We start from the raw sequence: 230,686 nt of genomic DNA, 5'->3' as shown, positions 1-230,686 counted from the left end.
GATATCGCCGCCAGCGCGGCCCAGGATACCGCTGGCAATAATAGCGCGGCGGCGACTCAGTTCAGCCTCAGTTACGATGGCAGCGGGCCCACGCTGAGCAGTTCAACGCCGGCTAACGGCGCTATGGATGTGGAATATAACGCGACCCTGTCCCTGACCTTCGATGAGGATGTGGCGACAGGCAGCGGGTCTGCGACGCAGATCAGCCTCTATCGCTCCGCCGATGATGAACTGGTGGAGGCGATTGAAGTCAGCTCTGCTCAGGTGGTTATCAGCGGCGCCACAGTCACTGTTGACCCGACGGATAATTTCACGCCGAACCAGGGCTATTATGTGCGCATCGGCGCGGAAGCATTGACCGATACTCTGGGCAACGCCTACGCCGGCTTGACCAGCGGATTGTCTTTCACCGTCGGCAACCATGTTCCGGAAGCAACGGCGGATACGGCGACGACGGATGAAGATGTCGCCATCTCCATTAAGGTGTTGGATAACGACACGGATGTGGACAGCCAGATCAACCCGGCCAGCGTTCTCGTGACTACCGCCCCGAGCCATGGCCTCGCCAAGGTGAGCGTAGCCTCCGGTGTCGTCATCTACGAGCCCGAGGCTGACTATAACGGCGCCGACAGCTTTAGCTATACCGTGGAGGATGTGCATGGCGGCGTTTCCGCTGCGGCCTTGGTGTCTATTACGGTGGGGGCGGTCAATGATGCGCCGATAGCGGTGGCGGATGTCGCAGCTACTAATATAGGTGTGCCTGTATCCATTGATGTCGCCGCTAATGATACCGATATTGATGACGCGGTGGATGCGACCACGCTGACGATTGTCGCCACGCCTTCACAGGGCGCTGCGGTCGTAAACGCAGGTAAGATCGACTACACGCCGGTTGCTGGTTTTAGCGGTAGCGACAGTTTCTCTTACACAGTGAAAGACGGGCAGGGGGCTTTGTCGAATGTGGCGATAGTGATCGTCAACGTAAATGGCTCCAACATCTTGCCAAATGCCGCCAATGACAGTGCGACGACGGATGAGGATACGGCCGTCGATATTGCTGTGCTGGATAACGACACGGATTCAGACGGCGTGTTGCAAGCGTCCACCGTTACGCTTATAGCGAAAGCGTCCCATGGCGTCGCAACGGTTAACGCCACTACCGGCGTCATTCGTTATGAGCCTGAAGAGAATTACCATGGCGCGGACAGCTTTACCTACATTGTGAAGGACAACGGCGGCTCTGCTTCCAATATCGCCACGGTCGCGGTGACGGTTAACAGCGTCAATGATGCGCCAATCGCGAAGAATGATGCAGCGAGAATATTGGAAGTCAGCGCGCATGCGATCAATGTATTGGCCAATGACATAGATGTGGATGGAGTCTTGCAGCCCGCGACGGTGGAAATCGTGGCGGCGCCATTGCATGGCGTCGTTAATATTAATGTCAGCACTGGCGCTGTCACTTATACGCCGTCCTCGACTTTTAGCGGAACGGATCAGTTCCAATATCGTGTGAAGGACGACAGCGACGCCTTGTCGAACACCGCCACCGTGACGCTGACAACCGGCTCCTTGAACGACGCGCCGCTCGCCAACAACGACAGCGCAACTACCAATGAAGACACCGCCGTAGTGATCGAGGTGCTGGATAACGACCAGGATGTGGACGGCGTACTGGACGCTTCCGCCATCAGTATCGAAAGCGCGCCAGGCAAAGGCGCGGTGACGGACAATGGCGACGGCACGCTGACCTACACGCCGGACGCCAATGTGTTCGGCTCCGACAGCTTTGAGTACAGCGTGAAAGATGACGCAGGCGACAGCTCCAACATTGCAACGGTGTCGATCGCCATTGCGCCGGTCAATGACGCGCCGACGATCAGCGGAACGGCTACGGCCTCCATTCTGGAAGGGCAGGCCTACAGCTTCACCCCGACGCTGGTTGATGTAGACAGCGGCGCACTGACGGTGACCGCGACGAACCGCCCGAGTTGGCTGAGTCTGAACGCAACGACGGGCGCACTGACTGGAACGCCCGCCGTCGGCAGCGCCGGCGTCTACAGCGGCATTGTCCTGAGCGTCAGTGATGGACAGGCCTCTGCGTCCCTGGCGGCGTTCAGCATCACCGTCATTGGCGACAACGATACAGACGGCGTCGCCAACGATGTCGATTCGGACGACGACAACGACGGCATGAGCGACAGCTTCGAGTTGCTATATGGCTTTAATCCTTTCGACAGCAGCGACGCCGCTGGAGACCTGGATGGAGACACTATCAGCAATTATCAGGAGTTCGTGGACAACACCAACCCGAACGACGCCAACGATTACGTCGATATTACGCCGCCAGTGGTGGTTGCGCCGGAAGACATTACTATCGACGCGATTGCGCTGTATACGCCGATCACGTTGAGACAGATGTTGGGCCTGGCGTCCAATGCGTCTGACTCTGACGTGGAAGCCATGCTTGCGGTGCTGGCGGCGGATAATGTGGATGGCGATGATTGCTGTAATGTGCGGGCGCAAGGGCTGTTGAACAATGCTCTGCTGCTGCCGCCAGGGCGCAATCTCATCACCTATCGCGGCGTGGACCGTAAAGGTAATGCGGCGACCGCCACGCAGGCGGTTAACATTCGTCCGCTGGTGTCGGTGAATAAAGACCAGATCAGCGTAGAAGGCGCCACCGTGCAGTTCAGAGTGATTCTGAACGGACAGTCGCCGTTCTATCCGCTGACGGTTCCTTACGTTATCGACAGTCTGAGCACCGCCTCTTCCAGCGATCATAACCTCGTCGACGGCAGCGTCACCTTCACTAAGCCGGGCAATACCGGGCAGACGGAGGCCAGCGTCAGCATTACGCTTACCGCCGACAGCATTACGGAGAATGATGAACGCCTGATTATTCGTCTGGACGATCGCACCACCAATGCGGAAGATCTGGCGGGCGGCTATGACCCGACCAATATCTATGACATCAACGCCGGCGCGAAAATCAGGCACGTTATCACCATTGTTGAACGCAATGTGGCGCCTGACGTTACGCTGCGCCTGCGTCAGAACGGGGTGGACACCATTCAGGTCACTCCTGACGGCGGGGCGGTAACCATCATCGCTACGGTGACTGATCCGAATCCTGGCGACACGCACCGCTACAACTGGAGCGCCACAGACAACTCGCTTGTGGATACAGATGGCAATACCAGCAACGCTCAGCTGGTGTTCAACCCGTCCAGCCTCGCCAGCGGCCGCTATAAAGTGCAGCTGACCGTCGCGGACGCCAGCAACGCCACCGACGGAGCCAAACTGTATTTCCGGGTAGTGGAAGCGCTACCCACATTAGACCCGGATGTGGATACGGACGGCGACGGCGTGAATGATGCCGAGGAGGGTGTGGCTGACGGTGACGACGATGGCATACCGGATTATCTGGATAACATCATCGCCACCAACGTACTGCCGGAAGTGGCGTCGGAAACCAGCTCTTATCTGGTGGAATGCGACCCCGGCGTACGCTGTAGATTGGGGCAATTCGCCATTCTGGGCTCCAACGGCGGCGTGCGCCTGGAGCCGGAGGAGTTGCAGACGCTGCCGGACATTAACACGGACGACTTGTTTGAGCCCCAGGGCGGCGTGTTTGACTTCGAAGTGCATGAGCTGGCCACACTGGGTCAAAGCGTGCGCGTCGTGTTGCCGCAAGAGCAGCCGCTGCCGGCCAATGGCGTCTACCGGAAGTTCCAGAATAATAGCTGGACGACATTTGTGGTCGACGCCAACAACGAGTTGCACTCTGCGCCGGGTAATCCGGGATATTGTCCGCCCCCGGGAGACGACAGTTGGGAGACCGGGCTGATCAGTGGATATTATTGCCTGCAATTGACCATTGAGGACGGGGGGCCCAATGATGCAGACGGACTGGTCAACGCCGCGGTGGAAGACCCTGGCGTGGTGGCGGTGGACAAGCGGACGCCTTCCGACATTGACAGCGAGGGCGGCGGCTCCGGCGGCGGCGCTATCAACTGGACCCTGCTGTTAGCGCTGCTGGGACTGAGCATCCTCTCCCGCCGCTACCTGCAATTACGCACGTCAGTCCTGGCGGCGTTTTTGATGGTCAGCCTGGGCGCGCCTGACGTCTCCCAGGCGGCGGATTGGGAGGCCATGAAGACGCGCTTGATGGACCGCGGATATCTTGAGTTTGGCGCATACCACGTCAGCGGCTCCCAGGAGGCAGGGGAGTTCAAGCGCGGCCTGGAAAGCGAAGACGTTACGGTAAGCATCAACAACTATGACGTCTCCCGCTACGGCTACCAGTTCCTTGCCGGCTATCGCTACCACCCCTATATGGCGGCGGAAATCGGCTTTCTGGATCTCGGTAACGTAAAAGTCAGCATGAGCGCCAGCGCGCTGGACTCGGAAACCCTTGAAGACGCGGTGGAGAAACATTACCCCGTCAGCGGTTCCGGCTGGACACTCTCCAACCGCTTCCTATGGCCGGTGCGGGAACAAATCACCCTTTCAGCGGAAGTCGGACTGTTCCTCTGGGAAGGCGACATCCAACTCAGCGGCGCCGACATCAACCCCGACCTCAAAGGCGACACCGACCCCATACTGGGCCTCGGTCTCAACTACCGCCTCCACAAAAACATCGACGCCTCCCTACGCCTGAAACGCGCATTCTTCGATGGCCAACATGTGGACTTGCTGGGCGTCGGGGCGGTCTGGCGGTTTAAGGGGTATTGATCCATCGTCAAGCTTTGAAGGGATTCTGGCCTTTTTCCTCTTACAGTGATGCTGGAGAGGAAGAAGGCCAGCTATAGCGCTAAACGGGGCGAGCGGTGATCTTGTAGGCATGATCTGTTCGTTGAACTATATGATCAAGCCGGTGAGGAAGCCCCTACCAAAGCAGCCTCCCGACAAACCTCCAATAACGATCCCGCAAGTTCTTCATCATTAATCGCCCGGGCGATGGCCATGCCGCCGATCATGACGACGGCTGTGCGCAGGGCTTGTTGTTCCGATGCGGCGTCTTTGGTGTCCAGGTGTTGTCTTAGTGTGTTGACGAAGCCTTTGAATACTCGGGTGTAGGTGTCGCGTACTTGCTCTTCTCGTTGCGCTATGTCGGTGGTGAGGAAAGCCAGCGGGCAGCGGACCTGATCTCCCTGGCGATGTTCCAGGCTCAGGTAACCATTGACCAGCGCCTCTAACTGTGGCGGCTGATTCTCGTCGGGGTGCAACATCGCCCGCCCCTGCAGGGCGGAGGTGACGATAGCCTCTGCGTAAAGCTGGGGCTTGGAGGAAAAGTGGGCGTAAAAGGCGCCGCGGGTCAGGCCGGCGTCGGCCATGACGTCGTTGATTCCCACCTTGTCGTAGCCGTTGAGGGCGAACAGTCGCGCTGCGCTATCCAGAATTCGTTCTCGGGTATGCTGTTTGTGATCGGGGCTCCAGGGCATGTCTTGTTCGCTCCAGGGAAGGTTCGGTTGGAAATCACAGAGTAAATCTATCGAAAAATATGTTCTTGATCATATTGTGGTGAAGGCTAGCATGTTGGCGGACACTAACAAAGACAGGAAATTCGATAATGAACGCGCAAGTACATATTCTGGGACCGCAATTCAGCACCTTTGTCCGCACCGTCATGCTGTGCTGTGAGGAAAAAGGCGTTTCCTATAGCCATGGCTTCAGCATCAATGGCGCAGAGGTGGAGCGCAAAGGCCCGGAACACCTCGCACTTAACCCTTTTGGTAAAGTTCCGGTATTGATTCATGGCGACTACACATTGTTCGAAACCGCCACCATCTGCCGTTATCTTGACGCCCAGTTTGACGGCGTTCCCCTGCAGCCAGCGGACCTGCGTCAGCGCGCCTGGGTGGATCAGTGGTCAGCCGCCATCGCCCTTTATATTGATCAGGCGGTTGTGCGTGAATATTTGTTGGAGCTGGCTTTCCCTAAAGGTGAAAACGGAGAAGTGCGCTGGAACAAAGTGTCCGAGGCGCAGCCTGGTGTGATCAAAATGTTGCAGATACTGGAGGCCCAACTGGGCGCTGCTTCCTATATTTGCGGCGAACAGTTCACTATCGCAGACGCTATGGCCATTCCTATGCTGGATTACCTGGCCAATCTGCCTCAGGCAGCGGAATTGATCGCGTCGGACTCCAGTCTCGCCGCCTATGTGGCGCGAATGAGACAGCGGCCGTCCTCTCGTAAAGTGCTGACTGCAGCGGCGAAATAGATAAGGATTTTATTAACATGGCAATGATATTGGCGTGTTAATAATCAGCCGCCTGGATGCGCCTGCGCGACGATTCGCCGGGGGAGACAGGGCCTGACATGCGCAGGTCCTGTCGTTGCCGATAAATAGAAGAAAGCTATGTGTCTGCCTGATTAATAATATGACCGCCTTATTTTGATCTGCGTTGAACCTAGACGTTCAAGGCGGACGCCAGAGCGGCTCCTTATTCTTTCCCTGTTGAACGGCCATTGCAGTCTATACTCATAAAGGGTCAACAATCGTATATTCAGGATGAGTTACGAGGAGGCGCGGGATGCTGGCGAAGTCATGCAGGGGAATGATTTTCCTGTTGTCGGCGCTGTTGTCCTCACCGGCGTCGGCCGCGGACAACATCGTCAAGCTCACTAATGGCGAATGGTCGCCTTACACCTCAGAAACACTCAGGCACGGCGGAGTGTTCACTCATATTGTCACCGAAGCTTTCGCTCTGTCGGGCTATAAGGCGGAATATCAATACCATCCCTGGAGACGAAGCTATCAGTTGGCGCAGGAAGGGAAGGCGGACGGCTCGCTGACCTGGGCCCCCACGGTGGAGAGGGAGCGTGACTTTCACTTTTCCGACCCGGTGACGAATAACAGGAAGGTGATATTCCACCTTAAGAGTTTCGACTTTGATTGGAAAAGCATAGATGACCTGGCCGGGCTGCGCATTGGAGGCACTGACGGCTACACCTACGGCGAGGACTTTGATAATGCGGCAAGGGAGGGGCGAATATCTGTGGAATATGTCGTTTCCGACAAGTTGAATATTCGCAAACTACTGGCGGGCAGGATTCAGATTTTTCCCATGGAGATTGAGGTCGGCTACTCCCTGATCAGTCAGGAAGTGTCGCCGGTGCAGACCTTGCTGATTACCAATCATCGTCGTCCGATTATGGAAACGCCGATCTGTGTCGCCATATCCCGAAAAATTGACCAGAACCGGGCGAAACAATTGCTAAAAGCCCTTAATGACGGCCTGGAGAGTCTGCGGAACTCAGGGCGATACGAAGAGATGCTGTGGCAGTCCCGCATAGGAAAATACCGGCTTAAGAGCAATACCCGTTCTCCTGGTGAAAGCGTTGAGATTCCTGGGCTGTCAAAAAATGGAGACAGACTGAGTGGACGAGTGGCGGCGGCTTTATAAACTGATCTAGCGCTTTTGGCGGATATTAAAAGAGCGCGATTTTCCCATAGAATCCAGCTTCATCAGTAAGAATTACTCCTTCAAATCAAGCTGTTTCCAGTGTTAAGGATAATCGCGAATGACAGTGTTCTACTACCAATCATTTAATTCAAACGCCAGTAAGACCAGAGACGCCATCGCCGCCTTGTCGCAGTCACATGCGCGCAGCACCCATGACAAAATGGCCTCTGGAGAAATATTGACCGCTCGAAAGAGACCTGCGTCGGACGATGGCGGGTCCGCCGCACCACCTAAAAAAGTGGCCAAACTGGCGTTGCCTACATCTCATGGCGCGTCGCCGACAATCCCTATTTTTGGCCCCCCAATGCGACTGTTTATGGAGCCGGCAGGGGCCATGAACAAAGGCTCCCTGACGGTCGTGCAGTTTCAATCGCTTGTGCAGGGCAAAGCGCGCGAAATCCATCAGGATGTGATCCGGTCCATAGGTTCTCCCATTGACCTGGGGGTATTTGGAGAAATCGACGGCAACCATTCCGACTGGAATTTCCTGAAAGACCACTTTGGAGATCTGCAACACGCCGTTTCAACGGGAAAAGCCTGCAATAGTTTTAGCGTTTATGACTGCGCAAAGCTCAAAGCCGAAATCATCGGGTCGGGGGATGGCTGGATAGCGGTTAAAAAGGACTGGGTCAACATTGCGTTTGTGCATGTTCCCAACGCCATCGCCAAGGATAAAGGGCGCGTCCAGCAGTTTTACCGGGATATCCACCAGGCCTTCATGTCTAAAGGAAAAGGGGGGCTGGATATTGTGATGGGAGACACTAATCAGAGCAGTCGAGGATTTACCGCAACGGCGCTCTCCGAAGCATTGGATATCCCGTTCACCAATGCCGGCGATTCACATGAATTCACCACCGCCGATACCCATGATAATCGCTTTCACGGCACAAACAGCAACGGGAAGGATGTCTACGATGTTGCTGTTTACAATACACGGTCGATAGAGTTTAAAAAGTTCGACTATATCTCCCAGGCGGCTTCTTCCGCCAACTCCGCCGTGGCTTTCACCGATCATATGGGCATGGCGCTTTCGGTCAGCAAAAGAATACCCTTCGTTTAAAAAACTTATGGGCGGCAATCGTGCGCGGAGCCGCCCATCTCCCAGTCTTTCTCCCAAAGTCCGAATAAAATTTCATCAGTCCTATTGTGCAACCAAAAAGTTGCGCATATACTTGCAACCGAATAGTTGCATAATTATTGCGATATCATGAAACGAGATATTTTCCAGGCGATCGCCGACCCGACACGCAGAGCCATTATGGTGTTGATCGCCGCGCAGGGCATGACGCCCAACGCCATCGCCGACCATTTCGAAATGACCCGTCAGGCGACTTCCAAGCATATTCAGATATTGAATGAGTGCGGTCTGGTGTCGCAGCAGAAGCAGGGGCGGGAAATCTTTTACCAACTCAAGCTGGAAAAGATGCAGGAAATAGATATTTGGCTGGAGCAGTTCCGAAAGTTGTGGGAAGACCGTTTCAGCCAGCTCGACGCGCTGTTAAACACCCTCAAATCAGGAGATAAAGAGCAATGAATGCGAATCTTCAGTTCGACTTCCTCGTTGATAAGGAAAACAACACCATTACCGTCAAGAGAGAGTTTCAGGCTAAGCGCCAACTGGTCTGGGATTGCTACACCAAAAGTGAGCTGCTGGATCAGTGGTTTGCGCCCAAGCCGTTCACCACGAAAACCAAAACCATGGATTTTCGTGAAGGCGGTTGCTGGCATTACGCCATGATCGATCCTGAAGGAACGGAATATTGGGCGCGATTGGACTATCAAACCATCCGTCCGATTGAAAACTACACAGCGCTGGACGGATTCACTGATGCCACCGGCGAGATTAACCCCTCACTACCACGCTCAAAGTGGGACGTATCCTTCAAAGACAAGGCGGAGCACGCATTGGTTCATACCGTCATTGCCTACAACACACTGAAAGACCTGGAAACGGTTATTCAGATGGGCATGAAAGAAGGCCTGACTTCCACATTGGAGCGACTGGACGAGTTGCTGTTAACTTTTAAGTAAGCGACCATACGAATTTCAAGTAAGCGTCCATAGGAACTTCAAGTATAGTGCGATGAAAACCGGAAGCGGCCTGCTGGCTTGTTTCCGGTTTTGCTTATCAGGACAGGAACAGGAACAGACAGAATGGGACAGCAGTTTTCAGAAATCTCAGACAAATTGACTCAGTTTATTCAGGAGCAGAAGCTGTTTTTCGTAGGAACGGCGGGTAGAGAGGGCAGGGTGAATATTTCTCCTAAAGGCATGGACTCTTTGCGGGTGCTTGGCCCTAATCGCGTCATCTGGCTGAACGTCACGGGCAGCGGCAACGAGACCTCGGCGCATATTCAGGAATGTCCCAGAATGACCGTCATGTTCGCCGCATTCGAAGGAAATCCATTGATTCTTCGTCTGTACGGAGAGGCCAAAGTGATCCATAGAAATGATCCAGAATGGGAACAACTGTTCGCTCATTTCGCCCCCATCCCCGGCGCCAGACAAATCTTCGACCTGCATGTCGACCTGGTGCAATCCTCCTGCGGCATGGCGGTTCCTTTCTACGACTACGTCGAAGACCGTGAACTACTGAAAAACTGGGCCGTAAAGAAAGGCGACGACGGCATTAAAGACTACTGGAAACAGAAGAACGAAGTCAGTCTGGATGGCAAAGAGACGCATATTGTTGAGAAGAGTGTTTGATAGGCGTTAGACGATGATGATATCCGCCTCGTCATCAGAGGAGCCGACGAAGTCTGAGTAATATTCGTGCTCCCTATCTAATTCTCGCTATTGTTTCATTCTGTTGCTTTTGTGGGTTTATTGTATTGATTGTTTGGCCGGGCGCATAGCGCGTCTGGTTGCGGTTGTTGGTCGGGTAGCGGCTTTGGGCGCGGCGTTTGGCGAATAGGGGGCGTCGATGATGGCGTTTTTAGGTGTGGGCTGGGTGGTTTGCGCCTTCTCACTAATCGAACTATATATTTTTGGGGCTGCGCGCTCCGGCCGCAGGTCTGGATCATCGATTGTCCTGACCGCGCGTTAAGGGAAGCGCAGCTTATCCATTGATTAGTGTGAGTTAATCAGGAAGTTTACTGCGCATGATCGTGGCGGGGTTGCTTCCGATAATATGCAGCGCCATGGAGGAATACTCGACATGACATGCAAGAATGAGAAGCAAGGCGCGGTGCATAGCGGCCTGTGCGATGTGACCTATCCCTGCACCAGAATTGCTTCTTCCACAGACATTCGCGCCACGCACCAACGGGACTGCTCACTGGGCGGCGGATTCGTATCTTTGGGCGATGTTCACCAGACCTTGGGTTATGAGGCCAGCATGGACCTCATCAATTTGGACGACCTGATCACGTTTATGGATAATCGCGCCAAATTCGGCACTTACTGCAATATTCCCAAATCCAGGGGCCGCGCCCATTTTTGCGTGGATAAGGGACGTCGCACTGTGGAAGGACGGCGTTTGTCCTGGCTGTGGGTATTTCCCGACGGGAATGTGCGGCCCGCTCACAAAATACTGAGCGATAACCCGACTTACGTGTGGACCAAACAGCAAATTATCGACGCCTATCGGGCCGCCCAAAATCCTGGTCTGCCTATGTTCACCCGTCACGTAGACAAGCATTCGGAACTGGCGATCACCTTCTGTCTGCCGTTGCCGTAAGGTCGCGGAGGCGCACTCATCCAATCCAGATCGCCGCTGACAGCGTATTCATCAAGGCCGGGTGGATACGCTGTCGCGCACGCCTTAAACAGCCTCAAACGCTAACTCTGCTATCCTGTGACTGATAATAGCTATCGTTATGATCAAGAACCTAAATTGGTCAATTCAACTGCGCACGTACTATAACTGAATCACTGGACGAAACCTGATAATAGCTTGAATACGAATGGAGAGAACGCAATGTCTGATAGCAAATGTCCCTTTCATCACGCGCCAGCGGAGGGAACATCGAACCGGGATTGGTGGCCCAACCAGTTGCGGCTCGAAATCCTCCACCAGCGCTCTTCTTTATCTAATCCGCTGGGTGAGGAATTCAACTACGCGGAAGCTTTCAAAAGTCTGGATCTGGCGGCGGTAAAGCAGGATCTGACTGCATTGATGACTGACTCTCAAGATTGGTGGCCCGCGGACTTCGGCCATTATGGTCCGCTGTTTATCCGCATGGCGTGGCATAGCGCCGGCACCTACCGCACCGGCGACGGACGTGGTGGCGGCGGAACCGGCAATCAACGCTTCGCCCCTCTGAATAGCTGGCCGGATAACGTTAACCTGGACAAAGCGAGACGTTTGCTGTGGCCGATCAAACAGAAATACGGGCAGAAGATTTCCTGGGCGGACCTGATGATTCTCGCCGGCAACGTGGCGCTGGAATCCATGGGCTTCAAAACCTTCGGTTTCGGCGGCGGACGTGCGGATATCTGGGAGCCGGAGCAGGATATCTACTGGGGCGCCGAGAAAACCTGGTTAGACGACAATCGCTATTCCGGCGATAGAGACCTTGAGAATCCGCTGGCCGCCGTGCAAATGGGTCTGATCTACGTGAACCCGGAAGGCCCCAACGGCAACCCGGACCCCATTGCGGCGGCCAAAGACATTCGCGAAACCTTCGCGCGTATGGCGATGGATGATGAAGAAACCGTAGCGCTGATCGCCGGCGGACACACTTTCGGTAAAACCCACGGCGCCGGCGATGCGGCGAATGTGGGGCCGGAACCGGAAGCGGCGGGCATGGCAGAGCAGGGCCTGGGATGGCGCAGCAGTTATGGCTCTGGTAAAGCCGGCGACGCTATCTCCAGCGGCCTGGAAGTGACCTGGACGGAAACGCCGACCCAATGGAGCAACAACTTCTTCGAAAACCTGTTCGGTTACGAATGGGAGCTGACCAAGAGCCCCGCCGGCGCTCATCAATGGGTTCCCAAAGGCGGCGCTGGCGCGGATAAAATTCCCGACGCCCATGATCCTTCGAAGCGTCACGTTCCGACCATGCTGACCACGGACCTGTCACTGAGATTTGATCCCGCATACGAGAAGATCTCAAGGCGTTTTTATGAGAATCCGGAACAGTTCGCGGACGCTTTCGCTCGCGCCTGGTTCAAGCTGACCCATCGGGATATGGGGCCGCGCGCACGCTACCTCGGACCGGAAGTGCCCGCCGAAGACTTAATCTGGCAAGACCCGGTTCCTGCAGTGGATCATCCGCTGATTAACGACCAGGATATCAGTGCGCTGAAGAGCAAGATTCAGGCGTCAGGGCTAACCGTCGCGCAAATGGTGTCCACCGCCTGGGCGTCCGCCTCCACGTATCGCGGCTCCGACATGCGCGGCGGCGCCAATGGCGCACGTATTCGTCTGGCTCCGCAGAAAGAGTGGGAGGTCAATCAGCCTGACCAGTTGGCGCAAGTGTTGAAGACCCTCGAAGGTATTCAGGGTGAGTTCAATAGCGCGCAATCCGGCGGCAAGAAAGTCTCACTGGCGGATATGATTGTGCTGGCGGGTTGCGCTGGCGTTGAGAAAGCCGCGCAGAACGCCGGACATAACATCAAGGTTCCATTCTCGCCGGGGCGTATGGATGCGTCGCAAGATCAAACCGACGTCGAAGCGTTCGAGGTGCTGGAGCCCATCGCGGATGGATTCCGTAATTACATGAAGGGTAAATACGCCGTTTCGGCGGAAGAGCTGTTGGTGGACAGGGCGCAACTGTTGACGCTCACTGCGCCGGAAATGACCGCGCTGATCGGCGGCCTGCGCGTTCTCAACACCAATGTCGGCCAGAGCAAACACGGCGTTTTCACCCGACGGCCTGAATCGTTGACCAATGACTTCTTCGTTAACCTGCTTGATATGGGCACGGTGTGGAAAGCAACCTCCAAAGAGGAGGATATGTTTGAAGGGCGTGACCGGGTAACGGGAGAGGTGAAATGGACTGGCGCGCGGGTGGATCTGGTGTTCGGCTCCAATTCACAGCTCAGAGCCCTGGCTGAAGTGTACGCCAGCTCCGATGCGCAGGAACGCTTCCTGAAAGACTTTGTCGCCGCCTGGAGCAAAGTCATGGACCTGGATCGCTTCGACTTGGCGTAACCAGCACAGGCCATTCGCTGCAAACGCGGATTAAACGCCTGCCCGGCCTCGGGCGGGCGTTTTTCGTTAGACCGGGTCTGTCTATGGTTTTAAGCGATGCGCTTTTCGATCCAGGCAATGGCGGCGCGACAATTCCAGAGCCGCTCCTTATCCTGCATCGCGATCTCCGCGGCAGTCATGCTACCCGGCTTATGTTCAAGAAGTGACTCCAAACGGGCTCTCTCAACCTTTAGCGCCGCCAAAACAGGGCCGCTGTCGCAGGTGAGCAGCAGCGCTGTAATCGCCTTGATGGTTTCCTCTTGGGAGGATTCGGCGGACTGGGAGAAAGGGGTGTCGGTGACGGCGAGGCAATTCGCCACCTGGCGCTGAAAGTCTTCGTCATTATCCTTCGTGTGCATACTTGAATCTCCGCCTTGGCTTTTAAGGAGCCTCTGAAAATGGTCAGTCTCTGACGAGGGTGCGGCAATCTGATTCGATAATGCATCTATAATTGTCTGCATCTGACGAACGTCCGTCGTTAGACTTCTAATAAAACCAAAAACGAAGCCTGGGGAGCAATTGCCGCTATTACGTTCAGGACACCCACATTTTTCAGGAGGAATAATGCTCATGTCGAATTACTCACGCGTTTTGATTTCAAACCTTCTATGGCCATTGCTATGGTTACTGGCCGGTACGTCTTTGCAGGCCGCTCCCCAAGCGTCAAACGTCAGCTATGTCACAGCAATTAATACGTCTCTGGACATCAGTCTGGATAGTTTGAGCTCCAGTCAGGAAGGGTTTAAGTTTGGCATTGTCGCGCCGCCGTCTCACGGTGAGCTCAGTCCTTTGGGCCCTGTGTCAGGGCAGTCTGCGGACGGCGCCAGGTGGCGATATACGCCGCAGACGGATTTTGTCGGCGTCGATGTGTTTGAGTTCTACATCCAGGATCAACAGGGGGAGAGGGCGCAGGCCCGAGTGACGGTTTCCACGGAAGATGGGGCGATTAACCGCTATGTTTTTTCTCCCGGCAATGGCTATAACGGCGTCTCGCACATGTATGGCCCTTATGTGGCGGATGCGGTGTATGGCGCTGGCAAACCGATTAACTTCCCCTATATTCAGCCGGGAGATCGCATCGAAATTGAATCGGGAACCCGCAGCAAAACCCTGCGTATCTGGGGATTGCAAGGAACCCCTGAGCGTCCCATCGTGATCATCAATCAAGGCGCGGTTGAACTGGGCAAGGGCGGTCACACCATTGAGCTGGACGCCTGCAAATATGTGCAGATCATGGGCGTCGGCGATGATGATCTGGATACGGGCATTCATATTCATGGCGGGGCGACCAAAGGCATTCGCATGGGGGAAGCCTATACGCAGCACATTGAGCTGGCCTATCTGGAGATCGATCATACCGTTATGGCGATCAGCTTCGGCAGCAAATATCCCCTGGGCGCTGCGCCGCCCACCGATGGTATTCACATCCACCACAATGATATTCATGATATCTCCGAAGAGGCCTTCTATCTTGGCAAGGCCGCGGATCAGGGCGGCGGCGCCTACTCCACCACTCATGACCTGACAGTCGCCTACAACCGGCTGCGCGACATTGGCTATGAAGGTATTCAGATTCGCGGCTTGCGCGGCGCCAACAATCGCATTCACCATAATGAAGTGATCAATACTGGCTGGTCCCATGACGGCGGACCCAATGACATGCACGGAATCTATGGCTATGACGTACATCAGGTGAGCATCTACAACAACCTGATAAAAGGATCGGACCGCGCTGGCGTCTATATCAAAGAGTATGGGGACACCAACGACTCTCTCTTCGAGGTTTTCAATAACCTGATTATCGACTCCGGTCGCGCGGATAACGGCAAAGGGCACGGCATATTGATCTCCGCCGGCCATAGCGCCAATCTCTACAACAACACCATCGTGGGAGCGCGTGAATACGGCATTAGTTATTACAGCGACCTGGACAGCGCCCATATCGCCAACAATCTGCTGGTGGACATTCAGGATCTGATCAGCCCCATTCGCGATATAGGCAACCTCAGCATCCTGGTGGAAGGCAACCAGTTTTACGCTGATCCGGCGCAAGCGCAGTTCGTGAACGTCGCACAGGACGATTATCGGGTGGCGGCGACTAATGCTGACATCGTGGACAACGCGACGCCGCCCCTGATTGCATCGTCGGATTACGCCGACCATCCGCGTCCCGGCGGTCCTGCGTCGGATATAGGCGCACACGAAAACCAGCTGCCGGTCTCATGGGATCAGACATTTGTTTATCCATCATCAGGTACGCTCAACGGGACGCTGGCGGGCTATGACCCGGAAACCGATGCAATCGCCTACGCGGTGGCGACGCCGCCACAGTATGGGAGCGTGACGCTACAAGGCGCTGACTTTATCTATGTCGCTGATCCAGGCTTTCCGGGGCAGGATCAGTTTACGGTGGAGCTGAGCGATGGAGTGGGGCGGTCGACTTGGGCGACAGTCAGTATCGCAGGCGAATAGACTGAGTTTGATGTACGCTGGACCCGATATGACGCCCGGCGTTGTATCAGGGCCGCTCTGTATAAAGTTGAGGCCTCGCCAACGTTTTTCAGAGGTTCCCCTGGATGACAGACAGTATTGAATATAACGGACGCACAACAGATAGAAAAAACGCCATCGAGTCCGTTGAACGGGCGCTATTGCGCCATGGCGATTGGGGAAGTTGCGGCGACTTCTCCAAACCGCTGAATGAGTTAACAGACGAATATAAAATAACCATTGAGGAAAGGCCTGACAGTTTTTCCGTCACCTGTATTTCCACTATTCCCAATAGCGGTTTTGAAGTTGCTTTTTCTGTTTTAAAGAAAGACCTGTCTATCGATTTGCATAGCGTTGTTATTGGCGTTGATTGCCCGCCGCCAGATATAGACGAATAACCGCTTTAATTCCCTGTCTTTCGCTATAAATCGCCGCCCTCCATGCAACCATGTTGTGGTACTCTACGCAGCCGTTGATATCCATCGCGTTACAAGTAAACAAGTCAAGGAAATGCGGCTCTGATCTATGTGTCGGAGATTGTGGAAACAGGACGTTATTTATGACAATGGCCGTCGTCAAAGCGGAAGTTGAGTACTGCTTTAAAGAACTTATCGCTTCTCTCACCATCGCCTACCCAATATTGATTTCACTCAGTCTCAGTATGATAGCGGGGCTGACGGATATGATTGTCTTAGGGCGATTTTCAACAGTTTCACTTTCCGCCGCTGTCGTCGGCAACAGCGTCTTTATTATCTTTGCGACGGCGATCAACGGTTTAATCAGGGGAATGGTCCCGCTGTATTTTCAGTCTGAAGATACTGCAGGTAAGCATCGGGTGATACGCAGTGGCGCGCAACTGGCGTTGTTTTCCGGGGTAGTGGGATGTCTGCTGCTGCAGTTGCACGGGGTGGCGTTGACGTTTTTAAATCTGCCCGCGGACATCGCCCTCGCCGCCAGTCGCTATCTGGATGTACTGGCTTTGGGCTTGGTTCCCCTTTCACTCAGCATGCTGGTGACCAATTTGTTTGTGGTGACCAAGAACACCAAGCCTCTGTTAAAAATAAGCACTTTATCTTTTGCGGTGAACGCCCTGAGCACGGTGGTGTTGGTCTGTGGCTGGCTGGGATTGACGCCGATGGGAGAGCTGGGGGCGGCGGTAGGAACGGTTATCGGGTATGTTTTTGCGCTGGCGTTTGGCCATCGCTTGTGCGGCGCAACTCTATTCAACTCGCAGGCGGTAAAAGACGCGTTGCGGGCGGAGAGGAAAATACTGATGCGCATCATCCGAATCGGCGCGCCGATTTCCGCCTCGGTGATAGCCAAGTTTGCAGCCATGTCGGTTCTCGCGATGATCGCGGCATATTCTGGAGCAGATTCCGTCGCGGCCTTCGGTATTCTCAACAGTATCGCTTCTATAGCGTTCATTTTCGCCATCGCCTACGGGCAAGCGCAAATGTCCCGCGTAGGGACCATCAAAGAAGTGCAAGCGGAACCGCTGCGCTGGTTTATCGCTTTTCTGTTTAATGGCGTCGTTGTGATGTCGTCTTTAATCGCCGTTGTTTATTTAATTAGCGATAAATTGGTCTATTTTTATACACCTGATAGGCGTGTCGCGGAACTGGCGCTTGAGGTCGTTCCTCTTATGCTGCTGGCCTGCTTGTTCGACGGGGTGCAAGCATCCGCCGGGATTGTTCTGACGGCATTCAAAGACACATTTTTCTCATTCGTATCACTACTTATATCTTATTTCGTGTTTTGTATTCCCATGGTATTAGTATGGGGTAACGTTCAGGGTGAGGGGATCGTTTACGATCTGTTTTTCTCCATGACGGTAGGCTTGTTTGTTTTATGCATTTTGCAGGTTGCGCGTTTACATTACGTATCAACCTGTGGGCGGAATACTCTTATAGCTAACCGGCCTAAACAGAGTCGCGCCGCATAGCCTACTCTTATCGATCAAACCCTCCCTGTAAAAGAAGAGTTTTTTGACAATTGGCGGCGTTGTGAACAGCGGTAAGTTGTTCTTGCCTTTAATAGAACTTATATAAAATAAGTGCGGTTTTCAGGTATAATGCGGCGCCAAAAATTTACACTGCCTTTTGTGTATAAAAAAGCGACGGTCAAAAGCTGTTCGTTTTGCCACACTGGGTGACCTTGCCACAAACCTAGGGGGACTTAATGCCTAGTAATTCCAAAATCGTCTATACACTTACTGACGAAGCGCCTCTACTAGCAACCTATTCTTTTTTGCCGATCATCAAGAAATTCGCCGCAGCTGCGGGCGTAGACGTAGAAACCAGCGATATTTCCCTGGCGGCGCGAGTTCTCGCTAATTTCCCTGAATGTCTCTCTGAAGATCAGAAAGTGCCTGACGCATTGGCGGAACTGGGCGAGTTGGTCAAACAAGCTGACGCCAACGTCATCAAACTTCCTAATATCAGCGCCTCTATCCCGCAGTTGAAAGCGACAATCAAAGAGCTTCAGGAGCAGGGCTTCAACGTACCCAGCTATCCAGAAGAGGCGACGACTGAAGAAGAGAAGAAAATCGCACAAACCTATGCCAAGGTCCTGGGCAGCGCGGTAAACCCGGTTCTGCGCGAAGGCAACTCCGATCGTCGCGCGCCTGCGGCGGTTAAACAATACGCCCGTAAGTACCCCCACAAAATGGGCAAATGGAGCCAGGCTTCCCGCACTCACGTTGCGCACATGCGTGAAGGTGATTTCCACGCGACGGAAAAGTCCGTGATCATCGATCGCCCCATGGTCGCCAAGATCGAATTCGTCGGCAAAGACGGCGCGGTGCAACTGAAGCGCGAACTGAAGCTGCAGAAAGATGAAGTACTGGACAGCATGCGTCTGAGCGTAAGAGAGCTGTGTCAGTTCCTGGAGCAGGAAATGGAAGGCGCGCGTCGCGTTGGCATCCTGCTGTCTCTGCACGTGAAAGCGACCATGATGAAGGTGTCTCACCCCATCGTATTCGGTCACGCGGTGAAGGTGTTCTTCAAGGACGTGTTCAAGAAGCACGCGGAAACCTTCAAAGAGCTTGGCGTTGAACCCAACAACGGCATGGGCAACGTGTACGAGAAAATTCAACAGTTGCCGATGTCCAGACGCGAGGAAATCGAGAAAGATATCCTCAACTGCTTCGAGCACCGTCCAGAACTGGCGATGGTGAACTCCGACAAGGGCATCTCCAACCTGCACGTGCCTTCTGACGTTATCGTTGACGCTTCCATGCCTGCGATGATCCGTGAAGGCGGCAAAATGTGGGGCGCGGACGGAAAACTGAAAGACACCAAAGCAGTTATCCCGGACTCCAACTACGCCACCATCTACCAGGAAGTCATCAACTTCTGTAAGCACCACGATGCGTTCGATCCCACCACCATGGGCACCGTGCCTAACGTGGGTCTGATGGCGCAGAAAGCGGAAGAATACGGCTCCCACGACAAGACCTACGAACTGGACGCAGACGGCGTGATGCGCATCGTCGACGACCAGGGCAATGTGTTGATGGAGCACGAAGTAGAGAAAGGCGACATCTGGCGCGCATGTCAAACCAAAGACCTGCCTATCCGCGACTGGGTGAAACTGGCGGTTACCCGCGCTCGTCTGTCCGGCATGCCGGCTATTTTCTGGCTGGACGAAGACCGTCCTCACGATATGAACCTGAAATCCAAAGTTGTCGAGTACCTGAAAGAGCACGACACTGAGGGGCTGGACATCCATATCATGGGCTACGACGTCGCTATGCGCACCACGCTGGAGCGTCTGCGTCGCGGCAAAGACACCATCTCCGTAACCGGTAACGTGCTGCGCGACTACCTGACTGACTTGTTCCCCATCCTGGAACTGGGCACCAGCGCGAAAATGCTGTCTGTCGTTCCATTGATGGCGGGCGGCGGCCTGTTCGAGACCGGCGCTGGCGGTTCTGCGCCTAAGCACGTACAGCAGTTCGCGGAAGAGAACCACCTGCGTTGGGACTCTCTGGGCGAATTCCTGGCTTTGGCGGTTTCTTTCGAAGACATCGCTGTCAAGACTGGCAACAAGAAAGCCGAGATTCTGGCCAAGACGCTGGACAAAGCGACAGAGAAACTGCTGATGAACGGCAAGTCGCCTTCCCGTAAGGTGGGTGAGCTGGACAACCGCGGCAGCCACTACTATCTCGCGATGTACTGGGCCGAAGCGGTTGCTGCGCAGACTGACGACGCTGAACTGGCGGCGCAATTCGCCCCTCTGGCCAAAGAACTGGCGGCGAGTGAAGACAAAATCGTCAGCGAACTGCTGGCCAACGAAGGCACAGCAGTGGAAATGGGTGGCTACTACCACGCAGATCCAAAACTGGTCAGCAAAGCCATGCGTCCAAGCAACACACTGAACGCGCTGATCGACGGCTAAGCGACTTTCGGCGCTACGTTGCTTATGTAAGTCGTCAGTGACGTCCGCCGAACAGGCTTAAGAAAAAGGGAGCAATCGTTGCTCCCTTTTTTCGTTATGGCTATTTGCTTGTAGAAACTTATGGATTGTCTCTCATGCAAAGGCGAGAAACATAAATCGCATGATCGATCATGCAGAAGAGGCCGAGAGGTTTTATAAAAGTGGAAAATGAAGTGGTTTGGCGTAGTGGAAAGCCGGAAAAAAACGGCGCTTATGTTGTTGCAATATTGTATGAAGATGGTTTGGGTGTAATTTCTGTTGATAGATATAGTCTGAACAGAGGTTGGTCTTCGGACGATAATGTCATTGCTTATATACCTTTCCGCGAAGTTATCACTGCTGCGAAAGTGGAATGGCCAGAACACTTGACGCCTCAATGACTAAACCGCGTCGCCGCAAACTGGTTCAGCACGCGATGTACCAGATAAGTGGCGAGTAAGGTCACTACGATGGCGAAGAAAATACTGCTGATTCGGTAGAGCCCGCTGAAAACCAGGTCGTTGGTGGGGGAGAGATACTGGCCGAACAGGATGCCCAGTGTGGTCAGTCCACCGAACCCCGCCCCGGAGCCGCTGGATTCTTTGACATGCAGATAGCTGAAGAATAATGCGCCGATCCACAGTAGCGGGATCACCAGCAGCAATACGCCAGTCCAATCATACAGAATCACCTGACACAGCAAGCCAAAGGCGACGCCCAGCAGAGTCCCCATGGCGCGTTTGCGGGCGTAGCCCAGCGCGCCGTTCCAGTGCATGGGAAACAGCAGCAGTAAGGTGGTGGCTTGAGCGGACATGGAGTCATTCAGATCGAATATCTGAAACACCAGAAACGACAGGGTCGCCAGCGTCGCGCCCATCAGCGCTTCATGGCGCATACGATGAGATCCCTTTGGCTCAGTCGGTTGTGGAGGAGGCAGGCGAGGGGAGGCGTCCGGTATTAAAAAGGTGGCAAGATAGGCGATCAATACGGACAGCAGTCCCGCCAGAATGTTGCTGACCACCAGATCATTCAGGTCCACCCCAGGATAGCTGGCGAAGTGCAACATGATGCTTAAACTGAGCACGCTGTTGGCGCCGAACAGAAACAATGGGCCTTTGGACATGCAGGCGAATTTATACAGAAACAGCCCGAAAGCGATCAGGGTCATGATTCCGGGATGCGCGCCGAACAGGCCTCCCAGCAGAGCGACTTCCAGGCCGCAGATCGCCGATGACGCCACCAGCTGGCGCGCCAGGTGCGCGTTCATCACCGGCGCCAGACCAAGCAGCAATACCGGCGTGACGGTGAAGAAGACGCCATAGTTCCAGCCAAACAACTTACTGATAGTGAACCCCAACACCGCGCCGGTGGCGATGCGCAGGCTCTGACGCAAGTCATTCTCTGAGAGTGGATGATCCCATAATCGCATAACAGCGCCTGCTTAGTAGATGTAGTGCAACAAACTGAGGAAACGAATCTGCGCCTTGGCGAAGGTGGAGAAAATCGCCCCATCCGGCAGCAGCTGCACCGTGGCGCGTGCGCCGGACGGCAGTTGTTGCGCATCAGTAGCGTCCAGTTGCAGATGCAAACGCATACGCTGCGCATCGCGCACCCAGCGGTTGGATTGCGTGGGCGTCGCCAGACGACCGTCTGCATCGAACTGGCCGGCGCTGACGCCGGCGTCGAGACTGCTGACGCGGGCCTGGAATACCTGTCCGGGTTTGCCGTCGAAAGCGACCAGCGCTTCATTGTTCAAATCAAAGTTACGCAGACTTTTTTCGCGAAAGTCAGCGATGACGTCCAGCTCGTCTGATACCAGAGCTACCAACGGCGCTCCAGCGACGGCGTAAGCGCCCGCCTCAAGTTGCAGGTTGGTGATAACGCCATCTTCCTCCGCCTTTATCCGGGTGTAGGAGAGATTCAAATGCGCCTGTTTCAACTGGGTTTCTGCGGTGCGAATGGTCAGGTTGGCGTCGCTCAGTTCGCCCCGGCTGACAACCAGTTCCTTCAGGTGCGCCTTTACTGACGTTAACTTCGCCTGAGCGGTGGTTGCGTCGCTTTCCGCTTTGTCCAGCTGCTGCTGAGATACGACATTGCGTTGGAACAAGGTTTTCAAGCGCAGGGCTTCGCGGTTTTTCTGACTCAACGTCGCCGATGCGGCTTCCACATCCGCTTTGGCGGCGGCGATGGAGGCATCCAGTTGCGCGTTGTTTTGTTTAACCCGCTCCAGATTCAGCTGCGCCTGCTCGACAGCGATCTTGAAAGGCTCTGGGTCAATGTCGAAGAGAATATCGCCTTTGCGCACTGGCTGATTATTCTCTACATAAACCGCTGTGATGGGACCGCTGATGCGCGGCGCCACCTTGGTGACGATACGCGTCGCCATGGCCTGCGGCGTCAGCGGCATGGCGATGTCAGCGATAAGAAAGTAGGCGAAAACAAGAACGAAAGCGATGCAGGAGTACTTTATCCACTGCGCGAATTTTTGATCGGGGGTCATACACTCTTACTTCTTTCAAAAGGGACTACGGGTTCTGAAACTCAAGGGCATTCAAGGCGATTTGTTCCAACATGACGCCGAGCTTTTTCTGATCGTCTTCACTGATTTGATTCAGCAGGCGCCGGCGCACTTTGAGTATGTGGGCTTCCATTTGCGTGATCAGTGATTTGCCGGCATCCGTCAGGCTCACGATGCGCGCCCGTTTGTCGTGAGTACAACAATGCCGCTGGATAAGAGATTGATCCTCCAGCTGCTTTAACGTGCGCATCAGCGACGCCAACTCAATTTCCAGCGCCTCCGCCAACTGCTTCTGGCTGATGTTGTCGCCCAGACGCTGCAGCTTCAATAACGCGGTCCAGCGCGGGTAGGTCAGACCCAGTGGGGCAAGCTCCCGGTCGGCAGTCATCTTCCAAAGGCGTGAAACGCGGCCAAGCTGCTCCGCAAGGGAAAGATCTTTGAAGGTATTGGTGGGAGGGTTCATGGCGTGGCGCTCAAATTAGTTAGCATGCTAAACAATATAATATGCTTAGCAAGCTAAGTAAATGTGAGAGGCGGAGAAATCTGGTAAGGAGAAGTACGCAGACAGCGGATTTAGGTAAACGTTACCGTTTTCGTATAGTCAGTCTCGGTCTAACGTACTGATTTCATTACTATGGATATCGATACTACCAACCCTGGGCGGGAGGGTGGCTTACTGCCGATCCTCAAGGGAAGATCGATCATATGAACCTGTTCCAGGCCGTTAACAGTCCGGCCAATAAATAGGTCAGCCAAAAAATAGACCCACCCTGATTCTTTTTACTTTTCCATAAACGACAGGGCCGATCCTATCTGGCCCTGCTCGCCGCTGCCGGGAGATTAAATTTACTCCCAACTAAAACGTAACGATTTGTAATGTTGGTGACGGGGAGCGCTTTAGAAAGCTCGCTACCTGTATTGATAATTCTTATCAACACATCAACAGCAAGAAAAAGGAAAACAATATGGAAGTCTATTTGATTGGACATGGCGGCTGGCTGGAAGAAGATGGTTACTTCGATATGCCGAGAAACGTGGTGCTCCACTTTTACTGTCCTCACACCAAAAAATTCGACAGCAGTTGGGAGAGTGCGGTCAGGGCCGGGCAGGCTGTCGCGCATCCGGACTTCAGCCATGAAAGAGGTCCTCAGCGTTGTCGCAACTACCGTCTGGCGCACCCTGGCGGCATTAAATCCAAAGTCGGCTACGACTCACTGCATCCCCTGATTCCCCCACATTATATCGGCGCTAACTTGCGTGATCAGTTGAACTGCGCCGTTAAAGATCGCGTTACCCACTGGTACGTACACCTTAAAGATATCCTGAATTCCATCAGGCCCAATGGCGCTGTCTGTCATGTGCATTGGCTCGCCTGCCGCGACGACCTGAAAGGCATCGCGTCGGACTTTAAAAGAGAAGCTCAGGGCATGTATGGCGGCATTTACGGCGGTGAGCCGAAAAAAGCCGTCGGCAAGCTGGACATGAGTAAATTCCAGCTGAAACTCGGATAAGAAATCGATCGCCGGCAAGACTGCTGTCCGGGGAGCATTCCTCGCTCCCTGGTTGTGAGTGGTTAGCCGGCGTTTTTCAATTGAATACGCCTTGGTTCACCTCCCTCTGCTGTCCGTCATATCCTTCTCAACTGCTTTTAGTTTCTTGCATAACCAGCTGATAAATTTAAAGTTGTCGCGAATTTAACGCATCCGTTACACTGGCTTGAATTTATCTCCCCCTATCCCGGCACTAAGCGTGATAACCAAAGGCGTGGGCTGCTTGGGATATCAGACAAGGACTTATGAGATGCTGTCAGAACAACAAAAAGCCCAGTATGCAAAGGATGGTTATCTACTGTTGCCGGATTTGGTGACGCAGCCGGAGCGTGAGGCGTTAATCGCACGCGCATACGAGATCATCGAAGAAGATGCTCTGGAACAAGCCGCCCGTTTCTCCACCATTGATCGCGCCCAGATCAATAACGCGTATTTTCTCGGTTCCGCGGAAACGATTCGCTGCTTTTTCGAAGAGGAAGCCTTCAGTCCTGAAGGTGAGTTGTTGCAGCCGCGGGCGCAGTCCATCAACAAAATCGGCCATGCGCTACATGACTTCGACCCGCTCTTCAGACGCTTCGCACAACGCCCCGAGTTCGGCGATCTGGCCCGTGATCTGGGACTGTCACAACCTGCGCTGTATCAGACTATGGTGATCTTCAAGCAGCCGCGAATCGGCGGTGAAGTCACCTGGCATCAGGACGCCACGTTCTTCTACACCGAACCCAGCAGCGTCATCACTTACTGGTTCGCCCTGGAAGACGCTACCTTGCAAAACGGCTGTCTCTGGCTGGAGCCCGGCGGTCATCAAGGCCCCTTGCGCGAACGCTATTTGTGCGAGCAGGACGACCTGCGCATGCAGCCATTGAGCGACCAGCCCTGGCCAACTGACAGTGGAACGCCTATGCCGGTCAAAGCCGGCAGTCTGTTGGTCTTCCATGGCCATCTACCGCACTACAGCGCCTCCAACCGTTCCGACAAATCCCGCATCGCCCTGACATTTCATGTAGTCGACGGGGCTTGTCAGTATGCGCCGGAGAATTGGCTGCAGCGGGGGAGGTTGGGGAGTTTTTCATTATGAGGTTGTGAGAATTCGCCTGATTAATAATCATAGAAGGCTGTTTTCGAGCCCGGCTTACGCCGCGGCCATGACTCAGGACAGGCAAGCCGGTAATAAAGTTCTGCGTGAACAACTCAAATCCCTATACTGTATTCAACAATCCCTGGCCTGAGAAAATGTTACTCATTTATACCGCGGCCAGGGGCTGATCGCCGCCGTTTTATAGATGTATTGTCGATATGAGGGACAAACCCATGTCTGGTCAGGACGCGTCACCGCTCAAGATCCACGCAACCTTAGTCGAAAAGATCAATTTTGCTTGCCATCAGAGCGCTTACGCCCTGTTGCGCGAGTTGAAAATCGAGAATTCGGGCGCTGATGATCTCCACCATCTGGTGGTCACACTGGACGCCGCGCCGGCGTTTCTTAAAAAGAAAACATGGACGATAGACAGTCTAGCGGCGGACGGACAAGTTGTGATCAAGGATCGTGACCTGGAGTTGGACGGCGGTTTCCTGTTTGGTTTGACCGAATCCATGCGCGGGAGCGTGACGATTCGCGTCAATTGCGGGGATGAGCTGCTTGCCGAGCAGGCGGTTAACGTTGAGTTGCTGGCCTGCAATGAATGGGGCGGCGCAGGCTTTATGCCGGAGCTTTTAGCCGCTTTTTGTACGCCTAATGATCCCGCTGTAGATCGTTTGTTGGGACAGGCCGGTAAAGTGTTAAGGGAAGCGGGTAAACCGGACGCCATTGACGGCTATCACGCTAAAAGCCGCGAGCGGGTATGGCTGATCGCCTCCGCGATTTACTCCGCCATTGTCAAACTACAAATAGGGTATGCGCTGCCTCCCGCCAGCTTTGAGCGCAACGGCCAAAAAATTCGGCTGCCGAATCAGATAGAAGCCAACAAGGTGGCCACCTGTCTGGACACAACGATGCTGTTCGCTGCGGCGTTGGAGCAGGCCGGGCTTAATCCCATCGTGGTGTTAACAAAAGGGCATGCGTTGGTGGGGCTGTGGTTGCAGCCTGAGGATCTGGCAAGCGTCCTGGTGTATGAAGCAGAGGTTTTTCGCCAGCGCATCCCTTTGAAAGAGCTAATTTTAATCGAAACCACGCTGGTGACGTCGCATCCCGCCGCGCCTTTCTCCAAAGCGGTGCAGGCCGGGAGCCAGGCGGTGTCGTTGGAAAAAGACAGCGAGTTCGTCGCGGCCATTGATATTCGCCGGGCGCGGGCGCATCGCATAAATCCAGTCAGTCTGCAGACGCCGCGATCCCAGTTCGATGAATCCGTCAGTGAGGACGAGAGCATAGAGCCGGGGTTGGAAGAGGCGCCGTCGTTGCCCTCCTATTCCGTTCCCGACGAGGAAGATCTTTCCGATAGCAGCCCAAGCGGTCGTTTAGAACGCTGGCAGCGCAAGTTACTGGATTTATCCGCGCGTAACCCGCTGCTTAATCACAGGCCCGGCAAAACCAGTCTGGCTTTTGTCTGCAGCGATCCCGGCGCATTGGAAGATGTTTTGGCGACAGGGGCGCGAATTTCTATCGCGCCGTTCCCCAAGTTTCATGTTCAGGAACAAGATCAGGATATCTATCGGCAACGCACCGGGGACGATTTGAAGGAAGAATATGCCCGGGATGCGCTGTCGAAAAAGCAGCTGCTGGTTGAAATTCCGCAAGAGGAACTGGATAAGCGCGCGGTTGAAATATATCGCAAAGCGCAGACCTCCCTTAAAGAAGGCGGCTCTAACACCCTGTTTCTGGCGATTGGCTTTCTACTCTGGAAACAGAAGGACAAAGACGACCGTCGCTACCGCGCGCCGTTGATCTTGTTGCCCGTTTCTCTGGAGCGAAAATCCGTCCGCAGTGGCGTTAAGATGACCGCCAGCGAAGACGATCCCAGATTCAATACGACCTTGCTGGAAATGCTGAAGAAAGACTTCGGTATTGAAATTAGCGGCCTGCATGGGCCGTTGCCGCAGGATCATAGCGGCATTGACGTGGAAGGCGTCTGGAACAAAATCAGGCAGGCAATCAAGGACGTGCCGGGATTCGAAGTAGTGGAGGAGGTCGTCCTTGGCCATTTTTCTTTCGCCAAGTACTTGATGTGGAAAGATCTGGTGGATCGCTCCGAGTCCCTGAAACAAAGCGCGGTGGTGAAGCATCTTCTGGAAACGCCAAGAGAGCCTTACGAGAGCGATATCCGCTTTGTTGACCCTGGGGATATTGATAAAGAGTACACGCCGGCGGATTTGCTGACGCCTTTGCCGGCGGACTCGTCTCAGATGTCCGCTATCGCCACGGCGGATAGGGGCAAAAATTTTGTCATCATCGGGCCGCCGGGAACGGGGAAAAGCCAGACCATCGGCAACCTTATCGCCCACATGATGGGCAAAGGCAAGAAAGTGCTGTTTGTGTCAGAAAAAACTGCGGCGCTGGAAGTGGTTCACCGGCGACTGAAAGACATCGGCCTGGGCCATTTCTGTTTGGAGTTGCATTCTAACAAGGCAAAAAAAGCCGACGTCCTGAATCAGCTGCGCACCTCCTGGGAGAGTTTTTCTCAGTCGAAGGTCAATGAGTGGCAAGCGGAGGCGGAGCGACTAAAGGCGCTGCGTGATCGACTAAACCAAGTCGTCAACGCCCTCCACAAACGCCGCCGAAATGGCTTGACGGCTCACTACGCCATCGGCGTTAAAGTCCGTGATAGCGAGCTTGCAGCGAAGGCGAAGCTAAACTGGCCTAATGCGGACTATCATGATGACTCGCAGTTGCAAAAGCTGCGGGAAGCCGCGGAGTTGCTGGGCATTCAGGCAAAAGCCGTGGGCGAAATGGTTGATCACCCATTGCAAGTTATTGCTCATTTCGATTGGCGTCCCCAATGGCAGGAAGAGGTGGTCAACGCCGCCAGACAATTACAGGTCGGCGCCAAACAGGCAGCGAAAGACCTGACTGTATTTGAGGGCGCTCTGGGAGTTAGCTTTGGCGGCGCCGACTTGTCTAAGCTCGGTGCGGTGGCTGAACTGGGGCAGGTATTGCTGGATTCCTACAGGACACAGGCGTCGTTCGCCCTGGAGCCGGACGGCCCTGACCGTCTGGAGGCGCTGGAAGAGGCGGTTGGACAGCTAAAAATCTATATCGACGCGCAATCCAGGTTGAGTTGTAAGTATGAGGCTCTGGCGTGGAAGAAGCTTGATGCTGACAGTCTCGACGTCCAGTGGCGGGACGCTAATCAGACATGGTGGCCCAAAAGCTTTTTCGCCAAACGAAAAGTACTGAAACAGATGCGTCAGCATGGCGCGCTGGGTGATCCAGACCCCAACAACGATATCCCGGTTCTGAAGCAGTTGCGAACCACAGGCGACCACATTGACCGTCTGGATGGAATGCTGAAAGGGTTGCGCGACTGGAACGTATACGACTCAGAGCCCGATGTGATCGCGTCTCTCAAACTGCTGGGGTCTCGCGCTCGCATCGCGGTGAGCAAGCTCGCCGACGACGCGGATGGGTTGATCTTCCTGCGATCAAAAATCAGGGGGCTGCTGTACGACGCCAACGACCTTCTGGCCCCGGAGGCGATCATTGGAAGAGGCATTACGGATTTGCTGGCGTCACTGGAGCGACTCAAGGCGATCAGCCAGCCATTTGAGGGCTTGATTGGCAATACGCTGAATGGGTATCTACCGAGCAATACGCCGGCGTTAGAGGCGATGGACGCGCTTTGTCAGGGAATAATTGAACATCATCACTCCATGAAAGACTGGTGCGGCTGGGTGCGCAGACGCTCCGATGCCCTGGATCATCAGATGGGGCCGTTGGTGGAAGCGGTTGAAAAAGGCGATGTAAACCCTGAGGACGTTATCGATATTTTCGAAGCCGCCTATTGCGCCTGGTGGTCTTCAGCGGTGATTGGCGAGGATGAAATCCTCAGAACTTTCTCGTCGCCGGAACATGAGTCGGCCATTCTCCACTTCAGAGATCTGGACACCCAATTCAGTGAACTCACGGCGCAGTATATTGCGGCGAAACTGGCGGGTGATATTCCAGACCCGGACGACATCAAACGCAGTTCATCCTGGGGCGTTTTACGTCATGAGCTGCAGAAGAAAACACGGCATAAGCCGGTTCGGGAGATGATGGAGGAAATTCCCGATGTAGTGACCTCTCTGGCGCCTTGTCTGATGATGTCGCCGCTATCCATCGCTCAGTTTCTGTCGGCGGAGCAAGCGCTGTTTGATGTGGTTATTTTTGACGAAGCATCGCAGATTACGGTTTGGGATGCGGTAGGCTCTCTGGCGCGGGGCAAGCAAGTCATTGTCGCGGGCGACCCGAAACAGATGCCGCCCACTAACTTTTTCGCCCGCTCCGACGATGATCCTGATGGAGATATCGACGCTGAAGGCGATCTTGAAAGTATCCTTGATGAGCTGATCGGCGCCAGTATCCCTCAACGGGTGCTGAACCTGCATTATCGCTCGCGTCGGGAGAGCTTGATCGCCTTCTCCAACAGTCGCTACTACGACAGCTCCTTGATCACCTTCCCAGCGCCGGTGCATCCAGACAAAGGCGTTTCATTGGTTCGCCCGGAAGGCTTCTACGCCCGAGGCAAAGCCCGCCACAATCAAGGCGAAGCGAAGGCGATCGTGGCGGAGATTGTACGCAGAGTCACCTCTTCTGATGCGAAAGTGCGCGCTCAATCCATTGGCGTGGTCACGTTCAACACAGAACAGCAGACACTGATTGAGGACCTGCTGGATAAGGCCCGCTCCGATGATCCGTCTATTGAATGGGCGTTTTCCGAAGAGTCGACCTTGGAGCCCGTATTCGTGAAGAACTTGGAGACGGTTCAGGGAGATGAGAGGGACGTCATACTGTTCAGCATTACCTATGGCCCGGATGAAAGCGACCATGTGACGATGAACTTCGGGCCGCTGAATCGCAATGGCGGAGAGCGACGTTTGAACGTGGCGATGACCCGGGCGCGCTCTGAAATGATCGTCTTTTCGACGATGACGCCGGAGCGTATTGATCTTTCGAGAACGCAGGCCAGGGCGGTGGCTGATCTCAAGCATTTTCTTGAGTACGCAGAGCGGGGCGCTTCCGCTTTGGGCGCTGCGGTTCACGGTTCAATCGGCGATTTCGAATCACCCTTTGAAATTGCGGTAGCAAGAGCCTTGCAGGAAAAAGGCTGGATCATTCATCCCCAGATTGGCGTTTCCGCCTACCGCATCGATTTAGGCATCGTGCATCCTGATGCGCCGGGCCTGTATCTGGCGGGCGTCGAATGCGACGGAGCGATGTACCATAGCTCCCCATACGCCCGTGAGAGAGACAAAATCCGCCAGGCGGTGCTTGAAGGGCTAGGGTGGACGCTGTTCAGAGTCTGGTCAACCGACTGGTGGACGAACAAGGCCAAGGCGTTAGAAGACCTTCACGCCATGCTACAGCGCCACCTCGAAAAAGTGCGTGAGGAAGAGGCACGGAAGGAAGCTGGCGAAGAGGCCAGTGCAACGGCCGTTGACCTATTACCGGAGAACGTCACCGAAACATCAGACGCTGAACAGAACGCGCCGTAGCAAAGCCGCCTTATTGCTCATGACTTCCAGACGCTTGCCATTGGACATCTGACCCGGCAGATGAGAACGCGCTTGGGTGCTGTCACTTTACTGAAATCTGTCCAACGGGCTTTTCGTTCCAGCATAGTGCCGACCTAGTACATGTGTGTAGTTCTGTGTGGAACTGACATCATTGTGACCAAATAACTCCTGAATCGTCCTTGTGTCAGTGCCTGACGCCAGCAAATGTGTGGCGAAAGAATGTCGGAAAGTGCGGCGGCTCACCCAATGGCTGATTCGGCATTTTATGGTACAGAAAGACAAGCGCATTCAGAGCCACTTTATCCAGGTTAAGTAGGCCTTTTCGGTTCTGATGCTGCATCCACGAAGACAAATCTCTCTACGTACAGACTCTAGAAATGGGCTCGCCAAATCACCACTCTCCATGTGAAACAAAGGCTGACCATGTACAGCATATCGACGAGTTGCCAAGAAACGTGCTCGTTTTGTTGGTACTACTTGCACAGATTGTCATCTTGTTCCATTAGAAAAGTTAAGGAATTAAATAAGCTAGATGCAGGCCCATTTAAATAACGGGGCCAGGTGGGCAAGATATATGTGCATGCTCGTTTTCCCAGCGAACGAAAGGAGTCAATTGCAGTGATTTTCCAATGGCATCATAGGGCTGGAGGATGTATCTTCAGGAATCAGAATTGGAAAAACGCGGATGCACGTTATGCAAATGTTAGCCCCAACTCACTGAACGAATTCCGTAATTTGTAATAGAGGATCATATGGAAGTAAGAAAAATTGACCAGGACGAACTTGATTCACTTCTTGCCTTAAATGAAGACCACTTCAATGACTTAAAAAGCAAAAGGATTATCCCAGGAAAATTGCAAGAGACATTCGTTGCTTTTGCTAACTCAGATGGAGGGGATTTATACATAGGGATAGAGGATAAATCTGAGACGGGTGAGCGAGTCGTAGGTTTCGGAGAGCAGGAAGAAGCCAACGGGTTGATATCAACACTTTTGGAAGAAACTAATCCTGCTGTTGAAAATGTCCTTATTGAGTTCTTGGAAGCTGAAGGAAAGGGCCTGATTTTACATTTTGGCATCCCCAAAAGTCCAAAAGTTCACTACACAGCTTCTGGAGACTGTTACATTAGAATTAACGCTTCCAAAAAGAAAATCAAAGGAGAACGGATTACTCAACTAGGCTATTCAAAAGGTGCAGAACCATATGAAAGAAGGGCTCTAGATAACGTCGACATAGAGGATATCTCAGAGGGCGATCTGCTCTCTTCATATATGGAGAGAGTCGGCACACATTTAGAGGCAGAAACATTTCTAAGAAAGCAGCGATTGTTAACAAAAAAAAATGGTGAAAGAATGCCAAATGTTGGCTCTGTACTTCTATTTGATGATGAACCTCAGGCCACCTTGGAAACACGGTGTGCTGTAAAAGTTTATAGATTGAGGACAACTGAGACTGAGTATAAACGAGAACAGCTTGAAGAAATGCCAGTAACGATAAATGGTGATATAGAAAGCGTAATAGAGAGAACTATTAAGCAAGTTTCTAAGTAGCCAAATAAAAATTTCCTAATAAAATAGGCGACTTACGACCACCCGAACTGATCATATTTTGCACCGTGAAGTACGTCAATCATCTTAAGCCTGCCGAAATCAAAACACTAACTGATGGATTCCGTTACAGCCCGAGCTCCCGCTTCCGTATTCGCTGTCACGCCATATTGCTCAGCAATAAGGGGTATAAAATCGATAAAGTTGCCGACATTATCGACTTCCACCGCAACACCATTTCGATCTGGATTGAGCAGTGGGAAAGCATGGGAATATGTGGCCTCATTAGCGACGCCTCCCCGGGAAGGCCGCCCATTTACACGGAGCAGGAACAAGAAAGGGTTTGTAAGTGGATTGACGAGCAGCCCCAACAACTACGAGACGTCCAGATACGTCTGGAGAAAGAAACTGGAAAAAGCGCTAGTCTGGAGACCGTTAAACGGAACTTAAAAAAAATCAAAGTATAGCTTCAAGCGATTCCGCTTTTCGCTGCGCGCGCTTCGGGATGAAGACGCCTTCCGCCAGTTTCAGGGCTTTGTGAAAGATCTTCAATCCTGGGAGGATGCGGGCGAAATCGAGCTTTACTACTTTGATGAATCAGGCTTCAGTCAGCGTTCCAACTTACCTTATGGCTGGAGCCCTGTGGGGAAGCCGACGCAAATGAAATCCTATCCACACAATAAGAGACTGAACGTTCTGGGGTTTATGAGCCGCCGCCAGAAGCTGATATTCCATACAACCGAGGAGCGGGTGGATTCCGCACAAGTGGTGGCGCTTTTTAATAAACTGGCGGAGAGTAAAGATCCACTAAAGAATGCTGTGGTGCTCCTGGACAACGCCTCCGTGCACCGATCTGCAGAGTTTCGTCGGCACAGGTGGGACTGGATGGACAAAGGCATATGGCCAATCTATTTGCCGAAATATTCACCGGAGCTAAACCTGATAGAGATCTTGTGGCGAAAGGTGAAGTACAGCTGGCTGCCTTTGGATTCGTATGAGACTTTCGACAGGCTGAAAGAGTCAGTGAACGACATCCTGTCAAAGTTTGGACAGGAATATAAGATTAATTTCGTTTAAGTACTTACTTATATTGATGGCGCCTCCTTTCAGGACGCGGGAAAACTTGTAAAGCTAAATTATCCGTCAGAGGCATTAAAGGAAATTCTCGTAAATGCTGTTATCCATCGAGACTATAGCCTGAATGATGATATTCATGTAAGAGTTTTTGATAACCGTATTGAAGTACAGAGCCCAGGAAAACTTCCGGGCTATATGACGCTAGATAATCTTTACGATGAGCGATTTTCAAGAAACCCCAATGTTGTGCGTATGCTACACAACCTCCCAGATCCGGTTAACCATGACATTGGAGAGGGGTTAGATACCGCTAAAAATGAGCTTAAAAAAGCTGGGCTCGTTGACCCAGTATTTGAAGAAAAAGAGAATGCTTTCATTGTGACCATTAAACATCAGAAGCTTGCGTCAGTAGAGGATGTCATTCTACAGTATTTTGCTGATAATCCCAGCTCATCCATATCAAATAGGCTTGTAAGGCAGCTTAGCGGTGAAGATGACATGCAAAAAGTTAAGCTCGCTTTGCAAAAGTTGAGAGCAGCCGGTGAGATAAAGCTAGAAGATGAAAATGCATCTGCCTTTAATTACCGGTATATCAAGGCATAGGGCTAACAATTCAAAGCGCGCGGACTTGGACAATCTACCCCCCTTTTTCGCTTGCGCAAAAAACGCCGCCAACTTCACCAGAGGTTATGCATTAATCATGAATCCAAGCGTTTACCTCTATAATGAGGGAAATAATGTTTACGAAATTTACCTGGGTGAGTGTTCAGTACTAGATGGTTTGTCGCTGCTCGAAAAGAGCCAAGAGATCGTCATTACGAATTTTGGTGCAACTTTATATAAAGATTATGGCTGGGCAACGGAGGCAGAATTACCATCACTAAGTAGTGTTGGTGAAGTTATAGCTTTCTTAGAAACAGAGGGCGAGCTTGGAATCATAGATTTTGAGGCGTCGTTATCTAATTTATGCAAGTTTAGCTCCCATGACGATGGAGAGTGCACTTTTACTTTTGAGTCAAAAAATGATTGTATAGCCACCCTTAAATTGGCTGCGCCATTGCAATATAGTGATATGCTCATAAACCAGTTAATCAACAATAAAGGGCTGTATTTGACTTGCAGCTCCAACGGCGCCGTTAATAAATACAGCTCATTTACAGAATATTGCAAAAAAAATACATAACAAGGCGTGCTGTTCGTGTGGTGAAAGGTGTTTTTTTGCTGAATCCACAGAGCTTTAGAGTTTTGGATAAGCCGGATTTATTTGATGACGAATCCTAACCTATGCATCAGCGAGGCCGGTTTTCCGTCGCTGTAGCGCCTCCAAATCAGCACGTTACACTAACTTTAGAAGCCCGAATATGGAGACATAAATGAGTGAGTTTAGCGAAAGTTACCACCTGCGTACTAAGAACAAAGAAGAAGGAAAAGATTTATTAAAAAGGCTTGGTGTCCGTGGGGTAGTGTTTGATGAATCCAATAACTGGGTAACAATACTGCCGGAGGGCGATTTAAATTCACAAAAAGTTAATGTCGCTGCTAACTATAGTGGTATGGTTCTGCACTATATGTTTGCAGAGGATCACGCCTGGGTTGTGAATTTGTTTTCTAATGGCGTTTTGATAAGTGCATATGTGTGTGCATGGGACCCGGAAATGTATCTTGAAAAAGATAAATTAGATGTTCAACGCTTTGTCGACTTGCTAATTGATCAGGGCGATCGTGAAAAGCTGATTCAGCTATTTTCTCTGGACACATTGGACGATATTTTTAGCGAGGCGCCTGCTTATAAATTTGCTGACCTTCTCGGTATTGAACATTACCAATGGCTGGCGGGGCATGATATACCTCGGCATGGCGAAGAAATTGTAAGAAGTAATCCTGGAGCTGAGTTGGTTGGCTAGTTCGCCTCTAACAGTCAGCAGTAAGTGACCACTGTGCTCGGCGTTATACACCTTGAGAGTTATGAGCAATTACATAAGAATTGAACGAATCCCGTATGAAGAACCTTACCATGTGCAGCTTGTTTGGAACGCATCCAATAGTAGTGTTTCAACGTGCTTCGAATATTATGACAAAGCGGATTCATTAAAAGAAATTGCTGGCGGGTTAGAAAATTTTCCCCGGCACAGCAGTGACGTTTTCTTATATGAAATTGGCTCTGAGAAACCCGAAGATAATTTTGCGTACTATTTCAGGCTTAGAGCTTTTACTACTGATTCACGTGGTAGCTCGGCGCTTCAAATTCGATTTAGCAACAACAGAGATTTACCATACCGAGAAATAGTCGAATTCTGTATCGAAGCAGAACCAGCAGCTATAAATAGGCTCGGCAAGCTCTTTCGAGAATTTTCACATCTAAATCAAGAATACATGGCTTGGTCAGATACTGAATCATTTATAGGCAGAAAATACGAATATATATAACAAAGCCAAGGGCAATTGCCCGTGCGAAAAGCGCATGGGCTGAACCTCGCTGACGCTCCGTCTGTATTGACCTAAACAAGGTCGCTCTGTAACAAATGCAGCGCCAGGGTGGATAGTTTCTGAATAGATGGCTTCTGAATGGATAGCTTCTAAATAGATAATCATCGGGGGCGGCAGGTACTGCTCTTCCTGCATGCCCCGACGAAACAACCCCTAATTACGGATTCAGCAACCCAGGCCAGGTGGAGCTATTCACTGGCTTGGGATAGCCGTCGTCCACTTTGTCCTGGCTGATGTTGTAGCGCAGGTAGCGTTGGCCGGTCAGGAAGATGTAGCCGCGGCTGTCGCTCCACTTTACTGCGGCGGTGATTTCTTTGGCGTAGCTGCCCAGTCCCGGCCAGGTGTTGTCGTTGATCGGTTTAGGGTAGCCGCTGTCCACGGCGTCGCTGTTGATGTCGTAACGAATGTAATCGCCGTTGCTCAGGAAGAAGTACACTTTCTGGTTGTGCCAGCGCAGGGCGGCTTCTATCTGGTCTTTGTAGGGCTCCAGGCCGGGCCAGGTGGCGTTGTTGATGGGCTTGGGGTAACCGCTTCTTACCTTGTCGCCGATGTTGTCGTAATTGATGTATTGACCGTTTTTGAGGAAGTAGTAGCTGGTTCCGGCGTCTTTCTGAAAGCTGGCGGTGATCAAATCCCGATATGTTTCCATGCCCGGCCAGGTCTGGTTATTAACGGCTTTGGGATAGCCGCCGTCTGACTTGTCCAGCACCTTGTCATAACGCACATACTGCTGATCATTGCGGAAAAAGTAGGCTTTGAAGGCGTCTTTGCTCAATGCGGCGTCGATCTGGAAATTATTCAGGCGCAGCGCCAATGGCGTACTGTTGATCTCCACCACATAGTCCGTGACGCCGGCGGCGGTCATATCTGGATCAGACCAGCCGCGATCCATGGAATAAACCTGATCCACTAACTCGCCGTTACGGTAGATATTCGCCGGTTTCTGCTCATCGGTATACCAGGTGAAACGCTGGGCGGTGGAGCCGTCCTCCATCAGTTTGCGCACCCCGAGATCGCCAATCAGCGGCAAGCCGTCCAGGCGCCAGGAAGCGTCAATAGTCACGCCAAGATGACGTAACACGGTGGGAGCGATAGAGGCTTGCGACGGATAGCCGTAGAGCGAATTAAACTGCGTGTTGGGAATGTCCGTCACCTGTTGCGAGAACTCCGCGTTCATCGGCTGATTGGACCCGATAAAGATGGTCTTTTCCGGCTCGGTCTGATTGCCATGGCCGCAACCCACAATCGGCGTGCGACCGTGGTCCGTGGTTACTAACACCAGCCAGTTATCGGCGTTCTGATATTGCAGGCTGGCCACTTTATCCAGAAGCTGTCCCAGGCGGCGGTCAGAGTCCTGAACGGCTTTATCGTAGGCGCTGCCGAAGCAACTGGCGTGTCCGGCATGATCAGGATCGTCCAGATGTAGAAACACAAAATCAGCAGGCGTCTGGGAGAGGGTTTGCAGCGCGCGATTGACCACTTCTTCATCATTAACGCCGCTGACCACTTCATCGATATTGGCGACCTCATTGGCGAAGAAGTTAGTGTTGATGGGCGCCCAGTTGGCGATGCTGGCCACATAGGCGTCAGGGTTGGCGTCTTTGACCCGCTTGAACAAGCCGGAGAACTCAGGGTTGGCCAACCCCGCGCTGTTGGAATTCACCCCGTGTTTGGACAGCCACACTCCGGTCAGAATCGTCGTCCAACCCGGCCCGCTGATAGTCGACTGTTCCGAAGCCGAACCTTCAATACCGCCGGTGTAGGCCTTAGTGATGTTGAGCCGGTCAAAGTTGGGCGTGTTCAAGCGTTGAACCTGCTCCAGTTGCAGACCGTCAATCCCGATCAAGAGAACTTTATTATCCGCCACAGCCAAAGACGTCATCGCCAACAGGCCAACGCCGGCCGCGCAACTCTTCCAGTTAAGCATAATCTCTCCTAGTTTTTGGGTTTATCTGGTATATACCAGCCAAAAAAGAATAGCTGCGATGGGTGACAGTGGGGTGAACCTAATATGTACTTTATTCGGTTTTAGGAACTGAGTTCGATTCTGGGCGCTGAGTTCATTTATTGACTCAGGCGACCGACGATAGGGGCGAGCCTGTATAAGCGCCCGGCAAATGTCTAAAATTTCCCTTTTTTGAATGGTCTCCACCAAGGAATAAAAAATAATGTCGAAAGCGTTAGAACCGTTGTACTGCAGTGATGCGTGCAAGAACAAAATGCGGGTGAGGTCGTTCAGCGCCTGTCCTGTTTGCAAGCAGATATGGGATGCGCAACAGCCGAATGGAAGCCGACATTATCGAAATAATGCATGGAAGATGTGTGAGGCCTGCTCCCTGGCTAATCACTGTTGTGTGGTCTGTGGCGCTAAAGTTGATCGTTGAGTTCTCTTGTTTACAAAGTGCTAAGTAATATCCGACCAAAACGGCGGGAGCAGTTAGCTTCGCCACCCCGCCACTTTCACGCATAACCCTTTGGCCAGCAGTTGTGCGCTGGGGGCGCCGGTTGCTGAGCCGCCGGGCTTTTCGATGGAAACGAGCAAATGTTCCGCGCTTTGAATTAACTCCCATTCCCGCTGTGACAGACTTCTTTGCGTTTGCCCCTTCAGTTCAATGGTTCCTAAACTGCGGACGGTATTGTCATCCCTTGAAACCGCCCACAGTTGTAGCGTCGCATTCTGGGCGATGACGGGCTTTTCCACGATGTTCAGGGACAACTGGCGGGCCGCTTTGTCGACGGTCACCACCATGACCGCCTGTTCGTCCGCATTCTCCATCACCGCAACATAGTTAACGCTGGGCGCAAGCGTCGCCAGTTCGGGACTGATCTGTTCGGAACCGGACAGAGCAGGGTAGAGCGCGATGCACAGCGCCAACGACAGAGCGGCGGCGGAGAGGTATTTGTAGAAGCTCAGTTTGCGTAATAGCTTCTCCATCAACTGGCTGGGCGCATCGTTGATACTGGCGGAGATGGCTTTCCAGGTCGCCGTTTTGGGCGCTAAAGGCGCCGTCTTCTCATGCAGCGGCTGAAACTTTTCTTCCCACTGACGCACCCGCTTGGCGACGGTGCCGTCTTCGCGCATGATGGCTTCGAAGCGTTTGCGCGCTTTGCCTCGCAGTGCGCCGATGACGTAGTTGGACGCCAGACGGTCCAGAAGCTCTGGATTTTTGTATCTTAATGGCCGAGGCATTGCGCTAACCTCCCAAGACCCCGCTTCAGCCAGACTTTGACGGTATTAACGGGCTTCTCAATATGCACGGCGATGTCTTCGCGGCTGTAGCCGTAGTAATAAGCCATGAGGATGGCGTTGCGGTTCAACACATCCAGCGATCTCAGGCAGCGGTGGATGCGGCATGTTTCGTTTGAGTTCAGTACGTCGCGCAGGGGAGAGTCGACGAGGTTTTGCTCAAGCAGTTGCTCGATCTCATCATGGCGCTCCCGGCGCGTCTGCTCCCGGTTTTCCGCTTTCAGTTTATCCAGGGCGCGATAGCGCACCAGCGACGTCATCCAGGTCATGGGTTCGCTAAGGCTGCGGCGATATTCGTCCGCCTTATGCCAGATCTGCAAAAAAGCTTCCTGCAGAACATCATTTGCTAAATCCGTGTCTCGTAAAATTATCATGGCTACTCCATTGAGCTTCGGCGCGACGCGTTTATAAAGCTGCTCCAGCGCCTTTTGATCTTTAAGCGCAATACGCGCCAACAGATTTTCCAGTTCGTCCGGGTCGAAAGTGTTTTCCATGGCACTAAAAAACTCGCCCCGACCCATGCGGAATGCGGGGCGTCCTTATTGTTGAGTCACTTGGACGACGTGATCAGGTGAGTCTGAATGCAGCGCAAGTTGAAGTGCGCTCAGATAAAAACGTCGCCATCTCCATTAGAAAAACGAGCGGCCCTCATCCATCTACGACACCCAGAGAGAAAAAGTTACAGCGGCGGAAAACTTTTTTCGTCGGTATTTTTCTGGGAGTGGTTTTTTATTCTGCGACTCTCTGCGGGCGTTTGTGTCACGCTGGCGCAGAGAGAAGAGGGCACTTAGAAAGGCGGTTACGGCTGCGCGACGTACCACACATTGCCGACGCCGTGGCCAGTGGCGTCGCCCTGTTGACGGTCGCCTACCCACAGGTACAACGGCTGATTCTTGTATGCCCACTGATAGCTCCCGTCATTGCGGGCGATAACGGTAAACTCACCCCAGGTTTTGGCGTTCTGTTGCGCCAGGAACGGAGGCCAGCTATCTGCGCAAGAGTCATAACAAACGGAGGCGCCGTTGCTGTCTTTCGTGAAGGTGTACAGCGTCATGCCCTGAGCGTTGGCGAACACTTGGCCGACAGAGGTAGAGACTTTGGTGACGACGCGATTGGCGCTATCGTTAGCAGCCGTTTTGACATAGTCGCCCTGGTTGCTGGCGCTGCTATAGGTTTTCTTAGCGTAGTCGTCATCGCAATAACGATCCGCTTGCCCTTCAGCGTGCGCGGCGGAGGTGAAACCAGTGAAAGCAACCATCAAGGCGGTCAGTGCGGCGAAATTTTTCATGAGAATGTCCTTTTAATCTGTAAGTTGAACGGCGTTGTTGTGATCTCATTGATTAAGACGACGCCGACGCGGTGTTTGGATGCAAAATATTTTTTATTTCTGTAATTATTTTTTGGGGCGGGAGGGGATGAAGAGAGCGTGTTTGGCGATACGACGCCATAGACGCTCAGAATTAAGCTAAGGCGTAGAACGGATTCGCCCCGCCTTCTAACGAAAGCAGGGCGGCTCCTGAATCGCAGCCTGAAAAATTATTGAATCATCTGCGCGATGTGCTCGGGCAACTCAGACAGCAGAGCGAGTCTGGGTGGCGTGGTCGTCAGGTCTAAAACCTCTATATTGTCGGTCGTTGCGCCATCGATGGTCACTTTGGGGGCGCACACCAGATACTCGACATTCTTCGCGCTGATCGCGATGCGCAGTCCATCGTCGTCGGTGCGTACGCCGGCTTCAAAGTCTTCCGCGACGCCGCGCAAGGTGAATCGCACAATATGGTCGAGGTTCAACAGTTCCAGCTCCTCTGCATGTTCGCCTTTATCGACGACGGTGCAGAATCCCGGTGAGGTGGATACTTTGACCACGGGTTGATTGTTCTGGTCTAGAAAGATGCCGTCGAAATCCTGACTGCCTTCGCGTCCGGGTGGGCTCACGTTGAAGAACGGAGCGCCTTCTGTGGCGCCGTTGTTGTCCCGCTGCTCGCCGACAACGCCCAGCACCAGGACATCCACGCCTTCGCCGCCGTCGAAGAAGTCGCTGCCGTCCCCTGGCGTCCAGATGAAGAGGTCGTCGCCGCCATTGCCGAAGGCTCTGTCGCGGTTGTCGGCGCCTTTGTTGTCGCCGTCGACGCTGGAGTTGAAGTCTTCTGTGCCGCCGATCAGGATGTCGTCACCCGAAGCGCCGAGTATGACGTCCACGCCTAATCCGCCTATCAGAATCGAGTCAACGCCGTCTTCCGCCTGCAGGACGTCCCCTGCGCGCTGGCTCTGGTTAGAGGAGCCTCCCGGCCCGCCGGGATTGAAAGACAACAGTGCGGAACTCTTGGTGTTCAGGTCCGTCCCCTGGATAACCGTGAAGTTCTTCTGATTGATATCGCCGCCATTCTGGCCGTCGTTGTTGTCAGGCCCTTTGCCGCCGTCGCCTGAGCTGGAGCAGCCGGCCGCTGTCATCATGATAGATAAAATGATCGCGCTGCTCAGCGCATGTTTTGAGTGGTTCATACTGTATTCCTTGGTCGATTCTCGGTTCAGTGGAAGTAACGCGTTTAACGTAAGCTGGCTGGAGCTGTGGCGGCCGTGGGCGGCAAGTCGTCCAGCGTGACTCTGACGGGAGGAGACTGGGAGATGTCATAGACTTCTATTTCGTCGCCGGACCGCGAAGGGCACACAACAAACTCTGTATTTTTCAAATGAACCGAGATTCTCAAGCCTGTATCCAGCGTATCCGGATCGATATTGGGATCGGCTGCGATGGCCTCGTCGAAATTATTGGCGGGGCCTGTCAGGATAAACTGAACCAGATGATCGAGGTTCAGTTCACTCATGCCCTCAGTGGACTTATCCAGAATTCGGCAAAAGCCGGGCGTTTGTTCAACTCTTAGCTCTGGAAGACCTACGCTGGGGTTGATAAAAATGCCGTCGAAATCCTGGCTTCCTGGCGTACCGGGAGGACTAACGTTAAAGAAAGGGGCCAAGTCCGTATTGCCGTCATTGTCCTGGGACTCGCCAATCAGACCGATAACCAGAATATCCTGGCCTTCGCCGCCGTCGAAGAAGTCATTACCGTCGCCCGGCGTCCAGACGAAAATATCATTGCCCTCGCCGCCGAAAGCGCGGTCGCGGTTAAAGCTGTTGAAGTCCTCGGTGCCGCCGATGATGATGTCATCGCCGTCATTGCCGAAGAGCACATCAATCCCCAGGCCGCCTATCAGAATATCGTTTTCCTCAGTACCGTATATCTGATCTCCAAACTGCAGGCTTTGATCGCCGCCGCCATTGGAGCCGCGATTGGCGGAATAGAGTTGGTTGATGGCGGCGTTTGCGCCTTCGGTTGAATTCAGATCATTGCCAATGACGATTTCCGCTTGCGCCAAAGACGCGCCTCCAAATAGAGCGAGGGAAACGGCGGTCGCCATCCAGGTTTTCGACAGGTTCATACATTTACCCTTTACGTGTTGTTTAAGTCGTATTGTTTAAATCAAGGTCATCGATTGATGTCTGGTGGTGACGGCCGTCATCACCGTTACGACACCCACGGTTAAAAAGTTACAGCTGGAAAATCTTTTCTGGGGCGCGCGGCTCCGTATTGGTCCCGTGCGGCGTCCGTTGGGTGCGTCAATCCTCAGCCCTGGCGACTACTGCAACGCCAGGGCGAGAGAAGAGAGCGTTGCTTGCGTCCTATCCTTATGGCTGAGCGGCGTACCACACATTGCCCACACCATGGCCCGTGGCGTCGCCTTGTTTGCGATCGCCTACCCACAGGTACAGCGGCTGGTTTTTGTACGCCCACTGATACGTGCCGTCTTTGCGAGCGACTACGCTGAACTCACCCCAGGTTCTTGCATCCTGCTTAGCCAAAAATGGAGGCCAGCTATCCGCGCAGCCGTCGTAGCAGGCGGACACGCCGTTGCTGTCTTTAGTGAAGGTGTACAGCGTCATGCCTTGAGCATTCGCGAATACTTCGCCAACTGATGTAGAAACTTTGGTGACGACGGTAGCGGGGGCGCTGGCGGCGGTGGACGTTTTGACAAAGCCGCCGGTATTCCCGTATCCATCGCCATAACCATTAGAAGCGCCGTAGTTATAGGAACCCGCGCTGGCGTAGGTTTTAACGTTGTAGCCTGATTTGTCGTTATCGCAGTAATCACCCCGATCCGCTTGCCCTTCAGCATTGGCGATAGAAGTGAAACCAGCGGCGATCATAAGAGCGGTCAGTGCGGCGAACTTTTTCATGGGTCTGTCCTTTTAAAATTGTATGTGTGTGGTCGGGCCTGAAGACCCTGTATTTCGATCTCGTAGATAAAGACGACGCCGCTTTGGGATTTGGATGCAAAAAAGTGAAATTTTTTTCCACCAGGGGCTACAGCCCTTGAAATCAGGGGATCAGGTTTGTGGCCTGTAATTGAATTTGTATGAAATTGTGGGTTGCCCTTGGGAGTTAGCAGCAAGAGTTCAAACAAATAGCGCTGGGCTACAGTGAGACCATTCTTTTTAGGTTAAATGTACTAGGAGCTGTGACCGGTTCAACTTCTCTATCTCTAAATGCAAAATATTATTGTATTGTGTTTTTTTGTATGCGATCTGTTCTAGTCGGCTGTATCCCATAAGTAGCCGGGAATGGCGTATTATTAGGGATGTGTTTGCATGTACTCCACTCGCTGGTATGAGCTCAAGCATTGGACTGATATAACCATTGCTGACTTGCCTTTTATTGAATCCCCTTTCTTTTCCGCAAGCTATGTGGAGCGTTGTTTAAGCAATGACCAGAAAGTTAGTGACGTTGTTAGAAACATTCGTGGGTCTTACTTTCGCTCAGCAATTGGAGCCTTTCCTGGAAGAGGTGGGTCTAACTTTAGGAAATGGAAAGAGGATTTCGTCAGACAGATTGAACAGGGTGAGACACTTCTAGTCTTCAAGGACGGAAAAGCTCCATTCAGCCCTATCATTAGTAATAATGAGGACGAGGGTGTCTTGCCCACAAACTCAGATCCAGTTATAGCCAAACGACTTATCGCCCGAGCCAATCCCACACCTCCGCCACCACCAAAGTTAAACGGGGCACTGACAAACATTCCTTCTCTAAACGGAAACCTATGGTGGGAAAGCATTCCCCCTGCACCACGTAGCTACGCCCCACCATCAATAAAGAACACCGAAACTCCTGGTATTGAGCAAACTAGAGTGGCGAACCTGACAGAAGTAGAGCGTCATCAGGTCTATCGGGAATTTTGGGAGGCGAAAAAAAGTGGAGATGGCGCAACAATTCTGGAAATGAGAAAACAGTTAGGTGAAGAGTTTTACTATTCACTGGAAACCGGCGGCGGCGGGGCCTTCGGAAAGTACTATGCCATACCAAAAGACCGAGCGGAGTTAATGCTGGAGGGCCTCAGTATTATTGAAAAAGGCAGCCCTATAGAAGACGTTCGAGCATTCGACAATAAAATTCGAAGCATCCGTAAAAAGCTAATCAACGCCAGCCTTGACCCTATTGCAGCCAGACGTAGTGTTGAAGTCAGCTCTCTAGACGGACTAAGCGAACGTATAGCACTGGAAGATGTCGGATCATTTGTCACTGAGATTCCGCCTAGATTGGGCGAATTAGAAGAAATATACGCAGGGGCCATTGGTGCTGTTTTAGGACATCCGGTGTTAGCGAGATCGAAACTGACAGTTGCTGAAGGGGGGGCAGAAACTACGTCAGTTAATGTAGATGGCGCAAGAGCGTTTACCGAGCTAGGTGTAGATGCCAGATCACTTCGTTTGCTAAAGGGAGGAAAGGGACAGTTTAATAGTATAGGAAGAATGTCCGCGAGAAGCGATTTTGATATTCTTGACCAAGGTGCGTCTCCAACTTGCGCTCCATGCTCCATCCGTAATGCTATGAGTAAATTGGGAGTCAAAAGCAGTATTGATGATATATACTCAGTAATAGGAAAGAAGGGGGCTGTTAATATAGATAAAACTATAAAGGTGTTTAACGAACTAGGGATTAGTGAAAGACTGGATATTACGCCAAAGGCAGACTTGTTTATGACTATGGATAAGTTGAAAAATTCAGTGTCAACAGGCCTTCCTGCGATTGTAAGAGTCGCGGATAAGGGCAGAGATGTTTCTCATGCAGTTATGGTTGAAAAGTTTGTTACTGTGGATGGCGTAGATGCTGTAAAAATAGTGGACTCACAGGTTGGTAGCGCGTATTACGAAACTCTTGAATCTTTTTCAAAGAGGTTTCTACTTAGGAGTGATGTGGACGGAAAAGTAGGATATGGGGTTATCTTTGAACAATAATACTGGTGTCTTAAAGTGATTGATTTTGATTTAAATAAGAAAGCTAGAGTAAAAGGTGTTTTAGCGGTTTTGGGTGTACGAAGTCTCCGGCTATATTTGATTGATGGCGACAAGGAAGTTATAGATTACTTGCGATGCACTACAGATAATGACATTAATAAACATACTTCCGAGATGAAGCGAGATTTCTTTGAGATTAATGACAAAGAATTTTTGTCCGCTTTAGAAAATACAGTTTTCCCGCTATGTGGAAACTATTACTCTTATTTGAATGAGGTTACCCTGGAAGGAGTTTTTAGGAGTGATGATAAGGGAAGGGTCGTCTTCGGTGATATCTCGTTAGCAGAGGTTTTAGATGATGATGGAGAAGCGATAAATTTAAATCTTTGATAAGGTTTAATTTTTTTAAATGTGGAATGAATTTAATGTCATTAATTTCACTATTTGAATAACGCATTTATCTATCTGTTCCGTGAGGATTAATTATAATAAATCCGTCGCTGCAAGTGTTTTAAATAAAAGAGTTTAAAAATGCACTTTTATTGTGGGGAGTGGGCTTTGTTAATAAACTATACCATCTATGGAAAAGTAATTTTTTGACATCGCATGTCGTGTTTTTGAGAAGTTCAAAGAAGAGCATTCTGGAAGCCCCTTCTAACAGCGATATAGGCTTGCCGAAGGGTGGTATAAAAAACTAACTGATAATATATTCAAAGGCCTGGACAAACTGGGCCTTTGAATAATAAAAACTTGTTTGGCGCCTAAGTGCAGGCGCGTATGTATGAGGCTTCCCTCGAAACGCAAGAATAGATCCCTCGGCTGATGCCGCTCCTTCACTTGGACCTTAACCTGCAAAAAAGATTCACGAATAACCCGCCGCACACCGTCAATATGGAGCTAAACATGAGCACGCAAAGAGACGCTTTCTCGCAGTGGTTAATGGAGCTTAACAACCAGTGGGGGCAGGATTGTCTGGCGTTGGACGCAAGCAACCAATGTCACCTGCTATTGGATGATCATGAACTGTCTTTCGGCCTGAGCAATGACGAGCAGGAGTTGTCGCTCTGGTCGCCGGTGGCGTCCGCCGAGCCGTTCCTGGGGAATGCGGAACGGCTGACCGAGCTTTTGGTTATGAACTTTAATGACCACTCCCTGGCTGGCTCAACTTTCGCCATGGATAGCGGCCGCTCCCGCGTTCTATTATGTTTCCGCGTCCCAATCAAAGGGCTTGACGCACACTCTCTGGGTAATGTCCTGCGGAACTTTGGCGAGACCATCAGTCATGCTGAAGGGGCGCTGTTGGCGTTAGCGAATCGGGGAGTAAGAAGCAGCGAGTCTGCAAGCGGTTTTCCCTATCTCAGAGCCTAGGGCCGACCAAGCCCTCCGGCAGGCATACGCGTAGCCGGTTATCCTCTTTGGGGCGTTACCCGACAATATCGCTTATCTATGCTTCCGTTAACCAGACTCTCTAAAACTTAATGGACTAAATACGCAGATGACTGTATAAAAACACAGCTTAAATAATGCTAACGAGGAACTGGTTATGGATCGAAAAATGGCGTCAATTAGGGAGCATAAATAAGCATGGGAACAGCCATCAAAGACGTATTTAATCTGACGCTGGTGAACGATATTGCTGCGGAGCTACACCGCGTCCATGCTCCGTTTGATGCAACAGCCTTTGTCGCGCATTCTATGGACGGTTTGGACAAGTTGGAGCTCACCGGCCGGGCCGCACATATTGCGGAGGCCCTGCACAAGTATCTGCCTCAGCCATTTTCTGAAGCGGCGACAGTCATCGAAGCGGCGCTTGGCCCGGAGTTACCCGCAACCGGTGAAATTGGTCTAATTCAGCTTCGCTACATGCCGCATCTTGCTTTTGTCCAGAAATACGGCCTTGAGGATTACGAGGCCTCCATTCGGGTACAGGAGGCGCTGACCAAAAGGTTTACCGCCGAATTCAGCATCCGCGCCTTTCTGGTGAAGTATCCTGAGCGCACCTATGCCCAGATGCTTGCATGGACAGGCCACGAAAACGCACACTTGCGCCGACTTGCTTCTGAGGGCGTCCGCCCGCGTCTGCCATGGGCGCCGCGCTTACACGCTTATCAGCAAGACCCACGTCCCGTCCTGGACTTACTGGAACGGTTAAAAGACGATCCCATACTTTATGTTCGCCGCTCCGTAGCGAACAATTTGAACGACATTGCTAAAGACCATCCCATGCTGACCATTGAGACCTGCCGGCGCTGGGCTGTAGATGCGTCTGAAGGCCGCACCTGGATTATTCGCCATGCTCTGCGTTCATTGGTCAAGGCCGGTAATAAGGACGCAATCTGCATTCTGGGCGGAACCGAGAATCCTTCGGTGAACATAGACGACATAAGCATCACGCCTCAGCGCCTCTCGCTGGGGGAGGCCGTGCGTCTGTCTTTTGAGATTAAAAGCACCGCAACCGAGGCGCAGCGCTTACTGATCGATTATGCCGTGCACTTTGTAAAAGCTAACGGCGGAACCCGGCCAAAGGTCTTCAAACTGCGTACTCTTACTCTGCAACCGAACGAAAAAATCACTCTCAACGCCACAGTGTCTTTCGCGGAATTGAAGACACGTCGCCATTACCCTGGGCGTCACCACATCGATGCTCTTATTAATGGCGAGCCCTTTCCCCTTGGTGATTTTGAGCTGACAGCGTAAAGGGTTGCGCCGCAGTATTTCGTTCTCCTCCAGGTAAACAGGCGAGACTCCGGGAGGGGAAGCTACTAAGTAGACTGTACAAACTGGTTGACATATTAGGATGCTCGTCCTATTTTTATTGTGGCTAGGACGAGTGTCCTAAGTTGTGGCGTAACTTGATAGATTCCATCTTTCAATAAGAGTGAGTCGGTCAGGTTGCCGTCGCTTTTAATGTTATTTTGTTTGGCGGTCATCAAGACAATGAGCAATATCACCACGCGCGAGCTGATAGTGAAAACAGCCGATCAACTGTTCTATCAGCAAGGTTTTGAGCACACTTCTTTCTCGCACATCGCCGGCGCTATCAGTATTTCGCGGGGCAACTTTTACCACCATTTCAAAACCAAGGATGAAATCCTGGAAGCCGTGATTCAGCTGCGTCTGGCCAAGACGCAAAAGATGCTGGACCAGTGGGAGGAGGAAGGTAAACATCCGCGAGAACGCATTCAAAGCTTCATTCAGATTCTGGTCATGAATAAGAAGGACATTAAACGCTACGGCTGTCCAGTCGGTACGCTGTGCTCAGAGCTGGCGAAGCTGAACCATGGCTCCCTGGTTGACGCTAACGCTTTACTCACGCTCTTCCGAACATGGTTGCGCAAGCAGTTCGTGTCGCTGGGGCGAGAGGCGGATGCGGATCAGTTGGCCATGCACGTGTTGGCCTTCAGCCAGGGCGTCGCCACGCTGGCGAATGCCTTCAAAGACGAAAAGTTCATTAAAAACGAAGTTAATCAGATGCTCGACTGGTTGAAGCTATGCGAGGAAAACCTGAGTTCCTCTGAATCTGCTTCCGCGCCGGGGCCAACAGGAGAAAAATAATCATGTTTATCGTGCTGCTGAAATTTTCAAACAATAAAAGTCTGGCTGGTCAGTACCTGTCAGGTCACAAAGACTGGATCAATCAAGGCTTCGACGATGGCGTCTTTCTTCTGGTTGGAAGCCTTCAGACCAGCTCCGGGGGCGGAATACTCGCTCACAATACCTCTCTGGCGGAGTTGCAAGAAAGAGTCAATGCAGACCCGTTTGTGGCTGAGGATATCGTCGCGGCGGAGATCATTGAAGTAGCGCCTTCCAACGCTGATGCGCGTCTGCAGTTTTTGATGAATTGAAAACACTTGTTTCCATTTTTCAGATTTTCAGACCTACACAAGGATAAAGATTAATGTCCGTCACGATAGAAAGTGCAGAAAGCAAACCCCGTTGCAGCTGGAGCCAAACGCCGGATTTTCATGCCTACCACGACAATGAATGGGGCTTCCCGGTGAGAGATGATTTTCGTCTATTCGAGAAGCTCTGCTTGGAGAGTTTTCAGTCCGGTCTCAGCTGGAGATTGATTCTCGCTAAACGGGAAAACTTTCGCGCCGCTTTCCATCATTTTGACTTCAATAAAATAGCTGCGTTCACCGAAGAGGACGTTAATCGATTACTCAAAGATGAAGGCATCGTGCGCCATCGAGGCAAAATCGAAGCCGTCATCAACAACGCCAAATGCGCCCAAGTGTTAGTGCAGAAAGAGGGTTCGCTGGCGACGTTCATCTGGCGATTTGAGCCCGTCCACGACAAACGCCAAAAACCACAGACCGCCTCAACCTCCCCAGAATCCGACGCCCTGTCGAAAGCACTCAAAAAAATGGGTTGGAAGTTCGTTGGCCCAACCACCGTATTCGCATTCATGCAGGCCATGGGACTGATCAACGATCACGCGGAAGAATGCGCCGTCAGGGCGGAAGTGGAACGCTCACGAGAGGTTTTTCAGAGGCCTGTTTCTCGTCCCCAGACCTGATTGCTCGAGCCAAAATAGATCCACAGACCGATACCTGCCTGTTCCCGCCCTGATTACTTTTCCTTTATGGCACGCAGTTTTCTCGACTGCGGAGCCATATCAGTCATTTTCTTTAAGGTCGATAAGGCGAGGTATTTATTATGACTATTGGTGACGGCGGTGGCGTAGGGCCAATCGCCCCTCAAAATCATGTTCAGGCTGGCGGCGGCGTTGTTCATCAACCCGGCGCTCTTGCGTTGGCGCGTAACCCCAATCCTGTTGCCCATCAGGATCAGAATGGCCGTTCTATGTTTAGCGGCTTTTTTGAAGGCGTCGCAAATTTAAAGTCGGCGGTGTACAACCGACTGCCGAACAATCCACTGCGGGATATGTCCGTCAGGGAGCAGAACTACAGGGTTCCGCTTTCTCGTATGGAAGGCAATGCGGAGACGCTTTTTAACGATATGGATCGGGCCAATCACCATGAGGTGCTCATGGAGCAGGCCTTGGCCTCGTTTAGCGGGACGCATCACGCTACGGGCGACGCGGCGCAGGTGGCGGGGCAGTTTCAGGAATTTCTGGCGTTTGATGTTGATAATTTAAGCGCGGAGGAAGTCCAGCAAGCTGAAGATAATGCGCGGCAGCGGACTGACAGTTGGTCTGATGGCGTACCTGGGACTGAGCATGATTTCAATATAAGGCTGCAGCAGGAGAAAGAAATCATCGCACTGGAAAAACTTGCGCAGTTCGATGATCTTCCGCCTCTGGATGAGTCCCAGGAGCACAATCGGATGTGGGGAGAGCTGAGTGTGGGCGCGTCTCTGCAAAGAAACGTCACCATGCAGGAAACCCGCGATCAGCTGTCCTTTTTCGGCCGTCAGCTTTCAGTCTTTATGAAGAAAGAAGGATTGGGATTCGATGGTTTGATAGACAGAAAGACGGCGCAGCTGGTGAGAGATCAGGAGTTGGACGCGAATACTCGATTCGATGACCTAAACAATGATCAGCAGATCGACGTTTATAAGGCGGTGTTGAAATCCGCGTCCACCGCTAACCCGAACCTTATGGATAAATTTCAGAAAACCCTAAGCAACAACCTGCAAGCAGGCGCGACTAACTTTATGTCGTTGTTAAATCGCATCAATATTTTTTCCAGTTAAGGAGCGGTGATTGAGCGTCATCCTGGTTCGCTGGTAGTGAGATATTGGCGAGACTTTATGGCGTTCACTTATTGTCTTGCCGCCTGGTTTCTTTCTTTATGCTTCTCTTTTCCCATGGCCAAATCCTATCCGCCATGTTGCACAAATACATCGGTAGGCTGATATGGCCAAACCGGCCGGACCTCTAATCTGACTTCAGTTTGAATCCGCAAGGCTGCCAGCCTGCACAGACCAGAGGAATAGAAGATGAGGCCGCTACTGTCATTAATCGTATTGTTATTGTGCCTGTCGAGTGCGGCGGTGCGCGCTGAGGGATGGCCTTGGGCCAAACTTAGCTACGCCCATTATGCGGAAAATGAGCCCATCCAGGAGTTGTTGCAGCAGTTCGCCGCTGCGATCAACACGCCGGTGGTGGTCAGCGATAAAGTTCAGGGCGTGGTCAATGGCCGCTTCGAAAAAGCGCCAGCCCGAGATTTTATCGACAGGCTGGCCAAGCTGCACAGCCTGCTGTGGTACTACGACGGCCAGGTGCTCTACGTCTACGGCGCCAGCGAAGTGGAGACAGATCTGATTCATCTGCAGGACGTCTCATCTCAGCGCCTGATCAAAACCCTGACGAATCTGGGCGTGCTGGACCGACGCTATACTCTCAGGGCCATCCCCGGGGAAGGAATCGTGATGGTGTCCGGGCCGCCCCGTTATACCCAGTTGGTCAAGGAAGTAGCGGATATTCTGCGCTCAGGACAACAGGGCAAGCCCAAAACCGGCGACGCCTTTGTGGTGCAGGTGTTTGAACTCAAGCACGCCTGGGCGGATGACCGCTCCATGGTGATTGGCGGGCAAAGAATAGCGGTTCCCGGCGTGGCCTCTTCGTTGCAGGCGATTTTAGGTCGGCGCATATCTGAACCGACCGTCAACGCGATTGCGCCGAGAACCCTTCCCAAACTAAAAGGACAAGGGCTGGCTCAGGGACGTTACGGGCCGACGGACATCACCCCCTCTCAGGAGACCAACCGAGAGATCGTCTCCGTGCGAAGCGAGGAGGGTGGCGTTAATTCGGAAACGGCGGGATACATCATCGCCAACGAGCGTCTGAATGCGGTCATCGTGCATGATCGCCAGTCGAAAATGCCCCTCTATCAGGAACTCATCGACTCCTTGGACCAACCTAGAAGCCAGGTGGAGATTGAAGTCTCGATTATCGACGTGAGTACGGATCGTCTGAACGAAATGGGATTTGAGTGGCAGATCAATGGACGCAACGGCAGTTTCACCAACGCAGATTTCTCTCAAGGCGCTTTGCCGCGCAGTGCCAACGAGCTGTCTTTCGTGGTGGGCGACGGCGCCAACTTCTCCACCTTGCTGACCAACACGCAAGACTTGTTTCTGTCGCGCATTCGCGCCTTATCGGAAGATGGCGACGCCAGCGTGCTGTCCCAGCCGACGATTCTGACCCTGGATAACATCGAAGCGGTGTTGGATCACAGCACCACCTTTTTCGTGCGGCTGGTGGGCGATCGGGAAGTGGACCTGTTCCCGGTGTCCGTCGGCTCAGTGGTCAGAGTGACGCCGCACATCGTGAAAGGCGATCTCAGCGATAAAATTCATTTGAATATCAATATCGAAGATGGCCAGCAGACCGGACAGGCGGTGGATGACATACCCGCCGTCAGCAAAAGCATCATCACCACCGAAACCCTGGTGAACGACAACGGCAGCCTGCTTGTCGGCGGTTATTACTTCAATCAGGACTCCTCCACCAGCAGCAAGATTCCCGTACTGGGGGATATTCCGCTATTGGGGCGCCTGTTCCGTACCGACGGCAGCCAGCTGCAGAAACGAGCCAGACTGTTTCTGATCTCCCCCCGCATCGTCGGCTCCAACACGGCTGAAATTAAATACAACCGCCGGCTGGAATCCCTGATCAACAAGTATTTGAGCACGGCCCCGGAACTCTTTACGCCATAGAAGCCAATTAGGCCTGTGGATATATGGTTGCAGGCGCCTTTCTAAGACATTGTTAACACAAGCTACGGCACTGTTAACACAAGCGCGGCGACTTCCATACAACTCCGCCGCAACCCAAACGCTTCACTCACAAACCGGACACAAGTACAGCAATGACTAGCGCACAGTGGATGATCAAGTTGCTCTCCGGGCCTCACGCAGGCGCGGAAATGCGTCTCGAAAACCGCGCCTACCGGGTCGGTTCTGCAGACGAAGGAGACATCGTGTTGCACGACAAACTGCTGCCCGAGCTGGCGTTTACGCTGGACGTGGCAGTGGACGGCGTGCGCCTGCTACGGGAAGAAGCAAATGAGACGGGCAATGAGACAAGCGTGGCGTTGCAGTGCGAAGGGCGGGAGGTCCACGAGCTGGATGTAAAAGTCGACGCCTACGCGATTTATTCCCTGGGGATGCTGCATTTTTGTTTTGGCCCGACCAACCAGCGCTGGCCGGACATTTCACTGCCCACGCCTCGCCACGCGGCGGAATCCAACTCGTCTAATCTTCCCGCCGCCACAGAGTCTGAGCATGCGAAAGATGCCGTGGACAAGCGCCAAGACAGCGGCCGCAGGGGACTGCCACGAAGCTCCAAACTCATGCTGCCAGTGTTTCTGTGTTTCATCGCCGGCGGCGTGATCTTCAACAGCCGCTTGCTCGATGCTGGCGTTATCCAATCGGAAGCGTCCCTGGATCTCGCCGGTATTGTCGTGCAGGACTGGCGTTTCGAAGGACTCGCCGTCAATCCACAAACCCTGAGTAATGGCGCGAACAAATGGCTGATCAGTGGTTACGTCGACACCGCTGCGCAAGCGGTGGACCTAAAGCGGCGTCTGCAGGCGCTGAGTGCGCCGTTTGAGCTGGATATCCGCGTCATGGAGAGCGTCAAACGCTCAACGGAAACCCTGCTACAACAGTTTCAGTTATCGCATCTGGCGGTCAGTCTCGGAAGTCAGCCCGGCGAACTGGTGATCAGCGGTATTGAAACAAACCTGGACAACTGGTTGCGACAAAAAGAGCTGCTGCTCGCCGACATTCCCGGCCTGACGCACATTCAGGACCGCGTAGAGAGGCCGGAAAACCGACTGAATCAACTAAAACAGTGGTTGCAGGAGGAAGGGCTCGATAAAGAAGTGCTGGTCAATGCGCAAGACGGGCGTTTGTCCATCACATCCGATATTCGTCTGGAGGACTCCAAAGCGTGGCGGCGGGTTCAACGCAAGTTTCAGGAGCGCTTCGGCGGGACACTGGACTTGGCGGTCATCGCCGACGCTCGGCCCACGTTGGCGATTCGTAGCGTCAGCCTGGGCGCGGTTCCCCATCTTGTGCTGGCGAACGGACGCCGTTATGGCCTGGGAGCCCATGTCAGCGATGGCTATTTTCTGGAGCAGGTCGCCAAGGACGTTGTCGTCCTGCGTCGCGGCGATGAATTGATCAAGTATCGCGTCGGTTCCGGCGCGGATGAATCTGACGAATATTAATCAGGCCTATATCACCGCCGTGTTAATAACAACGGAACCACAGGAGAAGCAAATGGGAGACAACTTTAGCGAACGTACGCCCCAGGAGTGGCTGCAACTGCTGGTGGATTATCAGCGGCAGTTACAAGCGCGCCTGAAGGTGGGATGTCAGCCGTCAGAGTATTACCTGCTGGCGGATCTGGATGCGGCGGTGGATCTGGTGATCCGCCGATTTAACCGCCCTCAATTTAACAACGCGTTATTTAACGATGCTGAAATAAACAACACTGACGATGGAGGAAGCCGATATGGCGTTCAATTTTGATGCAATCAACGATGCGATGGGTCGCCAGGCGACATTGAAGGAAGAGGAGCTGCGTTCTTTCGCCAACAGCATGGACCCCAACAACTCCTCGGACCTGATCAAATTTCAGCAGAAGGTCCAGGAGTGGGGACTGATCACCAACCTGCAGAGCACGACGATCAAGTCTCTCAAGGACACCATCGCCAGCATCGTGCAGAAAATGCAGTGAGCGCAAACATGGACGCCAGTATCGACGACCTGGTTCTACATAGAATAGTTCTGCGCAAACTGGCTCTGGAAGCCTTCGACATGCTGCTCGAAGGCGCTGTCGATGACGCCTGCAAAGTGCTCACGACGGTGAACCGGCTCAAACCGGGCAACCCGGCGTCGACCCTGGGGCTGGCGTTGGCGGAGCGACTGCAGGAACCAGGGCGCGGCTGCGGACATAGCGTCGGAGGCGGCCACAACAGCGACCCGGTGTTGAGCTGTTTCCAGGGTTTGATCTGGTTGCAACAGGGGCGCGAAGAGGAGGCGAGGGCGCTGCTGGCCAAGACCTCCCAGTCGCCGGACGCCACCGCCGCCAAATTGGCCCAAGACATCATCCAGCATGAAATAGAAGGCAGGTAACCATGGACCCTATCAATATTCAATACAGCCTGAATTTTCTCAATTCAGATCAACTCGCCGCCCCGGAACTGACGGCGGACCCGGCGGCGTTGGAGCGTTTTCAGCAAAGTCTTCAGCCACAATCGGACACGTCTGCGCATTCAACATCAGAAGGGTCGCCCGTCACTTTGGGCGTTGAAGCGTCGGATAACACGCTGGGAGATAAAGTGCTGCAGGGTATGCAGAACGTGAAGTCGGGCTATGACCAGCAAATGGAGGCGATGCAGCTCACCTTGAACAGCGCCGACCCACTCAATATGAGAGATATACTCAAGCTGCAGATGGACCTCGCTCAACTGACGCTGCAGGGCGAGCTGATCAGTAAAACCGTCAGCAAAAGCACGCAGAACCTGGATACGTTGCTCAAGAGTCAGTAGCCATGAAAAACACATCCACACCATACCGATGTTCTCGTCGAATGCGGCTTTTGCTGGGCATTCTGCTTGTCTTCGTCCTGAGCGGCTGTAAAGAGACCCTGTACAGCGATCTGACCGAGAAAGAAGGGGCGGAAATGCTGTCGATTCTGCTGGAGGAAGGCCTGGAGGCGGAAAAAGTCCCGGGCCAGAAAGGGCAGACTGTCGCTCTCAGCGTCGAGCGTGCGCAGTTGTCTCAGGCGATTCGCCTGCTTAAAAGCCGGGGTTATCCTCGGGATGACTTCACCAGCGTTGGCGAGCTGTTCAAGAAAGACGGCCTGATCTCATCGCCCCTGGAAGAGCGGGCGCGTTACATATACGGCCTGTCTCAGGAGATCGCCGCGACCCTGTCGCAACTGGACGGCGTGATTACCGCCCGCGTGCATGTGGTGATGCCGGAGGTGGAGAACAAAAAAGCGCCGTTGAAAGTTTCCTCCGCCTCGGTGTTCATCAAATATGAAAGCACCGTCAATCTGGATGATTTCGTGCCGCAGATTAAGTTGCTGGTGAACAACAGCATTGAAGGGCTCAGCTATGACAATATTGCCGTCGCGCTGTTTCCGACTCAGGCCGCGCCGGTCGCTGGCGGCGCGGCGATGGAGAGTGTGTTTTCCGTGAATGTCGCCGCCGGGTCGATCGATCGACTTTACGGATTGCTCTCCATTGGCGGGTTGCTGTTGATCTGCGCGCTAGGCGGCAATCTGCTGCTGTATCGACGTATGAAACAACGCAGCGCTCACACACTGGCCATAGAGCAGGCTTAATGTCCACGGTGACCCCAAGGTGAGTTCTTCAATGCGAGCAGAACTTCTCATTCAGGCGGCCCGATTTAACGGCGCCCCGGGCATTTACGCTGACGCCAGCTGGTTCGCGCCCTGGCTGACGCCTACGCGTTTAGCCATCATGCGTCGTCAGACTGACGCCGCAAGGACCTTGAACCGTTTTTTGCTGGAGCAGTCCGAGCCTTTAGAGCCGGTCGCCCCGGAGGCGTTTTCCGATCCGTTGCTGCAGTTGTTGACGCAAACCTCGCTGAACATCCCCCAACTCGCCATGTGGGCGGGACTGGCGCTCCATCATCTGAGCTTGAAGAGAATCATTTGCGGGCGTCGCCAGCGCGAGTTAAAGGTCGCGTTTGGGGAGGAGGGTTATTGTTTCGCTTTGGAGCGGGCGCAGTTTATGGTGGGCGCCGCTTGGGATCATGTCCCCGTACTGGCCGACGAAGATACGCCGACTGTCTACAAAATGATCCAAAGTGCGGGAGTAACGTTGTTGGCGGCAGCGTCAGCGAATCTGCCGCCATCTGCGCAAAAACGCCTGCCGTTTTTCTTTCCCAAGCGACAGTCACATTGCTTCGCGCATTGTCCTACGAATGATGAAATGTCCAACATGACGTTGGACGTTAATCACCCTGACGCCGTGGAAAAGGCGAGGGGGCTACTTATTAAAATTGCTCTGGAGATCATGCCGTCATGGAAGCCAATTTCATTTTAATCAGTAATATACAAGAGAAAATTAAAGTTAGAAGTAGCCTTGTTAAGGCGTCTGATTACCAGTCCTGGCATGAGGCGGACAGGCTTCTCGACGCCGCTCGCGCCGAAGCGGATGTAATCCTGGCTGACGCGAAAAGACAGGCGCAGGCGGCGTTACAAAGCGGCTATCAGGATGGCCTGGCGAAGGCCAAAGAGGAAAGCGCCGAACGCCTGATCACCGCCAGTATGCGGGCTCATCAGATGCTGCAGATGGCGGAAACGGATTTGATTGAGCTGGTGAAACTCAGCGTGGAGAAACTGTTTGGCGATATCGGCGATGAGGTGAAAGTCGCGAGCCTGATTCAAACCGGTCTGGCGTCCTTGCGTGAGGACTATCGCGTCACCGTCCATGTCGCGCCCGAAATGGAGGCTCAAGTGAAAGCGGCGTTACCCGAGGTCTTGTCTCATTTTCCGGGCATCGAATACTTCGACATCACAGCGGACCCACGACTTCCCCGCGACGCCTACGTACTGCAAGGGGACGCCGGCATTATCAAAGGCTCCATCTCCGACCGCTTCGCCAAGCTAAATACACTGGTGGAACAAGCCCTGTCCGCTCCCCAAAACTAAACACTTCCCTGGGAGCGCGGGCGGCCCGCCCGCACTCTTTATTTGTCTGCCGTGGCTAAACGCTCCAGAGAGCGGACACTCTTGCACTTCCAGAACACTTACCTACAGGGCATTTATCTGCAGGACTGCACCTACGGCATATGCCGAATGGTGGATTGGGACAGCGGCAGGCCAAACGTACAATGTAGCGCGCCCGGTCGCCAATGCGGCCAGATTTTGTCGCTTTTCCAATTATCATTTGTCCGTCTCCGCCCCAGTGGCCTTTAACAAGGGATGTTTCCTGCATGCATTACCCCCGTCGCTTCCAAGTCAAACATCACTTGGATATCGTCACCGATGAGCTGACGCGCATTGAGTCGCCCACCACCGCCATTGGTTATATCGAGAAGTGTCTGAACGACGGAGACGGGCGCGGCAAAGATTTCGACTCGTTTATCGCCTCGCTGCAGGGAAGTCATTTCCTGTCCACCTCCAACAAGTTTCCCGGCCGCGCCGCGGCGGCGTTCAATAGCTGGCGCAACACCCTGATTCGCGAAGCGCGCCATGGCAATGTGTTGCTGGTGGTGGATAGCGCGGAAAAACCTTTCCATCCACTGATTATTGAGAAAGACAAAACGCTGACGCCGGGGCAGTCCAACACCCACGCCGCCACCCAGTTGCTGAATCGCCTGAAGCCGGTGAAAACGCCCTCGCCGAAACGTCCGGCGGGGACAGCTGCGGGCGGCGCGGCCGCCTCCAATCCCATGGCGGAAAGCCATCCGTCGTTCAACGGCAATGTGGGCTGGGCCAGCGTCCAGAGCGAAAAAACCAGCTACGGCGCGCCGCCGCCTCCTGCTTCGTCAGCGTCCAGTCCTGAAGAGACGTCCGTCAGCGACGCCAGCGGCCACAACGACAACGGCGACACGCAAACCGCCAACGATGAAGCCTGTGTCAGCGGCGATCCTGTGAGCATGATCACCGGCGAGGAACTGCTGGATCTGGTGGATTTCACCTTGCCCGGTCCCATGTCTTTAGTGTGGAAGCGCACCTACAAGTCTTCCAACAACCATCAGCGCGGCCTGGGCGTGGGCTGGACGCACCTGTTGTGCCAGACCCTGGAAGAAGACAACGGCCGCATCACCTTCACCACCGACGAAGGCCGTTATATCGACTTCCCGCGGCCTCTGATCGAACAGTCCAGCCGCAACGCGGCGGAGCGCATGACCCTGCACCGATTGGACGAGAACACCTACGCGCTGCAGCAGATGGGACAACCGGATAAAGTCTTTGTCGGCGGCAACGGCGCCTACCGCCTGGAAGCTCTGGTGGACGCCTTGGGCAATCGCATCGACATCGCTTACTGGCAGGACGTGGAAGGTTATGCGCGTCCCATCACCATCCTGCAAGCCAGTTGGGGACCGCGCCTGCATATTCTGCATAACGCCCAGGGGCTGATGTGCGAAATCCAGTCGATCCAGTCCAACGGCGCCGTCGCGACCTTGGCCACCTACGACTATGACGAACAGCAGGACCTGATTCGCGCCGCAGACCGGGCGGGCGCCAGCGAAACCTACGCCTACCGCCATCACGTCATCACCCGCCGCACCCTGAAAACCGGCTTCAGCTTCTATTTCGAGTGGAGTCAGTACAGCCCAAGCGGCAAGTGTCTGCGCCAGTGGGGCGATCGCGGCATTTACGATTACCGCTTTGAATGGGATACCGCCAATAAAGTCTCCCACGCCTTCGACAGCAACGGCGGCAAAACCACTTACTACTACGACCACCGCGGCAAGATTATCAAGGAAATCGATCCCGAAGGCGGGGTCACGCGCATGGCCTACAACAAACAAGGCCAGCTGATCGAGCATATCGACCCGGAAGGCGGCGTCACCCGTTACGCATACGATGAGCAGGGATTACTGACGCAACTGACCGACGCCACTGGCGCGTCTTACAAAATCCGCTACAACCACCGAGGCCAGCCGGTGGAGATGATCAATCCCCTGGGCCACAGCTGGCGTCGCGAGTACAACGGCCAAGGGCTGCTGACCTGCGTCACCGATCCCCTGGGCAACCAGACCCGCTACGCCTATAACGAACGCGGCCTGCCGCAGACCATCACCGACGCCGCCGGCAATGAAAAAACCTTCGTCTGGAATGCGCTGGCGCAATTAGTCAGCGAGAGCGTCAACGGCCGCCGCACCGAGTACCTGCTGAACGAAGACGGCGATATCGGCGCGGTTGTGGACGCGGACCAGCGCACCACCGAGTACGAATACGATCTGCTCGGCAACGTCACCCGCGTGCAGCATCCGGACGGCTCCGCCGTGCAGTTGCGCTACAACGCCAACAGTCAACTGACCCATTTTATCGACGCCGCCGGCCGCTGCACGGAATACGTATACGACGGCCTGTCCCAGGTGCGCAAAAAGATCGACGCCAACGGACAGGTATTTGAATACCTGTACGACAAAGAACGCAACCTGATCGGTCTGATCAATGAAAAGGGCGAGCGCTACAAACTGGGCTACGACCGCAATGAACGCCTGATCCGGGAGATCGGCTTCGACGGCCGCATTCAGGAGTACCAGTACAACCGCGCCGGGCATTTGATCTCTCATCTGGAAGGCGTCCACATCGACCTGCCGTCGGAACAGGCCAACACCACCCGCTTCAGCCGCGACCCCTTGGGCCGGCTGCGGGAAAAACACAGTCCGGATGGCGAGGTCAGCCAGTTCCACTACGATGCGGCGGGACGGCTCACTGAGGCCAGCAACCCCCACCGACAATTGCGCTTCGCCTACAACGCCCTGGGCCAGTTAACCGAAGAGCGTCAGGACCAGCACGTGCTGCGCCATGATTACGATCCCCTGGGGCTGCGCACGCAAACCCAGTTAGCGGACGGAACCCGGCTTAACTTCGCCTACGATCAGCATGGCCTGTTCTGCGAAGCCCGCTACAACGACAACCTGCTGACGCAAATCACCCGGGATGAGCAGGGGCGGGAAATCACACGCCAGCAGGGCGCACTGCAATCCCAGTACGAATACGACCTGATGGGCCGCCTGAGTCGCCATCGCGTCAACCATGAAGCCAACAAAACGCAACTGATCGACCGTCATTATCAGTACGACCACCATGGCAATCTGGCGTTGATCGACGATCTGCAAAGAGGCGCGACACGCTACCATTACGACGCCCTGGACCGCCTCAAGCAGGTGGAGAGCTACTGCAACGAGCAGTTCGACTTCGACCCGGCGGGCAACATCCTGAGCGGAGAAAGCGATAGCGCGGTGAAAAAAGGCAACCGCCTGCAATTCCATGGCGACCGCCACTTTGACTATGACGACGCCGGCAACCTGATCCGCGAACGTCGCGGCAAAGGCGGCAAACTGGAAACCCGCTACGTCTACAACAAGCAGAACCAGCTGATTGCGGTGGAGAAAGACGGCCAGCGCACCGAATACCGTTACGACGCCTTGGGCCGCCGTATCTCAAAACAGGACGCCTTCGGCCAGACGGAATTCCTGTGGAACGGCGACGTGCTGCTGTCCGAACAACGCCAGCACCTGCGCAAGCTCTACGTTTATGAACCGGACTCATTCCGCCCGCTGGCGTTCATTCAGGACGAAAAAGTCTACCACTACCACCTGGATCACCTGGGCACGCCCCAGGAAATGACCGACGCCGAAGGAACCCTGGTCTGGTCCGCCCGCTACAAGGCCTATGGCGCCCTGGCGTTACAAGACGTGGAAAGCGTCCACAACCCGCTACGCTTCCAGGGGCAATACTTTGACGAAGAAACCGGCTTCCATTACAACCGCCACCGGTACTATGATCCCCAAAGCGGCCGCTTCATCAACCAAGACCCCATCGGCCTCCTGGGCGGCGCCAATGCCTACCAATATGCGCCGAATCCGGTGGGATGGGTTGATCCGTTTGGGTTGACTTGTAAAGAAGATGGGAAAGGAATATTAGGAGCCATTGGCTCCTTCATTAAACGCCTATTTTCTTGGAACAACGGTAATAGTCACAAAGACGCGGCGATAAGCTCACCGCCCAATCCAATAGATAAGGGTGAAATTGCTAAAGAAATAAGCGACATTTCTGCATCTCAGAATGACGTATATATCAAAGACAAATTGGGCAATAAAATATTTATTGAGCCTGACTTTGGTCCAATACAGAGAGGATTGGCAATACCTGAAGGCATGACTGGACGTGAGTTTTTAGCAAAACTAAAGGCACAAGGAGGGGGGATACAAGTAGGAGATTTATTTGATATCGCGGTTCAAGTTGAGCCTAATACATTTCCAGACTTGAAGCATAGAAATGGGCTTACAGGAGCATCTGACTCTGAAGGTGTCGCACAGAAGTTTGCTTTGAGCGGCGGAGAAGCCGACCAAGGAGTTGTATTAACTCTTAGAGGAGAACCACATTATAATGTAGCTGACGCATATGAGAAGGCGCAAAGAAGCCAACCATTTTCCACAGAGCGTGAAAGCAGCATTAAACAAGGGTGGAGATGGGATAATGTTGTTGAAGCGGTGGTTGTAGAAAATAAAGGGGTAGGAAGATTTGGTGGTGAGGAACAATTAAAAATAAAGAAAGGCGAAATATTCACAAAAGAAGATCTGGATAAGTTATGACCTATAATGCTGATGTGTTTTTTGATCGATGGAAAAGCGAAAAAGGGCTTTTATACCTAAATCTAATTTTACAGAATTGTAGTAATGAGGATAAGTTAAGGGCGCTTGCTGAAAGTTTCTTTGGATTTAGTGAAGATTATATTGACCTAAGAGGAGTTACCTTTTCTGGTGTTGAGATTGATGGTGCGGATTTTTCCTACTGCGACCTAGCATTTAGTCAGTTCATTGATTCCAAAATAAAATATAGTTGGTTTGATCGTAGCAATTTTAGAGAGGCTTTTTTTAAGAATGTGAAATTCACAAAGTGTACCTTTGTGGACGCGATTTGTGATAACTCTTTAATAGATGGATGCATCTTTAAAGGAACATCTCTAAACGGAGCTTCTTTTGTTAATTCAAAGTTCAAAAGAATGACGATTGAAGAAGGAAATTTGATGTGGGCAAACTTTGCTGGATCAAGCTTTCACGACATAAAAATTCATGGTGAAGTTTGGTTGAAATCTTCTGTTTTGCCAGAATCAATTAGGCCTTTTTTAGAGAAGGAAGTTGAGAGCGACGCCTACTTGTCCCGTGTTAAGTGGGTATAGTTACAGCGATAAAATATTGCCAGTTGGGAGCAAAGTCGGCGAACAAAAAAAGCTTGTATTAAAATATGCAACGGACTCAAGATTAAATAAAAAATCTGGTGATGTTTAAATTAGTAAAGATATGAATAATGAGGATGCAATACGGTATGTCGAGAATGGGAAGCAGATTGGAGTTCAAAAGTTTTATAATGAAAACAAAAGTGAACTTATTGTCACGGCTGCCATACAGAAGCATGCAGGATCGTATAAAGCATTTTTGAGTGAGCTTGAGTACCTTCCAGAGAAAAGCTTTTTTGACGATGGCGGCGGAGATAATTATAGGATTTTTGAGTGTAAGATATTCTCAAGCTTAAGTGATGCACTGTTATTCATAAAAGAAAAGTCAGGTATATCTTTGGAGGAGTTATCTCCTAGAAAAGGAAAGCCTTATTTTTGCATATCCATTTTTTACTAGGGAACCTCTGAATAACTCATAGTTAAATCGGTTGAATCGAAAAGGACAGTTCAGAAATGCTCTCCTACCTCTTTAATATCGCATCAATTTTAAAGGCAATGTTGTTCTAGTCAGCCTGGCATAAATCAGAAATGCATACGAAAAAATTCAAAAAAATAGCACGTCACCTAAAAAATAAAAGAAACGTGGCCTACTCGGAAAGGATGCATTATTCGCCATCATCACCACCAATTTCAAAAGTCATAATAATTTCAAAAAAGAATAATATTTACATAGTTGATGTCATGTTGATGGATCTGTCGCTTGGCTATGACTCAGATGAAGTAATTTCTGAGTCCACAGCATCATTTTCTTCTTTAGAGGATGTGTCGAGTTTTATTGAAGAGAATCACTCGATTACATTGAGCTCTTTTGGTGTTTAAAAAATACACTGTTCAAACTGGATGGGGATGCAAAGATGATTGAAGATGAACTGTCAGAAAGGATAGAGCTATCACTATCATACTTGGCTCGCTGTTGGCGTAGCGCCAATATAAGTGGAAATGAAGAGGAAAAGAAAATAATTCAAGAACAATATCATGACTTATTTTCCTTCCTGGTTAAGTGGGACTGGAATGGCTACTTAGATCCAGACTCTCAGTTGCCCGAAAAATATATGCCGAAGGAGTTTTTAGAAAACGACAGGTATGGATGAAATGCCGGAGTAATGTGTGTAATAGCCGATATAGGCTGCTAGCATACATCCAGGGCGAGAAGGCCTCCCGCTACTACTTTGATCACGAGCGCACGGCAAGGAAATGACTGTTACCGAAGAAATCCAAGTCTGGTCTGCTCACTGTAAAGCTTTCAATGCCACAAATGAATAATGAAGATACTGATATTTCGAATATTTTCGATGCCATAATTGAGGGCCATATTAAGCGAGATGAAGCCGAAGGCGTTGATGTAATAAGGTACATCAACTATCCTGAGCTGATAATTGAAGGGTGTGCTTCGCTGAGCTACTTTTTTAGAGAGCTGGACTTAATAGAGTGGTCTCAAGCACTAAGGATGAAAGAGCTTTACAAGAAAACTAATATTACTTGCTTAAGCCAGATACGGATGCATCAAGTAGTACGTCAGAACTACCAAAAAGTAGACCTTGGAGAAAGCCGCATAGATGTAATAGAGGAAGTGCTTGGCGTAAGTTCTATAAGACTCAAGGAAGACCATGACTTCCTAGCTCAGATCCTGCTTGAACATACTTCGGGCGCCCAGGCTTGCATAATTTCATCAGCTAGGGACGGATTTCGCTCCTCATATTTGGAGTATGGAAATGGCTTCCCGTTGGAGGTACTTGGTGAGCTAGTTAGTGTGAATAGGGCTTAGATGAAAGTTTAAGTATCTTAAGCAAGTAGAGGAATGCATGCCTGCATATTTCAACATTATACTTCATCTCCCTGAGAATAATATTAGCAGAGAGTCTACGATCACGAGGTTTAATGAACTAATAACAGCCTCCGGTAAGATTAAGTTTGGAAATGAGTGTATATTGAGCGATCCTGATTTTGACTATGACTTTGAGTATACTGAGTCTGGCACTATATCAGAAGCAGCAGCTGCTTTATCTGGCTGGAAGCATTTGGGATATATTACATACCTGTATAATGACGCGATGATTCAGGTTGGATTTATGAGCTGCGATGGAGACGGCTCTATTCGGGGCATTGAGGTTATGATAGATGACTATCTTATACCCAAAAATGAGAACTCTGATATTGTCCTTTCCCTGGTGGGAGATATACAAGAAGTACATGCAAAACTGCCTGCTTCTCGGACATTGATGGCGTGGCAGGTTGAAGAGTGTGGATATGACTTTGAGAAATGTGTGTCTGATATTGACAGGCATGAAATTAATGGAGTCTATTGGCTTGATATCATTTCTTCAGAATTTGTAAATGAAGAACTGATTACGGTGCTTCAATCTAACCTTAAGGAAACAGGAAGAGTTACTCTGAATAATGATGGCTCGCTAACATTTATCAGATCTGGTAGCCCTTTTAATTCGTAATCACCCCTTCCTGCAAATCAAAATTACGGTGGTAATGGGTAGACTGCTGGTGTACCCGAGAAGGGGTGTCTAAGAGGCTTGCAATGGGTGAGATATATTGGAATTTGGGCGGTTTCAATATATTTATGGATAGTAAATATAAAGATCTATACCAAGTGGAGGACGATTTTTCTAATTTAATAGGTAGTGAAAATTTTAGCGGGCTCTCTGCCAATGACTGGTTTCTCGTTGACAAAGAAACTAAAGAGCTATCTTTTTTACTATTAACAGTTCCCTCTCTATTCTACCCTTTGCTAGATGAGGAAGTAGAGAGAGTTGGCGCGCTTTTTCCTGTGTTCCTCGAAGACTTGAATGCAGAAGGAATAGTTATTCCTATGCAAGAGAAGGCCTTTTATTCATACGAGAAGGATGTTCTTTTTGTAACTAATACGCGTGAGGGCGCATCGTATCTTGTGGAAATCTCGCAGGATTTTTATTTGGTCTTAGATAAATACAAAAAATATATCGGCTATTTTTTAAAAAATGCAAGCAGACATATTCCAGAATCTTCACCAAATATGTATCAGACAGGTTTTATGAATGCGTTACGTGAAATGCTTTTATTTTGTAATGATGATGCGTATGGGCTAATGGAAGGTGAATATAAGCAAACTCTAGCTTCATTAAAAGAATGAAACACGCGTTGTAAAGAATTAGAGAATAATGAGCCAAGGGTAAGTGAAATGGTGCATTTTTTAGAGAATGCACAGTATACATATCTACGATATAGATGTTGCCTGATTTTAATGCTTGCTATTCTGGGTTTTGAAAGTGAGAAAAATAGCTAAATATATACCAGTAAAAAAGTTGGCAAATGGAGAGTTGAAAAGCTTAGAGTTAGAGCACGATGGCTGCTCTATAACTATAGCGTCAAGTTTTATAGGTGGCTGCTCATTTTCAGGCAGTAATCTATTTGACAGCTTTAAAAAATTGAATGCCTATCTTCAAGTCAGTGGATGGCTTCCTCTATGCAATGGTGCACGGGGCGATGTGATGCTTTCTGGAGGGCTTGCCGATGTTTCCGGTGGCGCTATGCTATATGTGGATAATAAGGAAGAGGGATATCCATTAGTTTATATATTCGACAAAGCTCAAGAGAGCGATATAAAAGTCTTGGTGTGAGAGTTATATAGGGGTATCCAGAACTGTATTTTCGCCCTAACTCTCCAACCCAGCCACCCACTTCAACACTTCCGCCACCGGTTCTATCAACTCTGAAGGGATGTAGTTCTCCAGTTCGGCCTGGGCGTATAAAGCGCGGGCGAGGGGGATGTTTTCCATGATGGGGATGCCTTCTTTGGCGGCGATTTTCTTTACTCTTTGGGCGGTGGTGTTTTTGGCTTTGAGGATGACGGTTGGCAGGCTGCGTTTATCGCCGTCGTAGTAGATGCCGATGGCGATGTGGGTGGGGTTGGTGACGATGACGGAGGCTTTTTTGATTTGGCTGATCATGCCGCCGTCCAGCATTTCCCGGTGAATCTGTTTGCGTTGGCCGATGACTTCCGGGTTGCCTTCGGCGTCTTTGTATTCCCGTTTCACTTCATCCTTGGTCATGCGTAGTTGCTTTTGGTGTTCATGCTTCTGATAAAGAAAATCCAGCACCGCTACGATCACAAACGCGAACATCGACACCATCGCCAGCTGCAGCATCAGGTGGCCGATAAAGGGCATGATGCAGTCTGAGCCGCAGTGGGGGAGTTTGCTGATGTCGTTGAGATTGGCGGTGATCACCCAGTAGATCAGGATGGACAGGAACAGGATTTTTACAATGGACTTGAGCAACTCCACCAGGCTTCGTACTGAAAACAGCTTCTTGACGCCTTCCACCGGATCGATTTTCTTCAGATCGAACTTGATCGACTCCATGGCGAACAACGGGCCGACATGCCCGACATTAGCGACCACCGCAGTGACGATCACCAACAGGATAAAAGGGAGCAGGATGTCCAGACTCTTCTCGAACACGCCATTCAGCACCGCCTGCAATGCTTCCCCGAAAGGCTGACCGTAGAAGCGTGGGGGCAAATCGATCAGGCTTTGCAGCGCTTCCACCAAACCATAACCGGAAGCGAACAGCAGTCCGTACATGGCGATCATCATGGCGGTGGACACCAGCTCCTTACTGTGCGCCACCTGACCCTTTTTACGGGCGTCGCGGAGCTTTTTCGGGGTGGGCTTTTCGGTCTTTTCACTCATCGCTATGGTCTTCTTACATTTATCTGTATGGGTGGTCGTGAAGGCTTACGCTAACTGAGGGTCGATCAAGACAAGAGGTTAAACAGCGGTTGCAGCAGACCGTCGATATCTGCCAGCAGCTCGCTGAAATAGCGGATTACAAAGCCTGCGTAGACGCACAGCAGCGCCAGTCCCACCGCGCTTTTTAGCGGCATCGCCAGGATGAACACGTTCAGTTGCGGCGCGAAGCGGCTGATCAGCGCCAGGCCAAACTCGGTCAGGAACATCACGATCACCACCGGCGCGCCCAGCAGGACGGTAAGTCGCATCAAGGTGTCCAGTTGCGCCAGGAAGAAACCAGGGCCGTCCAGTGAGAGAGAAGGGAAAAATGCAAACACAGGCCAGACCGCGTAGCTCTTGTACAGCACATAGAGCATCAGCAGAAAAGAACCGCTGATAAAGAACAGGGTGACCAGGGACTGCGTCAACAGAATGCCCAGCGGCGATGTTTGTGACCCAGACAGCGGATTCAACGCGCTCGCCATCGTCGCGCCGCGCTGGTTATCAATAAAAAAGCCCACCGATTCAATGGCCCAAAACGGCATCACCAGTACAAATCCCATCGCCAGGCCAATACCGACTTCTTTGACGATGATCAACAGCAGATGCAGTCCGTCCAAAGTCTGGGCGTCCATACCATGCTCGACAAGCGGATAGGTGATGAGGGAAAAACTGGCGACCACGCCGTTGCGGATCATCGCGTTGCCCAAAGACTGCTTGGACAGAAACGGCAGCATCATAAACATCGCCAGCATGCGCGCGGACGACATAAAGAACACAAACAACGTGTGGGAGATCAGTTCAATATTCATCAGTCGATCTTCGCTCGCATCGGTTCTTGGTTTGCATCAACCAGCCACATCGGGAATGGCGTCGAACACCAGCACTGTGTACTGGTACATCTCGATGCCGAGCCAGCGCGCGGTCAGGTAAAGCGTAGCGACGATGGCCACCAGTTTCACGGCGAACCCCAGGGTCTGCTCCTGGATCTGCGTCACCGCCTGCAACAGGCTGACCAGCACGCCGGTAAAGGTCGCCACCAGGATCGGCGGCATGGAAAGAATCAGCACCAGCATCAGCGCTTCCGTGGTGTATTGAATAACGTCGGCTTCGGTCATAGCTTCACTCTCTGTCATCCGGTTTTATCGGCCTCTAATCAAACGCTTGTCCGTACTTGAGTTCTTTCTGCGGCGGTTCTGTGTATGGGATGAATGGCTGCCGGCTATTGATAGGCGAGCACCAGTCCATGGATAAGACGCGTCCATCCGTCCATCAGCACGAATAACAACAGCTTGAAGGGCAGGGAGATGGTCATGGGGGAGACCATCATCATGCCCATGGCCAACAGGATGTTGGAGATGATCAGGTCAATCGCCAGGAAGGGCAGATAAATCAGAAACCCGATTTCAAAGGCGCTGGTGAGTTCGCTGGCGGTGAAGGCGGGAATCAGCACAAAAAAGCTGTCTTTTTCCAGGCCCTTTGCGACGTCTTCCGGCCAGATTTCCGCCGCCGTCTCATGAAAAAACGTCTGCTCATCCTCCGAGCCGTGTCGTTGCAGAAACGCCTTGTAAGGCTGCGAAGCGGTGTCTATGAGCGCTTTCAACTCCTGCGTATTCTCCAGGGAGATCGGCTGGCTGCTGAGTTCGTTGTAGGCGCTGATGCCCACCGGCGCCATGATGTAGGCGGTCAGGATGATGGACAGCCCGTAGAGCGCCATGTTCGGCGGGATCTGCTGAATGCCTAAAGCGTTACGCAGTAACCCTAAGACTACGGCGATCTTCACGAAGGACGTAGCCATCACCGCAAAGAACGGGATCAGAGCGATGCCCGCCAACCCGAGGGTCAGGTAAAAAGGATCAGGCAACGTCATGCTCATTCTCCTGTTCTTTCTGTTGTTCGCTCTCCTGTATAGGCCCAGTCTCAGCAGAGACGGCAGGCGTGAGCGACAAGCGTGTGATGCGGGCGCCGATCTGATCGCCTACCTGCACCAGTTCGGCCTCCGCGATGGCCTGACCCTGAACCAGCAGCGTGACGGCGCCGGATAAAGGCTTGTCGAGGGCGATCGTTTGACCGGGCGCCAGATACTGAATCTGGCTAAGGGTGGCGGTGCGGCGGGCGACCTCAAAGACCACCTCAACGGGAAGGTCATGCAGCGGCTGCAACGGTGCGTCGTTGTTGGGAGTCGTTGTGTGTGTCATAGGTTGATCCGTGTTGATATGGGTGAGAGTGATGTCCTGACGCTGCAATGTCCCGTAGCCTAAACGCCTGTCGCAGACGTTAAGCGCGACGGAAAAAACGCCAACGGCGGGTGAATCGCCAATTGGATTGATCAAGGCCGGCGGCAGTAGAACCATGTCGTTCAACTTCAATTGGCGGAGTTCGTCATAGGTGAGTGTGGGACCATCGATGCACGCGCTGAGCGCCAGAGGCAGGTGAGTGATGGCCAGCGTCGAAGACGATTGCGACCCGTGGCGTGGCCACCTTTTCTGTACCAAACCGAAAGCGTCCTGCGCCAGATCGAGGGTCTCATGAGAAAGGGCGATCGACGCCCAACCTGTTTGGCGACCATAAACGCACCGACAAAACAGGCTGACGGAACCCTGCTCCTGAACAGGCGCGGGTAGCATCGTCTCGACCTCTATGTGCAAGCCGCTGGCCGCGGATATCTGATCGATCAATGGCGCCAGCGCAGCCTGCAACAACGCCAGTTGCAGCATTTCCGGGATTTTCTCAAACGGCAGCGACGCCAATGTTCCGTCTTCGGGCTGGCCTGCACGCTCGTCTAACGCTGAAAGCAGGGCGTCCAGAAGGCGTTGGTCGAAGCGTAACAACGCTGAAGATTGATCAAGTCGAAGTCGTACGCCGAAGGCGAGAGGACGAGTTTCTTTTGCTGCGGCGAACTGCACTTCAAGCGGCGTCGCCGCCAGTTCAAATATGGTTCCTGCGCCAATAGGAAATAACGACTGCAATCGAAGCGCTACCGGGTCTACCTGGGGAAGCGCCAATCGCTGCATGGCGACGGAAGCTGCTTGTATACGCAAGGCTGTCACAGCGGCCTCCCGATATATTCGGCAGACTGGGAAGAGGCGTCGACCATCGAATCCGTATCGCGTCCATGCACAATGTCCACTTTGACCTTGACGCCGTCTTGTCCGTAACGACGTTGCAATGATTGCTGCAGGCTCGCCCGGCTCTGATGCAGTTGCTGATAACTGGCGGCCGCGGCGGTGGCGAACTGCACCGTCAAAACGCCGTCCACTTTGGCGATGCGCAGCATGGTCTCCGGCAGTTGCGGGCTTTTCAGGTCCATTCTGACTTCTTGCAGCCCAGCCGTTTCGGAACGCTTCACGTACATCTGGTCAACCAGCTTCGCCACCAGATCCGCGAGTTCCTCCGTCGGCGAAGTTGGCGTCGCTGCGTTTGTCATGGCGGGTTTATAGCGGGGATCATGCAATGGCGAGAGATAACCGCCTTGCAGTAAGTGAGCGGCTTCGTTTCCCTGATCGGAACGTTCCTGTTCCCTTTGTTCAAATTGTTCAAACTGCCGCTGAAAACGCGCTAACGCCTCTTCGTCCACCATTGGTTTTCTCTGCTCATCGCTGCGAAATTTGGGCGCACCAGGTTGCTCTTTTGCGGCGGTCCTGATTTCCCCTTGCGGGCGCTGCGCATTCATATTGACGCCTCCATCCCCAAACCGAAACCCGCAGTAGCCCCGGCGGGAAATCGAAGGCTGTCCGCCTCCATTTCTTCCGCCTGCTGCTCTTCAAAACGAATGCGGTTCTGCTGTAGCGCTCCCTGGAATTCCTCGGCCAGAATGGCGAACTTTTCCTGCGCTTTTTGCGCTGCTTTTAATTGATCCAGTGCGGCTTGCAGTTTTTGTTCGGCGGCGGCTTCTTCCGCTTGAATCTGTTTGAGCTGGACCGCCAGGTCGTTACTTTGAACTTTGAAATACGCCACCCGACTGTTGTAGTCGTCCACCTCTTGCAGGCTGGCGGGTTTACCGGCCAATTCCGCAAACAGGCGGTCGCTTTCGCGGCGACGCCATTGCTGGAAATCGGTGAATGCGTGAGCGGACTGACTTCTGCGCTCACGCAGGTCTGACAGTGCGATTTCGAGGCTTTTGACCTGTCTGGCCTGACGGTTTGTCCGGTGCTGTTTGATTTCGGCGGTGCTGGCGATCATGGCTGAGTCTCCGTTAGTGTTGGGCCAGGGATTGCAGTTGAGCCAGCGTGTCCGCCATGGAGCAGGGGGCTCCATCATGCTGTCTCAGGAACTGGTTAATGGGTTCGATGGCCTTGATCGCGGCGTCGGCGAGCGGGTCCGTTCCCGGCTGGTATTCCCCGATCCTGACCAGCAGTTTGATTTCCTTGTAGCGGGCCAATAGCTGCCGCAGCCGCCGCGCCTGCTGCAGTTGTTCCGGCGTGGCGATGTCGTTCATCAGGCGACTGCTGCTGGCGAGAATATCCACGGCGGGAAAGTGGCCGGATTCGGCTAAGGCGCGTGACAGCACGATGTGACCGTCCAGAATGGAGCGCACTTCGTCCGCCACCGGCTCGGTCATGTCGTCGCCTTCCACCAGTACGGTGTAGAGCGCGCTGATCGCGCCTTTGGCCCCGGGGCCGGCGCGTTCCAGCAGTTTGGGCAGGGTGGCGAATACAGTGGGAGGAAAGCCTCTGCGCGCGGGCGGTTCTCCCGCCGCCAGGCCGATTTCCCGCAGCGCCCGGGCGAAGCGGGTGACGGAGTCCATGAGCAGCAGAACCCGTTTGCCTTGATCGCGGAAATATTCTGCGATAGCGGTGGCCACGTAACCCGCCTTCACCCGCTCCATGGCGGGCCGGTCGGACGTGGCGGCCACCACCACGGCGCGCTGCATGCCTTCCGCGCCCAGATCCCGCTCGATAAATCCTCTGACTTCGCGACCACGTTCGCCGATTAAGCCGATGACGACGATGTCGGCGTCCGTATGGCGGGTGATCATGGAGAGCAGGGTGCTCTTGCCGACTCCGGCCGCCGCGAACACGCCCATACGTTGCCCCTCGCCACAGGTGAGCATGCCGTCAATCGCGCGCACCCCGGTGGTCATGGGCGCTTCCACCAGCCTGCGGGTCAATGGGTTAGGGGAGGCGCTGATAATGGGATAAGGGACGCCGCCAGTCAGGGATTCGCCGTCATCAATGGGCGCGCCCAGGCCGTCCAGCACCCGCCCCAAAATACCCTCGCTGATCTGGATCTCATGGCTGCGGCCGGTGGGAATCACTTCGGTATGAGCGGACAGACCTTCCATCTCACTCAACGGCGTCAGCAACGCCTCCTGCCTGGAAAACCCGATCACCTCCGCAAGAATGGAACGCTGCGACTCCGGGTCCACCAACTCACAAATCTCACCAATCCGCACCCCATTCACAGACGCCTTAACAATCGTCCCCACCGCCTGCGTCACCCGCCCCCGCACCTGTGAGAAATCCGCCTGCTCCACCAACGACCGCAACAACCTGGTCCTGGACGCGGAAAACGCGCTATCACTGAAGACTGTCTGATCCATAGCATCCACCCCCTGAAAAAACACCGCGAAAGCGGATTGATATTTGGTTTAGGGGCAGATTAAAGGGGGAGAGGGAGGGGCTGTATCAGCCGGGGGATCTAATTTTGGGTGGTACGGACTTTTGGGAGCGCGGGCGGCTCGCCCGCAAAGGAGCCGAGATTATCGATTGCTAATGGGGCCGGCGACCCTTTCTCCCACATTTAAATTATCAAGGTGTGTACTCTCAGTACCCTAAATGATTAATGAAGTGGCTCCAACTGCTCATCAGGGGAAGGAGGAATGTTGGTTAGAATATCGTCGAAGGCCGTTGTTAGCCTCTCTTTTTCACCGCTACCAATTGTAGGAAAGCGCATTAATCGAAGCTCTATCTTCTGTAAGATGCTGTCCTTTAGAGCGTCTCGTTGTAGTTGCTTGGGATTAAGCCGGTGAAATGCGTCTCCATCAACTTCAATAGCCATCACTGATTGCTTATCCAGCTTATTAAAAATGAGAAAGTCAACATGGCTACCCGGATTGCGGGCAAACATAGACTCCTCGGATGTTAACTGGCTAAAGTCTTTTACTAATAGATTTAGGGAATACTGCATACTGTATGAAAAAGCATTGAATCGCTCTTCCATTAGTAGTTTGTCAAGCAGTGCCGCCATCAGATTTTCTGAAAGATACTTCGATTTATCTTTAACTCTTGCGCGAAATTGTTTTAGTGCATCTGAATACTCTTTATAAAGACAGTCAAAAATTGAGATAACCTTGCTTTCAAATATGCTCTCAGAGAAAGACTGATATTCAACATGCCTGATCAAGTCGCCTATATTAGAACCTTGTTGTTTGAAGGAGTTTCCTGAAGTAACTACTATGAGCCGCTGTTTTGCCCGCGATACAGCTACATTAAGTAGATTTGGGTTGTCATTAAATTTATTGGGCTTATTCGCGGTGGTGCTATAAACGATTGTTTCCTTCTCTCTTCCTTGAAATTTATGTACCGTATCAATTTGTAGGCCCGGCAGTGAAATTTGCTTTAGCGCAAGCGTAACTTGGCCGCGATAAGGGGTAATCATACCGATGGTGTCGCTACAGCTTTGTACGAAACTAGTGTTGATCACTTCATTACATATCGTGTCTAACTCACGTTGGTTGATCTGACTTCCTCCTTCACTAGAAGGTTTGGCATGATTGCCAGGAGCTGTCTTTATGATCCTGAAAGGGTCGTCTGTATCATCAGTCATAACGACTAGCTGCCCGCCGTAAAACTTCTGATTGCAGAAGTCGATTATGCGTGGATGGCAGCGATAATGCTCACGGAGCAGAACTTTTGGTGCTGTGTCTGAAAACAGTTGATCTAGAGACGACAACAGACTGTCATGGAAATAGCTGTATCCAGATGGAATATCGAATTCCATATCTATATTTTCATCTAGGCAATTGTTGGGGATGTGAGGGAGTTGGTTAAGGTCTCCAACAACGACCAGATTTTTCGCACAAGACATAGCCAAAAATCCTGTCAGCAAATCAACCTGAGACGCCTCATCCACAATGATATAGTCAAAAATCGAATTTTCGTTTTTATTGTTAATAATTGAGTCAGTTGTGCTTAGGACAATCGGAAAGCGCTTCTGGAATTGATGAAATAGATTTTTATAGTCTTTGATTGTGAATTGAGGCGAGTTCAAGGTCTGATAATGACGAGAAATGTGGTGTTTGAAAAGCCGCAATGAGTTAGTGTGATACTGATGGAGTAAGCTGTTGAAATCGCGGGAGCTCAGCTGTTGTTCCAAGGCAGCGTGTTCCGATTCAAGGGCTACGACCTTCTTTTCGTAATACTCCTGCGCAACGCCTTTGGTTATCATATCGCTTGCATTATCGAGGTCTCTGAACCGGTAAATGCGATATTTATACAACCATCGTAATTTGACTGGCCATGATAACTTACCCTCTTGGGTGTAATGTTTCAGCTCCGTAAGAAAGCGCAATAGATTGGGAGTTGACCAGGAGTTGGCGAATGAAAGGTTTCTCAATCTAAAGGGCTGGTTAGAAAAGTACCTGTCAAAATAACGTTTTTCAATGACGAGACGATTAAGCTGCTCCTGAATAACTGCTAGACGATTATGAGTTTCAAGTAGTTCGGTGAGCTGTTCGCTCATTGCTCCAAGGATGCTACTAAGTCTGTTCAATTCTTCCATTGGCAGACGCCAACTGTCGCACTCGGGGTGTGTATGTGGAGTTGAAAAGAAAGCCTCTTGCAGACCTTTATTCCCTAACCTGGCTGCGAGAAAAGATAGGCCTTCCTTTTCCAGCTTTTCCAGGATGTTTTCCGTGGCGGAATTATTTCCTGAAACAACAGCGATGGTTTTTCCTTGTGATAGCAGATTGGCGATGATGTTAAGGATAGTCTGCGTTTTACCAGTTCCTGGCGGACCTTGGATGATGCTTATTTGAAAGCTAAGGGCGTTATAGACGGCCTTGCGTTGTGAGGGGTTAATTCCAAAAGGGAAAAGCGTTAATTGGGGAGGCAGGTATGCTTGAGGTGGTTCTTTGCTGATAAATTTGTTAAGTACTGAGTTTGCGGCAATTTGCTTGAGCTTGTTTTTGTAGAAAAAATCAAGGTGAGCGGACTTTTCACTTAACAGACTAGCGATCTGACGATAATAGGCTGTCAACTGCTTCGCTGACGGGGTCGCCGCGATATTCGGCACAATATCTACCTCATCGATCCTGTGTAGAAAAAGCTCTTGTTGTTTGAACAAGACAATTTGAGAAGAGCAGACTAACACTTTGGTCCAATTTGCATTGTTACCACTTTTGAGGTGAACAATGTATTGGTCAAGGTCTATAGTCTTCGGGTGGCTATAAATCCGCACATTGGACTTGTTATACGGAAAGGTTTTTCCACTTTTAAAAGTGACGTGAATCTTGTCTGCCCGGTTGAAAATAGCAGTAACGTCCTGAGTGGAATCCTTAAATTTTCCTTTGTTCCTGATCAGTACTAGAACTTCCTGTTCGTCCATGCAAGAGGCGCTCAATTATATAGAGTGAGATATTGAGCGTTGAATCATAAAATCTAATGTGTCATGAAGGCAACCAAATATCCTTATGCCGCGCCAGATCAAGTACATACTATTTCGACCTTGCGGGCGAGTCGCCCGCGCTCCCGGGGAATGTGCAAAGGCCAAGAAATAGTCGCGATAAAGCTTTTTATTGGAGCTAATTGCGACTATTTTCACCTGAGAGATCAACACAACAATACAAGTGAGAGCAAATATGAATCTGGATAAAGATATTGTGACGGTGAGGCCGGAGGGGACGATTGATACGATTCAGAAGTTGCCTAATTATTTGGGAATTTCCGGGAAAACGGCGGGTTCTACCGGGATTTCGATGAATATTGTGGTGATTCCGCCTTCGGCGCGGGCGGAGCCGCATTTTCATGATGGGTTTGAGACGGCGATTTATTTGTTGAAGGGCAATGTTAAGACCCTGTATGGCGAGAATTTGTCGAAGTCGGTGGTGAACAAGGAAGGGGATTTTATTTTTATTCCTGATGGGGTGCCGCATCAGCCGATCAATTTGAGTGATACGGAGGAGGCCATTGCCTTGGTGTCCCGTAATGATCCCAATGAGCAGGAGAGCGTTCAGGTGTATCGGCCGGATCAGTCGGCTTGATGGGTAATGATTGATATGGCGACTGGGGATAAGAAACTGGGCCTGAGATAAGCAGACCCTGTCGTCGTCAGACCAGATCAGACAAATAGAAAGAAATTGCCTGTCCGTTGCCTTAATAGCTCAGCGCGATTCTTCCCAATGGTTGGATGGTGATTTCCGGCGTCAAGTCCTGGTAGGAGAGTATGGGCAGTTGGCGCATGTCTCTTTCCAGTAGTTTGCGCAGGTAGCGGCGCACGTCCATGGAGGTGATCACCACGACTTTTTGCGCGCCGGGATTCAAGTCGCCCACAGTGCGTTTGGCGATGTCCACGATCTTGCGGGTGGTGTCCGGCTCCAGGGCGAGGTAGGCGCCGGAGGAGGTCTGGCGCACGCCGCCGCGAATGGCGTCTTCCAGAGACTGATCCAGCATATACGCCGGCAGGATATTCTGCCCGTTGCTGTATTTGTAGCTGATATAGCGGCGCAGGCTGTTGCGTACGTACTCCGTCAGCAGCACGGTTTCCTTCTCTTTTTGACCCCATTCCGCCAAGGCCTCCAGAATGCTGCGCAGGTTGCGGATGGAAATGTCCTCGGACACCAGACGCTGCAGTATCTCGGTGATCTTCTGAATCGGCAGCAGACGCTGCACTTCCTTCACCAGCTCGCCATAGCGTCCTTCCATTTTCTCCAGCAGGAAGCGGGTTTCCTGAATGCCGATGAATTCCTGCGCGTACTTTTTCAGGATGATCGACAGGTGATAACTCAACACCCGGGGCGGGGTCAGGTAGGCGACTTCCATCTTGTCCAGCGAGGTCTGATGACGTTGCTCCACCCAATAAGCGGGGGCGTCGGGCAGCAGCTCCACTTCGCTGTTATGCTTGATGGCCAGCAGATCCAGTTGCTCCTTCTGATCGCGCACCAATAACTGCTTGGGCTTGATAAAGCCCTCCGCAATCGGCGTTTCCTGCAGATGAATCTTATAGCGGCCGTCGCTCAAGCCATGATTGATGCGCAAATGAATGCCCGGAAACGGCACGCCCAGATCGAGATACAGAGAGCGGCGGATTTTGAGAATTTCCTCATTCAACGCATTCGGGTCCAGGGCGTCTTCCGCGTCGGCGGCGATGTCCACCAATAGCGGGACGGTAAAGGTAAACTCTTCCGCTTCGTTGAGCTGCGCCTTGCTGGGAGGCTGGCCGGCGGCCGCCATGGCGGACAGAGGAGGATGCTTGTCCGCGCCGGCGTTTTTGGACTGTCGGAGGGTGAACACGCCAATGCCCGTCAAGGTTAACGCCAGCACGATAAAGGTGAGGGTGGGGAAGCCGGGAATCAGCGCGAAGGCGAACAGTAAGCCGCCGCCGATCAGGATCGCCTGGGGTTTGCTGACGATCTGATTGGCGATGTCCGCGCCCAGGTTTTCCGACTCGTCCGTAGTGACTCGGGTGACAATGACGCCAGCGGTGATGGCGATAAACAACGCGGGAATCTGCGCCACCAGGCCGTCGCCGATGGTGAGAATGGCGTATAGCTCCAGGGCTTCGCCGGAGGTCATGCCGTTTTGCAGCGTGCCGATAGCGATACCGCCGAGGATATTCACCGCAATGATGATCAAACCGGCGATGGCGTCGCCTTTGACGAACTTCATGGCGCCGTCCATGGAGCCGTACAACTGGCTTTCTTTCTGCACCTGAGAGCGGCGGTGGCGCGCTTCGTCCACATCGATCACGCCTGCGCGCATATCGCCGTCGATGCTCATTTGTTTGCCGGGCATGGCGTCCAGAGAGAAACGGGCGCTGACCTCCGCCACACGCTCGGAGCCCTTGGTGATCACCAGAAACTGCACCACGGTGATGATCAGGAAAATAACCAGCCCCACCACCAGATTGCCGCCCACCACAAAGCCGCCGAAGGCCTCGATGATGGAGCCCGCGTCCGCCTGCAGCAGAATCAGTCGCGTGGTGGTGATGGACAGCGACAGACGAAACAGGGTGGTGATCAGCAGCACCGAGGGAAAGGCGACGAACTCCAGCGGCGAACGCAGATACACCCCCACCATCAGCAACACCACCGCCAGGCCCATATTGACGCCGATGAGGATGTCCACCAGAGCGGTGGGCAACGGCAGAATCATCATGAAAATAATCGCCACCAACAGGGCCGCGAACAGAATGTCTTTGCGCCCGGCGATCACTTGCAGGGTCTGGTTCAGGCGTGCGAGGGTCATTACGGAGTCCTTGTGGCTAAAAATTGCAGATAGTGAGTCAGCGCGGGTTCTCTTTGTCCCAGCTTGAGATGGCAATGGCTGCGCAGCAGCGACAAACGCGCTTCCGACGCGCCCTGTAATCGTTTCTCGCAGGCCTTACAGTATTTCAGCGCCAGTTCGTAGCGGCCGAGCTGATAGCACAGATAAGCCATCTGTCGCAGCGGCGCGGGGTCGTCCGGCGCCAGTCTGATCAGCAGACGCAGCAGCGGTTGCGCCTTGGCGTACTGACGGCATTGCAGAAACACGGTGGTCACCTCCTGCAGCCAGGCCGCCTGTTGCGGCTGCAGTCTGCTCGTGGCGCTGGCGAGTGGAAGAGTGGCGACGGATTGAGTTGGTCTCATGGTTTTTCCAGCGCGCTCAGATTGCTGCGCAGCAATTGCCGGTCTTCATACAGCGCGTTGAGAATGGCGACGGCGCTTTGCAGAGTTTGCCGGAATTCGGGATCGCTGCTGGTTTCCGCCTCTTGCTCCAGCGCCGCTAGTGCGGACTGGGTGGACGCGGCCACGTCGTCAAAATCCTGAGGATCGACCCCGGCGGCGCCGGACGGCCCAATCAAAGTACGCAGCATCTCCTGACTGGTCGCATGACGCAGAAACAGCTTTTCCGTGTGCTGGACGACGGATTCCCCTCGCGGCACAAAAGGCCGGGAAGGGGCGTTGGCGGTCGTACTGGCGTCCTGTCCGTCGTTATCGTGAACGCGAATGCTTTGCACGCCTTCGGTGAAAGTCACCAGATCCATGGATCACCTGCCTATTGATTCAGTTGTTGATGAAGATAATCGAGCACGCCCAGCGCCTCGTTGAGGGTGGCGATGGACAACTGCTGACGGGACAGCGCGACGATGAAGGCCAGTTGACTGGCGCCTTTCATCCCGGTGTGCGCCCGCAACGGCAAGGGCTGGTCGTAATGCACCGCGCGCAGCGCTTTGGGGATCAAATCCGCACAGTCGTACTCGCTGATTTCCTGCAGCCGCACCAGTAGCAAACCCTGTTCGTGAGGCTCGATCATCAGCGTTCCCGAACGCTCAAACGCCAGCGTCAGCGGCTCGCCGCGCCAGATAAAATCGGCAAATCCCAATTGTTGCAGGAACTCGGTAATCGTTAGGTGAACGGCGGCGTCCTGCATCATGAGCGCGACTCCTTGGCGAATGGGAAAATGGCTTTCACTTTGGGCCTCGTTAAGGTTGTTCGGCTTCTTGCTCAATGCTGAGATCCAGACGCTCCTGGATGACGGTCAGCAATTTGTCCCGCTCAAACGGGTCGCGGTACGCTTTCAGCGGAATGGCCCGCAACAGCTCCTTGAAGCCGCGCCAGAAGTAGATGGTCATGGCGGGCGGAATGTTTAACGCCTTCAGTACGCCGCCCAGTTGCTCGACGCCGACCCATTTCTTTTCCAGCAGGGCGAGCAGTTGCTCCATCAGCGTGTATTTCTTGAGCGGGGTCTGAGAGCGGTAGATTCTCTCCAGTTGCGCGAGAAAATCACGACACTCCGCGTCGAGCCCTTCCAGCGCCTGCAGCGCGTAGAGGTCTTCGACAATCATGCGCAGGCGTTCTTTAGGCAGCGAAGGGCCTTCCGACCCCAGGTCAACGCCCAATGCGGAAATCAGGTAGGCGACGGATTCGGAAAAACGCTCCTCGCCATACTGGGCCAGGATCTTACGGAAGGTGTCGGTGAGACTGCCGTAGTCCAGCACGGCGTCACGGTAGAGTTGGCGCAGTTCATTCAGCGCGCCGAGCTGTTTGTCGCTGAACTGGGTGGCGACCTCCGCCACATTGACGCCCGCGAGAATGGCGGCGCCGTTTTCCTCCAGCATGTCATCCAGCGCGGCTTCCACTGACGCCAGTAACTCATCCACACTGGCGTCGCCCGCCTTGCGTTTGCGTCGCAACTGATCGCGGACGAACACCAGCGCCAGATACTGTTGGGAAATATCCGCAAACTGTTGCGCAGCGCGTTGACGCATCTCCGCTTTAGCGGGATCGCTCAGAGTTAACAGCTGATGCAGAAAGGGCTTGAGCTGCTTTTCCTTATCCAGCTCCCTGGCTTTCTCCACGTACGCCAACGCTTTTTCCAGCGCCTGGGTTTTATGCAGAGGCCGTTCGCCAATCTTGCGTTTGTTAAGGTCCTCGCTTTTTTTCTCCGAGCGCAGAAAAGACATCTCCTCCGCCGCAGATGCGAACAGCGACTTGTCATTGCTCGCCAGACTCACCCCCTCGCCACGCCAACTTCCCGCCGCGACCGAGGCGCTCATCGCGTCGGCGCGATAGCTCCTGTCCGTCTGAAATGAAACGCCGCCTGTGAGGTTGGACATAGACAAAACCTGTGTGATACCGAAAAACGACAGGGAGCGGGTTCGCCGCCAAGCCTGTTTAAGTTGTTGCTAGTGTTGCGTTCAGAGCCGGGAAGAGAAATAGATCGGTGGATATAAACGGATGTGGCTGTTGAGAAGTTGGTGGTTGCTTTCAGTCTAAAGGGCATCTTGGCGACAATAAATCCGGAAGCACACATTTACTCCAAGTGTAAGCAAATTAAAGTTTTGTTTTATCAGTTACCTTTTATTCAGTCACTTTCGATGCGTTCATAGCCTTCCAGTAACGCAATTGGCCATTAGGCTTTCGTAAAACAATATAGACGGCACGAAGCTCAGGAGCTTCATTGTACTTACTGTATGACTTGTACCTGTGAAAATTAACGTGCATTACTAGTGCACGGCTTAACGTTGCCAAAGCTGAATCTAGCCATTTCGAGCGCGTCCAGAGCATGCATCCATCATCTTGAAACCAACTGCGATGATCACCCTGACTTGGTCGCCATTGACCCCATACTTGACTCCTCAGCGCTAAGCTTCCATCCTGCGTATACCACTCTCGGAAATCCCCATCTGGACTAAGATTTAGTCTCTGAGTGATTTCTATACCAAGTTTAGTTCTCTCCGCGGCATAACACGTCGCCAATTTGTCACCGGCATCAATGCCGATAGGGTAACTATCTGGAGTCCATATGAGAGGCTCGAAATTTCTTTGCTTCATATCTTCGTCAGGTAGGCCGTCTGTATTAAAAGTAGGAAGCCAGATGTCATAACTAGGCTCTCGCGCTAATGCACGGCAGTGCCCTATCGCACCTCTCAATGGAACAAGCGCGGATACGATTCGAACGTTTACGTTATCGCGTGATTTCCAGGACCCATATATCGGAAAAAAGGCTTCCGAAGCTTCTGCAATTACGCCAATCTTACAAAGTAATGTTTCGTCACTCTCAAGTGCCTCTGCGCCTATAGAATGAACTATGAAGAGCTCCTTGGCTTGCTCAGGAACTCTATCTTTATGGTCAGCAAGCCACATTCCATCATTGAACTTGACATCATACTTCTGAAGCCAGTCAACCCAAGGGCGTACACTAATCGGTTCATAGCTGTTTCGAATGACGGGCTTGGACTTGGCTAGGGTTGTTGCTGCTGCTATCAGAGCATGCCGCTGAACACTTTGACTATATTCCTCAAAACGCTCAGGATCTTTTCGTCCATAGCGGTCCTGGTCACGAAAATAGTTCATGCCCTTTGCTGTTGGCCATTTTTTCTGAATTTCATAAGCAACAAAATCGGCAGCCTCTCCTTCTGATACCCCAAACAATTGGGCCAAACTAGAAACTTCATGCTTATTAAATTCATAGTCAAAATGAAACTCAGTCTTGGCAGCAACAGGTTTAGGCCAGGCGTCACGCTCCTCATATCCTTTGGCTGGACTATAGATTTCATCTTCAAGCTCCCGAATGTATAGTGGTTGCTCTGACATGCATGAGATATTCTTCAAACACCTCAAAATATGGATCTTATTGATCGCGTGGAAATCATTACGCCTTGCTAGGTTCTCGAGCTTGTCTCGCAAAAATGCTAGAGAAGGCCCGTGATACCTGCTAGCTCTGGATAGGCCCATGAGCAACCATTGCTCCGCGTTCAAACGCGAAGTGCTTACACTTTCAGAGGTAAGAGCACTTACTTTAGTTTGGTCAAAACCGTCAAGTAGTACTTTAATATCATCGTATAGTCCCAGATCGGCTAGATTTTTGATGCTCCGTGCTGCCTGCCAGCGAATGAATGTCTTTTCATTACCGAGAAGATGCCAAGTAATTTCTGCCACTATCGAACTTTGCTTTTCCGTTGGCAAATAAGCAGAATTAAAAATGCCCTCTCCAATTTCATCGGCTACTTTTGCTGCTGGCCCAGACAATAAACTCTCAAATGCATCCAAGTTGGCTTTGGCGGAGGTATTCGAACAAAGACTTATCGCCAGCTGAAGCCACTCTTCACCTGTGAGCTCGATTTTTTCCTTTGTTAATGTGTCTAAGATCAAGTTTAGAACGAAGTTCTCATCACCACACAAATCGACTAGGTGTCGTATTTCGCGAGGAATATTGATATGCCCAAGGCTAAAAAGTTCTGAGCCTCTAACATCAAAGAGTCTCTGGATAAAATCTTTTTTGCCTGACGAAATATGGAGAGAAGAATTTTTCCACAGCTCAACACAGTCCCTGATTGCATCAATAGCATCATCGAAATCAAGCTCGACTAAGTCAGCCAACAATTTAATGAACTCAACGCGTCTACTGTAAGCGCAGTTATCTCGTAGCCAGCCTATCAGGCGCTTCCTTGCATTAAACTCGAAACACGGGTCTTCCCGAATAATGCAAATTGCCGCATCAATAGAAGAGGGAGAAGATATATCACAATCTCTAACGATCCGCCTGAACTCTTCCTCGATCTGCTTCTTCTTAATTTTGCCGTCAGGCTCTTTAGTAAATAGAAAGGGGCTGGTGTAAATATCTTGCTGCTTATCTTCATCGGCTTCTTGGGTATGTGCTCTCTGACATAGAAGTTCTAAAGTTTTTAAAACTTTCTCATTCGATAAATTTGGGTATTTCCTCGCCACTTTCAAAAGGCTCAGCCATAGATACTCTGAGCCCCCAAACGGATACTCAAGCTCAAGTTTTGAGAATATGGTGTTGAAAATCGTAGACTGGTCTGCCAATTTCGCAGCATCTAAAATATCTCCCAGGCCATCTCCTATCTCCCAGTCACGCCATCCGTGCTCCTCGCAGAGTAACAAGATAAATGCGGAACGCCTTGAATCTAGTCGCTCGTTCTTTGCGAGATAGCAAACGAGTTGGGGAAGTCCGTACGAAAAGTCAGATACATCTTGGTCTGCCCACCTTATAAGTTTGAAAAGCGCTTGGTATCCTACAGACTGTGCGGCAGCCTGCCCAAAGAGAGTCCAGTCGAATTTACTCGGATCATCTTGAAATATTGCTTGGCAAAGGTTCATCAGGCGATGCCCCAGTGCTGGTTTAAGCCATCCTCCATGTTGCTCGGCAGCATACTGCAAAAGTGAGTAGATTATATCGCGGTCGTCGCTGCCCACTTGGTCGAGCTGGGAAAGTCCGTTTCGAAAGTACAGCTTGGCTTCTTCAACACTTAGGGGGAGGAGGGCTTCAGCAAGCCTGGAGTATTGGTCCGCGCGCTGGATGATGTACTCATCTCGTCGAATATCTTCCGAGACTATGCGTGCGAACGTCCCTGTTTGTTCCTGAATATTCGCAACCCGCGCAATTAGAAATAACACGTCAATTTTATCTTGTATTGTGAATCTTCCACTGCCAAGGATGCTCATTAGTGTTTGACAGTTGTCCACAGAAGTAGTGGTTGCGTGTTGAAGGAATACTTTGGCAAGACTCAGCCCAACACTTCTTGCTATAGGATCTTGGGCATTTTCTGCTCCCCAATGGATATTTAATCTTAGTTTGCTTTTCCATTTATTGAGAAAATCATGAAAGTCATATTCGTTGATAGCCCGTCGAGATATGACCGCATGCTGGAGAGGTTCTAAGAGGTAGAGAATCAACTCAATGCCTTTTGTTATGTTTTCGCAATCACCACTGCTAAATAGCCTCTTCGAACTGTCATTGCGATTCGCGCGTCTTCCTTTGTTGACTGGAACATCCCTCAAACTGGCAAGGAATTGAGAAAGTTTTGCTGGTTCGATAATAGCTTTGACGGAACGGCTCTTTTTGACCTCACGTGGCAATAGATGGTGAAAGCGTAACTTTTGTCCAGCTGACCATGCGCCAACGCTGGCGTATAGAATTGGATTCCACGCGAGGAAGGGGGTGCGCCGTACCCCATAGTCATAGCGCGTGATACGTTCGACATTGATTGTTCGAATAATATTCGACGCTGACTGGCGCGAGCCGTGAATAAGCGCTGAAAGTGCCGCATCACAAATACAACTCTGGTGTTCATCACTGGGATCATAAGATCTCTCGAATATATCTCCCACTATATTCTTCGCAGTTGAGCTTAATGCACGGGAAAGTCGCTTTAATTCACTACAACTGAGAATCCTTTTACTCGAAAGTAAGGATACTTGAAGAGCCAGGGACTGACAGGATTTACTTGATGCATATATAGCAAGATTACTCAGAATGCGATTGCCGTGGAGCGCCTCATACTGGATCGCAAGTGCTATAACATTGCGACAAACGGAAAGGGCGAAGCGAAAGTTCCACTTCGAAATATTATTATCTTGGCCAACATAATCGCCTTCTAGGATCCTTAGGAACACGATGTAAGCGAAGTCAGATTCTGAAGGGCCTCTCCGGTCAAGGTCATCATTTTTGTAGTTTTGATAGTACCAGTTAATCCAGCCGATGGTTCGATTGTGGTGGATGTGCGCCTCACCCATCTCCCTTTGAAAGGTCAACGCAACGGTAAGCCTAGAGTCTCGCTCTCCACGCCATCCCGAGCGATCCTGATAGAGCCGCCGCGACACGTCTTGATCGCCTAGACATACCGATAGCCCCGGAGAACGACGTATGAATTCATCGCCTTTGGCATTTGCAGAAGCCACCTGGGCAAGCTGCATGGTAAGCCTTAGCACGCGATCGTAGTCTCTCATCTTCACTGCTAAGCTGAAGGCTGCGTGCAGACGCAAGAGCCGTAATCTTCGCCTTCCATATTCACTTTGGATGCTGGCAGGGTAGTCATCGGACGCAGAAAGTACGTAGGCGCGTTGAATATCATTAATTACGACAAGGAAGTACGGCAACGCCTCTGCTGCGTATGCAGAGCTACTCTGGTGTGCATAAAGCCTATCAGCGATTTCCTGTTGGGCTTCTTTTTCCTTTGCATAGGTTTCACGAATAGATGTTTCTGTCGGCTCATCTCGGAAAATCGCGCCATGCTTGAGTAGCTCGATAAACGGTGCAAGATCAGCAACTGCGCTGTTTACTTTGGTCTGCGGCCAGCCTAATGCATCGGCCATTTCGTTTAGAGGGATTGGAGGGGGGAGAAGGGATATTGCTACGAAGAATTGTTTGATCTCATTATCGCTCCATCCAGTTAGGTGGAGATCATTACGAATTTTGTTGCAACGCTGCTGAATTAGCTCCTCAACAGTGATTTCTTCTCTTGATTTTGAGCCTGAAATATTTTCGTCCCAGGTTGCTACCAGATAGTCTAAAACTCGTGCGTTTCCAGATGAGCGCGCTAGGGCTGTCGAGAACTCCAACTCTGTTAGGTTGGCACGTTTGATATTTAAGAAACGACGTGTTTCGCCTTCAGAAAAAGAACCGAGTTTAAAGTAACTAACTTGGCTCTTTCCGACAACACTCTCCAAACGGTGAGGTCTTGCCGTCATAACCAGCTTTACTCCATCCACTGGCTCTCTGCTTAGGCTTGCAAGGAGAAGTCTAGGGAAGGCGTCTTCTCCTCGGTGTTCGGCCTCAAGCTGTGCGTTGTCAGCAGCATCAATGATTACCAATACACCACTTTTAGAAGATTGGACTCTAACTGTTGTCGCTGCTTGTGCGAGGCGTTTTCGCGCGGCTTTAATTAGTGCATGCCGGTCTCCGTCAGAGGGGAGTTGTGGATCACAGAGGCCGCGAGAGGCCAGTTCGTTGACAATTTGGAGTAGACCGACTTTCGGGAGGTGCCTAGCTTGGTCTTCTGCTCGGTAACTTCCTCCTCCAAAGCAGTCAAATATAACCGTTTCAAATTCGGCCTCCATATAACGAGCGAGACTTTGGATGAAGATTGTTTTTCCAACTCCTCCATCTGCATAAATGACAACTGGAGATGTCGTGTTCCTCAGAATATTGCCGCCATCGTGCATTACCTCTCTTTCTATAACTATGCCAATATCAACAAACTCTGTACTTGCGGGAAAGAGGTCTTCAGGCTCGCACCCAAGGGAATCAAGAACGTCTTCGCACTTGATAATGTTGTTTTGTTGCCCAGACAGGCCAGCCTTTTCCCGGACAAGTTCCTCTAAGCTATGGAGGCGCATGCGGGCTAGACTATCCACACCAGGCGTCCAATCACTGAGTGTTTTGCGAAGTCGACGATTTTGCGCTGGAAGATTCATCGTCGATGCGCGAAATTCTACCATTGGGTAAAGACGACTAGGGCAAACCCCCGCTTCTTCACACCATTTTGCTAGGTTTTGGTATTGTTCGCACGCGGCTCTATCGATTGGTTTAGAGCCCGCCCCTAGGCAACGTAACGCCTCCCAAAGATGTGCTGAAAGATCTGCATTCGTTACAAACGAGAATGTTAGTTTTGAATCGATTTCTACTCGGTTATATTCCTTTTCGTATCCAGCCAAAGTGGCTGCAAATTTTTTAATCGTTTTCTTAAGATAAGACGATGTAATTGGTTTTGGAGAAGCCTTATATTTGAACTGAATAGTTTTAAGCGCTTGACACGTTTGAAAGGTGTCACCTTCGCCAAAGTATAAAATTAGGTCAGCAATATCTTCAGCTTCATCGCCTGGCTTGGCTGTTTCATTCGTAGAAATACCTTCTACGGCTATGGCAAAAAGGCCATCTTTTGGAAATACAAGTTGTAAAGCTCGACGTGCAGCCCATCGTTCATGAAACGTGTGGCCTGCACGAGAAGCTCGCACTGTGTCGATCTCTTTTTTCACCTGACTCAAACCTTCGTTTATAGGGCTACTTAAGGCATTTACTAAAGTAACGAGCCCCACAGATAAATGAAATGGTCGGCTCAATCTCTTTTAATTTGGGCGCTATAGCCAGAGTAATGTTCTCTATCCATGATCAGTCAGAACCAATTTACTGCCTATTCAGTTGGTTACTCAGTGAGCGTGACCCAGTTTGTACAAGTATTGTCGGAGAAGGGAGATGTAGAAAGCTGGTAGAAGAGAAAAAAAGCCGGCGCGACAGGCCGCCGGCTAAGTCATGGCTAATCAACGTGGGACAACAAAAGGCGAGCGCTTTATCAGGCCATGATTTTGCTGTTGACCTGGGCGCGGGAGGTGATGAATTGATCCAGGAAGTCCTGAATGGCTTTGGCGCCTTCGCTGGCGGAGCGTACGAACTCCACTTCGCTTTCCACGTCCGCCTGGGCTTTGGTGGCTTGCGCGTCCTGTTGCTCTTTCTCCGCCCGGTCCAGTTCCGCGGAGTAGCTCAACGGCGCCGCGATCAGGCCGCCAAAGCCGGTGAAGAACTGGCCGACAACCATACCGATGCTGCTGTAGTTTTGCGCGTCGGACATCAACTCCTGGTGTTTCACCTCTGCGGATTTAGTCGGCGTATCAGGCCCGTCGGCGTGCTCTTTGGGCTTGTCCGCCGCCTTCTGGGGTTTGTTGGCGTTACCGGCGTCCGGGGCTTTCTCCGCATCCGCATGAGTTGTGGGTTTATTGGGCGTCTCCGCGTTCACGGCAGGCTTGCTCTGACCGCTTTGAGTAGAGCCGCTGGCTGGCGTTTTGGACACCGGAGCGGCGTTGGCGGTAGGAGGCGTTTGTCCAGCATTGCCTTTGCTGGCGGTTGTCGCGGTGGGGCCTGTATTGCCCGGAGTGGGAGGTTTAACCGCAGGCGTGGGTATCTCCAGTTCCAGCGTTTTTGATGGCGCCGGAGCGTCCAGTTTGGGCTTGGCGATGTCCAGTTTCATAGCCTTGTTGGTCTGACTGATCGCTCTGGCGCCGCCATACATGCCAAGAGCGCCGCCGGCCATGGACATGGCCCCATTCACTACCGACGCGGCGAGGTCTTTCTTGGCGGCGCTTTTGATTTCTTCCGCTTTCGCTTCCAGGGCGGTCCACTGGGACAGATAGGCGTCCTGTCTGGACTCGGCGGCCTGACGGCGCATCTCGATAAAAATCTTATGAATCGCCTCCATGATTTTGAAAGTGTCGGCGCCGTGATTGGTCCCGTTCAACTTGAAGCTGAGGGCGCTGGCGTCAAACTCTGATTCAACGGTGGACGGCGCCTCCAGCAGCCTTGCTGCGGGCGGGAAGGGCGTCTCCGCGCCTTGCTGCCTTGACGCCGTCAGGGCGGGCGGGTGTGTGGTGCGCGAAGCCGATGCCGACGCGTTTTGCGTTGCATACAGGGACGCCAGAGCCAGTACATTGGGCTCCAGGCCGGTATTGGTGATGTTCATGGTATTTCCTCAATCTTTATAGGTAAGGACAGTTTGTGTGCTGACAGGCTGTCGAGTCTGGGGGACTGGCCTCAGGCCATATCCCTGATCAGCGCCTGATTGGTCTGCTGTTCCTGATTGATGTAATTAACCATCTGACTCAGGGTGCTTTCGCTGTTTGAAGTCAGACTCTTGATATGCTCAATCGCCTGCTCGATACCGGCCTGATTCTGCATGATCACCTTACGCACCAGGGCTTCCTCGGCTTTGGCGTCATTCGCCTCTTTCGTGTGTACAGCCGCATCGACGCCCGCCGCGCCGCCGCCCACTTGCGCGCCGCTGGACACGAACAGGGACATGTTGCGGGCCTGATGCAGCAGCGGCCATTCGCTGAGGGACTGCGCCAGTTTGCTGAGGCTGTTCGTCGCAGCCTGACTGGAAGACGAAGCGGTCGTACCGGCCTGGGTTGCTGCGCCGGCGGTCTTGCCTGCGGATGCGGCGGTGGAGGCCGTCTTGCTGGAGTTGGAGGCGACCGAAGCGGCTTTGCCTGCGGAGGCGCCAGCGGAGGCGTACATGCCCGCTCCCGCCGTGCCGATGATCAACACGGCGGCCACAATCACCGAGGCGACGATGGCGTTGGCCGGTTCGCCCATGACGTTGGCCAGTCCTTTGGCGATGGCGTTGGTCAGTTCCGACACCGCGCTTTTGCCGGTGGCCATGCCGACCATTTGATCCACCGCCAACGCCATCATGACGCCGCCGGCGATGGCTCCGGCGCCGGTAGCGATCATCGCCGCGCCGGCGACCAGGGTGGCGGCCGCGGCGATCCAGCCGAACACTTTGGCGAACATGCCGGACTTCTTGGCCTTTTCCATCTCGTTGATGGACTTCTGCAGGGCCTCCATGACTTCTTTGTGACGCGCCTCATTTTCCTGGGCGAGGTACTTGGCGTCTTCCTTACCGCTTTTAATACCTTCTTCGTCCAGTTTCACCTGCAGGCTTTGCATCGCCAGCAACAGATCGACGGTGGCTTTAGGCGGCGTCAGCGCCACCTGTGATGTCGCGCCGCTGCGGTTATCTGAGTCTACCGGCGGCAATGGGGTGAATGAGTCAGCCGCGCGTGAGGTTCGCGTGGCGTTACGGGTTTCCTGGCTGGCCAGAAACAGCTTCGCCAGATCGCCGCTCAGGACGTCTGTCGGCATGGTTCCTATTGTATTCATAACGCGTCTCCTTGATTGTTTTGAGCGCTGGATGAAGAGTGGGTTTGAGAGCTGGACTGAGGGTCAGTTTTACTGTCGATCGCGCTCAGCAGTTCTTGCGCCTTGTTATACGTCGCCTGATGCTGGGGGCGACCCCGGGACCAGTGCAGCGCCGCGGTGAGGCCGTTGCGGGCCTGCTGCAGATTGTTTAGCGCCAGATAGCACTTGGCGGCCTGCAGCGGCGGCACCGGATTGTCGTGCTGGAGCAGGGCGGAGTAGGAGTAGGCTTCAATCGCCTCCGCATACTTGCCCAGAGACTCGCGGCAGGCGCCCAGTCCGGTCCAGAAGCGCACGTCCAGGTGACTGTAGAGGCACAAAAACGCGAAGGTCTTTTCCCCCTGCTCGAACTTGCGTTGTTGGTAAAGGTTGTAGCTGATGGTGTAGATCGCCTCAATCTCCGCCTGGGTGATGCCGCGGGCGATCGCCAGAGCCCCGCCGCCTTGCAGAATCTGCTCCAGCAAGGCGGGGATGTCGGCGTCAGTGAGTGTGTCGGGTTGCGTCACAATGAGTCTCCTTGTGATGTCAGATGCGGTTGATCAACCCCAGTTGAATGCGCGCCCGTTTAAGACTGGGCGGGGGTGGGGCGGAGTCGTCGGATCGCTCGAAGCGGTCGCGCCAATCCTGCTCCCGGCGTGAGAGTTCCACACGTTCGGCTTCGGACAATTGGCGCTTGCTGCGCTCGATCAAGGGCGCCAGGGTGTCCCGGTTCACGCCCCATTTCGCCATCAGCGCGTCGGTGTCGGCGAACGAGGCGGTTACCGACGCGTGCAGCCGCTCCATCTCGTAGATAAGTTGGTAAGAGAGATTTTCCGTCGCGGTGGACATGGTTCCTCCTGTTTTCGGTTATTAAGTCTTTCAGGTATGCAGTCTCTCAGGCATGCAATCCTCGATGACCAGGCAAGCCCGATCCGGGACCGGGCCTGACAAAAGCGAGATCCCTAGATCTTGCCGAGGATGCCCTGGTTGGTCTGGTGGATGTTGCTGTTGGTGTTGGAAGGCAGCGTCAGGGACTCATCCCGCTTCTTCATCAATGAGCTAATGCGGATCATCTCCAACTGACTGCGGCTGTTGAGGCCATCGATAAAGGCCTTCAGGTTCTCGATAGAGGTTTCCCACTCATCGCTGTTCTGACAGAAATCGTAGCCGTCGCTGTCCAGATACAAGCCGTTATGAGGCACGCCTTTGTGCTCTTTGTCGTACTTGCTGAGGCCCTGCTGGATATCGTGCTCTTCGAAGAAGTCGATCATTTCCGGCGGCATGGTGCTGTTGCCTTTGCCTTCCAGCTTGCCTTTTTCCGTTCTGGCGATGGACAGCATGGCATTGGCTTCTTTGAGCAGATTGTTCAGCGCCGCCATGCTTTGCAGTTCATCCGCCAGTTGTTGCTCCAGATTGTTGGCGCGTTCGATCTCCAGAAACATGATCAGTTCCGCCAAGCTCATAACCTGTCCGTTGATTTGAAATTTGTCTCCGCCAAGGGAAGCAATGCCGCCGATATTTTCCATGGTGTTTCCTCTTTTGAATTTGTCATTAGCCCCTCCCGGCGATCGGGCGGGGCGCTGTGCTCACAGGGCAAGGGTTTAGATCTTGCCGAGGATGCCCTGGTTGGTCTGGTGAATGTTGCTGTTGGTGTTGGAAGGCAGCGTCAGCGACTCATCCCGCTTCTTCATCAGTGAGCTGATGCGGATCATCTCCAACTGACTGCGACTGTTGAGACCGTCGATAAAGGCCTTCAGGTTTTCGATGGAGGTTTCCCATTCATCGCTGCTTTGAATGAAGTCATAGCCTTCGTCGTCCAGACGCTGGCCATTGGGGGCTGTGCCTTTGATGCGCTCATCGTTCTTGCTGAGCCCTTGCTGGATGTCGTGCTCTTCGAAGAAGTCGATCATTTCCGGCGGCATAGGGCTGGCGCCTTTGCCTTCCAGCTTGCCTTTTTCCGTTCTGGCGATGGACAGCATGGCATTGGCTTCTTTGAGCAGATTGTTCAGCGCCGCCATGCTTTGCAGCTCGTCCGCCAGTTGCAGTTCCAGGTTATTGGCGCGCTCTATCTCCAGAAACATGATGAGCTCCGCCAGGCTCATCACCTGATTGTTGATTTGAAATTTATCTCCCCCCAGGGAGGAAATTCCGCCGATATTTTCCATTGCGTTTCCTCTTTCAAAGTAAGCGGCGAGTCGCCGGGTAATGGGCGCTTCGCCTGATCAGTTAGCTGTATGGCGGACGGGCTTGATTCAGGACGCACAAGGCGTCGCCGTCCCAGCCTGACCCGCCGACAGGGCCAGTATTTTTGAAACCGGGGGCAGGGAGACATATATCGACCGGCTGATTTTGCCGCTGAAAATTTTTTCGCGAGGCCCTGTAACTTTTTCTGAAGCGACGGCGTAAATGAGATAAATGGCCGCTGAGCAGCGGTCTGAAAACGCGCCACGCAACGATGGCCGATAACAAGACGAACAGATAACGACACAGGTATACGACATGGACACAGGGCAGTTTTTGAAGGGAAAATTTTCCTTCCCATTGGCATCGCAGATCGTCATTTCCCGCAGCCGCTTGACGCGGAAGCTGGATGCGGCCAGACAGGCGCAGATTCATTGTCTGACGGCGCCCGCCGGGTTTGGTAAAACCACGTTGATGCAGGATTGGGCCGCTCCGCAGAAAGGCCGTGTTATCTGGTTCACGTTGGAGCGCAGCGATAATCGACTATTGCGCCTGGGCGGCGGACTGTTAGCCGCTTTCGCCAACGCCGGTTATGGTTTTCCGGGATGCAGGGAAGAGCTGGGCCTGTTGAATGAGCCGGGCGGCGTCGCGCGTTGGAGCAGCCTGTTTATCGCTGAACTGGAGACCGCCGCCCGTCGGACTGACGCTTCATTGACGCTGGTGCTGGATAATCTGCATTTACTGGACGCCCCCGAGGCCATCGCTTTGCTTTCCTGTCTGGTGCGTGATCTGCCGGCTCCGCACCGCTTATGTCTGTTATCCAGAAATCCGCTTCCCCCGGCGTTGTTCGCATCCACGTCCTGGAATCGGATTCATCACCTTAACGCCGACGAACTGGCGTTTACCCTGGAGGAAGGCAAACAGTATCTGCGGGCGTTGCAGGCGGAAGGTTGTCTGGGGCGTTATGCCGCTCCCGGTGCTCCCGGCATGCAGACGCAGCTCAGTGAACTGTGGCGACAAACCGATGGCTGGCCGATCTTCTTCTGCGCCATGGCGAACCGTATGGCTAACAGAACCACGCCGTTCGCCGCCAAAGATGAACTCAACGCGCTGCCTGATTTTCATCGCTACATGGAAGAGCAGGTGATGCAGCCGTTGCAGCTAATGCAGAAAGACATGGTGACGCGATTACGCGAGCTGGCGCCGATTAGTGAGTTCAATCGGGATCTGCTGAGTCAGTGTCTGCTGCCCGGCGAATCCCCCGCCTTGATTCAGGCGATGATTCATCACACCGGCCTGATCGTCAAAGCTGCGCATTCAAACGGCGAGTATCGCCTGCGTCGCCCTTTGCGGGAGCATTTGCGCCAAGATAACGCTTTATCGAACAGAACGGCGTCAAATACAGCGGAAACGGCCTCTCTGTTCGACAAGGCGTTTAGATGGCGTTTGGCTAACAACCAGGGCATGGCGGCGGTCACCCTGTGTATTGATAACGGTTATTGGCGGGCCGCCGTACATATGCTGGAAAAGCTGTATCCCTCCCTTGTCAGTGCTGGATGCTGGACGCAGGTAGCCCAGTGGCTGACGGGCATTCCGACGCATATTGTCGAGCAACGTCCGCTTTTGCAGATGCTGCTGGGGCGAAAGGCGTTGTTTGAGTCGGCCCCTGCGTCAGCGCTTAAGCACTTCAAACAGGGGCAGACCTTGTTGGCGTCAGATCAGGAACTGGATCACCCCGACGCTGTGTATGACGCGGCAGCAAGAGCGCGGCAATGGCAGGAGACGTCCGCACTGATCGCGTCCACTCAGGCGCTGTACGTCACCCGTCAGGCTCTCCCTGTCGCTGAGCTTGAGCCGACTTGTCTAGTGACACGCTATCACCGGGGACTGCATGCGCTGCATCAGGGGCGTTTGCATGAGGCCAGGGGTCAGCTTACGCAGGTTATGGAAGCGGCGTTGGTGGATGATCCGGGGATGCTGATTCAGGTGATTCCGGTGTTGGGTTGGTTGCATTATCTGATCGGTGAAACAGACCTGTGGCGCAGTGGACTGGCCTCGCTGCGGGAGCGCGTCGCGCCAGGGTGCGACCTGCCGCACGGGTTCGCCTGGAGCAGCGCATCGACCTTGTTCGGCCTGCTGGAAAACGCCTCGGCGGACGAAGTGACGCAAGGATTGCAAGTCGCCTCTGTGTTGCACGGCCTGTGTGCGCCGGCGGAGCTGCGCTTCAATCTGGCGGCGGCGCAGGCGTTGCTGGCGATCCGTGAGGCCCGCTGGGATGACGCGGGAGAAGCGTTGCAGGAAGCGGAAGTGCTGCATCACTCAATACCCGATCCTGTGCGGCGGACGCTGTTTTCGTTGCCTGCGCTTAAGGCGCAAAGACTGCTGGCGCAAGGCGGCAAAAGCGAGGCGCTGCACCTGTTGCAGGCCTGGGGTGGTCACTATGACCAAGCCTGTTTCGCCAGCCAGCACGAGCAATTAATACTGAGCGAGATTCTGTTCGCTCTGAACCGTCCCGAAGAAAGTCTGGACCCAGCGCGTCAGGTGAAAGTTTGGGCGGAGCAAGGTCGTTGCGGTCTGTTGTTGACGCGCGCGCTGGCGATCGAGGCGTTGGCGCTGCAAAAGCTGGGGCGGGAGGAAAAAGCGCAGCAGGTGTTTCACGATGCGTTGCATGTCGGTCGCATGACCAGCAGCGTGCATTCCCTGGTGAGAAAAGACGCGCCGGAAATGAAATGCCTGTTGGCGGCGGCCAAACAGCAAGGGCGTTATCCCGCCTATGTCGGCAAGTTGATCGAGCATTATGGCCAGGATATCGCGCTGGATGACGATGACAGCGCCAATCTCGCCGCGCTGAGCAAGCGCGAGAAGCAAGTGCTGGATCTGCTGGTGACCGGCATGTCCAACCCCGAAATCGCCGACGCCCTGTGCCGCTCTCTGGGCACGATCAAAATTCACGTCCACAACATTTACCGGAAGCTGGGCGCCGCCAATCGGGTGGCGGCGATCAACAAATACAACGTCGCCATCGCCTGACGCCTTCCGGGAAAAACAGAACCAACTCTGAACAACCTCCGACGCCTCAAGGCGTCTGGAGCAGGATACTTACGCCTTAAATTCAAGGAGACGCCCATGCACACCTACAATCAGTTCGAAAGCCTGTTATTCCGCTTCTGCCAACGCCACCAGATCGCCATGATCCGGCCGGACGCCAATCTGCATTATGTGGTGTATATCGATAATCTGGCGGTGCGCTGCTTTTCCCAAAGCGGGCGCATCTATCTGCAAATTGATATGGAAGAACTGCCGGGAGCAGGGCCGGACCACACCCAAACCGGCAAACACCTGATGCAACAGTCGCTACTGGACAGCCTGCAAACCTCCAGCGTAGTCGCACTGGACGAACAAAACCGCGTCATCCTGTTCCAGACACTCCCCCTGGACGACTGCCAGCTACACGACCTCGAAACCGCCATGGAAACCCTTGTTAATCAGGCGGAAGCTTATGGGGGGATACTGGGGAGTTGATGAGTTTGGGTGCGATGACGAGAGCTGTGCTATAACGGAATTCAGTAGTAGGAGTCTTGGTCTCAGCAACTATCAACCATAGAAAAAGCATAATAGGAGAGGGCTAGATGCAAGAAGATCTATTTTTAAGCCTTATAAAAAGTAAATTTGGTGGCGATATTGAAGATTTGAAGTTCGAAAAGGGCAGCTGGTATGACAAGGGAAACGGTAAAAATAATTTAAGTCCGAGGGATCGTTTGCTTCTTATATTTAAGAGGCGTCATTCGCACCCCAAGCTTGATGCGAAAATTAAGATAGAAATAGGAAAATTTATTAATGAACTGGAAGCATTACCGTATGATGCGGACTTATTTTACTGGTCATGCATAAGAAGTGGAGAAACGTTATTTGGATGGGCATCTAAGGATAAAGTTATATATTATGCTGTCGGTGAAAAAATACCTCCAGAAATCATTCCCGTTCATAAAGATTAGATACCTAAAATCGGCGCTTCTCGGGAGACTGTTTATCCATCCGCTCCAGAAAGGTTTTTCGGCGAGCCTTACCCTTCCTATTCTGATATTCTGCTTCGGAGAAATTCATCTGTTCCATGAAGGACTTCCTGATGGAGAAAACTATTTTTTATAAGCAATATAAGGTGGTTAATAATCCGCCTAAATTGTTGGGTGAGTGTTGGAGTGAGTGACAATGAATGATAGAGAAAGCGTGCTGATTTCGTTTTCAAATAATACTTATTCAGAAATTCATATTCTCAAAGACTTTATTGAAGAGCTTTTTGACAAGCGAGAGGCTCTTCTGACGCATGACTGTTTTGTCTCACATAACATGTTCTGTGTCCATAAGAGTGATGGCGGATACAGCCCTAGAATAGAAATTGTCCAGCTGAATGTATATAAGTATGTGTTAGTGGGAAAAGTGATTGTAGTTAAAAAGGAGGAGGATGGGATTGTGTATAAACAAATAGAAGAGCTTGTCGCGCCAGTGGAAAAGGGGCTCGATATGTTTGACTATTTAATGGCGGTTTTTAAAAGATACGGCTAAGGTTGTGTGTTTTTTTCAAAAGCTTTTCCTCGGGGAGAAATCACGCTGCGTAGTGAATAAATGGCCGCATCCTCCCGTCATAAGAGGCATAAATATCGCGCTCTGTTTGTTTTAGACCAGGCCGAAGAATACTCATTGGGCCATATACTGGTCAAAGATGTTAAACACTTCGGTAAGTGTCTATTATGGTTCCTCCACCTGAAATAACTTCAATGTGTCCACAGTTATGATAAGACTCCAGCATTAGAGTTAATTCGTTTTTAACTGCGTCAGGAATGGACTCTAAAATTGATTTGTCTTGGTTGGCTACTACTAAATCCATTACTTCCAAAACTGTATCAACCACACCCAGCCTGTGACTATTAAACTGATCCAATATGTCATCTAAGGCCACTCTGTACTTTTCCTACTTTTGATAAACCGGGACGGTATATTCTTTAGGCTAACCCGCTCTGCATATTTTTTCCTATATTCCAGGAAATAGCTCTGCTTTAGCTTTTCTTAATCCTCCATGTAGACTGCTTGCCGTGGACTTCTGATGTGAGGCTTCAAATTAGCCAACCCTGAAAGCGTTTAGCCAAATCTTATAGCACTATCCCTTCCACTCAACTACCCATTGAGACTCTTCGAAGTACTTTTTCAGCGACGCCATGTTTTCCACCCAACCGTCGTGACCATCTTCAAATGACTCTTTCGCTGAGGTGATGATCAGGTAGCCGCCTGTATTCTCAGTATCATCAAGCACCTTCACGAATAAGCCCGCGTCATCTCCAGCTAATATCTTTCCTACAGTACTTAGCTTGATCGTTTCCATAGAGCTATCAGCCCACAAAAGGTATGTGATTATTGAGTGTAGGTGGGTTAAACCCGGTTTATAGGTTTCAGGATGTAGTGCGTGCGATTTGGTTGGCGCATGGCTATCAGATAAGGAACCCGTGTTGCGTTAGTGTACGCTGGGGAACGCCAGAAGAATATGTCCCTGTTTAGTAGGGAGCATGGATGGGCCGAAACAAACTCCCTTCGTCCAAAATCAACCATCTCAACCCCATCTTGCACGCGCGTGCACTATAAACCTTCAATCTGCCTTCACCTTGTTGTCATCTGGCGGACGCACACTGCATTTCGTGAGCGCCGCCACGTCTTATCAGCCTGTTACGGGTTCTGCGCCCGCAGCGAAAAAACTCTGCACGCGAGTGCAAGCTGCGGGGCGGTCGCCGGGAAAAACTGACATACATCGTTATAACAAGGGGTCCATCATGTTGAGTAGAAGTGCATTATCGCTGGCGCTGAACGCGTCTCTGACACTGAGCGCCGCCGGGGCGACTGCGGCGGATCTGGTGATCGCCGGACGCGACGGTATTTACGGTCAGGCCCTGGAGGCCACCGTTGCGCGTTATAAGGACACCCACCCCGACATGGATATCGAATTACTGAAGCTGCCTTATGGCAGTCTCTATGAAAAGCTAGTGATCTCCCTGCGTGAGAAGTCTGGCGCTTACGATCTGGTGTTGCTGGACGATACCTGGGCCACAGAGTTCATGGGCAACGGCTGGCTGGCGAATCTGGAAGAGCAGGGCAAGATCACCGGCGATTTCATCGCCGCCACTTTGGACATTTCCCGCTATCCCGTGGCGCAAGGGCCGGCTTATTCACTGCCTATCGTCGGCAACGTGGCCATGTTCGCTTACAACCAGGCGCTGTTTGATCAATACGGCCTGAGCAAACCCGCCAACTGGGATGCGGTGAAAGTCGCCGCCAAAACTATTTCCGCCAAAAACCCGGACACCAGCGGCGTGGTGTTTCGTGGCCAGAAAGGCAACCCCATCGTCACCGGCTTTTTACCTCTGTTCTGGGCCCATGGCGGCGTCATCGTCGATGACAGCGGACAGCCCCAGGTGAACTCCAACCAAGGCGTGCAGGCGCTGGAGTCGTTTCTGGAGCTGAAGCAGTACGCGCCCAAGGGCATCGAAGTCTATAACTCCACGGAAGTCCGCGACGCCATCCAGCAGCGCAAGGCGGCCATCGCCATTGAAGTCTGGCCTTCCTGGGCGCCGTCCATGGATGACCCCAGCCAGTCCAAAGTGGTGCAGGAAATGCAGGTCATGGCGGCGCCGGGTCAGGTGAATGGTTCTTCTCCCATGCTGGGCGTCTGGCAGATGGGCGTGACCGCGGACGCCAAACATGACAAGGCCGCCAGAGACTTTCTCCACTACATGACCAGCGCGGAAAACCAGAAAACCCTGGCGCTGGAGCTGGGCTTGCCGCCGACACGCCGCAGCGTGTATATCGATAAAAACGTCGTAGCGAAATACCGCTGGTATCCCAATCAGCTGGAAGCGTTGGAGCACGGCAAAGCGCGTCCCCGCATCAAACAGTGGAACGAAGTGGAGAGCATCCTGGGCGATTACCTGCAACTGGCGATGATCGGACAGATGGACGCCCGCACCGCATTGGATCAGGCCAATCGCAAGATCGACCGGGCGCTGAAGCGGTAACCCATCCAGTTCTGACTTTTCACTATTAATCAGGCAGACAAATAGCTTCCTTCTATTTGTCTGCAACGACATGGCCTGCACATGTCAGAACATAACACCGGGCGGCGCGGGTTCTGACTGCGCCGCCGCTTTCACGGAGAGATGAATGCTGTATCGTTCCCGCCTGCAGTTACTCCTGCTGATGTCGCCCGCCACGCTTCTGCTGGCGGCGTTGACCCTGTATCCCATCAGTCAGATTCTGATCAATGCGTTTTCCTATGTGGATTATGTCGGCGCCGAGCGTCAGTTCGTCGGTCTGGACAACTTCGTGGAGTTGTCGGAAGACTGGTTTTTCGCCGGCGCCATCAAGAACTCCTTGAGTTTCTCGGTGCTGGCGTCGCTGCTGCAGGTCGGCCTCGGATTGGCTCTGGCGGTGCTGTTCGACCGTCAGTTCGCCGGACGCCGTTTTGCGCTGCCGGTGATCATCTATCCGATGATGCTGTCGACCCTGGTGTGTTCCGCCATCTGGCGCGCCTGGTATCACTATGACTTCGGCTTTTTGAACAATGCGCTGCTCAGCCTGGGGCTGGAGCCTGTGCAATGGCTGTTTGATCCGGACATGGCGCTGTTTTCTGTGATGCTGGTGGATATCTGGCAATGGACGCCGATGGCGTTCCTCATCATTCTCGCCGGCCTGCAATCCATTCCGGCGGATATCAAGGACGCGGCGCTGACCGATGGCGCGCGCGGCTGGCGACGGTTTCGTCATATCACCTTGCCGCTGATCATGCCGCAGGTGCTGCTGGCGTTGCTGCTCAGATCCATCGACACCTTCAAGCTGTTCGATAAAGTCTACGCCCTGACCGGCGGCGGGCCGGGGAACAGCACGGAAACCCTGTCGCTGTTTATCTACAAACAAGGCTTCAAGTTTTTTAATCTCGGTCTGGCGTCCGCCGCGGCGCTGCTGATGCTGACCATCGCCTGCGCGTTGAGTGCGGTGTATGCGTGGCGCTATGTGGGAGCTAAGTCATGAGTGCGATCAAGCAAACCTCCGTCCCGGTTTTTTCTGATTCCGTTGCGGCGCCTTTCTCCGACGTCTCGCGACTGTCTGCGCGAACTCTGGGGTTTTACCTTGCTCTGGGCGTGGCGTTGACGTTTTTTGCGCTGCCGATTGTGTGGATGGCGGGCATCGCTTTCACTCCGTCCGGGGAGTACGTCAGCGACAGTCTGAGTCTGCTGCCGGCGCATCCGACCCTGACGCATTTCGAAGCCTTATGGCGCGATGGGTTTCCCGGACGTCTGGCGAATACGCTGATCGTCGCCGTGGGCGCCACCTTGCTGGCCTTGTCGCTGGGCTTTCTGGCCAGTTATGCGTTAGTGCGTTTTAGTTTTCCCCGCCGTCTGGATCACGCTTTTCTGCTATTGGTGCTGGTGATCAAGATGATGCCGCCAATTGTGGTGGCGATCCCGCTGTTTCAATTGCTGAAAGGCCTGGGATTGCTGGACAGCAAGCTGGGTCTGATTCTGGTGTATCAGGTCTACACCCTGCCGTTTTGCATCTGGATGCTGCTGAGTTTTGTGCGCGACGTGCCCCTGAGTCTGGAAGAAGCGGCCAGTCTGGAAGGCGCCGGATTGCTGCGCCGCCTGTGGCATATCGTGCTGCCCCTGTGCGGCCCGGGACTGGCGGCGACCTTTATTTTCACCCTGATCATGGCCTGGAACGAGTTCCTGTTCGCCTTGCTGTATCTGTCTACGCCCAGTCACTTCACCTTGCCCCTGTACGTGTCTAATTTCATCACCGAAAACGAGACTTTCTGGGGGCAACTGATGGGGATTGGCCTGCTGTCTTCTTTACCCATGCTGTTGATGGCGGGATATGTTCAACGTTACTTACTGCGTGGCTTCGCCATGCAAATGAAATAGGAATTTCGCTGATGGCTTCCGTCACATTGCAATACCTGGGCAAGCAATACAAAGAACAGACCGTACTGCGGGATATCAACTTACAGGTCAGAGACGGCGAGTTTCTGGTATTAGTGGGGCCTTCCGGCTGCGGCAAATCCACGCTGCTGCGCATGATCGCAGGGCTGGAGACCGTCTCCGGCGGCGATATCCGGATCGGCGAGCGTCGGGTCAATCAACTGGACCCGGTAGACCGGGGCATCGCCATGGTGTTTCAGTCCTATGCGTTGTATCCCCATATGACCGTGTGGGACAACATGGCGTTCGGCCTGAAGATGGCCGGCGTCGCCAAACCGGAGCGGGAGCAGCGCATTCAACAGGCGGTGGAATTGCTGCAATTGCAGGCGTTGACGCAACGTAAACCGGCGGAGCTGTCCGGCGGTCAGCGTCAGCGCGTGGCCATCGGACGCGCGATCGTGCGCAAGCCGGAGGTGTTCCTGTTTGATGAACCGCTGTCCAACCTGGACGCCAAGTTGCGGGACCAGATGCGGGTGCAACTGTCCGAACTGCACCACCGTCTGGGCTCCACCATGATCTACGTCACCCATGACCAGAAAGAAGCCATGACCATGGCGGACCGCATCGTGGTGATGCGCAATGGCGTCATTGAACAGGTGGGCACGCCGCTGGAGTTGTACCATCAGCCCGCCAACCGTTTTGTCGCGGAGTTTATCGGCTCTCCGGCCATGAACTTTCTGCCTGTGCGCGTGGCGGCGCTGAACGCCCGCCATCTGTCTTTAGAATTGCCCTGGGGGCAGACGATGCAGATTGACGCGTCCAGGTTTGGTCCAAAAACCGGGATGTCTGGCCTGCAAGCCGACGCGCAACTGGCGCTGGGCGTGCGTGCTCAGGGCCTGGTTATCGACGACAGTAGCGACCTGCGCATGCAGGTGGACGTAGTGGAGGAGTTGGGCAATATCGCCTATGTGCACGGGCGTATTCAGACCCATCGCCTGATCATGGAAACCCCTTGCGCGCCCCGCGCCGGAGCCGAAGTGGGCGTCAGATTAAAGCCGGATATGCTGCATTTGTTTGACGAGCAGGGGATAAGTCTGGCCTCGCAGATGGAGCGCGCCCATGCTGCTTGAGATTATTGGAACCGGTGAAGCCTACGACCGTTTTCGGGTGAACGCCGCGGTACTGGTGCAGGAACAGGACTTCCGCCTGCTGATCGATTGCGGACCAACGGTGCCCCAGGCGCTGTGGCGGCGTCAGTTGGCGGCGGACGCTATCGACGCGATCTATCTGACCCACATTCATCCGGATCACGCCTCCGGTTTGACCGCGCTGTTGAATCAATGGGCTTCCGCCGGTCGGCGTCGGGACTTGCAGATACTCTGTCAGCCTGAGCAGCAGGCTCATCTGGAATGGATGTCCGCTTACGCAGCCTGGCCGCAGCGACTGCCATTCATTATTCACTGGCGCGACGCCGGCCAAACCGCGGAAATAGGTCCCTGGACGCTGCAAACAGCGCCGACCCAGCACAGCATCAGCAATCTGGCGTTGCGCCTGGAGCAAAAAGGTCCTGTTTCCCATCCTGCGGGCTCTCTGTTTTACAGCGGAGACGGTCGTCCGACCGCCGCAAGCGCCAGCTTGATGCGGGGATGCGTGATGGCCATGCAGGAGTGTTTTTCTCCTTTGGAGCAGGGCGAGGGCAGCCATCACGGCGATTTGCCCGGCTGCCTGCGCCAATTGCAAAGCGCCCGTCCTCGCCACTTGTTGCTGTATCACATTGAAGACGGCCAGCATAACGCAGTGGCCGAAGCCATCCGACCTCGCGTCGATGTGTCGGTGGCGGAGGACGGGGAGCGCTGGTGTTGCATCACCGGCGCGCCACTGAACGCGCGATTAGATCAGCAAGGAGAACGCTATGCAGCGGGAGCAGGCTGAAGCCATATTGCGGGAGGCCGGCGATCTGACGCTGGCCTTTTTCCGCCGCCGCGAGTCTCTGCGGGTGGAGCGAAAAGCCCGTCAGGATCTGGTCTCGGAGGCGGATCGGGAAGTGGAAAGCCTTATTCGGCGGCGTATTCAGGCGGCCTGTCCCCGAGACCGGCTGCTCGGCGAAGAATTTGGTCTGACGACATCCCCTCAGGACGCGGACGCCAGTATCTGGGTGATTGATCCTATCGACGGCACCACCAATTTTCTGCGCGGCATCCCGGATTTCGCCATCACCCTGTGCCGGGTGCGCGACGGCGCGCCCGATATCGGATTGATTTACCACCCGGTGCACCAGGAAATGCTCTTCGCCGCCCGCGGTCAGGGCGCCTGGCGCAACGGCGTGCGTCACCAGATCGAATCGACGCCGGTGACTCTGGATAGCGCCGTGCTGGGTCTGGGCTACAACCTCAGGCCAGGCAACGCGCAGCGGGCCATCGCCATGATGCGCAGCTGGACCGAGGCGGGTTGCGTTACGCGGCAGACGGGCTCGGCGGCGGTAGGCATCAGTCAGGCGATATTGGGAAGAACTGACGGTTTCTACGAGCCTCAGCTGAACAGTTGGGACGCCCTGGCGGGACAGTTGATCGCAACCGAGGCGGGCTTACGCAGTTCCACGTTTCTGTGCGGAGAGCGTTTGACCCGGGGCGGACCAGTATGGATCGCCCGACCGGAACTGTTTGATCTGGTCAGGGAAGAGGAGACCGCCTGGTGATGCAGGACAAACGCATTACATCCGATGATGTGGCGAGATTGGCGGGAGTGTCACGCTCCGCCGTTTCCCGCACCTTTACCCCTGGCGCCAGCGTGTCGGAAACGACGCGCAATAGCGTCATCGCCGCCGCCAGGAAACTTGGGTACCGTCCCAACGCCCTGGCGCGTTCACTCACCGGACAACAGAGCGGTCTGGTGGCGGTGGTGATGGCGGAATTCGCCAATCCCTATGAATCCCAGGTGTTTTACGCGCTGACACAAGCGCTGCAAAAGCTGGATAAGGTTTCCATGCTGGTGACGCCGGATGAATCTGGCGACATCAACAACTCATTGCAGTTGGTGGGCGCCTATCAGGTGGACAGCGCGATCATCGCCGCGGGTTCTTTGTCGTTACAGGCCACGCAGATCTGTCTGACCATGGGCATTCCCTCAGTGCTGATGGGGCGCGACGATCCTTTCGGTAAAATCTGCTCGGTGCAGACTGACAATCGCATGGCCGGCCGCCTGGCGGCGGAGCATCTGACGGCCTGCGGCGCGCGTCGTCCCGCTTATATCGGCGGACGCCCGGACGGACAAGCCTCGCAGGAACGCAAAGACGGCTTCTTTGACAGCCTGCGCAGCCAGGGGATTGAGCCGCTGGGCCATTGCGACAACCCGGATTACAGCTATCAAAGCGGTTATCAGAGCGCCCTGACGTTAATGCAGCGCCGCCCCGATATCGACAGCCTCTTTTGCGCCTGCGACGCCTTGGCTTTCGGCGCCATGGACGCCGTACGCCAGCAACTGGGCCGCAAGACGCCGCAAGATATCCAGTTTGTCGGCGCGGACAACGTGCCCATGGCGGAATGGCCGGGGTATCAACTGACCACCATCAGCCAGCCGGTGGACTTATTGGCGCAGGCGGTGATGGAAAACCTGGAGATCATTCTGACCCAGGGCCAGGCCATGGCCCGCTCCCGCCGCGTCGCCCCCTGGCTGGTGTCGCGGGCGACCACTCGTAATGCTTGATGGCTTGTTGCGAGTTAAAAAGCCCCGCTGAAACCGTTCAGAAGGGCTTATTCGCAGTCAGTCAGGGCTAAAAAGACGTTTGCGGCCAGTCGGATACGGATTCCAGATAGAATTTCTGGTTGCCTCCGCCGCTGCAGCGCCAGATTTGCCACTGTTCTGAGGATTCCGCGGTTCCGCCGGGGATATCCATGCAATGGCTGCCGTTGTTGTTCAGGTTCTGGAAGGCGCCGGATTCGGTGATGCGCCATTTCTCGGAACTGCTGCCGTCGCAATCCCACAGGTGCATTTTATCGCCGTTGTCCGCCGAGCCGGTGTTGAAGTCAACGCAGTAGCGGTTGTCGCCTTTGGGGCGTAGCTGGCCTTCTGCGGTGTACACGAACTTCTGGTTATCTCCGGTGCCGCAGGCCCAGGACAGCAGGTCGCTGCCATTGCCGTACTGCGCCTTATCGACATCCATGCAGTATTCCGGCCTCACCTTGGGTTTGATTTTGAAGTACCCCGGCAAGCCCCGGCGCTGGCCGACCAGAGGAATAGAGCTGGCGGTCCAGGTTGGCGTGGAGGAGGGCGCAGCGAGGTCCCAGCTGATCACGGAGACGCCGTGGGCCACCGCCAGCCAGGCGCTTTCGTAGGAGGTATTGGAGAAATCGCCGGCGGCGCCCCACAGATGCATGATCTGTTTATATTGAGCCGCGCGGTTGGCTGTGAGCTGATAATGGTCGCCGGCTTTCACGTTGCCGCAGAAAAAGTAGGTCGAATGCTCGGCGGACATGGAATCAATGGCTCCAGAGAATTCGTCCGCGTCGGCGGTGTCGATGTCTGGACACAGAAAGGTGGACTGAGCGCCGAAACGGTTCATCAGCGCCGTCTCCATACGTCCGTTAACGTCGCCGATAAAGCCCCCGGTCAACACCACGATCAGTTTGCCTTTCAGCTCCGAGACCTTCGGCCAGCCCACGTTTTTCAAAGTGTTGCGATAGTTGGACTGGAAATGTGGATTAAGGCGGTTGATCAGGTCCTGATACTGGTAAAAGCGTCCGCCGAGGCGGCTGTTCAGATAATTGCCGATGAATTCGTCGAGCTGCTCCACTTCCGAGGCGTACCAGGCGTTCAGCGGGTCCCAACTGGCCTTCATGTCGACGAACAGAACCAGCGGCATGGCGTTGGGGTGGCCGTTCATCCAGCTCACCACGTCGTCCAGGCAATGACCAAGCTGGTCGTCGCTGCCTGCGCTGCAGTTCTGATTTCCAGGTGAGGCGCTGTGGGAGACGTAGGGACCTTTATCCCAACTTTCCCAGTCGCCGCGGTCGATGACATCCAGCTCCAGGGTGCGATAGCCGCGCTCAAGCCACTCGCTTAAACGACTCCCGTGTTCGAAGCTGTTGTGAGGTTGCACGTAGTACAGCTCGTCGAAGCGATGGTTGTCATTGGCGGTTTTCGCCTGAAAAGGCGGATAAAAGGTTTCGCCGGCGTTGGCGCCTGTGCTGAATCCGAATGACAGCATGGCGGAGCAAACGGCGGCCAGGACAGCGGGCGTTTTCCATTTGAATAACATGCGATATCTCAACTCTGCTCAAATTCCGGCCGAGCGCCGCCCAGGCTTGCAGTGGATAGACTGAAAACCTCGTCAGCGCGAAACGCGGAATGTGGGTGATATCCGGAGTCGGGAAGCGGACGCCTCTCGACTCCGGCGTTTGCAGTGGCCGCCACGGTTTCATCTTGGAAAAAACAAATGACAGCGCAGTGAAGCGGAGTTGAAGGTTATTCGTGCATGGGCGTGCAACGGGATGGCGGTCGACGCCGCACGGATGACTAGGCGGCGGCGCGGTCTCTTTCCTGACGGCGACGCAGATCGGCATGAGTCAGCGCAGGCGGCGTGTAAGGCGCATGCAGAGGCCCGATGTCGGTTCCCGGCGCGACGATGGCGTCAACCTGATCAAGAATGTCGTTGCTCAAGGTCACTTCCGCTCCAGCGAGCAGATCGTCAAGTTGCGCCATGGTGCGCGGCCCGAGATTCGCCGCGGTGACGCCGGGGTGGGCGATGGCGAAGGCCATGGCGAGATGCGTCAGGGATAGCCCCGCCTCCTGGGCCAGAGCGGAAAGGCGTTCAATGGCGTCGAGCTTGCCCGCATCCGCGAAGTAGGCCGGGTTAAATTTCACGCGCTCGCTCTCGGTCTGCGCACCCTTGCGGTAGCGCCCGGTGAGCATGCCCATGGCCAGGGGACTCCAGACCATGACGCCCATGCCGTATTTTTCGCAGGCAGGCAGCACTTCCCTTTCAATGCTGCGATTGAGAATCGAGTAGGAAGGCTGCTCCACGCGAAAACGCGCCAGTCCGCGGCGTTCCGCCACCCATTGCGCCTCGACGATTTCTGCGGCGGGAAAGGCGGATGTCCCGATAGCGCGGATTTTGCCGGCGCGCATCAGGTCGGTCAGGGTGGCCAGGGTTTCCTCAATGTCGGTGTCCGGGGCGGGGCGGTGAATCATGTAGAGGTCGATGTGGTCCGTTTGCAGGCGGCGCAGGGAGTCTTCCAGAGCGCGGGTCAGCCAGCGTCGGGAGTTGCCTTGTTGATTGGGGTCCTGTCCCATCGGCAGATGCGCTTTGGTGGCCAGCACTACATTGTCGCGTCGCCCTTTAAGCGCCTTGCCGACAATCTCCTCGGATTCGCCCTGGCTGTAAAAGTCCGCCGTATCGACAAAATTGACGCCGGCGTCCAGGGCCTTATGGATGATGCGGATCGCTTCGTCATGATCGGCGTTGCCCACCGCGCCGAACATCATCGCCCCCAGACAATAGGGGCTCACTTTAATGCCGGTTCTTCCTAAGGTGCGGTATTTCATGTGCTTTTCTCCTGGTTAGTCATCAAGACGATCGCCTTTCGGCGGTTGTTTACTCCCTCTATGCGGAATAAAATGGAGCAATGTTCCGGATAATACGGAACCATGTTCCGCTTATCAAGAGATAAATGGAGCGCTGTTCCGTTTTTTAATTAAGTCGACGGCGTTCCGTTTTAAATTGAAACGGCAGTGTTCCGGTAAACGCTGAAACGTTGAAACGTTGAAACGCTGGAAAAGATAGAAACCAAGGCTTCCCCTGAGGACTGACATTGAGCAAACAGACAAAAACAGAAAGCGCTGGCGGCGGGAAAAGCAAAGCGCGCCCCGTACGGGCGGACGCCCAACGTAATCTAGACGCCTTGCTGAACGCGGCGCTGGAAGTATTCGCCACCTCGGGCGTGGACGCGCCGGTGCGGGAAATCGCCGCCAAAGCGGGAGTCGGCATGGGCACGGTTTATCGACATTTTCCGCAACGTTCGGACCTGATCGTGGCGGTATTTCGTCAACAGGTAGACGCCTGCGCCGCAGCCGCCGACACGCTGGCGGAGCAACATACGCCGGGAGAAGCGCTGGCGTGTTGGATTCAACGCTACGCCGACTTTATCGTCACCAAACGGGGACTGGCCACCGCACTGCATTCCGGCGACCCGGCCTATAGCACACTGCCAGGGTACTTCGACAAGCAACTGAAACCGCAATTGCAACGCTTACTCGACGCCGCCATCGCCACCGGCGAAGTACGCAAAGACGTGGACCCGGACGACCTGCTGAGAGCCGTAGGCAGCCTATGCATGTCCGCCCATGACGACCGCATCGACTACGCACGAAGAATGGTCGCGCTACTTGTAGACGGCCTGCGCTACAACCCCGATTTGAAGGCGAAGTAGATCAGTAGTCAGTAGGTCGGAAAAGCACAGCGCCTTCCGACACCATACTTTCATACCTATTAATGTCTTTAAATACAAATCCTTAAAATTGATATTTAAACCAAATTATTGGATGGCGCTGCGCTTATCCAACCTAAGTTTTATCTCTGTCATGCGTTGACCTGCGGGTACGAAAATGGATAAATCCGACGCTTGCAACAACATGCTGTACATCGGCTGGGATGTTGGCGGTTGGAATTGCGATAGCAACAGCAAAAGCCGCGACGCCTTGGTGGTGCTGGACGGTCAGCGCAACCTGCTGGGCAAGCCCTGGCGGGGTAATTTGCGGACGGTGATCAATCAGGCGGCCACCACGGCGGAGTGGATTCAGGCGCTGCTTGATGGTTGCAAGGTGACATGGCCGTCCCGGAAGCTTCCTGCTGTGATCCTGGCCATTGATACGCCTTTGGGCTTCTCCCAGGCGTTGCAGCAACTGATCACCGGTGGAGCCCCTGTTGATCGACTGGATGAGTCCGCGGCTAATCCTTATCTGTTCCGTCAGACTGAGCGCTTTCTGTTTCGACATGGCTTGACGCCACTCTCTGCGGTCAAAGATATGATCGGCAGTCAGGCTACGAAAGGCATGCACGCGCTCGCCAAGTTCGCGCCGCGGCGAAAGTCCATCGGCGTTTGGGAAGGGGATGGTCTGCTCCAGACTATCGAAGCCTATCCCTCGTCCTGCAAACACTCCGATCGTATGGCGACGCTGCTGGAGCCATTTTGCTCTGAGCGGACCAGTGACACGCAACCCTTACGTCCTCACTGGCGAGACGCCGCCTTTGTCGCGAGTATCGACCACGAGGACAAACGGGACGCACTGATCTGCGCCCTGATCGCCTGGCTGTTTGTGAACCAGCCCGAACAACTACAACCGCCGGAACCGGATACCCCGATATCGGAAGGCTGGATTTTCGTCCCCAAAGACGGCTTGGACGCAGAGAAAAAAGGCGACAAAACCAAGTAGGTCGGAAAAGCGCAGCGCCTTCCGACGCTGTGTTTTTGTGCCAATAAATACCTTTTATATCAATAGATTGCAGTGGCTTTCTTAGGCTGGTTGTTGGATGGCGCTTTGCTTATCCAACCTACAATTAATACCTTCCCCCAATACTTCCTTCCAAAGGCAGGTCGGAAAAGTGAAGCGCCTTCCGACGCTATGTTTCTATGTAAATATATACATTTAAAATCAGAGGATTGAGGTGGCTTATTAAACCTGGTTGTTGGATGGCGCTTTGCTTATCCAACCTACAATTAATACCTTCCCCCAATACTTCCTTCCAAAGGCAGGTCGGAAAAGCGAAGCGCCTTCCGACGCTGTGTTTCCATGATAATAAATTCATTTAAAATCAGAGGATTGAGGTGGCTTATTAAACCTGGTTGTTGGATGGCGCTGCGCTTATCCAACCTACTTTGAGGTGTGAAAAATGTTGGGGAAGTGCGGGCGGGTCGCCCGCGCATCCGGGTAGGGTTAGTTTTGCAGTTGTTTTTCTGCGTCGGTTTTCCAGGGGGAGGCCAGGCCTAGTCTCAGGGAGGATTTGAACAGGCTTTGGGCTTCCGCTACTTCGCCGCTTTTTTGCTTCACTTTGGCGTAGTGGTAGGTGATTGTCGGGTTGTTGGCGGCCAGTTGGTAGGCTTTGCCGATGTTGGCTTCCGCTTCGGTGACCTTGCCCAGGCGGAATTGTATCCAGCCGAGGGTATCCAGGACGGTGGGGTTGATAGGAGCGAGTTTCCCGGCTTGCAGCGCCAGTTTTTCCGCTTCGTTGAGTTTGTCCGTTTCGCCCAGCAGGTACGCCAGATTGTTCAGCGCGCCCAGATGGGAGTCGTTCAGGCGCAGAACGCGGCGATAGGCGTCTATCGCCTGATCGGTTTTCTTGTCTTGTTCATAAAGGGAGCCTAACAGGAACAACCCTTCGTGGGACTCGGGGTTATTTTTGACCAGGATTTCCATTTCCTGCTGGGCTTTGTCCAGCGTTCCCAGTTGTTTCAGCGCGACGGCTTTGGCCATGCGTAAGGAGCCGGAGTCCGGCGCCAGTTGCAGCCCTTTGTCGAACAACTCCACGGCGGCGGCGTAATCCCGGGTGAAGGCGTGAAATGATCCCGCGTAAAGATAGCTCTGTGGGTTATCCGGGTAAGTTTTCAGCAAATCAGTGTAGACTGCTTTCGCCTTAGTCGGGTCGTTCTGCAACTGATAGAGGCTGCCCAGGCGCTGGTAGTACGGGAAAGGCGTCTCGGATCGTTTAATCAGGTCTTTGTAGACTTTCTCCGCCAGCTCATGTTTGCTGGATTGAGCAAAGTAATCGCCGGCCTGCACCGCCAGGTTTTCCGGCAGCGAGTCGTCCTTCAGCGCTTCCTGGTAGTCACTCGCCGCTTTGTCGTTATCGCCTTTTTTAGCCTGGGTCAGGGCGCGCTGGTAATACGCCAGCCCCCAGTCTGACTTTAATTTGAGCAATTGGTTGAAGCTGTCAAGGGAGTTATCCAGCTGACCTGCGTCACGCTGGGCGAGGCCCAGGGCTAATAGCGGCGCGGGTTGTTTAGGAGACAGTTTAAGGGCTTTCTGGAGCAGGGGGATGGCCGCTTCGGGGCTTTGATTAGCGACATGGGCGTTGGCCAGCAGCACCAGCGCAACGGTGTTGTCGCTACTGACGTCAATGACCGGAGAGAGCAGCTTAACGGCTTTGCCTGGTTCGCCATTTTTAACGTACTGCTCCGCCAGATTGAGTTTGACCCCCACATAGTCATCCGGCGTGTTGGCCAAGCCTTTCTGCAAGTGCTCTATGGACTTGGCGACCTCGCCTTGCTCCTGATAAATCAGGCCCAGCCGTTGATGCGCGCGGGAGTCGTTGTCGTTATAGCCGACGGCGGTTTTATAAGCGTTAAACGCTTTCCTGGGTTCTTTCAGGGCAGAGTGAACATCGCCCTGCTTGGTCCAGGCGGAGCTTTGCGTGGGCGCCAGTTGCGTGGCTTTTTGCAGCTGCTCCAGTCCCTCCTTGAGTTTTCCCTGTAACGCCAGCACGGTTCCTTTCAGCTCCAGCGCCAGTGAATTGTTCGGCTCTTTGGCGAGAATGTCATCCAGCAGCTTCTGGCTCTGCATAAACTTCTGCTGCCGTATCAGATCCAGTGCGGTTGCGAGGTCTTGATTGGCGGACTGCTGCTCAACGCCCACAGGAGGCGCGTCCAGAAAGAACAGGCTGGTGTCGGATTGTTCTGAACTGGGTTGTGTGATGGCTGCGTGACTGCCGCCAACAGCGAAAAAGACTGCCAGTGCGAGGGAGAGGCGTTTGTTCATCGATAAGGACCTTATAATTCTCAGACAAGTTAGCTTCATGCTTTGTCAGAGTGTAATCCAATATGCGGGATAAAAAAAAAGGGCGTTGTTAAAACGCCCTTTTTATAGACGGACTGATCAGGCCATTCTGCGACGCGCCAGCAAGCCAACCAGAGCCAGGCCCATCAACGCCAGACTGGTGGGTTCTGGAACCGGGGCGCCGACAATGATGCGGTCGCGCTCAGTAGCGACTCTGCCGCCGTCAACCGTGGCGTAGATGTTGAAGTCGTGAGTGCCGGGAGTCGTGCCGGTGAAGGTGACTTCAAAATCATAGGTTGCAGCGCTGTCACGGGTGAAAGAGCCGTTATAGGACGCAGGAGACACGGAGACCATGCCGGGAGGCGCGCCGGAGATATCGAGCGCCACCTCAGTGTAGGTGGAAATAGCGGTCGAAATGGCGTCGTTGATAGTGTCTACCAATGTAGTGGTGTCGATGCCTGCGTGATAGGTGCCGCCAGTCGCTGCGGTGATGCGCGTAGCCTGGCCGGTTCCGTCAAGGCAGAAACCAAATGTGCAGTTGGCGACGTCAATCGCCTCAACCTGGATGCTGGCTGCCTGCAACGCAGCGGTTGCGCTGGCTTCAGTTGAGCCTAAAGAAGGATCATGGCCGGTTGCATCGCCGAACCACAGCAAGATGCGCTCAGCGTCTGGACGCCAGGAGATGGTGCTGGCGACCTGTTCCAAAGCGTAAATATTCGCTTCAGGGAAGTCGCCGCCGCCTGAGGCGGTCCAGCTGTTAATCGCGGCTTGCGCTGCGGAGGTGTCGCTGGTCATATCGGTCAGGGTGCGATAAGCGAAGAAATCGCTGGCGTCACGATAGCCGCCTACACCGAAGTTAATATCGCCAAAGCCGGCTGCTGTTCCCAGTATGGAGCTGGCGGCGGCTTTAACCGCTGCAATTTCTCCCCCCATGCTGCCTGTTTCATCCATCAGGAAGAATACGTCTACCTTGGATGTAGTAGCTTCAGCGTCAACGGTGACTGTCTTGGTGATGGTCACGCTTTCGCCGACACCCAGCGTGGCTGAGTAAGTAGCGGGAGAGATGGAATCCGCCATCGCCGTAAACGGCAGGAAAGCGGTCAGAGCGAGTGAGCAGGCTAGCCTTTTCATTGTTACCTCCTGGTGTGGGTTGTAGTTAGATTAAGTACTGCAATGAAAAATTCTTGAGATTGCTCAGGGAACCTATAAGGCACAAAACAGGCCAATCTCATGAGAACCCAGACATTTGGGATCTTTCTTAACTCTGTCGGGGAGGGGCCCGACAAGAACTGTAAAACCGTTATATAAGTATTATTACTAAAGGCCAAAAGTCTTATTCCATTGAGGCTAATTTGGCAAAAATCGAAGGTTTTGTACACAAAGCTAAGCGTCTGTTTTGTATCGTTTTTGTGTGATCTAACGACTACCCTGAACGCCCTTGCCGTAAGGGTTAGGCTGAATTTTGAACAAACAGAAATTTAAGAAGGTGTAAATTCTTTGAACGCTGACAAGGTCCCGCCAGCTAGTGCGAGAGACGCGTTAACTTACCAGGTAAGGCGGTAAAAATAGCGCTGACGGCGAGTTGGACGTCAGCGCTTAAAGAGAGCTATTTAACCAGCAGAGGAAGAGGCTTTCTGTCTATCTGTCTGAAACAATTAAGGCTGGGCGACGTACCACACGTTGCCTACGCCATGGCCCGTCGCATCGCCTTGCTGACGGTCGCCGACCCACAGGTACAGAGGCTGGTTCTTGTAAGCCCACTGATAAGTCCCGTCTTTACGGCCGACGATAGTGAAGTCGCCCCAGGTTTTAGCGTCTTTCTTGGCGAAAAACGGAGGCCAGCTGTCTGCGCAGGAATCGTAGCAGACAGACGCGCCATTGCTGTCTTTGGTGAAGGTGTACAGCGTCATGCCTTGCGCGTTGGCGAATACTTCACCGACAGAGGTAGTGACTTTGGTGACGACCTTAGAGGAGCTGGCGCTGGCTGAAGAAGTTTTCAGCAGGCCGCCGGCGTTGTCGTAGGAGTTGTTATAGCCGTCAGCGCTGGCGTAGCTGTTGGCGCTGTAGCTCTTGCTGGAGCTGGAATACTTTTCATCGCAGTAACGATCCGCTTTGCCTTCAGCAAATACGGCGGAGGTGAAACCAGCGGTGGCGATCATCAGAGTGGTCAGTGCGGCGAACTTTTTCATCTTTCTATCCTTTATCTATCTAAGTGTGATCTATCTAAGGTTGGTTAGCGGGTCTCGGACCCTGAATTTGAAACTCGTAGATAAAGACGACAGGGATGCGGCGTTTGGATGCAAAGAAATTAAAAAAATTTCTGGTTTCTGAATTTCACTTTAAAAACAACTCTTAAGGTTCCCTTAAGAATGCGGCGTTAATCTGCGTACATGAAACAAGGAGAGGACGCTAACCCGCCGCGGAAGTATGGCGGCTCTCTCTAACAATCATAAAAGAACAAAACACCCTCAATAATGCATAAAAGGAACCTTAATCATGGCTAGTTACATCTATCTTCCCGTTGTCGGCCCGGAAATGATCGCACTGTCCGCGCAACTCGCCGGTGTCTTGAACGCCACCGTGATTCAAAAACCGCGACTCAGATTGCCCACCTCGCCTGGCTGTCTGTCGCGTTTACACGCCACTGACACGCTGTATATTTTCACTCATGGCGCGGGCAGGGGTGATACGGCCACCATCGCCGCCAAGGAGAACGGCTGGTTGCCGAGAAACCGTCAGCACTACGATAGAGAGACGAAGCATTGGGTAGGCGGGGTATTCAAAGCGTTCACCACGGAGCAGATGGCGGACGATTTACGTGAGGAAGGTCTGCCCCTGAACTTCATTGATGTGCACGTACTGGCCTGCGGCGGCGGATACGCCGGCGCGTTATCACCCTGGGTGGAGCGTTTCTGCACTAAACTCTCCAGAACCCATGTCTTTGTCGAAGTTACCGGCTATCAAGGGTTTGTGCATATCTCCACCGGCTCTATCCGCGTCGAAGACCGTAACGAGCGCGGCGCCCGCAGCTTCTACAGCCTGGAGGAAAAAGCCGTAGTTTACCGCTCCGGTTATGCGGAAATGACCGCCGGTCGCGGCAGATCCTCCTTCGCCCGTCCCATCAATACGCGGGATCGGTCGCACCATAATACCTAAGGGCGGTTGCACCAAATATGTAAGGGAAGTTGCAAAGGGGAGCGCGCGCCCTCTCCCTTGTTTCCTCACAACACCCCAATAAGATGCGAAGCTTTACCCCAATAAGACACTGTCCAGTCATTGTTCGAATACGTGATTTCGGAATAAGCGCAATTGAAGTGGGTGTACTGGCTGGCGCTGGTTCTATCTTGGGCATGTATCCACCAGATCAGCGCCTTTAAAAAGTTGCCGTGGGTGATCGCCAGGAGGGTGTCATCTTGATGATGGGTTGCAAGCAGATTTAGAAACTGACTTGCTCTTTGCGCGACTTCCGCCAGGCTCTCGGAGTTTTCGCCGGCTTTTTTGTAGGGGTGTTCTCCCCGGATAACGGCCCTGGCGGAAGGGTCCCTTCGGTCTATGTCATGCAGGGACAGGCCTTCATAGGAGCCGAAGTTCTGTTCTTGCAGCAAGTCGCATACTTCAAAGTCCGGCGAAATGACCTTGCATGTTTCCATACAGCGTAAAGCGGGCGATGAGTAAACCTTGGCGAAGCGGTAGTGCTTCACGTCCGTCGCCAGCCTGTCTGCTTGCGCTTTGCCCTGGTCCGTCAGGTCGGAGTTGAGGCGGCCTTGCAGGCGACCTTGTTGATTCCAGATCGTCTGACCGTGCCGCGCCAGGATGACTTTCATGCTATCCATTTCGTTCCATTCCACTACTTCACTGATTCTCTATTCTGAACGACCGAAAGATTGGCACTGTAGGGCTAACCTGGATTATTGTCGAGGGTAAGCAATTTCTTATTTCTTTTTTGGGGGGAGAAAGAAAATGAACTTCGATAAGTTTAAAGAAGAGACGTTAAAAGGCCTGCGCGCCTCGGCGGAATCTTATGCGGAGATGATTCTGTCCGAACCGGAAACCATGGCGGAATTAACCGACGCCAGCGATGAGGCCACACGGGAGGAACTCATTGACGAAATCGTCGACACCGCCTGGGAGCGCAACGGCGAAGCCTGGTTCGAACGCTTTGTCATTGAGCCGGGACTACCCGACGACATTGAACCAGGCGATTTAATAAAAATGCTGAGACCCAGCGCCAAATACCGGGAATGGGTGCAGGCGGTGATTGAGGAGAGGGTCTCGGAGAGTTGAGTAGCATTTCAATGGAGTCTGTAATATGAAACTCGAAAATGAGGTGTCTCAATATGAATGTTTCAAGTGATAGTTTGGGAAAAATAAAGAGTCTCATTGACGAAGGTAAATTCTCTTGCTTAAAAGATTTGTGTGAGAGAATACGGCAGGCGTACGGAGGGGCTCCCTCAAGTAGTTGGTTATGTATGAACTGTGAATCTGAGATAGATGAAGACTGGTGCGTAACTTGCCATAGTAAGGATTATTCAATTCCAGTAAGCCCCTTTTCACGAGAGGATATGAACTCACTGCATGCCTTCTCACAATCAATTGCAGACACGATGAAGGATATTACAGAGTAATAAATGGCGACAAGCAATGAAACTCGGTGGGAGCTGTATGTTCAAGAGGTGGCCGAACATGGTCTGGTGTGGACGATCGAAAAAGACGGCCAGTTTGTAACCTCAAATAACAGGCACGGAACAAAGTGTTTTCCGTGGTGGTCAAGCAGGGAGCGAGTAATCGCGCAGATCAATCAGGTTCCGGCCTATACAGGCTATATTCAGTCTGGCTACGAATGGCGGACATTTCTGGATGAATGGGTTCCATCTCTGCGGCAGGCGAAATGCCTGCTTGGCGTGAATTACAGTGGTAAAACCAATGTTGGACTGGACTTGCCTATTGATGATGTCATCAATGCGGTTAAGATGGCGCGGTCAAATCTTGGTTAGCTAGAACACATGCTGGTAGCAATATTAAAAGGTGCTCTCTTTTAGGTATTTTCCTAAAGGAGAGAAGAGTGAAGAAACGTGAAGTTCGTCTTATCAAGGCGTTTGGGCGCAATGAAGCAGGGCTGGCGGATTTACCTAAGAAGGTGTCCGGCACAACGGTTTCGAGAGTGGTTCTGGGGGATGAGTCCGGCTGCTCGCGCTGCTTTCCCCACGGTTTTGAAACCGTCAACGCCACAAGGCCTCAACGCAGTTGGAAGACGCATCGTAAAACCAGATGGAAATAAACGGTGATAAGGGCGCCAAAGTGCGCTCAACATCGCTGCTTGCAAAAGAGAACGGGGCTTTACGCCCCGTTTTTTAATTCAACGCCGCCTTCAGCACTTTGTGCTCATCTTCGCTGACGCCGAGTTTCCAGTAGCTGGAGATGTACAGGTCGCTTTTTTCCAGTCCTTCCTGGGCGCGGAAGTGGTCCCGCAACTGGCGCATGCTGTTTAGTTCGCAGGCGCACCAGACGGAGGGACGCCCTTGTAGCCAGGGCAGGTCGCGGACTTTGTTCAGCAGCAGGTTGCTGTCGACGCCGGGATGGGGATTAATCAGCCAGTGCACGTCGAGGTTGGTGGGGGTCTTAAGGGGCTGGATATCCGCCTCGCTGATCACCTCAATCACCGCATAGCCCCTCGCATTGGAGGGAAGCTGTTCCAGGTTGACGCTGATGGCGGGCAGGGCGGTCATGTCGCCGACTACCAGAAACCAGTCCGCTTCCGTATTCACCAGTTTTTTCGGACCAGGGCCGCCGATCAGGATCTGTGAGCCGATTTCCGCCTGGATCGCCCAGGTGGAGGCGGGGCCGCCGTCCTCATGAATGACGAAATCTATGTCGATCTCATCTTCTCTTTGCGCGCGCACGGTGTAGGTGCGCATCAGCGGGCGCTGCTCGCCGTCGCGGGGGAACATCAGTTTGACGTATGCGCTTTCCTGGTCGGCGGGAAAGCTGGCGATGCCGTCGCCGCCCAGGGTGACGCGCAGCATGTTGGGAGTAATCGATTGTCTGCGAACCAGTGTCAGTTCGCGGGGCGCAGGTCTGCTCATTTCATCCTCGTGAATTCAGTAAAGATAGGGCTCCATTGTGAGGAGCGGCTGTATTCAGTGTTTGAGGTTTTCCGCCATCGCATTCGCGAGTTTGACGAACTCCCGGATCTCATCAGCATTGAGGCCTTGCGCCATGCGGCTTCCCGCCAGCGCTTCCACCTCTTTTATTGTCTTGTACGCGTCGACGCCTTTCTGGGTTAAATGCAGTAGCTGGCTGCGTCGATCTTCAGGGTTGTCCCGTTTCTCAATCAACCCTTCCTCCAGCAGATCTTTCACCACCCGCGTGATCTGCGCCTTATCCCGCTGCAGGCGTTCTGCAATCACCTGGGCGGTGCAAAGAGCGTTTTTCTCACGGGCGTGGTTGATCACTTTCAGCGAACGTATATGGGAAACCGCCAGGGTCAGATTGACCTCCTGATACGCCTGACGCATCGCGCGCTTATAGGCATGAAGCAGACGGTGCAGGGACTCGCCGACGCTGATTTCGGGGATATTGATCTCTTGGACATTATTTTCCGGCATGATTCACAGCCTTGATTAGTTGACTATGTCAACCATAGTAAATATGGTTGATACTGTCAACCATATTGGTGTCAGGATTCTATTAACAGGGCGCATAGGTGCGCCTGCGTGGATAGCCGCGGGAGACAGGGCCAGCCCCGTCGCTGCTCACAACAAGAAATAAGAAGCCAAGAGAGCAGAGCTACAAAGGACGCTTTAACAGCATGTCGGTCAAATCGCTATGGGGCATGGGTCTGTAAAAGAAAAAGCCCTGCACCAGCGCGCAGTTATCTGTTTTCCTTCTTACGAACTCCAGGGTTTCGGCATCCTCAACGCCTTCCGCTATCAGCTCTAGATTCAGGTTTTTGCCGATGTCGATAATGGTCTGCACGATGGCGGATTTTTTCCCGTCTTGCAGGGCTCCCAGCAAGAATGAGCGATCGATTTTCAGGTAGGAGAAGGGAAGCTCCTGCAGATAACTGAGGGAGGAATAGCCCGTGCCAAAATCATCCAGGGCGAACTTAACGCCTTGTTGCTCCAGTTGCAGCATGGCGTTTCTCACCAGATCTTTATTCGCCATAAATAACGACTCCGTCACTTCCAGAATCAATCTGGACGGCGGGACATTGAAGCGCTCAAGCTCGGTGACGATGTCGCTGACCAGCCTGTTGTCATTAAAGTCAGCGATGGAGAGATTCACGGAAATAGTCGGTTCTGTAATGCCAAGCCGGCCCCAGTTCGCCAGAATCTTGCAGGCCTCATGGACAACCAGCCGGCTGATGTCCCGTATCATGCTGGTGCTTTCTGCGATAGGAATGAAAACCCCGGGCGGGATAACGCTGCCGTCCGGCTTCACCCAGCGTATCAGGCCTTCCGAGCCTTTGATCGCGCCCGTTCTGATATCCACCTTAGGCTGCAGATAAAGCGTCAGTTCGAGGTTTTCGATGGCTTTGCGCAACTGGTTTTCCAGCGTCTGTTTGCGCAATTCCTCCTCGGCGATATTGAAGCTGAAGAACTGAATGGCGGCGCCCTGACTAAAACCATGGTGCTTAGCCAGGTCCGCGTGCCGGACCAGATCATTTACGTTCTCGCCATCTTCGGGATAAACGCTGACGCCTATGTGACAGGAAATGAAGTAAAGATGGTTGCTGAATTCTATGGGTTGCTCTATGTCTCTGGCGATATTCCTGCATACCGACATGATCCACTCTCTGTCAGGGATGTCGCGCAAGATAACGATCAGATCATCCCCACCGAAACGGGCGATAACATCCTGATCTCGCAGACACAGCATGATGCGATGCACCGAGTCTATCAATATGGCGTCACCAACTTCAAAGCCCTGGGTGTCGTTAATCTTTTTGAGATCGGAAAGATCAATAAAAAGCACCGCGAGTTTCATCAGGTGAAAATTGTGAAAGCGCAGCTGCTTTTCAAGGAGCTGGGCGAGGCAGCTGCGGTTTGGCAGGCCTGTCAGTGAGTCATGCAACGCCTGAAAACGAATGACGTTATCGGTCATTTTTTGTGTGGTGATGTCCTTGAAGCTCCAGACCCGGCCTTGCAGTTGGCCGTCCACCACTTTGGGGGATGAGTAAAACTCATAATAGCGTCGACGCTGGAGCTCAATGAGTCCGTGCACATTTAGAAAAGGGTCGTTATGTATGCTTTCAAAAGCCCCTTCGAGTTCTGCGGGGTGTTTGCATAGCTGCAGCAACTGCTCTTCAAACCTGACGTCCGCCTGAAACTGGCTGATGAAGTCCTTCCCCTTGCAATTCATCCGGGATAACTCCCCGTTACAATCGAAGGAAATAATAGCGTCCCCGGTTGCGTCCAGGATGGCGGTTAGTTCTGCGCTGACATGACTGATCTGCGCATTCGCCTGCCTTAACTCCTCAACTTGCCGGGACAGCAGCGTATTTTTCTCATTCAGCTCATTGGATAGGACGAACAGGGAGCGTTCGACGAATCGAATTTCATCCTCGTGTTGCGCATAGGCGTTTGACACGCTCTCCAGAAAATGTGGGTGCGCCGCCAGGAGTTCGGACAGAGCGGATCGTTTTAATTGGAGCTGTAGCAGCTTGTGCATCATCCGGCCTCTTCGAAAAACCTCACCGTCATCGTTTGATTCAGCCGCCCGCAACGTCCGTCGTTGCAGATGACGGAAGAAATCTCACCATAGGAGTAAAAGCCCGCCATATAGCATTCTTATTGATGAAGATGTGGCGGCGGTCAGGCTGATGCAGTGGTCGAACAGTTTGGTTCCCTCAATTGCGCCGCTGGCTGAGGGCAGGGGCTGACTCCATACGCCATCCTGGTAGGTCGATTGGTAGATCTCCGCCACTTCCCCTCCATTCCTTGTCGCTTGTCCTACTCAAAGAATAGACCGAGTTCCGCGATACGCACGGCTGACAGCTTGAAATGGCGCCTTATGACCAGATTCGCCGCTGCTTCATAATCACCGATCACCCGAAGCCCCTGAGAAGCGTGGGCTATCACGTTATCATCTTGCCTGCCTGATTAATGGCGGAGTCTGCGTCAGCCACAGGGGTGATCGGTTGCTGAAGCCGGGCGGGTTAGTGCATCACCTGTGGCGTATCGCTGAAAATGCGGCGCCATTGGCGCATCCAGTTGTTCACTTTCGCGAGGGGCTCAAAGGTCACGTCCTTAAGAGGCAAAATGACTGACGGCATGGGTGTATCGCAGGAGATGTCTTTCATGCGGGCGTGAATGAAATCAAACAGGGGGAGGCGGTTATCTCTGTGCAGGCTGTTTCTGAGCGCGTGCATAAACTCAACCGCTGTGCGCATGTAGCGCTCCATTGCGCCGACGTCCGTTTCCTGCGTCAGCAGGATATCTGAGATTTCCAGGGCATTGCCGTAGAACATCACCGCCTCGTCCCAGGACTGGTTATCCACCAGACTGCGGGCTTTCTGGATCGTCAGTTTCCAACTGACATTGGCGTGTTCAGGGTCGCTCTCGATTTTCATGCGGTGCCTGGGGCATAAGAAATTCACTTGTCGCGTCTCCCTTCAGGCCACAAGGGCGTGTTCAAATTCATGAATAATCTGGCTGACCCAGCGTTGGACGCGCCGATCCGTCAGCTCGAATTGCTGGTCTTCGTCCACCGCCAGCCCGCAAAACAGGTTTTGCTCCTTGAGGAAGGCGAGAGAAGCGCTGAATTCGTATCCGTCAACCGGCCAGTAGCCAATGACTCTGGCGTGGGTGCGCAGAATTTTTTCGTGCAGCCACCCCATAGCGTCCAGAAAGTAGTCGGCGTATCCGAACTGATCGCCCAGTCCGTAGAGCGCAACGGTTTTTCCGCTCAAATCCGTTACCTGGATTTCCGGCTCAAAGTCCTCCCAGTCCTGCTGAATGCCCCCGAAGTCCCAGGTAGGAATGCCGAGGATAGCCAGATCGAATTGCTCCAGCACGGCGGAACTTGCTTCTCTTACATCGATCATTTCGACAGTCACGCCCTGGCCGGCGAACTCCCGGCAGATTTTCTCTCCGACCTCTTCCGTGTTGGTCGTGTCTGACCCGAATATCAGACCGACATTGGCTGTAGTGATTTTCATTGGAATCTCTTAACAAAAAAACGATTCGCAAATGGTAATCATTCTCATTTATGGGCGCAACCCTGTCATCAAATATGTCACTGATTAGGGTTGGTCAACAGTTGAGCAGGCCTAACCAAGTCATATTGCCGTAGCTCAATGGCTTCACCTACTTGCAAAGCCTCAAGTAAATCAGCAGGTTAATCAGGGCGGGTTTGTCTGTTTCTATGAAGTTCTCGCGCCAGGCTATGGCGGCGGACATAATCCGGCTCAGTTGGCGCAGTCCTGTGGCGTCGCATTGGAGGGTTAATTCCCGCCACCGGGATTGGGCGCGGGGAGAGGCGTGTCTGAGCCCGGTGATCAGCAGATCGCACAATAGCAGGTCCACTTCTTCCAACAGTCTGCTCAGGGCGGATCGCTCCAGGGCCAGAGGATTTTCCGCCGGCAGCGTATGAGCGACGGGCGTTCCGGGCAGGCTGTCGTCAACGCAGGGCTGCAGCATCATGGCTTGCTGATTCACGGAGTACACGACGCTGACAGGCTCGATCATCAGCGTGTGAGTGTGTTCTGTCACCGAGCCGGCGACATAGTTGATGTGCGAGCCATGCATGCGCAGCAGTTGCAATAGCGCTTCGGCGCCTTCCGCTCCCCGTGTCGAGTAGGGAAAAGACAGCGCTATGGCGGCGCCTTTTGCGTCCAGGAGATCCGCTTTGATGCATTGGGAGGCGGCGTCGAAACGGGGATTGGCGACGCCTGCGACTTTGAGCGCATAGAAGTTTTCATTGGCCTTGAGAGACCGAAACGGTCCCGCCAGCCGGCTGTCCAGACGCCTCAGGAGTTCTTCAAAGTCCTCCATCAAGAGATTCTGGCGCAGGTTCGTCCACTGAAAAGACTGTGGATTGACCGCCGTCTGGCGACCGAAAGTCACACGCTGATCCAGGGAGCGTTTAGCGCCTGAAGTTAATACCTGACCCTTACCGTAGTCGGAGACGGCATGCTGTTGTATGTACATGCGGCTGGCGATCTGATGATAAGAGCGCGGCGCCTCTTCTTCTTTCGATATCTTTTGGCTTTTCTCCAGCACGACAAGCGCGCCGGTATCCATATTTTGCAAAAACGCCTCCGCCAATACGCCGCCATTGACCGCTTGCATACGACAACCCAGCCCTATAAACCGGGTTTTGCCGGTCCGTTCCTTGCGTCGCTCCGGCCCACCGCCTCGGATCACCACTTCCGGCGCTGGAAGCGTCGGGGCGGCGAGGGCGCGCTGTCGACAGAGGAATTCGCCCATGTGGCGAAGCGCCAGTGAAGGGGAAAAAGCGCCGTCGCGTCGCTGGTAGCGGTCGATCTGCTCCACCAGACGCTCACAGTGGCTGGCCGGCCACAGCCAGTCATGAGTCTGCAGTTTTTTGGCGGAGCGCCTGAGCTTGTCCCGCAAGCCCGGCTCCAGCTGGGCCAACCCCTCTTGCAGCAGGCGGACAAACAGATAGCCGACGGACTCAAAGGCTTGCGGCTCGACAGGGGGAGGCGGACAGGTGCTGACATAACCGGCCGTCTGGCCCTGGGGGAGCCGCCGGAACGCCAGTATGGCGATAATCGCCGCCACCGCCGTCAGTTCTTCGTCGCCATCGGACTGCACATAGCGCGGATCGCCCGGCGCTAAAAAGCGGACCGCCACACCGACCGTCTCAATAATCGCCAACGGCTTTTCACTGAGGGCCAACTCCGCCAGTACACCCTCCTGAAACCACTTCTTCGCTTTGCGGATTTGCGCCGGGGTGTACGCCGTCGCCATCAATTCGTCGCTGATGTCTCCCGGATTCCAGGCGGCAGGGATTGGCGTTTCGGCGTCTTCCGCACGGATTTCCTGATAGGCCAGCACCAAAGTAATCAGGTGACGACAAGTGGTAGTCGAAGGGCAGGTGCAACGTCCATGGGGAAAGGCTTCATTCGCCGCCAGTTGCGTGACCACGCCATCCGGCCAGTGCGCCGCCAGATTGCCGGCGTCATCCTCCGACAAAAGAGTCTCGCCTGCAGCCAGTTCTGCACGTAGATTTTCCAGTTCTTTCTGCGCCCGCTTGACGGTTCCCCGGTTGGAATAGCCTTCCAGGTCCTGCAACGTCATGCTGAGTAGATCATCACGGCGTATGCTCATTCAAAGTCGCTCACGGTAGGTGCTCAATATCATCGATTTATCGTTTTACAGCGTCGCCGGTCGTCATTCGATGACCTCGGACACCCAGTTGGCCAGCTCGCCCGGCGTCATGCAGCCCACTTTCGCGCCGATATTCGTCATTTGCTGCGCAATGCGCTGGTCATAAACCGGATTAGCGCGCTCGTCCAAAGCCGCCAGCCCCAGCACCCGCACGCCGCTTTCCACCAAGTCCTGGGTGACGCGCAACAGGTGACGAGGGTCGCCGCCTTCACAAAAATCGGAAATCAGTACAAAAAGGGTCTTGGTCGGCTGAGAAACCAGCGAGGCGCCATATTGTATGGCGTAACCGATGTCGGTGCCGCCGCCCATCTGAACTTTCATCAGCGTTTCCACCGGGTCCTGACAATGCGCGGTTAAATCCACAATATTGGTGTCGAACGCCACCAGATGAGTGTCCAGCGCCTGAATGCCCCAGAAAATGGACGCGGTCACTGCGGAGTAGATCACACTGTCCATCATGCTGCCGGATTGATCCACCAGGATGATGAGCCGCCATTTATCACTTTGTCGCCGAATGCGGGAATGAAAATAAGGCGTTTCGATGACCAGCCTGCCGCGCTCCCGGTCGTAGTGTTTCAGATTGCGACGAATGGTCTCTTTGGCGTCAAAGTTCTTTGCGATCTTGAGATGACTGCGCTTTAAGCGATGGACCCGTCCCAGGAACGGGTGGCGCATCGGGCGGGCCAGTTTTTCCAGCAGTTCAGCGATCACCCGTTTCGCCATGGCTCGCGCCAGGCTGAGAACCTCCTCGTTCATCAGATGTTTGGTGTGCAGAATGGCTTTGAGCAAAGTCAGACTGGGCTGCGCCCTTTTCAACAGCTCTGGATTCGTCACCATTTCCTGAATCTGATAGCGCTCCAGCGCGTCTTTCTCCAGACGCTCTATCGTTTCCTTGGGGAACAGCTCATGAATGCCGTTGATCCACTCGGGAATGGTGAGAGAGGAGTCATCCAGGGTTCCGCCCCGGATATTGCGATTGTCCCGGCGATACTCCTGACCGTAGAGGTAATCCAGTAACTGATCCTGGCGGCATTGCTGCGGCGTCATGGAGGGATTCAGATGCTCACTGTCGGTTTCGCCGAGTATCAGACGCCACCTTAGTTGCTGTTCAGCTTTCATCGGCGGACTCCAGACCAATGCCATAGGCTTTCGCCGTGGCGAGCAGGGCGCTTTCAAACCTCATGGCGTCTTCAATATCCTTAAGCTCTGGAGTGAATGGCTGGATGTCTGTTTGCCCAGAATCAGAGGCGGCGACGCCCGGCAGATGATCCGCCAGGTAGAGCTTTTCCCGCGGCGTGAAGTAAGTGAACGCCAGACGCAGGCTGGGCAGCGCCTGCATAAAGGCGTGCGCGTCATAGCCCTGAACCACCTGATGAATCACATTGATCAAATCCGGATGGCGTTGCACGCTTTCTCTGGCGATGCGGAAGAGCCCGACCAGAAAGTCGCCCAGTTCCGAGGTGGCGATCTCTCTGACATAGGGAGTGATGGACTCGCCGGACGCGACGCCTAACATAAAGCAGGCGCCCAGCGCCGCGCCGCGAATGTCCGGCGCCTGCCCAGGCTCCTTGCACTGGTTTTGTAAGCTGTCTGCGAAGGGCTCCTTGGGCCACCCCAAATCCTGCGACAGCGCGAAGTGGCAATTCAGCAGCGTGCGAATCGCCTCGACGAACTCGACCCCCTGATCCGGACGTCCCAGCGAGTCGAGCAGAAACAGCCCGCGTTCATACAAAGCGTGGGTCAGCGGCTGGGTGACGTCGATATTGTCCCATTCCAGAATATCGTCATACCTTTGCAGATACGTCATATGGTTCAAGGCCGAAACCACTTCCACAAAATCGCCGCAAAGCGTCGTCTGTTGCGCCAGTTCCGTCATCAGGTTGCGGGCGTGACGGCCCAGTCCGCACAACGCAGCCAGAATGAGCAATTCCGCCGTGTCGCCCAGGCGGCCTTTGCGTTGCATCATTTCCAGCAGGCGCTGATTGGCGGCTTCCTCCAGCGAGGCCCCATATCTTGAAGCTTCGATTTTTCCCGCGTCGAATTCAGGCGTCCAGCGCAGCTTCCATTGCGCCTGCGCCTCCATCAGATCGTCCCGGGCGACAAAATCCGGCGAGGACAGTAGTTCAAATCCCGCAACGTTCAGGAGTTGCAGACGTCGTAATATGCGGTTGCGCTGCAGGTCGCCGGCTTCGAGCAAGTTCAGAGAGACGAAGCGAGGCGTCGCTGCCGGCCATAAATCCAGGGATCGCAGGAGGGCGTCGATGTCCCTCGCCAAAGGCGGCAGGCTCGTCTCGTCGTGCAAACGTCCCTGGCGATCTCCCCGGAATACCTCATGAATCACTTCGTGCATGGGGTGGTAGCCGCCATGAGCCAGTTCGTCTTTGATGGTGGCGCTGCTTAGCCCGTCGAACAGATCCTGGCGCCAGGGCGCCGGATGGCCGCGCATTGCCGCCAGAGTCTGGACGCTACATTCCGCGGCAATGCGGTCGGCGGTGCTGAACGTGAGTTTGCGCTGGCGTAATTGCTGCGCAATGGCGTCGACAAGCGGCTGCGTCTGGAACTTCGTGTCGTTTGAGCGCGCCAGCCAGACTTGATGATAAAACTCGGGGCCGGGCATGCCGGACTGATACCCGGTCAGCGCGTCCAGACGGGCGTAGCTGTAGGGGGTGAGGGCGGCGCCCTGTTCCCGCCAGGACGTGGTCTGCGTGGAGTCGGTAGAAACCGGGGGAAGCGTCTCCGCCTTGATCAGTTCAGACAGCGCGGAAGTGTGAAAACCTCCCGTCACCACCAGAATATCGCCTGCCATGCGTTCGCTTGCGTCTCGAATTCGCTCCGCCATAAAGCGTTCCCGGGCCTGATTGACCGGGTCGGGAGACAGCCCCCGTTGCGCCCGGTCTTCGTCTTCAAAGGTCCGAATCGCCAGACAAAAGGCGGCGACTTTCTGTTGCAGTTCGTCGGGAGATGCTGGATCGATTTCAAACAGTTCATCCCAGGCGGCGTCAAAGTCTTCCACTTTCAGGGTCTGACATAGGGTCTGAATGTATCGACTGCGCCTTAATTCGCCATCGGCGTAGCGATGCTCCTGGTCCTGAACGTCCTCGTCGGCGCTTTGTAAGCGCAATGCGCAGATCTCCGGCCAGGGCAAATCAATGAACGCGATCTCGCACTTGAGATCTTTCGCCGCCTGTAGCGCGCGCCACTCAGGGCTGTATTCACAGAAGGGATGGTAGGCGCCGGCCCGGTGGTCGTCACTGGCGACATAGGTGTAGATCGCCAACGGCAACTGGTGGCTGAGGAACAGCTCTTCCCGTTGCGGGTTATATTCGCTGGGGCCTTCGATCAGGATGGCCTGCGGCCGCAGCGCCATGGCATAGCCATATACCGCGCGGGCGCAGGCCGGACTGTGATGCCGAACCGGGAAAAAATGAATACGGTCAGAATGCATCAGTGGTCACTTAGCGCCTGTTTCGCATTGGCGAATTCAGTCCAGGCGGAGCCTTTGCGCTTGCCCGCCACATGATGCAAGTAGTGTCGTATTTTTTTCAGATCTTCACTGGAGTCCTTGGCGGCGGTGGAGCCCAGCGCAGAAACCAGATGCTCGGCGGTGACGGCGCCCTGGTTGTAGTAATACCCCTGCACGCAGGCGGCGAAGGCCACGGAGACGGACTCCGCCGTGCTCATGACGGAGTTGAGAGGCTCCAGGGCGCCGCCGCCGATGACCTTGGCGTTGCGTAGTTCATGAAACACCGTCACCAGCACCTCGGCTTTATCGACCGGCAAGGTCATCGGGATGCCGGCGTGTCGCAGCAAGGCGTCCGTTTCTCTCGCGACTAACGCCATTTCTTCCTCGATATTGGCGATGGGCTGCACGGTTTCAAAATTGAGGCGGCGTTTCAGCGCCGCGCTCATTTCATTGACGCCTTTGTCGAGGGTGTTGGCGGTTGCGATCAGGTTGAAGCCCTGGCGCGCAAATACGGCGCTGGCGCCTTGCTCCAACTCGGGAATATGCAGCACCCGATCGCTCAGAATGGAGAGCAGGGTGTCCTGAATTTCCAGGGGACAGCGGGTGATTTCTTCAAAGCGCACCAGCTTGCCCTGTTGCATGCCTTGATAAACGGGGGCCGGAACCAGGGACTCAGGCCCCGGTCCTTTCTCCAATAGCAGAGCGTAGTTCCAGGTGTATTTGATCTGGTCTTCGGTCGTACCCGCCGATCCCTGAATCGTTAACCCGGAGTCGCCTGAAATCGCCGCGGCGAGCAGTTCGCTCAGATAACTTTTGGCGGAGCCCGGCGGTCCTATCAACATCAGGCCGCGATTAGTCGCCAGAGTGGCCACGCAACGTTCTATGAAGCGCCGTCTCCCCACAAATTTAGGACTGATATTCTGGCGGCTGTCGCCCAATATAAAGTCAATGACCGCCAGCGGGGAAAGATTCCAGCCCGGCGGTTTGACGCTTTCACGGTCTTTCGCGGCCAGTTGCTCCAACTCTTCGGCGTAACGTTGCTCCGCCGGCGGGCGCTGCAGGGCTATGTCACTCATTGTTCGGCCTTCGCTGCAAGTTGATTCAGATCCTTGATCACTTCACTGATCACCAAGGGGTCCACTTGTTTCAGCGGCAGTATTTTATCTTTTTGATCCCAGCCATAGCCGGAAGGCTGGCGCATGCCCTGCACGAAAACAATCTCGGTGGTCTCCAGCGTTTCATCCGCTTCGATATACCCCATGCCGACGACGCCGTCATAGTTGACGACGGCGGTGACATTGGCGGCGGCGAACTGCTTGGAGTGCTCGTCGAACCCACCAGCGTCCATGGCCTCGCCACGGGCCCAGCCCTGTTTTTCCAGACCGAAGACCAGCGTAGGAGCGGGCAGTTTCATCTTTTCGAAACGGGACATGGATTGTTGCTCCAGCTCCTGCTCGTTCAGGGTGAACACCGGGCGGCTGAGCTGTTGGAAGGGAGGCAGCAGTTCATAGTCGCTGAACATTTCGCCCCAGGCGTTTTTGTCCTCTTCCGTCAGATGCAGAGGGTGTACGAGGCCCACTTCGTCAAATCCGTCCAGCGTCATGGGGTCATCGTTGATGTCGGCAAAATCCTGTTCGTCGGTTAAACGGAAGGTTCCCGCCAGCTGACCATTCTGGTATCCACCCCAGAGCAGTAGCCGCGCCAAATGCGTCATCAGGGGATGACGGGCGATCAGGGCGTCGAAGTCCTCCGCCTTCCAGCGACGGCCCACCACCATGGCCTGTTCCAGCCGTTCCGCCTGAATCTTGGCCATATCGCGAATCTGCTTCTTCACCAGCTTCCACTCTTGCAGAGAGTCGTTGGCCAGCTCTGCGTCATCCTTGGCGGAGGGCTTGGGCGGGTTATCACGAAGCTTGCCGCTGTCGTCCTTGAGTTTCGGTTTTAAATCAGAGCCCAGTACGAAGTGAAACTGGCGGGGGCCATAGTCAAACACCCTGCGGCCTTTTTCATCCAGCCCGCAGTCCGGGATCACCATGTCTTCAAGTTCCGCCTTGGTCAGTCCTTTTTCGGCGGCGATTTGCTCCATGTACTCCTGCGCCTTGGACTTAACGCCTTTGAACTTCACCTTTTGGGAGATGCCGCTGAGTTGCATCAAGGCGGTTTTGGAGCCAATCAGTCGCAATACTTCCAGGCCGGACACCGCGCGCTGGTGCTGGGATTCCCCGGGCCATTTGCGGATCAGCGGGGTCAATTTCATGACTGATTCGTCGCCGCCCAGGTAACCCATCGCCATCATGGCCCATTTTTCTTTCGAGGGCGCTCCCTCTGATAGCCAGGCTTCAAACAGGGTCCAGGCGAATGCGTCAAGGCTGCCGCCGTCTGTTTGCTCTTTAAGTTGCAGGAAGAAAGGCGCCTGCTGGCTGTCCGCCGTTTTCAGGGCCAGGAGTAGCGCCGCCACCTGCTGGGCGTTGAGAGCACGGCCTCCCATTATAATGGACGGCAGGTCGTTGGCGTTGATCCAATCCACCGGCTTCGCCTTTGGTTTTGGGGTGAGCCCCGCTTGTAGCCAGTCTGGCGTCTCTGCGTCGGTCAGCGGGTTATCGGCGGGGTCTTCATAATTCAGCACGTCTTCTATCGTCTCCGCGATGGCTGGCTGATGCGCCGCCGCCTGCCGCATGAGTTCCCCATAGCCTTTGCGCTTCATCAAACGCAGTGCGGCCACGGCTTCCCGGCGCAGCGCCCCTGAATGATGATTGGCGATGCAGTCCGCCAACCCTGTGACGGCGGCCTGCGGGTGTTCATCCAGCCAGTTTTTCGCCATTTTCGGCGCCTTGGACGATTTGGTCAGGGACAGCATGACAGGGGCGACTTCCGCCGCATTGACGGCCGTTAACGCGGTCAACTGATTTTCCGCCTCATCCCGGTTGGACTCCTGCTTCAACGATTCCTCGACGTAGTCCAGGTGCTGCAGCCCGGTATGCGCCAGCCAGGCGCGAATGTAATCAGGGTTGGACAGGCGTAACTTCAGGCGCCGGAAATGGTGACTGACCTGCTCAGGGTCCTGTAAACCGAAAATGACTTCCTGGGGTTTGTGGTAATGGTCGTGCCAGCCATCGCCGCTATATAGCTTGTCGTCCCAGGACTCCACTACGTCCGTCAACAGATCGGACAGGCCCAGCACGGCGGCCAGAACGAAGTAGTTGGTGGTCTGGTAAAAATCAGATACCGGCCAGTTCGCCACGCTGACATTGGCGCGCGCGGCTTCTTTCAGGCGTTCCACTCCCGGCTCTGACAATAGGGGAAGCACCTGTTGCAGGCCGCGAACCCGCTCCCACTGGAGGTCAGAGCCGTGATAACGGGCTTCTTTCTCCGTAAGCACCAGGTCCAGAAATTCTTGTTCAGACAGCAGATTGAACGCCGGGATCATTAACCAGGGCGTGTTGGGCGCTTCACTGTATAGCATCTGCTTATAATCCACCGGTTTGGAGAAGTCCCACTCCTTCAGGTGTTTTTTGCGCTCCGCAATGGTCCGGCGATTGTTTGAAATGGCGACGAGCCAGAACGTGGCTTCTTCTTTGCTCATACGCAGCGGCATCTCCGCCGTCCGCCAATCAAATTCGCCCCAGTAGCTGGACTTAATGACCCGTAATCCGGAGACGGTTTTCAACAGTCGTCCCAGGTCATAGGGGCGCGCTGCGGGAATATCCTCCTTTTCCTGGGGGCGCCAGGGCGTCCAGCGCCAATCTATGGGAAGCAGTCCCAGAGACGCCGGCGCCTCAACGTAAGCGGCGGTAGGTTTGGCTTCGGTGGCGACCTGCGCCGTTTCGGAGACTTCTGGCGTCGCCTTCTTTTGAGTGGCGGTCTTTGTCGTGGGGGACTGGGTTAGGGTCTGAGCGGGAAGGGCGCCCGTCGCGGCGCCGTCTTCGACATACCCTTTTTTCAGTTTGGCGGCGATCTGTTTATCGTGCTCAGACTTCGCTTTTGCTTCTGAGTCAAACGCTTTGGTTTTTAACTGCCCATCCGTACCGGCTCTGCCGTAACGGACGGTGTACTGATTTCCCTGTAAGTCTATTTCCCAGAATTTATCCGAAGCGCCTTCTTTTAATGTCAGTCTGCGCACGCGTCCCCCTGATACTTATTAGTGAACTATGAAATCAATCAATTAAAGCCGCACTCTAGCCGACTAAACGTCGAGATAAAACCAAAAACGCAACATTAGTTTCCGAATGGCCAGACGCAAAATTGCTCGATCCATACTCGCAGAAACTAATGGCGTATGTGGGGCGGTTATAAACCTAATACAAAACAAAAATAGACCGGTAGATAGATAACTTGGCCGGCTACCACTCCCTATTCTGACCTCTGAAACGACATGTTTTATACCCAGTAAATCAGCTTATGGAGCATCTACATGAACGGAAGAGAAAAGTTCTCCCTTCTTCTGGCGGATCTCGGCAGTTCCATTGGGCTGCCTGACTTTCATCGTAAAGAGGATCGGCCCGCCCAGCTTGTCTTTGACGACGCCATCATTGTCAATTTTGAGCTCTGCCCGAATGAAACCTATCTGATTATTTACAGCAGCCTCGGTGAGACAGTCGACCCATCCAGCCACTCAATTGAAACCCTTAACGCCAGATATAAGCTGCTATTGGCGGCCAATCTGTTCTGGCGAAAAACAGGCGGCGCTACGGTGGGGCTGGGCGAGGACGGCCTCGCCATTATGTGCTACCAGCATCCCGTCGACGGGTTGGACGCCCGCGCGCTGGAGTCGCTGCTGGTCACTTTTGTGGACTGCGCGGATTCGTTGCAGCGCGCTCTACAGGATTCAGTCGAACAGACTGAGGAACTGCCTGATCCTCGCCAGACGTCCTCCATTCACTCAACTGACCATTTAGTTAAAGTTTAAAACTCAGGAGCCCATCTCATGCCCAATCCAATTACCTTATCAAGCTTTGTGACCGCCGCCCGTCAGAACGAAGGAAGACTGGTGGTGAATAACGATAACACTGTGACCGCCTCAGGAAATATGGGCGCGCGCCATGTCACGTCCGCCAGCGCAGACAAGAGAGTAAATAGTGAGAACCAAAACGCCAATAACGAATTTGCAAAAGTAATGCGGCAAGCCTTTGGCGAAAAAATTGCGGGACAGGCGATTGGAACCGCCCTCCAGGACAGAACGCAAGCGTTGACTGGCAGAACTGTTTTAGACGTCTTTCAGCACGCCAAACAGCTGCAAGACGACAGAGGGCTCTTAGGGAACATGTATGCGTCTTTGATGGACAGGATCGGCCTCGCGCCGAGCAGAAGTCATATCAGAGAAACTTGGCATGACTTAAAACCCCATGTGAACGTTGAACAAAGGGGGCGCGGCGAAAGCGCCGCCACTGTCGACTCTCTTGACCTGCATGACATACATTCTTTTGCGACCTTTGTCCCTAAAGGCGTATCAGAAGCGGCAGCGATGGAGTTTCTGATGACCCATGCCGACGGCAAACAGCTAATGGCGAACATTGCCCGCAATACTGCCGATTGGGATGACTCCACCGCCGAGAAGAAAGCCAGCAATAACCAGACTCGGCTTAATATCGCCCTGCAACAGGTCATGTCGGGAGAACGGCTCCCCACACGTTTGCAGCTCAATGTGGGCGATGAATTGGTCAAGATTACCAAACGTGGAGAGTCGCCCAGCGCCTACTCACCGTACTTCACCACCCGGGCTGGGCTGGAACAGGCTATCCGTACGGTGGACAAGGCGGACCCGAACCGCTCCATCGCCGCTGTTTTCGGGTTGCCCCTTGGAAGCACCGATGCTAAAGACGTGTATGACGTTCATGTGATAAGAGTTACGCAAGCAACGACGGTTCTCACCTCCACCGTTGCGCCGACTGAGGAGCTGGGCGGCCACGTGAAGACGCCGGGAGGCGCTATGCAGATTCTAATGAGCCGGGCGGATGCTGAAAACGTGACGACCACCATTAAGGAAAGGGCGGACACCAGCGGCGTAGGAGCAAGCGTGGTGCGCACCGTCGGCGACTTACTTAAAGCCGCTCAAACCCAGCTGGGATTTGGGTCCTGATGACAGGATAACAAGCCAGTCTGAGAAGGTTGTACAAATGACCACTCTCTCAAAACCTGAGAGAGTGGTTCAGCATGCAGGCAAATCGCACTATATGGTGAATAATTGACCATATTTTTCCCCCATGAGAGGTGAAAATGGCACTCAATATCTCAAATTCGCTACTTTACTCTCTATGCCATGGTTTCCGGGGATTCTCTGCTGCAGAGTATTTCCTTAAAATCGTATTACTAGCAATTTCCTGCCACTTTAATAAGACTTCAAGCAAGAAACGAAGTGCGATTCCCCTGGTTCAGCATGGCTTCGATCTTCGGAGAAGAAATCATCCATAGGAACGATGGACGTTTCCCCGATAAGTCATTAGTTTATGGAGCACTCTTACGGCGGTTTTGAATTTTGTCCGTATAGATCAAACCCTTACACTACACGAATACAAGGATGAGCGATGGGAACTGTCCATTCCAATACTCCAGATAGCGAAATCTTCAAGAAGGTATGCGCTGACCGCTTTTTTCCGGTGTCAGGAAAGAAGGATATCACCAGTTTATTAAATAGTTACTTGCCGTTTGATACGCAATACAACACAAGATACTCGGGGAGAAATCTATTCAGAATGAAAATAGCCACTCATTTACTTGAGAGTGGGAGGCTATATTCTGATTACTATGGCCAAAGATTGATTATTGAAGTCGGTTGTTCATCCGTCATTTTTTTGCAAATAAGCCCTGAAACCGGGGATATTCACCATCACTTTTTCATCCAAAGCCATCAAGAATTTTTAGCCGATGTTAACACCAGGCATGTGGCGAGGCTGGTAGCTGAGGCTACGGCGCCAGTTGAAACCATCGTAAAGTATGAGATGTATTTTATGATGGGGTTCTTTTCAACAGTTAGCGTTCCTATGTGGCTTGCTGTTACCGGTTCCAACGCCACGTACCTTTACGCCGACAGCAAAGTGAAATCTGAAGCTTATACAAGTCTTCTAATCGAGCTAGGTAAAGAGCTGGAAAATATAAGACAGTATGCCCCAACTCTTTACGGAAAAATTATTGATTTCATCTCCAGTGAAAAAAACGCTCTTGTGAAGCGAACGGTTAAAGAGCTACCTAGAACAATACTGACTGATGAAGGAGTTCGAGGCCAAGTAGCGGGGATTCTCTATGGCAAATATGTCAATTCCCCGCAAGGATTCGCAGTTTGGAATTTAGTATTCACATTACTATTACAGGCGGCAATTAAGTCCATCACCAAGTTGCCATCAGCTGTGAACACATCTGTTGATCAGCGCTACAGTCCTATTTTGGCGTTATTTCAGCAGACAGATTGGAATCATGTCGAAGAGAGAAAGAAAGCCAGCACAGCATTAATGGATTTGATGAAACAGTCTGGAGTCAACGTTACGCTTGAAGAAGCCGATAAAATTCTTACTGAAATTACAGCTCATCCAGCAGAGGTAAGGTCAACCCTTACCAACTTAGAAAGAGCGTTTAAAGATTTCAAAAGGAAGGTAGGTTAAGTTCATGCGGTATATCAGTGAGAAAAAGTCCTTTGGCAAACCAGGCGCCATTAAGTCCAGGGCGTTTACCGTCCTTCTGTTTTCCTGCCTGTTCGCAATTCAGTCTGCTTGCGCTACGAATCAGACAATACACTCAACGGAAGCCCGCGATTTCTGTGAAGCGCATAATCCTGAGCGCTGGGAAAAGTACTGGAGGGAAGGCAGCGCCGAGAGCACGGAAAGTTACTACCAAAAGCTCGCCAGTGACATTAAATCGACTATAAAGACAGACGAGTTCAGGCAGATATTCAAGGGTCAGCTTGAAATTCCACCTGATGAATATAGAAAGCAATACCCCAACGACTATGTCTATTACAAAGAAAAAATTTCCGAACTGCTTGGCGAAGAATGGGGTTGCGAGTATCTAAAATATCATTATGTTTATGAGCTAAAGGAAGAGTGAAGAGGCTCAGCACATGGAACATTTCACCGGCGGCTGCCTTTGCGGCGCTGTGCGTTTGACGGCGGCGGGACGTCCTTATCGGGTGGGCGTGTGTCATTGCCTGGATTGTCGTAAGCATCATGGCGCGTTGTTTCATGCGTCGGCGATTTTTCCTCAGGACGCGGTGACGGTGACAGGGGAGGTGGGCGACTTTGCGGGTCGCTGTTTCTGTCCTCGTTGCGGCTCTTCGGTTTTCTCACGTACTGGCGACGAAATCGAGGTGAATCTGGGCGCGTTGGATGCCCCGGATCAATTGACGCCGACCTACGAACTCTGGATGTGTCGCCGCGAGTCCTGGTTGCCCCCGTTTCCAACCTCCCGACAATACGAGCGCAATCGCGATGAATCCAGTCGCTCTGAAGAATAGGGCTTGCACCGCTCCCCAACTTCGCTATAAGTGAAGTTAAATTTCTCAAATTAACTGTCATCTGATGCGCATAGAAAACTCTGTTATTTCCTCCGTGACCATGAGAGCGCTGACGCGTTTGCTCATTTCGCTCATGGCGATTCTGGCTTTAGCCTCCTGCCACAAGCTGAAAGAAAGGCCGGAATTCACGGCATCCAGCCATCTGCCGCAATATGACTACCAGTCAAACTTCGAAGATTACGTCGCCGAGACCAAGGCCTGGCTGCTTGAGAACAGAGCCTTCAAAACCGAAGACAGGATCAGCGAGCTGGAGGCCAACCTCCCATTCGAAATGGCGCCCAAACACCCCAATAACAAAAGCGTTCTGTTTGTACATGGCTTAGGGGATTCGCCGTTTTCCTTCATTGACGTCGCCACCCACCTTGTCTCCCAGGGTTATTTCGTCCGAGCCATACTTCTGCCGGGTCATGGCAGCAAAGTCGCGGACCTCAATCTGGCCACCCTGGATAGCTGGAAAGCGAGCCTTCAGCATCACATTGAATTGTTGAAAGCCACCTCGGAAGAAGTCTGGCTCGGCGGCTTTTCTACAGGCGCCAATCTGGTGACGACGGCGGCCTATGAAGACGATGAAATCGCCGGCTTGATCCTCTTCTCACCCGCGTTTGAAGCCCGCTCGCGACTGCTGTTTTTCTCGAAATACGCGAAATACTTTATTACCTGGGCGGATCAGGATGAGGAGTCCAATTATCTCCGCTACAATTCGCTTCCCATGCATGCGGCGGCGATGTTCTATGAGACAGTGCTTGAAGTACGGGAGAAACTGGGCGACTCCGTTTTTGCAAGACCGGTATTTATTCTGGCCAGTGAAACCGACAGCATTATCGACACCCAGTATCTGCGGGATCGTTTCAGTCAGTCATTCTCCCATCCCGGCAGCCGGCTGATCTGGCAAGGGGAGAGCATACCCAATCGTGATCCCCGCATGACGGCGTATAGCATGAAACTCCCCGAACTCCGAATCGCCAACGGCTCTCACATGGGCGTCCTGTTTGCGCCGGACAATCCCGAGTACGGCGTCAACGGTAAGCTGAGGATCTGTGACAACGGACAATCAGAGGAAAATCAACGCCTCTGTGAAAGCGGAGCGGAGACCTGGCGTACCGCCTATGGCGGCGATGGGACGGACAACGCCACTTCCCGGCTCACCTTTAACCCCTATTTTTCTGAGCATATGCAAATAATGGACGGGGTGATGGCGTCGAGTTCTGAGGACGCCAGATTTGCGGGGTCAGACTAATTATCGTTACAAGAATATCGTTACAAGAAGAGAAATGGATTCTCTCGTAGCCTCTGTGCGGCCAGATCGATAAAACAGCGGGTTTTAGCATTGGCGCGACGACCTTCCAGATGAATGATGCTGATCGGCAACGGCTCTTCCTCAAACTCAATCAATACCCGTTGCAGGCGGTTGGCTTTCAGTTCTTCAGCCGCCTGATAGGACATCAGCGTCGTCACTCCGTGACCCAGTAACGCCGCCTTCAGCGCAGCGCCGTTGTGGTTGCAGCGCAACCGGGGGTTGAGCCTCACCAGCTCTTTCCTGCCGTGCATCTGGAAATGCCAGCCGCTGGTGTGCTCAAAGGGGGCGGGAAAGATAATGCTGTGATTGGCCAGATCTTCCGGGGTTTCGGGGTAACCGTGCTGCTTGAAATAAGAGGGCGAACCGCACACGATCTTCTTCACGTGTCCCACCGTGGTGGCGTACAGGCCCGAATCCCTGGGGTGGCCGATGCGTATCGCCACGTCAAAATCTTCCTCCAAAAGATTGGCGACCCGATCCAGCAGAATGACCTTTACGGCGACGTTCGGATGCTTCGCCAGGTAGTCCGTCACTATCGGCATAACGTACTTCTCGCCAAACAATACCGGCGCAGTAATGGCGAGTGTCCCGGCGGGCGTCGTGTAGGCTCCCGCCGCCGCGGCTTCCGCCTCTTCCAGGTCCTCCAGGATGCGTTTGGCGTCCTGCAAAAAGCGGGCGCCGGGTTCGGTCAGCCTCACCAACCGGGTGGTGCGATTGAATAACTTCACCCCCAACCTTTCTTCCAGCGCGGCGATCGCGCGACTGGCCGCCGGCGCGGAAAGCCCCAGTACCTCACTGGCGACACTGAAGCTCTGCTGTTTCGCCACCTCAATAAAAACCTGCATGGTTTGCAGTTTATCCACGCCGTCACCCTGATTTTCGCTGTCTGATTATTGCGCTGAGTGTAAGAGTGAATTGTAAATTGCGTCAATTACTTCGCCATTGGCATGAATAATAATGCTTAACGACGGCTCACTCAGCTCAACCCAGCGTCAGTGTCAGGGCCGCGAGGGTGCAGTGGGAGCGACTAAAACCAGGAAACATCGAAGCAGGGGACACCCTGATCAACAGGAGAACACCGTGAACGCCCATTTTTCCAATACACAAGCGCCGATCAAACTCTATCGCAACCCCATGTCAGGACACTGCCACCGCGTTGAGCTGATGCTTTCTTTCCTGGGTTTGCCTTATGAAACGATTGATCTGGATATGGCGAACGGCGCGCACAAGGCCCCGGAGTATCTGAAAATCAACCCGTTTGGACAGGTTCCCACCATTGACGACAATGGCTTCGTCCTGGCGGACTCCAACGCCATCATTACGTATCTGACGCTGAAATATAGCAATGGCGATGAGTGGTCGCCGAAACAACCGGAGCAGGCGGCGCAAGTGCAGCGCTGGCTTTCTGTCGCGGCGGGAGAAATCGCGCAGGGACCTTGTGCGGTGCGCCTGGTGAAGCTTTTTGGCATGAAGCTGGATTATGACAGAGCCAAAACCATTACTGAGTCACTGTTTGGCGCCCTGGAGCCCCAGCTGTCCGGCCGTGACTATCTTGCCGGCGATCACATCACCCTGGCGGATGTGGCGGGTTATAGCTACATCGCTCATGCGCCGGAGGGCGGCGTCAGTTTGCAGCCGTATCCCGCCATTCGCGCCTGGCTGGAGAGAATTGAAGCGCATCCCGGATTTGTTGGCATGACGCGTTCTCCCTTGCCGACAGCGTAGATCTCTTAGACTTAATCCAATCGAGGAGCAGGTTATGACTCAGCAAGAAAACTCTCCGTTTCACGCGGCGGAAATCGCGGTGCAAAAGCGGCTTGGCGTTGCGGATCAGGTGGCGCAGTACAGCAGGGGAATTCGCAAGGCGATGCCGATGCAGCATCGGGAGTTTTTCTGCGAGCTGCCTTTTGTCATCCTGGGCCTTGTCGATCAGCAAGGCTTTCCCTGGTGTATGCCGTTGTTCTCAGAAGAGGCGTCGCCCTCTAGCGGCTCCGGGTTTATCACATCTCCCACTGATACACGCCTGGAGTTACAAGCGTCGCCAGTCCTGACTCAGTTATTGAACCTGGATTTCGCCGCCGGTCGGAAGGTGGGGATGCTGGGCATACAGCTGCATACCCGTCGTCGTAATCGTATGAATGGGGTGATTGCGGAAGTGACCGCGACAGGATTCAGCATTGACGTGGAGCTTAGCTTCGGCAACTGCCCTCAGTACATACAAACCCGTGACCTACAGTGGGCGCCGGCAGAGTCTGCCGTCACAAGCGTTGATAATGCGTCGGTCGTCGCCGGCGTTACTGAGAACGGGAAGCGGCTTATCACCCAATCCGACACCTTTTTTATCGCTTCCCGCACCCAATTGATGGACAGCGATCCTCGCCATGGCGTCGACGCCTCCCACCGTGGCGGTAAACCGGGTTTCGTGAAAGTGGAGGGGGATGCCCTGTTGTTTCCGGACTTCAGCGGCAACCGCTTTTTCAATACGTTGGGCAATATTGAGTCCGACGGAAGGGTCGGTCTATTCTTCCCCGATTTCTTGACGGGAGACGTTCTGTTAGCGGCGGGACGCGCGGAAGTGCTGTGGGATCATCCTTCAGTGCATGAGTTCGAAGGCGCGCAGCGCATCATTGCGGTCACAGTGGAAAGGTCTACTTACCTCGACCAGTTCATGCCGGTGACCGGTGAACTGCAAGAGCTTTCCCCGGCTCTCAACGGCACTGGCGTATGGAAAGATCGCAAACCATCCGCCACAAGGACATCCACCACAAGTACAACTCAGACGCTAAAGCTGGTGGAAAAACGTAAAGAGAGCGACAGGGTGATGTCGTTTTATCTGGCTCCAGACAACGGCGAAGCGATAAAAGACTATATTCCCGGGCAGTTTTTGCCCATAGAAATACGCCTTCCCGGTCATAAACACCCGTTAAAACGTCACTATACCTTGTCCTCCGGCCGCGCTGACGGCCGTTATCGCATCACGGTGAAGCGGGAAGAAAACGGAGAGGTTTCCAAAGCCCTGCACGATTATTATCAGGCTGGCGATGTGATTCATGCGGGCGCGCCCGCTGGCCAGTTCACGCTCAAGCGAAACGACCATGCCGTGGTGCTGATATCGGCGGGCGTTGGCATAACCCCGATGATCGCCATGTTGGAGGGGCTTATTGATGAGGTGAACCAGGGCGCAACCGCCAGACCGGTGTGGTTTATCCACGCCACACAAAACAGTCAGACTCATCTCTTTGCAGATGAGTTGGCGCAACTGGCGGCGCAGCACGATTGGCTGCATCTTCATATGATTTATTCGAGGCCATTACGGCAAGATAAGACCAATAAAAGTCATAACTCGGAAGGTCATCTTTCTATTGAACTGCTGAAGCGCATATTGCCCCTTGATCACTATGATTTCTATTTATGCGGCTCAGAAGGGTTTATGAGAAGCATTTATAAAGCGCTGGTTTCAACAGGCGTCCAGAAAGCCAATATATATTATGAATTCTTCGGCGAAGGAACTATCGAGGAAATCAATCCATCCATCCCTTCCATCAATATCGCCACAAAAGCGCAAGTTAGTTTTTCCCAAAGCAGAGTATCGGGCGAGTGGTCCTCTGATGACGGTAGTCTATTGGCGTTCGCAGAAAAGCTGGGCGTCACGGCGCCGTTCAGTTGTCGGTCGGGTCACTGCGGCGCCTGCATGACGCCCATTAAGAAGGGAAGTGTGGCCTATCAAACGCCCACAAGCTTTTCCGCGGAAGCAGGACATGCGCTGCTCTGTTGCGCCAAACCCGCCGAAGGTAGCACAGAGGTAGTGATTGATATTTAGCCATTCTGAGGCTGGGCTAGTTGACCTTGGCCCGATAGGCCAAATTCCTCAATGCGATGTCATTTCTAGATAATGGCTATAATATATTGATAATAAATAATATATACCTTTTCTTTAAGTCCTTTCTAGAATACGAAACCCTGTTGCGCATCAGCAAAAAATACGCATTCGTATATTGTATACAATATACACTGGTAGTATATTGGCATTGCATGTTTGTTGACCATCATGACACCAATGCCATACCGGCAGGGTTTGTGCGGGCGCCCACTCACTAACGCAAAACGAAGGAGAAGCCTATCGAAGAACGACTCTGTCATCACCCAAAGACGGCATGAATAGATTGAGAGTTAACCACTGCGGCCAGCAAAAACGCATAACGAATGATCTATCTGTCACTCATATACTTTCATTCTGGCTTCACCACTAAATACAACTAAAAGCTGAAATGAATCATAGATTGACGGTTACTTTATTATGAAAAAGTATTCGACGTTATTTAATTTCGTTGCGGCAGTTGTTTGTTTCACCGGTTCCATTGCGCAGGCGTCGACCCTGATGCCGGATCAGCCAAAAGATGTCCAATATTGTACGGCCAGTGGCGTATCCCAGGATGAGTGGATTGAGAGTATTAATATTGATGGCGCAGTGAAAAGGTCCGGACAACCTGGTGAAGTAAATAACAGCAACGGCTATTCAGATTTCTCAAATCAAGTCATTGAACTCACTTCAGGCTACATCACCCTGACTCCCGGGTATCGTCTAAACCGCTATCCTGAGCACTGGCGTATCTGGTTGGATTTGAACCAAAACGGCGCTTTCGAGGATGACGAATTATTGCTTGATGATCTGTCCGGGGAAGGGGAGGTTAAAGGGAAATTAGCCATTCCTCAGGTTACTGAGCCCCTGCTGACCCGTATGCGGGTGTCGATGACTTATGAAGGCGCATCGGAATCCGCCTGCGGCGACTTGGGATATGGCGAAACGGAAGACTACACCGTTTTGTTGGGCGCGTCGGCCGAGGCCGATATTCCAAATGTTTGCAGTCAGGAGGCGCCATATACCGGTAGAACGCTAACGAATGGCAGAGCGGTCTGTATGCCGGATGCCGCGCCTAATTACCTCAGCATCGGTAACTCCGATAAATATCAAAGCATCGCCATCACCACCGGACACGGCAGCGGCAATTTAAGTCTGTACGCCAAGAACGGCGGCTGGCCGAAAACGGACGGTTCTGATCCCAGCTCCACCAAGAGCGGTAATGGCGAGTGCCTGATCATCAAGACTCCCTCCAGCTACTGGACCTACATCACCCTGACTGGCGCCAAGTCCGCCGCCTCGGTCGTCGTGGACCTTGGCGCTACGTCATGTCGCGGCTCAACGGATAATCCCGACCCACCAGGCAATGGCGGCTATCAATATGACGCCGTGAACATACTGGTTTATCGCTTCGAGTTCACGGACGCGCCGTTCAAGTGGGACACCCTGGAGCAGGATCTGCAAAAAGTGAACGAGTACTACAAGGAGCAGTCCTACGGCCGCTTTAATGTGACCTATGACTTGTCGCAGCCCGTCATCCGCATCAACGAAAGCAAGTCCAAATACGACAATGACTTTCACGGCTGGAGAAGTTTGTACGAAAGCAAAATTCGTCAAACCGGCGTTGATCCAAGTAATCCCGGAGCCGCCAACATCATTATGATGACGGCCCCGCAGGTGGGTAACTTTAACTCCAGCGCCGGGCCGCCATTAATGTCCATCTACCATCACACACCGGGTGTCGTGGCTCATGAAATGGGGCACGCCATGGGGCTGAGGCACGCCAAAGCTGTCGAGGCCGGTCCCGGAAAGATTATCGGCGCGGGCGATATCGACAAAGAAAGTCTCAATTACGGCAATGTATACAGCATGATGGGCATGGGCGCGCATACGCTCGAAGAGTACAACCTGATGTACAAAAGCTACTTCGGATGGCTCACCGACAGCGACGTTCCCCTGATCAGCAGCTCAGGCGTGTATCGCATTTACGCGTTTGATTACGGAACCCGCAGCGGAACCAACGCGCCGGGCTACATCGGCCTCAAACTAAAATCCGGCAACGGCGGATACACCTACTGGGTTGAGTACCGCACCACCCACTACCGCTACAAAAACACCAAAAACGGCGTGCTGCTCAACCTGCAGGGGTATATGGAAAACGAAAAGGACCCGGATTTCTGGAAACACACCTCCCACCTGCTGGACATGACCCCCGGCTCCCTGACTCCCGGCAAAGACTCCCCCTGGGCCCTGATCGACCAAACCGACTCTGAACTGGTGATCGGAAAAACCTACACCGACCACTGGGGCGGCTTCCGCATCACCCCCATCGCCAAAGGCGGCGTAGAAGACAGCGCCCAAGCCTGGATCGACGTGAAGGTGGAAATGCTTTAAGGGCGGTTGAGATTTTTGATCTTGAAAACCTGGCCTCGTTTGGGGTCAGGTTTTTTTGGAGGGCGTTTAGATTAATCAATGTTATCCCCCTTTCTTTGTAATTGCGACTAGACTAAATATAAGAGTTGGCTTTTATTTCCATAAAGTATCAGGGAGAGATAAGGTACAATGTCATTTGATCCTCAGATAAAAAATCCAACACCTCACTCTTTGCCCAACTGGGATTTATGCACTGAGAGGCTACGAGATGGAACTATAACACCATGCTCATTGGGTTATAGAGATAAGAAAAATAGTGATGTTTTCCGTTTCGGCAATAGGTTTCGCTTCGCTCGCTCGATTTCTAGTGTAACTCTTGATAGCTATAGCTCAAGTACCCAGGATGGCTACACAGGATTGTTGAAAACGTTCACCGCTTGGAGTGCGTTTGAGATGTTTCTTCGCCTGATTGATGTCAAACAAGAAGACAGCATGCAGTTGCTGAAAGAATATAATCCAATAGAAATTATTGAGAAGATTAAAGAAATAGAGCAAAGTGATCAGTTTTATAGATACTTGCTTTCCTTGGTTCGTAAAACGCAGAAAGATCAGCTTGACTTATTTCTCAACAATCGGACCGAGTTTAATGCTACGTATTTAGCCTCATCAATCAGACATGTTTTTGCCCATGGTACACTTGCTGCAAACCCAGGAAAGGTAAAACCGGAAAATATTGTATCTATAACTAATGAGATAAACTGTTTCTTATTTAGAGTGATGGAATCTGACTTTAAAGAGAGAACGAACTCCGCACTGACTTTATCTAACTAGAAAAAACGGATTCTAGTTATCAGATTTTCAAAGAGAAAGCTTCAAAAGTATAAAATGCTCAATCGTTATCAGAAAGCTTTCCAAACACAGCTTCTAGCCTAAACTCAATGAGATATCCCATCCGTTTGAAGAGGGTGATCCGTTGAGAAGCGTGACGAGTATTGCTTTCCTGTTGTGTCTGATGCTTACCGCGTCGTGGAGTTACGGTAAGGAGCGTCTGATCATTCGTGTGGGGGAGTCTTTCCCCAATTATTACCAGGATGAGAACGGAGATTGGCAGGGCGTTGATGTGGAGTTAGCCCGTGCGTTGGTGACGCGGGCGGGTTTTGATTATGAGTTTCGCTCTATTCCCAGGTCTCGCGCTCTGGTGATGGCGAAAGAGGGCCAGATAGACATTCTGGCGAACGCCAATATCACTGCCGAGCGCTCGGAATATATGTATTGGATCGGCCCTGAGCGCTACACGCAGCTAAATCTGGTTGCTCGGAAAAGTTGCTGGACATGCCGATTCACAGGCTGGACGATCTGGTCACCCAGTGTAAGAAAAACAGCGGCCTGTTTGGGTTACCAGCGCAACGTGAAATATACGCCGGAATTTCACCGGCGCTTAGAAACCGATCCAGAGTTCGCCGCCTGTTTGGAGTCCGTTGTGCAGCCGCTTAACGACGACAAGGTGTTGCACCAGCGGCTACTGGGATATTTCGACGAGCCGTTCGACATCGTGCTCGAACGCAAACGCGACCCGCAATATGCGTTAGTAGTGCATCCGTTTGTCTTGCTCAAAGAGCCTGTCTTTATTGGTGTGAGCAAAAAAGGCGTGGATGTGGAAAGCTTGATCAAACTTTTCGAAGCCTATGAGTCCTTGTTGTTAGACGGAACTTTGGAGAAAATCCGAAGCCAATGGATGCAGGAAGGATAAACCGCCCCATGTTAACGACAGCAGAAATATTAAACCTGATTCGCCTTACCGAACTGGAAATCAGACGGCTCCAGGAGCAAATCGACGGTGATGACGAAGGCAAGAGCAATGAGGCCGGCGAAGTGATCCTGCAGTTTGACGCGATGGCGCTCAAGCTTGAGCAGATGTATCTCGAATCGCAGCCTGATTACGATATTTACCCGCAGTATGATGACTATATTAAGCTTATCAACGAATAGCGCTGTGGGCTTGGGAATACGTCGGATGGCGCTTTGCTTATCCGACCTACGTTCTTTAGACGTCGTTATTGTTGTGGGGGTTAATTATCAGGTAAAAAATAGAGCTGGTAGAGCTTTTCATACTCGCCTGAGTCCTTTAGGCGATCAAGGGCTTCTTGCCACTTGGCAACGGTTTCGTCAGGAATGTTGTTGGAAAAAGCGATATATCCTTCTGATACTAACAGCACCACTGGCGTTTGCTGAATTTGATCTGGTGATATTTCCGCTTCTTTTAGCTTGCTTAATACTGTGCTTGAGGCTGAAACCGTTAAATCAACCCTTCCTTTCTTCAGCATACTGAAACATCCAACGTAGCTTACGTTGGTATGAATATTTTTAAAATTATAACTGTTAAGTATTTTATGATGCACTGCGCCATTGAGAACGCATATTGAAGAAACTTTTTTGGCGTCTTCCAGCTTTGATATGCCTGTCGGAGCCGACTTCATTTCATAAAAATAATCTGCTTCCTTCTGAATGGGGCCAACCCATTTAACAGTACTTTCCCTGTCTGGAGTTCTACTGACATTAAACATGGCCAGGTCATTGCTGCTCGTGACCATCTGCATGCCTCTGGCGAAGGGCACTTCCAGAAATTTAGTGGAATGCGCCATTGTAAGCATCAACGCCCTAACGACTTCGATATTAAAAGCTCTTTTGCCAGAATGCTCCACTCCTCTCAGATCACCATTCTGGTCAGTATAAACCTGACCTTCCAGGTTATGTGTCAGAAAAGAAATTTCATCCGCTGTTGCATTAATGGTTATTAGAAATGCACCTAACAACGCTAGACTTATTCGCTTCACAGGAGCCTCCAATGGGTGCGAAACACTGGGGCAGGGGAGTTGTGTTTCGCCCAACAGCCGAGCTTTGAGAGCTCCTTGATAACCTTAAGTTGTTGCGCGGTGACGTCCATACGGCGATTTTAGGCGGTTAGTGTGAACAAGCCCTGGTTTGGATGAGCAGTAAATAAGAATGATTATAGCAGTTATTGGTTTTATGGCCCCTCACACGCGGCGTTCGGCAACCTACACAACTACACAACTATGAAAGTAACTCCAGCGTCTGTTGATAGGGGAGGCGCAATGCGGAGAGGGCGTCTTCTTTGGATTTGATATTGGTGTAGCCCATCACCAGTCCATATTTCCTGTCTTTCTTCCCGGCGTACCACATTGAAAGCGGCATTACCTGCAGATTATGCGACTGCCATATATTGCAAAGCTCTCTGTCTTTGGCTCCCTGTTTCAGAAAGGCGACAATATGCATGCCGCCATTCTGAAGCGGCATATCAAAGTAGTCGCCGTAGATTTCTATGAACGCGTCATGCACGATTCTTCTTCTGGCTTCATACAGAGAGCGCATGCGCTTGAGATGCTTGTAGAAAGCGCCGGACGATATAAATGACTCCAGAATTTTCTGCGGAAGCAAAGGCAGCCCTGTCTCCACTATTTCCGCTGTTTCGTAGACCTGTGAGAGCACGGCTTTAGGGATCACCACATAGGCTGTGCGTAATGACGGCATAATGGTTTTACTGAAGGTTCCCACATAGATCACCCGGTCAAAGACATCCAGGCTTTTTAACGAGGGGATATTCTTGCGGGAAAAGTGGAACTCCCCATCGTAGTCATCTTCGATGATCCACGCCTGATTCTCCTGCGCCCAGTTCAGTAACTGATGCCGTCTCGGTAAAGTCAGGCTGACGGTAAGAGGGCTTTGATGGGAAGGGGTAGCGATGACAAATTTCGCATCGCTATGATGAGCGGCCAGAAAGTCGACGTTGACGCCTTCCGAATCAACGGGCGCATAGTAGAGTTGTTGAACCCGTCGCTCTAACAGTTTTTGGCCAAAGATATATCCTGGCTCCTCAAATACGACTTTATCGTTGCTGGACGCCAACGCCTCAAAGATAAGCCTGAGGCTGGAATTATAGCCATTGGTGATGAAAACCTGATCTGCGGAGCAGTCTATGCCCCGAGAGATATTTAGATAGTTTGCTATCGCTTGCCGAAGGGGAAGATGCCCCATCACGGACGGATAGTTCATGTCCTCATAAGTCATGGAGCGGGCCACTTTTCCAGAGAGAAGCAGCCACTTTTTATATGGAAACTCATCCAGCGACGGAATGCCGAGCTGAAAGAATCCGCGCGCATCCCGAAAATCCAGGATCTTTCTTAAATCCGGGTCCTCAAGCTTGCCGGGCGCATGATCCCGGTAAGCGGCGTCAATGACCAGGTCCGGATTAACTAGGGTTCCCTTAGGTCCTCGACTGACAAGGTAGCCCTCGCCAATCAAAATATCATACGCCGACTCGACGGTTTTTTTGGCGACGCCGAGCTCTTGCGCCAGATTACGTATGGATGGCGCCCGCTCGCCGGGCTTCAGATCGCCTCTGCGTATGGCGTTAATAAAACGATCATAGATATCTTTGTAGCCCACCCTATGTCCTACCTAAAAATGCATATTTTGTACCCTTAAAATACGTCATTTTCCCCCATAATTCATCACCAGTCCGCCAGGTTGATTTACGTCTGTCATGACCCGTAAAGAGAGACGCCATGTCGTTGTCTGGCCGCCAGCTGTCATAGATATCCCGATCCCGAAGGTGAGTAGTATGAATCTCTTGCACATCAAAGTGAGTCCAAATCTATATGGTTCCGCGTCGAGGGAAGTGTCCGACTACCTTGTCGACCGCCTGAAAATGAAATACCCGGATATCAATGAAGACGTGCTCGACCTGTCGCAAGAACCCTTGCCGCATCTGGACGGATTCACAATTGAAGCCTTCTTTACCAGGCCTGAAGAACGGACCGAGCAGCAACAAAACGCCGTCAAACTCTCAGACAAAATGATCGACATGCTCTTCGCCAGCGACGTGATCGTCCTGTCGTCACCCATGTGGAATCTGGGATTGCCCTCTGTGTTAAAGGCCTGGTTTGACCATGTCACCAGAGCAGGGCGGACCTTCAAGTTTACGGAAACAGGCGGCAAGGTAGGGTTGGTTCAGGATAAAAAAGTGTACGTCGTCATGGCGAGTGGAAGCGTCTTTTCAAGCGGCCCCTTTGTCAGTCATGACCAGTTTACCCCCTATGTAAAAGTGGCGTTTGAGTACATCGGCGTCACCGATGTGAATATCGTGCGGGTTGATGGCACGCACGATCCGCTGACCCGCACATCCGCCGTTCCCAACGCGATTTCCAGCGTTGATGAAATGCCGATCTAGTTAACCAGATTCCGACCTCCAAACTTTTACGTTTAATCATCAGGCGCATGCCTGATTCATCAATACCAGGAACGTTACCATGCGAGTACAACTTAATAGCTTGATGAAAATACCGTTGATTGCGTTATATCTGAGTGTGTTTTCTCAAGCCGGCTATGCGGAAGACGCGGATTATTCCGCCGAAGGCGAGCGACGGGCTAAGGTTGCCGGCGAATCGCTGTTGGGTGCGCCGGCGCCGACATTCAAGATCAAGGACATTGACGGCGGCACGATCGATCTTGCTCAGATTTACGGCGAAAAACCCGTTTATCTCAAATTCTGGGCGACCTGGTGTGGACCTTGTCGTGAACAGATGCCGGGCTTTGAAGAGATCTACAAAAAGTACGGCGATAAAGTTCAGGTCGTTGCGATCAATACGGGAATCAGCGACACCCTGGAATCCGTTACTGAGTTTCGTAAAAAAATGGGGTTGACCATGCCAATCACCATCGACAACGGAGAGTTGGCGCGCGCCTTTCAATTACGCGTTACCCCTCAGCACGTGTTAATCGATAAAAAAGGCGAGTTCGCCTATTTCGGACATAAAGATGATCTGGCGTTCCATCAGGCGCTGGATGGCGTCGTCGCGGAAAAGCCTGCTGGAAAACCACTTAACAACCCTGACCTGGCGTTCAACAATGAAGGTTATAAAAAAGGAGATACAGCGCAGGATGTGTCTTTCTCAACCATTGATGAGCAAGCGCTTAATTTTCGCTTTAACACGTCAAACAGCAAAAAAGTGGCTGTTGTGTTCTTCGCGCCATGGTGTGAATGGTATCTAGAAGAGACGGAACCCAAGACCTCAAAAGCCTGCACCCAGGTTCGCGAACTGCTGGAGAGCAAATCCAAATCGACTGATGTGCAGTGGGTGACCGTTTCAAGCAACCTATGGACGTCGGCTGCCGATCTTAAAGATTATCGCAAGAGCTATGCCGCCATCCCGCCAATCGTATTCGATAACGACGGAGAGCTGTTTAAGCAGTTTGGCGTTAATCAAATACCCACTATCACAGTCATTGAGCCTAATGGCGTTATTAGCCTGAAATCTTCGGTACAGGACGAGGATTTCGATGCCGCCTTACACACTATCTCATCCTTCAAATAAGCTGAATTAACCAGAGATAGCTGAACTAACGGGAAATATTGCAAGCAGGCGCTGAATGAAACTTCTTATGCAAGTAGTGACGACCTGGTTGGTTGTCTTGCTATGTTCGCAACCAGCCATAGCGAATGAACCACTGGAAAATCAGCGCCTGCTTTCTATCGCTATTGCGCTGGAATCAGACTATCCCGCCGCTGGCGATACGCTGGATCTGGCGTTAATAATGACGCCCCAACAAGGCTGGCATGGCTATTGGCTTAACCCTGGCGACGCCGGTTTTCCAACCAAGTTTAGCTGGCGGCTTCCTGATGGCGTGACAGTAGGGGAGATGCAGTACCCGGCGCCGAGTCAGCTGTTAACCGCTGACATCATGAACTACATCTATCCCGGCGAGTTCACTCTGCTGACAAGGCTAAAGATTGATAACAGTGTTGCGACGGGAAGTTCTCTTCCCGTAAAACTCGATGTCAGTTATCTGGTTTGCAGTCCCTCTGTGTGCCTGCCGGAACAGCAACGGGTTGAAACCACGTTGATTGTCGGTGATGGGCGCGTTTCCAAAGATCGTACACATAAATTTGCTCAATGGCGGCAAAAGTTAGCCAAACCACTGGACGCCAAAGGACAGTTTTCCGTTGAAAACGGAGAGTTTAATCTCGCCTTGCCGCTACCGAGCGCAATTGAAAGTGATAACGCTCATATCTATCCCGTCATTAATCATACGATTGCAAATAACGCCAAGCAGACTCTCTCCCATGACGGCGATGTTCTTCGCATGCAAACGCAAGCTGGCGACGAGCTGGGTGAACGATTTCAGGGCGTCCTGGTGCTTGATAACGGAATGGCGCTGAGTTTTGAGGCGGAGAAATCTAAGCGCGCGGCCTTACTATCTGAAGCGAAAAACAGCAGCGGCGATTCATCGATTAAAAATACGTGGCTGCTTGGAGCTACAGCCTTTTTCGGCGCAATTCTGGGCGGTTTACTGCTCAACATCATGCCCTGCGTATTTCCTATATTAAGTTTGAAGATATTAAGCCTTACGCACCAGGAATCTGAGAAAGACGCCAGGTCCGGCGCTGTTGCGTATACGTTTGGCGCTGTCCTGGTTTGTGTTTTATTGGGCGGCGTGATCCTGGGACTGCGAGCGCTGGGCCATCAAATCGGCTGGGCGTTTCAGCTCCAGAGTCCTGCGGTGATCGCGGCCTTGATTATCTTGATGAGCGCCATTGGATTCAATTTGGCTGGCCTCTTTGAAATCGGAACCATGACTTCCGGGTCTCGGCTGCAAGATAAAAAAGGTCCGATTGGCGACTTTTGGACCGGAGTTTTAGCCGCATTTATCGCCACACCTTGTACGGGTCCTTTCATGGCGACTGCTTTGGGGGCGGCCCTGGTGTTGCCCGCCGGCATCGCATTTATGATCTTTGCGGGCCTGGGTTTTGGCATGGCTTTACCGTTGTTGCTGGTGAGTTTTATCCCCGCGTTACGCGCTCACTTACCGAAGCCCGGCGCCTGGATGACGACCGCCAGACGCGTGCTTTCTCTGCCGATGTTTGTGACGGTCATTGGCCTAATCTGGGTTTTGATGCGGCAATCAAACAACGATTATGTTTTGTCCGTGCTCGCAGCTGCGATGTTGTCAGCGTTTGGTTTATGGATAACCGGTTTATGGCAACAATCGCAACGTCGAGGCGAGTGGTGGCCCGCTATCTCATTAACATTATTGCCTTTATTGGCGGTGATAAGCTGGATACCGCCCACTCATGCCTCTTCACAACTTGAGCAGAAAGAAGCCTCAGAAGCAGTTGCGTTTAATCAGGATCAGCTGAGCGCATTGCGGGAAAAACAAGACGTGTTTCTGTATTTCACCGCCGATTGGTGTCTGACCTGCAAGGTAAATGAAAAGACCTCCATCGACCAAACAGACGTAAAAGAAGCGTTTGAGCAAAGCAACGTTGTCACCATGGTCGGCGACTGGACCAGCGGCGATAGCAAGATAACCGAATTCCTGTCCCAACATGGCCGATCCGGCGTGCCTCTTTATCTATGGTATGGAAAGGGGGCAAAAAATCCCACGGTTTTGCCTCAAATCCTGACGCCATCAATACTAATTAAACAGGCTACCGCTGTTACGCTCTGACTTGTTTAGCGCCCAAATAACGCCCAATCACTCGCACGAAGAAGTCAATGGGTGGTTATAAGAGGTAGAGATAGAGAGAGTAGGGGGGGGGAAGCTACAACACTCCCCCGATGAGCGGGAGCGAGCCAGACAAATCGGTGATTGTTATCTTCGCTGGCCGCTAGAGGCTCTCAGTGATGGAGTCTGTGAATCTGGCCAGAGTTTGTTTGGCGAGCTTTCTATCATCATGGGAAGTATGAACCACGAGTCCCCACTTGCCTGCGTCCTTGGCCATGCGTATTTTGGCGATCACCAAATCATGGTCTGGACGTAAAGCGATAGCCCCACCGAGTATCAGCCCCAGAAACAGTCCCAAGCTACACACCCCAATGAACGTCAACACCGGATTGGACTGCGTCGCCGCAGGCCCAATCACCGCCAGCAGCCCGGCCAGAAGAATAGAAAGAGCAAAAACACTTCCGCCGATCACTATGTGTGAATTGACGATCGTGGCGGCAATGCCTTTGTTCTCTGGTTCAAGTTTTTGCTCAAGGGACGCATTCAGATTGTCATTTGGGGCGATTAATTTAATTTGATCCCGTGAAAAACCAGCCTGGCTAATCAGCGCCTCGATAGCGTCATCCGCTGTCTCCTTGGCGTCAAAAGCGACCGCGACCTTTGATGGGTAAGCTTCACCGACGAGATGTACGCCGAAATCAGCTTCTTTCTTGAGGGTATTCATTTTTCAACTCCACTTTTGCATAAAGAGCGTCAGTATGTTGGAGGTATATACAGTTACCGTGCCAGCGGGATTTCACCACAAAACTTTGTAGAAGCAGGAAATGAATTGGCCATCAGATGAGAGAGTTAGCGGCTACATCCAATTGAGCCTGAACGTTCTGATTGTAATTCTTTCCTTGAGAACACACTGCTTTGTAAGAATTACCCAAATGACACACCGTCGGTCGCTCTATCTTACATCGACGGATGTATTTCAGAGATTTGTGGACAACGTTAGCAGCGCCACATATCGTTGCGGCAATGAGACCAGACCCAAATCCCCACATTTCGCTCGTAACCGCCATTTCAGCCAATGAGCTGGAGTCATGCGATTTTTCCTTCGAAATCACGCATGAGATTGTTTTTCCATACGATGACGTAGGAAAAATCCATCCGGTCGACCAGCAGCGCAAAGACTACGGTTTTGATCCTGCAAGCGCTGTCGATGAATCCTCAGGTAAGTCCGCATTATTCGTCGCTCGCGTAGACAAACGTTTAGTAGGTTTCGCTTTGATCGTTGAGAGTTGGAATGGCATGGCGGAAATTGCGGAGATAGCCGTCGATCGCAGCGCGCGCGGCCAAGGCGTAGGGATGATTCTGCTCTGCGCTGCAGAAGAATGGGCGCAAAAACAGGGCTTCCGTTTCATTCGCCTGGAAACCCAGTCAACCAATCCAGCCGCGTGCAAGCTATATGTTCGTGCAGGATACAGGCTGGAGGGCTTCGATCGGATGCTTTATGCGAACAGCGAAAATGCAGGAGAAACAGCTTTGTTTTGGTATCGCAACCTAAAGGCGTGACCACAGAGTTTGGAAATCAGATATGCCATCCGTAATCCAACATGCAATTTAACATAATATATATTATGCGCACTTACGGGTATGTTTGGCGAGATAGAGGCGTCTGTGGAGATAACGCCTCTTTTGACTCTATCAATCTGTAAAGGCTAAGCCTCCGGCTGGTGGCAAACCGCTTCAATGTTGTGTCCATCCGGATCAATGACAAACGCTGCGTAATAATTCGCGTGATGCAGATGTGCGGGTTTTTCCTTGGCTTCGAATAGACACAGTGACGACTTGCCGTCTGTGCTGAGCTCGATGCCAATGGGCCTTCCTGAACTACGGTGACGCCGAGTGGCTTCAGCGCCTGGAGGTAAAATGCTTTGCTGACAGCATAATTACTGACTCCAAATACGACATGATCAAACACGAATAATTTCTCCTTTATGTGCGTGTTGGCCTCAATCACCATCACTGGTGCGGGCGTGAATCATGAGAGGGATCTTAGGCTTTGCGGGTGATTTTTTGGATGGTGAATTTTAGATTTTGTGTGATGAGCGCAAATAAGGCGCAGTGCGAGCAGCAATATTCGTCATACATGCAATGTCCACTAATTGACATTAGTGGACATTAGAGCCGCAAAAGACACTATTTCGTTTAACTCATTGGACGCCCAACTGCTGCAACCCTGTTTTTTCTTCGAGCTGGGATTGGGTTAAGTTAGTTTGTTACGCAAAGCTTATGTTTCTAACAACGTTGCGTACAGTAGCGGCAACTCCCGCGGCAGACGCTTGATATTGTTGACCAGCACATAGCCTTTGTCGCCAAACAAGTACGGCAGATATTCCTCCGCCTCCTTATCCACCGTAATACAGAATGGAATCAGCCCTTCTCTTCTCGCTTCCATCACTGCCTGACGGGTGTCCTCCAGTCCATAGCGGCCTTCATAGAGGTCGAGGTCGTTGGGCTTGCCATCGGTGAGAATCAACAACAGTCTTCGTGACGCTTTCTGTTCCCGTAGAATCTTTGTGGACTGACGAAGCGCAGCGCCAATGCGGGTGTAAAACCCCGGTCGCAGTGCGACTATCCGGCCTCGCACCTCATCCGTGTAAGGCTCCGCAAAGTTTTTAATGACGTGAAAACGAACATGCTGGCGTTTGCAGGAAGAAAATCCGTATAGAGCAAAGCGATCGCCAACGGCGTCCAAGGCTTCGGAAAACAGCAGCAACGCATCGCTGATGACGTCAATCACACGCCTGTCGTTATCCACATAGGCGTCCGTGGACATGGACAGATCCGCCAACAACAGACAGTCCAGATCCCGTAATCGTCCGTTAAAACTCTTGAACATGGGCTGCTCAACGGCGCCGCCGGCGATTCTGTCAGCGCAGAATTCGTTCCAGCGCTCCATTTCGATTTCTTCACCGTCCGCCTGATTGCGACGCCACACACGCATGGGGCGCATCATCTCGAAGCGAGCGCGCACCTCTCGCACTACTCCGCGCAGACGGGATGGCGGCGCACAGGGCGGCGCGCAGTGATCCAACATCGGCTGTAACAGACAATGATCAGGAAGCAGTCGTCGGCTGCGGTAGTCCCATTCAGGCAGACGCAAACCGGGTCCCAATGGCGTGTCGTCTTCACTGGCGGAAGGCAGGTCCAGATTCAGCTTGATGCGCCGACCGCCGCCGAACTCCTGTGTGGACAAACTGAGATGGTCCAAATCTTCAGCGATGCGCGCCGCATCCTCATCAGAGCTATCATCTGCGGTGCGATCCAGCTTCAGGTATTCAGACCAGCTAAACAGATTCTCCAGACGAAACACCAGTAATCCTTTGTCGCCGTCGTGATCCTCCACATATTCTCCCCTCGCCTTTTTTTCTACTTTCTCTTCCGCCGCAGCCTGTGGCCGCTGCATCTGCGCCTCCGACGCCACATCTCGTCGTACTGACATATCAGAAGCCCGCAAGGAGGAATACAACCAGAACGGAGGCGGCTGCACGCCATCGATATCCGCATCCTGGATCTGGGCGGTTTCGGGAGATAGTAATGCAGCGCGCAAACGCGACTCCTTGCTCCGCAGCGTCGGCGGCAGGCTTTCAAGTGGCTCGCGTAGGGGGATATAGGCGGCCGCCATGGCGTCATACCGCGCGCGCATTGCTGGATAGGCGGCGCGCAGAGCGGAATATCGAAAGCAGGCGTTTTGCGCCCAACCAGAAACATACGGAAGCGACTGCGCCGCCATCGCCGCCAGCATCCTGTAGATTTCCCGATTCAATTCAGCCCTGGGGAACAGGGCGATCTCCTCCGGCAGCGCCAGCACTTCCTCATCGAGATAAGCCAGCGCCAGGCGTCGATGAGTGCCCGCCACGCGACGCCAGAATGAGCGCGGCAGTGTCACGGGGCGCTCAGCGGCGGCTTCAATGCGGACAGCGCGTTCGCCGCCGAGGGCGCGGTACAGGACGCCGACTTCCTTGCGCATCTGCGTCAAGGTTACCGCCGCCTCAGCGTAACGATCGTCCGCATACCGGGTTACCGCCCGATGCCAGAGACCGCCGACCCACTCTTCCACTTCAAACATGACGACTGGCTCAGGCGGACTGAGCTTGCGGACCTTTCACAAAGAAGCTGGCGAAGTAGCAAACCAGCCCCACCAGGAATACCAGTCCCGCGCCCTCCCGCAACCAGTAGAAAACGGCGATTTTTTCCTGGGTCACCATAAACGGCAGCGCTCCCGCCGCCTCGGGAAGACGCTGCAGCCACACCTGCAGAATGCCAGCGCCAGTCAAAAACAGCGTGATAAACACCATCGCCACGGTCATCAACCAGAATCCCCACATTTCCACGACCTGCGAGCGATTGCTGTTGCCTTCCGTGCGTCCGCTCATTATCGGCATCGCATAAGAAATAATGGTCAATACGATCATTGCGTAAGCCCCATAAAACGCCATATGACCATGGGCGGCGGTAATCTGGGAGCCATGAGTGTAATAATTAACCGGCGCCAGCGTATGCAAGAAGCCCCAGACGCCCGCTCCCAGAAACGCCATCACTGCGGTTCCCATCGCCCATAGGGTGGCGGCTTTATTAGGATGCGCCCGACGCCGACGGTTGACCATATTGAAAGCAAAAATGGTCATGGCGAAGAAAGGCAATGGCTCCAGTGCTGAGAACACGCCCCCCAGCCAGTGCCAGTATGGCTCTGGGCCAATCCAGTAATAATGGTGCCCTGTGCCGATAATGCCTGTGATCAGCGCCATGCCGATGATCACGTATAACCATTTTTCGATCACCTCGCGGTCCACGCCAGTCACCCGAATCAGTACAAATGCGAGAATCGAGCCCATGATCAGTTCCCAAACGCCTTCTACCCACAAATGCACCACCCACCACCAGAAGTATTTGTCCAAAGTCAGGTTGCTGGGATTGTAGAAGGAGAACAAAAACATCACCGCCAATCCGACCAGCCCCGTCATCAGCACCACATTGATTACCGTTTTGCGGCCTTTGAGCAGAGTCATGCCCACGTTATACAGAAAGCCAAGGCATACGATCACAATGCCCACTTTGGTCAGCGTGGGCTGCTCCAGAAACTCCCGCCCCATGGTAGGGAAAAATTTGTTGCCGGTAATCTCCGCCAGCTTGGCGTAAGGGACCATAAGATAGCCCAGAATCGTCAGCACGCCGGCCGCGGCGAAGACCCAGAATAAGATCAGCGCCAGTTTGGGGCTGTGCAGCTCGGTTTCGCACTCTTCCGGGACCAAAAAATAAGTCGCCCCCATAAAGCCGAACAACAGCCATACGATGAGCAGATTGGTATGCACCATGCGGGCGACATTGAAGGGAATCTCCGGAAACAGAAAGTCTCCGATCACATATTGCAGGCCCAGAATCAATCCGAACAGGATCTGGCCGGCGAACAGGATCAGAGCGAAAACAAAATAGGGTTTGGCTACCGCCTGTGACTGGTATTTCATGCCTTTTTCTCCATGCTGTCCCGCTTAACCTTCGATATTGGGCGGCCAGTTGTTGTCGTCGATTTTAGAGGTCCATTTCAGGAACTCCGCCAGATCCTCCACCTGCTGTTCGCTCAGATTGAACTGTGGCATTTTGCGTCGCCCGGGAACATCCAGCGGCTGCGCCGCCATCCAGGCTTTCAGAAACGCGGTGAAGGCCTGTTCGCCTCCGCGTCGGTCAAACACATTGGCCAACTCCGGCGCAAAATACGCGCCTTCGCCCATTAACGTATGGCATCCAATACAATTGTTTTCTTCCCAGATTTCCTTTCCTCTGGCCACCGCCTCAGTCAGCTGATCCCGGTGGTCGCGCTGCGGTAGAGCCTGGGTGGTTTGATAGGTCAATGCGAGAAACAGCAGAATAAAAAACAGACTGCCGCCGTAATAAATATTACGGGCGGCGTTCTTACTGAATTTTTCCGGCATGGCTTGCTCCCTGACGAAGTTGATGATGAAGTGGAAGTCCGGCGCCTCCGAACTTCGAGATAAACTTGGCTTTGCTACGGCGGCAATGAACGGCGCCTCACTCTCGCCCCCAGATAGACAGCGGACGACCGGCGTTTTCGCGGGTCAGCGCATAGACGCCCCAAACCACACAGGCGCCGTGCGCCGCCAACCAATAGACCAGGACCAATGTAACGGTGATCGGCTCCCAGTCGCTCAACCACAACACGACCAGCGGAATGACAACCAGCAGGAAGCCATTGATAAGTCCGCCAATCAGCGCAACCCTCTGCGCCGCCAACAACGCGGCAGGCGCGCTCCGACGACGGCGCCAATACCAGCCGAGCAGGATCAAAAACGACGCTCCCGGCAGCGCCAGCAGGTTCACCAGGTACAAAATATGCGGCCATAAATATGCTCGCTGCGGTATGGGATCTTCCATCCGAAACCCCGGTCAGTCCCTGCCAAAATGAATATCGACCACTTGAAGCAAAGCGCGAAGCGTCTCCGCATCGTCGGTTAACGGCTCCACCAGACAGGCCCGGCAGGCGCGCGCCGGTTCGACGCCACTGGCCATCAGACGCGCGGCGTAAATCAGCAAACGGGTGGACGCCGCTTCTTCCAGATCATGTTGCTCCAGACGCCGCAAGGCGGCTCCCACGTCAACAATGCGCCGCGCCAACGGCGAACTGACGCCGCCTTCTTTTTCCACAATGCGGGCTTCCAGTTCCGGCGCGGGATAGCTCAGACTGACGCCGACAAAACGCTGGCGGGTGCTGGGTTTCATCCCTTTAAGCGCGTTCTGGTAACCAGGGTTGTAGGAGACCACCAGCATGAAGCCCGGCGCGGCCTGTAATTGTTCGCCGGTGCGGTCGATGGGCAGGATGCGGCGGTCATCAGCCAGTGGATGCAGCACCACTGTCGTGTCCTTACGCGCCTCCACCACTTCGTCCAGATAACACAACCCGCCTTCCCGCACTGCCCGCGTCAAAGGGCCGTCTTGCCAGAAGGCTCCGTCTCCGCCGATCAAATGACGCCCCACCAGGTCCGAAGCGGTCAGGTCGTCGTGACAGGCGACTGTGTATAAACGCCGGCTCAAACGATGGGCCATGTGCTGCACAAAGCGGGTTTTGCCACACCCGGTCGGCCCCTTGATCAGTACTGGCAAACCATGGCTGCAGGCTTTTTCAAACAGCTCGATTTCACCGCCTTGGGGAAGGTAGAAAGGGGCGTCCTGAGTGGCGTTCATAGGCTGGCGATCCTGTGCTGGGGCATGTCCGATCTCTGTTTTTTTACCCTACCCGAAACCTGTTTTCGCTCATGTACCCACGATGGGGTATTTGGCGCTTGCGCTCGCAAAACATTGATCCTCATCAACTTTACCCATCCGTCGCTGACCTACTCTCGTTGCGCTCAAGGACATTCACCCAGCAGCAAAAGGGGACAGCCATGGGAATATTCAAGCCTGCAACCTTAGTGTGTTTAGTCGCCGTTGCGCTTTCAGGAAACGCCCTCGCAGGCGACCCCGCAGCCGGCAAAGCGAAGGCCGCAACCTGCGCCGGTTGCCACGGCGCGGAAGGAGTCAGCGGCAACGGGATCTGGCCGAATCTGGCCGGACAGAAAGAGGGATACCTGGTCAAGCAACTCAAGGATTTCCGCGACGGCAAACGCAACGACCCGATGATGTCCAGCATGGCCAAGCCACTGTCGGACGATGACATCGCCAACCTCGCCGCCTTTTACAGTCAACTCAAATAGGAGTCTTCCCCCCACCTGAATCATCGTTTAAAAGCGCCGTAGTTTCGCAAGGCGCGTCCGGGATCGGACGGTTTTGCGTCAGCAAAGAATCGAAATAGCAAGACTCTGATGAGAAGGACAGTGCTATGCATACAGACAGCGCTCCAAAACGCAGCCAACGCTCGCCGTCCAGGCCGTTGCGCCTGCATTACTCCACCCTTTCCCTCGCCCTGGTCGCCGGCTTATCGAGCCCTGCCTGGGCGGATACTAAAAGCGATCTTGTTAATTCCCCGCCCGGACAATACGAAAGCGCCCCCACGGCGATGACCGGGGAAGGCCTGCGCATTGTGCGCTCTCCCGGCGCTCCGGACCTGACGGAAGATGAGTTCCAGAAGGCGACGCGCATTTATTTCGAACGTTGCGCCGGCTGCCACGGCGTGCTGCGTAAAGGCGCCACCGGCAAACCGCTGACGCCGGATATTACTCAGGCCAAAGGGTCGGATTATCTGGAGGCGTTCATCAACTACGGCTCCCCCGCCGGCATGCCAAACTGGGGAACCTCCGGCGACTTCACCGCCGATGAGGTCAAACTCATGGCGAATTTCCTGCAGCATGAACCGCCGCAGCCGCCTGAGTGGGGGATGGCGGAGATGAAAAACAGCTGGAGAGTCCTGGTCAAAACGGAAGATCGTCCCACCAGGCAACTCAATGCGCTCAACCTGAAAAATCTGTTCTCCGTCACGCTGCGGGACGCTGGTCAAGTGGCGTTGATCGACGGCGACAGCAAAAAAATCGTAACGATTATAAAAACAGGCTACGCCGTACACATTTCGCGCTTGTCATCCTCGGGACGCTATCTGTTCGTCATCGGGCGCGACGCCAAGGTCAATATGATCGATCTATGGATGAAGACCCCCGCCACGGTGGCGGAAATCAAAGTCGGCCTGGAAGCGCGCTCAGTGGAAACGTCCAAATACAAAGGGTTCGAGGATACCTACGCCATCGCCGGCGCCTACTGGCCGCCGCAGTATGTGATCATGGACGGTGAAACCATGGAGCCGCTGAAAATCGTCTCCACCCGCGGCATGACCGTGGACACCCAGGAGTATCACCCCGAGCCGAGAGTCGCCGCCATCGTGGCGTCCCATGAAAAGCCTGAGTTCATCGTCAACGTCAAGGAAACCGGCAAAATCCTGCTGGTCAACTACGAAGACATCAACGCCCTGAAAGTCACCACCATCGACGCCGCGCGCTTCCTGCACGACGGCGGTTGGGACAACACCCATCGTTACTTCCTCACCGCCGCCAATCAGTCCAACAAGGTGGCGGTCATCGACTCCAAGGACGGCGCGCTGGAGGCGTTGATCGATGTCGGCGCAATCCCTCATCCCGGTCGCGGCGCCAACTTTACAGACGCCAAATATGGTCCAGTCTGGGCCACGAGCCACCTGGGCGATGGAAGCATCGCCGTGATCGGCACGGACCCGGACAAACATGGCGACTACGCCTGGAAACAGGTGCGCTCGCTAAACGCCCAGGGAGGCGGATCGCTGTTCATTAAGACGCACCCCAACTCTAAACACCTGTACGTGGACACGCCTCTGAATCCGGACGTCAACATCAGCCAGTCGGTAGCCGTATTCGACCTCGGCGATATAGAGGCCAAATACAAGGTGCTGCCTATCGCCCAATGGGCGGAGCTGGGTGATGGCCCCAAACGTGTGGTGCAACCCGAGTTTAACGAAGCTGGCGATGAAGTCTGGTTCTCAGTCTGGAACGGCAAGGAGCAGGAATCCGCCATCGTCGTGGTGGACGATAAAACGCTGGCTCTGAAAACCGTCATCAAGGACCCGCGGCTGGTGACGCCGACAGGCAAGTTCAACGTGTACAACACCCAACACGATATTTACTGATTCATGACCAGGAGAACGCGCTCGCGACGAGTCCGTCTCGCGCGAGCGGCGTCGGGATGCATCCATCATGAGAAAACCGGTAACGCTCATCACAGGCGCATTGGCGCTGCTAATCGCCTGCGCCTCGCCATTCGTCCGCGCGGCGGAGGACAACCACAGCGCGGCGCAATTACGCAATCTGGTGCTTCAGGACTGCGGCTCCTGTCATGGCCTTAGCTTGAAAGGCGGACTGGGCCCCTCGTTACGTCCGCAACCTATGCAAGCGTTAGGTATGGACGCCATCCGCCTCATCATTACCGACGGCAAGCCGGGCGCCGCCATGCCGCCCTGGCGCGATCTACTGACGGAACAGGACATTCGCCGCATCGCTCAAAACCTGCTGAGCGGCGCTTACATCAGCGACAACCATAACACTCAGGAAAGCCCATGAAAGAGAAAATCCCCCATCTGCGGTTATTTCAACGCTTTACTCTACTGCTGATGTTCATGGGGCTTAGCGCCTGCGCGCACATCGACGCAGGCGAAGATGTGAGGTATCAGGGCGGTACGGGAGACCTTGGCTTCATCATCGAACGCACTGAAGGCAGCGTCCTGCTGGTCAACACCAGCCAACGCAAAGTCATCAAACGCATCCAAGGTCTGGGCGACCTCTCCCACGCATCCATTGTCTATTCCCGCGATCAACGCTATGGCTATGTGTTCGGTCGCGACGGCGGCCTTAGCAAAGTGGATCTGCTGCGCGGCGAAGTAGTCAAACGCATCATTCAGGCCGGCAATAGCATCGGCGGCGCCATCAGTCAGGACGGCGCCTATGTGGCGGTGTCCAACTACGATCCCGGTGGTGTGAATATTTTCAACAGCGAAGATTTGGCGCTAGTAGCGACTATTCCCGCCACATCGGTCATAAAAGACGGCGTCGCCAAAGGATCGAAAACCGTCGGCCTGGTGGACGCGCCCAATAACCGCTTTGTCGTCAGTCTGTTCGACAGCGACGAAATCTGGATATTGGACATGACGGACAGCGATCCGGCGTCGGGTTTGCAGCCGCAGATCGCCAAGTTCACGGAGATTGGCCGCCAACCCTACGACGCCTTGATTACTCCCGAGGGTCGCTATTATCTCGCCGGATTATTTGGCGATAACGGCATGGTCAAGCTCGATTTGTGGCGACCGCAGGAGGGCGTGAAGCGCATCATGCCGACCTATGGTCCCGGCGAGCAGCGCCTGCCGGTCTACAAAATGCCTCACCTGGAAGGATGGGCTCAGGCTGGGCGCTACCTGTTCGCGCCCGGCGTGGGCCGCCACGAAGTCATCGTGATTGATTCCTACGACTGGCGCCTCCTGCGTCGCATCCCCGTTTACAGCCAACCGGTGTTCGTGATGGCGCAGCCGGACGCGCGCAGAGTCTGGGTCAACTTCGCCCATCCGGATAACGACCGGGTGCAAGTCATCGACGTGGAAAGTCTGCAGGTCATCAACACGATAGAAGCGGGAAAAGCCGTGATGCATATGGCCTTTACACCGAGAGGCGATCAACTCTGGATTTCACTGCGCGACGATAACCGCGTGGATATTTACGACCCGTACAGCATGCAGCGGACCGACAGCTTGCCCGCCATACACCCCAGCGGCATCTTTTTCACCGACAGAGCTAACAGGATCGGCTTATGAGCGCCCTCACCTCTCCGACTTCCACCCATACGCCATCAACAAACACTATTGAACTCAGTGGGCTGGAGAAAGCTATTCTGAGCGACTATCAAAAAGGTTTCCCGCTGACGCCGCGTCCCTTCTACACCCTGGCGAGCCAGCTTGGCTGCACCGAAGCCGAGGTGCTGGCCTGCCTGCAACGCTTGCAACAACTAGGCGTCATCACCCGCATCGGCCCGGTATTTAACCATCGACGCGCCGGCGCCAGCACCCTGGCGGCGCTGCGGGCGCCTGTCGGGCAGTTGCAGGACATCGCCGAGCTGATTAACGCCTATGACGAGGTGAATCATAACTATCTGCGCGAGCACGACCTGAACCTGTGGTTCGTCGTCACCGCGCCGGATGCGGATCATCTGGACGCCGTGATACGCAATATGGAGACGGCGACGGGGCTGAAGGTCCGGCGGTTTCCCATGGTCAGGCCTTACCACATCGACCTGGGGTTTCGTCCGGACTTCGATTGAAACACACATGATGCAGGAGACGTCGACATGCATGTAATTTCGAGCCCTCCCCCTGATCAAACCTCAGCGCAGGAGCGATTGCGAATAGCGCTACAGGATGGACTGCCTCTGTCGCCACGCCCTTACCTGGCGCTGGCGCAGCAGTGCGGGCTCAGCGAGCAGGACGTAATCGAAGCGCTGCAAACCTGGGAGCAGTCGCGTCTGACGCGTCGTTTCGGCATCGTCATCAATCATCACAAAATCGGTTACACCAGCAACGCCATGGTGGTGTGGGAGGTCGCCGACAGCGAGGTAAATCGTCTCGGCGCCGCCATCAGTCGCACAGGATTGGTGTCGCTCTGTTACCAGCGCAGGCCGGACGGCCCTGACTGGCCCTATAACCTGTACTGCATGCTGCACGGTAAATCCCGGGAAGAAGTACTGCGACGACTGCAGCGCCTGAAGGCGCAATGCGGTCTGCAGGACACGCCCTGCGCAGTACTGTTCAGTCTGCGGCAATACAAACAGTGCGGCGGCCACTACGCCCATACAAAACCGCCCGTCTCGGTGAAGGAGGTTCTATGACCGCCCAGCCAATACATCCCCACACCACAGGTCGCATGCCCCATGACCCCAGCGACTATCAGCTGGACGCGGTGGATCGTCATCTTATCAACACACTGCAGATCGGTTTTCCCATTTGCGATGAACCTTACGCCGCCGTCGCCGGGGAATTGGGCATCAGCGAAACGGATTTGCTGGAGCGCCTGCAACATTTGCTGCACACCGGTTACCTGACCCGGTTCGGGCCGTTCTACCACGCCGAACGTCTCGGAGGAGGATTGACCCTCGCGGCGATGCAGGTCCCGGCGCATGACGTCGAACGCGTGACGGCGGCGATCAACCGCCACCCCGAAGTCGCTCATAACTACGAACGCGACCATGACCTCAACCTTTGGTTTGTCGTCGCCACGGAAAAGCCGGAACACATCGACGCCGTGCTCACCGCCATCGCGCTTGAGTCTGGATATCCTGTTCACAATTTGCCGAAACAGAGGGAGTTTTATGTTGGCCTCCACTTCCATGCCTGACCCCGCCCGGACTGAGGTCCCAGAAACGCTTGCGCCGCTGGATCGTCAACTGATTCTGTTGACCCAGGGCGGCCTGCCGCTGGTTCCACGCCCGTTTGACGCCCTGGCGACCACGCTGGGCGTTTCAGCAGATGAAGTCAAAGCCCGTTTCGAACGCATGCTCGCCAACGGCTGCATTCGCCGCATCGGGGCCGCGCCTAATCATTACCGCCTGGGATATCGCGCCAACGCCATGACGGTGTGGGATGTGGATGACGCCCAGGTTATGAACTTGGGCGAGCGTATCGGCGCGCTGCCCTATGTCAGCCATTGTTATCTGCGCCCCAGAATACCGTCGCAGTGGCCATATAACCTGTTCGCCATGATTCACGGTAAGAACCGTGCGGATCTGGATGGCTATCTGACGGAGATGACCGCCCTGCTGGGAAACGCACGCCGCGCCAGCGACCTGCTGCTCAGCACTCGAATCCTGAAAAAAACCGGCATGCGCTTCAGTGGAGGACAATGATGTTCAGGATCAGTCACTACATGCGCGCCCTCGTACATGAAGAAGCTTTCAAACCACGCCCGAAACCGTCAGCTCCCGTGGTGATCTGGAATCTGATTCGGCGTTGCAATCTGACCTGCCGCCACTGCTATTCCATCTCCGCCGATATCGACTTTCCCGGCGAACTGAGGACCGCCCAGGTGTTCGACACTCTTGAGGATCTCAAACAGATGGGAGTTCCAGCAGTCATTCTATCCGGCGGCGAGCCTTTGCTGCGCAAGGACATATTTCTGATTGGCGCCTACGCCAAATCGCTGGGTCTCTACGTAGGGTTATCCAGCAACGGCACGCTGATGAATCGCGACACCGCCGCGGCGATCAGCGACACCGGCTTCGACTATGTCGGCGTCAGCATTGATGGAACGGAGGCCACTCACGATGAGTTCCGGCAGATGCCAGGGGGCTTCAAAGCCGCGCTGGCTGGGGTGGAGCACTGTAAGTCCGCAGGAGTGAAAGTTGGCCTGCGTTTCACCCTGACGGAGAACAACGCCGCGCAACTGCCCGCTATGTTGGACCTGATGCGGGACCGGGATATCGATAAGTTCTACCTGTCTCACCTCAATTACGCCGGACGCGGTCTTCGCCACCGCAAACGCGATGCGTTCCACCAAACCACCCGAAACGCCATGTTGCTGTTATTCGAACGCGCTCATGAAGACGCTCTCGCCGGGAGGAATAACGAATACGTCACTGGCAACAACGACGCCGACGGACCATTCCTGTTGAACTGGGCGGCGCAGCGCTACCCGCACAGACTGCAGGACCTGCAATTGCGACTGGCGCACTGGGGCGGCAACGCCTCAGGAGTGGGCATCGCCAATATCGATAACACAGGAGAAGTGCACCCGGATACGTTCTGGTGGAGTCACAACCTGGGCAATATCAAAGAGCGGCCTTTCTCCGCAATCTGGCGGGACACTCAAGACGCCTTCATGCTGGGTTTGCGCGCGCAGTCACGGCCCCTGCTCGGACGCTGCGGCGCCTGCGCCGTGCGCCAGATTTGCAACGGCAACACCCGCGTGCGCGCCTATACGCATAGCGGCGGCGACTTCTGGGCGGAGGACCCGGGCTGTTACCTGACAGATGCGGAAATCCGATCGAGCTCAGACGCACATTGATTATCACGGGAAGTCTTAATGAAATTATCGCCCATACTCCTATTCGCCACACTGACTTTGAGCGCTTTCGTCACACCAGCCTCAGCGGACAGCACTTCAAACAACGCCGCCAGCGACACGGAAGCGCTGTATCAAACGCATTGCGCCGCCTGCCATCACCCCCAACGCCTCGGCGGCGTCGGCCCGGCGCTATTGCCTGAAAGCCTGGGGCGCCTAAGTCCACAACAGGCGCAGGACGTCATATTACATGGCAGGGCCGCCTCGCAGATGCCCGCTTTCGAGGACCGCATAACGGAGAGTCAGGCGACGCAGTTGGCCGCTTATCTGTTTCAGCCCGCACCAGCATCGCCGAGATGGTCAGAAGACGATATCCGCGCGTCGCATACTATTCATTTCCCCAAATCCAGCTTGGATGACAAGCCGCTCTTCGACGCCGACCTGATGAACTTGTTTATCGTAGTAGAAAGCGGCGATCATCACGCTACCTTGTTGGACGGCGACGCCTTTAAGCCCATTCACCGCTTTAAAACCCGTTACGCCTTGCATGGCGGGCCCAAGTTCTCACCGGACGGGCGCTATGTTTACTTCGCATCCCGAGACGGGTGGATTAGCCAGTTTGATATTTACAACCTGAAAACCGTGGCGGAGATTCGAGTCGGGCTGAATACCCGCAACCTGGCGCTCTCCGCCGACGGACATTGGGTGATGGTCGCCAATTACCTGCCGCACAATCTGGTGTTGCTGAACGCGGACCGGCTCAGCCCGGTAAAAACCTTCCCAGTCAGCAACGACGAACAAGGCTCAAGAGTGAGCGCCGTGTACACCGCCCCTCAGCGTCACAGCTTTATCGCCGCCATGAAAGATATCCGGGAGCTTTGGGAGATCGATTACGATCAGCCTGCGTTTCCCGTGCGTAAAATCGCCACCGAAGACTATCTGGACGACTTCTTTTTTGATCAGGATTACCGACATCTGATTGGCGCTTCCCGCAGTGGGGAAAGCGGTCAGGTTATCGACCTAGATTCCGGCGCGACCATCGCCACCCTGAACCTCCCTGGCATGCCGCACTTGGGATCGGGCATCAGCTGGGAAGCAGAGCAAGGCCCCTTGATGATGACGCCTCACCTCAAAGAAGGCGCACTGTCCGTCATCAGCATGAAAGACTGGAGCCTAGTGAAAACCCTACCTACTCTGGGCCCAGGATTCTTCACCCGTAGTCATGACGGCTCGCCTTACATCTGGGTGGATGTGTTCTTCGGACCGAACAAGGACAAACTCCATGTCATCGACAAAAATACGTTGGAAATTATCGCCACCCTCACCCCGGAGCCCGGTAAAACCGCCGCCCACGTAGAGTTCACCAAAGATGGCCGCTTCGCGCTGGTAAGCTTATGGGAGGACGATGGCGCTTTAATCGTCTATGACGCGCTAACGCTGAAGGAAATCACCCGACTGCCTATGTCCAAGCCGTCGGGCAAATATAATGTGTACAACAAAACCCACTATGTGCGCGGGACGAGTCATTAACGAGTCAAAGGCCCGAATTACTGCAATCAAAAGATCAGATGGAAGCGCTCCCCACAAGAAATGGATAGTGCTCTCCACGGGAATTAGCCGGTCAGGCGGTTGGCTCGGGTGAGCGCGGTTTCGACGGCTCACTTTGCGCGGGAACTAAAAAAAGTCTTCGGCGCCCCCCGGCGCGGGTATTTGCTTACTCGTTGCATAGAGCGCGCCACAGTTCTACACCGACATAGCCTATGTCCCTTTGAGTTTTCCCTCGATTAATCCCTGATTTCTTTTTTAATAATTAGTGTAAAATAATGAGGTAGTTCCCAAAGGAAAGGTTAACTCTTCCCAACAGTTTAGCAGTCGTCTTCTGGTTCACTTCACAGTAAATCAACACGGATGGAGATCGGCTCAATGAAAAAACAAACTTCCTCAAAGTCTCAATTTACTGCATCGTATTCGCAAGCTCAAAATGAGGCTGCGACCAGAAAAAGCCCATGGCTTTTATGTATATACGCTTTGTTCATATTAGGGTTTCCAGCAACATCATACAGCGCCCTGATTACTCAGCAGTGGATTTCTAAAGACAAATCCAAAGCAACCGTTACCCTTCGAGGCGGAGAAAGTATAAAGCTGCCTAAAAAAGGCGGCGGAGAAGTCACTGTAGAATGCAAAGGCGCGGTTGAATGCTCAATTACCCTGGCAGACTACAAGGATAAAAAGGGGAACGTCACCTACGATACAAACCTCTCTGGCCTGCAAGCAATGAATGGCTCCATTGATGAAGGCTTTGCGACTTTTGAAATTACGACTACGGGGGATTGGGGGGGGCTATTCACTAACAGCATTGTCACTGCGAACCTAATCGACTCAACCGGGTTCAACGCAACAGTAGGGCTGCCAGGAGATCAGATTCCACAGGGGGGAACCATTGACTACAGCACACGATGGTTTTCAGAGGGAGTCATTGGATTCGATCCAGCCACAATGGACGAAATTACGCTTGGCGACTTCTTCCTGGACTCAAGTACACCCCTAACCACATTTGAATATGATGTTCTTGATTCATCAGTCCCAATAATTGCGGCAACATTTACTATTGGCGAAATATACCGTTTTAGCACAGGCTTAGAAATCGCAAGCGAAGTAACGAAAAAAATGATTGTCCCAGAGCCTGAAGCCATCGCATTATTTAGCATAGGGTTAATTGCATTTTTCATTTCATCAAGGAGGAGTCTAATTGCCTCTATTTGTCACTTACTACATAAGTAACTGGCGGCGGAGTTATTCACCTTTGTGTGCTCTCCAGAGAATCAGGGAGCACACTCCTTCCTTACGCCATGAGTATTTGCAACCTTCTGCTATTTGTTCAGGCTGGCTTATGTACACGGTGAAGCAACGTTTTCGATTTGCCGGATAGCGCCGTGCCCGTCTGAGCCTCAATGTAAGTAGTTATCTCATAGCACTACCCATTACCCGGCGGCGGCTTATAAGTCTCCTTTTTGCCCCTGTCCCCTCCTATTCCAACAACAGTATTCAAGCTGCATTCGTACACCACGCGATTGCGCCCTAGTTCCTTGGCCTTGTACAAGGCGCTATCGGCTTTCTTCACGATATCCGCCGGCGTCCTATCATCACCGCCAAAAGCAGCTACGCCGAAGCTGCAGGTAATATGATGTTTATACCCCTCAAAGTCGAATTCGAGCAATGAGATATCCTGCCTGAGTCTCTCAATGAAGCTTCTGACGCCCTGATCCAGTTCCTCCGGAAATAATATTGAAAACTCCTCCCCTCCGACTCTGGCCACTACATCCGTACTTCGAAGCGACCCATTTAGAAACGAAGACAAACAGACTAATACCTCGTCTCCCGCCCCATGCCCCCACGTATCGTTAATCTTTTTAAAATAGTCGATATCAAAGGCGACCAGCGTAAAGCTGGTTTTATACCTGCAGGCCCTGGTATGCTCATAATTCAGCTTTTCCTTGAAGTAACGCAAATTGTAAAGCCCAGTCAGCGGATCGCGGCAAGCCATCTCTTTTAAGGCTGTATTTGCTTCATCTAACTCTTTAGTCCTTTCCGCGACTTTACTGTTAAAGTCGCTTTTCATATCTCTAACAAACCTCGACATCTCGCCAAAGTCACCTGCAAGCTGTCGGATTTCCGTCCACCCTTTAGCAAGTCCTTTTTCATCTACTCCATTTTTAATCGCACCAGTATACGCTTTGAGCTTATCCAGCGGCTTGGAAATATATGCGCTAACAATGAATCCAGCCATCGCGGAGAATACAATCAACAAAAATTCAATTATATATACCTTCCTGCCTCGTTCACTGACAATTGAGGCGACTTCATTTTCGTTCATTTTGGCCACCACGCCCCAGTCAAGATCTGAAATATACCTTGTTGAAGCCAAAACCATCTCCCCTGAGTAATCAATGGCGTTTCTCATGACTATTTCATTCCCCATCATAGCCTGAGTAATGGGGACTTTATACGCGGTCTTTGATACTGTCCGTTTAAAAGTCGCATCAGAATCATGCTTAACCGGCATAACAAATTGGGCGTCTCCATTATTATCGCGTATGGCGAAAAGCCATTCGCCTGTGCTCCCCATACTAGTTCCATCTTTTAAGTCATCGATAATCGCCCCCAAATAATAATCAACTTCTATATATCCAATACGGACTCCGTTTGTGTATACACCCACAACAACACCAACACAGGGAGTGCCGTCTTCTTGATGAATATAGATAAGCGGATAGGGGCTGCTATCGCCATTGAAAATTCGGTACACAACCTCATCCATAACTGAAGAAACATAATCTCCATCAGCGTCAAATATAGATATGTTATAAATATCTGCGTGCACTGCATTTGCGTCAATGAGGATCTTCCTTATCGTAAAAATCGCCTCTGAGTCTCTACTTATATTCCATGACTGTAAGCTTTCTCTCATTTGCGTCCTGCTTGCGATAAGTAGCGCTTCTTTAACTAACCCTTCCGTTACAGTGACTATCCAGTTCTTTTTTATTAACGACAGAGAAGATAGGCGCTCCTCTATCTCTGTTCTATAGTTTTTAGTTAGAGTTAAATTCAGATACAACAGGCTGGCGAGTAGGGGCAGGACCGCTAACAGCAAAAAGTTGACGGCGAGTATATGTTTAAGCTTCATCTGCAGTTCCTTGCAGTGGTGAACTGGTACATCCGTACAAGGAAAATAGTATGCCTATTACTAATAGGCAACCAGAAAATGCTAACTTTTGATGAGTCTCTGCAAGATTGGAAAAGTGTAGCGCCTGTTTCTAGGTATTAGTTGCTTTGACTCACCCTAAAGCTGGAGTAGGAAGCTTACTTCCATTCAGCTTTTCCCCCTTCTCAGAGGAGCTTGGGCGTTAACACTCCATGCCCCTCTTGTACTCAATATCGTCTCTAGAAGACTAATACAAGTTTACGCTTTTATTTCTCGATTCACACCCACTACACCTGGCCTACAGTCTGTGTGTTGGTAGAGCTTTCAATTCGCCTCAACGCATGAAACATGCTTCTTGGTTGCAGCACTGCGTACCAATTTTAGGCTTTGGCGCGATCGCATGGAGCAAAACATGAGCCGTCGGAATAACTCCAGGGACAATTCCCCCGCTGGTGCGCCTGTTCAAGAGTTTTGATCAGAATGGATTCCAACGTTTGGGTATCAATATGCAGTCTTTCGAGGTTGTAATATCTCATTCAGTCGAAAGGCGCACTCTTTAGTTGCACGTTCACAAAAAGGCGTCAAAGGATAAGAGACGCCCCCACCAGCAGCTCTTCCGCCAGTGCGCCGCGAAATGCTTCGCCATCTTCATCGAGTTCCGAGTTGATCAGGACGAACACGCCGTGACTCAGATCTTCCGTCAGAATCAGAATATTGGCGGCGCCCAGGTCTCGGCCGCTGTGTCCTACGAACTGGCGCTCGTTAACGCCTTCTGTGGTCCAGCCCAGGCCTTGATAAGGGTATATCGTGGATTTGACCTGTCGCCGCAGCATCCGCCTGGGGGCTCCTGGCGACAGGATGTCTCTACTGTTTGCGCCGCCAATCATCGCGCGCACAGCTTTACTGAGATCCTCTATCGAACAGCGAAGCATGCCGGCGGGAACATCCGGATAACCTTGTTGCGGCAGTTCTACGAAGTCGCCGTTTTCATAGTCATAAGGCTTGGCGAGCACATCGGGATCGAACTGTCGCAGGTACCAGTGGGCATTCCAGATTCCGAGGGGTTCAAGCACATGTCTTTCCACATAAGAGGCAAAGGGCTGGCCGCTGACGCACTCGACTACATATCCCGCCAGCGCCATCGCCACATTGCTGTAATCCCATTTTTGTCCGGGCCGCGCTCGACTGTATGAACTCTCTGGCGAGTAGGCGTCCCCTCCTCTCACCAGATAATTCTTTAGAAAGTTAGTCAGACTTTGCCTGGGATCGCCCTCATAGGAAGGGCTGCCATGCCCTTCATCGGAAATACTGGAAGTGTGCGTAAGGAGTTGTCGGGTTGTAATGGAGTCTTTGGGGCGATGAGGATTTCTAACCGGAAAGTCGATGAAGTCATTCACATCTGAGTCCAGGTCGAGCCCTTCCCGCTCAAAAAACTGCACCAGCGCGGTGGCGGTGAATAGCTTGCTGATTGACGCCAGATGCATGGGCGTGTCGACAGTGAGTTTGCGTCCCTTGCCGATATCGGCGAAACCAAAAGACGTTGAATAAAGCGTCCCTTGGTCTTTGGACATGATCGCCACGGAAGCTCCCGCCACATGAGCGGCATGCATGCGCGGTTGAATGCTTGATTCAAATTGCTCCCGCCACTCATCGAAAGAACGCGAAGCGTCATGGGTCGATTTCGCGAAGGCGAACTGAGGAGCGATCAGGCCTGCCATTCCCATTTTGAGCAAAGAACGTCTAACTAAAATCATGGATAGTTCCCTTACATAAGTCGTCGGATGTGACGCCAGACGGATGGCGTCGCTTAACATCACCTAATCGTGTTCCAGACCACACTTTGGTCCACCAGAGGCGAATCTATGATCTCATCGCCAATCCATTTCAATATTTATTAGAGAGCCCTGGGCCATTTAAAACAAATATGAAACCATTATTTATCAATACTTTTTTGCTTCTGTACATACCGATACATTTCTCACCTGAACATCGACAGTGGGTATTTCTTTAAACATTGACGCCAAAGGGGTTCCATTGTGAAGAATCACGCTCACAAAACCATATTTCATAGCGTCATTTTTGTAAGACTTACGGGTAAGTAACGAGATTCTGGTTTATCAGAAAAAAGCTAACCCGACATCAAATATGCGGCATAGAATGCCTATATTGATGCCGGATTAATAAATCAGAATAGATTCCGACGTCTGGGTACCTAAGTATGGCGGATGCCAGGAAGGATATCGGAAACTACCTGATGCTCCTTCACGGAGCAATTCTGAACAAAACCGCCAATCGCATATGGAAAGTAAGAATCAAGAGAGTATCGATTAATCAGGCAAACAAACAGCTTCCCTCTATTTGTCTACAACGACAGGGCCTGCCCGTGTCGGGCATGTCTCCCTCTTCTAGCCGCCACGTAGACGCATCCATGCGCCTCTTTATTAATATGCAAATAACATTACCATTTTAATGATATATGAGAAAAATTAATCGACTTGTGAAAATATACCATTTTTTTTCATCTTTAATATGCTTTAAGCTCTTGTGATCCACTATTAATAGCATTAACTATTGGTTTGTAAATGAATAAAGTTACCACTGCTACAGTGCGCCCGGTTGTTGCCTATGCTTGTCAGGTAATGAACGTAATGCCCTTGACCGCTGAAACCTTCCAGGTTGAGCTACAATCGCCCGCCGGCGCCGCTTTAGACTACCATGCGGGTCAATACCTCCAGCTTGAGCTAGACTTAAACAGTGATGGAAAACCGCAATCCCTGTTTTACTCCATTGCTAACAGTTTTAATCCAGAGCGACCTCGTCACCTGCAGCTTTTTATTCAAAACTGTAGTGAACTGACGGATAAAATTGTAAGTCGCCTCTTTCAACTAAGTGAAAACAATACAAACGTAAAAGTGACACTACCAATGGGACAGGCATTTTTACAAACCGACCTTCGCTTAAATCATTTATTAATAGCAGCAGGTTCGGGAATTTCTAAAATAAAATGTTTAACTGAAGAAATTCTAAGACAACAACCAGACGCTGATGTAAAGGTTTACTGGTCGAATAAAAATATCAACGACTTCTACCTGCTCGACGAGTTTCAAACCTGGGTAGCTCAAAGTAAAAATCTTCACTTCACACCTATCTTAGAATCAGCCGATACAGACTGGCCTGGCCGTTCGGGTTACATCTATGAAGTGATTCAGGAAGACTTTGAAGCTCTCGATGCTGCTCAGGTTTATCTATGTGGTTCGCCACAAATGGTATACGGTACAATCGATAAGCTTAAATCCATTGGTCTAAAAGAAGAAGCCTGCTACTCAGATGTTTTTGAATATGCTCCGAGAGATCGAAAGTTAGCCATATAGATAATTTAACTCCATTATACCTGCGAAAGATTTTCACCATAATTTGGCGACATATCCATGTCGCCAAATTGACGCTGTAACTCCCCCCATGAAGGCGGCGACATCGCCATGCAAAATTAGTCTAAAGGGAAAGCTGCGCCAACATACGCACGCCAGTGATGAGCAATACAACAGCAAAGATCTTCTTTAGTTTCGCCGCGTCCAGTTTTGCGGCCAGTGACGCCCCTACTGGCGCGAACATTACGGTTAGCGGCACAATACAAAGGAAGCCAATGAGATTGACTAATCCATATGTGCCGGCTGGCGCATCATTTGGCGTACTGCCCAATACCAACATTGTCAGCGCGCCCGGCAACGAAATGATTAGTCCTATTGCTGCAGCGGTGCCGACGGCCTTATGAGCTGGGTAGTTATATAAGGTGAGTAATGGAACAGAGATAGTGCCGCCGCCGATGCCAACCATAGAGCTGAAAAAACCGATGGATGTCCCCATCGCAGTTTGTCCTGCTTTATTGGGTAATTGCTGGAACAGCGCGGACTTCCCGGTTCTGAACAGCATATTCAGCGCAGACAAGGTCGCTATCACACCAAACAATACAGTAAGCCAGGCGCCGTCAACGCGAGTCACTAGCCAACTACCCGCCAACACACCAATAAGAATAAATGCGGCCCAGCGTTTTAAAAGGTCAACATCCACATTGCCTTTTTTATTGTGCGAACGGATTGAGCTAATGGACGTTGGCACTATCGTCGCCAGTGAGGTTGCTGTCGCCACAACCATTGCAGATTCTGGTGATACGCCAAAGCTTTGAAACAGGAAAAACAACACCGGCACAATAACGATGCCGCCGCCGACGCCTAACAAGCCGGCTAAAATACCGGCGAATATTCCCGTCGCGACCAACGCCAGAAGGGTAGAAATATTATTTGTTATGAATTCAGTGATACTCATCAGCTAAGGGTTCTATTATTAAAGACCGAAAAGACCCGCCATCGGCGCATGGAGCCATTGCGCCCCCTGTTGCCAGGCTTTTGTGTTGAACAACATCATCTATCTATCCGCCATCTATTTGTGCAACGACGGGGCCTGCGCATGTCCTGCGGCTCGCCCGCCGCGCAGGCGCATCCGAGCGCCTGATTAGTAACATGGCAATGTCATCGCCATGTTTAGAACACTAGACCGAGAGTTCTTTTCTCACGATCTCAGCGCCAGCTCGTAAGGCGTTTAGTTTGCCTCTCGCCACTTCACGGGACAGCGGCGCCATACCGCAATTGGTGCAGGGATAGAGTTTGTCAGCATCAACATACTTAAGCGCTTCTCGCAGAGTGGCGGCGACTTCTTCAGGCGTTTCAATGGTGTCAGTCGCCACGTCAATAGCTCCCACCATGACTTTTTTACCTCGAATGAGTTCGAGTAGCTCGATTGGCGCCAGGGAGTTGTGACACTCCAGCGAGATGATATCGATGTTAGATCGCTGCAGCTTTGGGAACACTTCTTCGTATTGTCGCCACTCGGAGCCTAACGTTTTCTTCCAATCTGTATTGGCTTTGATGCCATAGCCGTAACATATATGTACAACCGTTTCGCATTTAAGCCCTTCGATTGCTTTCTCTAAACAGGCGACCCCCCATTCATTAACGTCATCAAAAAACACATTAAATGCGGGCTCATCAAACTGAATGATATCAACACCTGCGGCCTCTAACTCTTTCGCTTCCTGATTGAGAATTTTGGCGAACTCCCAAGCTAGCGTTTTGCGGCTTTTATAATGATTATCATAGAGTGTATCCACCATTGTCATAGGGCCTGGCAGGGCCCATTTAATAGGTTGATCGGTCTGCTCACGTAAAAACTTGGCATCTTCAACAAACACGGATTTCGGACGACTTACAGGACCAACAACCGTCGGCACACTGGCGTCATAACGGTCACGAATTTTAACGGTTTCCCGCTTTTCAAGATCAACGCCGCTCAGGTGCTCAATAAAGGTAGTCACAAAATGCTGACGCGTTTGTTCGCCATCGCTAATGATATCGATGCCTGCCTGTTGTTGCTCTTGCAAAGACACTCGCAACGCATCCTGCTTTCCGCCAACCAGCTCATCCCCTTGTAATTTCCAAGGCGACCAAAGCTTCTCAGGTTCCGCCAGCCAAGATGGTTTAGGCAAACTTCCGGCAGTAGACGTAGGTAATAGTTTTTTCATAATTAATGCTGCTTAGTATCTCAGTTGAACATTAGGCGTAATTAGCTGACCAATTTTCCAGAATGGCCTGATAGGGCTTGATGAAGTGCTCCTCAGCAAACTTCCCCTGTTTAATCGCCAAGTGGCTACGCTCTTCACGATCATAAACAATTTGAGTCAGAGAATGATCTGAGTGCTTCAAATCTGGCTGATAGTGAGTACCTGCAACAGAATTGGCATTATAAATCTCAGGGCGATAAATCTTCTGAAAGGTTTCCATCGCACTTATCGTGCTAATAAGCTCAAGGTTGGTGTAATCAGTGAGCAAGTCGCCAAAGAAGTAGAAAGCCAAAGGCGCAACACTATTTGGCGGCATAAAATAGCGAACCTCAAAGCCCATTTTTTTGAAGTACTGTTCAGTCAGAGAGGATTCGCTTGGTAAATATTCAACTCCCAATACTGGATGCTGATTTTCAGTTCGATGATAAGTTTTGTTGTCTGAAACGCTCAGGCATATGACAGGCAATTTATTAAAATTCTCTTTGTAAGCCTTTGAGTTGAGGAAATCTTTAAAGAGATTGCCATGCAAATCGCCAAAGTTATCTGGAATGCGAAATTCAGCCTGCCCTTTATTATGATCGCGAAGCAGTACGCTAAAGTCATAGTCGCGCACGTATGAAGAAAAGTTATTCCCTACAATACCTTCAATACGTTTATTAGTTTTGTGATCGATAATATTGGTCTTCAATATTTCAATGGAGGGGAAGTGTTGACCATTGCCTTCAATATCTATATCGACAGAAATGATTTCCATCTCGACAGAGTAACGGTTTCCTTTGGGGTTGTCCCAATACGCTAGAGCATTGAACCGACTGTCAATCATCCTTAATGCCTTGCGCAAGTTCTCTTTGCGGCTGTCCCCTCTCGCCAAGTTGGCAAAGTTGGTTGTGATCCGCGTGCTGTCAGAAGGCTGATAGTTTTCATCGAAACAAATGCGTTTAATAGTGTATGTAAAACCTTTACTCATTGTGATCTGGTATCCCGTCTCTTGAAGTAAAATCTGAATCTTTTCAATGCTCGTTATGGACTTCTAAAGCGTCTTTCCTGAGATGTAGCCTATGAGTCTAAGTAAACATCAGCCGTACTGCTGTTGAGCGTTAGGAGCAGAGTAAAGTGCACGTTATACACGGCCCTCAATATGAATTAAATTGATTTTATTTAATACATCCATGAGCAGTATTCATGGGTCTCTTTAACGCAGGAAAGCCATACTGAATTGCTCGTTCCCGAAGATTGCCGCTCCACTCCCTATGCTGGCTACGGCCAGTTCACAATACGTCTGCAAGATGAATCGCCCCAGGTTTGTCGGAAGCTATTCTGAAGTCAAAAATTCCGGGAACAGGTGATTCCGCGAGGAAACCAGCTAATAATTGACTTTTCTTCCAGGCTGATTTCCTCTCATGATGTTGCGCTGTTGTTGCAGAAGATATCAAAAGCGCGTGATGCGACTTACTTTGAATCTACTTTGATACCCCTACAATAATATATGCGCCAGGATAATATTCATTTCTATCTCCAAGTAACGCTACGTCTATAGTGCACTCCACTGCGTCGCCCTCATACACAATATTGTAGTTAACTCTCATGTTTGCTCTTGACTCGACAATTGATGCGACATCTTCAGCCATTAATACTCGTACCAGAATTGAGTTAGACATAGACATATCAACCTCCTGCTTTATTCCTTTTTCACGAAAGAGACTCTTACATCAATAGTCGCCATGTCCCTCACGACAAGCCCTATAATAACTGTCCCGTCAACTTTCGGCGCCCCCAGTCAATTCTCCATAGAATTTAGTAATTTCTTGCGCTCCACAGATAAATTGACACTTTTCCCCGCTTTCGGCATCCCTAATTTTGGGGATGTCATAACCTCAAGGGAGTAACTCAGATATTGCTGGAATATCTATAAGCGAGGCAGAAGATTGCTAATCAATTGAATTACAACTATTTGGAAGCGGAGACATGGCGTACTTGAGATATTGAACGCTATTTTTACCTCATTGCCGGAAAACGTGGTCAATATATTCACTGTGTGGCACGACTTCCCTGCCCGTGCATTGAGGGCCTTTTACGCTGGCCTCAGTAGCGTGACGAGACGTAGCTGGGAATTAACCCCAACTTTGCTATAAATGCTCTTTATTTGGCTACGGACGGTATTTATCGCCTTACATTGCTTCTCACTGATTTCTTTAGGCGACATTCCTTTCAATAGTTCGGCCGCTACTTTTGATTCAGAGGCGGTAAGGTGGAAATCATTCATCAAACGGCTTTCCTGAGATTCAATCTTGTCCTCCTCTATAATTACGGTAGCGCCTGTTTTCATTTCGCCTAAAAGGCTTCTTCTTTCATCATTGGGGGTGATAGTTAACGATAACTCTCCTCGTATTCCGTTGGGTACCTGTAAGGTTTGAGTTATACGTGACTTAAGCGCCTTATAAATCGCTTTTTCTATTATGATATTCGCTACAGAAGATGAGTTCACACAAAGGCGACGACATTTTTCACATAAGCTTGTGTGAGGATCATAAATAGTACGTGCGGCGTAGGAGTTCATATATTCTATAAAGCCGGATGAATCGATATATATTATGCCGACAGCCAGTTTATCCAGCTTTACTTCACAGGTAGCGGCGCGAAGTTCCAGACTCGAAACCTCTTTTTGTATGGCTATGACGCGCGACAGGTGTTTAACAATATATTTGAGTCTTGCTTCTTCTTTAACTGTATAGTGCCCTTCCTGAGAAGAGCGTATTAAAGTAAAGTTCAGTAGTTTTCCGTTTCTAGCTTCTAGAACAGCACCGAGAACATGTTCCATGTCGCCTTGTTTTAGCCAGTCGTTAAAAAATTCGCTTCTCTGCCAAATATCTTTATCATTCGTATACTCAATAAGCCCCCTATCAGATAAATATTTGCCAAGCTTGGCATAGCCAGGCGTCCAGAAACACGGGTTTACAGATGCATAGTAACCCTCATATTCCTTCATTAAGTTTGCGTCAACGCCATAAATGCAGTGCTCTATCTGGCTAGGGCTTGTTGGGTTGTGCTCAAAGAAACCAGCGGAAGTTGATTCAAATGACTCGATAAGTCTCTTGATGAAGCGTTCCCAGCCCTCTTGCTGAAAAAGCGTGTCGTAGATGCTCTCGATAACTTGAAAGTCAGGATTATCCATATCAGCTTTCCTCCATATCCCGCTCGATACCTGACCGTGCTCTTACACCCAGGAAATAACGAACGCTCGGTATGAATGCTGTTACATCAACATGACCCAATCATCTTGTCCACTTAGGACATTATAGTTGACATAAGAAGGTTTTTTCAGACGAGTAACCTGGACCATTCATCCAACTAACCATTATCCCGATCATACTCCTGCCGTGCGCTGCGTATTTCATCATGGTGTGTGTTGGCCCAAGAAACCAGTTTCCAGAGTGACTTGGCCAGGCCTTCTCCCAGCGGGGTCAGTTCATACTCCACCTTTACTGGGACTTCCGGGTAAACCGTGCGGTTAACGTATCCATCCCGCTCCAGATCTCTCAAGGTTTGCGTCAGCATGCGTTGAGAAATGCCTTCGATTCGGGTTTTCAGCGAATTGAAGCGGTCTGGCCCCTCTACGAGGCTGAATAAGATCAGCATTGACCATTTATCCCCTACCTGACTGACCACATTTCGAATCGGACAGTCTTCATTTTGCAGAAAAACTCGCTTGCCGTTTTTGGTCTTGGTGCTCATTACTCTTCACTCACAGGTTATCAAAAGGTAACTAGGGCAGATTTTAGTGCCTAATTGTTGTCCAAAATTCTTTTCTGTATGTTAGTACACATTAGTAACCTACTTGAAGACAATTTTATGACTCAATCTCTACTTAACCTCGCGCTAAATGAATATGCAACACGCCGCGCAGAATCTGGAATCGATTTTTTTACCCCCAAATACGTAGCTGTCGGCAAGTTTAACGTTCGGTATGTACGTCACGTTAAAGAGAATGCGCCAACGTTGGTGCTGCTTAACGGTTTACCTCAAAGCATCCGCATCTGGGAGAGTTTTTGGGAAAGGCTATCCCATGACTTTGATCTGCTTGCCTTCGACATTCCTGGATTCGGGCTTACCAAAGCGGATGAAAGCGATATGTCGCCGAGAAAACTGGGGCGAGCCGTCATCGACATAATGGACCACTTTGGCATTCAGAAAGCGCACCTGATTGGCCCCGATGTGGGCGTGCCGACAACGCTTGCGGCCGTTATTGGTCATCCTGAGCGCTTCGAGAGTATTAATATTTTTGACGGCCCTGGCAGTTATCCGCCCAAAATGTCACCCATTTTGACGGCGGTCATCAAATCAGGTTTCGTCAGATGGCTTGCGAAAGGGCTAAATAGAAAGGCGGTTATGAAGACTAACTTTATGGTCGCAGTGAAAGAAGGTTACAAGCGCTACCGGCCAACAAAAAATGCAATTCGAGAGTATTACCAGATAACCCATGACCTGCAGAGTCATCGTTGCGCCATGAGTTTCTTTGGCGCCTACGCTCAGGATCTTCCCTGGATTCAGGAACGCCTGCGGAGCATTTCGGTTCCTACTTTGGTTACCTGGGGAAAACTCGACCCCTTCGTTGACGTCAGCAACGCCGACTATCTTGCATCGCACATCCCCTTGAGCAAACTCGTCATCTTTGAAAACGCCTCCCACTTTTCATCTGAAGATGCGGGAGAAGAGTATCTAAAGACCTTAACTAACTGGTGTCTGGGTGAATACAAGGGGGTACGGGGGAAAGCTTGATCCCCCCTACTCCTTTATTTCCCATTCCTTCTTTTGTATTTGTGTCGACTATTTGTGTCTGCGTTGCCGAGACTTCGCCCTGCCTTTCCATCAGGTTGGCGGAGTCTTTGCGGGCGCTCAGGAGCTATCCGCCACTGCCGCGTCGAGTGTGGGGATATCGATCTTCTTCATGGTCATCATCGCGTCGAACGCGCGCTTCGCCTCGATCGGGTTGGAACTTGTGGTCAGATCTCGACGGTCAACTCGGTCCCTTCCCGACCGCCGGGAAAATCACCGGGGGCCATGTTGATTCGGCCGACATGACTATCTGGAAAAGTGGCGGCATAGAACTCAGCCGCCTTGCTGGCTTCACCGTGGTCAAACCACAGACAGGTAACGAGGTTGGTCATCTCTGCCCTCCTTATTTGTTGGGCGCAAACCCTTTGTTGCAATCACAGAGTAGTCGTTCAGCGACATCCCATTTCGACCGTCGTGTGTAAAAAATATTGAAATAAGCTTATTTGTTATTCCGACAGTATGATGTTTTGACTGGGCTCCGCCTATTTCCTGTTTCTATCAGTCACCTCGAAGTGCGCCACCTGATCGGTGCGAGCATTTTATGATGTTGTTTATGTCATTAAATCTCCATGACGTACCAGAAGCTTTTCCCATAGCAAGTTCAATTCATTGTCGGTGCTGGGATACGGAGGGGCGAACTCAGGTATATATAGCCAGTGATCTATCTGTGAGGGCTGGATATACTCAACTCTATCGTCAACTAAGATGGCGCTGCTCATGTTTGAGTTCGGTATGAAATTTAGATCTTTGTATTCGCCGCTCCAATTGATATATTCAAGGTCTTTAAACCATTCAGGGGCGGCCCCTTCATCTGAAAGCAATACTGCTATTTTGCGAAACCGTTCTTCGTTAATAGCAGTAAAAATAACAATTCGTTGGAATGCCTGCTTACAGTTTGTCAAGAATGAATGTAAGTTAGGCCGAGGTATTTGACTCATCGCATTCGAGATCAATGTGCCCTCAAGATCTAGCGCCAAAACAGAGTTTGGCGCAATTGAAATATCATAGTTTGATTTTAACTTATTGCTATTCACTGATCTTAAGTCCTGTTGTTAGGGAACCTCTGAATAACCCATAGCTATCGTAAAAGCCCCTCTTCATTGTAAGTTTGATACAGCCATATATGGTTTTTTGCGACAGCATTCGCCGCCTCTCAGGGCGAAGCGGCCTATATCAGAGACATCTCCGCCCTTTCCCAGCTCAACCTATTTTCTACTACAAAATCACTAAATGTTCTTGCCGGGCGACCAGTCATGTCTTCGACTTCGCAAGTAAGGCGCTCTTCGGAGCCTCCCGCTATAGCAGTATCCAATAAGGATAGAAGACTGGCGTATTCAGGCGCCATCCCCATGCGTTCAAATCTTTCCTTCAACTGCCGCTCCGTCAACATCACATGTTTGACAGGACGACCAATCGTTGTGGAAATTATTCTCGCTACATCAGTGTAGGTAATGAGCTGGGGCCCCGTCAGGATTAAGTCTCTATTCAAGGGCTCCCGTTGAGTTAGCGCGGTAGCGGCTACTGCTGCGATATCTCCCGCATCGATAAAAGGGATAAGGCCATCTCCGGTTGCTGAATATATCGCCCCCTCGTCCCTGATCGTCAGCAAATGTTGTTGCTCGGAAAAGTTCTGCATAAACCAGGAAGGTCGTAATACGGTCCATTCCGGCGCGTTTTCCGCCAGATATTGATGAACGGCGCCAAGCAGTGGGCCGCCCTTAGGCAATGAGGATGCGCTAAGTAACACGAAACGACGCACGCCGTTCTTAATCGCAAGGTCGATAAAGGGGCGCATCGCTCCCAAAGGCTCACTGACATTGGAGGGGACGAGCAGGTAGACGGCGTCGACTTGGGAAAGCGCCGCCTCAAAAGTGCTGGCGTCGCTCCAATCAAACAAAACGCTATCGTAAAACTCAACAACGGGTAAAGAGCGCGCCGCCAATCTCACTCTGATATCGGCGGAGGCCAGTCTGGAAGCGATGCGTCTACCGGTCTTTCCCGTACCGCCAGTCAAAAGCACTGTCCTCATAGCTTGTTCTCCGCTTCGCCTTGCAGAGGCGCGAGATTATCCAACGCTTCGAGCGCCACAAGAGGATTCCAGTAGTCAACATAGCGTTCAATCATCCCATCGCGAACTGTAATCACGGATATATAGCGTTGATGGTAAGGACGCTGGGTCTTGAGTGCGCGTCCTGCACATTCGAACTCCAGAATCACCACATTTGGAGTCAATGTGTGATGTATCTGGGGCTCACTCAGGCTGTCGACGGCAAGCATTTCACCTAGTTTGGATAAGTATGAGGAAAGCGCTACACGCCCTTTTATTTCTCGCACGCTGTCAGGCGGCGCATAGGGGAACTCCATAACGCCGTCAGGAGCCATCATCGCCACAAAGTCCTCTGCGGTCTGGTCCACAAGCGCACCGAGGGAATGTTTGAGCATTTCTGAGAAACGAGCGAATTCTGAGGTGTGATCAACCATTACCTATAACTCCTTGCTCATCGTTGGAACGGCATCGTATCATCGATAAAACCTTACAAGAGATGATCAATGGAACGCAAGCGTATCGACGAAAATAAAAAACGCCGTCGCCCTTCCGGGGCGGCAGTGAAGCAGGAAGCGGTCACTCAGGCGATTGAACGAGCTTTATTCCAGGTGTGGGCTAAAACAGGCTATGCGGCGCTAACCATGGAAGCGGTGGCGAAGCAAGCAGGAGTGGGCAAGGCTGCAATCTATCGGCGTTGGCCATCCAAACTGGCGATGGTGAATGATGTTCTTACCCAGGTTGGGACAAGCTTGGCGGTAGCGCCAGACACGGGTAACTTGCGCAGTGATATCCTGGCCCTTTTAAAGAACTTACGGCGGCTCCTGAGACACCCTCTTGTCTCGCGCATACTTCCAGACCTTCACGCAGAGATGCCGCGAACGCCGGAACTCGCCGCCGCCATCCGCTCAGAGTTGCAGGTGCAACGGAGAGAGCGAGCCAAAGAAATACTGAAACGCGCCAGCGCTCGTAATGAGCTATCTGCGGATACTGATTTTGATATTGCGGCGGACATGTTTGGCGCCCTCATCTACTGGCGCATGATTATTACTCGTCAGAAGGCCGATAACGCTTACTTGGAAAGGTTGTCCGATGTAATGATGAAAGCATTGGGACCTTCTTGAGTACATCAACATCGCGGCGCTTTGATGTGCCGCCAAATAACTAAACGGTATTTATTTCAACTTTCAACGGAAATATAAGTCACCTGACCTGCTAAGTTAAATACGACCGCCAGCAAATAGTGAGTGATGTCTGCTGAAAACTGGATATCAAAGACAGCGAAAGATTCTTCGTCCTCTGGATACAGACCGACCCTATGAAGCGAAAGCGCCTTCATGAAAGTCTCTTTATTAATCGGCGCGTTGCCAAAAACAACTCTAGTCTCTTCTTCTGAAAGTGCATCAAGATGATGTTGCAGATAAAATCTCGCCGCCTCTGACTCTTCTCCCTGGTCAAAGTCATTGGATATGGCTGAAAAAGCACGATCTGCGTAGTTTTCCAGAGAATCAATAAACGTCGAGATGACTTCAAAATCACCTTTTTCCAATTCGTCGGACTCTAAGTTGAGATCAACCTCGACTTCTGCGCCATTAATAACAACCGTTCCCTCGTAGTATTTCTCAAGGTGGTTTGGGTCAATTTGTCCGAAAATATCAATTCCCATCTGCATCAATTCCTTAGATAACAATACATTTCCATGGAGAGAAAGAGTTATAAACTATTCCTCACAAAAACCGAGCATCCACAAACTCTGGCGACTGCCAGCGATCAGCCTGGTTGTTACTGATGAAGGAGCCATACCAGGATTCGAGGTCTTTGTAGTTGGAAGTCATTTTCTTCTCATCAAGTCCTGCTTCCTTGAGTTGCGCCATGTCGGCGAACTGGCTTGTCCGGGGGTTCACCAGGGCCACTGACAACATGCCTTCAAAGTCGATTACTCCGCTCAGTTCGGGCCAGTATAGAACCACATCCGGCGTATTAACGGTTTTAAACGCAGAGGCGGATCGTAGCAACGCCATTAGTTTTTCCGCTAAGCGTTCATCCGGTCCCATCACCGACATTACAAAAAAGCGAAATGCTTCTGCATCGGCCTCGTATTTCAACAGAACAAAGTAAGGCCCGCCCATGGCCAGTTTAAGCACATTAGACAGAGCCTGTTCCGTGGTCCCAGAAGCAGGCTCCCAGTCGATCCGGGGCGACTTGTCACCCCAATACCAATTGCGATACATCGCATCCCAGTCCGACACGGACTCGACGCCTGCGGCGGGAGAAGCCAGCCACGCTTCATATTCGGATTCGGACAGGTGTAACTTACCGGCGATAATAAACGCGTCACTCATTGGAGCCGTCTCGCTAATCTCTGTAAGGGGGTGGGGAAAAATATAAGCGTTACCGACTCATCTTCATAGCTATTTATCGCCTGGCTAACGCGCCTCGGAGCGATTCGCCGCCTTCAACCCGATCTCATTACATGTCATAGGGTCGGGATCAGTGTGTGCTACCGCGAAGATGGACGGGTCTTTAATTGATATATATTCGCCAGTTCATCCAAGAATATGTATAGGTATTGATTCATTTCATCATAGTTATGATTGAGCAACGCTTGCGGCCCTTCAACAAAACGATAACTTGATGCGTCGCTCAGGTCGTCATTCTCAATTAAGAGAGCAACCGTTTCCCCCGTAAATTCCATATGACATTGAAAACCAAACACCAGATCGCTGTAAGCAACTATCTGTCTTGGACAGCCTTCGCTGTACGCAATGATGTCGGCGTCAGGAGTCAGTCCTGGCATGTCGTTATGCCAATGGCCTACTTTGATCACGTCATCGAAATGTGAGAATAGGCCATGAGCCAACCCGGCTTTAGTCAGGACAATAGGAAATTTACCGATTTCTCTTTCGGGACTGCGCTGATACTTCGCGCCTAAAGCTTCGCCTACCAGTTGAGAGCCCAAGCAAATACCTATAACCGCCTTCCCCGTCTTAATAGCTTTTGCGATAACTGTTTGCTCTCCTTTTGAGTCAAAGTACGAGCACTCCTCAACGGTTGTGTCTGGATTTTGCGGGCCGCCCATAACAATCAGAAAGTCAATATCGTCCAGACTCTGCGGCAAATCATCTCCTTCATACAAGCGAGTATAGGTCACCGTAAACCCTCTCGTTTTGGCCCAGATTTCGTATGCGCCGGGAGCCTCAAAATATTCATGAATGATAAAATGAACGTGCATCGTTAGCCTCAATAGGAAAATTATCGAGAAGAAATGCTATATCAAAAATATCAGGCCTGTTTTATATTACCAGACATGATGTATCGATAAGCCGCCAACCATGCACGCAAACGATCTAATTCAGAAATCCCCCAAAAGCCAATTGACCACAAAAAGAATCCAGATGCCGTCCAGTTATTTAGATGACGATCACTCACACCCGTGGCATCAATTAATATTTCCTTATAAGGGGTTGTTACAGTCAAGTATTGAGGGTCAGTGCACAATTCTCCCTCATAATGCGATGTTATATATCCCAGCGAATACAGCTCATAAGTCTATAGCCATAACTGATACTGAGTTCTTGGCTGTCTACCTCAACCCTGATGCTCATGTCAGGTATAGAAGCAGACCTAAGTCGTTTCTGGTTACTCGGTTCGTAAAAGAATTGGTGCTGTTGTTGTTTGATGAGTCTTACGCCCATACAAGTGAGGCGATGCTCTCCCATCTGCTGACTGTATTGAGAGATCAGATAGATATTTCCGACCATTACCACATCCCTTTCTTAATACCAGAAGACAGAAGATTATTTGCAATATTTACGCAGCTAAGAGACAAACCGGACTTGCAGTTCACCTTAGAAGATTGGGCATCCAGGGTTGGCGCTTCGGAGAGAACGCTATCAAGGCTCTGTGCGAAAGAGTTCAATCAGTCATTTTCTTTGTGGCGAAAAAATATAAGACTCGTTCTGTCTTTGAGATTATTGGAGTCCGAGCGCTCAATTCAAGATATTGCTATTGAGCTGGGCTACGCTTCCAGCTCCGCATACATACACGCATTTAAAGGGATGTTCGGTCAAGCTCCGAGTCAATATCGCAGCCATCGCATGACTAACGCATTGACTCACTAGTCAGTGCGTTTCATAAGGGGGAAAGTTGCGTACAACAAATCACTCTCATATAACGCAGTTATACATTGCGTCACAGGCGCCAACTATTATTTATGGAAGGCGTCTTGGTCTATGAAACGCAGCCTTAAATAACAGGCCAAACCTGTTAATTGAAACGCTCGCAACCTTATGGTTACTACGCGAGCGTTTAGGGTATGAATGAAAGTATTACGCCAGCCAGTTGTAACTTTTTTGGCATTATAAAAAGAAAATACTCCCACTAGATTGCATTAGTGAAAATATGCAAACTTGCGCTATTGTATCCCGCAAAATCCAGTCGCCGGCTCGCTAACTTCAACTTCGCCTTTGCTATCAAAGGTCGCACTGCATTCACTGGTTACCAAGTCTTTTTTGGCGGCTGTGCACACCATCGATCTTAATGGAGAAAGATCGATAATAATTTTTTTATCACTTTTCAACGTATCTAAGTCGTTGATGAGCGCATCAATCGTACACTCATGGCTTCCTAACTCTATGCTTGGGTCGGCGCCAGCTTTGGAGTGCCCAATAAAAGTGCTGGGCGCTGTTTGCACCGCCACAGGCTCTATATGCACCGAGTCGCCAAATTGTCGGATACTTTCTTTGAAGGCTTTCTGAAAGCTTCTTGCGCTTTCAACGCCTCTGTGGGACATACCCACCCCTATAGTGGCGTTTTGAGTATCTTTTACTTTAAAGATGAAGGCCGTACAAACGGTTAACTCCCCGGAGCACAAGGTGGTTTTGGCCGCGCCAGCCGTCTTGAGCGCCGTAGTGCAGCCCATTGCAACGTTTTTGATTATTGTCATTTGCTTTCCTTTTATATTGTTATTGCGACCGTTGAGCCTAACCCCGCGAACCTTACGAAAAGGTTACGGTAAACTCCGTGCGCCTGCTTACGCCAGTATCTAAGGCGCGCTTAAAGCCTCCCTGAGCCGTTGCGGAAGCGACACGGGTCTTTTAGTTTCTGGCGATACGGCGACCTGGGTTAAGGACGAGCGGCGCGCCAAGTTTATGGGCCAGGAATTCGTGCACGGCTTCTATTACGAAATATGAGATGCGCGGCGTATAGACGATGCCCGCCGGATCGCAGTCGCCAAACAGTATTCTTCGTTGTGTCGTAAAACTCATGACATTCACTCGCTGGTTATCTCTTTTCCGTTATTATGCGCAAACCCCCCTAGAATACCCCCTATGAAATAGATTTCAGGAGACGGTCAGGCATGTATATCGGCAAATTGGCGAAAATGTCCGGGGCGACGCCGAAGGCCATTCGCCACTATGAATCCCTGGGGCTGTTGCCGGAGCCGCAGAGAAGAGAGAAATACCGCGTGTACTCTGACGACGATGTGGAGGCGGTCACGCTGATCAAACAGGCGCAGTCCCTGGGATTTAAGCTGTCCGAGCTTAAAAAGCTGGTGGAAGGCGTCAATGTGTCGAAAGGCTTTCCCTTCGATGCGGCGATAGCCATGGTCAAGGTGAAACGGGAAGCCCTGCGCGAGGAAATGGAAGCAATTCAAAACCTGGACAAACGCCTCAAGCAGTTGCAAGAAGATCTGCAAAACTCGTCCTGCCGCTGTTGACTCTGCCCCTAGGGACAAGGTTTAGCATCTGCGCCGTCAAACGGGTATCTGATTAAGTGTTTGGAGGTTGTAGATGAAAAAAATACTGGTGCTCAACGGCAGTCCTAAAAACAACGGCTTCGCCAGCGCCTTGTCGCAGCACTATGCGGCGGCTGCGAACGAGGCGGGATTTCCTGTAACACAGGTGAACCTGCGGGAGTTGGAGTTTGATCTCAATCTGGCGGCGGGATATGACGCCATCATGCCCCTGGAGCCGGATTTATTGCGACTGCAGGAACAGGTTATGGAAGCGGATCATCTGGTCTTCGCCTATCCAGTATGGTGGGGATCGGTTCCAGCGTTGATGAAAGGCGTGCTGGATCGCATTCTGTTGCCGGGATTCGCATTTCGCTTTGAAAAAGGCGCGTCCTTTCCGCAGCAACTGCTGGCGGGAAAAACCGCGCGGCTGCTGGTGACCATGGATACGCCTCCCTGGTACTACAAGCTGGTTTATGGCGCGCCCAGCCATAAAATGATGAAAAAGACGGTGCTGGAATTCTGTGGCGTCAAGCCGGTGAAAATCAGTGAATTCGGACCTATCGTCAAATCCACCCGCGACATCCGCCGCCGCTGGCTGGAACAGACATTACAGTTAGCGGCGGCGGGGGGCTGAGCCTAATCAGGTCAGCCTCATCTAACAAAAAGACACGCCGTTCAAATGCATAGGTTTTAAGCCTGCGCTTGCCAAGTCTATTTTCATTTTCGACGTTTGTTTCATGGCGCTGCGTTCTCCTGTATTCGCGCAGCGCCCGCTATTGCGAGCGTTCTTGTAAGCCTTACAATAATCATTGCAAGTCTGACGGGAACGACGCAATAAACGAGACTTATCGCCCTTGCTTCTGGCCGCACTCTTGCTGAGCGCCAGCCCAACGCATCCATCTCGTCCGTGATAACGAGGCTGCGGCGGTCGAGGCATGTTTCTTGCCCCTGTCTCCAGTCAATGGAATGCAATTGCTGAAGCGAGGAAATCTATGTCTATACAGGAATCTCAACCCGCCGAGCCCGTTTACATCGTGGACGGCGCCCGCTCCCCTTTCATCAAAGCCGGCGACAGACCCGGTCCCTTTCACGCCAGCGATATCGCCGCTCAGACCGGCGCTGCGCTGATGCTGCGTCAGCCATTTGACGCAAAGGAGATTGATGAAGTCATACTCGGCAATACCATGGCCGGTCCCGATGAAGCTAACATCGGTCGCGTGGCCGCCCTGAGAATGGGATGCGGCGAAGCGACGCCCGGCTATACGGTGCATCGTAACTGCGCCTCCGGCATGCAGGCGCTGGACAACGCCGCCGCCAGCATTGCAGGCGGTCGTTCCGACCTGATTCTGGCCGGTGGCGTTGAAGCCATGAGCCACGCTCCTGTGTTATTGCGCGAGGATATGCTCAACTGGCTGGCGGACTGGCGTAAAGCAGACTCGCCACTGGAAAAAATAAAACTCATCCCGGAGTTCGAAACCCAGTATGTGCAGCCGGTCATCGGGCTATTACGAGGCCTGACCGACCCCATCGTCGGACTCAATATGGGCCAGACCACAGAAAAGGAGGCCGCGCATTTTGGTGTGTCGCGACAGGCCATGGATGAATACGCCGCACTTAGCCAGCAACGTTTGGCGCATGCTGACGAAGCGGGCTACTTCGACGCCGAGCGCACACCCCTGTATGCGCCCGACGGAACCTTTTTCGGCAAGGATAACGGCATGCGCCCTGACACCACCGCGGAGTCCCTGGCGCGGCTAAAGCCCGCTTTCGACCCCTTCGGTAGCGTCACCGCTGGCAACAGCTCGCAAATCACCGACGGCGCCTGCTGGCTGTTACTGGCCAGCGAGCGGGGACTGAAAAAACACGGCCTTACCCCTATCGCCCGACTCGCCCATACCGCCTGGGCGGCGCTTGATCCTTCCATGATGGGACTGGGCGTCACCCTTTCTTCGAGCGCTATTCTCAAGCAGCGCGGGTGGAGCCTTAGCGATATCGATTACTGGGAAATCAACGAAGCCTTCGCCGGGCAGGTATTGGCCTGCCTGAAGGCCTGGGCTGACGACGCTTATTGCCGCGACCAACTGGGGTTGAAGCAGGCCATGGGAGAGCTGGATATGACGCGCCTGAATGTTGACGGCGGCGCCATCGGTCTTGGCCATCCTATTGGCGCCAGCGGCGCACGCATCGTCCTTCATTTGATCCACGTCTTGCGTCGCAGCCACGCGCGACGCGGCATCGCTTCATTATGCATCGGCGGCGGGCAAGGCGGCGCGATGCTGGTGGAAAATATTGAATCGTAAAGGGAGAAATCAGCCATGGAGCAGACTCAAGAAGCCCATCCCATCACCGAACTGGAACGGTCCGCCTTCATACACTGGCGCCTGCAGCGAGACGCCAACAATATCCTCTGGCTGCGGCTGGACCAAAAAGACGGTTCCGCCAACCTGTTGGGAGCGGAAGTGCTGGAAGAATTGACGCAAATAGTCGAAAAGCTGGAGCAACAGCCTTCAACATCCGGCGACGCGCCAAGCGCCCTCGCCTTTATCTCCGATAAGGACGCAGGGTTTATCGCCGGCGCCGACATCAACATGATTGAGCAGCTGCAACACCTTGAACGTCCGGTTGATCGACTCCTTACCATACAAGAAACGTTCAACCGTATTGAAGCGCTTCCCTACCCCACAATAGCGACGATTCACGGGTATTGTCTGGGGGGCGGACTGGAGCTGGCTCTGGCGTGCCGGTTCCGTATCGCTGCGGCTGACGCCAAGCTCGGCTTCCCTGAAGTGAAGCTGGGACTGCATCCCGGCTGGGGAGGCACTGTGCGTCTGCCAAAACTGATCGGCGTCACCGACGCCATGGATATGATTCTCGGCGGCAAACCGGTTTCCGGCGAACGGGCTCAGGAACTGGGACTGGTGGACCACATCGCGCCACGCCGCCAGTTCGCCAACGCCGTGCTCGCGTTATTGCGAGACAATCCCAAGCCTCATGAACCCAGCCTGGGCGGTAAGATCCTGAACGCGTCCCTGCTGAGCGGACCGGTTGCCTCCGAACTACAACGGCGACTGCGTAAACGGGCGGATCGCAGTCACTATCCCGCTCCGTACGCCGTGGTTGATCTCTGGGATCATCACGGCAGAGACACGGAGAGAATGCTGCACAAAGAAGCGGAATCTTTCGTCGCCATGAGCCGCACACCCGCCTCACAAAACCTGCGGCGCATTTTCCTGCTGCAACAGGAACTGAAAGGACTGGGTCGTAAAGCGAAGGATCAGATCAGCCACGTGCATGTCATCGGGGCCGGCTCGATGGGGGGCGATATCGCCGCCTGGTGTGCGCTCAAAGGTCTGCGGGTCACGTTGCAGGATCAGGACCCCGAAAGCATCGCCACCGCCTACAAGCAGGCGGACGCGCTGTTCCGAGATAAGCTGGACGACAAACGCTTGGCGATGGTCGCCCGGGACCGCCTGACGCCAGACCCGGAAGGCCTTGGCCTGTCCCGGGCGGATCTGGTGCTGGAGGCGATTCCGGAAAAGCGGGAAGCGAAACTGCAGCTATACAAAGACATCGAACCCCGTATGAAGGAAGGCGCCACCCTGGCCACTAACACCTCCAGCATCCCCATTGACGAACTGGCGCGCGGCCTCGTCCACCCCGAGCGTCTGGTGGGGTGTCACTTCTTCAACCCGGTGGACAAAATGCTATTGGTGGAAGTGGTCAAGAGCGATAAAACCTCACAACAGGCGCTGGACCACGCCCTGGCTTTCACCGCCCTAATCAAGCGCGTGCCCACACCGGTCAACAGCGCACCCGGATTCTTCGTCAACCGGGTGCTGACTCCGTATCTGCTGGAAGCGATGATGATGTATGAGGAAGGCATCCCCGCAGAGACCCTGGATGCGGCGGCGGAAGAGTTTGGCATGGCTATGGGGCCTGCCGAGACCGTCGATCTGGTGGGTCTGGATGTCTGTCTGGATGTTGCGCAACACCTGAGCGGGCTGATTCGCGGCGATGCGCCGGAGATGTTCAAGAAGTGGGTGTCCAAAGGCCGCCTGGGCCGCAAAAGCGGACAAGGCTTCTACGAATACAAGGACGGCGAAGCGCAGAAAGCTAAAGTGGCGCGGCCGGACGATCAGGAAGTGGAAGCCATTCGACAGCGTATGATTTACCGCATGCTGAATGAAGCCGTGGCCTGTTTAAGGGAAAGGGTCATTGAACAGGTAGACCATGGCGACCTGGCGATGGTGCTGGGGGCCGGGTTCGCCCCTTTCAGAGGCGGTCCGTTCCGTTATATCCAGGCATGCGGCCCGACGCCAGTCAAACGTAAGCTCGCCTTAATGGCCCAAGACTACGGCGACCGTTTTACGCCTGACAAAGGATGGGAAATACTCGCCCTGACGCCAGATGGGAGCGAAGAAACCTAAGGCTGGCGGGATTCTGGTAATTGACGCCTGGCGTAGTCTTGCAGACGCGCCAGCATTTCCGTTGACGGCAGCCCCTTGTCGTAGGGCCGTGAGGAGAGCGCTTCGAAGCTGTCGTGGTAGCCGGCGACCTCGGCGTCCTGCGTGGGGGCGATCAGAGTGCGGACTGGTCGTTGCGAAGGCGGGTGGAGAACTGGGTCAGGCATCACAACCAGCAACCCGCCCAGCGCTGCGGCGGCCGTTCCCCCAAGCCACGCCAGACTCGCTGAGGAAAGCTGCCGCGCGTCGCGGGGAACCAGCAGAGCGCCCATTATGATTCCGGCGATGAGTCCGCCTCCATGGGCGGCGTTGTCGATTCCGTCAATAACCAGTCCGAAAATAATAGTGAGGACAGAGAAAACCATTGCGCCGTAGAATAGCCATCTGAATGCGCTCAAAGGAACCTGGGATTTGTTCAGCCAAAGATAACTGAGCAACGCGCCGTAAACTCCGAATATGCCTCCTGAGGCGCCGGCGGAGACGACATTGACGACATGGAAAGTGAGGGAAAATACATTGCCGACAACCCCTGACGTTATAAATATAAGTAGAAAGCGAAAGCCCCCGTACATTCGCTCCACCCACTGCCCTCCATCCCACAGCGCCCAGACGTTCAGCGCCAGATGGACAATACCGAAGTGGAGAAACACCGCCGTTCCGAGCCGCCACCATTGTCCATCCTGTGTGGCGGGGCTGAAGTTGGCGCCCCACTGCAGCATGACATTACTTGGAACATGCCAAAATTCACCGTTTCTTAACCATATACAGGTAAAAACGAGTATAATCCCGAGAATGATTATCATTGAGACATAGGTAACGGCGACTCTTTCTTTCAGCTGTTCATAGAAAGAAGGCATGGATGCGCTAAATTCCCTGCAGTGGTTTTTAACTTGTTGAAATATAAGGAAGCAAAGGCCCGGTGTATAGGAAGCTAGCATACCCCGGGCGCATACGCACGTTTTGAAGATGAATATGAACAGTCTTTCACCGCGGCGACACAGGCCGCCACAAGGGGGGCGTCGAACTCTGGTTCAGCCCCCGCCCACATCCGGGCCCTGAAGGAAGCTCGCGCTCCCTGTCAGGACAAGGAACCAAGGAAGTAAAGGATTAGATGTACACAAGGATTAGAGGTACATATGGACAACCTGCAACGATCAATGAAGATCGGCTTTGGCCGGAAAAATCTGCACCAGTTTTGCGAGGCGCTGTTAGACCCCCTCGCTCTGTTCATCAGCATATTGCTGGTGAGCTATCTGTTTGAAGGCGCCATAGAAGCGCCGTCAATGATCTCCGCGTTATTCGCATTTTGCGTCGCCTTCCCTGGGCAGTCTCGCCTGCATCAGGCGCTGAGCCGCTGCATCATCGATATTCTGCTGGGCTGGTTCGTCATCGCCTTTTTGATTTTATCTCTAGGCTACGCGACGCGATCAATTGATCTCTTTTCACTTTCCACGATTCTGCATTGGCTATGGATCGGCCCGGCTATACAGGTCAGCGCTCATTTGGCTTTCCGTTACTTCACTGTCCTGCTGCAACTACGCGGCGATCGACAGAAAGTGGTCATTGTGGGAATGAACGAGCAGGGTCTGGAATTAGCCAAACGCCTCTCCCGCAGCCCTTACTACAACGTCGAAATTCTGGGCTTTTTTGACGACCGAACGGCGGATCGACTGCCTAAAGGCGCCGACTGGCCGGTGCTGGGAGATTTTTCCGAGTTATACGATTACTGCAAGGCGCAGCGAGTGAACAGCATTTACTTGTCGTTGCCCATGACCACACAGCCTCGCATTCTGGCGATTCTCGACAGTCTGGGCGACACCACCGCTTCGGTGTTGTTCATTCCGGATATGTTTGTGACCAAGCTGATTCAGGGCAACGTCTACCAGGTTACCGGCATGCCAGTGGTGTCGGTCTGCGATACGCCGTTCCGGGGAGTGAACGGTCTGATCAAGCGCTGGAGCGATATCTTCCTGTCCCTGCTGATTCTTACGATGATCGCGCCTCTGCTGGGCGTGATTGCGGTGATGGTGAAACTCACCTCACCCGGCCCCGTCATTTTCAAACAGCGCCGCTATGGCTTGGACGGCGAGGAAATCATCGTTTACAAGTTCCGCTCCATGACCGTCTGTGAAGACGGCGATGTGATAAAACAGGCGCAGAACGGCGATAAAAGGGTCACCCCGATTGGCGGCTTTCTGCGCAGGACGTCACTGGATGAACTCCCCCAGTTCATCAATGTGCTGCAAGGCCGGATGAGCATTGTCGGGCCTCGACCTCATGCGGTGGCGCATAACGAGCAATACCGCAAGCTTATCAAAGGCTATATGGTTCGCCACAAGGTTCGGCCGGGCATCACCGGCTGGGCTCAGGTCAACGGTTTGCGGGGCGAAACACAAACCCTGGAGCGCATGCAGGCGCGAATCGAGTTCGATCTCGACTATCTGCGCAACTGGTCGCTGGCGTTGGACCTGAAAATCATCCTGATGACCGTTGGCATGGTCTACAAGGACGAGTATGCATACTGAAACCGGAACCAGGAAATCCACCGGTCGCCGCGCAATGGATATTACCTCCCACTTAACTGAGAGATATTTGCAATGAAAGGCCTGTACATTAACGTTACCGACGCCAAGGCCGAGGTAGAGTTATTTTCTTCTTCTATCGGAGCCCCTTCTGACATCTATGAATTTGACTCCCCGCTGGGCAATCGAATTGTGGTGGATGTTCATCGCGCCAACTGGCCGGAGGGCGTCGCTTACGCCGACGAAGCCACGCGCTCGCTGGCGGTGGGCTGCGGGCACTTCGTCTTTAACGGACGTCTGGGCAATATCAGTGAATTCGCCCGCGCTTTTTTCCGGGCGGAGACGGAGCAGGAACGCATCGCAGTCTGCGCCCTCATCGAAGCTGGCAGTTATGTGTTCTACATGGAAACCGGCGGCGCCCATTATCTGATCACCGACCCCCTCGCCCTCGTCCCGCACTTTCAGGATGTTCAGTCACAGACGTTGCGGGTCGCGCCGGCGCCCTGCTACATCGCGGACGGAAAGGACGTCGATCCAGTTCTGCAAAATGTGCTGAATACAAAGCGTCATCTGTTTGGCGGCTACACCCTGTTCAAGGGCGTTGAGCGGCTGGAAGTCGGCGCCATCATTTCTCAAGACGAAACATCGTTCTATTTCGACTACCTGAATGGGTCCGGCGACCTGCACAACGTCAATGAAAAGATGCGCAAGGGGCTGGAGGCGTTCGGCGACCGTAAAAGGATTCTGCCGCTCAGCGGGGGGCTGGATTCCAGATACCTGCTGTCTCTCGGCAAGACGCATTACGGCTACACCTATGGCCCGGCCAACACCGGCGACCGCCCTGTCGCTCGTAAATTCGCCCGATTCTTCGACGACTACCGGGAATTCTCGCTGCTGGACCTCAACTATCCGAAGCTCTCGCAACAACTGGGCGAAAAGATGTTCAAGGGACTGGTCTCCCGCCCCCTCTCCGAACTTCTGGTGGTGTACCGCCACTTTTATGAAAAGTGGGGGGACGGCAACCTGTTCGTGGATGGATATCTGGGGGGCACCTTGCAAAGGGGATACTACTTCAACATTGAATCCTCCTGGGGAACCCTGTTCCGCATATTTCCGTCTCTGATGTTCAATTTCATCACACCGGAAGGGTTGATCCGCTATCGTTACCGGCAACTGGACGATGACGGCAAAGCGCTGCTGCTGAATAATTTCCGTTCCGCCACCGCCCGCTTCAACTGCGACGGCTGGAAGAAAATTTTTCTGTATGAGGCCCTCTATGGTCGTAGCGGCCGCTGGATCACCCACGGCGGTTGCGTCATGGCGAGTCAGTTCTTCACTCCGGTGCAGCCTTTTGTGTTCTTCGACGTCTTCCGCACTTTTATGTCTCTGGACGTACGCAAGTTCAACAGCTTCTCCCTGCTCTCCCCGCTATGGCGCACCCTGCCAAGGGGCTTGAGCGAAGTGGCCACCCTTGACCTGTACCGTCCGCTCTGGCCCGCCATGCTGAACCGTTGCCTGCATGTCGCCTCTAGAACCACCGACAAACTCGCTCTCAGTCATCGCTTTGATAACTACAAGGAAGAGCTTGCGAAGGTTCAGTGGCAATAAAACGCAGAAGGCGGTAAGGCATACCGTCGAGCGCGCAGGCTCGACGGTACTCTGCTGAATCCGCGGATCAGTCCAGCTCCAAACTGGGTCTCTTAGGAATCGCCATCCTGACTTTTTCCGGAATGGACGGGTCGGGCTCGCAATCCGCAAGGGTATTGCAGCCAATCATTCTCATGTCATCCCACTGAATCGTCAGTAACCCGCCGTTGGCGGTGACATAATCAATCAATTCCGCAGAGGTATAGAGTTTCAACGGGCTGATGATGCTGACGCCGTCCGGCGCGGGATCAAGAGGGTGATGGGTGAAATTGTGGATGTCGAATATCGTGTGAGGGGGCTGACCTTCCAGGGCGGCGGTCATCTTGAACTGACCGGAGGACGCATTGCCCTCGATAAAGGTATATTCCAATGCAATCCATTGTCCCACAGGAATCTCAAAGGTCTGGTTCACTTCCTTCCAAAGGGCGTCGTCCCACTTGCCGGTAGTTTGATTGTACGAGCGGGCCCGCACTGCGAAACGCAGTTGATTCTGCCCCTCTTTGACGCTGGGTTTATTGATATTAACGCTGACCACAAAAGGATAAGGGTTGCCGTCCCAGTGGGGATTGTTCCACCAGGAAGACAGCGATAACCAGTCGATGGTTTTGGGGAAAGTGCGCAGCATGCTGAAGCTGTTGCTCAAATACATGCGCACATGCAGCTTCAATTCTTTAAAACCGGTCTTACCGGTGACATCCAGTTGCACTCTGCCCTTCTCATTGTTGACGTTGGGCTTTTTCAGCGCAAAGGCGAGCACCTTGTTGCTGGGGTTATCCAGCGCCGGCTGCACCTGCGCCCAGCGCTCGGTGAGGTCGCCTCCCTCGTAGTTAATAAAAGCGCCGCCAAACCCCATGGTGGCTTTCTGTTCGCTGGTCCAATTACGGACGCAGGAAAATTGATTAGAGCTCAGCTTGGGTTCGGCGGTTTTACCAGGCTGGATATCCTGAAAGTAGACGCCTTCGTTGAAATCCGAGCTGAAAACGACCCGGTTGCCGTCATTGCATGACCAGAACCAGGAGAGTTGAGTTGTTTCCGCCATGGCTGATTCATGGGGCGACAGCAGATACCCCAAGGCGGTAAGCAGGAACGCCCGACGTTTTACGACGGCGGACGGATTCGTCGAAGTGGCTGTCGGCCTGTCCATAAGCGCTGTGACTCCTGTTGGTTAGACTGACTATAAAGGTAGCTGCATTGCGGCTACCGAATACGACATAACAGCTTTTTAACCAAAGGTTCATCCGCGACCACGGATATGAAAGGACCCGATGGCGACGACGAAGACCTCCAATGACTTGGATAAGTCGACATCTTTCAGGCCCGATAATGCTTTTCCGGTTGGCCAGCCACTTCGGGGAGGACAACTGATGCTCGATACAGCGCTCGCCGCAAGACGCTCAGCGCGGTCTGATGTTGTCCGGCCATGCGTCACGTCGGCGGGCGGGTTTTATTGAGGTGGCTGTAGGCTTTCCTAGCGGCATGACTCCTGTTAGTTAGTCTGACTCTATTAATAGTAGACGTCATTGCAGCGACTGAATGTAACGTGACAGCTTTTTAACCAAAGCGCCATCCGCCACTTCGGAGATGGCGGGCCCCGACTCCAGCTGCCCGCGCCGATCCAGCAGTTTGGGCAGATCCGACGCCTCCCAGGCCACAATGATGCCTTTGCGGTTGGCCAGCCACTTTGCGGTGGCCAGCTGATGCTCATTGCGATGCTCGCCGAGAGAGGCTTTGCGCGGCATGATGATCACCGGTTTGCGCAGGTACATGGCGGTAATGATGGAGCCCATGCCTGCGTGAGAGACGATCAGCTCCGCCTCGCGCATGTAATCGGTCACTTTTCCCGGAGCCAGGAAGTCCGCGAACCCCATATGCTGGGGCATGTATGCCGCCGGTCCGGTCTGTGCGTAAACCACCACTTCGGGGTTACGGCCCGCCCAATCGTCCAGCGCGCTGATCATGCGATCAAACGCAAGTTGAGTGCCTACCGTTGCGAATATCACAGCACAGCCCCCCAGTAATGAGGCCCGCTGGGCTTGCTCAGGTGCTCCCACTGGGTCAGCCAGACATGGGCCCATCTGCCGACTTTGGCGCCGGACTGGGACAGGGATTCGCCGTTGGCGATACTGTCTATCCAGATCGTTCTCGCCCCCAGCATGCGTCCATACATGATGGCCGCGAAGCCGGGCGCCGCGCCAGTGGTGACGACGATGTCAGGCCGGGTTTTCAACATCACCAGCGCCACCTGCAGAAACATCTTCACCAGCGCCCACTTATTCCACATGTTCGCATCCTGCACGATAAAACAAGGCTCGTTATGGGGAGCGCTGTAATCCTTCACGGTGGTCATCCATGACAGTTTATGGTCCTCAAACGCTCCGCGCAGTCTTTGCAGTTGCACCCAGTGTCCCCCTCCTGAGGCTACCAAAAGTATCTTTTTCATTTTTATTCTCCTGTCATTCCCTGAAAGTTCCTTTTTTGAGACAGATTTCCGGCTTTGGGCCGATTGACGATGCTTAACCACAGCTTCGCCAGTTTGGGGTACACCACGCTTGCGGAAAACGTCTCCGCAAAACTGGCGTGCCCCTTCGCCGCCAGGCTGGCGCGCGCGTTGTCATCGCTGATCGCGTAGCGCAAAGCCCGGCGCAACTCCTCAACCTCCCCCGCCGCAGCCAGAATGCCCCGGCCATCGCTCAGGACATTGGCGATGCCGCCGACAGGGGTTGAGATCACACAACAATGACGCGCCAACGCCTCCAGAATGAACATCGGCATCGCCTCGTCTCTGGATGGCAAAACCGCGATGGCGGCGCGATCAAGCAATTCCATGAGCGCCTGATGGGACAGCGCGCCAGCGAATTCGCCATTGCGTAAGGCGTTGGGAACCACCTCCGCGTCAATGACAGGGCCTGCCAAAATCAGCTTCCAGTCGTTAAAAGGAAGTGAAGGGTTCGCGTCTCCTTCCGCCTGCAGTTCTTTCCAGGCCTGGGTGAGCACATCCACGCCTTTGCGATAGGTGACGCCGCCGCCAAACACCACCAGGTTTTCCTTCGCTCCCGGCCGACCTGTCGCCACCGCATTGGGGATATAGACAATGCGTTCCGGCGCCAGGGTCTGCGCGACGATACGGCGGGTTTCCTCACTAAGGACATGAACGAAGTTGGCCCGCGACAGGACGAAACGCACCAGGCGCGGATAACGCCCACTGAACTCGGCGAAGCGGCTACCATGCAACTGGGCGACCACGCCGAAACCCAACAGATGGGCCAGAAGAAGCAAACTTCCTTCGCGAACGAAAGAACCGTCCTGCGACAGATGGACGACCATGGCGTCTCTGCTTTTTCGTCCGCGCAAGCGCAGAATTTTCCAAATGGCGCCGAAGAACAGCGCCAGCGCCTTCACGCCTTTGGAGCCGTCCCGGGACGGGATCACTTCGACGTTGAGGTTTTCAAACGGCCAATTCAGATAGGCGTTGATGACCTGGGTCATGCCGCCCGCCACTTCCCCGTGGCGACCGACATGCCAGACGGTGGGCGCGGTCTTGTTTGCGTTCATGCTTCATGCCCCCGCACCGCCTCCACAAAAGAAACCAGCTCTTTTCTTACTCCATCCAAAGAGGTCCTCGCCTGACCCAGCGTATTCAGGTATTTCTCCCGCTGTTGCAAGGTATCTTCAAGAAACCGCCCTATCCGCTCCGCAGACCAGGTCGCAGCGCTTTGTCCCACGCCTTTCAGGCCGATGGCTTCGAAATGGCGGTCGACCTTGCTGGAGTTATCCGTGGTGAGCCCCGCCGGCGCCGCGCCTTCCGTATAAGCCGCGATGAGAACGTGAAGGCGGTCGCTAACCACCAGCGCCGCGCGTCGGTATACGTCCCGCAGACGCTGTTCCTGTTGAAGATGGTCGTGGCCGTCCCAGTCCAGCACCTGACCGCCGAGGGACCCTGCCAGCTCGCGGGAGCGTTGGGAATCCATCAGCACCTGGGTCACCGCCATGATTTCCAGGTGATGCTGAGCGGCGAAATCACGGACGGCCTTGCGCCAGGCTTCGTTGGGCGCAGGGCGATCTCCGCGCATGGATACAATCAGGTAGCGGCGGTTGTCCATGGAGGCAATCCGGCTTAATTCCCCGCCTTCCGCAAACGCCAGGTCCGGCATCACGCCGCCGTGTCCCAGGTACTGGAACGAACCCTGATCGCGCCAGTAGGTGAGGTCGGCGACTTTCAACGAGGGCGTCATCAGGCGCCGGTAGAAACTGGAGAAGTTGCGTACGCCGGAGCCAAGGCGCGCGACGCTGCCGCCGCGGGCCTTGAAGCGCTTCGCCATAGGCAGAACGCCGAGGTGCTCTTTCATGCCTTTCAAGCTCAACTGGATTTCTCCGGGCTTGAACAGATAGATGCTTTTCTGACGTCGACTGGCTTCTATCCCGGCGCGATACCAGGACAAAAACGAGGTGTACACATGATCATCCGGACGCAATTGCAGCGCCTCGGTATACCCTGCGGGAGCGTCGCCGGTGAAAATATGCAACCGTGAATCACCCTGCAGCCATTTGGCCAAAGGACGCCTCAGGATGATGTCGCCGATATTCTGGTACTGACCGATTAGAGGTAAAAATATGGGGGTCATGATTCAACTTCCTTGCTTCAGAGCCTCGTGACAGGCTTTCTCATGGATGGCGAAATAGGTTCCAGCCAATGTCCTTGCGATGACTGGATAGTCTCTGTGATTCCTCAGGTAACGCATGGCGTTTTCCGCTCTCTGGCGGCGCTTCTCCGGCGCTTCCTTCAGCAACGTTTCCGCTGCGTCCGCAAAACATTCGGCGGTGTACGGAACGCACAGGCCCGCGCCGGATTGGTCGATCACCCTTTGCTGATCCGGGTTGTCGTTGCAGACCACTGGGACGCCCAGCGCCATATATTCGATCAGCTTGGTTGGCGAAGAGCAGTCGAGCAGCTCGCCTCTGGGAATGGGCGACAAACCCACTTCCGCCTGCCGGATGTAACGCCACGCCTCCTGAATCGGCAGCCAGCCGGTCCAGATCAGGATATCTTCTATGCCCAGCTGGCGGGCCCTTTCCTGTAGCCAGGCTTTATGCTGCGCGTCGCTGGTGTCGCCAACGATGGCGACGACGATGTTGGGAAGACGCCAGCGCAGCAGCGCCGCCATTTCAAACAGGGTTTCAATATTGCGGACGTAATCCAGGCTGCCCAGATAAATCAGCGCGCGTCGTCCCTGCATACGCTCATCGACGCAGACGTCACCGGCGGCGTCTGCGTCAAAGGCGGCTTCAAAAGACAGCATGCGCTCCAGGTCCACGCCCATGGGAACCGGAGTCATGCGCTCGGCCGGCGCGCCGCGGTCCGCCATGTCCTGTTTCATGCGCTCAGACTGAACAAAAATGTGATCGGCCCGGCTCAGCACCAGTCGATACAGGACGAAGCGCCCCAGCAGACCCCGCAACAACAACGGCAGGGATAACAGCTTTTTCACGCCGAAGGATCTGCGCGCCCGGTCGATCTGACCTTCCGGATAGGGATAAGAGCACCAGTACAAAAACGGCATGCCTTTGAGTCTGGCGAAAATCAGCGCCATTAGCGCGATAAAAGGCATGTCCCGCACCTGGATGCCGTCATGCCGGTCGCGGCGTGATTGCGCCAGGGCTTTGAACATGTGTATGAACACAGCGAGATGCTTGAATCGGCTGCGGGGCTGGCGCGCCAGAATGGCCTCGCCGCCGCCCCATCCTTCGTCCTGCGCGCCGGGTTTGCGAAACGCGACAATGTCGGAGTACACGCCATGGCGGGGTAAACAGTCGCCAAAAAGCAAGCCTACATCCACCCTTCTTGCGGGAAATAATCCTGGCGTCAGATAAAGCAGTCTCATTGATCTCATGCAGTGCGCGGGCCTCTTTTCAGTAACGATTTCAACACGCCAGTCTCCTCCCGGGTAAACGGTCGGAGCAGCAGGACAGACACCAGAAAGGCGCCGACGATCAGCAGGGAATAACCCAGTAACGGAATAACGCCTGAGTCCAATACCGCGACGGAAACATCAGGGCTCATCGCGCCGGGAATAATCGCCACCGCCATGGCCAGGAGGAGCTTGGTCTGGTTGAGCCAGTCAAATCTGTAATCGCATCGCTGCTTGAGTCCCGCAATAATGAAAGTGTTGAACAGCACGTGCCCCAGCCCGATGGCGATCACCGCCGCCCAGACGCCAAAACCGAGATACAGCAACCCCCACAGACTGGGCAATGTGATCAATCCCAGGGCCGCTCCCCACTTACACAGGTTGGCCTGGTCCAGGGTCACGGCGGCGGTTTCCAGCAAGAGCCGTTGGCTGTAGGGAATCAGACACAGTAAAAAGCCGAAGAACAGGTAGCCGGAGTCGCTGAACTTGCCGCCGGAAATCAGCTGGATGAGGTCATCGCCGAAGACCGCGGCGATAGACACCAAAGGCAGCAGAATCACCAGACTGACTTTACCCGCGGAGTTGGTCAGACGACTCAGCTCCGGCGTGCCGCCGCCGTTGACGTAGACCGCCACCAGTTTCGGCCGGATCAGACTGAACAACAGGGAAGCCGGCAGGTAACGCGCAATCTGGTCATTCAGCGTGCGCAGGAAACCAAAGACGGCGGACGCCTCCGGCCCCAGGTATTTCTGCAGCAGATTGACCAGCGCCTGGGGGCTGTACAACAGCGTCAGAAGATGGGCGAAATACATGTGCAGGGAAAGCCACCATTGCTGCCGGATCGATGGCTCCGTCCAGCCCGCTTCACCCTGTAATCCCCGCATCGAACGACAGAAGCGGATCAGGCAAGCCAGGGCGACGACCGTTCCAAAGGCGGACGCCGCCAGCTCGATCACTACCACCGCGTAAAGCCCCATCCCGGGCTGCGCCAAAGAGGGCGTAAACTGAAAAAGCGACGCTTGGGACAGGTCGGAGCCGGACATGCGCCACAGGACAAGCAGCGCCGCCAGATACAATAGCTGCCGCCCCACCATGCTGGCCCGAATGCCCCCTTGCAGCAGCAACGGACCCAATACCGCCTCCCGCAGGAAACGACCGACGCCTTCCACCAGAAATACCCCCAGAAACACGAGGGCGGCGGGCCGATACGCCTGCACTCCCGCCCAATCCAGGTAAGCGTCCATCAGCAAGGCGAAGAGCAAAGCGCAAGCAATGAGCGCCGCGCTTTGCCATATCACAACCCGGCGACAGAACCCGACCAGACGAGCCCCCGTCGCCTTGAGCCGATACTCGGGAAGCTGTCGCGCAGTCAACCAGGCCAGACCCAGCTGCGCCAGGGAGCGCCCTATTTCCGTCATGGCCAGCAGAGTGACGTAGGCGCCGTACTCCGTCACTGGCAGTAAACGCACCGTCACCAGCAGAATGCCCAGAGTCAACAAAGCGGAAATGACTTTGCCCGATAAAAATTTCTTGGTTCCGGAGATCAGCGCCTGCCGTGAATAGGGGTGGCTCATGAGGCCTCCTGCATACGTCGGGCTTCACGATAGAGCCACGCCAGATAACCCAGGATGGTCCAGAACAGGATCTGGAAGGGCAACCCTTCCAGCAAGGTGCTGCGGTATACCGGGTATATCATAAAAATAGTCAGCGCCGCCTGGATGCCGGCGGCGTCCGCCATAATCCGGCGGCCACACCGAGCTGAGCGCAGTTTGCCGGCGGTCAGCCAGGCCGATATCAACACGGCGTAGAACAGCATGGCCCCCAGCAGCCCCTGCTCCCATAACAAGGACGACAGCGCCGTGAGACTCACTCCGAAGCCCGGATAACGCAGCGCAATGGTTCCTCCGGTGGCGTCATGGGCGGAGCCGATGCCGCAGCCGAAGAAGAAGGAAACGGGATCATGCAGCCCTTGCTGCTGAAACCAGAACAGCAGGCCGGTAAGGCGGTTAAGGTAATAGCCGCCATATCCCTTGTCGCCAAGGTTATAGGCCATGGTGTCGGACAGCATTTCCGACAGACTCTGCGCCTTGACCAGTTGCAGATAGGCGTAGGCCGCGCCCAGAGTCAGCAGCGCGCCGACAATGAGCGCCAGCACCGCCAAATGGGGCTTTCTCACCAGTTCCCGACCATACAGAGTCACGAACATCAGCGGCAGGAAAATAACCACCACTTTGGTTTCACCGAGAAACAGCGGCGTCAGGGCGAACAGACCCAGGACAGCGAAGTGGCGCGAAGCAATCAGCTTCTCACTGCGCCTGGCCAGCAGGAAGCCCAGGGCGATCACCAGAAAGCTCGCCATTTCCGCATTGGCGCCGCCGGCGTAGCGGGTGGCGCCGAAAGTGCCGGCCACCACGTCTATAGGTATCATGCCCGGATAAGCGTATTGCAGGCTTTCCCGGACCGGTACGAGTTTAAGAAGTTCATAGAGGGCGAACGGCAGCTGTACGATCACCAGCGCTGCAAACAGGCGCAGCCAGCGATCCATGTCCGTGCGGGAGAAACTCAGCCAGGCCAGGGCGAAGCAGACGCCCATCACTTGAAAATAGCGTTTGAAGCCGCTGGCGAGTTCGAACAGCGTCGACTGCGCCGCGCCGTTCAACAACGCATACCCGACAAACGCCAGCGCCAGCCAGATAAACAAAGGTTGCTTTTCAGCGCTGGCGGGATGGAGAGCGCGCCGCAAGGCCGCACTGAGGAACAGAATCAACCCCAGCACCGATATTCCCCACACCGCTTTTTTGCTCAGGCCCTCAGCCCAGATGGGCGCCAGTCCCGCCGCGAACAGCCCCAGAAACAAAATCAGCCACAGGGTGATGGCGGCGTTGGCGAACGCCAGCAGACCAACAATCATGCCCGCCGCCAGACCCGCCAGCAACAGGTTGCCGGTGGACGCCACCAGGCCGAACAGGACCGCGCCGGCCAAGGCGGCCAAAATAATCAGCGCCTCCACGCCATAGCGCTCCAGAAATCTAAGCGCGCTCTGTGTGTTTGTTTGCAACTGCTGACTGAGAACCATCGAATATCCTTTCGATTATGAGTAAGAGTCCTTCCGGATTTGCGTCAACTTACTGCATCCACCCGCCTGTCACGTCAATCCGTTACTGCGCCAATCCCGCCAGGCGCAACCGTGACGCTGGCGATATATCCATCAATAACGCGTCCACCAGCTCCCGTTGTTTCTGGAATGCGCGTATAGCGTTCTTATCCACGGAGGACACCCGAAACAGCAGTCCATCCGGAATATAGCCGCGAAAGCCGTAGCTGACTTCCTTCAGCTTTTTGTCGACTTTGTTGGCGATGACCTTCTCGCCCACCGTCGCCCAGTAGGTGACCGGCTCGAAGCGTTGCCCCTGAGATGTCAGCAGACGGGTTATCCTGATCTGACCGTAATCCGTATCCAGCAATCCGGATGTTTTGTCCGCCAAAGTAAAGCCCTGCGCCGGATAGCAGACTTCCGGATAGTGCATCTGAATGTCGTCGCGCTGGTCTTTACCGTAGGCGACGGAAACCATGACACGGTAACCCGAGTCATCCACATAGGTGCGCGACAGAGTCTGGCTATAGATTCGATCAATGGTCTGCTGAGTCTGCGGATCGACAATCTGCGCGCCGGTTTGCGGAACTTCACGCCAGTCGCCAAATACAGGGGGGATCATCGTATCCAGCTTCACGGTTGCGATGTGGTCGGACAGCATCTCTCTGGGCGTCAGGGCGTACGCCGACAATGCGGAGATCACCATGGCCGAACATGCGATCAGACTTGTTTTGTAGCTACGCACTGGACTCTGGCCTCCTTGCGTCGGGCGCTCCCCGTTTCAACGCCAGATGCAGTATGGAATCGGCGCCGATGATGAGCAGCAGTGCGGTCACAAATAACACCAGGCCAGCGAAGCTGTGCAGAAAGCCCTGCCCGGCCTCATCGCCGTAATGATAAGTAATCAACGTCAACGCCAGCACCCGGATGAAGTTGGCGACAAACGAGATCGGAATAATGGCGATGGCCAGCGCGACGTTACGCGTTACCGATTCATGACGCATGACGTGCAGATAAAACAATCCCATCGCCTCCAGCGTAAACAGCGTATGCAACCCGGCGCAGGCGTCGGCGATCAGCAGCCGATATTGGCCGACCTGCAGGATCACTCCAGAACGGGACACCGGGTACCCCGCCCAATAGAGCACCTGATCCACCGACCAGGACACTGCGGTTTTCATGGGCAGCGTCAGTGCGCTCACCAGGGGGCCTGGCAGCGGCGCCATAAAAATCATGAACAGCAGCGGAAACCACATCATTTTGACCGCCTCGCGACCTCTTAACAGTAACAGCAACCCCGCCACCACAGGGATTTGCGACCCCACTTCAAACAACAGGATGTCCTGAGAACGTCCCAATACATACAGAAACAGGCCCGCCGCCAATGCGACATAACCTTCCGTGTAGGCCGGAGCGAAGTCGAGATGGTGAATATCCTTCCGTTTCTTCCAAAAAAACCAGAGGATCAGAGTCAGAATAATCGGTTCATGGCCCTGCTCGCCTGACCGCCACTGGGAGCCTGCAAGGTCATAATAGGTAGGCAGATACAGCGCGACTACGCCTAAAAGTACGGGCGACCATTCGCTAATCGCCAGTGTCTGGGGTCGAGTGATCATCTGCTGCATGATGTTTCAGTGATTCGCGCTTGGGTTATCAGGTTTTGTTCAACAGGCTGCCGGCGATGGTGACGCCGTTTTGCTCCAGGTCCGCCACCAGAGACTTCAGCCCCCTTACCGCTGTTTTATGCTGGTTCGCCAGCACCAGCGCCCCACCCGCCTGTGCGGAAATCGGCTGCGCATCCGAGACGGATGATCCAGGCGGCGTATCGAAAATGACTATGTCGTAGTGCTCTTTCAGTTCCGCCATCAGTCCCGCAAAACGGGGCCGGCTGAGCAACTCCTGCGGATTGGGCGGAATCGCTCCCGCTGTCATCAGAGACAGCCCTTGCAAGCCCTCTATGCGTACAATCGCTTCCCGCCACGATATCCGATCAGCGAGCACCGCGGAGAAGCCGAACTTGTTGGAGCGCTTGAACAGCGCATGCTGTCGCGGCGAGCGCAGGTCAGCGTCCACGATCAAGGTGCGTTCTCCCAACTGGGAAAACACCACCGCCAGATTGGCGGCGACAAAGCTGCGGCCTTCGCCCTGGTTGGCGCTCACCACAGACAGGGCTTTACGCTGCGGCTGGCCATCGAACCAGCGCAGCAAAAGCTGACTGCGCAGCGCCCGCAGCTGCTCGACGATGTGGCTGAAAGGGTTGAAGGCGGCGACGACTTCGTGGCTGATGCGGTCGTCGGACGCCTGCAAGTAGGAGTAAACAAACTGTTGCGACAGCGCAAACTGAATATCCTGTTCTCCCAATAACCCCAACTGCAGCGCGGCGTCGCCAAAGCGGAGACCGGGCTTGCACTGTTGCAGACGGAGAACCTGTTCGGCCGCCGCCGGCTTCAGGCGTCCGCTGTCGATGAGGATAGCGCCAATCGAAGGCGAGTGGCTGCTGATAGTCTGAGATTCCATGGTCATTAGGCTTCTCCCGCCAACGGATAAGAGCCGCCCGCCATCGCGTCCGCTTTCAAGCCTGACGGTCTGGCGGTATCGGTCTTCCCTTCTTTTTTCTTCATCATGGATACTGGCGCTTTACTTAATTGCGCCAACACGGGAACGCCAAGTGCGGATTGCAGATCCTCTATGGAGCGCACGACAGGATTACGTAGCTCCAGAATCAAGGCGGCGCCCACAGACAACAGACCGCCCAACATCACCGCAATGACCAGATTGAGAAACAACATGGGCTTACTGTGTTTGAGAGGCGGCGAAGCCGGCGTCAGCACTGAGACATTGGTCTGCACCGTTTGCGCTTCCAACTGGCTTTGCGTGAGACGCTGGCTGATAGCGTCGAAATCGCGCTGCGCCGTCTCTACCTGGTGTGACAAAATCTGAATCTGATCATGCTGGCTCTTCAGCTCAAGCATTCTCTTCTTCTGCGCTTCAATCGCTTCTTTCAGCTCCGCCTGCTTGGCTTTGCTGACGCGCCCCACTGTGGATATCGACTCGGCGATTTTAGCGGTCTCCATGCGTAGCCGGGACTTCATACTGGACAGTTCGGAGGCGGCGCTTTTGTACTGCGGATGATTGACGCCATAGTCTTCCGACAACTCCTGCAGCCGCGACTCCATACGCGCGATGTCGGTTTTAAGCTGGATAATCAGCGGGTTGCGCATGATCTCCGGCAGTGTGTCGCTGCCCTGATTGAAGCCCTGCTTGCTGGAGGAGTCGGTTCCTTCCGCCAGCGCCAGGCTCAATTGCGCCGTCAGTTCGCCAAGTTTCTGGTTTTCAAAATCCAGCCGGTCGTTGGTCACCACGATGCCGGTTTCCTGTTGAAAATCCGACAGCGTTTTTTGCGCTTTCTGCAGTCGCGCGCGCTGGGTTTCATATTGCTGCTCGAACCAGGCGGCGTACTTTCTCGCCGGCTCCGCCCGCAGGTCGATAGTGGTGTCGATGTAAGCCTGCGCGAAAGCGTTGGCCGCTGTCGCGGCGAAACGCGGGTCCGTCGCGCTGAACTCCACGCTGATGACATTGCTTTCTCTGGCGGGACTGACTTCGAGCTTTTTTTTCAACCCCGGCGCCAGCCACACGGCAATGGTTCCCTGTCCGCCTGTTTCCTCCAGCCATTTTTCACGGGTCTCCGGGTTTTCGTCCAGCTGCAGCAATCGCACCACTCCCTGCGCCACGCGGTCGCTGGTGATAATGTCCATCTGCGTCGCCATATATCCTGGAGACATCATGCCCGGCAGCACCATGCCGACAATACGGTCGGGGGTCTGCACATCCAGAACCACCGTGGTGGACGCCGTATACTCTTTGGGAACGAGCAGACTGACCACCGCGGTCGTTATTATGGTGGCCGCCAGTACGCTCATCACCACCCAGCGTCGCGCCCACAGTACCAGTAATACATGCTTTAAGGTCATTGATTCGCCTTTCCTAAAACAGACTTTCGCGGATATAGATAACGTCGTCGGCGCGTACAAGGTCGTAGAGTTGCGACTCTTTTAACTCCACATCCCCTTTGGCGCCCTTGCGATACACCTTGATGCCGCTGTCGGTGCCGCGCAGGCTGATCCCGCCGCCCTGGGCCAGCGCCTGCTGAACGGTCATGTTGCGCTCAACCCGATAGACGCCGGGACGCTGCACCTCTCCGTAGATGTAGTAGACCGGCGCTTTGTCCACGTAGACAACGTCGCCGCCCGTCACCAGAATGTTATCGGTGCGGTCTCCCTCAGCGAAAATGGCGGGGAAATCCACGGCTTTATGGAAAGGCCGGCCATCGCGAATTCCCGACACCACCACGATGTCGGAACCCGATGGCGTGACGCCGCCAGCCATGGCCAGCACATCGGAGAGCCGGGTTTTCTGGGTTTCCAACGGGAAGCGACCGGGATGGCTCACCTGCCCCAATACAGAAACCTGATTGCCGCGAATCTGCAGCAACGTAATCGTGACTTGCGGGTCTTTCACGTATTTGCCCTGACGCAGGCCCGCCGCGATTTGTTGTTCCGCCGCGGCCAGGGTTTCACCGCCCAACTGCAGACTGCCGATCAATGGGTAAGTAATGCCGCCGTTTTCAGAGATGCGAGTATCCAGCGTCAGGTCAGGTTGCTGAAATACGTTAATGCGGATCGCATCTCCCGGAGCCAGGCGATAATTGAGGCCAGCGACGTCATCCGCCAGCGCCGGGGAGGCCAGAGACAACGCCAGCAGGCATAACAACATCATTATTTGCATATGCGTCAATTGCATGACGCGAGGAGTGAAAGCTTTCATTTTTTTCAGGCGCCACTACGCATCATTTCCCAGGTTCAAAGAAACGGCGTCAGCGTTGCGGATATCCTCCACGCCGTCGACGCCGGTTTTTTCAGTCTCCGTCTCTCCGTCCGGCGTGGGATCTGCGAGTCGCTTGAAATCGCCGACATACTCAATGGCGGCGCTGTTTTTAAGGCGCTCGACTTCTTCGGAGACCGTTTTCTGTACTTTGAGGTTATGGAGAAACTGGGTGATGCGGGGTTTGGCGTCCTCTTCCGACACCGGTCTTTGCTGTGACGCCGCGACCCTGACGACCAAATAGTTGTTAGGGCCCTGGAATAAGGTCATCGCGCCGTCTTCAAGCTGGGCCACCTGGGCCAGCAGCTCCAGGCCGATCTGTTCTGCGGAACGGTTTGCCGCATTGACGCGATACTTAACTCCCTCCGTTTTCAGCCAGGCGACAATGTCTTCCAGTCGTTCAGCCTCAATAACTTTAGAACTAAGCGGCCCATAAAGATTGTCTCTGGGCTCTATAGCGATTTCCTGCAGGCTGTATAGCTTGCGTTCAGCAAACAAGGCGGGATTTTCTTCATAGTATCGATGGATTTCTTCCGTCGATGGTTTGGGGAGGGAGGCGATCACTTGCTGCAGATAGGCGCGCGCGACGATTCCCTTCTTCATCGACTCAATCGCCATGACCACGTCAGGATTGCGGTCCAGTTTCAGCTCCACCGCCTTGTCATAGGCGACCTGCTGCTCCACCAGTTCATCCAGCGCCTGCGCGCGCGCCACATCAGAGCTGACGCCCTGGGAGGACTGTTTGGCGAGTATGGCGTTAAGCTGATGAATGGAGATTTCCGAACCGTTGACCTTAGCCACCACCTGGGTTGCGTCCGTCGCCTCGCCTGCGCCGCCGCACCCGGCCAAAGACCCCGTCAGGGCGGCCAGAAAGACAAACTTCGGAAAGGAAGTTCTATGGAGAAACATTGCTAAATCCTTTAGTTAAATATGTGCGGTGCGATTGACCAACACAGTTACACATTCCTACATGTGGGCTACATACTAAACCTAAAAATTTATGAGTGATAGTCATTCTCACTAAAAAGTAAAGGTTAACGACAACGTCGCCATGTCGCTGCTGAAATCGGCGTCCGCTTGATTCGACGCACGCGTCTCCCGCTGCAACGCCGCGCCTACCAGGACGCAGCTTACAGGGCTCCAGTCGCCCCCTAAAACCAGCGTTTGCAAGCGGTCTTCGCGGGCCTCCAGCCCCGTTAGCAGCCCTCCCTGATAGTCCCGCTCTTCATAGCGCCAACGCGCATGCAGGCTTATCTTGGCGGAATATCGCCACACCGGGCCTACGGACGCCATGCGGCGCCGATAATAGCTGCTGTTATAGTAAGCCTCGCCGCCAGCCAATTTACCGATATCAGTATTCGGCGAGCTTTGGTAAGACACCAGGTTTTGTTCCAGCGCAACGGACAGGCTGGTCGAACCGGTCCACTGATAATCCAGGCTCAGCCCGCCAATGAGGCCCTGGTAGTCTCGCTCGCCGTAGTGATCATGCTCGCGCTCTACATAACCCGCATTGCCTCTGATCCTGGATTTACCGCTGACGATCCACAGAAACCGCAATTCCGCGAGGCTCTGTTCAAAACCGGAGTCCACGCGATCTATCGCACTGGTCACCCGATTGGCGTAGTCGCCGTCCGTCTTGCGCAGAGACACAGAGAAGGTGTTGCCGGAAGGCTTCTCATAACCCACGCCTAGTTCCAGTGAGTCAGACTGATAGTCGCCTTCCACACGATACAGGGAGCTGTTCTCCTGTTCGTAATGCGCGCCGCCCGCCAGCAATTTCCAGCGCCCCGCCACTCGCCAGTCTGCGTCGAGGTAATAGCGGCGTCGGGTGCGGATATTTTGTTCAGTTCCGGAAAAATCGGCGAAGCTGTTGATGGATTCGTTGTAGTCGACGCCAAGAACGCCTTGTAAACGGCTGGTCGCCAGCCAGTCCCAGGCCGCCTCAGCTTCCCAGGCGGTGTAATCAAGGTAGTCGTACTGCTGATAACGGTTATCAGAGAAGCGGGCGTCCAGTTTGAGACGTTGTCGCGAAATGGTCTGCTCGCCGCTGACCGCGGCGAAGGCGGACACAATCTGCTCATTTTTTTCGGCGGACGTCGACCGGAACAGGTTGTCTTCATGGCGCAGCAGACTGCCTGCGCTGAACTCCCAGGCGTCCCCGACTTTCCCCTGCGCTCCGCCGCAGGAAAACAATGACAAGCCCGCAGTAATCCATGCGGCGCGTTTGATAGGACAGAACATTTGAATTCGTCACTCTCATTAGGAACGCGATCCTGCGTCCCCTGCAAATTTTAAGGCAAACGCCGCACCGGTCTACGCCTCAGCGCAGATGGCGCTCCAGTCTTGAAATGTCAGGTCTTGAATGAAGAAATACTAAGCCATGACGCGCGCTTCAAGCGACGGAAAATCCAAGATCCCTGGATGGCGTCTGTTTACACCAGCGCAGGCCATTCTAGAGGAGATTGGGTTTCCATACTATTACGAAAAAGACTAACTCGGCGAAGCCTGTTGCAAGCGCGCAGCCTCTTCGCCATGGGGCTGCTTTGATGACGGAGGTTGCACAACTTGCCCCGCATCAGCCGCAGATAAGCTAGACTGGTTATTAACAACCCCAAAGGACCATAACAAGCTGTGATTAGGGAGAACAAAAAGGATGACTCAATCTTTGATTGATAGCGACTGGCGCAAGTTGTTGATTGATGAAAACGTTGCCGATGAGCCCAAACGTCAACTCATCGACGCCAAACTTCTACAACTGCAGGACATCATGGCGAGACTGGATACGCCGGTTCAGGTGAAGCGCCTGCTCCCCTCCGCCTGCGATGCGCTGGAGCGCCTGAAGGAACAGGTTGGCGGCGAACAATTTTACCTCTATTACGGGCGTATCTCCGACCTGCTGCGAGTCATCAACAAAGAGCTTGATGTCTGCGGCATAGACGTCGACTAGCAGGCTTCCGCGCAAGCATGTGACCGGCTGCAGAAAGGAATGCCGCCAGGACACTGACGCAGGTGAAAAACAGTCAGGCGGCGCCTAGCCAGGACAGAACAAGAGCGGGAGTAATGGTCCCCCATGTCTCCCGCTTGTGTCATCAAGTTACATCAGTAGTAATCAAGCCGACAAACAGCGTCCTTCTATTTGCCTGAAACGACAGGTCCTGCACAGGTCAGGCCCTGTCTCCCGCGGCTGATCGCCGCGCAGGCGCATCCATGCGCCTGACTGTTAACCAGGCGGACAACCTGATTATCAACATGCCAATATCATTGCCATAGCTCACGCTTTCTGACTGCGGCGGCGGGCCACGTATCCAACGATACCCAGACCCGCCATCCACATGGCGTAGGCGTCAGCTTCGGGAACCATGGTGACTGCGGCGGTACCGAACTGATTGGAAGCAAAGTAGACGTCACCGATCAGTATGGATTCCGTGGCGCCATTCAGGGTGAGATCGATTTCACCGAGTTTGGTCTTCCACCCATTGAAAACGCTGTTGTTGTACGCGCCGATAATGCCCTCGTTCGCCGCGCCCGCATACCATTGAAAGCTGGTGATGTCGCCGTCCACAATGGTTAGTACGCCGCTATCCCCCTGCTGCGTATCGTCTGGGGTCCAGGTGACGCCGTCCGGCGCCTCCTGACGGGTCCCTTCGATGCCGCCCAGCATGCCGCTCACAATCGCCAAATTCAGGCCACTGGAGTTGATGCTCACTTGATGCGTACCTGTCAGGTAGTTATCGAAGTCAGGGAGAATAATCTGACCGAGAAAGGTCGCGTAGGAAGGATCTTCCATGAAGATGTCAGTGTATTCATCAATCGTTTGCTGGCTATGATGATTCGGGTCGAACGTCAAATCGACGCTGCCTGAAAAATCAAAAACCAGGGTACTGGCGCTAACGCCCATACTAACTACTGAAAGCGTTGTCGCCAGGACTGCCCCTCTAAAAGGATTCATGTTTAACTCCTTGTTTTATTGGGTTGAGGTCCATTTCCATTGGCGACGTCGAGTTTCTATTCAATACTTCCCTGCAATAGAAAGACGAAGCCGCCGACATGAATAATACTCATTCGTATAAAAAGAAAACAACTGTTGTCGCAATAAAAGACTAACTATCGTTACGCCTTTTCTCTCTGGGGGATCATAATATCGAGCTACGTGATAAAGCGTTCCGAGTCAGGCCGACGCCCTTTGAATCGCCCGCCAGTACAGAGTCTACGACAAGTTGAACTACGTCATCAGTACTTAATACCATGGCCCCGGAGAGCGGCTAATAGTCCGCTCTATAGTTGACATTAAACAGGCCGGGACGATTGTACAACTTCCCGCCATGCCCTTTTTTATGTCAGCGCCGCAATGACGATTATTTATGTATAGCCAGTTTTTATATATGCAACGACGGCTTTAGTCCCATAAGAAAACAACATAAGTCACATATGTATCAATTAGGTTACGATACATAATTATTTTCATCTTTCTGCGCTTTTCCCCTCGCATAACTGTTCAGATCAATTGGTTATAAATCCGCCGCCTCAGTACGACCCATATATAAATCCCTAATAAAAATAACGCATTGGAAAATAAGCCGTTGCAATAGTAATAACGACCCTCCTGCTGGGTGGACGGAATTGGACTAAGCTAGTTGAGTCGGGTTGTTTTGTTCTATCACTGAAATAAGGAAATTGCTATGAGCGACTATGTGATTGGCGGCTGGACGCAAAACCCTGCAGACTCTTCTCCTCAGTCTTTTTCTTACACCATGTACGGCATGGTGACCAACCTTTCCGGGCTAACGACCGGCACGCCTCAGTCTCCGGGGTGGAGTCCGGACACGACGGCTGCGCCTGGCGGATCGGGCAAAGTGCTTTGGACCTACGGCGGCGGTGGCTGCACGCCGAACAACATGCCGCAGAATGCGACGGAAGTGAGCGCTATCGTCAATGCGACGCAAAAGAAGAACTGGGCCGGCGTGGATTTTGATGACGAGTGCTACATGAATGTGGACATGCTGGTTGAGACGATGAGCAAGCTGAAATCTCTCAACAAAGAGTGCAGCTACACCTTTTTGGCCGGTTGGGATTACAACAACCCCAGCGCCTCCAGCGAGGGGACCAAGATCAATCAGGCGGTGCAAACCATGGCCCAATCCGGCGCGGTCAACCGCTTCTGCCTGATGTGCTATGCGGAAGCCATGTGGAGCATGAGCGATATTGAAGCCAATGTCGGCCCGGCTATTAAACGCACCATTTCCAACGGTGTTCCCGCCAACCAGGTGATACTGGCGCTGACGCCCGCCGGATTGAACTCCGAAAACCTGAATTACTTTCTCAATGAAGTGACGCAAAACAGCATTGGCGGCCTCTTTATCTGGGACTACCCCGCCCTGCCCAGCAAGTATCTGCAGCAGATTGAGCAGACGCTGTTGGGCGCCTGAATTTCATTAAGCGACAGGACCTGCGCAGCTCAGGCCCTGTCTTCCGCGGCTTGTCGCGTCAGAGAGTAATGCTGGTAAGAAGAAAAGTCAGTAAGAGTAAAACCCCTTGCCGGTCTTGCGGCCCAAATGGCCCGCATCCACCATGCTGCGCATTAACGGACAGACCCGGTATTTCGAATCCTGAAAAGTCTGATAAAGCACATCCAGCGAGTTCACCACGGTGTCGACGCCGATCAGGTCCGCCGTCTCCAGCGGCCCCATTTTATGGCCGAAGCACTCTTTGAAGATGGCGTCCACATCCGCAGGTTGCGCGATGCCGTCCTGAATAGCGAACGCCGCTTCATTCATGAAAAGGTGAGAGATGCGGTTGGAGACAAAACCAGGGCCGTCTTTCACCACCACCGCTTTTTTGCCCAGCATCGCCAGCATTTCCAGACAGCGGTCTTGGGTTTGCTCTGACGTATTCAGGCCCAGTATCACTTCCACCGTGTGTTTCAGGTAAACCGGGTTCATGAAGTGAACGCCAATGACCTGCGCCGAGGTTTTATGGAAAGACCCCAGCTTGGTGATGGGAATGCAGGAGGTGTTGGCCGCCAGAACGGCGTTGGGCGCAATAAACTCGGCCATGCGGGCATATAGCGCCTGTTTAAGCTCGATGTTTTCCGGGATATTCTCCACCACAAACGCGCAATCAGAGATCGCGCTCAGCTCATTCGTCCAGCGAATGTTGTCCAGAATATCCTGTGGTTTCTTCCCTTTCGCCAGTGGGCTGAACAACGGCGCGTAACCCGCCGTCTCCAGCACCCGCGCCCGACTTTGCTCGCAGGACGGCTCGTCTTTTTCAACCACGACGACATGATGGCCGCGCAGTGCGCAATCAAACGCCAGACTGGAGCCGATGTTACCGCCGCCAATCACGGCAATATTTAGTTTTGACATACAAACTTCTTCCTTGTTGTGCTTTAAAAATCTGTTTTCCGTTGACTCATCTGTTTTGGTTTACTCACCAGTTCGTCGCCCTTGATCAGTCGGCGGAATCCGGCGAGATCACTTCCCACTTTCCAAACCAGGTCAGCCCTGCCGCCTTCGCCAATGACGCCGACGCCAGGTTATCGAACTGACAACGGTATTGTGGTTCATACCCCCTCTCACTGGCGCGTCTGCAAATCGCGCGCACCACCCTGCGGGCGTAGCCTTTTCCTCTGAAAGGCGGCAGCGTCAGCACGCCCAGATCGGCGATGCGCGCATCGTCGCCGGGATAGCTGTCCCAGGGATACATGCTGGCGGCGCAAATCAGGCTGTCGCCGATAAAAGCGCCGCAGACCTCCCAGTGATCCAGTTCAACGTATGCGTCATCCAGGTCCTGCTCTGTTGCGGAGGCCTGAAATTCAGCGAAAACGGCCTCATCCTCAATGTTTAACGGGCGGATGTCGCCTTCTGTGGCTTCCTGCATCAGTGTTTCTTTATCCTGCGCAGAGAAATAAAAGATCTCATCGGCGCCATGCAGAACCACTCCCGCGTCCTGCAATGCCTGGCGCAGAGCCGGAGCCGACAAGGCGTCCAGCTGATAGACGCCCAGCTTATCCGCCATCGCCGGCGTCATGACCGCCATAACGCGCCCGTCCGACAATTCCAGCATCATCAGCCGTCGTTCCTCCGGCAACGTCGCATTGGCGATCACCGTCAGGCTCCCGGTTTGCAGCAGAACTTCCCCATTTGTAAAAGGGGTCATCCAAAAATCCATTATCGTTGATGAAAATACAGACATACTTCTCTCTCGACTTCGTTGTCATTAATTCGGCGGACAGGTCGCTTCCGTCTGGTCCGCCAATCACTCAATCACAATACCTGTGATGTCAGGTCCTGTTTCTCGCTGCTCGGCGCCGCGCAGGCGCGACTGTCCTGCAAGCCTGCTAACTCGCTGACCCGCGCTTCAATCCATGGCGCCGCCTGATTATCGGCGAACAGATAAAAGTGGCCGCCGGTGAACACCCGCTGCGTCACGGGCGCAGCGAACGCCCGCCGCCATCCCGCCAGGCGGGACACCGGCACGCGATTGTCGCTGTCTCCTCCCGCGATAAACCCATGAACGTCCAGCGGCGGTTTCGGCATGCCAGCCAGGGCCGCCAACAGCGTCAGATCATTGCGCATCACGCCAATCACATAAGACCGCAACTCAGGGTCCGCCAGCACCTCCGGCGGCGTCCCTTCGTACTGCTCCAGCAAACGCAGGATCTCGTCATCGGACAGCGACTCCCGAGGTCTTCCGCGCAGGTCAACAGGATCGATGTAGCCGCGCGCGGAGAGCATCACTCCCAGGCGTATTTCCGGCGCCTCGCGTCGGAGTCTGTGCGCGGTCTGGTAAGCCAGCTCCGCGCCCAGGCTGTGACCGCATATCATCAACGGCTTATCGCGCCCCAGTTGCAATCGCCCGATGGCGTCGAGAATCTCCTCAAGGACCGCCTCGGCGTCGGCGTTAAGAGGCTCCAGAAAACGCGCGCCTCTTCCCGCCAGCTCCAGGCAATAGACTTCAATCGAATCGGACAGATTCTGCGCCAGTTGCATATAGGTGTAACTGGAGCCCCCGGCATGGTGCATAAACAGCAATTGCGCGGCGGCGTCCGGCCTGTTTTTCGCAGCAAACAAGATTGAATCAGACAAGGCTTACTTCCTCCCTGGCGTCAATCCCGGAAACGGCGCGCTTCTGATATACCGACTTGAACGCCGGCGCCGCCGCAATAGGGGCGCTGGCGATCCATCCCGGACCGCGCGCGCTTTTGAATTTAAAATAATCGTCGTACTCCGGGCCGGTGACGAAGTTATAGGTCAGGGAAATGCTGGGCGATAGAGTATGCACTTCATGAGTCAGCCCTTTGGGGATCAGCATGATCTCTCCTGGCTCCAGATCGAAGCGCCAAATCCTGTCCCCTTGTCCGCCAGGCTCATTGGCGGCGGGCGAATGGGCGAAAGAGCGACCTTCCGCAAGGGTTCTGGCGGAGCCTTCCAGCGACGAAGAAAAAATCCATCCCGCTTTTTTGCCCACTACCTGACACAACACCGCATTCGTGCGCATGCCGTCCACATGCAGACGGGTACAGGCGCCAGGCGCAGAGAAATAGAGTCCCCAGTCCTGGCACATACGCTTGTTCGGCTCTAAGGAGCCCATCTGCACCCAGGGAATCCGGTAGCCGCTCCGGGGCAGAAAATAAGGTCGGCTCCAGTGCTGCTGAATGCGCTGAAACGCGAGAAAGCTGAACGACTGGGTTTTGACGCGATGGCCAAATCCCCAGGTAAATAACAGGTGCTTGAGGAAGGAATCATAGGTATAGCGCAGATAGTCCAGCTCATTGCTCATACACCCCAGCTCCACCGCAGGAAGCGAAGCAATCTGCTTCAGGTAAGCGCGCAGCTCGACATTGTCTTTTGGTTTGAATCCCGCATCCTGCAAGCGGACCGACAGGTCGCCGAACTCCTCACAAAAGTAGTCGAAGCTCCACAACTGTTGCGCCGGCCAGTCTCGTAGTCCGTCTGTGATAATGACAGGCTCATTGCGCAGCAGATAGCGCTCGCTGAATGTCGCCGGGTCAATACCCGACACTTTCTCCACCTGACGGTAATCCGCCCCTTGCAGACGCGACGCCGCCTCGCTCTCTTCAATCAACGGCTGCGTTTCCCGTTTGCGCCGATAGATGCTGGCTTCTTCATAAGCCCATAACGCCACATCGCCCAGCGCATTGCATACATCGCCAATAAAACTCATAACCGCCCTTCCCTAAAAATCAAACTCTAAGTCCACATCCCTGTCCGCCGTCTGCACAGCGTCAAATTGGACGGGTTGGTAATCGAGGTTTTGCAACAAGTCCTGCACTTCTGTTTCCGGGTCCGCGAGGATGGCCCCCACCAGTTCGAAGTAGTATTGGAACAACGCCTGTATCGTCGTCTGCTCGAACATGCGTTTGCGATACTGAATGGTGCAGTCGAAGCCATTCCGGGTTTCGGAGACCTCCAGCACCAGATCAAACTTCGCCGTATCCGAGCCGATATCCAGTCGCGACAATCCTGCGCTCTGACTATCTTCCGCTGCGCCGTTGAGGCTTTGCGGCAAATACCCGAAGACAACATCGAACAGAGGGTGTTTACCCTGGCGATGCTGACAATAGGGTTCTGCGCTCAAGTCCTGTAAAAGCGCGCTCATGGGATAAGTTTGATAAGGCGCGCATTCGGACCACTGTTCGTTCAGATCCAGCAGATAATCCGCCACCGGGAACTCCGTCTCCGGCTCAAGCTTCAGCGCCAGCATATTGACCAGATAACCGACCAGCTGCATTTCTTCCGGCTGCGTGCGTCCGGTAACCGGAACGCCAAGCAGTAACGATTCCGTGCGGGCGATCTTGCTCATCAGCACGCCAAACGCGCCGAGGAAGAAAGTAAAGGTCGGCAGCCCCAGTTCCTCGCACAGCTGCTTGACGTCCTCGCTGACCTGCCTGGGCAGCGCCTGCACCCGCGTCGCGCCCTGATTGCGCCCGGATTCATCGCCGTCATCGCAGCTTTCCACCCGCGGCAACGCCAGCGGCGCCGGCAAGGGTAATAAGTTGGCGAGCCAGAACGCTTTGTCCTTGCGGATTTTTTCCTCACTTTCAGCCGCCTGCCGCACCTGTCGGAACGCGGCGTAGCTGTATTCCAAAGGCGCCGGCGAACGCCCGGCAAGGAAGTTCTGCAAATCGTCTGCGAGAATGCCGAGGGACACCGCATCACAAACAATATGATGGACGACGATCAACACTTGATGCGGCCGCCCGGCGCCGGGGCTGGTTATCATCATGGCGCGAATGGGCGGCGTGGCGTGCAGATCGAAGGGCATGGCTGCGAACTGCTGCAGCCGCGCGCGATTCTCCGCCTCTGTCGCAGCGCTTTCAAATACCGCCAGACTGGCTTTGGCCAGGACCTGGGGCTCCATCATCAGGTTGGCGCCCTGTCGCTTGAACAGGCACTTCAACACCAGATGCCGGTCAGCCACCTGCTCAATCGCCGCCGCAATATCTGTAGGGCTGAATGACGCGGGACATTCAAAGGCCACCGGCATGTTATAGCTGGCGTCCTGAAAGGTGGTCTGGTGTATGTAAAGCAGTTCCTGATCCGCGCTCGCCAATATGGGCGCAGCGGGATCAATGTCCAGCGCAGGGACGTTGACGTCCTCCTGCTCCAGCAGACATTGGCGTTCGATCTCACGAATGGTCGGTTGCGCGAAAAAGTCCTGGATAGCAATCCGTTTGCCCAGCTTTTTATACACTTTTTCCGCCATCACGATAGTTTTGAGACTGTCGCCGCCAAGCTCCATAAAGCGATCGTCGACGCCCACGCCTTCCACACCGAGAATGCCGCTCCAGATGGCCGCAATCTCTTCCTGCAATGTATTGCCGGGCGCGGTAAACGCCGCCGCCACGGTCGCCGGCCGCGGTTTCAGCTTAATGCTGTTGACCGAGGACAAAGCCTGTCCCTCGCCGTTCGCCGGGCGTCGACCGCCCCAGGCGTATAAACGATCCGTAAACTGTCCGGCGGAGAAGATCTTTTGATTCTCACGGTCGAACTCGCGCAAACTGCGTTCGAACAAGGCGGGGAACTCCGCTCCCAGCAGCGCCGTTTCGTTGGCGCCCCAGGCGTTGGCGTCTTTTGGCGACGCTTCCTCGAAGTGGATGGTCTCCCAGTTCACCGTCACCCAGCGAGTCGCCGCCAGCCGGTTGTTGCGTCGTTGGCTCCAACCATCCAGAAACAGGTTGGCGGCCGCATAAGGCGCATGGGCGATTCCACCGAAAAACGCAGACATGGAAGAGGTGACAAAACAGGTCTCCACAGGCACGTTTTCGAACACCCGCGCCAGCGTCTGCGCAACCCGCGCTTTCGGCCCAAGCTGAGCCAGATAGCGATCTGCGTCGAGCTGGGCGAGCGGCGCAAAGGAATCGCCATCCGTCACCCCGGCGGCGTGAATCACCACCTGTATTTCGCCCAGACGCTGGCGAATGCTCTCAAACAGCGCCAGGGCGTCGCTTTCTGATTCCAGCGCATAGGGAAACACTTCCACCTCGCCAGCGCCGGCCGCCGTCAGTTCCTGCCGCAGGTCTTGCATGGCGGGCGAGTCCGCTGGCTGACGGCTGATCAGAGCCAGTCGCCCCTGAAAGCGCTGGGCGAGGGTTTTCGCCATCGCTCTGGCCATTCTGCCCCCCGCGCCGGTAATCACGAAGGTCCCGCCAGTAAAATGCGACGCCTCCAGCACCTCGTTTTCGTCTGCGTCAGGACAGCGAAAATCCTCGACAAACAATCCTTCTTCGCTCAGCTTCAAAGGCCCATGCATGGGAGACGCCAACACGCTGGCGAGCGCCGCTGGCGTCCATCTCTCACTGGGATTGCAAATCTCCACACAGGCGCACGCAATGCCGGGGATCTCCTGAGGCGCCACCAACGCCAGGGCTTTCAGCGCGGCGGTCGTCAGCACCTGATCGGCTTCCTGCAGTGAGTCGTCCACGGCTGAAAAGGAAGGCGCCAGCAAATAAATATGTACGGACGCATACCCTGAAAAATCCGCGTCCGTCAGCGCCCTGCCCAGTTCAGCCAGCGCCTGCAGGGATTCCGTATTCATTGACAGGCCGTCCGCGGGAAACGTCATCGCCAGCATCAGGGATTGTTCGCGGCGCGCGCCTGCGGCCAGCTCCGTCAATGCGCTGCGCAATTGCACTGAACATAAGGGGTTACAGTCCAGCACTTCGATATCATGCCGGGAGAGCCCTGCGGTAAGCGCCTCAGTCGAAGCCGGGGCGAGCAGCACGCGCCGGGACCCGGATTGCGCCGGGGTTTTGCGAAGACGTACGGGTTTCCAGAATGGCGTCAGCATGCCCGCCGCGTTTTTGGAGAGATTGCCGCCGTCCGGCGCCGACAGAACGTCCGCGATGCGTCCCCAGGTTTTATCCGAGACATGGCCTGCGCCGTGATCTTCGCGGGCGAAAGCGTAGCCCGGAACATCCTTCAGGGGCGCTATGGATTGATCGCCGAAGAGTGACGACGGCAACGCCTTTGTGGCGCCTGTGAGCCATTTTTCGATGCCTTCGTTATCAAGAGGAGCCTGCCTCCCATTCAGGGCCTCCGGCGCCAGTGACGCCAGGGTCAAGCGTATCAGGGACGGCGCATCGCCATCCTCTGCGAGCGCCAGATAGCGTTCGATTTCCCGCATTAAGGCGAATTGGGAGTCCGCCGCCAGCAGCGCCCGACAGGGAAAGCTGTGACGTTTACTCAGCGTAAGGGAGAGCGCGTGAAGATCAGGATTCTCCTGCGTCACCAGCCACTGGGACACGGCTTCCAGATGCTGCGTCAACGACGCTGAGTTGATAGCGGAAAAAGGGAAGAACAGCGGTTCGCCCAGCTCTTTTTCGACAGGTTTCTTCGTCGGCGCTGGCGCATATTCCTGCAGCACGATATGGGCGTTGGTGCCGCCTATGCCGAAACTGCTGACGCCGCCAGTGCGCAGCTTACCGTCCTGTGATGGCCAGCGCTCCGCCTCAGTATTGACATAGAAGGACGACTTTTCAAAATCCAGTTGCGGATTGGGTCGCTGGAAATGCAACGTCGGCGGTATCACGCCGTGTTTGAGCGCCAGCACCGTCTTGATGAATCCGGCGACCCCGGCGGCGGAGTCCAGATGGCCGATATTGCTTTTAACCGCGCCCAGCGCGCACTGGTTCGGCGTATCGCTGTCGGCGCCGCTCTCAGCGAACACTTCGCGCAAGGCCATGAACTCAATGCTGTCCCCCAATCCGGTGGCGGTGCCGTGACACTCGATGAAATCCACGTCGGCGGCGTCCACTTCCGCCAATTGCAGGGCGGCGCGAATCACCTCCGCCTGCCCTTTCACGCTGGGGGCGGTGTAGCCTACTTTGCGTGCGCCGTCGTTGTTAATGGCGGAGCCTTTGAGAATCGCCCAGATGGGGTCGTTGTCGGCGATAGCGTCTCCCGCCCGACGCAACACCACCGCGCCCAGGCCGCTGCCAAACACGCTGCCGCTGGCGTCGGCGTCAAACGCGCGGGTTTTGCCGTCTTTGGAGAACAGCATGCCCTCCTGATAGAGGTGCCCATTCTGTTGCGGCAGCAACAGGCTGACGCCCCCCGCCACGGCGAAATCGCATTCGCCGTTCAACAGACTTTGCACCGCCTGATGAATGCTGACCAGACTCGTTGAGCAGGCGGTCTGCATGGTGAAACTCGGCCCTTGCAGCCCCAGTTTCCAGGAAATCAGCGTGCTCATGGCGTCTTTATTGGCCAATTGCGACGCCAGAAAGCCGCCTACGTTATCCACCTGCTCGGACAACATGGCCTGCATGGTCCACTGCACGGTGCTGCGCGCCCCCAGAAACAGACCGATGCTGCGACCGCGTTTGTCGGGGTCGACGCCGGCGTTCTCCAGCGCATGCCACACACACTCCAGCATCAGCCGGGTTTGCGGGTCCATCAACGCCGCCTCCGCCTGGCTGTATCCGAAGAACTCCGCATCGAAATACTGCGCGCCGCCCAGCACGCCGTTGGCGGCCACGAAGTCCTTGTTGCGTATCTTGTTGGCGTCGTGCCCGGCCTTGAGCAGTTCTTCGTCGGTAAAATGAGAAATGCCGTCCACGCCCATGAGCAGGTTGCGCCAATACTCATGACAGTTGTCGGAACCGGGAAAGCGACCCGCCAGACCGATAACGGCGATATCCAGATCTTCTCTAATTTCTACAACACTCATAATTCCATACCTTGTTAAACTCTCAGACGAGGTCGTCTGATATAAATCCTTGTGGTCCTTGCTGCGCCCCTGATTACTAAACCGGCTCGGGCTGACTTGCCGAAACGGGCTGCGCCTGGGAGAAATCTGCGGGCGACACATCATCGGCGCCCAACCTGCGCAAAAACTCAACGTGATCCCCGTGCAGGCGTCGTATCAGCGCATTCGCCGGCGCGGAACGCTGCAACGCGGCGGCGCTTTTCTCATCGGCGTCGTCGGAGAGAAACACCCGCGTCGGGATACGATTCAACGGGGACGCCGACAAACGCTCAGGGAAGCGCGCGGGCTGGATGAGCTGATGCTGCAACCGGTAGTAACGCCACTCCATAAACAGGGATGGCGAGGCTTCCCGCAGCGCCGCTTCGTCTTCGATCGCCGCCAGCGCTTTTGCTGTCTCACTGTCTTCAGCGGACGCGGCGATATCCTGGAACAACGCCAGGAACTCCGCATACAGCGCCGGCCCGTCGAACACGCTGGTTTGCAGGTTGGGGTCAAGAAACACCAGCTGCTCAACGTCCTGGCCTAATTCCGGACGCTGCGTCAGCAACGCCGCAAGCATCTCCGCCCCCAGGGAATAGCCGCCCAGCCACAGGGGACGCGCAGGCGTTTCTCGGTGCGCCGCCGCCAGCGACGATAAGGCGTCCGCCAGCGCCGTCTGCAACGCCTGCGCAGAAAGATCGACGGCCGCACCGGGCTCCAGGGCCAGCACCGATAGCGTCACGGAACCCGCCAACGCATCCGCCAGCCCTTGCAGCTCCACCAGTCCGCCCAACGCGGGAGGCAGCAGCACCCACTTGGGAAGTCTGGCGTCGTCCGCATTCAGCAAGCGCTCCTGCAGACATCCCTCCACCATGGGTTGGGACTGGCGACGGGTTGCGATCAGGGCCCGCTGGGCGGCCAGGGTGGCGTGGCGAAACACATCCACCGGACTGAAAGGGACGCCGAACCGCCTCTCGATCTGGCTGGCCAGACGCACTGCGCTCAAAGACGACCCGGACACCTGGAAAAAGTCCGAGTCCGGCGTCAACGCGCCCTGGAAACCCAGACATTCGCGCCAGCACGCCGCCAGTTCCCCCAGCTCTCCGTCCCAGGCCGGGTCCGTGGCGTCCGGGGCTGCCTGCGCGCGTTCACGCCACGCCTGAAACAGAGAGACGATTTGCGCCCGATCCAGTTTGCCGGTTTCGGTGCGGGGTAAACGCGTTACCGGGAATATCGCGGAAGGCAGATGCGAGCGCGGGTAATGCCGGGCCAGATGCGCCTGCAGTCCCGCTCCGCCGTCTTCATCGCCTTCTATCGCCAGCACCAGACAGGCCTCCGGCGTACCCGCCAGCGCCACCGCCGCTCCCGCCGCGATCACGCCGGGATGTTGTCCCGCCCGGCTCTCCAGCTCGCCCAGGCCGATAAAATTGCCTCGCACCTTGCAGCTGTCGTCCATACGTCCTTTCAGGAAACACTGACCACTGGCGTCCACCATGGCCATATCGCCGGTGCGGAAATACACGCCGCGATCATCGCTTCCGAACTTCTGCGCAGTCAGCTCCGCCTCATTCAGATAGCCGTGCTGCGCAAAGTCTCCGTAGATCAACAGCTCGCCCCATTGACCTGGACGCAGGCGACGCCCTTGGGGGTCGATCACGGCGAAGGCGACGTGATCCAGAGGCGCGCCGATGGACAGCATCGGCGCCGAATCCATATCCGCGCAGTTCGCCATGGAGACGGCGATACAGGTTTCCGTCGGGCCATAACTGTTCCAGATCTGGCTGCGCTCCAGCAGGCGGTCGATATCGCCGAGGGTGAGGAAATCACCGCCGCTGATGCACACTTTGGGGAGCGGCTCCAGGTTTTCCATGCGGTTCCAGGCGGAAAACAGCGCCGGCGCCGCAGAAATCACATCGGGACGACGCTGCGCCAGAAACGCTTTCGCCCTGCGTTCGTCGAGCAGGCTGTAGCGGTCCGTCACCAGACTGGTTCCCTGCAGCGCCCAGGCCAGCAGCACTTCTTCCAGATAGCCGTCAAAGGTGGGGGAAAACTGCTGCGTCACACGCGCCCCGGCTTGCAGGTTCAGCGTGCGGACCAGCGAGTCCAGATATTGCGCGACGGTCTGCGCCGCAACGCAAATGCCTTTGGGGCGACCTGTGGTGCCTGAGCTGTACAGTATCCATGCGATGGGATTGGTCTCCATGGACTTCAGGCTCGCAAACTGGCGCCAGTCGACGTCCTTGGCGGCGATCGCATCGTCCGCATTTATTACGATATCCGGCTGCCCATGACGAATCACTTCATCCACACGGGCTTGTGGCGTTCCCTCTTCCAGGGCGAGATAAGTGGTTCGGGTCAGGAAACACGCCGCCAGAAACGCCTGCAACCGGCGTCCGGGACGGCCTTGGATCAGTGCGCGCCGAATTTCTGAGCGGTTCAGGCGCTCCGCATAGCTCCCGGTCAGTGACGCGAACTCGGCCCAACTCAGCTCGCCCTCGTCGTCAATCACGGCGGGGCGATCGCCCAGGGTCAGAAAACCATCGCGTAAAATATCTTCAATGGGGCGATACGCTTCACGTCGTTGCGCAGGCCGGAACGCCTGGGCGGCGGATACAAGCAGGTCCTG

The 230,686-nt window shown here is 53.5% G+C and carries 207 protein-coding genes and 1 pseudogene (2 of these 208 running past the window's edge); 107 read left to right on the top strand and 101 right to left on the bottom strand.

All coding sequences use genetic code 11. The features are described 5' to 3' along the window. Nucleotides 1–4,737, top strand: partial view of a tandem-95 repeat protein gene (locus AC2IBB_RS17970; RefSeq protein WP_486328138.1) — the end only. The gene continues 9,024 nt to the left of window position 1, outside the view; only the last 4,737 of its 13,761 coding nucleotides appear in the window; the start codon falls outside the window, past its left edge; the stop codon is at nucleotides 4,735–4,737. A gap of 134 nt (nucleotides 4,738–4,871) precedes the next feature. On the opposite strand, the gene AC2IBB_RS17965 is transcribed toward AC2IBB_RS17970, so the two are convergent. Further along, complete coding sequence (locus AC2IBB_RS17965) at nucleotides 4,872–5,447, bottom strand: TetR/AcrR family transcriptional regulator (RefSeq protein WP_486328137.1); 576 nt, start codon at nucleotides 5,445–5,447, stop codon at nucleotides 4,872–4,874. A 128-nt stretch (nucleotides 5,448–5,575) separates the two neighbouring features. On the opposite strand from AC2IBB_RS17965, the gene AC2IBB_RS17960 reads away from it, so the two are divergent. The 8 genes from AC2IBB_RS17960 (at nucleotide 5,576) to katG (ending at nucleotide 13,569) form a co-directional block, all read left to right on the top strand. Next, the gene (locus AC2IBB_RS17960) at nucleotides 5,576–6,226 is read left to right on the top strand and encodes a glutathione S-transferase family protein (protein ID WP_486328136.1); all 651 of its coding nucleotides are present in this window, start codon (nucleotides 5,576–5,578) and stop codon (nucleotides 6,224–6,226) included. Between the two features lie 313 nt (nucleotides 6,227–6,539). Continuing rightward, a complete protein-coding gene (locus AC2IBB_RS17955; RefSeq protein WP_486328135.1) occupies nucleotides 6,540–7,412 on the top strand; it encodes a substrate-binding periplasmic protein in 873 nt (290 codons plus the stop codon). A gap of 118 nt (nucleotides 7,413–7,530) precedes the next feature. Beyond that, entirely contained in the window at nucleotides 7,531–8,532 is a 1,002-nt protein-coding gene (locus AC2IBB_RS17950) for a hypothetical protein (protein WP_486328134.1), read from the top strand. Between the two features lie 147 nt (nucleotides 8,533–8,679). Continuing rightward, nucleotides 8,680–9,006 (top strand): ArsR/SmtB family transcription factor, encoded by a 327-nt coding sequence (locus AC2IBB_RS17945; RefSeq protein WP_011397033.1) that lies wholly within the window; start codon nucleotides 8,680–8,682, stop codon nucleotides 9,004–9,006. Next, nucleotides 9,003–9,503, top strand: a complete 501-nt coding sequence (locus AC2IBB_RS17940; protein ID WP_486328133.1) for an SRPBCC family protein — start codon at nucleotides 9,003–9,005, stop codon at nucleotides 9,501–9,503. The genes AC2IBB_RS17945 and AC2IBB_RS17940 overlap by 4 nt, the downstream gene beginning before the upstream one ends. Nucleotides 9,504–9,626: 123 nt before the next feature. Continuing rightward, nucleotides 9,627–10,178, top strand: coding sequence for a pyridoxamine 5'-phosphate oxidase family protein (locus AC2IBB_RS17935; protein ID WP_486328132.1), 552 nt, complete (start codon nucleotides 9,627–9,629; stop codon nucleotides 10,176–10,178). 451 nt (nucleotides 10,179–10,629) lie between these two features. Then, nucleotides 10,630–11,151: a hypothetical protein gene (locus AC2IBB_RS17930; protein ID WP_486328131.1), complete on the top strand. Its 522-nt coding sequence runs from the start codon at nucleotides 10,630–10,632 to the stop codon at nucleotides 11,149–11,151. A gap of 240 nt (nucleotides 11,152–11,391) precedes the next feature. Next, nucleotides 11,392–13,569, top strand: coding sequence for a catalase/peroxidase HPI (katG, locus tag AC2IBB_RS17925; RefSeq protein ID WP_486328130.1), 2,178 nt, complete (start codon nucleotides 11,392–11,394; stop codon nucleotides 13,567–13,569). A gap of 89 nt (nucleotides 13,570–13,658) precedes the next feature. On the opposite strand, the gene AC2IBB_RS17920 is transcribed toward katG, so the two are convergent. Continuing rightward, the gene (locus tag AC2IBB_RS17920; RefSeq protein ID WP_486328129.1) at nucleotides 13,659–13,967 is read right to left on the bottom strand and encodes a hypothetical protein; all 309 of its coding nucleotides are present in this window, start codon (nucleotides 13,965–13,967) and stop codon (nucleotides 13,659–13,661) included. 211 nt (nucleotides 13,968–14,178) lie between these two features. Between AC2IBB_RS17920 and AC2IBB_RS17915 the strand changes: the two genes are divergently transcribed. The 5 genes from AC2IBB_RS17915 to AC2IBB_RS17895 all read left to right on the top strand — a co-directional run bounded on the left by AC2IBB_RS17915 (nucleotide 14,179) and on the right by AC2IBB_RS17895 (nucleotide 20,915). Continuing rightward, complete coding sequence (locus tag AC2IBB_RS17915) at nucleotides 14,179–16,080, top strand: Ig-like domain-containing protein (protein ID WP_486328128.1); 1,902 nt, start codon at nucleotides 14,179–14,181, stop codon at nucleotides 16,078–16,080. A 104-nt stretch (nucleotides 16,081–16,184) separates the two neighbouring features. Further along, nucleotides 16,185–16,496 (top strand): hypothetical protein, encoded by a 312-nt coding sequence (locus AC2IBB_RS17910; protein ID WP_486328127.1) that lies wholly within the window; start codon nucleotides 16,185–16,187, stop codon nucleotides 16,494–16,496. Between the two features lie 161 nt (nucleotides 16,497–16,657). Further along, complete coding sequence (locus AC2IBB_RS17905; protein ID WP_486328126.1) at nucleotides 16,658–18,040, top strand: MATE family efflux transporter; 1,383 nt, start codon at nucleotides 16,658–16,660, stop codon at nucleotides 18,038–18,040. A gap of 236 nt (nucleotides 18,041–18,276) precedes the next feature. Then, the gene (locus AC2IBB_RS17900; RefSeq protein WP_486328125.1) at nucleotides 18,277–20,496 is read left to right on the top strand and encodes an NADP-dependent isocitrate dehydrogenase; all 2,220 of its coding nucleotides are present in this window, start codon (nucleotides 18,277–18,279) and stop codon (nucleotides 20,494–20,496) included. 200 nt (nucleotides 20,497–20,696) lie between these two features. Beyond that, nucleotides 20,697–20,915, top strand: coding sequence for a hypothetical protein (locus AC2IBB_RS17895; RefSeq protein WP_431685627.1), 219 nt, complete (start codon nucleotides 20,697–20,699; stop codon nucleotides 20,913–20,915). Here the strand turns inward: AC2IBB_RS17895 and AC2IBB_RS17890 are convergent. From AC2IBB_RS17890 to slyA, 3 genes are read right to left on the bottom strand one after another with little or no spacing between them, the layout of a single operon-like run. Then, complete coding sequence (locus tag AC2IBB_RS17890) at nucleotides 20,909–21,943, bottom strand: DUF2955 domain-containing protein (RefSeq protein WP_486328124.1); 1,035 nt, start codon at nucleotides 21,941–21,943, stop codon at nucleotides 20,909–20,911. The genes AC2IBB_RS17895 and AC2IBB_RS17890 overlap by 7 nt on opposite strands. A 12-nt stretch (nucleotides 21,944–21,955) precedes the next feature. Then, nucleotides 21,956–23,014, bottom strand: a complete 1,059-nt coding sequence (locus AC2IBB_RS17885) for an HlyD family secretion protein (RefSeq protein ID WP_486328123.1) — start codon at nucleotides 23,012–23,014, stop codon at nucleotides 21,956–21,958. A 25-nt stretch (nucleotides 23,015–23,039) separates the two neighbouring features. Further along, the gene (slyA, locus tag AC2IBB_RS17880; RefSeq protein WP_431685624.1) at nucleotides 23,040–23,495 is read right to left on the bottom strand and encodes a transcriptional regulator SlyA; all 456 of its coding nucleotides are present in this window, start codon (nucleotides 23,493–23,495) and stop codon (nucleotides 23,040–23,042) included. A gap of 218 nt (nucleotides 23,496–23,713) precedes the next feature. Here slyA and AC2IBB_RS17875 point away from each other — a divergent pair. From AC2IBB_RS17875 to AC2IBB_RS17860, 4 genes and pseudogenes are all read left to right on the top strand, one after another. Continuing rightward, nucleotides 23,714–23,779, top strand: a pseudogene (locus AC2IBB_RS17875) (hypothetical protein); the annotation flags it as partial. A gap of 218 nt (nucleotides 23,780–23,997) precedes the next feature. Further along, nucleotides 23,998–24,543, top strand: a complete 546-nt coding sequence (locus AC2IBB_RS17870; protein WP_486328122.1) for a putative adhesin — start codon at nucleotides 23,998–24,000, stop codon at nucleotides 24,541–24,543. 289 nt (nucleotides 24,544–24,832) lie between these two features. Then, nucleotides 24,833–25,660 (top strand): phytanoyl-CoA dioxygenase family protein, encoded by an 828-nt coding sequence (locus AC2IBB_RS17865; protein WP_486328121.1) that lies wholly within the window; start codon nucleotides 24,833–24,835, stop codon nucleotides 25,658–25,660. Nucleotides 25,661–25,893: 233 nt separating this feature from the next. Then, the gene (locus AC2IBB_RS17860; protein ID WP_486328120.1) at nucleotides 25,894–31,209 is read left to right on the top strand and encodes a DUF4011 domain-containing protein; all 5,316 of its coding nucleotides are present in this window, start codon (nucleotides 25,894–25,896) and stop codon (nucleotides 31,207–31,209) included. 87 nt (nucleotides 31,210–31,296) lie between these two features. Here the strand turns inward: AC2IBB_RS17860 and AC2IBB_RS17855 are convergent, their stop codons facing one another. Then, on the bottom strand, nucleotides 31,297–31,518 hold the full coding sequence (locus tag AC2IBB_RS17855) for a tyrosine-type recombinase/integrase (protein ID WP_486328119.1): 222 nt from the start codon (nucleotides 31,516–31,518) through the stop codon (nucleotides 31,297–31,299). A gap of 464 nt (nucleotides 31,519–31,982) precedes the next feature. Between AC2IBB_RS17855 and AC2IBB_RS17850 the strand changes: the two genes are divergently transcribed. The 7 genes from AC2IBB_RS17850 to AC2IBB_RS17820 all read left to right on the top strand — a co-directional run bounded on the left by AC2IBB_RS17850 (nucleotide 31,983) and on the right by AC2IBB_RS17820 (nucleotide 36,281). Next, nucleotides 31,983–32,780, top strand: coding sequence for an AlbA family DNA-binding domain-containing protein (locus AC2IBB_RS17850; RefSeq protein WP_486328118.1), 798 nt, complete (start codon nucleotides 31,983–31,985; stop codon nucleotides 32,778–32,780). Between the two features lie 65 nt (nucleotides 32,781–32,845). Next, the gene (locus AC2IBB_RS17845) at nucleotides 32,846–33,244 is read left to right on the top strand and encodes a helix-turn-helix domain-containing protein (RefSeq protein WP_486328117.1); all 399 of its coding nucleotides are present in this window, start codon (nucleotides 32,846–32,848) and stop codon (nucleotides 33,242–33,244) included. Between the two features lie 22 nt (nucleotides 33,245–33,266). Next, a complete protein-coding gene (locus AC2IBB_RS17840; RefSeq protein WP_486333974.1) occupies nucleotides 33,267–33,854 on the top strand; it encodes an IS630 family transposase in 588 nt (195 codons plus the stop codon). A 12-nt stretch (nucleotides 33,855–33,866) separates the two neighbouring features. Further along, the gene (locus AC2IBB_RS17835; RefSeq protein ID WP_486333973.1) at nucleotides 33,867–34,457 is read left to right on the top strand and encodes an ATP-binding protein; all 591 of its coding nucleotides are present in this window, start codon (nucleotides 33,867–33,869) and stop codon (nucleotides 34,455–34,457) included. After that, nucleotides 34,420–35,037, top strand: coding sequence for a hypothetical protein (locus tag AC2IBB_RS17830; RefSeq protein WP_486328116.1), 618 nt, complete (start codon nucleotides 34,420–34,422; stop codon nucleotides 35,035–35,037). Before AC2IBB_RS17835 ends, AC2IBB_RS17830 begins: the two co-directional genes overlap by 38 nt. Nucleotides 35,038–35,227: 190 nt before the next feature. After that, the gene (locus tag AC2IBB_RS17825; RefSeq protein WP_486328115.1) at nucleotides 35,228–35,758 is read left to right on the top strand and encodes a hypothetical protein; all 531 of its coding nucleotides are present in this window, start codon (nucleotides 35,228–35,230) and stop codon (nucleotides 35,756–35,758) included. 61 nt (nucleotides 35,759–35,819) lie between these two features. Further along, nucleotides 35,820–36,281: a hypothetical protein gene (locus AC2IBB_RS17820; RefSeq protein WP_486328114.1), complete on the top strand. Its 462-nt coding sequence runs from the start codon at nucleotides 35,820–35,822 to the stop codon at nucleotides 36,279–36,281. A gap of 217 nt (nucleotides 36,282–36,498) precedes the next feature. Here the strand turns inward: AC2IBB_RS17820 and AC2IBB_RS17815 are convergent, their stop codons facing one another. From AC2IBB_RS17815 to AC2IBB_RS17785, 7 genes are all read right to left on the bottom strand, one after another. Beyond that, entirely contained in the window at nucleotides 36,499–38,268 is a 1,770-nt protein-coding gene (locus AC2IBB_RS17815) for a hemopexin repeat-containing protein (RefSeq protein WP_486328113.1), read from the bottom strand. Between the two features lie 510 nt (nucleotides 38,269–38,778). Then, nucleotides 38,779–39,531: an anti-sigma factor gene (locus tag AC2IBB_RS17810; RefSeq protein WP_486328112.1), complete on the bottom strand. Its 753-nt coding sequence runs from the start codon at nucleotides 39,529–39,531 to the stop codon at nucleotides 38,779–38,781. Continuing rightward, nucleotides 39,516–40,082 carry a sigma-70 family RNA polymerase sigma factor gene (locus AC2IBB_RS17805; RefSeq protein WP_486328111.1) on the bottom strand — a complete coding sequence of 189 codons (567 nt, stop codon included), beginning with the start codon at nucleotides 40,080–40,082 and terminating at the stop codon, nucleotides 39,516–39,518. Before AC2IBB_RS17805 ends, AC2IBB_RS17810 begins: the two co-directional genes overlap by 16 nt. 305 nt (nucleotides 40,083–40,387) lie before the next feature. Beyond that, nucleotides 40,388–40,876, bottom strand: coding sequence for a COG4315 family predicted lipoprotein (locus AC2IBB_RS17800; protein WP_486328110.1), 489 nt, complete (start codon nucleotides 40,874–40,876; stop codon nucleotides 40,388–40,390). A gap of 248 nt (nucleotides 40,877–41,124) precedes the next feature. Next, the gene (locus tag AC2IBB_RS17795; RefSeq protein WP_486328109.1) at nucleotides 41,125–42,090 is read right to left on the bottom strand and encodes a hypothetical protein; all 966 of its coding nucleotides are present in this window, start codon (nucleotides 42,088–42,090) and stop codon (nucleotides 41,125–41,127) included. Between the two features lie 44 nt (nucleotides 42,091–42,134). Beyond that, nucleotides 42,135–43,025, bottom strand: a complete 891-nt coding sequence (locus AC2IBB_RS17790) for a calcium-binding protein (RefSeq protein ID WP_486328108.1) — start codon at nucleotides 43,023–43,025, stop codon at nucleotides 42,135–42,137. A 247-nt stretch (nucleotides 43,026–43,272) separates the two neighbouring features. Further along, nucleotides 43,273–43,821: a COG4315 family predicted lipoprotein gene (locus tag AC2IBB_RS17785; protein WP_486328107.1), complete on the bottom strand. Its 549-nt coding sequence runs from the start codon at nucleotides 43,819–43,821 to the stop codon at nucleotides 43,273–43,275. 411 nt (nucleotides 43,822–44,232) lie between these two features. Here AC2IBB_RS17785 and AC2IBB_RS17780 point away from each other — a divergent pair, with 411 nt between their 5' ends. The 25 genes from AC2IBB_RS17780 to AC2IBB_RS17660 all read left to right on the top strand — a co-directional run bounded on the left by AC2IBB_RS17780 (nucleotide 44,233) and on the right by AC2IBB_RS17660 (nucleotide 67,360). Beyond that, nucleotides 44,233–45,876 (top strand): hypothetical protein, encoded by a 1,644-nt coding sequence (locus AC2IBB_RS17780; protein WP_486328106.1) that lies wholly within the window; start codon nucleotides 44,233–44,235, stop codon nucleotides 45,874–45,876. Between the two features lie 15 nt (nucleotides 45,877–45,891). After that, the gene (locus AC2IBB_RS17775) at nucleotides 45,892–46,266 is read left to right on the top strand and encodes a hypothetical protein (RefSeq protein ID WP_486328105.1); all 375 of its coding nucleotides are present in this window, start codon (nucleotides 45,892–45,894) and stop codon (nucleotides 46,264–46,266) included. Between the two features lie 513 nt (nucleotides 46,267–46,779). After that, complete coding sequence (locus AC2IBB_RS17770; RefSeq protein WP_486328104.1) at nucleotides 46,780–47,244, top strand: CesT family type III secretion system chaperone; 465 nt, start codon at nucleotides 46,780–46,782, stop codon at nucleotides 47,242–47,244. A 216-nt stretch (nucleotides 47,245–47,460) separates the two neighbouring features. Continuing rightward, nucleotides 47,461–48,573 carry a DNA alkylation repair protein gene (locus tag AC2IBB_RS17765; protein WP_486328103.1) on the top strand — a complete coding sequence of 371 codons (1,113 nt, stop codon included), beginning with the start codon at nucleotides 47,461–47,463 and terminating at the stop codon, nucleotides 48,571–48,573. Nucleotides 48,574–48,813: 240 nt separating this feature from the next. Continuing rightward, nucleotides 48,814–49,431 (top strand): TetR/AcrR family transcriptional regulator, encoded by a 618-nt coding sequence (locus tag AC2IBB_RS17760; RefSeq protein WP_486328102.1) that lies wholly within the window; start codon nucleotides 48,814–48,816, stop codon nucleotides 49,429–49,431. Between the two features lie 2 nt (nucleotides 49,432–49,433). Next, on the top strand, nucleotides 49,434–49,721 hold the full coding sequence (locus AC2IBB_RS17755; RefSeq protein ID WP_486328101.1) for a YciI family protein: 288 nt from the start codon (nucleotides 49,434–49,436) through the stop codon (nucleotides 49,719–49,721). Between the two features lie 53 nt (nucleotides 49,722–49,774). Beyond that, nucleotides 49,775–50,395, top strand: a complete 621-nt coding sequence (locus AC2IBB_RS17750; RefSeq protein WP_486328100.1) for a DNA-3-methyladenine glycosylase I — start codon at nucleotides 49,775–49,777, stop codon at nucleotides 50,393–50,395. A 140-nt stretch (nucleotides 50,396–50,535) separates the two neighbouring features. Then, nucleotides 50,536–51,534, top strand: coding sequence for a hypothetical protein (locus tag AC2IBB_RS17745; protein ID WP_486328099.1), 999 nt, complete (start codon nucleotides 50,536–50,538; stop codon nucleotides 51,532–51,534). Between the two features lie 246 nt (nucleotides 51,535–51,780). Next, nucleotides 51,781–53,502, top strand: coding sequence for a type III secretion system outer membrane ring subunit SctC (sctC, locus tag AC2IBB_RS17740; protein ID WP_486328098.1), 1,722 nt, complete (start codon nucleotides 51,781–51,783; stop codon nucleotides 53,500–53,502). Between the two features lie 152 nt (nucleotides 53,503–53,654). Further along, complete coding sequence (sctD, locus tag AC2IBB_RS17735; protein ID WP_486328097.1) at nucleotides 53,655–55,019, top strand: type III secretion system inner membrane ring subunit SctD; 1,365 nt, start codon at nucleotides 53,655–53,657, stop codon at nucleotides 55,017–55,019. Between the two features lie 52 nt (nucleotides 55,020–55,071). After that, complete coding sequence (locus AC2IBB_RS17730; protein ID WP_486328096.1) at nucleotides 55,072–55,323, top strand: hypothetical protein; 252 nt, start codon at nucleotides 55,072–55,074, stop codon at nucleotides 55,321–55,323. Continuing rightward, nucleotides 55,307–55,531 (top strand): EscF/YscF/HrpA family type III secretion system needle major subunit, encoded by a 225-nt coding sequence (locus AC2IBB_RS17725; RefSeq protein ID WP_011397073.1) that lies wholly within the window; start codon nucleotides 55,307–55,309, stop codon nucleotides 55,529–55,531. The genes AC2IBB_RS17730 and AC2IBB_RS17725 overlap by 17 nt, the downstream gene beginning before the upstream one ends. Further along, the gene (locus AC2IBB_RS17720) at nucleotides 55,528–55,929 is read left to right on the top strand and encodes a hypothetical protein (protein WP_486328095.1); all 402 of its coding nucleotides are present in this window, start codon (nucleotides 55,528–55,530) and stop codon (nucleotides 55,927–55,929) included. Before AC2IBB_RS17725 ends, AC2IBB_RS17720 begins: the two co-directional genes overlap by 4 nt. A 2-nt stretch (nucleotides 55,930–55,931) precedes the next feature. Further along, complete coding sequence (sctI, locus tag AC2IBB_RS17715; RefSeq protein WP_486328094.1) at nucleotides 55,932–56,345, top strand: type III secretion system inner rod subunit SctI; 414 nt, start codon at nucleotides 55,932–55,934, stop codon at nucleotides 56,343–56,345. Between the two features lie 2 nt (nucleotides 56,346–56,347). Beyond that, complete coding sequence (sctJ, locus tag AC2IBB_RS17710; protein ID WP_486328093.1) at nucleotides 56,348–57,145, top strand: type III secretion system inner membrane ring lipoprotein SctJ; 798 nt, start codon at nucleotides 56,348–56,350, stop codon at nucleotides 57,143–57,145. A gap of 31 nt (nucleotides 57,146–57,176) precedes the next feature. Then, the gene (locus AC2IBB_RS17705; RefSeq protein ID WP_486328092.1) at nucleotides 57,177–57,872 is read left to right on the top strand and encodes a SctK family type III secretion system sorting platform protein; all 696 of its coding nucleotides are present in this window, start codon (nucleotides 57,177–57,179) and stop codon (nucleotides 57,870–57,872) included. After that, nucleotides 57,851–58,480: a type III secretion system stator protein SctL gene (sctL, locus tag AC2IBB_RS17700; RefSeq protein ID WP_486328091.1), complete on the top strand. Its 630-nt coding sequence runs from the start codon at nucleotides 57,851–57,853 to the stop codon at nucleotides 58,478–58,480. The genes AC2IBB_RS17705 and sctL overlap by 22 nt, the downstream gene beginning before the upstream one ends. 284 nt (nucleotides 58,481–58,764) lie before the next feature. Further along, on the top strand, nucleotides 58,765–63,108 hold the full coding sequence (locus AC2IBB_RS17695) for an RHS repeat-associated core domain-containing protein (protein WP_486328090.1): 4,344 nt from the start codon (nucleotides 58,765–58,767) through the stop codon (nucleotides 63,106–63,108). Continuing rightward, entirely contained in the window at nucleotides 63,105–63,695 is a 591-nt protein-coding gene (locus AC2IBB_RS17690) for a pentapeptide repeat-containing protein (RefSeq protein ID WP_486328089.1), read from the top strand. Before AC2IBB_RS17695 ends, AC2IBB_RS17690 begins: the two co-directional genes overlap by 4 nt. Nucleotides 63,696–63,816: 121 nt before the next feature. Then, nucleotides 63,817–64,149, top strand: coding sequence for a hypothetical protein (locus AC2IBB_RS17685; protein WP_216740528.1), 333 nt, complete (start codon nucleotides 63,817–63,819; stop codon nucleotides 64,147–64,149). Between the two features lie 457 nt (nucleotides 64,150–64,606). Continuing rightward, on the top strand, nucleotides 64,607–64,843 hold the full coding sequence (locus tag AC2IBB_RS17680; protein WP_486328088.1) for a hypothetical protein: 237 nt from the start codon (nucleotides 64,607–64,609) through the stop codon (nucleotides 64,841–64,843). Nucleotides 64,844–65,007: 164 nt separating this feature from the next. Further along, entirely contained in the window at nucleotides 65,008–65,517 is a 510-nt protein-coding gene (locus AC2IBB_RS17675) for a hypothetical protein (protein WP_486328087.1), read from the top strand. 163 nt (nucleotides 65,518–65,680) lie between these two features. Beyond that, nucleotides 65,681–66,199: a hypothetical protein gene (locus AC2IBB_RS17670; protein ID WP_486328086.1), complete on the top strand. Its 519-nt coding sequence runs from the start codon at nucleotides 65,681–65,683 to the stop codon at nucleotides 66,197–66,199. An 83-nt stretch (nucleotides 66,200–66,282) separates the two neighbouring features. Beyond that, on the top strand, nucleotides 66,283–66,873 hold the full coding sequence (locus AC2IBB_RS17665) for a hypothetical protein (RefSeq protein WP_486328085.1): 591 nt from the start codon (nucleotides 66,283–66,285) through the stop codon (nucleotides 66,871–66,873). A gap of 136 nt (nucleotides 66,874–67,009) precedes the next feature. After that, the gene (locus AC2IBB_RS17660; protein ID WP_486328084.1) at nucleotides 67,010–67,360 is read left to right on the top strand and encodes a hypothetical protein; all 351 of its coding nucleotides are present in this window, start codon (nucleotides 67,010–67,012) and stop codon (nucleotides 67,358–67,360) included. Between the two features lie 36 nt (nucleotides 67,361–67,396). Here the strand turns inward: AC2IBB_RS17660 and sctU are convergent, their stop codons facing one another. From sctU to AC2IBB_RS17615, 9 genes are all read right to left on the bottom strand, one after another. Then, the gene (sctU, locus tag AC2IBB_RS17655) at nucleotides 67,397–68,434 is read right to left on the bottom strand and encodes a type III secretion system export apparatus subunit SctU (RefSeq protein ID WP_486328083.1); all 1,038 of its coding nucleotides are present in this window, start codon (nucleotides 68,432–68,434) and stop codon (nucleotides 67,397–67,399) included. Nucleotides 68,435–68,499: 65 nt separating this feature from the next. Next, on the bottom strand, nucleotides 68,500–69,285 hold the full coding sequence (gene sctT / locus AC2IBB_RS17650; RefSeq protein WP_486328082.1) for a type III secretion system export apparatus subunit SctT: 786 nt from the start codon (nucleotides 69,283–69,285) through the stop codon (nucleotides 68,500–68,502). Nucleotides 69,286–69,321: 36 nt separating this feature from the next. Then, nucleotides 69,322–69,609, bottom strand: a complete 288-nt coding sequence (gene sctS / locus AC2IBB_RS17645; RefSeq protein WP_431689426.1) for a type III secretion system export apparatus subunit SctS — start codon at nucleotides 69,607–69,609, stop codon at nucleotides 69,322–69,324. 86 nt (nucleotides 69,610–69,695) lie between these two features. Then, a complete protein-coding gene (gene sctR, locus AC2IBB_RS17640) occupies nucleotides 69,696–70,343 on the bottom strand; it encodes a type III secretion system export apparatus subunit SctR (RefSeq protein ID WP_486328081.1) in 648 nt (215 codons plus the stop codon). Continuing rightward, nucleotides 70,330–71,523: a FliM/FliN family flagellar motor switch protein gene (locus tag AC2IBB_RS17635; protein WP_486328080.1), complete on the bottom strand. Its 1,194-nt coding sequence runs from the start codon at nucleotides 71,521–71,523 to the stop codon at nucleotides 70,330–70,332. Before AC2IBB_RS17635 ends, sctR begins: the two co-directional genes overlap by 14 nt. After that, complete coding sequence (locus AC2IBB_RS17630; protein WP_486328079.1) at nucleotides 71,520–72,146, bottom strand: type III secretion HpaP family protein; 627 nt, start codon at nucleotides 72,144–72,146, stop codon at nucleotides 71,520–71,522. The genes AC2IBB_RS17635 and AC2IBB_RS17630 overlap by 4 nt, the downstream gene beginning before the upstream one ends. Then, on the bottom strand, nucleotides 72,143–72,655 hold the full coding sequence (locus tag AC2IBB_RS17625) for a type III secretion protein (RefSeq protein WP_486328078.1): 513 nt from the start codon (nucleotides 72,653–72,655) through the stop codon (nucleotides 72,143–72,145). Before AC2IBB_RS17625 ends, AC2IBB_RS17630 begins: the two co-directional genes overlap by 4 nt. A gap of 13 nt (nucleotides 72,656–72,668) precedes the next feature. Further along, a complete protein-coding gene (sctN, locus tag AC2IBB_RS17620) occupies nucleotides 72,669–74,015 on the bottom strand; it encodes a type III secretion system ATPase SctN (RefSeq protein ID WP_486328077.1) in 1,347 nt (448 codons plus the stop codon). Between the two features lie 239 nt (nucleotides 74,016–74,254). After that, the gene (locus tag AC2IBB_RS17615; protein ID WP_486328076.1) at nucleotides 74,255–77,020 is read right to left on the bottom strand and encodes an AAA domain-containing protein; all 2,766 of its coding nucleotides are present in this window, start codon (nucleotides 77,018–77,020) and stop codon (nucleotides 74,255–74,257) included. A 253-nt stretch (nucleotides 77,021–77,273) separates the two neighbouring features. On the opposite strand from AC2IBB_RS17615, the gene AC2IBB_RS17610 reads away from it, so the two are divergent. Then, nucleotides 77,274–77,675 carry a cupin domain-containing protein gene (locus tag AC2IBB_RS17610; RefSeq protein WP_127970494.1) on the top strand — a complete coding sequence of 134 codons (402 nt, stop codon included), beginning with the start codon at nucleotides 77,274–77,276 and terminating at the stop codon, nucleotides 77,673–77,675. Nucleotides 77,676–77,787: 112 nt separating this feature from the next. Here the strand turns inward: AC2IBB_RS17610 and sctV are convergent, their stop codons facing one another. The 12 genes from sctV to AC2IBB_RS17550 form a co-directional block, all read right to left on the bottom strand. Next, nucleotides 77,788–79,878, bottom strand: coding sequence for a type III secretion system export apparatus subunit SctV (gene sctV / locus AC2IBB_RS17605; RefSeq protein ID WP_486328075.1), 2,091 nt, complete (start codon nucleotides 79,876–79,878; stop codon nucleotides 77,788–77,790). Beyond that, entirely contained in the window at nucleotides 79,878–80,258 is a 381-nt protein-coding gene (locus AC2IBB_RS17600; protein ID WP_486328074.1) for a hypothetical protein, read from the bottom strand. The genes sctV and AC2IBB_RS17600 overlap by 1 nt, the downstream gene beginning before the upstream one ends. After that, the gene (sctX, locus tag AC2IBB_RS17595) at nucleotides 80,255–80,656 is read right to left on the bottom strand and encodes a type III secretion apparatus assembly protein SctX (protein ID WP_486328073.1); all 402 of its coding nucleotides are present in this window, start codon (nucleotides 80,654–80,656) and stop codon (nucleotides 80,255–80,257) included. The genes AC2IBB_RS17600 and sctX overlap by 4 nt, the downstream gene beginning before the upstream one ends. An 11-nt stretch (nucleotides 80,657–80,667) precedes the next feature. Next, complete coding sequence (locus AC2IBB_RS17590) at nucleotides 80,668–81,045, bottom strand: YopN chaperone SycN-like protein (RefSeq protein WP_486328072.1); 378 nt, start codon at nucleotides 81,043–81,045, stop codon at nucleotides 80,668–80,670. Between the two features lie 49 nt (nucleotides 81,046–81,094). Beyond that, on the bottom strand, nucleotides 81,095–82,228 hold the full coding sequence (sctW, locus tag AC2IBB_RS17585; RefSeq protein WP_486328071.1) for a type III secretion system gatekeeper subunit SctW: 1,134 nt from the start codon (nucleotides 82,226–82,228) through the stop codon (nucleotides 81,095–81,097). A gap of 244 nt (nucleotides 82,229–82,472) precedes the next feature. Then, complete coding sequence (locus AC2IBB_RS17580) at nucleotides 82,473–88,892, bottom strand: P-loop NTPase family protein (protein ID WP_486328070.1); 6,420 nt, start codon at nucleotides 88,890–88,892, stop codon at nucleotides 82,473–82,475. Nucleotides 88,893–89,206: 314 nt separating this feature from the next. Continuing rightward, the gene (sctB, locus tag AC2IBB_RS17575; RefSeq protein WP_486328069.1) at nucleotides 89,207–90,367 is read right to left on the bottom strand and encodes a type III secretion system translocon subunit SctB; all 1,161 of its coding nucleotides are present in this window, start codon (nucleotides 90,365–90,367) and stop codon (nucleotides 89,207–89,209) included. 71 nt (nucleotides 90,368–90,438) lie between these two features. Beyond that, a complete protein-coding gene (gene sctE / locus AC2IBB_RS17570; protein WP_486328068.1) occupies nucleotides 90,439–91,566 on the bottom strand; it encodes a type III secretion system translocon subunit SseC family protein in 1,128 nt (375 codons plus the stop codon). Further along, the gene (locus AC2IBB_RS17565) at nucleotides 91,563–92,108 is read right to left on the bottom strand and encodes a SycD/LcrH family type III secretion system chaperone (protein ID WP_486328067.1); all 546 of its coding nucleotides are present in this window, start codon (nucleotides 92,106–92,108) and stop codon (nucleotides 91,563–91,565) included. The genes sctE and AC2IBB_RS17565 overlap by 4 nt, the downstream gene beginning before the upstream one ends. A 19-nt stretch (nucleotides 92,109–92,127) precedes the next feature. Beyond that, nucleotides 92,128–92,430, bottom strand: coding sequence for a hypothetical protein (locus AC2IBB_RS17560; protein ID WP_486328066.1), 303 nt, complete (start codon nucleotides 92,428–92,430; stop codon nucleotides 92,128–92,130). Nucleotides 92,431–92,543: 113 nt separating this feature from the next. Beyond that, nucleotides 92,544–93,107: a hypothetical protein gene (locus AC2IBB_RS17555; RefSeq protein ID WP_486328065.1), complete on the bottom strand. Its 564-nt coding sequence runs from the start codon at nucleotides 93,105–93,107 to the stop codon at nucleotides 92,544–92,546. A 75-nt stretch (nucleotides 93,108–93,182) separates the two neighbouring features. Further along, nucleotides 93,183–93,746, bottom strand: a complete 564-nt coding sequence (locus AC2IBB_RS17550; protein WP_486328064.1) for a hypothetical protein — start codon at nucleotides 93,744–93,746, stop codon at nucleotides 93,183–93,185. 334 nt (nucleotides 93,747–94,080) lie between these two features. Between AC2IBB_RS17550 and AC2IBB_RS17545 the strand changes: the two genes are divergently transcribed. From AC2IBB_RS17545 to AC2IBB_RS17530, 4 genes are all read left to right on the top strand, one after another. After that, entirely contained in the window at nucleotides 94,081–96,792 is a 2,712-nt protein-coding gene (locus AC2IBB_RS17545; RefSeq protein ID WP_486328063.1) for a LuxR C-terminal-related transcriptional regulator, read from the top strand. A 96-nt stretch (nucleotides 96,793–96,888) separates the two neighbouring features. Then, nucleotides 96,889–97,284: a CesT family type III secretion system chaperone gene (locus AC2IBB_RS17540; RefSeq protein WP_486328062.1), complete on the top strand. Its 396-nt coding sequence runs from the start codon at nucleotides 96,889–96,891 to the stop codon at nucleotides 97,282–97,284. Between the two features lie 107 nt (nucleotides 97,285–97,391). Next, complete coding sequence (locus tag AC2IBB_RS17535) at nucleotides 97,392–97,757, top strand: hypothetical protein (RefSeq protein WP_486328061.1); 366 nt, start codon at nucleotides 97,392–97,394, stop codon at nucleotides 97,755–97,757. A 214-nt stretch (nucleotides 97,758–97,971) separates the two neighbouring features. Next, nucleotides 97,972–98,325 (top strand): hypothetical protein, encoded by a 354-nt coding sequence (locus AC2IBB_RS17530; RefSeq protein WP_486328060.1) that lies wholly within the window; start codon nucleotides 97,972–97,974, stop codon nucleotides 98,323–98,325. A gap of 160 nt (nucleotides 98,326–98,485) precedes the next feature. Here the strand turns inward: AC2IBB_RS17530 and AC2IBB_RS17525 are convergent, their stop codons facing one another. Both AC2IBB_RS17525 and AC2IBB_RS17520 read right to left on the bottom strand, forming a co-directional pair. Beyond that, nucleotides 98,486–98,719 (bottom strand): hypothetical protein, encoded by a 234-nt coding sequence (locus AC2IBB_RS17525; protein WP_486328059.1) that lies wholly within the window; start codon nucleotides 98,717–98,719, stop codon nucleotides 98,486–98,488. Nucleotides 98,720–98,917: 198 nt separating this feature from the next. Continuing rightward, nucleotides 98,918–99,139, bottom strand: coding sequence for a hypothetical protein (locus tag AC2IBB_RS17520; RefSeq protein ID WP_216739886.1), 222 nt, complete (start codon nucleotides 99,137–99,139; stop codon nucleotides 98,918–98,920). A gap of 442 nt (nucleotides 99,140–99,581) precedes the next feature. Here AC2IBB_RS17520 and AC2IBB_RS17515 point away from each other — a divergent pair, with 442 nt between their 5' ends. The 7 genes from AC2IBB_RS17515 to AC2IBB_RS17485 all read left to right on the top strand — a co-directional run bounded on the left by AC2IBB_RS17515 (nucleotide 99,582) and on the right by AC2IBB_RS17485 (nucleotide 106,421). Beyond that, nucleotides 99,582–100,820: an ABC transporter substrate-binding protein gene (locus tag AC2IBB_RS17515; protein WP_486328058.1), complete on the top strand. Its 1,239-nt coding sequence runs from the start codon at nucleotides 99,582–99,584 to the stop codon at nucleotides 100,818–100,820. A 145-nt stretch (nucleotides 100,821–100,965) separates the two neighbouring features. Next, a complete protein-coding gene (locus AC2IBB_RS17510; RefSeq protein WP_486328057.1) occupies nucleotides 100,966–101,832 on the top strand; it encodes a carbohydrate ABC transporter permease in 867 nt (288 codons plus the stop codon). Continuing rightward, complete coding sequence (locus AC2IBB_RS17505; protein WP_486328056.1) at nucleotides 101,829–102,722, top strand: carbohydrate ABC transporter permease; 894 nt, start codon at nucleotides 101,829–101,831, stop codon at nucleotides 102,720–102,722. Before AC2IBB_RS17510 ends, AC2IBB_RS17505 begins: the two co-directional genes overlap by 4 nt. An 11-nt stretch (nucleotides 102,723–102,733) precedes the next feature. Then, complete coding sequence (locus tag AC2IBB_RS17500; RefSeq protein ID WP_486328055.1) at nucleotides 102,734–103,849, top strand: ABC transporter ATP-binding protein; 1,116 nt, start codon at nucleotides 102,734–102,736, stop codon at nucleotides 103,847–103,849. Further along, a complete protein-coding gene (locus AC2IBB_RS17495; RefSeq protein ID WP_486328054.1) occupies nucleotides 103,839–104,651 on the top strand; it encodes an MBL fold metallo-hydrolase in 813 nt (270 codons plus the stop codon). The genes AC2IBB_RS17500 and AC2IBB_RS17495 overlap by 11 nt, the downstream gene beginning before the upstream one ends. Then, nucleotides 104,632–105,414, top strand: coding sequence for an inositol monophosphatase family protein (locus AC2IBB_RS17490; protein ID WP_486328053.1), 783 nt, complete (start codon nucleotides 104,632–104,634; stop codon nucleotides 105,412–105,414). The genes AC2IBB_RS17495 and AC2IBB_RS17490 overlap by 20 nt, the downstream gene beginning before the upstream one ends. Then, entirely contained in the window at nucleotides 105,414–106,421 is a 1,008-nt protein-coding gene (locus AC2IBB_RS17485; protein ID WP_486333972.1) for a LacI family DNA-binding transcriptional regulator, read from the top strand. Before AC2IBB_RS17490 ends, AC2IBB_RS17485 begins: the two co-directional genes overlap by 1 nt. A 67-nt stretch (nucleotides 106,422–106,488) precedes the next feature. Here the strand turns inward: AC2IBB_RS17485 and AC2IBB_RS17480 are convergent, their stop codons facing one another. Beyond that, nucleotides 106,489–107,973, bottom strand: coding sequence for a ricin-type beta-trefoil lectin domain protein (locus tag AC2IBB_RS17480; protein WP_486328052.1), 1,485 nt, complete (start codon nucleotides 107,971–107,973; stop codon nucleotides 106,489–106,491). A 257-nt stretch (nucleotides 107,974–108,230) separates the two neighbouring features. Continuing rightward, on the bottom strand, nucleotides 108,231–109,259 hold the full coding sequence (locus AC2IBB_RS17475; protein WP_486328051.1) for an aldo/keto reductase: 1,029 nt from the start codon (nucleotides 109,257–109,259) through the stop codon (nucleotides 108,231–108,233). A gap of 266 nt (nucleotides 109,260–109,525) precedes the next feature. On the opposite strand from AC2IBB_RS17475, the gene AC2IBB_RS17470 reads away from it, so the two are divergent. Beyond that, nucleotides 109,526–110,143, top strand: a complete 618-nt coding sequence (locus AC2IBB_RS17470) for a TetR/AcrR family transcriptional regulator (protein WP_486328050.1) — start codon at nucleotides 109,526–109,528, stop codon at nucleotides 110,141–110,143. Nucleotides 110,144–110,318: 175 nt separating this feature from the next. After that, complete coding sequence (locus AC2IBB_RS17465) at nucleotides 110,319–111,146, top strand: DUF429 domain-containing protein (RefSeq protein ID WP_486328049.1); 828 nt, start codon at nucleotides 110,319–110,321, stop codon at nucleotides 111,144–111,146. A gap of 501 nt (nucleotides 111,147–111,647) precedes the next feature. Here the strand turns inward: AC2IBB_RS17465 and AC2IBB_RS17460 are convergent. The 3 genes from AC2IBB_RS17460 to AC2IBB_RS17450 all read right to left on the bottom strand — a co-directional run bounded on the left by AC2IBB_RS17460 (nucleotide 111,648) and on the right by AC2IBB_RS17450 (nucleotide 115,672). Next, nucleotides 111,648–113,465 carry a tetratricopeptide repeat protein gene (locus tag AC2IBB_RS17460; RefSeq protein WP_486328048.1) on the bottom strand — a complete coding sequence of 606 codons (1,818 nt, stop codon included), beginning with the start codon at nucleotides 113,463–113,465 and terminating at the stop codon, nucleotides 111,648–111,650. A gap of 117 nt (nucleotides 113,466–113,582) precedes the next feature. Then, a complete protein-coding gene (locus AC2IBB_RS17455) occupies nucleotides 113,583–114,614 on the bottom strand; it encodes a PEP-CTERM sorting domain-containing protein (protein WP_486328047.1) in 1,032 nt (343 codons plus the stop codon). 524 nt (nucleotides 114,615–115,138) lie between these two features. Continuing rightward, a complete protein-coding gene (locus AC2IBB_RS17450; RefSeq protein WP_486328046.1) occupies nucleotides 115,139–115,672 on the bottom strand; it encodes a COG4315 family predicted lipoprotein in 534 nt (177 codons plus the stop codon). 307 nt (nucleotides 115,673–115,979) lie between these two features. Here AC2IBB_RS17450 and AC2IBB_RS17445 point away from each other — a divergent pair, with 307 nt between their 5' ends. Continuing rightward, nucleotides 115,980–116,639 (top strand): hypothetical protein, encoded by a 660-nt coding sequence (locus tag AC2IBB_RS17445; RefSeq protein WP_486328045.1) that lies wholly within the window; start codon nucleotides 115,980–115,982, stop codon nucleotides 116,637–116,639. A 65-nt stretch (nucleotides 116,640–116,704) separates the two neighbouring features. Here the strand turns inward: AC2IBB_RS17445 and AC2IBB_RS17440 are convergent, their stop codons facing one another. Next, nucleotides 116,705–117,316 (bottom strand): histidine phosphatase family protein, encoded by a 612-nt coding sequence (locus AC2IBB_RS17440; protein ID WP_486328044.1) that lies wholly within the window; start codon nucleotides 117,314–117,316, stop codon nucleotides 116,705–116,707. A gap of 127 nt (nucleotides 117,317–117,443) precedes the next feature. Between AC2IBB_RS17440 and AC2IBB_RS17435 the strand changes: the two genes are divergently transcribed. From AC2IBB_RS17435 to AC2IBB_RS17425, 3 genes are all read left to right on the top strand, one after another. Then, nucleotides 117,444–117,767 (top strand): hypothetical protein, encoded by a 324-nt coding sequence (locus AC2IBB_RS17435; RefSeq protein WP_486328043.1) that lies wholly within the window; start codon nucleotides 117,444–117,446, stop codon nucleotides 117,765–117,767. Nucleotides 117,768–118,111: 344 nt separating this feature from the next. Further along, nucleotides 118,112–118,477, top strand: coding sequence for a DUF2750 domain-containing protein (locus AC2IBB_RS17430; protein ID WP_486328042.1), 366 nt, complete (start codon nucleotides 118,112–118,114; stop codon nucleotides 118,475–118,477). Between the two features lie 68 nt (nucleotides 118,478–118,545). Beyond that, a complete protein-coding gene (locus AC2IBB_RS17425; protein WP_486328041.1) occupies nucleotides 118,546–118,761 on the top strand; it encodes a hypothetical protein in 216 nt (71 codons plus the stop codon). Between the two features lie 73 nt (nucleotides 118,762–118,834). On the opposite strand, the gene AC2IBB_RS17420 is transcribed toward AC2IBB_RS17425, so the two are convergent. The 11 genes from AC2IBB_RS17420 to AC2IBB_RS17370 form a co-directional block, all read right to left on the bottom strand. After that, on the bottom strand, nucleotides 118,835–119,566 hold the full coding sequence (locus AC2IBB_RS17420) for a siderophore-interacting protein (protein ID WP_486328040.1): 732 nt from the start codon (nucleotides 119,564–119,566) through the stop codon (nucleotides 118,835–118,837). Between the two features lie 54 nt (nucleotides 119,567–119,620). Next, nucleotides 119,621–120,088 carry a MarR family winged helix-turn-helix transcriptional regulator gene (locus AC2IBB_RS17415; protein WP_486328039.1) on the bottom strand — a complete coding sequence of 156 codons (468 nt, stop codon included), beginning with the start codon at nucleotides 120,086–120,088 and terminating at the stop codon, nucleotides 119,621–119,623. Nucleotides 120,089–120,269: 181 nt separating this feature from the next. Then, a complete protein-coding gene (locus AC2IBB_RS17410) occupies nucleotides 120,270–122,156 on the bottom strand; it encodes a putative bifunctional diguanylate cyclase/phosphodiesterase (protein WP_486328038.1) in 1,887 nt (628 codons plus the stop codon). An 81-nt stretch (nucleotides 122,157–122,237) separates the two neighbouring features. Further along, the gene (locus AC2IBB_RS17405; protein WP_486328037.1) at nucleotides 122,238–122,408 is read right to left on the bottom strand and encodes a hypothetical protein; all 171 of its coding nucleotides are present in this window, start codon (nucleotides 122,406–122,408) and stop codon (nucleotides 122,238–122,240) included. 232 nt (nucleotides 122,409–122,640) lie between these two features. Further along, on the bottom strand, nucleotides 122,641–123,081 hold the full coding sequence (locus AC2IBB_RS17400; RefSeq protein ID WP_486328036.1) for a hypothetical protein: 441 nt from the start codon (nucleotides 123,079–123,081) through the stop codon (nucleotides 122,641–122,643). Nucleotides 123,082–123,096: 15 nt separating this feature from the next. Continuing rightward, on the bottom strand, nucleotides 123,097–123,642 hold the full coding sequence (locus AC2IBB_RS17395; RefSeq protein WP_486328035.1) for a flavodoxin: 546 nt from the start codon (nucleotides 123,640–123,642) through the stop codon (nucleotides 123,097–123,099). 148 nt (nucleotides 123,643–123,790) lie between these two features. Next, nucleotides 123,791–125,776 (bottom strand): hypothetical protein, encoded by a 1,986-nt coding sequence (locus AC2IBB_RS17390; RefSeq protein ID WP_486328034.1) that lies wholly within the window; start codon nucleotides 125,774–125,776, stop codon nucleotides 123,791–123,793. A gap of 63 nt (nucleotides 125,777–125,839) precedes the next feature. Continuing rightward, the gene (locus AC2IBB_RS17385; protein WP_486328033.1) at nucleotides 125,840–126,955 is read right to left on the bottom strand and encodes a VWA domain-containing protein; all 1,116 of its coding nucleotides are present in this window, start codon (nucleotides 126,953–126,955) and stop codon (nucleotides 125,840–125,842) included. Next, a complete protein-coding gene (locus AC2IBB_RS17380; protein WP_486328032.1) occupies nucleotides 126,945–129,281 on the bottom strand; it encodes a DUF5682 family protein in 2,337 nt (778 codons plus the stop codon). Before AC2IBB_RS17380 ends, AC2IBB_RS17385 begins: the two co-directional genes overlap by 11 nt. Next, nucleotides 129,281–130,375 (bottom strand): ATP-binding protein, encoded by a 1,095-nt coding sequence (locus tag AC2IBB_RS17375; protein WP_486328031.1) that lies wholly within the window; start codon nucleotides 130,373–130,375, stop codon nucleotides 129,281–129,283. The genes AC2IBB_RS17380 and AC2IBB_RS17375 overlap by 1 nt, the downstream gene beginning before the upstream one ends. Further along, complete coding sequence (locus AC2IBB_RS17370; RefSeq protein ID WP_486328030.1) at nucleotides 130,372–133,419, bottom strand: DUF4132 domain-containing protein; 3,048 nt, start codon at nucleotides 133,417–133,419, stop codon at nucleotides 130,372–130,374. The genes AC2IBB_RS17375 and AC2IBB_RS17370 overlap by 4 nt, the downstream gene beginning before the upstream one ends. Nucleotides 133,420–133,710: 291 nt before the next feature. Here AC2IBB_RS17370 and AC2IBB_RS17365 point away from each other — a divergent pair, with 291 nt between their 5' ends. The 6 genes from AC2IBB_RS17365 (at nucleotide 133,711) to AC2IBB_RS17340 (ending at nucleotide 139,036) form a co-directional block, all read left to right on the top strand. Next, on the top strand, nucleotides 133,711–134,205 hold the full coding sequence (locus tag AC2IBB_RS17365) for a type III secretion system chaperone (RefSeq protein ID WP_486328029.1): 495 nt from the start codon (nucleotides 133,711–133,713) through the stop codon (nucleotides 134,203–134,205). A gap of 18 nt (nucleotides 134,206–134,223) precedes the next feature. Beyond that, a complete protein-coding gene (locus tag AC2IBB_RS17360; protein ID WP_486328028.1) occupies nucleotides 134,224–135,375 on the top strand; it encodes a hypothetical protein in 1,152 nt (383 codons plus the stop codon). 445 nt (nucleotides 135,376–135,820) lie between these two features. After that, entirely contained in the window at nucleotides 135,821–136,891 is a 1,071-nt protein-coding gene (locus AC2IBB_RS17355; protein ID WP_486328027.1) for a hypothetical protein, read from the top strand. 4 nt (nucleotides 136,892–136,895) lie between these two features. Beyond that, nucleotides 136,896–137,333, top strand: a complete 438-nt coding sequence (locus AC2IBB_RS17350; RefSeq protein WP_486328026.1) for a hypothetical protein — start codon at nucleotides 136,896–136,898, stop codon at nucleotides 137,331–137,333. A 13-nt stretch (nucleotides 137,334–137,346) separates the two neighbouring features. Next, nucleotides 137,347–137,739, top strand: coding sequence for a GFA family protein (locus AC2IBB_RS17345; RefSeq protein WP_486328025.1), 393 nt, complete (start codon nucleotides 137,347–137,349; stop codon nucleotides 137,737–137,739). Between the two features lie 64 nt (nucleotides 137,740–137,803). Further along, nucleotides 137,804–139,036, top strand: a complete 1,233-nt coding sequence (locus AC2IBB_RS17340) for an alpha/beta hydrolase (RefSeq protein WP_486328024.1) — start codon at nucleotides 137,804–137,806, stop codon at nucleotides 139,034–139,036. A gap of 20 nt (nucleotides 139,037–139,056) precedes the next feature. Here the strand turns inward: AC2IBB_RS17340 and AC2IBB_RS17335 are convergent, their stop codons facing one another. Beyond that, a complete protein-coding gene (locus AC2IBB_RS17335; protein WP_486328023.1) occupies nucleotides 139,057–139,959 on the bottom strand; it encodes a LysR substrate-binding domain-containing protein in 903 nt (300 codons plus the stop codon). A 217-nt stretch (nucleotides 139,960–140,176) separates the two neighbouring features. On the opposite strand from AC2IBB_RS17335, the gene AC2IBB_RS17330 reads away from it, so the two are divergent. The 6 genes from AC2IBB_RS17330 to AC2IBB_RS17305 all read left to right on the top strand — a co-directional run bounded on the left by AC2IBB_RS17330 (nucleotide 140,177) and on the right by AC2IBB_RS17305 (nucleotide 147,317). Next, a complete protein-coding gene (locus AC2IBB_RS17330; RefSeq protein WP_486328022.1) occupies nucleotides 140,177–140,821 on the top strand; it encodes a glutathione S-transferase family protein in 645 nt (214 codons plus the stop codon). A gap of 34 nt (nucleotides 140,822–140,855) precedes the next feature. Continuing rightward, nucleotides 140,856–142,916 (top strand): 2Fe-2S iron-sulfur cluster-binding protein, encoded by a 2,061-nt coding sequence (locus AC2IBB_RS17325; protein ID WP_486328021.1) that lies wholly within the window; start codon nucleotides 140,856–140,858, stop codon nucleotides 142,914–142,916. A gap of 477 nt (nucleotides 142,917–143,393) precedes the next feature. Next, nucleotides 143,394–145,349, top strand: a complete 1,956-nt coding sequence (locus AC2IBB_RS17320; protein ID WP_486328020.1) for a GEVED domain-containing protein — start codon at nucleotides 143,394–143,396, stop codon at nucleotides 145,347–145,349. Between the two features lie 168 nt (nucleotides 145,350–145,517). After that, nucleotides 145,518–146,159: a hypothetical protein gene (locus AC2IBB_RS17315; RefSeq protein ID WP_486328019.1), complete on the top strand. Its 642-nt coding sequence runs from the start codon at nucleotides 145,518–145,520 to the stop codon at nucleotides 146,157–146,159. A 151-nt stretch (nucleotides 146,160–146,310) separates the two neighbouring features. Further along, nucleotides 146,311–147,078: a substrate-binding periplasmic protein gene (locus tag AC2IBB_RS17310; protein WP_486333971.1), complete on the top strand. Its 768-nt coding sequence runs from the start codon at nucleotides 146,311–146,313 to the stop codon at nucleotides 147,076–147,078. An 8-nt stretch (nucleotides 147,079–147,086) separates the two neighbouring features. Beyond that, on the top strand, nucleotides 147,087–147,317 hold the full coding sequence (locus tag AC2IBB_RS17305; protein ID WP_486328018.1) for a hypothetical protein: 231 nt from the start codon (nucleotides 147,087–147,089) through the stop codon (nucleotides 147,315–147,317). Nucleotides 147,318–147,397: 80 nt separating this feature from the next. Here the strand turns inward: AC2IBB_RS17305 and AC2IBB_RS17300 are convergent, their stop codons facing one another. Both AC2IBB_RS17300 and pdxR read right to left on the bottom strand, forming a co-directional pair. Continuing rightward, nucleotides 147,398–148,162, bottom strand: a complete 765-nt coding sequence (locus tag AC2IBB_RS17300; RefSeq protein ID WP_486328017.1) for a substrate-binding periplasmic protein — start codon at nucleotides 148,160–148,162, stop codon at nucleotides 147,398–147,400. Between the two features lie 238 nt (nucleotides 148,163–148,400). Then, nucleotides 148,401–149,792: a MocR-like pyridoxine biosynthesis transcription factor PdxR gene (gene pdxR / locus AC2IBB_RS17295; protein ID WP_486328016.1), complete on the bottom strand. Its 1,392-nt coding sequence runs from the start codon at nucleotides 149,790–149,792 to the stop codon at nucleotides 148,401–148,403. A 175-nt stretch (nucleotides 149,793–149,967) separates the two neighbouring features. Here pdxR and AC2IBB_RS17290 point away from each other — a divergent pair, with 175 nt between their 5' ends. The 3 genes from AC2IBB_RS17290 to AC2IBB_RS17280 all read left to right on the top strand — a co-directional run bounded on the left by AC2IBB_RS17290 (nucleotide 149,968) and on the right by AC2IBB_RS17280 (nucleotide 153,854). Then, entirely contained in the window at nucleotides 149,968–150,576 is a 609-nt protein-coding gene (locus AC2IBB_RS17290; protein ID WP_486328015.1) for an FMN-dependent NADH-azoreductase, read from the top strand. A gap of 79 nt (nucleotides 150,577–150,655) precedes the next feature. Next, nucleotides 150,656–151,720, top strand: a complete 1,065-nt coding sequence (locus AC2IBB_RS17285; protein WP_486328014.1) for a redoxin domain-containing protein — start codon at nucleotides 150,656–150,658, stop codon at nucleotides 151,718–151,720. 55 nt (nucleotides 151,721–151,775) lie between these two features. Beyond that, nucleotides 151,776–153,854 (top strand): protein-disulfide reductase DsbD family protein, encoded by a 2,079-nt coding sequence (locus AC2IBB_RS17280; RefSeq protein ID WP_486328013.1) that lies wholly within the window; start codon nucleotides 151,776–151,778, stop codon nucleotides 153,852–153,854. 160 nt (nucleotides 153,855–154,014) lie between these two features. Here the strand turns inward: AC2IBB_RS17280 and AC2IBB_RS17275 are convergent, their stop codons facing one another. After that, nucleotides 154,015–154,575, bottom strand: a complete 561-nt coding sequence (locus AC2IBB_RS17275; RefSeq protein WP_486328012.1) for a hypothetical protein — start codon at nucleotides 154,573–154,575, stop codon at nucleotides 154,015–154,017. A gap of 245 nt (nucleotides 154,576–154,820) precedes the next feature. On the opposite strand from AC2IBB_RS17275, the gene AC2IBB_RS17270 reads away from it, so the two are divergent. After that, nucleotides 154,821–155,411, top strand: a complete 591-nt coding sequence (locus AC2IBB_RS17270) for a GNAT family N-acetyltransferase (RefSeq protein ID WP_486328011.1) — start codon at nucleotides 154,821–154,823, stop codon at nucleotides 155,409–155,411. Nucleotides 155,412–156,129: 718 nt separating this feature from the next. On the opposite strand, the gene AC2IBB_RS17265 is transcribed toward AC2IBB_RS17270, so the two are convergent. The 5 genes from AC2IBB_RS17265 to AC2IBB_RS17245 form a co-directional block, all read right to left on the bottom strand. Beyond that, on the bottom strand, nucleotides 156,130–157,971 hold the full coding sequence (locus AC2IBB_RS17265; RefSeq protein WP_486328010.1) for a nitric oxide reductase activation protein NorD: 1,842 nt from the start codon (nucleotides 157,969–157,971) through the stop codon (nucleotides 156,130–156,132). A 10-nt stretch (nucleotides 157,972–157,981) separates the two neighbouring features. Further along, nucleotides 157,982–159,367 carry a cbb3-type cytochrome c oxidase subunit I gene (locus AC2IBB_RS17260; RefSeq protein WP_486328009.1) on the bottom strand — a complete coding sequence of 462 codons (1,386 nt, stop codon included), beginning with the start codon at nucleotides 159,365–159,367 and terminating at the stop codon, nucleotides 157,982–157,984. 24 nt (nucleotides 159,368–159,391) lie between these two features. Next, a complete protein-coding gene (locus AC2IBB_RS17255) occupies nucleotides 159,392–159,832 on the bottom strand; it encodes a c-type cytochrome (protein WP_011398182.1) in 441 nt (146 codons plus the stop codon). A 97-nt stretch (nucleotides 159,833–159,929) separates the two neighbouring features. Beyond that, entirely contained in the window at nucleotides 159,930–160,292 is a 363-nt protein-coding gene (locus AC2IBB_RS17250; RefSeq protein ID WP_486328008.1) for a hypothetical protein, read from the bottom strand. Nucleotides 160,293–160,304: 12 nt separating this feature from the next. Beyond that, nucleotides 160,305–161,099, bottom strand: coding sequence for an AAA family ATPase (locus tag AC2IBB_RS17245; RefSeq protein WP_486328007.1), 795 nt, complete (start codon nucleotides 161,097–161,099; stop codon nucleotides 160,305–160,307). 200 nt (nucleotides 161,100–161,299) lie between these two features. Between AC2IBB_RS17245 and AC2IBB_RS17240 the strand changes: the two genes are divergently transcribed. The 11 genes from AC2IBB_RS17240 (at nucleotide 161,300) to AC2IBB_RS17190 (ending at nucleotide 171,187) form a co-directional block, all read left to right on the top strand. Next, entirely contained in the window at nucleotides 161,300–161,608 is a 309-nt protein-coding gene (locus tag AC2IBB_RS17240) for a c-type cytochrome (protein ID WP_486328006.1), read from the top strand. Between the two features lie 125 nt (nucleotides 161,609–161,733). Next, nucleotides 161,734–163,500 (top strand): cytochrome D1 domain-containing protein, encoded by a 1,767-nt coding sequence (locus AC2IBB_RS17235; RefSeq protein WP_486328005.1) that lies wholly within the window; start codon nucleotides 161,734–161,736, stop codon nucleotides 163,498–163,500. Between the two features lie 67 nt (nucleotides 163,501–163,567). After that, on the top strand, nucleotides 163,568–163,930 hold the full coding sequence (locus AC2IBB_RS17230) for a c-type cytochrome (protein ID WP_486328004.1): 363 nt from the start codon (nucleotides 163,568–163,570) through the stop codon (nucleotides 163,928–163,930). Then, the gene (locus AC2IBB_RS17225) at nucleotides 163,927–165,171 is read left to right on the top strand and encodes a cytochrome D1 domain-containing protein (protein ID WP_486328003.1); all 1,245 of its coding nucleotides are present in this window, start codon (nucleotides 163,927–163,929) and stop codon (nucleotides 165,169–165,171) included. Before AC2IBB_RS17230 ends, AC2IBB_RS17225 begins: the two co-directional genes overlap by 4 nt. Beyond that, entirely contained in the window at nucleotides 165,168–165,674 is a 507-nt protein-coding gene (locus AC2IBB_RS17220) for an Lrp/AsnC family transcriptional regulator (protein WP_216740161.1), read from the top strand. Before AC2IBB_RS17225 ends, AC2IBB_RS17220 begins: the two co-directional genes overlap by 4 nt. A gap of 27 nt (nucleotides 165,675–165,701) precedes the next feature. After that, on the top strand, nucleotides 165,702–166,238 hold the full coding sequence (gene ahbB / locus AC2IBB_RS17215) for a siroheme decarboxylase subunit beta (protein ID WP_486328002.1): 537 nt from the start codon (nucleotides 165,702–165,704) through the stop codon (nucleotides 166,236–166,238). Next, complete coding sequence (locus AC2IBB_RS17210) at nucleotides 166,235–166,744, top strand: AsnC family transcriptional regulator (RefSeq protein ID WP_486328001.1); 510 nt, start codon at nucleotides 166,235–166,237, stop codon at nucleotides 166,742–166,744. Before ahbB (AC2IBB_RS17215) ends, AC2IBB_RS17210 begins: the two co-directional genes overlap by 4 nt. After that, nucleotides 166,719–167,252, top strand: a complete 534-nt coding sequence (ahbB, locus tag AC2IBB_RS17205; protein ID WP_486328000.1) for a siroheme decarboxylase subunit beta — start codon at nucleotides 166,719–166,721, stop codon at nucleotides 167,250–167,252. Before AC2IBB_RS17210 ends, ahbB (AC2IBB_RS17205) begins: the two co-directional genes overlap by 26 nt. Then, the gene (nirJ, locus tag AC2IBB_RS17200; protein WP_486327999.1) at nucleotides 167,249–168,409 is read left to right on the top strand and encodes a heme d1 biosynthesis radical SAM protein NirJ; all 1,161 of its coding nucleotides are present in this window, start codon (nucleotides 167,249–167,251) and stop codon (nucleotides 168,407–168,409) included. Before ahbB (AC2IBB_RS17205) ends, nirJ begins: the two co-directional genes overlap by 4 nt. A gap of 18 nt (nucleotides 168,410–168,427) precedes the next feature. Further along, the gene (locus AC2IBB_RS17195) at nucleotides 168,428–169,936 is read left to right on the top strand and encodes a cytochrome D1 domain-containing protein (RefSeq protein ID WP_486327998.1); all 1,509 of its coding nucleotides are present in this window, start codon (nucleotides 168,428–168,430) and stop codon (nucleotides 169,934–169,936) included. A 393-nt stretch (nucleotides 169,937–170,329) separates the two neighbouring features. Next, nucleotides 170,330–171,187: a PEP-CTERM sorting domain-containing protein gene (locus tag AC2IBB_RS17190; protein WP_486327997.1), complete on the top strand. Its 858-nt coding sequence runs from the start codon at nucleotides 170,330–170,332 to the stop codon at nucleotides 171,185–171,187. Between the two features lie 193 nt (nucleotides 171,188–171,380). Here the strand turns inward: AC2IBB_RS17190 and AC2IBB_RS17185 are convergent, their stop codons facing one another. Further along, a complete protein-coding gene (locus AC2IBB_RS17185; protein ID WP_486327996.1) occupies nucleotides 171,381–173,090 on the bottom strand; it encodes a sensor domain-containing diguanylate cyclase in 1,710 nt (569 codons plus the stop codon). A 599-nt stretch (nucleotides 173,091–173,689) separates the two neighbouring features. Continuing rightward, entirely contained in the window at nucleotides 173,690–174,862 is a 1,173-nt protein-coding gene (locus AC2IBB_RS17180) for a serine hydrolase domain-containing protein (protein ID WP_486327995.1), read from the bottom strand. Between the two features lie 828 nt (nucleotides 174,863–175,690). Between AC2IBB_RS17180 and AC2IBB_RS17175 the strand changes: the two genes are divergently transcribed. Continuing rightward, nucleotides 175,691–176,479 carry a ferredoxin reductase domain-containing protein gene (locus AC2IBB_RS17175; protein WP_486327994.1) on the top strand — a complete coding sequence of 263 codons (789 nt, stop codon included), beginning with the start codon at nucleotides 175,691–175,693 and terminating at the stop codon, nucleotides 176,477–176,479. A gap of 121 nt (nucleotides 176,480–176,600) precedes the next feature. Here the strand turns inward: AC2IBB_RS17175 and AC2IBB_RS17170 are convergent, their stop codons facing one another. The 5 genes from AC2IBB_RS17170 to AC2IBB_RS17150 form a co-directional block, all read right to left on the bottom strand. Further along, entirely contained in the window at nucleotides 176,601–177,431 is an 831-nt protein-coding gene (locus AC2IBB_RS17170; protein ID WP_486327993.1) for a sulfite exporter TauE/SafE family protein, read from the bottom strand. A 223-nt stretch (nucleotides 177,432–177,654) separates the two neighbouring features. Then, the gene (locus AC2IBB_RS17165; RefSeq protein ID WP_486327992.1) at nucleotides 177,655–178,683 is read right to left on the bottom strand and encodes a methionine synthase; all 1,029 of its coding nucleotides are present in this window, start codon (nucleotides 178,681–178,683) and stop codon (nucleotides 177,655–177,657) included. 31 nt (nucleotides 178,684–178,714) lie between these two features. Beyond that, complete coding sequence (locus AC2IBB_RS17160; RefSeq protein WP_486327991.1) at nucleotides 178,715–179,689, bottom strand: DUF1852 domain-containing protein; 975 nt, start codon at nucleotides 179,687–179,689, stop codon at nucleotides 178,715–178,717. 1,104 nt (nucleotides 179,690–180,793) lie between these two features. Continuing rightward, nucleotides 180,794–181,894, bottom strand: a complete 1,101-nt coding sequence (locus AC2IBB_RS17155; RefSeq protein ID WP_486327990.1) for a helix-turn-helix transcriptional regulator — start codon at nucleotides 181,892–181,894, stop codon at nucleotides 180,794–180,796. Between the two features lie 176 nt (nucleotides 181,895–182,070). Then, nucleotides 182,071–182,454 carry a winged helix-turn-helix transcriptional regulator gene (locus tag AC2IBB_RS17150; protein WP_279504977.1) on the bottom strand — a complete coding sequence of 128 codons (384 nt, stop codon included), beginning with the start codon at nucleotides 182,452–182,454 and terminating at the stop codon, nucleotides 182,071–182,073. A gap of 117 nt (nucleotides 182,455–182,571) precedes the next feature. Here AC2IBB_RS17150 and AC2IBB_RS17145 point away from each other — a divergent pair, with 117 nt between their 5' ends. Beyond that, entirely contained in the window at nucleotides 182,572–183,498 is a 927-nt protein-coding gene (locus AC2IBB_RS17145) for an alpha/beta fold hydrolase (protein ID WP_486327989.1), read from the top strand. A 224-nt stretch (nucleotides 183,499–183,722) separates the two neighbouring features. On the opposite strand, the gene AC2IBB_RS17140 is transcribed toward AC2IBB_RS17145, so the two are convergent. From AC2IBB_RS17140 to AC2IBB_RS17125, 4 genes are all read right to left on the bottom strand, one after another. Further along, nucleotides 183,723–183,887, bottom strand: a complete 165-nt coding sequence (locus tag AC2IBB_RS17140; protein WP_486327988.1) for a VOC family protein — start codon at nucleotides 183,885–183,887, stop codon at nucleotides 183,723–183,725. Nucleotides 183,888–184,106: 219 nt separating this feature from the next. Beyond that, the gene (locus AC2IBB_RS17135) at nucleotides 184,107–184,589 is read right to left on the bottom strand and encodes an NIF family HAD-type phosphatase (protein ID WP_486327987.1); all 483 of its coding nucleotides are present in this window, start codon (nucleotides 184,587–184,589) and stop codon (nucleotides 184,107–184,109) included. A gap of 134 nt (nucleotides 184,590–184,723) precedes the next feature. Beyond that, a complete protein-coding gene (locus tag AC2IBB_RS17130; RefSeq protein ID WP_486327986.1) occupies nucleotides 184,724–185,584 on the bottom strand; it encodes an ergot alkaloid biosynthesis protein in 861 nt (286 codons plus the stop codon). After that, nucleotides 185,581–186,036, bottom strand: a complete 456-nt coding sequence (locus tag AC2IBB_RS17125) for a nuclear transport factor 2 family protein (protein WP_486327985.1) — start codon at nucleotides 186,034–186,036, stop codon at nucleotides 185,581–185,583. Before AC2IBB_RS17125 ends, AC2IBB_RS17130 begins: the two co-directional genes overlap by 4 nt. A gap of 69 nt (nucleotides 186,037–186,105) precedes the next feature. On the opposite strand from AC2IBB_RS17125, the gene AC2IBB_RS17120 reads away from it, so the two are divergent. Beyond that, complete coding sequence (locus tag AC2IBB_RS17120; RefSeq protein WP_486327984.1) at nucleotides 186,106–186,723, top strand: TetR/AcrR family transcriptional regulator; 618 nt, start codon at nucleotides 186,106–186,108, stop codon at nucleotides 186,721–186,723. 56 nt (nucleotides 186,724–186,779) lie between these two features. Here AC2IBB_RS17120 and AC2IBB_RS17115 read toward each other — a convergent pair whose 3' ends face one another. From AC2IBB_RS17115 to AC2IBB_RS17105, 3 genes are all read right to left on the bottom strand, one after another. Next, nucleotides 186,780–187,265 (bottom strand): DUF2004 domain-containing protein, encoded by a 486-nt coding sequence (locus AC2IBB_RS17115; RefSeq protein ID WP_486327983.1) that lies wholly within the window; start codon nucleotides 187,263–187,265, stop codon nucleotides 186,780–186,782. A gap of 61 nt (nucleotides 187,266–187,326) precedes the next feature. Further along, complete coding sequence (locus AC2IBB_RS17110) at nucleotides 187,327–187,941, bottom strand: hypothetical protein (protein ID WP_486327982.1); 615 nt, start codon at nucleotides 187,939–187,941, stop codon at nucleotides 187,327–187,329. 158 nt (nucleotides 187,942–188,099) lie between these two features. Beyond that, nucleotides 188,100–188,831, bottom strand: coding sequence for a type 1 glutamine amidotransferase (locus AC2IBB_RS17105; protein ID WP_486327981.1), 732 nt, complete (start codon nucleotides 188,829–188,831; stop codon nucleotides 188,100–188,102). Between the two features lie 100 nt (nucleotides 188,832–188,931). Between AC2IBB_RS17105 and AC2IBB_RS17100 the strand changes: the two genes are divergently transcribed. Further along, nucleotides 188,932–189,720 carry a helix-turn-helix transcriptional regulator gene (locus AC2IBB_RS17100; RefSeq protein ID WP_486327980.1) on the top strand — a complete coding sequence of 263 codons (789 nt, stop codon included), beginning with the start codon at nucleotides 188,932–188,934 and terminating at the stop codon, nucleotides 189,718–189,720. Between the two features lie 293 nt (nucleotides 189,721–190,013). On the opposite strand, the gene AC2IBB_RS17095 is transcribed toward AC2IBB_RS17100, so the two are convergent. Next, entirely contained in the window at nucleotides 190,014–190,544 is a 531-nt protein-coding gene (locus tag AC2IBB_RS17095; protein WP_486327979.1) for a hypothetical protein, read from the bottom strand. A 151-nt stretch (nucleotides 190,545–190,695) separates the two neighbouring features. Next, nucleotides 190,696–190,866, bottom strand: coding sequence for a hypothetical protein (locus AC2IBB_RS17090; RefSeq protein ID WP_486327978.1), 171 nt, complete (start codon nucleotides 190,864–190,866; stop codon nucleotides 190,696–190,698). A 92-nt stretch (nucleotides 190,867–190,958) separates the two neighbouring features. Here AC2IBB_RS17090 and AC2IBB_RS17085 point away from each other — a divergent pair, with 92 nt between their 5' ends. The 4 genes from AC2IBB_RS17085 (at nucleotide 190,959) to AC2IBB_RS17070 (ending at nucleotide 195,763) form a co-directional block, all read left to right on the top strand. Then, on the top strand, nucleotides 190,959–191,318 hold the full coding sequence (locus tag AC2IBB_RS17085; RefSeq protein ID WP_486327977.1) for a MerR family transcriptional regulator: 360 nt from the start codon (nucleotides 190,959–190,961) through the stop codon (nucleotides 191,316–191,318). A gap of 73 nt (nucleotides 191,319–191,391) precedes the next feature. Next, complete coding sequence (locus AC2IBB_RS17080; RefSeq protein WP_486327976.1) at nucleotides 191,392–191,970, top strand: NAD(P)H-dependent oxidoreductase; 579 nt, start codon at nucleotides 191,392–191,394, stop codon at nucleotides 191,968–191,970. A 358-nt stretch (nucleotides 191,971–192,328) separates the two neighbouring features. Further along, nucleotides 192,329–193,636, top strand: coding sequence for an acetyl-CoA C-acetyltransferase (locus tag AC2IBB_RS17075; RefSeq protein ID WP_486327975.1), 1,308 nt, complete (start codon nucleotides 192,329–192,331; stop codon nucleotides 193,634–193,636). 15 nt (nucleotides 193,637–193,651) lie between these two features. Next, nucleotides 193,652–195,763, top strand: a complete 2,112-nt coding sequence (locus AC2IBB_RS17070; RefSeq protein ID WP_486327974.1) for a 3-hydroxyacyl-CoA dehydrogenase NAD-binding domain-containing protein — start codon at nucleotides 193,652–193,654, stop codon at nucleotides 195,761–195,763. Here AC2IBB_RS17070 and AC2IBB_RS17065 read toward each other — a convergent pair. Next, the gene (locus AC2IBB_RS17065; RefSeq protein ID WP_486327973.1) at nucleotides 195,760–196,518 is read right to left on the bottom strand and encodes a rhomboid family intramembrane serine protease; all 759 of its coding nucleotides are present in this window, start codon (nucleotides 196,516–196,518) and stop codon (nucleotides 195,760–195,762) included. The genes AC2IBB_RS17070 and AC2IBB_RS17065 overlap by 4 nt on opposite strands. Before the next feature lie 417 nt (nucleotides 196,519–196,935). On the opposite strand from AC2IBB_RS17065, the gene AC2IBB_RS17060 reads away from it, so the two are divergent. Then, nucleotides 196,936–198,324, top strand: a complete 1,389-nt coding sequence (locus AC2IBB_RS17060; protein ID WP_486327972.1) for an undecaprenyl-phosphate glucose phosphotransferase — start codon at nucleotides 196,936–196,938, stop codon at nucleotides 198,322–198,324. Nucleotides 198,325–198,396: 72 nt separating this feature from the next. Further along, nucleotides 198,397–199,929: a hypothetical protein gene (locus AC2IBB_RS17055; RefSeq protein ID WP_486327971.1), complete on the top strand. Its 1,533-nt coding sequence runs from the start codon at nucleotides 198,397–198,399 to the stop codon at nucleotides 199,927–199,929. Between the two features lie 67 nt (nucleotides 199,930–199,996). Here AC2IBB_RS17055 and AC2IBB_RS17050 read toward each other — a convergent pair whose 3' ends face one another. The 15 genes from AC2IBB_RS17050 to epsL all read right to left on the bottom strand — a co-directional run bounded on the left by AC2IBB_RS17050 (nucleotide 199,997) and on the right by epsL (nucleotide 216,090). Further along, nucleotides 199,997–201,112, bottom strand: coding sequence for a hypothetical protein (locus AC2IBB_RS17050; protein ID WP_486327970.1), 1,116 nt, complete (start codon nucleotides 201,110–201,112; stop codon nucleotides 199,997–199,999). A gap of 373 nt (nucleotides 201,113–201,485) precedes the next feature. Continuing rightward, nucleotides 201,486–201,968 carry a glycosyltransferase gene (locus tag AC2IBB_RS17045; protein ID WP_486327969.1) on the bottom strand — a complete coding sequence of 161 codons (483 nt, stop codon included), beginning with the start codon at nucleotides 201,966–201,968 and terminating at the stop codon, nucleotides 201,486–201,488. Beyond that, nucleotides 201,965–202,408, bottom strand: a complete 444-nt coding sequence (locus tag AC2IBB_RS17040; RefSeq protein WP_486327968.1) for a UDP-N-acetylglucosamine--LPS N-acetylglucosamine transferase — start codon at nucleotides 202,406–202,408, stop codon at nucleotides 201,965–201,967. The genes AC2IBB_RS17045 and AC2IBB_RS17040 overlap by 4 nt, the downstream gene beginning before the upstream one ends. Nucleotides 202,409–202,410: 2 nt before the next feature. Beyond that, nucleotides 202,411–203,520 carry a glycosyltransferase family 4 protein gene (locus AC2IBB_RS17035; protein WP_486327967.1) on the bottom strand — a complete coding sequence of 370 codons (1,110 nt, stop codon included), beginning with the start codon at nucleotides 203,518–203,520 and terminating at the stop codon, nucleotides 202,411–202,413. Next, the gene (locus AC2IBB_RS17030) at nucleotides 203,517–204,590 is read right to left on the bottom strand and encodes a polysaccharide pyruvyl transferase family protein (RefSeq protein WP_486327966.1); all 1,074 of its coding nucleotides are present in this window, start codon (nucleotides 204,588–204,590) and stop codon (nucleotides 203,517–203,519) included. The genes AC2IBB_RS17035 and AC2IBB_RS17030 overlap by 4 nt, the downstream gene beginning before the upstream one ends. Before the next feature lie 3 nt (nucleotides 204,591–204,593). Next, the gene (locus AC2IBB_RS17025; protein WP_486327965.1) at nucleotides 204,594–205,856 is read right to left on the bottom strand and encodes a glycosyltransferase family 4 protein; all 1,263 of its coding nucleotides are present in this window, start codon (nucleotides 205,854–205,856) and stop codon (nucleotides 204,594–204,596) included. After that, a complete protein-coding gene (locus tag AC2IBB_RS17020; RefSeq protein WP_486327964.1) occupies nucleotides 205,853–207,448 on the bottom strand; it encodes a lipopolysaccharide biosynthesis protein in 1,596 nt (531 codons plus the stop codon). The genes AC2IBB_RS17025 and AC2IBB_RS17020 overlap by 4 nt, the downstream gene beginning before the upstream one ends. After that, the gene (locus AC2IBB_RS17015; protein WP_486327963.1) at nucleotides 207,445–208,950 is read right to left on the bottom strand and encodes a hypothetical protein; all 1,506 of its coding nucleotides are present in this window, start codon (nucleotides 208,948–208,950) and stop codon (nucleotides 207,445–207,447) included. The genes AC2IBB_RS17020 and AC2IBB_RS17015 overlap by 4 nt, the downstream gene beginning before the upstream one ends. An 82-nt stretch (nucleotides 208,951–209,032) precedes the next feature. Then, complete coding sequence (gene epsI, locus AC2IBB_RS17010) at nucleotides 209,033–209,713, bottom strand: exosortase-associated protein EpsI, B-type (protein WP_486327962.1); 681 nt, start codon at nucleotides 209,711–209,713, stop codon at nucleotides 209,033–209,035. Continuing rightward, a complete protein-coding gene (gene xrtB, locus AC2IBB_RS17005) occupies nucleotides 209,706–210,593 on the bottom strand; it encodes an exosortase B (RefSeq protein WP_486327961.1) in 888 nt (295 codons plus the stop codon). Before xrtB ends, epsI begins: the two co-directional genes overlap by 8 nt. A gap of 28 nt (nucleotides 210,594–210,621) precedes the next feature. Continuing rightward, the gene (gene epsG / locus AC2IBB_RS17000) at nucleotides 210,622–211,491 is read right to left on the bottom strand and encodes a chain length determinant protein tyrosine kinase EpsG (RefSeq protein WP_486327960.1); all 870 of its coding nucleotides are present in this window, start codon (nucleotides 211,489–211,491) and stop codon (nucleotides 210,622–210,624) included. Beyond that, nucleotides 211,491–212,939 carry a chain length determinant protein EpsF gene (gene epsF / locus AC2IBB_RS16995; RefSeq protein WP_486327959.1) on the bottom strand — a complete coding sequence of 483 codons (1,449 nt, stop codon included), beginning with the start codon at nucleotides 212,937–212,939 and terminating at the stop codon, nucleotides 211,491–211,493. The genes epsG and epsF overlap by 1 nt, the downstream gene beginning before the upstream one ends. 13 nt (nucleotides 212,940–212,952) lie before the next feature. Then, complete coding sequence (gene epsE, locus AC2IBB_RS16990; protein ID WP_486327958.1) at nucleotides 212,953–213,792, bottom strand: polysaccharide export protein EpsE; 840 nt, start codon at nucleotides 213,790–213,792, stop codon at nucleotides 212,953–212,955. Between the two features lie 15 nt (nucleotides 213,793–213,807). Further along, complete coding sequence (locus tag AC2IBB_RS16985; protein WP_486327957.1) at nucleotides 213,808–214,758, bottom strand: EpsD family peptidyl-prolyl cis-trans isomerase; 951 nt, start codon at nucleotides 214,756–214,758, stop codon at nucleotides 213,808–213,810. 111 nt (nucleotides 214,759–214,869) lie between these two features. Beyond that, nucleotides 214,870–216,090 carry an XrtB/PEP-CTERM-associated polysaccharide biosynthesis outer membrane protein EpsL gene (epsL, locus tag AC2IBB_RS16980; protein ID WP_486327956.1) on the bottom strand — a complete coding sequence of 407 codons (1,221 nt, stop codon included), beginning with the start codon at nucleotides 216,088–216,090 and terminating at the stop codon, nucleotides 214,870–214,872. A 412-nt stretch (nucleotides 216,091–216,502) separates the two neighbouring features. Between epsL and AC2IBB_RS16975 the strand changes: the two genes are divergently transcribed. After that, a complete protein-coding gene (locus AC2IBB_RS16975) occupies nucleotides 216,503–216,796 on the top strand; it encodes a hypothetical protein (RefSeq protein WP_486327955.1) in 294 nt (97 codons plus the stop codon). Nucleotides 216,797–217,120: 324 nt separating this feature from the next. On the opposite strand, the gene AC2IBB_RS16970 is transcribed toward AC2IBB_RS16975, so the two are convergent. Then, complete coding sequence (locus AC2IBB_RS16970) at nucleotides 217,121–217,798, bottom strand: PEP-CTERM sorting domain-containing protein (protein WP_486327954.1); 678 nt, start codon at nucleotides 217,796–217,798, stop codon at nucleotides 217,121–217,123. Between the two features lie 730 nt (nucleotides 217,799–218,528). On the opposite strand from AC2IBB_RS16970, the gene AC2IBB_RS16965 reads away from it, so the two are divergent. Then, complete coding sequence (locus tag AC2IBB_RS16965; RefSeq protein ID WP_486327953.1) at nucleotides 218,529–219,275, top strand: hypothetical protein; 747 nt, start codon at nucleotides 218,529–218,531, stop codon at nucleotides 219,273–219,275. Between the two features lie 87 nt (nucleotides 219,276–219,362). Here the strand turns inward: AC2IBB_RS16965 and AC2IBB_RS16960 are convergent, their stop codons facing one another. The 6 genes from AC2IBB_RS16960 to AC2IBB_RS16935 form a co-directional block, all read right to left on the bottom strand. Next, entirely contained in the window at nucleotides 219,363–220,214 is an 852-nt protein-coding gene (locus AC2IBB_RS16960; protein WP_486327952.1) for a 3-hydroxyacyl-CoA dehydrogenase family protein, read from the bottom strand. Between the two features lie 85 nt (nucleotides 220,215–220,299). Beyond that, entirely contained in the window at nucleotides 220,300–221,007 is a 708-nt protein-coding gene (locus tag AC2IBB_RS16955; protein WP_486327951.1) for a GNAT family N-acetyltransferase, read from the bottom strand. A 107-nt stretch (nucleotides 221,008–221,114) separates the two neighbouring features. Continuing rightward, complete coding sequence (locus AC2IBB_RS16950) at nucleotides 221,115–221,936, bottom strand: thioesterase II family protein (protein ID WP_486327950.1); 822 nt, start codon at nucleotides 221,934–221,936, stop codon at nucleotides 221,115–221,117. After that, on the bottom strand, nucleotides 221,929–223,035 hold the full coding sequence (locus AC2IBB_RS16945) for a cupin-like domain-containing protein (protein ID WP_486327949.1): 1,107 nt from the start codon (nucleotides 223,033–223,035) through the stop codon (nucleotides 221,929–221,931). The genes AC2IBB_RS16950 and AC2IBB_RS16945 overlap by 8 nt, the downstream gene beginning before the upstream one ends. Before the next feature lie 12 nt (nucleotides 223,036–223,047). Further along, nucleotides 223,048–228,042: a type I polyketide synthase gene (locus AC2IBB_RS16940; protein WP_486327948.1), complete on the bottom strand. Its 4,995-nt coding sequence runs from the start codon at nucleotides 228,040–228,042 to the stop codon at nucleotides 223,048–223,050. 76 nt (nucleotides 228,043–228,118) lie between these two features. Continuing rightward, nucleotides 228,119–230,686, bottom strand: partial view of an AMP-binding protein gene (locus AC2IBB_RS16935; RefSeq protein WP_486327947.1) — the final stretch only. The gene runs 3,834 nt beyond the window's last position; 2,568 of the gene's 6,402 nt are visible here — the last part of the coding sequence; the start codon falls outside the window, past its right edge — the gene reads right to left on this strand; it ends in the stop codon at nucleotides 228,119–228,121.

It is taken from the genome of Hahella sp. NS-SX17 (genome assembly GCF_057367735.1).
The sequence above is the reverse complement of the archived record's forward strand: the minus strand, read 5'-3'. Positions and strand labels throughout refer to the sequence as shown.

Bases quoted from the DNA above. Each gene is read 5' to 3' on its own strand.
- AC2IBB_RS17965 (WP_486328137.1), bottom strand. From the start codon at position 5,447: ATGCCCTGGAGCCCCGATCACAAACAGCATACCCGAGAACGAATTCTG.
- AC2IBB_RS17960 (WP_486328136.1), top strand. From the start codon at position 5,576: ATGAACGCGCAAGTACATATTCTGGGACCGCAATTCAGCACCTTTGTC.
- AC2IBB_RS17955 (WP_486328135.1), top strand. From the start codon at position 6,540: ATGCTGGCGAAGTCATGCAGGGGAATGATTTTCCTGTTGTCGGCGCTG.
- AC2IBB_RS17950 (WP_486328134.1), top strand. From the start codon at position 7,531: ATGACAGTGTTCTACTACCAATCATTTAATTCAAACGCCAGTAAGACC.
- AC2IBB_RS17945 (WP_011397033.1), top strand. From the start codon at position 8,680: ATGAAACGAGATATTTTCCAGGCGATCGCCGACCCGACACGCAGAGCC.
- AC2IBB_RS17940 (WP_486328133.1), top strand. From the start codon at position 9,003: ATGAATGCGAATCTTCAGTTCGACTTCCTCGTTGATAAGGAAAACAAC.
- AC2IBB_RS17935 (WP_486328132.1), top strand. From the start codon at position 9,627: ATGGGACAGCAGTTTTCAGAAATCTCAGACAAATTGACTCAGTTTATT.
- AC2IBB_RS17930 (WP_486328131.1), top strand. From the start codon at position 10,630: ATGACATGCAAGAATGAGAAGCAAGGCGCGGTGCATAGCGGCCTGTGC.
- katG (WP_486328130.1), top strand. From the start codon at position 11,392: ATGTCTGATAGCAAATGTCCCTTTCATCACGCGCCAGCGGAGGGAACA.
- AC2IBB_RS17920 (WP_486328129.1), bottom strand. From the start codon at position 13,967: ATGCACACGAAGGATAATGACGAAGACTTTCAGCGCCAGGTGGCGAAT.
- AC2IBB_RS17915 (WP_486328128.1), top strand. From the start codon at position 14,179: ATGTCGAATTACTCACGCGTTTTGATTTCAAACCTTCTATGGCCATTG.
- AC2IBB_RS17910 (WP_486328127.1), top strand. From the start codon at position 16,185: ATGACAGACAGTATTGAATATAACGGACGCACAACAGATAGAAAAAAC.
- AC2IBB_RS17905 (WP_486328126.1), top strand. From the start codon at position 16,658: ATGACAATGGCCGTCGTCAAAGCGGAAGTTGAGTACTGCTTTAAAGAA.
- AC2IBB_RS17900 (WP_486328125.1), top strand. From the start codon at position 18,277: ATGCCTAGTAATTCCAAAATCGTCTATACACTTACTGACGAAGCGCCT.
- AC2IBB_RS17890 (WP_486328124.1), bottom strand. From the start codon at position 21,943: ATGCGATTATGGGATCATCCACTCTCAGAGAATGACTTGCGTCAGAGC.
- AC2IBB_RS17885 (WP_486328123.1), bottom strand. From the start codon at position 23,014: ATGACCCCCGATCAAAAATTCGCGCAGTGGATAAAGTACTCCTGCATC.
- slyA (WP_431685624.1), bottom strand. From the start codon at position 23,495: ATGAACCCTCCCACCAATACCTTCAAAGATCTTTCCCTTGCGGAGCAG.
- AC2IBB_RS17870 (WP_486328122.1), top strand. From the start codon at position 23,998: ATGGAAGTCTATTTGATTGGACATGGCGGCTGGCTGGAAGAAGATGGT.
- AC2IBB_RS17865 (WP_486328121.1), top strand. From the start codon at position 24,833: ATGCTGTCAGAACAACAAAAAGCCCAGTATGCAAAGGATGGTTATCTA.
- AC2IBB_RS17860 (WP_486328120.1), top strand. From the start codon at position 25,894: ATGTCTGGTCAGGACGCGTCACCGCTCAAGATCCACGCAACCTTAGTC.
- AC2IBB_RS17855 (WP_486328119.1), bottom strand. From the start codon at position 31,518: ATGCGCTTGTCTTTCTGTACCATAAAATGCCGAATCAGCCATTGGGTG.
- AC2IBB_RS17850 (WP_486328118.1), top strand. From the start codon at position 31,983: ATGGAAGTAAGAAAAATTGACCAGGACGAACTTGATTCACTTCTTGCC.
- AC2IBB_RS17830 (WP_486328116.1), top strand. From the start codon at position 34,420: ATGCATCTGCCTTTAATTACCGGTATATCAAGGCATAGGGCTAACAAT.
- AC2IBB_RS17825 (WP_486328115.1), top strand. From the start codon at position 35,228: ATGAGTGAGTTTAGCGAAAGTTACCACCTGCGTACTAAGAACAAAGAA.
- AC2IBB_RS17820 (WP_486328114.1), top strand. From the start codon at position 35,820: ATGAGCAATTACATAAGAATTGAACGAATCCCGTATGAAGAACCTTAC.
- AC2IBB_RS17815 (WP_486328113.1), bottom strand. From the start codon at position 38,268: ATGCTTAACTGGAAGAGTTGCGCGGCCGGCGTTGGCCTGTTGGCGATG.
- AC2IBB_RS17810 (WP_486328112.1), bottom strand. From the start codon at position 39,531: ATGCCTCGGCCATTAAGATACAAAAATCCAGAGCTTCTGGACCGTCTG.
- AC2IBB_RS17805 (WP_486328111.1), bottom strand. From the start codon at position 40,082: ATGGAAAACACTTTCGACCCGGACGAACTGGAAAATCTGTTGGCGCGT.
- AC2IBB_RS17800 (WP_486328110.1), bottom strand. From the start codon at position 40,876: ATGAAAAATTTCGCCGCACTGACCGCCTTGATGGTTGCTTTCACTGGT.
- AC2IBB_RS17795 (WP_486328109.1), bottom strand. From the start codon at position 42,090: ATGAACCACTCAAAACATGCGCTGAGCAGCGCGATCATTTTATCTATC.
- AC2IBB_RS17790 (WP_486328108.1), bottom strand. From the start codon at position 43,025: ATGAACCTGTCGAAAACCTGGATGGCGACCGCCGTTTCCCTCGCTCTA.
- AC2IBB_RS17785 (WP_486328107.1), bottom strand. From the start codon at position 43,821: ATGAAAAAGTTCGCCGCACTGACCGCTCTTATGATCGCCGCTGGTTTC.
- AC2IBB_RS17780 (WP_486328106.1), top strand. From the start codon at position 44,233: ATGTACTCCACTCGCTGGTATGAGCTCAAGCATTGGACTGATATAACC.
- AC2IBB_RS17770 (WP_486328104.1), top strand. From the start codon at position 46,780: ATGAGCACGCAAAGAGACGCTTTCTCGCAGTGGTTAATGGAGCTTAAC.
- AC2IBB_RS17765 (WP_486328103.1), top strand. From the start codon at position 47,461: ATGGGAACAGCCATCAAAGACGTATTTAATCTGACGCTGGTGAACGAT.
- AC2IBB_RS17760 (WP_486328102.1), top strand. From the start codon at position 48,814: ATGAGCAATATCACCACGCGCGAGCTGATAGTGAAAACAGCCGATCAA.
- AC2IBB_RS17755 (WP_486328101.1), top strand. From the start codon at position 49,434: ATGTTTATCGTGCTGCTGAAATTTTCAAACAATAAAAGTCTGGCTGGT.
- AC2IBB_RS17750 (WP_486328100.1), top strand. From the start codon at position 49,775: ATGTCCGTCACGATAGAAAGTGCAGAAAGCAAACCCCGTTGCAGCTGG.
- AC2IBB_RS17745 (WP_486328099.1), top strand. From the start codon at position 50,536: ATGACTATTGGTGACGGCGGTGGCGTAGGGCCAATCGCCCCTCAAAAT.
- sctC (WP_486328098.1), top strand. From the start codon at position 51,781: ATGAGGCCGCTACTGTCATTAATCGTATTGTTATTGTGCCTGTCGAGT.
- sctD (WP_486328097.1), top strand. From the start codon at position 53,655: ATGACTAGCGCACAGTGGATGATCAAGTTGCTCTCCGGGCCTCACGCA.
- AC2IBB_RS17730 (WP_486328096.1), top strand. From the start codon at position 55,072: ATGGGAGACAACTTTAGCGAACGTACGCCCCAGGAGTGGCTGCAACTG.
- AC2IBB_RS17725 (WP_011397073.1), top strand. From the start codon at position 55,307: ATGGCGTTCAATTTTGATGCAATCAACGATGCGATGGGTCGCCAGGCG.
- sctI (WP_486328094.1), top strand. From the start codon at position 55,932: ATGGACCCTATCAATATTCAATACAGCCTGAATTTTCTCAATTCAGAT.
- sctJ (WP_486328093.1), top strand. From the start codon at position 56,348: ATGAAAAACACATCCACACCATACCGATGTTCTCGTCGAATGCGGCTT.
- AC2IBB_RS17705 (WP_486328092.1), top strand. From the start codon at position 57,177: ATGCGAGCAGAACTTCTCATTCAGGCGGCCCGATTTAACGGCGCCCCG.
- sctL (WP_486328091.1), top strand. From the start codon at position 57,851: ATGGAAGCCAATTTCATTTTAATCAGTAATATACAAGAGAAAATTAAA.
- AC2IBB_RS17695 (WP_486328090.1), top strand. From the start codon at position 58,765: ATGCATTACCCCCGTCGCTTCCAAGTCAAACATCACTTGGATATCGTC.
- AC2IBB_RS17690 (WP_486328089.1), top strand. From the start codon at position 63,105: ATGACCTATAATGCTGATGTGTTTTTTGATCGATGGAAAAGCGAAAAA.
- AC2IBB_RS17685 (WP_216740528.1), top strand. From the start codon at position 63,817: ATGAATAATGAGGATGCAATACGGTATGTCGAGAATGGGAAGCAGATT.
- AC2IBB_RS17680 (WP_486328088.1), top strand. From the start codon at position 64,607: ATGATTGAAGATGAACTGTCAGAAAGGATAGAGCTATCACTATCATAC.
- AC2IBB_RS17675 (WP_486328087.1), top strand. From the start codon at position 65,008: ATGAATAATGAAGATACTGATATTTCGAATATTTTCGATGCCATAATT.
- AC2IBB_RS17665 (WP_486328085.1), top strand. From the start codon at position 66,283: ATGGGTGAGATATATTGGAATTTGGGCGGTTTCAATATATTTATGGAT.
- sctU (WP_486328083.1), bottom strand. From the start codon at position 68,434: ATGAGTGAAAAGACCGAAAAGCCCACCCCGAAAAAGCTCCGCGACGCC.
- sctT (WP_486328082.1), bottom strand. From the start codon at position 69,285: ATGAATATTGAACTGATCTCCCACACGTTGTTTGTGTTCTTTATGTCG.
- sctS (WP_431689426.1), bottom strand. From the start codon at position 69,609: ATGACAGAGAGTGAAGCTATGACCGAAGCCGACGTTATTCAATACACC.
- sctR (WP_486328081.1), bottom strand. From the start codon at position 70,343: ATGACGTTGCCTGATCCTTTTTACCTGACCCTCGGGTTGGCGGGCATC.
- AC2IBB_RS17630 (WP_486328079.1), bottom strand. From the start codon at position 72,146: ATGAATGCGCAGCGCCCGCAAGGGGAAATCAGGACCGCCGCAAAAGAG.
- AC2IBB_RS17625 (WP_486328078.1), bottom strand. From the start codon at position 72,655: ATGATCGCCAGCACCGCCGAAATCAAACAGCACCGGACAAACCGTCAG.
- sctN (WP_486328077.1), bottom strand. From the start codon at position 74,015: ATGGATCAGACAGTCTTCAGTGATAGCGCGTTTTCCGCGTCCAGGACC.
- AC2IBB_RS17615 (WP_486328076.1), bottom strand. From the start codon at position 77,020: ATGGACGAACAGGAAGTTCTAGTACTGATCAGGAACAAAGGAAAATTT.
- AC2IBB_RS17610 (WP_127970494.1), top strand. From the start codon at position 77,274: ATGAATCTGGATAAAGATATTGTGACGGTGAGGCCGGAGGGGACGATT.
- sctV (WP_486328075.1), bottom strand. From the start codon at position 79,878: ATGACCCTCGCACGCCTGAACCAGACCCTGCAAGTGATCGCCGGGCGC.
- AC2IBB_RS17600 (WP_486328074.1), bottom strand. From the start codon at position 80,258: ATGAGACCAACTCAATCCGTCGCCACTCTTCCACTCGCCAGCGCCACG.
- sctX (WP_486328073.1), bottom strand. From the start codon at position 80,656: ATGGATCTGGTGACTTTCACCGAAGGCGTGCAAAGCATTCGCGTTCAC.
- AC2IBB_RS17590 (WP_486328072.1), bottom strand. From the start codon at position 81,045: ATGATGCAGGACGCCGCCGTTCACCTAACGATTACCGAGTTCCTGCAA.
- sctW (WP_486328071.1), bottom strand. From the start codon at position 82,228: ATGTCCAACCTCACAGGCGGCGTTTCATTTCAGACGGACAGGAGCTAT.
- sctB (WP_486328069.1), bottom strand. From the start codon at position 90,367: ATGAACATCACCAATACCGGCCTGGAGCCCAATGTACTGGCTCTGGCG.
- sctE (WP_486328068.1), bottom strand. From the start codon at position 91,566: ATGAATACAATAGGAACCATGCCGACAGACGTCCTGAGCGGCGATCTG.
- AC2IBB_RS17560 (WP_486328066.1), bottom strand. From the start codon at position 92,430: ATGTCCACCGCGACGGAAAATCTCTCTTACCAACTTATCTACGAGATG.
- AC2IBB_RS17555 (WP_486328065.1), bottom strand. From the start codon at position 93,107: ATGGAAAATATCGGCGGCATTGCTTCCCTTGGCGGAGACAAATTTCAA.
- AC2IBB_RS17550 (WP_486328064.1), bottom strand. From the start codon at position 93,746: ATGGAAAATATCGGCGGAATTTCCTCCCTGGGGGGAGATAAATTTCAA.
- AC2IBB_RS17545 (WP_486328063.1), top strand. From the start codon at position 94,081: ATGGACACAGGGCAGTTTTTGAAGGGAAAATTTTCCTTCCCATTGGCA.
- AC2IBB_RS17540 (WP_486328062.1), top strand. From the start codon at position 96,889: ATGCACACCTACAATCAGTTCGAAAGCCTGTTATTCCGCTTCTGCCAA.
- AC2IBB_RS17535 (WP_486328061.1), top strand. From the start codon at position 97,392: ATGCAAGAAGATCTATTTTTAAGCCTTATAAAAAGTAAATTTGGTGGC.
- AC2IBB_RS17530 (WP_486328060.1), top strand. From the start codon at position 97,972: ATGAATGATAGAGAAAGCGTGCTGATTTCGTTTTCAAATAATACTTAT.
- AC2IBB_RS17520 (WP_216739886.1), bottom strand. From the start codon at position 99,139: ATGGAAACGATCAAGCTAAGTACTGTAGGAAAGATATTAGCTGGAGAT.
- AC2IBB_RS17515 (WP_486328058.1), top strand. From the start codon at position 99,582: ATGTTGAGTAGAAGTGCATTATCGCTGGCGCTGAACGCGTCTCTGACA.
- AC2IBB_RS17510 (WP_486328057.1), top strand. From the start codon at position 100,966: ATGCTGTATCGTTCCCGCCTGCAGTTACTCCTGCTGATGTCGCCCGCC.
- AC2IBB_RS17505 (WP_486328056.1), top strand. From the start codon at position 101,829: ATGAGTGCGATCAAGCAAACCTCCGTCCCGGTTTTTTCTGATTCCGTT.
- AC2IBB_RS17500 (WP_486328055.1), top strand. From the start codon at position 102,734: ATGGCTTCCGTCACATTGCAATACCTGGGCAAGCAATACAAAGAACAG.
- AC2IBB_RS17495 (WP_486328054.1), top strand. From the start codon at position 103,839: ATGCTGCTTGAGATTATTGGAACCGGTGAAGCCTACGACCGTTTTCGG.
- AC2IBB_RS17490 (WP_486328053.1), top strand. From the start codon at position 104,632: ATGCAGCGGGAGCAGGCTGAAGCCATATTGCGGGAGGCCGGCGATCTG.
- AC2IBB_RS17485 (WP_486333972.1), top strand. From the start codon at position 105,414: ATGCAGGACAAACGCATTACATCCGATGATGTGGCGAGATTGGCGGGA.
- AC2IBB_RS17480 (WP_486328052.1), bottom strand. From the start codon at position 107,973: ATGTTATTCAAATGGAAAACGCCCGCTGTCCTGGCCGCCGTTTGCTCC.
- AC2IBB_RS17475 (WP_486328051.1), bottom strand. From the start codon at position 109,259: ATGAAATACCGCACCTTAGGAAGAACCGGCATTAAAGTGAGCCCCTAT.
- AC2IBB_RS17465 (WP_486328049.1), top strand. From the start codon at position 110,319: ATGGATAAATCCGACGCTTGCAACAACATGCTGTACATCGGCTGGGAT.
- AC2IBB_RS17460 (WP_486328048.1), bottom strand. From the start codon at position 113,465: ATGAACAAACGCCTCTCCCTCGCACTGGCAGTCTTTTTCGCTGTTGGC.
- AC2IBB_RS17455 (WP_486328047.1), bottom strand. From the start codon at position 114,614: ATGAAAAGGCTAGCCTGCTCACTCGCTCTGACCGCTTTCCTGCCGTTT.
- AC2IBB_RS17450 (WP_486328046.1), bottom strand. From the start codon at position 115,672: ATGAAAAAGTTCGCCGCACTGACCACTCTGATGATCGCCACCGCTGGT.
- AC2IBB_RS17445 (WP_486328045.1), top strand. From the start codon at position 115,980: ATGGCTAGTTACATCTATCTTCCCGTTGTCGGCCCGGAAATGATCGCA.
- AC2IBB_RS17440 (WP_486328044.1), bottom strand. From the start codon at position 117,316: ATGGATAGCATGAAAGTCATCCTGGCGCGGCACGGTCAGACGATCTGG.
- AC2IBB_RS17435 (WP_486328043.1), top strand. From the start codon at position 117,444: ATGAACTTCGATAAGTTTAAAGAAGAGACGTTAAAAGGCCTGCGCGCC.
- AC2IBB_RS17430 (WP_486328042.1), top strand. From the start codon at position 118,112: ATGGCGACAAGCAATGAAACTCGGTGGGAGCTGTATGTTCAAGAGGTG.
- AC2IBB_RS17420 (WP_486328040.1), bottom strand. From the start codon at position 119,566: ATGAGCAGACCTGCGCCCCGCGAACTGACACTGGTTCGCAGACAATCG.
- AC2IBB_RS17415 (WP_486328039.1), bottom strand. From the start codon at position 120,088: ATGCCGGAAAATAATGTCCAAGAGATCAATATCCCCGAAATCAGCGTC.
- AC2IBB_RS17410 (WP_486328038.1), bottom strand. From the start codon at position 122,156: ATGATGCACAAGCTGCTACAGCTCCAATTAAAACGATCCGCTCTGTCC.
- AC2IBB_RS17395 (WP_486328035.1), bottom strand. From the start codon at position 123,642: ATGAAAATCACTACAGCCAATGTCGGTCTGATATTCGGGTCAGACACG.
- AC2IBB_RS17390 (WP_486328034.1), bottom strand. From the start codon at position 125,776: ATGAGCATACGCCGTGATGATCTACTCAGCATGACGTTGCAGGACCTG.
- AC2IBB_RS17385 (WP_486328033.1), bottom strand. From the start codon at position 126,955: ATGAAAGCTGAACAGCAACTAAGGTGGCGTCTGATACTCGGCGAAACC.
- AC2IBB_RS17380 (WP_486328032.1), bottom strand. From the start codon at position 129,281: ATGCATTCTGACCGTATTCATTTTTTCCCGGTTCGGCATCACAGTCCG.
- AC2IBB_RS17375 (WP_486328031.1), bottom strand. From the start codon at position 130,375: ATGAGTGACATAGCCCTGCAGCGCCCGCCGGCGGAGCAACGTTACGCC.
- AC2IBB_RS17365 (WP_486328029.1), top strand. From the start codon at position 133,711: ATGAACGGAAGAGAAAAGTTCTCCCTTCTTCTGGCGGATCTCGGCAGT.
- AC2IBB_RS17360 (WP_486328028.1), top strand. From the start codon at position 134,224: ATGCCCAATCCAATTACCTTATCAAGCTTTGTGACCGCCGCCCGTCAG.
- AC2IBB_RS17355 (WP_486328027.1), top strand. From the start codon at position 135,821: ATGGGAACTGTCCATTCCAATACTCCAGATAGCGAAATCTTCAAGAAG.
- AC2IBB_RS17350 (WP_486328026.1), top strand. From the start codon at position 136,896: ATGCGGTATATCAGTGAGAAAAAGTCCTTTGGCAAACCAGGCGCCATT.
- AC2IBB_RS17345 (WP_486328025.1), top strand. From the start codon at position 137,347: ATGGAACATTTCACCGGCGGCTGCCTTTGCGGCGCTGTGCGTTTGACG.
- AC2IBB_RS17340 (WP_486328024.1), top strand. From the start codon at position 137,804: ATGCGCATAGAAAACTCTGTTATTTCCTCCGTGACCATGAGAGCGCTG.
- AC2IBB_RS17325 (WP_486328021.1), top strand. From the start codon at position 140,856: ATGACTCAGCAAGAAAACTCTCCGTTTCACGCGGCGGAAATCGCGGTG.
- AC2IBB_RS17320 (WP_486328020.1), top strand. From the start codon at position 143,394: ATGAAAAAGTATTCGACGTTATTTAATTTCGTTGCGGCAGTTGTTTGT.
- AC2IBB_RS17315 (WP_486328019.1), top strand. From the start codon at position 145,518: ATGTCATTTGATCCTCAGATAAAAAATCCAACACCTCACTCTTTGCCC.
- AC2IBB_RS17305 (WP_486328018.1), top strand. From the start codon at position 147,087: ATGTTAACGACAGCAGAAATATTAAACCTGATTCGCCTTACCGAACTG.
- AC2IBB_RS17290 (WP_486328015.1), top strand. From the start codon at position 149,968: ATGAATCTCTTGCACATCAAAGTGAGTCCAAATCTATATGGTTCCGCG.
- AC2IBB_RS17285 (WP_486328014.1), top strand. From the start codon at position 150,656: ATGCGAGTACAACTTAATAGCTTGATGAAAATACCGTTGATTGCGTTA.
- AC2IBB_RS17280 (WP_486328013.1), top strand. From the start codon at position 151,776: ATGAAACTTCTTATGCAAGTAGTGACGACCTGGTTGGTTGTCTTGCTA.
- AC2IBB_RS17275 (WP_486328012.1), bottom strand. From the start codon at position 154,575: ATGAATACCCTCAAGAAAGAAGCTGATTTCGGCGTACATCTCGTCGGT.
- AC2IBB_RS17270 (WP_486328011.1), top strand. From the start codon at position 154,821: ATGTATTTCAGAGATTTGTGGACAACGTTAGCAGCGCCACATATCGTT.
- AC2IBB_RS17265 (WP_486328010.1), bottom strand. From the start codon at position 157,971: ATGTTTGAAGTGGAAGAGTGGGTCGGCGGTCTCTGGCATCGGGCGGTA.
- AC2IBB_RS17260 (WP_486328009.1), bottom strand. From the start codon at position 159,367: ATGAAATACCAGTCACAGGCGGTAGCCAAACCCTATTTTGTTTTCGCT.
- AC2IBB_RS17255 (WP_011398182.1), bottom strand. From the start codon at position 159,832: ATGCCGGAAAAATTCAGTAAGAACGCCGCCCGTAATATTTATTACGGC.
- AC2IBB_RS17250 (WP_486328008.1), bottom strand. From the start codon at position 160,292: ATGGAAGATCCCATACCGCAGCGAGCATATTTATGGCCGCATATTTTG.
- AC2IBB_RS17245 (WP_486328007.1), bottom strand. From the start codon at position 161,099: ATGAACGCCACTCAGGACGCCCCTTTCTACCTTCCCCAAGGCGGTGAA.
- AC2IBB_RS17240 (WP_486328006.1), top strand. From the start codon at position 161,300: ATGGGAATATTCAAGCCTGCAACCTTAGTGTGTTTAGTCGCCGTTGCG.
- AC2IBB_RS17235 (WP_486328005.1), top strand. From the start codon at position 161,734: ATGCATACAGACAGCGCTCCAAAACGCAGCCAACGCTCGCCGTCCAGG.
- AC2IBB_RS17230 (WP_486328004.1), top strand. From the start codon at position 163,568: ATGAGAAAACCGGTAACGCTCATCACAGGCGCATTGGCGCTGCTAATC.
- AC2IBB_RS17225 (WP_486328003.1), top strand. From the start codon at position 163,927: ATGAAAGAGAAAATCCCCCATCTGCGGTTATTTCAACGCTTTACTCTA.
- AC2IBB_RS17220 (WP_216740161.1), top strand. From the start codon at position 165,168: ATGAGCGCCCTCACCTCTCCGACTTCCACCCATACGCCATCAACAAAC.
- ahbB (WP_486328002.1), top strand. From the start codon at position 165,702: ATGCATGTAATTTCGAGCCCTCCCCCTGATCAAACCTCAGCGCAGGAG.
- AC2IBB_RS17210 (WP_486328001.1), top strand. From the start codon at position 166,235: ATGACCGCCCAGCCAATACATCCCCACACCACAGGTCGCATGCCCCAT.
- ahbB (WP_486328000.1), top strand. From the start codon at position 166,719: ATGTTGGCCTCCACTTCCATGCCTGACCCCGCCCGGACTGAGGTCCCA.
- nirJ (WP_486327999.1), top strand. From the start codon at position 167,249: ATGATGTTCAGGATCAGTCACTACATGCGCGCCCTCGTACATGAAGAA.
- AC2IBB_RS17195 (WP_486327998.1), top strand. From the start codon at position 168,428: ATGAAATTATCGCCCATACTCCTATTCGCCACACTGACTTTGAGCGCT.
- AC2IBB_RS17190 (WP_486327997.1), top strand. From the start codon at position 170,330: ATGAAAAAACAAACTTCCTCAAAGTCTCAATTTACTGCATCGTATTCG.
- AC2IBB_RS17185 (WP_486327996.1), bottom strand. From the start codon at position 173,090: ATGAAGCTTAAACATATACTCGCCGTCAACTTTTTGCTGTTAGCGGTC.
- AC2IBB_RS17180 (WP_486327995.1), bottom strand. From the start codon at position 174,862: ATGATTTTAGTTAGACGTTCTTTGCTCAAAATGGGAATGGCAGGCCTG.
- AC2IBB_RS17175 (WP_486327994.1), top strand. From the start codon at position 175,691: ATGAATAAAGTTACCACTGCTACAGTGCGCCCGGTTGTTGCCTATGCT.
- AC2IBB_RS17170 (WP_486327993.1), bottom strand. From the start codon at position 177,431: ATGAGTATCACTGAATTCATAACAAATAATATTTCTACCCTTCTGGCG.
- AC2IBB_RS17165 (WP_486327992.1), bottom strand. From the start codon at position 178,683: ATGAAAAAACTATTACCTACGTCTACTGCCGGAAGTTTGCCTAAACCA.
- AC2IBB_RS17160 (WP_486327991.1), bottom strand. From the start codon at position 179,689: ATGAGTAAAGGTTTTACATACACTATTAAACGCATTTGTTTCGATGAA.
- AC2IBB_RS17155 (WP_486327990.1), bottom strand. From the start codon at position 181,894: ATGGATAATCCTGACTTTCAAGTTATCGAGAGCATCTACGACACGCTT.
- AC2IBB_RS17150 (WP_279504977.1), bottom strand. From the start codon at position 182,454: ATGAGCACCAAGACCAAAAACGGCAAGCGAGTTTTTCTGCAAAATGAA.
- AC2IBB_RS17145 (WP_486327989.1), top strand. From the start codon at position 182,572: ATGACTCAATCTCTACTTAACCTCGCGCTAAATGAATATGCAACACGC.
- AC2IBB_RS17140 (WP_486327988.1), bottom strand. From the start codon at position 183,887: ATGACCAACCTCGTTACCTGTCTGTGGTTTGACCACGGTGAAGCCAGC.
- AC2IBB_RS17130 (WP_486327986.1), bottom strand. From the start codon at position 185,584: ATGAGGACAGTGCTTTTGACTGGCGGTACGGGAAAGACCGGTAGACGC.
- AC2IBB_RS17125 (WP_486327985.1), bottom strand. From the start codon at position 186,036: ATGGTTGATCACACCTCAGAATTCGCTCGTTTCTCAGAAATGCTCAAA.
- AC2IBB_RS17120 (WP_486327984.1), top strand. From the start codon at position 186,106: ATGGAACGCAAGCGTATCGACGAAAATAAAAAACGCCGTCGCCCTTCC.
- AC2IBB_RS17115 (WP_486327983.1), bottom strand. From the start codon at position 187,265: ATGGGAATTGATATTTTCGGACAAATTGACCCAAACCACCTTGAGAAA.
- AC2IBB_RS17110 (WP_486327982.1), bottom strand. From the start codon at position 187,941: ATGAGTGACGCGTTTATTATCGCCGGTAAGTTACACCTGTCCGAATCC.
- AC2IBB_RS17105 (WP_486327981.1), bottom strand. From the start codon at position 188,831: ATGCACGTTCATTTTATCATTCATGAATATTTTGAGGCTCCCGGCGCA.
- AC2IBB_RS17100 (WP_486327980.1), top strand. From the start codon at position 188,932: ATGCACGCAAACGATCTAATTCAGAAATCCCCCAAAAGCCAATTGACC.
- AC2IBB_RS17095 (WP_486327979.1), bottom strand. From the start codon at position 190,544: ATGACAATAATCAAAAACGTTGCAATGGGCTGCACTACGGCGCTCAAG.
- AC2IBB_RS17090 (WP_486327978.1), bottom strand. From the start codon at position 190,866: ATGAGTTTTACGACACAACGAAGAATACTGTTTGGCGACTGCGATCCG.
- AC2IBB_RS17085 (WP_486327977.1), top strand. From the start codon at position 190,959: ATGTATATCGGCAAATTGGCGAAAATGTCCGGGGCGACGCCGAAGGCC.
- AC2IBB_RS17080 (WP_486327976.1), top strand. From the start codon at position 191,392: ATGAAAAAAATACTGGTGCTCAACGGCAGTCCTAAAAACAACGGCTTC.
- AC2IBB_RS17075 (WP_486327975.1), top strand. From the start codon at position 192,329: ATGTCTATACAGGAATCTCAACCCGCCGAGCCCGTTTACATCGTGGAC.
- AC2IBB_RS17070 (WP_486327974.1), top strand. From the start codon at position 193,652: ATGGAGCAGACTCAAGAAGCCCATCCCATCACCGAACTGGAACGGTCC.
- AC2IBB_RS17065 (WP_486327973.1), bottom strand. From the start codon at position 196,518: ATGCTGCAGTGGGGCGCCAACTTCAGCCCCGCCACACAGGATGGACAA.
- AC2IBB_RS17060 (WP_486327972.1), top strand. From the start codon at position 196,936: ATGGACAACCTGCAACGATCAATGAAGATCGGCTTTGGCCGGAAAAAT.
- AC2IBB_RS17055 (WP_486327971.1), top strand. From the start codon at position 198,397: ATGAAAGGCCTGTACATTAACGTTACCGACGCCAAGGCCGAGGTAGAG.
- AC2IBB_RS17050 (WP_486327970.1), bottom strand. From the start codon at position 201,112: ATGGACAGGCCGACAGCCACTTCGACGAATCCGTCCGCCGTCGTAAAA.
- AC2IBB_RS17040 (WP_486327968.1), bottom strand. From the start codon at position 202,408: ATGAAAAAGATACTTTTGGTAGCCTCAGGAGGGGGACACTGGGTGCAA.
- AC2IBB_RS17035 (WP_486327967.1), bottom strand. From the start codon at position 203,520: ATGAACGCAAACAAGACCGCGCCCACCGTCTGGCATGTCGGTCGCCAC.
- AC2IBB_RS17030 (WP_486327966.1), bottom strand. From the start codon at position 204,590: ATGACCCCCATATTTTTACCTCTAATCGGTCAGTACCAGAATATCGGC.
- AC2IBB_RS17025 (WP_486327965.1), bottom strand. From the start codon at position 205,856: ATGAGATCAATGAGACTGCTTTATCTGACGCCAGGATTATTTCCCGCA.
- AC2IBB_RS17020 (WP_486327964.1), bottom strand. From the start codon at position 207,448: ATGAGCCACCCCTATTCACGGCAGGCGCTGATCTCCGGAACCAAGAAA.
- AC2IBB_RS17015 (WP_486327963.1), bottom strand. From the start codon at position 208,950: ATGGTTCTCAGTCAGCAGTTGCAAACAAACACACAGAGCGCGCTTAGA.
- xrtB (WP_486327961.1), bottom strand. From the start codon at position 210,593: ATGCAGCAGATGATCACTCGACCCCAGACACTGGCGATTAGCGAATGG.
- epsG (WP_486327960.1), bottom strand. From the start codon at position 211,491: ATGACCATGGAATCTCAGACTATCAGCAGCCACTCGCCTTCGATTGGC.
- epsF (WP_486327959.1), bottom strand. From the start codon at position 212,939: ATGACCTTAAAGCATGTATTACTGGTACTGTGGGCGCGACGCTGGGTG.
- epsE (WP_486327958.1), bottom strand. From the start codon at position 213,792: ATGAAAGCTTTCACTCCTCGCGTCATGCAATTGACGCATATGCAAATA.
- AC2IBB_RS16985 (WP_486327957.1), bottom strand. From the start codon at position 214,758: ATGTTTCTCCATAGAACTTCCTTTCCGAAGTTTGTCTTTCTGGCCGCC.
- epsL (WP_486327956.1), bottom strand. From the start codon at position 216,090: ATGTTCTGTCCTATCAAACGCGCCGCATGGATTACTGCGGGCTTGTCA.
- AC2IBB_RS16975 (WP_486327955.1), top strand. From the start codon at position 216,503: ATGACTCAATCTTTGATTGATAGCGACTGGCGCAAGTTGTTGATTGAT.
- AC2IBB_RS16970 (WP_486327954.1), bottom strand. From the start codon at position 217,798: ATGAATCCTTTTAGAGGGGCAGTCCTGGCGACAACGCTTTCAGTAGTT.
- AC2IBB_RS16965 (WP_486327953.1), top strand. From the start codon at position 218,529: ATGAGCGACTATGTGATTGGCGGCTGGACGCAAAACCCTGCAGACTCT.
- AC2IBB_RS16960 (WP_486327952.1), bottom strand. From the start codon at position 220,214: ATGTCAAAACTAAATATTGCCGTGATTGGCGGCGGTAACATCGGCTCC.
- AC2IBB_RS16955 (WP_486327951.1), bottom strand. From the start codon at position 221,007: ATGACCCCTTTTACAAATGGGGAAGTTCTGCTGCAAACCGGGAGCCTG.
- AC2IBB_RS16945 (WP_486327949.1), bottom strand. From the start codon at position 223,035: ATGAGTTTTATTGGCGATGTATGCAATGCGCTGGGCGATGTGGCGTTA.
- AC2IBB_RS16940 (WP_486327948.1), bottom strand. From the start codon at position 228,042: ATGAGTGTTGTAGAAATTAGAGAAGATCTGGATATCGCCGTTATCGGT.